This is a genomic window from Neisseria sp. HMSC066H01 (assembly GCF_001837375.1).
In the GTDB taxonomy this organism is placed as follows: domain Bacteria; phylum Pseudomonadota; class Gammaproteobacteria; order Burkholderiales; family Neisseriaceae; genus Neisseria.
Genome location: NZ_KV832194.1, coordinates 173,052 through 354,375 on the forward strand (window position 1 = coordinate 173,052; position 181,324 = coordinate 354,375).

A 181,324-nucleotide genomic window follows, 5' to 3' on the forward strand; every position below is an offset into this window, starting at 1 on the left:
TACGAAATGCTGATTATGGCGAGTCTGATTGAAAAAGAAACCGCGCACGAAGATGACCGCGCCCATGTGGCCGCCGTATTTGTCAACCGCCTGAATATCGGCATGCGCCTGCAAACCGACCCGACTGTCATTTATGGCATGGGCGATGCGTATAAGGGCAGAATCCGCAAAGCCGACCTGCAACGCGATACGCCTTACAATACTTATACGCGCAGCGGTTTGACGCCGACGCCGATTGCGCTTCCCGGCAAGGCCGCGCTTGAGGCTGCGGGTCATCCGTCTAATGAAAAATATCTGTATTTCGTCTCAAAAATGGATGGTACGGGCCTGAGCGAGTTCAGCCACAATCTTTCTGAACACAACGCCGCCGTGCGCAAATATATTTTGAAGAAATAAACCGAATAGGTCGTCTGAAACATTTATAATCCCAGTTTCAGACGGCCTTTAGATTAACGATATCCATATGAAACCCAGATTTATTACCCTTGACGGCATAGACGGCGCCGGCAAATCCACCAACCTCGCCGTAATGAAAGCATGGTTTGAGAAACACCAACTGCCCGTATTGTTTACGCGCGAACCGGGAGGCACGCCTGCCGGAGAGGCATTGCGCGAAATCCTGCTCAACCCTGCCACCCAAGTCAGCCTGCGTACCGAAACCCTGCTGATGTTTGCAGCCAGACAGCAACACTTGGAAACAGTTATTCTGCCTGCCCTGAAAAACGGCACACATGTCGTTTCCGACCGCTTTACCGATGCAACGTTTGCCTATCAAGGCGGCGGACGAGGCGTTCCCTTACAAGATATTGCCACGCTTGAGCATTGGGTGCAGGGCGATTTCCGCCCAGATTTAACCTTGCTGTTGGATGTGCCTTTGGAAGTATCGATGGCGCGCATCAACCAAACGCGCGAGAAAGACCGCTTCGAGCAAGAGGCAGCCGAGTTTTTCAATCGGGTGCGCGAAGTGTATTTGCAACGTGCTGCCAAACAGCCGGAACGATATGCCGTCATCGACAGCAGCCAAAGTCTGGACGCAGTCAAAACCCAGATTGAAACCGCGCTGGACAGTCATTTCGGATTGAATGTTTAAGTTTAAATAAAATGCCGTCTGAAAGAAGACTGATGTACCGAAGAAATATTATTACAGAAGTTTTTAGACATAAAACCGATTAAACCGAAACATCAAAACAAATGAAATAAATATAGGTATGCGCCACCGAAAGAACATGATAAAATTACGGCCTCTTACAAAGCCGGTCTGTTAACAAACCGACTTTAGAAGTTTAAATGTCTGAAGCAGCCCGTTTCAGACTTGTTCGCTGTAAAATCTCTCTCTCTCGCAAACAGGATCGACAAATGGAAAATTCATTAAAAGAAGCCGCCCTGCAGTTCCACGAATTCCCCGTGCCGGGCAAAATCTCCGTTACCCCAACCAAATCTCTGGCTACTTCTAAAGACTTGGCGTTGGCGTACTCTCCGGGCGTAGCCGCTCCTTGTATGGAAATCCATGCCGATCCGCAAAATGCCTACAAATACACCGCCAAAGGCAATTTGGTTGCCGTGATTTCCAACGGTACCGCAGTGTTGGGTTTGGGCAACATCGGCGCATTGGCCGGCAAACCTGTAATGGAAGGCAAAGGCGTATTGTTCAAAAAATTCGCCGGTGTTGACGTGTTTGACATCGAAATTGATGAAAAAGACCCGCAAAAACTGGTGGACATCATCGCTTCTTTGGAACCGACTTTCGGCGGCATCAACCTCGAAGACATCAAAGCGCCTGAGTGCTTCTACATCGAACGCGAATTGCGCAAACGCTGCAAAATCCCTGTATTCCACGACGACCAACATGGTACTGCCATCATCACCGCCGCCGCTGTGTTGAACGCTTTGCGTTATACCGGCCGTAAAATCGAAGAAGCGACTTTGGTGTGCTCCGGCGCAGGTGCGGCCGCGATTGCCTGCTTGAACCAATTGCTGGATTTGGGTCTGAAACGCGAAAACGTAACCGTTTGCGACTCCAAAGGCGTGATTTACAAAACGCGCGAAGACAAAGACCGTATGGACGAGTCCAAACAGTTCTACGCCATTGAAGACAACGGCCAACGCGTATTGGCTGATGCCGTTAAAGGTAAAGACATCTTCTTGGGCTTGTCCGGTGCAAACCTGCTGACTCCTGAAATGCTGAACACCATGAACGAAAAACCAATCGTGTTCGCTATGGCAAACCCAAATCCGGAAATCCTGCCTCCATTGGCAAAAGAAACCCGTCCGGATGTGGTCATCGGTACAGGCCGTTCAGACTTCCCGAACCAAGTGAACAACGTATTGTGCTTCCCATTCATCTTCCGTGGCGCATTGGATGTCGGCGCGACCACCATCAACGAAGAAATGAAACGCGCCTGCGTGTACGCTTTGGCTGATTTGGCGATGGAAGAGGTAACTGAAGAAGTGGTTGCCGCTTACGGTAAGAAATTTGAATTCGGTGCGGAATACCTGATTCCTACCCCATTCGATTCCCGCCTGTTGCCTCGCGTTGCTACAGCTACTGCTAAAGCGGCAATGGAAAGTGGCGTGGCTACCCGTCCAATCGCCGATTTGGATGCGTATGCTACTAAACTGGCCGGTTTGAAATTGTAATCCGGTAAGTAGTATTTGATTGAAAATGCCGTCTGAAAGTTGTATTTCAGACGGCATTTTTGTTTGTCGCGTATTTTATAAAGAGCTTAATGAAACGGTTGGAATGATGAACATGGTAAGCTGCCGATTCAAAATGGGCGTGGAAATATGAATTGCTTTCTAAAATAGGTTGCTTATTTTTGAGCCGCTTTGATTTTGCGGAATTGGTATGGGTTTTAAATACAACATTTTTGCCAGTCTTTAAAAAAACATCAAGCCGTCTGAAATTGGGTTTTCAGACGGCTTGAGTGAATGAAATGGTTTATTTTTGCCAATAGGTTTTGACGTTGACGAATTCGTACAGTCCGAATTCGGATAGCTCCCGTCCGTAGCCTGAAGCTTTGACGCCGCCAAAGGGGAGGCGCAAGTCGCTGCTGGTGTGGCGGTTGATAAAGACAGAGCCTGCTTGGATTTTTTCGGCGTATTTCCATGCATTTGCCGTGTCGGCTGTGTAGATACAGGCGCCGAGGCCGAAAGGTGTGTCATTGGCAAGCGCAACGGCGTGATCCGGATTGTCGGCGCGTAAGATCATGGCAACCGGGCCGAAGACTTCTTCATGCCAAACGCGGCAGTTTGGATTGACTTGATCCAAGACGGTAGCCGGGTAAAACCAGCTTTGTCCATCAGGGATATAGCCGCCGCTCAAGCATTGCGCGCCGTGTGCAACTGCATCTTGAACCTGCTCGTGCACGTTTTGGCGTAGGTCTTGGCGGTGAAGCGGGGCAAGGGTGGTGTTTGGGTCTTTAGGATTGCCGGTTTGCAGTTTGGTACACTCGGCAAGGAAGAGCGGGATAAATTGTTCGGCAATATCTTGGGTAACAATGATGCGCTTGGCGGCGTTGCAGGATTGTCCGGCATCACGGAAGCGTGAATAGCAGGCGTCGATGGCTGCGCGTTGGAGATCGGCATCGGGCAGGATGATAAACGGATTGCTGCCGCCCAGTTCAAGAACGGTTTTTTTCAGATGTTTGCCTGCATGGGCAGCCAGCAGGCGGCCGGTATGGGTCGAACCGGTAAATGCCATGGCATCGGTATCTTCGATGGCTTTAAGCGTGTCTTCATGACTTAACCATGCGCCGATAAGCGGCAAACCTTTGGGGACGAGGCTGAAGAGGGTTTCGCTGACGCGGGTGACACTGGGCGCAGGCTTGACCGCGCAGGCATTGCCGGCGCACAGGGCCGGGATGGCAAATCGTAAAATCTGCCAAACAGGATAGTTCCACGGCATGACTGCCAAAACAACGCCCAAAGGCTCGAAGCGGACTTGGCTGAGGCTGGCTTGGGTGGCGATGGTTTTATGGGAGAGCAGTTCGGGCGCGAGGCGGACGTAGTAGCGGATAAGCTCGATGGATTTGCTGATTTCGGCGCGGCATTCATGCAGGCAGCGGCCGACTTCTTCGCAAACCATTTCGGCGAGGCGTTCTTGGTTTTGGGTGAGGCTGTCGGCAAATTGTTGTAAGAGGGCGGTGCGCTCGATAATGCTTGATTGTGCGAAGGTTTGCTGAAGGGTTTGGAGGCGGTTTAATTCGTCGGTAAATTCGGTGTAGTTTTGTGCCGGTCGGCGGCAAATGGTTTCACCGGTAAAGACATGGGTGCTGTGAAACATGGTTAGGCTCCTTTGTTTTTATGTTTTTATGAGGCCGTCTGAAAATGTTTCAGACGGCCTTTTATTGTGATGATTGTACTTCAAGCGACCAGTTGGGGAAAAATAGATTTTAATCCGGCAACAATAATCTCTACGGAAATGGCGGCAAGCATCATGCCCATAATGCGGTTGAGGATGGTCAGGCCGGTCGTGCCTAAGCGTTTGCTGATGCGTCCGGCAACGATCAGGATGAGATAGCAAATCAGGCTGACCAGAAAGCCGGAGATGATAATCAGGGCAATATCGCTGTAATTTTTGGCGGCAGAGGAGTAAATGATGACGGTAGAAATACCGCCGGGGCCGATGGTAATCGGAATGGCAATGGGGACGACGGCAATGGCTTTTTCATTGCGGCGGACTTGTTGCGCATGGTGATGCTCTTCTGAATTGGGGTCGATTTTGGGCTTGGCCGGATTGTCGTTGCCGTTCATCAAGGAGATGGCAATCAGTAAAACCAAAATGCCGCCGCCGACTTGGAAAGAGCCCACGCTGATGCCGAGTACTTTCAACAGGATACCGCCGCTCAGTGCAAAGACGACGATCACGATGAAAACGGCCAGTGCGGCAGTACGCGCAATTCTGCGTTTTTCTTTGGTGCTGTGGTCTTGCGTCAGGTCAAGATAAATCGAGAGTGCGCTGAAGGGGTTGATCAGTACAAGAAGTGCAACGAGAAGTTTGCCGATTTCTACACCTAATTCCATATTATTCCTTACTTTCAGTCAGATCGTCGTTGTCCATATTACGACGGCGGAGGTTTTTATGTTCGTTGGCAATACCCATCAACAGGGCGAGCACCACCATGATGGAAAGCGTAGCCGTACCGCCGTAGCTGACCAAGGGGAGGGGAACACCAACAACGGGCAAAATGCCGCTGACCATGCCCATGTTTACAAAGGCGTAGCAGAAGAAGGTCATGGTCAATGCACCTGCCAAAGTACGGCTGTAAAGGGATTGCGCTTGTGCGGCAATCCACAATCCGCGTGCCAGAATGATAAGGTAAACCAGCAGCAAAAGGATATTGCCGATCAGACCGAACTCTTCGCCGAATACTGCGAAAATAAAGTCAGTCGTTGATTCGGGAATGTAGTCCAAATGGGTTTGCGTGCCGTTGAGCCAGCCCTTACCCCATACGCCGCCCGAGCCGATGGCAATCATGGATTGGATGATGTGGTAGCCTGCGCCTAACGGGTCTTTGGTTGGGTCAAGCAAGGTAAGGACGCGGGTTTTCTGGTAGTCGTGCATGCCGTAGTTCCACAAGAGCGGCAGGGCGGCCACAAAGGCAATAATGGCGGCAAAAATGGCTTTCCAGGGCAATCCGGCAAAAAAGATGACAAAAATGCCCGAAGCCATAATCAGCGCGGCCGTACCGAGGTCGGGCTGTTTCAAAATTAGGGCGACAGGAACAAGAATCAGTACAAGGGCGACAATATAATGTATCCATTTCAGACGGCCTTCATAGCGTTGGAAATACCACGCGACAGTCATGGGAATACCGATTTTCATGATTTCGGAAGGTTGGATACGGGTAAAGCCGAGGCTCAGCCAACGGGTCGAACCGTTTACGGTAACGCCGGCAACTTCGACGCCAATCAGCAGCAATACGCCAACGATATAAACAGGCAGAGCAACTTTGGCGGCCGTTTGCGGCTTGAATACGGCGATAATCCATAACAGGGCAAAGCCCAAAACGGTATGGATGGTTTTGTTTTCCAATTGGCCGAACTCTTGCCCGTCTGCAGAATAGAGCAAAAACAGGCTCATGATGTAGATGGCGAGCATGGCAAAAAACAGCCAAGGGTCAATCGGGGCTGCAATGGTGGATTTGAACGTTTTCCACGCTGATGTGTTATTCATGGTGAACCTCCGGCTGTGAGGCAGGGCTTGTCGGCGTCAGTCCGTAGGCAGATTGGAAAATACTGGTAATGGGCTGATGTTTATCAGTTTTGGCCAAATCTGTTTCTAGGCCGTCTGAAAACTGTTGCGGCTTGACGTGAAGCATATAAAAATCAGTCATTTCACGGGCCAATGGCGCGGCATACGCACCCCAGCCGCCGTTTTCCAAAATAACGGCAATGGCGATTTCAGGTTTTTCCAATGGCGCAAATGAGATAAACCATGCGTGGTCGCGGTGTTGTTCGCGCAGGGCTGCGGCATTGTAGCGGCCGCCCTGTTTAATTTGTACGACTTGGGCCGTACCGGTTTTACCGCCCATTGTGTAGGCGAGTCCGCCACCGATACGGTGTGCCGTACCGCCCGGTTTCAATACCTTCTCCATTGCGCGTTTGACGTATTCGAAGTTGTCGGCTTTAAACGGAATTTGACGTTCGGGATTAGGATTGATGCGGGTAATTTTGCGCGCACTGAAATCCAATATTTCTTTGACCAAATGCGGCTGATGGACAACACCGTTGTTGGCCAGAGAGGCTGTCGCATGTGCCATTTGCAAAGGCGTGTAGGCATTGTAGCCTTGGCCGATACTGACGGAAACCATCTCACCAGCACGCCATTCTTTGGCAGTCGGGTCGGAAGATTTGGCAAAGCGTTTGGCTTTCCATTCGCGGCTGGGCAAAACGCCTACATATTCACTAGGCAGGTCAATACCGGTTTTTTGGCCGAAACCGAATTGCGCCAGATACGGAGAGGCTTTATCGATACCCATTTCGTAACCCAAGCGGTAGAAGAAGGTATCTGAGGATACTTGAATGGCTTTGCTCAAGTTGGCAGAACCGTGACCGCTTCGGACAGAGTCGCGGAAAATATGGCGGCTGCCGGGTATGCTCCATGCGCCGGGAGCGGGGACGATGGTGTTTTGAGTGATTTTGCCGCTTTCCAACAAAGCCATGCCCATAAAGGGTTTGAATGTAGAGCCCGGCGGATAAAGGCCTTGGGTAACACGGTTGATCAAAGGCTTTTTCCAATCGTCATTCAGCATTTTCCAAGTATCGCTGTCGATGCCGTCAATAAAGAGGTTGGGATCGAAAGAAGGTTTGGAAACAAATGCCAAAACAGTACCGTCTTGCGGATTGATGGCCACCAATGCGCCACGGCGGTCGCCCAAGATTCGGTCGGCTTCCTGCTGCATACGGATATCCATCCCTAGGCGCAAGGTTTGCCCCATTTTGGACGGGACATTTTTCAATACACGGACGATATTGCCGTAAGCGTCTTTTTCGACTTCCTGATAGCCTGGAACGCCATGAAGCTGGTGCTCGTAATATTTTTCCAAGCCGGATTTGCCGATATGCGTACTGCCGCGATAGAGGGCGGTCAGGCCTTCTTCTTCCAGCATTTCTTTGTCTTTATCGCTTATACGGCCGATGTAGCCTAAAAAATGGGAAGTCAGCTTGCCGTAAGGATATTCGCGGAATGTGCGTGAATTGACCTCTACGCCTTTGAATTCGCGCAGATGCACAGACAAACGCGCAGCCTCTTCATCGGTCAGCCTGAGCTTGAGTGGGATGTTTTCAAATTTTCGATAGCTTTCGCGATATTTTTTGAAGCGTTTTAAATCTGTCGGCGTGATATCGACGTATTTTTTCAATACTTCAATGACATCTTCCATCTTGCCTTCAATGCGGCTGGGAATAACTTCAAGCGAAAAGACGGGATAGTTTTTGGCCAAAGGAACGCCGTTGATATCGACGATTTCGCCGCGTACGGGCGGTGTTGGAATCAGGGTGATGCGTTTGCTCGATGCTTGACCGGAAAACTCATTGTGTTGGGTTACTTGTAAGTAAAAGAACCGCGCCAGCAAGATGGAAAAGAAGATGACAATCAGGATAAAAGCAACGAGCAGGCGTAATAGGGCATCGGCTTGTGCTGCCTGAGCGGAAGGTTTTTGGGTATGTTGACCACCGGAAAGACGGCGTGGAAGAATCGGTTTCATCTTTTCAGTGCGCGCGGTAAATACGGGTCACAATCAGCATCAGCTGGCTGAGTATCGGCCAAAGCAGTGAGCCGACAAATGGGGCAACAAAGCCTTGCAAAGTGATGACCTGATGATTGAGGAACAGACGGGCAGCAGTTAAAACGGCCTGATTGAGAAGCAGGGCAGCCAAGACAGCGGCCAATTGCATAATGTGGCCGTACAGCATAATTTGGCGGCGTCGGTTTAAGATGAAATAAGTCATCACAACGTAAGACAGGGCGTGCAGGCCCAGAGTCGCGGCGGTTGCTGCATCGACAATCAGACCGATGGCAAAAGCCAGTCCCATGCCTGCGCGTTGCGGTTGATGCAATGTCCAATACAGCAACATCAGTGCCGTCATTTCAGGCAGCCAGAAGAATCCGTCAAAGGAAAACGGCATAAAGTCCAATATCATCATCACGATGAGACTGGCCGCCATGATGTGCAGCGGTACTGCACGGTAAGAATCGTCAAAATCGTTCATGAAATCAGCGTGGGGAAGAAGGGGCGGAAGAAAGTACCAAGACAAAACGACTGCTGCGTAAAGCAGCCAAAGGCGTCAGTTGCGTATCGTAATAAGGCGTTCCCGATGCACGGACAACCTTGCTGACGGTTGCAACGGGAATCCCCGCCGGATAAGTACCATCCAAGCCGGAAGTCAGCAGAACATCACCGGGTTTCAAGTCCGAGCCGGTTGGGAAATAGCGTAAATCCAAACCGCTGCCATTGCCGTATGCCAAATTGCGTTCACCGGTGCGGCTGACGGCTACGGGGACAATACTTTGTCCGCTTGAGATCAGCTCAATTTCCGCGCTTTGTGTGTGGACTTGTGTCAACAGGCCGATCAAACCGCTTTGATCGATGACCGCATCGCCAACTTTCAAGCCGTCTTGACTGCCTTTGCCGATAATCAGTCTTTCGGAAAGCGGATCTTTGCCATTGGAAATGACTTCCGCGCCGATAACATTGTGGATGCCTTTTTGTTGCAAACCGTACAGTTTTTTCAATTCGCGCAATTCATCGGTATTGACTTTATCCCGCTGCAAATCGATTTTCAGACGGCCATTTTCTTCCAAAAGCCGGCGGTTTTGTTCCAAAAGCTCGGATTTAGACTGGGAGAGGTCGGCAAAATATTGATAAAGTTGAACGGGTTGATTGGCCAGCCATTGAGCAGGATAAAGCATGGGCATTACCGCCGCACGCACAGGCTGCATCAATGAAAAGCGATAATCTGCCACCATCAGGCCGGCAGCCAGGGCGACATAAACGACAAAACGAGGCAACAGCTTAGGGCCTTTTGCCTCGTCAAAGCGCAAAGAAGAGCGTTCCATAGCCATCTACCTTATGGGTTTTCCGTAAACACGGTATCCCATTTGCCGATATAGTCCAAAGCCTTACCGGCGCCATAGGCGACGCAGTTCAGAGGCTGGTCGGCAATGCCGACGGGCAGGCCGGTTGCATCGGCCAAGACGGTATCGATACCGTGCAGGAGTGCACCGCCGCCGGTCAGCATAATGCCGCGGTCGGCGATGTCGCCGGCCAGTTCGGGCGGAGCTTGTTCCAAAGCCAGACGGACGGCGCGGATGATTTGATTTACCGTTTCACTCAATGCTTCACGGATTTCATTTGACGTAACCGCCAAGGATTTGGGCGTGCCTTCGGCCAGGTCGCGGCCTTTAATGCGCATGGCTGTTTCGGTTTCAAAACCAGAGGCCGAGCCGATTTGTTTCTTCAATTCCTCTGCCGTCGCCTCGCCGATTAAGACACCGCGATGACGGCGCAGGTAATGGATGATGCTTTTATCGAACTCGTCGCCGGCTGCGCGGACGGAAGCGGAATAGGCCATACCGCCCAGTGAAAGAATACCGATTTCAGTCGTACCGCCGCCAATATCGACAATCATCGAACCTGCCGCATCTTCAATCGGCAAACCTGCGCCCAAAGCGGCGGCCATCGGTTCTTCAATCAAATGCACGCTTGCCGCGCCGGCGGCAAACGCTGAATCTAAAATCGCTTTACGTTCCACTTGGGTAGAGCCGCCCGGAACACAGATAACCACACGGGGCGGAACCAAAGACCGTCCTTCGGTGGCTTTTTTAATCAACATACCCAGCATACGCTCGGTAATCACAAAATCGGCAATCACGCCGTCTTTCATTGGACGGACGATTTCAATATTGCGCGGCGCACGGCCCTGCATTTTTTTGGCTTCCGTACCAACCGCCATGATTTTACTTTTATTGCCCGCGCCGGATTGAATCGCAACCATGGACGGCTCATCCAAAACAATCCCTTTGCCGCGTACAAAAATCAGCGTGTTGGCCGTGCCCAAGTCGATGGCAATATCATTAGAGAGGAAACGAGATAAAAGACGAAACATAGGATACCTGAAATTCCGGCCCAGCCCGGATGTGTTTAGCGTTATTTAAAATAAGAAAAACAGGTACACGGTTTAAGACGGATAAATGCGCACTGAAAAGGCCGTCTGAATCAAAACACCATGCCAACCTGTTTGGTTTTCGGTTATAATTCTTCGCTTCATAGAAGACGAAATGCAATGATACCCCAAACCCAAGGTGCATTGCTATCAGACAAGGATTTTTTATGGCTTTAAGCTTAAATGATGTGGAAAAAATCGCAAAACTCTCGCGCCTCACTTTAACAGACGAAGAAAAAAACAAAACGCTTGCCGAGTTGAACGACATTTTCGCCATGGTTGAAAATATGCAAAGCGTCAATACCGATGGCATCGAACCTATGGCGCATCCGCACGAAGCCGCTTTGCGCCTGCGCGAAGATAAAGTGACTGAAACCGACCATGCCGCCGAATATCAGGCGGTTGCCCCCGAAGTGCGCAATCGTCTGTATATCGTTCCTCAAGTGATTGAAGAATAAGGTTTCAGACGGCCTTTGCTTGTCGGCAAGCCCCTATTGCAAGGCCGTCTGAAAGGATATTCTGTTCAGACGGCCCGATTTATTGATTTAAACGGATGTTTTCAATATCTGTTTTGAAAGCAAAAACTGTTTTATAGAAAGTACGGCACAATGACCGCTTACACGCTCAAACAAGCCAGCAGCCTGCTGCAATCCAAACAAATTTCCGCAGTCGAATTGGCGACCGAATATTTGGCCGCTATTGCTGCGAAAAACCCTGCCATCAACGGCTATGTGACCATCGATCAAGATAAGACCCTTGCTGAAGCCAAAGCAGCCGATGCGCGTATCGCGGCCGGTAATGCAACGGCTTTGACCGGTGTGCCGGTTGCTTACAAAGATATTTTCTGCCAAACAGGTTGGCGCAGTGCATGCAGCTCCAAAATGTTGGATAACTTTGTTTCTCCTTATACTGCCACTGTGGTGCAAAACCTGTTGGATGCCGGCATGGTTACTCTCGGCCGTACCAATATGGACGAATTTGCCATGGGTTCGACCAATGAGACTTCGTTCTACGGTGCAACCAAAAACCCATGGAATTTTGAACATGTTCCCGGCGGTTCGTCAGGCGGTTCGGCTGCCGTGATTGCGGCGCGTTTGGCACCGGCTGCATTGGGTTCGGATACCGGCGGTTCCATCCGTCAGCCTGCATCGCATTGCGGTATTACCGGTATTAAGCCGACATACGGTACGGTTTCACGCTTCGGTATGGTTGCTTATGCTTCCAGCTTTGACCAAGCCGGCCCTATGGCGCAAACAGCCGAAGACTGTGCGATTTTGTTGAACGCCATGGCCAGCTTTGACGAGCGTGATTCCACCAGTTTGGAACGCAACAAAGAAGATTACACCCGTGATTTGGACAAGCCGCTCAAAGGGTTGAAAATCGGTTTGCCTAAAGAATATTTCGGCGAAGGCGCGGATGCCGATGTTCAGACGGCCTTGCAAAACGTGATCGATTTGCTTAAAGCCCAAGGCGCGGAGACTGTTGAAGTTTCGTTGCCGCAAACTTCATTGTCGATTCCCGCTTATTATGTTCTCGCCTCCGCTGAAGCAAGTACCAACTTGTCCCGTTTCGACGGCGTACGTTATGGCCATCGTGCAGCGCAATTCAGTGATCTTGAAGAAATGTACAGCAACACCCGTGCCGAAGGTTTCGGCAGCGAGGTCAAACGTCGTATCATGATCGGTACTTATGTATTGAGCCATGGTTACTACGATGCTTATTACCTGAAAGCGCAAAAACTGCGCCGTCTGGTTGCCAATGATTTTCAGACGGCCTTTGGTCAATGTGATTTCATTTTGGCACCGACTGCACCGACTGCAGCGCCGAAACTCGGCAGCGACATTCACGACCCTGTGCAAATGTACTTATCCGATATTTACACCATCGCCGTGAACCTTGCCGGTTTGCCTGCACTGACCCTGCCTGCCGGTTTCAGCACAGACGGTCTGCCGATTGGTGTGCAATTTATCGGTAATTATTTCTCCGAAGCAAAAATTCTGGGCGCCGCATATCAAGTTCAACTGAACAGCGATTGGCATACTAAAGCACCGGAATAATGTTTTAGGGCCTTGATAATTCAAGGCCGTCTGAAAATAAATCATAAAAAGCGCCTGAATCATTTAGGCGCTGCAAATTATAGATATTTAAAAATCATGACAGCCACCGACTTCATTCAAATCATTGGGACAGCCGCGTTTGCCATTTCCGGCTATTTGGTCGGCTACAACAAGCGATTGGATGTACTCGGTGTCGTCATTACTGCGTTACTGACGGCTGTCGGCGGCGGTATGATACGCGATGGCTTGGTCGGCCGGATTCCGCAGGTGTTTTTGCAAACCGATGCGCTGATTGTTGTATTTGCCACACTGGCCATCGCATGGTTAATAAGGGTGCAACGTTATCGCAGCACCTATTTGGCTGCTGCCTTTATTATTGCCGATGCCATTGGTTTGGCAGCGTTCAGCATTACCGGTGCACAAATCGGTATGGCTTTGCAGCTTAATCTGTTCGGCGTTATTTCTTTGGCTTTTGTGACTGCCGTTGGCGGCGGTATTGCGCGCGATATTTTGGTCAATGACGTGCCGATGATTTTGCGTACCGACCTTTACGGCAGCGTGGCCATTTTGATTGGCGGATTGATTTATCTGTTCGGGCATTTGGGCTGGATTAATATTTTTACATTAAACCTGCTCTTTGCCGGCGGCTTGTTGTTTCGCTTGACTGCATACCGGTTCCATTGGCAACTGCCCGGTTTCCAACGCCGCAGGAAATAAACTTATCTTGCAGACGGCCTGTTATGTTTTTTATTCAGGCCGTCTGAAAAACGAATCATTCATTTAACCGATTAACTTTTTTTCGACAGAAAGACCCTTATGACTTGGGAAACCGTAATCGGACTGGAAATCCACGTCCAACTCAACACCCAATCCAAAATCTTCAGCGGCGCATCCACTGCATTCGGTGCCGAGCCTAATGCCCACGCCAGCGTGGTTGAGTGTGCGTTGCCGGGCGTATTGCCGGTAATGAACCGCGAAGTCGTCGAAAAAGCCATCAAACTCGGTTTGGCTTTGGATGCGAAAATCAATCAGAAAAACGTGTTCGACCGTAAAAACTATTTTTATCCTGATTTACCAAAAGGCTATCAAATCAGTCAGTTGGATTTGCCGATTGTTGAGCATGGCAAATTGGAAATCGTAGTGGGCGACGAGGTTAAAACCATCAATGTTACCCGTGCGCACATGGAAGAAGATGCGGGTAAATCCGTACATGAAGGTTTGAACGGTGCCACCGGTATCGACTTAAACCGCGCCGGTACGCCTTTATTGGAAGTTGTCTCCGAGCCTGAAATGCGTTCCGCAGCCGAAGCCGTGGCATACGCTAAAGCATTGCACGGTTTGGTAACTTGGCTGGATATTTGCGACGGCAATATGGCGGAAGGCTCGTTCCGCGTTGATGCCAACGTTTCTGTACGTCCAAAAGGCCAGGCCGAGTTCGGTACACGCCGTGAAATTAAAAACCTCAACTCTTTCCGCTTCTTGGAACAAGCCATCAATTATGAAGTGGAAGCGCAAATCGAAATTTTGGAAGACGGTGGTAAAGTACAGCAGGCAACCATGCTGTTTGACCCTGAAAAAGGCGAAACCCGTGTGATGCGTTTGAAAGAAGATGCGCACGATTACCGCTATTTCCCGGATCCAGATTTGCTGCCGGTCATTATTTCAGACGGCCAATTGCAAAAGGCTAAAGAGCAAATGCCTGAGTTGCCGCATGAAATGGCGGCGCGTTTTGTTGCCGATTACGGCGTGTCCGACTATGATGCGCGCCTGTTAACTGCGAGCCGTGCTCAAGCTGCCTATTTTGAAGAAGCTGCCAAAGCCTGCGGCCAAGGTAAATTAACGGCGAACTGGATGAACGGCGAGCTTGCCGCCACCTTGAACAAAGAAGGGTTGGAATTGGCTGCAAGCCCGATTACGGCTTCACGCCTTGCCGAGTTGGTTGCTAAAGTCGCGGACGGAACATTGAGCAGCAAACTGGCGAAAAAAGCTTTTGAAGCGATGTGGGCCGAGCCTGAAGTAGGTATTGCCGAAATCATCGAAAAACATGGTTTGCAACAGATTACTGACACTGGCGCAATTGAAGCGATGGTGGATGAAGTGTTGGCAAACAATGCGAAAGCCATTGAGCAATTCCGTTCCGGTAATGAAAAAGCCTTAAATGCGATTGTCGGCCAAGTGATGAAAGCAAGTAAAGGCAAGGCCAATCCGGCTCAGGTTCAAGAGTTGATTAAAGCCAAATTGGCTTGATAGATAGGACAGGCCGTCTGAAAACAGGTTTTATTTTCAGACGGCCTTTGTTTTTGATAATAAATTTATTCTAAATACCATGACACATACCATTACCTTACCAGATCAAACTACATTTACGGCGAATGAGGACGAAACTGTTCTTGCTGCCGCAACCCGTCAGAATTTAAATTTGCCTCATTCTTGCAAAAGCGGTGCCTGCGGGCAGTGTAAGGCCGAGTTGATTAGTGGCGAATTTGAAATGGGCAAGCATATTGATAAAGCCATCAGTGAAGAAGAAAAAGCACAGGGCAAAGTGTTATTGTGCTGTACCACTGCGAAGAGCGACCTCAAAATCAATGTGCCAGGTTTTAATCAAAATGCTTTGCCGGTACGTACATTGCCAGCACGTATTGAAAACATTGAAATCAAACATGATGTTGCTTTGCTCAAACTGGCTTTGCCTAAAGCGCCGCCATTTGCATTTTATGCCGGGCAATATATTGATTTGCTGCTTCCCGGCAATATCAGCCGCAGCTATTCAATCGCCAATTCGCCTGATCAAGAAGGCATTTTGGAACTGCATATCCGCAAACGTGAAAACGGCGTATGCTCAGAAATGATTTTTGGGGCAGATCCTAAAATCAAAGAGAAAGGCATTGTCCGTGTCAAAGGGCCATTAGGTACATTCACTTTGCAACAAGACAGCAATAAACCGATGATTTTGTTGGCAACGGGTACAGGTTATGCCCCTATTCGCAGTATTTTGCTTGATTTGATTCGTCAGAATAGCGAGCGTCAGGTTCATTTTTACTGGGGAGCACGTCAACAGGTGGATCTGTATGCATTGGAAGAAGCAGAAGCATTAATAGGTCGTCTGAAAAATGCGAAATTCTCGCCGGTTCTTTCTAAGCCTGATTCTGAGTGGAAAGGGGAGAATGGCTATGTGCAAGATGTTGCTGCGCAAAATTATCCTGATTTGGGCCAATATGAAGTTTATGCTTGCGGATCACCAGAGATGACCGAAAGTGCACATGGTTTACTGACTCAAAAATGCGCTTTACCGGAAGATGCCTTTTTCTGTGATGCTTTTTCACCGGCATAGGAATATATTTTACGGAATTCATATGTTTGGATAAGGGTATTAAGCATAGAGTTTGACGACAATTCGTTTGAAGAAGAGAGTGTGTTTTTACACACTCTTTTTTTATACAGTAATTTTCAAAAAATATTTTTATCTTAAAGAGAAGGCTATTCTGTTTGTCATCAAACATTAACTTGATTATCTATCATCAAGAAAAAGGCCGTCTGAATCTTTCAAACGGCCTTTGTTTTAAAGCTAATATTAGCTACCAATCAGTTTCAAACGTTGACCGGGAGATACAGTACGGGTATTGCGGTTCCAACGGCGGATATCGTTAATATCAACATTGAAACGGCTGGCGATGGTGTTCAGGGTATCGCCTTTGCGTACAGTGTAGGAAACGTTTTGAACCGGGTTGCTGCGGACTTTTGCCGGAGCGGCTGTAACACGGAGGATTTGGCCTTTTTTGATATTATTGCCTTTGATGTTGTTGGCAATAATCAAATCGGCTACGCTCAGGTTATAGCGTTTGGAGATGTTAAACAACGTATCGCCATCTGCCACACGGTGGGTACCTGCTTCAAGTGCTGCTGTTTGTGTGTTTTGTTGACCGTTTACACGGGCAAGACGTGCATTGATACGGCGTTGTTGTTTAGCTATATTGGCTGCGATGCGTGCCGTACGTGCACTTTCGGCGGTAACAACAGTTTGAACTTGTTTGGCTTCAGAAGTCGCTTCAGCAACAGTCGCTGCAGGCTCTTCTGCAGGTCGGTTTTGTACCAATGCCATCAGGTCATCATGCTCTTCTTGCGCCGGTGCAGCGGCAACAGATTCAACTGCTGAAGTAGGGGCTACATCGTTTGCAGCAACAGTCGGTACGGTCAAGTCTGCAGGGATGGATGATTTGGGTGCTTCTGCAACATTTTTAGCAACGGTCTCGGTAGTCGCATGGGTCATGGCTGCAACTGGAGCGGCCACTTCCACATTTGCAACTTGAGGTTGGGCTTTAGTTTCTGTTACCACTACTGAAGTAACGTTTTCAGCTCTGCTGCGTGCAATAAAGTCAACCGGTTTGCTGGATTGTGGAACAACAGGTGCAATAATATCAGTAACCTTGGTTTGGGCAACTTTAACCGGTTCTACTGCGTTAGAAGCAATAATCGGAGACATGGCCGGCATATTGGATTGGTAAGTATCCGGCGTATTGTCTTTGTCGATGAAGTTAATGATGTCTTGACTTTGGCTTGCTGAATTTTTAGCCACCAAAATGCTGCGGCCTTCGGAAACGGCGCTACCGCTCAGGCCGTTGAGGCGTTTGAGTTCGGCAACGCTCATGCCGGTATCGTTGGCAATGGCATTCAGTTTTTTGTTGCCCAAAGAAGTATAAATATCCCAAGACATCAGGGTATCCGGGTTGGCATTGCGGTAGTTCTTTTCAAATGTGGAAACCGCAGCAACCGGCAACAACAGACGACGGTTGTTTTTAGGGATGAATACAGGCGCATTGAAACCCGGGTTGAGTGCCAACAATTCGCTTTCGCTGATGTTCGCAAAGCGGGCAATTGTGCTGTTATCAATAGGTTTGTCGATGCTGATAGATTTGAAATACGGCTGGTTGCTGATTTCGCTGATATTCATGCCGAAGGTTTGCGGATTGGCAACGATATTGCGGACGGCCAAAAGTTTGGGAACGTAATTACGTGTTTCGTTCGGCATACGCAGGTTTTCGTATGTCGGCTCCAAACCTTGCGCACGGGCGCGGTTGACAGCGCGTCCGACATTACCTTCGCCCCAGTTGTAAGCGGCAAGCGCCAAAGACCAGTCGCCGAACATACCGTGCAGGTATTGCAGGTAGTTCAATGCGGCATCGGTAGCGGCATAAATATCGTGGCGGCCGTCATACAAAGGTGTTTTTTCCAAGCCGAAGTGGCGGCCGGTAGCCGGCATAAATTGCCACAGGCCGGATGCGCCGACGTGTGATTTGGCTTTGGTTACGAATGCGCTTTCAATGAAAGGCAGTAAAGCGATTTCGGCGGGCATATTGCGTTTTTTAACTTCATTGGCAATATGGTACATATAAGGTTTGCTGCGGGAGATGGTGCGGTCGAAATATGCGCTGTTTGCAGCAAATTTGTTTTCATGGCGGCGAACCAGTTCTGTGTTGACTTCGTTGATGCGGAAGTCTTTACGCAACGATGCCCATAAGCTGCCGGAGCCGAAGGTTTGTGCTTTGGCTTGGTCGAGCAGGGCGGAGTTGAGGCGCATCATGGCCATGCCGACTTGGTTGGGTGTAGCGTTTTGTGCGTAGGCTGTGGCGGAAACCGCCGACAGGCTTGAAACGGTCAGAGCGATGGTTTTTAGTTTTGCCATAGTAAATAAAGTTATCAAATATATAATAAAATTTCGTCTTTTTGATAGTATCGTTTCAGCATTTAAACGTCAAGTCGGGCAGGGAATTTGCTTGTGTGATGTGGTTGTGGTGTTAAAATTCTGTCACACAAGTCGGGATGCATAGGGGAGCCTTGAATGGAAGTTTTTTTTATGCAAACGCCAATGGGGCAATATCTTGCTCAAAAAGAGGCGGATTTTTTCAGACGGCATTTGCAGTATTTGAATAGGCAGGTGGCGGTTCAATTGGGCGGTGTATGGACTAGGCCGTCTGAAAATATGCTTGTAGTGCCGCGCGATGTGCGGATGGATGCTGAAATGTTGGCATTTGAAACGCATTCCGTGGATGTGTTATTGATGCCTCATCTTTTGGAAGTTTCATCTGCGGATTTGGTGTTGCAAGAGGCATTTAGGATATTAAAACCTGAGGGCAGGTTGATTTTGACGGGGTTCAACCCTAAATCTTTGTGGGGGTTGAGCTCTTGGTTTGATGGGGAAAAGCTGCCTTTGAAATCTCAATGTTTGGCTTTGGCCGAGCTGAAACGAAAAATTGCGGATGTTGGTTTTGAAATGGAATATGGGCAGTTTATGGATTATCTGCCTGCTGTGAATTCGCCTTCTGCTTTGAAGTTTTGGCGGTTTATGGAAAAGGCGGGGGATAGGTGGTGGCCGCAGTGTGCGGCGGTTTATGGGATGGTATTAACGAAACATTTGATTGGTGTCCATCCTTTGCCTGAATTGGAATCTGCATTTGATGGCAATACGATTGCTTTAAGTACGGCACGTTTGGCCGAATAGTTCTCAGACGGCCTGTATATTAATGATAAATTTGGAGAATAATGATGCCTAAATTACCTGAGGTGGAAACGACTTTACGCGGGATAGAGCCGCATATTGATGGCAAAAAGATAGCAAAAGTCACTATCCGCCAGTTTAAATTGAGATGGCCTGTTCATCCCGACTTAGCGCAAATTTTGGCCGGCCGCAAAGTTTTAGCATGCAACCGGCGTGCGAAGTATTTGATTATTACTTTTGAAACGGGTATTTTACTTATTCATTTGGGCATGTCCGGCAGTTTGCGGATTTTTACTGCCGATGATGAACGTATTGCCACGCCGGATAAGCATGATCATTTAGATTTTGTATTTGATGACGGCACCGTATTGCGTTATCACGATCCGCGTAAATTTGGTGCGGTATTGTGGTATGAGGGTATTGCCGAACATCATCCGCTTTTGAAAAAACTGGGGCCGGAGCCGCTCTCGGACGATTTTGATGCAAATTACCTGTATCAGAAATTGAAAACACAAAAGCGTGCAGTCAAATTGGCGCTGATGGATAATGCGGTGGTGGTTGGCGTTGGCAATATTTATGCGAATGAAAGTCTGTTTAAGGCAGGTATTTCGCCATTGCGTCCGGCGAATAAGCTGACCAAGAAAGAATGCGCATTATTGGTGGAAACCGTTAAAGCGGTTCTGCAAAGGGCGATTGCAACGGGCGGCAGTACGCTGCGAGATTTTGTTAATAGCGATGGAAAAAGCGGCTACTTTCAGCAGGAATATACGGTCTATGGCCGCCACAATGAGCCTTGTGTCCAATGTGGCGGGTTGATTTTTAAAGAAACTTTGGGGCAGCGTGGAACATTTTATTGTCCAAATTGCCAGAAATAGTTTCAGACGGCCTTAAATGTCAGAGGCTGTCTGAAAATAATGAACACAATACAGAAGAAATTTTATGTCTAAACAAAAAGCTCCTTTTTTAAAACGACTGGGCAGACTTTGCCGTTTGGCAGCTTGGTTATTCAGAACCGGCCGGGATTTGCGTGCCATTGATGGCAACAATGCAGAGGAACGCAATCACGCTGTGGTTGTTTTGGGAAAAGGTGCGTTGGATGCTTTGGATATCGAATTGGAAATCGGCGTACCGCCTCAAGGAAATGTGAGCGGTACTTTGGTGGTGGCCAATCATGTGTCTTGGTTGGATATTTTTGCCATGAGTGCCGTTTATCCGAGCAGTTTTATTGCGAAACAGGAAATCAGCAGTTGGCCGGTTTTGGGGAAAATGGGTAAAAATGCCGGCACGGTGTTTATCAACCGCAATTCCCGCCGTGATGTCGAGCCGATTAATCAGGCGATTTGTGCGGCATTGAAAGCAGGGCAGAATGTAAGTTTTTTCCCTGAGGCGCGCACTTCTTCCGGCTTGGGTATTTTGCCGTTTAAAGCAGCCCTATTTCAATCGGCTATTGATGCGAAAGCGCCGATTCAGGCAGTAACCTTGCGCTATTATGATGACGAAGGACAACGGACGGATCTGCCATCCTATGCGGAGGTAAACCTGTTTCAGTCTTTATGGCGCATTGTTTCTATGAAGAAAATCCGTATCCGTTTGGATTTCTCGCCTCAATACAAACCGACAGACATGCTGGATAAAGACCGCTATGCTTTGAAGGATATTGCGGAAACAGCCATCGGCGAAATTGTGGCTTCGGATTCGCCCGTTCAGCCCTTACCTAAAAAATAATTTCAGTCAGGTACTTGTTTTATTTCAGACAGCCTTCATTTAAAGAAACAGCTGTTTTCGGTTTAATTAAATTGATAGTTTAATGTAATTAATATTATTTGAACTATAAATTATACAAATCGATAGGCCTGCATTAGAATGCAAGCATTGATTCATTTCTCAAACCCGAATTTTTAAGGAGCTTAAAAATGGCTTTGCAAGATCGTACCGGTCAAAAAGTACCTTCCGTAGTATTCCGCACTCGCGTTGGCGACACTTGGAAAGATGTTTCTACTGATGATTTGTTCAAAGGCAAAAAAGTAGTCGTGTTCTCTCTGCCTGGCGCATTTACTCCAACTTGCTCTTCTTCTCATCTGCCACGCTACAACGAATTGTTTGGCGCGTTCAAAGAAAACGGTGTTGACGCTATTTACTGCGTATCTGTAAACGACACTTTTGTAATGAACGCTTGGGCTGCCGAAGAAGAAGCTAACAACATCTACATGATTCCTGATGGCAACGGCGAATTCACCGAAGGCATGGGCATGTTGGTTGGCAAAGAAGACTTGGGCTTCGGCAAACGCTCTTGGCGTTACTCCATGCTGGTTAACGACGGCGTGATTGAAAAAATGTTCATCGAGCCTGAAGAGCCGGGCGATCCTTTCAAAGTGTCTGACGCTGACACTATGTTGAAATTCATCGCTCCTGACTTGAAAGCTCAAGAGTCTGTTGCCATCTTCACCAAACCTGGCTGCCCATTCTGCGCTAAAGCTAAAAAAGCTTTGCAAGACAAAGGTCTATCTTACGAAGAAATCGTATTGGGCAAAGATGCAACTGTTACTTCCGTTCGCGCCATCACCGGCAAGATGACTGTTCCTCAAGTCTTCATCGGCGGCAAATACATCGGCGGCAGCGAAGATTTGGAAGCTTACTTGGCTAAAAACTAATTGCCTAGTGCTTTAAGACGGTTTGAATAAAACCGTCTGAACAGAAAAATAGAGTTATTCAGACGATACGCTACACGGTCGTTCTGAATAGCTCTATATTTACAAGTAGAATTTGAGATTATTGTTTTAAATCCATATTTTAAAAATAACTATTGACTTTATATTATCGATAGTTTGTTAGAGAGGTCGTCTGAAAACTTGATACGCTTCACGCTGATACCACTTCGGACGCTCAACAAAAAAGGACAAAGATTATGAAAAAAATTCAAGCAGATGTCGTCGTAATTGGCGGCGGTACTGCCGGCATGGGTGCATTTCGCAATGCCCGCCTTCATACAGACAATGTTTACCTGATTGAAAACAATGTATTCGGAACAACTTGTGCGCGTGTCGGCTGCATGCCTTCCAAACTCTTGATTGCCGCCGCAGAAGCGCGCCATCATGCTTTGCATACCGATCCGTTTGGCGTGCATTTGGACAAAGACAGCATCGTTGTCAATGGCGAAGAAGTCATGCAACGCGTCAAATCCGAACGCGACCGTTTCGTCGGTTTTGTGGTCAGCGATGTAGAAGAGTGGCCTGCCGACAAGCGTATTATGGGTACGGCAAAATTTGTTGACGAACACACTGTCCAAATCGACGACCATACCCAAATCACGGCAAAAAGTTTTGTGATTGCCACCGGTTCGCGTCCTGTGATTTTCCCTCAGTGGGAAGCTTTGGGCGATCGCTTGGTTGTAAACGATGATGTTTTCTCTTGGGATACTTTGCCTAAAAGCGTGGCCGTGTTCGGCCCCGGCGTTATCGGCTTAGAGCTGGGTCAGGCTTTGCACCGTTTGGGCGTGAAAGTTGAGATTTTCGGCGTGGGCGGAGCCATCGGCGGCATTTCCGACCCTGTTGTCGCTGAAGAAGCCAAAGCTGTTTTTGGCGAAGAGTTGGCTTTGCATCTGGATGCTAAAACCGAAGTCAAACTTGACGCAGACGGCAATGTTGAAGTTCATTGGGAACAAGACGGCGAAAAAGGTGTGTTCGTTGCCGAATATATGCTGGCAGCCGTAGGCCGTCGTCCGAATGTGGACAATATCGGTTTGGAAAATCTGACTATCGAAAAAGATGCGCGTGGCGTGCCTATTGCTGATCCGCTGACCATGCAAACCAGCATTCCGCATATCTTCATCGCAGGTGATGCGTCCAATCAATTGCCTCTGCTGCATGAAGCTGCCGACCAAGGTAAAATTGCCGGCGACAATGCGGGCCGCTATCCGAATATCGGCGGTGGTTTGCGTCGCAGTGTAATCGGCGTGGTGTTCACCAATCCGCAAATTGCCTCTGTCGGCTTGAAATATGCACAAGTTGCGGCGAAATATCAACCTGACGAGTTTGTAATCGGCGAAGTTTCCTTCCGAAACCAAGGCCGCAGTCGCGTTATGTTGGTAAACAAAGGCCATATGCGTTTGTATGCCGAAAAAGCAACCGGCCGTTTCATTGGTGCGGAAGTTGTCGGCCCTGCTGCCGAACATTTGGCACACTTGATGGCTTGGGCGCATCAAATGAAGATGACGATTCCGCAAATGTTGGATATGCCGTTCTACCATCCGGTTATCGAGGAAGGTTTGCGCACTGCATTGCGTGATGCCGATGCAAAACTGAAACAGGCTTGATTATTTGATGGAATAAAGGCCGTCTGAAACCCGCAATGAGGTTTCAGACGGCCTTTTTTATGCCTTGAGGCTTTTACTTTTAAATCAATTCTAAATCCGGGCCGGCATTTTGTGCGCGGCGGCTTCTTAATTGAATATCTAGGCGCAAATCATGGGCAGAGTCGGCATTTTTAATAGCGTCTTGATAGCTGATATCGCCGTTTTCATACAAATCATACAAGGCTTGGTCAAAAGTAATCATGCCCATGCCGGTTGATTTTTTCATCATTTCTTTGATGTTGTGGACTTCGCCTTTTCGAATTAAGTCGGCAATAATGGGCGAATTGAGTAAAACCTCGACAGCCGCTACGCGTCCTCGTCCTCCTTCGCGGGGAATCAGGCGTTGTGAAATAAAGGCTTGTAGGTTGAGCGATAAATCGGTTAGCAATTGGTTACGGCGCTCTTCGGGGAAGAAGTTGATGATGCGGTCAAGCGCTTGGTTGGTGCTGTTGGCGTGCAGTGTCGCCATACACAAATGGCCGGTTTCCGCGAAGGAAATGGCGTAGTCCATGGTCTCGCGGTCGCGGATTTCGCCAATCAGGATAACATCCGGCGCTTGGCGCAGGGTATTTTTCAGCGCAATCGGCCAATTTTCGGTATCTACGCCGATTTCACGTTGGGTGATGATGCAGTTTTTATGTTGGTGGATAAATTCAATCGGATCTTCGATGGTGATAATGTGGTCAAAGCTGTTTTCGTTTCGATAGTCGATAAGGGAGGCGAGGGAAGTGGACTTGCCCGAACCTGTACCGCCGACAAAAATAACCAGACCGCGTTTTCTGAGGGCGATGTCTTTCAGAATCGGCGGCAGATTGAGCGTTTCAAATTTAGGGATATTGCTGGTAATGGAACGGAACACCAAAGCAGTTGCGCCGCGTTGAACCATGGCATTGACACGGAAGCGGCTGGTGTCGGGCAGGCTGATGGCGAAATTGCATTCGTTGGTGGTAGAAAATTCTTCGATTTGTTTGGAAGACATAATCGAAAAAGCGATTTCCATACATTTTTCAGCGCTTAACGGCTCATCGGTCAGCCGCATGATTTTGCCGTCCACTTTCATGGCCGGCGGGAAATTGGTGGTAATGAAAAGGTCGGAGCCTTTGTATTTGTTCATGTGGCGTAGCCAAGTGAACAATTCTTCTTTTGCGCCCGGAGTATTTTCGTCAAACATAAGAATTCAGATAGTTAATGTTAAGTTATTTTATTGAAAATAATTATAACAGAAGCAATCATTATTTGCTGTTTTGCCGCTAGAGCGGCTATCTGTTTTAAATTGAGTGTCGTGCTGGGAATATAGCAGATTTTTCGGCATCCCTGTGATTTTAAATTCTGCTGTTATAATGTTGCCCGATTAGTGAACGGAAAGGTAATGAGATGTCAGTACAAACAATTGCCGTGGTCGGCGCAATGGAACAGGAAATCGAGCTTTTGCGTGAAAGCATGGCAGATGTCAAGCATGTGTCCTTCGGTAAATTTTCGGCTTATGAAGGCGAATTGGCCGGAAAACGCACGGTATTGGTTTTGAGCGGTATCGGTAAGGTCAATGCGGCGGTTTCGACTTCTTGGGTTATTCATCAGTTTGCACCGGATTGCGTCATCAATACCGGCAGCGCAGGCGGTTTGGGTAAGGGCCTGAAGGTTGGCGATGTGGTTATTGGCGAAACTGTGGCGCATCATGATGTTGACGTAACGGCTTTTGGTTATGTTTGGGGGCAAGTGCCGCAACTTCCTGCCGTGTTCGCATCGGATGCTAACTTGATTCGCCAAGCAGAAAAGGCGGCGCAAGTGTTTGAAGGTGCGGCCGTAACGCAAGGTTTAATTGTCAGTGGCGACCGTTTTGTACACAGCAGCGAAGGTGTTGCGGAAATTCGCAGTCATTTCCCAGAAGTCAAAGCAGTAGAAATGGAAGCTGCGGCGATTGCGCAAACCTGCCATCAATTGGAAGTGCCTTTTGTGATTATTCGCGCCGTATCCGATTCGGCAGATGAGAAAGCGGACATCAGCTTTGAAGAGTTTTTGAAAACGGCTGCCGTCAGCTCGGCGAAGATGGTGACCGAGATTGTCAAATCGCTATAAAATCATGCAGAAGCGTTGAATTTCCGTTAGAATACGGAACGATTCAACCTTATTCTAAGGCCGTCTGAAAACCGAATCCCTGTTTTTTCAGACGGCCTTTCGGCCTTTAATTGCATTTATCTTAATAACAATATGAAAAACATACGGAATTTCTCCATTATTGCCCACATCGACCACGGTAAATCGACGCTTGCCGACCGTTTTATCCAATACTGCGGCGGTTTGGATTTGCGCGAAATGAGTACGCAGGTGCTCGACTCCATGGACATCGAAAAAGAGCGCGGCATCACCATTAAAGCGCAAACCGCCGCGCTCAACTATAAAGCACGCGACGGGCAGGTGTATCAGCTTAACCTGATTGATACTCCGGGACACGTCGACTTTTCTTACGAAGTCTCCCGTTCGCTGTCGGCTTGTGAAGGTGCGCTTTTGGTCGTGGACGCGTCTCAAGGCGTGGAAGCGCAAACTGTGGCGAACTGCTATACCGCGATTGATTTGGGCGTGGAAGTCGTGCCTGTTTTGAACAAAATCGACCTGCCCGCCGCCGACCCCGAACGCGTGGAACAGGAAATCGAAGACATTATCGGCATTGATGCGGTCGGCGCGGTGCAATGTTCTGCCAAAAGCGGCATCGGCGTGGAAGACGTTTTGGAAGAAATCGTTGCCAAAATTCCTGCGCCGACCGGCGATGAAAACGCGCCGTTGCAAGCAGTTATCGTCGATTCGTGGTTTGACAACTACGTCGGCGTAGTTATGCTGATTCGTGTGAAAAACGGCACCATCAAGCTGAAAGACAAAGTGCGCTTTATGAGCACTAAGGCAGAAACGCAGGTTGAGCAGTTGGGTGTATTCACGCCGAAATCGGTTCAAAAACAAGAACTCAAAGCCGGCGAAGTGGGCTTTCTGATTACCGGTGTGAAAGAATTGGGACAGGCAAAAGTCGGCGATACGGTTACTTTGGTTGCCAACCCCGCTTCTGAGCCGCTGCCCGGCTTCCAAGAAGTGCAAAGCCAAGTATTTGCAGGCCTTTATCCGGTGGAAAGCCACGACTACGAAGCCTTGCGCGACGCTTTGGAAAAATTGCAGCTGAACGATGCTTCACTGAAATTCGAACCTGAAGTTTCTCAGGCATTGGGCTTCGGCTTCCGCTGCGGTTTCTTGGGTCTGCTGCACTTGGAAATCGTGCAGGAACGCTTGGAGCGCGAGTTTGACATGGATTTGATTACCACCGCGCCGACGGTGGTTTACGAAGTCGTGTTGAAAAGCGGCGAAAAAATCGAAGTCGAAAATCCGTCCAAACTGCCCGACATCGGCAGCATCGAAACCATTCTTGAGCCGATTATTACTGCGACCATTCTTGTGCCGCAGGAATACGTCGGCAACGTCATGACTTTGTGTAACCAAAAGCGCGGCGTTCAGGTCAATATGCAATATATGGGCCGCCAAGTCATGCTGACTTATGATTTGCCGATGAACGAAGTTGTAATGGATTTCTTCGACAAACTTAAATCGACTTCGCGCGGTTATGCTTCGTTGGACTACCATTTTAAAGAGTTCCAACCGTCTGATTTGATTAAGCTCGACATCATGGTCAACGGCGAAAAAGTCGATGCCTTGAGCCTGATTGTGCACCGTCAAAGCGCGGTTCACCGAGGCCGCGAACTGGCATCAAAAATGCGCGAGCTGATTCCGCGCCAAATGTTCGACATCGCCGTCCAAGCCGCCATCGGCAGCCAGATTATCGCCCGCGAAAACGTCAAAGCCCTGCGTAAAAACGTTTTGGCGAAATGTTACGGCGGTGATATTACGCGTAAGAAAAAACTTCTCGAAAAACAAAAAGCAGGCAAACGCCGCATGAAACAAGTGGGCAACGTGGAAATTCCGCAAAGCGCATTCTTGGCGATTCTGCAAGTGAGTGATAAATAATGAGTATAAATCTGACTTTAGGCGCAATCGTTGTGCTGCTGGCCGGCTTGGTTCTCAACTTCAAAAGCAGCAAAGAGCGTCAGGAAAACGGCGAATGGAGCTCCGGCCTGCAATGGAGTTACCTCCTGTGCATGGTCGGCGTATTCGGCATTTTGTCTGAATTTATGAGCTTTACCGCCGTATTGCTGGTGTTTGTCGTGTTTACCGGCATTGTTTGGGCAATCCATAAAGGCCGTCTGAAAAAAAGTGAGACCGGCGAAGACAATGCGCATTTTACCGACTATATGGGCGGATTTTTCCCCATCATCTTGGTTATCTTTGTATTGCGCAGCTTTATTGCCGAGCCGTTCCAAATTCCGTCCAGCTCCATGCGTCCTGGCTTGGTCAAAGGCGATTTTATCTTGGTGAACAAATTCTCTTACGGTATCCGCCTGCCGATTTTGAATAAGGTCATTATCCCTGTCGGTAACATTGCCCGAGGCGATGTCGTGGTGTTCAATTATCCGCTTCAGCCAGAGATGAATTACATCAAACGTATCGTCGGTATTCCAGGCGATGTTGTGGAATACCGTGATAAGGTTTTGACTGTTAACGGTGAAATTATTCCCGAAAAACCAAACGGCAATTATCAATACGCAGATGATACCGATCCGTCTATGATTCATACGCTTGAGCGTTTTCAGACGGCCTTGAACGGCAAAAACTTTGATGTGGTCAAAGAAGCCGGTCAGCCTTCCGTATCTATTGCTGTATTGAACAAGTATACTTCCGAAGTGATGCCTGAAAGCAATTACTCGCTTGAAAAAAGTGGTTTGGAAAATTGCGAATACGCAGAAGACGGCAATGGCTTTATCTGTAAAGTTCCAGAAGGCCGTTATTTCGCGATGGGTGACAACCGCGACAACAGCGCCGACTCCCGTTATTGGGGATTTGTCGATGACAAGTTGATTGTCGGTAAAGCCTTCTTTGTTTGGATGAATTTTGGCGAACTCAGCCGTATCGGTACCAGCATCCAATAAGCAATAAACAGATTAAAAGGCCATCTGAAATTTTTCAGACGGCTTTTTTGTATCTATTTTTTGTCTTTTAACGAACCTAAATAAATTGCCAATAAAGTCAAAGTGGCTCCGCTCCATTGGATGGCGTTAATCGGTTTATCCAGCCAGAAATAATCGATCAACATGGCGGCGACTGGTTCGGAGAGAAGCAAGAGTCCGGTCAGTGATAAGGATAAAAGCGGGATGGCGTAAGCAATCAATGCCCAAGCGAAGCATTGCATAACGATGCCGTAGATGGAGACTAGAATCACATCGTTTAAAGTCTTAGGATATAGATAGGCGGCATCGAATAGCAGCGATGGGATGACCAAAGCTATTGCACCGCCGAAGCTTAAAATCATCATCAGCGGAAACAAACCGACTTTTTCCTGCTCATGGGTTTTGCGTACGAAGACCATAGACAGGGCCAGCATGGCGCCGGACACTACGCCGCTGACAAATCCCCATGCAGCGTTGTCGTTATGACCGAACTCCGGGCTGCCGATCAAGGCTACGCCTATGGTGGCCAATATCAAACTTAAAATTTGTAAGGTACTTAGGCGTTCCGAATAAAAGAAGAAGCCGATGGCGGCTAAAAAGAAAATCTGCAGACTGTTGAGCAAGGTGGAAATGCCGGGGCCTACGGCGTGAATGCTTTCGTGCCAAAGGGCAAGGTCGAATGCGAGGAAGACACCGGATAAGAGTGCGTAGCCAACCGTTTTTCTTTTCGTGGGCATTTTTTGTCTGAAAAAACGCCCGAGCAGGAAGAATATGGGGGCGGCAATCAGTAAACGCCAGAATGCGATGGCATAAGAGCCGACATCGACAAATTTGACGATCAAACTGCCCAAGCCGAAGACGACGCAGCCGACGACCAATAGGGGTGCTGCATAATTTCCCGAACGTGTCTCCATCGGCTTCTCCATCAATCAAATGAAGACGATTATTCCATAAAAGATAGATGAGGCGCTAATGATAAATAGTGGTAAGCCAAGATAAAGGAGTTATGATGAAAGGCCGTCTGAAAGCTGTTTCAGACGGCCTTTTGATGATTTTTTGGCTTGATTTAGTATGGTTGTAGTATAAAATCGTTTTACGCCGTATTTTCAGACGGCCTGATCAGTTTTGGTTTTGAGAAAAGGATATTGGAAATGGCAAACCCTATTCGTGCGTTTTTGGATTATGTGCCGTCGGTTGATGAGTCTTGTTTTATAGATGAGACTTCGGTTGTGATTGGCGAAGTGTCGCTGGCGGAAGATGTATCCGTTTGGCCTTATGCCGTATTACGCGGCGATGTGAACAGTATTTCTATCGGCAAGCGCAGCAATGTGCAGGACGGCAGCGTTTTGCATGTGTCGCATAAGAATGCGGCGAAGCCTGACGGTTCGCCTTTGATTATTGGTGACGATGTGACGATTGGGCATAAGGTCATGCTGCATGGTTGCCGAATTGGGAATCGTGTGTTGGTGGGCATGGGCTCGATTATTTTGGATGATACGGTTGTCGAAGATGATGTGATGATAGGCGCGGGCAGTTTGGTACCGCCGCGCAAGCGTTTGGAAAGCGGTTTTTTATACGTCGGCTCGCCTGTGAGACAAGTGCGTCCGCTGACGGATGAGGAAAAGGCATTTTTGACGTATTCCTCTGCGCATTATGTCCGCCTGTCCGGTCAGCATAAAATTTCAAAATAAGGAAAACCAATCCAATGAACGCAATTTATCTGGCTTCGGGCAGTCCGCGCCGTCGTGAGATTTTGGAAAATTTGGGTTTCACGGTACACCGCCTCTCTGCGGATATTGATGAAACCCCTAAAGAAGGCGAAGCTGCGGTAGAGTATGTGCGCCGTATGGCCTGCGAGAAAAATCAGGCGGCGGTGGCGCAATGGTTTGCAGCTCATGATCAAGAGCCTGAGTTTGCTGTATTGACGGCGGATACGACGGTGGCGGATGGTGCGGCTATTTTGGGTAAACCGGAATCCGAGGCGGATGCGGTCGATATGCTGGAACGCTTGTCCGGACGGGAGCATCAAGTGCTGACGGCTGTATGCGTTTACTGGCAAGGCGTACGCCATGATGTGGTACAGACGAGCGAAGTGCGCTTTAAAACGTTGACGGCTGAGGAGATTGCAGCCTATGTTGCCAGCGGCGAGCCGATGGACAAAGCCGGTGCGTATGGGATTCAGGGCTTGGGCGGCGTATTTGTCGAGCATTTGCAGGGCAGTTTCACCGGCGTGATGGGTTTGCCGGTTTATGAGACCGCGCAACTACTGAAATCTTTGGGTTTGGAAGCGCCGCCGTTTGCTTAAAATTAGGCAAATGCCGTCTGAAAGCGTGCCGACAAAAACGCTTGTTTCAGTTACAATACTGCCTTAAACAGCTTGCTTGAAGAAAGATATGAAAGAACATAAGGCCCGGAAACGCTTCGGGCAGAATTTTTTGCAGGATACGCGGATTATTAGCGACATTGTCAACGCGGTCAGACCGCAGCCCGATGATATCGTGATTGAAATCGGCCCGGGCTTGGCTGCCATTACCGAGCCTTTGGCGAAAAAACTCAACTGTCTGCATGTTTGCGAAATCGACCGCGACATCGTACGCCGTCTGAAAACCTTGCCGTTTGCAGATAAATTGGTGATACACGAAGGCGATGTATTGCAGTTTGATTTCAACAGCATTGAAGGCAAGAAAAAAATTGTCGGCAACCTGCCGTACAATATTTCCACGCCGCTTTTGTTCCGATTGAGCGAAGTGGCAGACGATGTGATCGATATGCACTTTATGCTGCAAAAAGAAGTGGTCGAACGCATGGTGGCGCAGCCGAAAACCAACGACTATGGCCGTCTGGGCGTGATGCTGCAATATTTCTTCGATATGGAAATGTTGATTGAAGTACCGCCCGAGTCCTTTGATCCTGCGCCGAAGGTTGACTCGGCCGTCGTGCGCATGATTCCGGTGAAACACTGTATCGGTAAAGCAGAAAATTTTGAACACTTCGCCAAACTGGTGAAACTGGCTTTCCATCAACGCCGCAAAACCATACGCAATAATTTGAAGGAACTTGCCGGCGATGATGATTTGCAGGCAGTCGGTATCAATCCGCAGGACAGGGCAGAACACATTGCCGCTGAGAAATATGTAGAATTGAGCAATTATCTGGTTAAAAAGGCCGTCTGAAAGGGTGGGGACGGAATGTTGAAAAAATATGTCTGGTGTGGGTTGGTTGTATTTATTACCGGTACGGCATTTGCATTAAGCACCGGCGGAGAAGAAAACCTGCGGCGTAAAGCAAAAGCCGGCGATGCTGAAGCGCAATATCTGCTGGCCATGCAGTTGGAAATGACAACAGACCCTGTAAATCTCAAAGAAAGCGAGTTTTACTATTGGCTGAAAAAAGCCGCGGAAAACGGCGAGGGAGCGGCACAAGACTTACTTGACGATATTGAAGCCGAATATGATAAAACAGCTTTAGAAGAAGAGCTTGCGCCCAACGGTTCACAAAAATTGATGGATGAAGTGTTCAAACTGGAGAATCAGAAGCAGAAAAATTATCCGCTGATCAAAGAAAAATTATTTAAAGCGGCAGCTTTGAGCAACTACGCAGCTTTAGCAGATACCGCATGGCTGTTTGGAAATCGGGATAATGCGCAGAAATACGGCGTTCCCTTCCATCCCCTGAAAGCCTGCATCCTGTCGGTATATACCAACAACCGTTATGGCGACTTGAACAAAGATGCACTGGATATATTGTGTCGCGGCATTTATACCAAGGACAACAGTGAGAAAATCGAGCATTACGCCAAACAGATTAAAAACAGGCCGTCCAAAATCTGGTCAATTTTAGAGAATGTCAAATAAACATGATTAAATTCAAAAATGTACACAAACATTTTAAAGATTTGCACGTTATCAACGGCGTGAATCTGGAAGTCAAACAAGGCGAAGTGGTCGTTGTATGCGGCCCTTCGGGCAGTGGCAAATCTACGCTGATTCGTACGGTAAACCAACTCGAGCGCATTGAAAGCGGCGAGATTTGGGTGGACGGCATCAATGTTGCCGATCCGAAAACCGATTTGAACAAAGTGCGCGAAGAAGTGGGCTTTGTGTTCCAAGGGTTCAATCTGTATCCGCATTTGACTGTCTTGGAGAACATTATTCTTTCTCCGATGAAAGTAAAAAACCAAAGCCGTGAAGAGGCGGAAAAGAAAGCAATGGAGCTTTTGGAACGCGTCGGCTTGGCGCATAAAAAAGACGCGCTGCCCGGCCAGCTTTCCGGCGGTCAGCAGCAGCGTGTGGCGATTGCACGCGGTTTGGCGATGGAGCCGCGCGTGATGTTGTTTGACGAGCCGACTTCCGCGCTTGACCCTGAAATGGTCGGCGAAGTATTAAAAGTGATGAAAGACTTGGCGGAAAGCGGCATGACCATGATGTGCGTGACCCATGAGATGGGTTTTGCGCGCGAAGTCGCCGACCGTGTGATTTTTGTCGATAAAGGCCAGATTCTGGAAGATGAAACGCCGGAAGAGTTTTTTACCAATCCGAAACACGAGCGTGCCAAACAGTTCCTGCAACAGGTGATGACACATTAAACTTAGGCTGTCTGAAATTTCAGACGGCATGATCGGTTTGAATGATTTTGAAAGTTGAAGATAATGTATTTTGTTGACCGTACTGCTGTCGTGCTGAAGCCGACCGCCCGTTTTTTAGAATGGTTGAAGTCATCCGATGAGAATATGCCCGATTTGACCATCGAGCAACTGCGCACCAACTGCTCCGTATTCCTGGTGCCGCAATTTGACGAACCCGAATCCGTCATTTCCTATTTTGACGAACGCTACCAGCAGATTTTTGAAGCCGAATTGGCCGGCTGGGACATCGATAAAAGCAAATGGCCGCAAGACATGAGCCTGAAGGCTTTTTGGGAATTTTTCGATACCGAAATCCACGATATGGTTTTGGATATGGAAGAGGCGGAATTGAACATTACGCCTGTTTTCGACAATATGATGTAAAGCCGTGCGAAGTTTTCAGACGGCCTTAAAGCCCTCGCGTTCTTTGAAAATTCTGATTGTCTTCTTACACCTTTCAGCGTTGGCCTTATGCCTTGCCGAGTTTTACGGCTGGATGATGTGGCTGGGTTTGGCGGCATTAGCCGGCAGTTTTGCCTATGCTTGGCGCAGCGTTAATTTTCACACTCAAAATGCGGTCAGAAAAATCATCATCGACCGCCAATACCGTGCGACGGTTTACTTGAATGGCGAAGAAGAGGGTAGAAGCGCGGTTTTGCAAGACAGCAGTATGTTGACGGTTTATGCTTTGTTTTTGCAATGGAATGTTGACGGAAAAATGGTCAAACACTGCATCTTGCCCGATATGGCCGACCGCGATGCCTACCGCCGTCTGAAAGTATGGGCGCGCTGGTGTCGGGAAAAAGAAGACAAAGTAGAACTTGCGGCAGATATGGATTAAACGGCTGTTTCGGACGGCCTTTTGAAGCGATCAATACAATGAAAACATTACAAGACTGGCTTTCTCATTTGGAGACTGCCCATAGTTCCGGCCTGATCGATATGGGCTTGGAACGTGTGGGAGAAGTGAAAAAACGCATGAATTTGGTGCCGCAGTGTCCTGTCGTCGTGGTGGCGGGTACCAATGGCAAAGGCTCCGTATGCGCCTATTTGTCGCATATTTATAAAGAAGCTGGTTTCAAAGTCGGTACGCTGACCAGTCCGCACCTTCTGCGTTACAACGAACGAATTGCCATCAACACTCAGCCGGTTTCAGACGACCTGATTGTTTCCTCATTTGAGCGTATCGAAGCGGCACGCGGTGAAATTTCGCTGACGTATTTTGAGTTTAATGCTTTGGCCGCCGTCGATATTTTCATGCGTGAAAATGTGGACGTCATGATTTTGGAAGTCGGTTTGGGCGGACGGTTGGATGCCGTGAATGTATTCGACGGCGACTGTTCGGTCGTTACCAGCGTGGATTTGGATCATCAGGCATTTTTGGGCGATACCGTCGAGCAGGTCAGTTTTGAAAAAGCCGGGGTGTTCCGTAGCGGCAAACCAGCCGTGTGCGGCCAGAATCCTGCGCCTGAATCATTGGTCAAACACGCAGAAGAAATTGGTGCAAAACTGTTGATGGTTCAGCGAGATTTTGATTTTGCGTCAATGGAAAGCGTACAGTGGAACTACCGCTTCCATCCGCAATCTTCAGACGGCCAAAGCCGTAACCGCAATTCCTTGCCGTTTCCTGCTTTGCGCGGCGCGTATCAGTTGTCCAATGCCGCGTGCGCACTGACTGTTTTGGAGTGTCTGAACAATCAGCTGCCCGTTGACATCGGCGCGATTAAACGCGGTTTGCTGTTGGTTGAGAACCCTGGACGTTTCCAAGTTTTGCCCGGCCGTCCGCTGGTGGTCTTGGATGTCGGCCACAATCCGCACGCAGCCCGTGCTTTGCGCCGCAGTCTGATTAACCTTGCCTTTGCCCAAAAACGTACCGCCGTATTCAGTATGTTGTCTGATAAAGATATTGACGGCGTGCTGGAAATCGTTAAAGACCAGTTTGACGAGTGGAATATTGCGCCTTTAGATGTGCCGCGCGGCATGACGGTGGAGGCTTTGCAGGCCAAATTGGTAGAACACGGCATCGACAATGTAAATGTTTTTGAAACCGTCGCCGCAGCCTACCGCGCTGCTTTGGCGAAAGCAACCGAAAATGATAGAATCGTTGTTTTCGGCTCATTCCATACTGTTGCCGATGTAATGGCTGTTTTGAAAGAACACTAACGAGGAAATTATCATGTCCGACAATAAACAAAAAGAAACTCCAAACGGATACGATTTAGACGGTTACGAACAACTCAAACGCCGCAACCGCCGCCGCTTGGTTTTAGCCTCCGGCTTGGTGGTGGCTTCAGGTATGCTGTTCGGTCTGGCGCTGACATCGGGCGACGATAAAAATTCACCGTTTAAAGAAGCGCCTGTCGGTCAGAGCCAAGTCAAAACGGCTGACGAGCCGAGCAAGGCTGTTGTTTTAGAGCCGAATAAAGAGGATGTCGCTGCTGCTGAGGAGGCTGCCCGTCATGCGGATGCCGAAGCACCAAATAAACCGCAAAATGCAGGCGACGAAGAAGACAATGCGCCGGTTGAAGTATTGAAGCCAAACCGTGAATCTGCTCCCGAAGATGTCGGCGAGCCGTTGGTTTTGATCAACGATACTTTGGATGACGGTAATATTAAAGGCTTGGAAGAGTCCGAACGTATTCAACGCGCCGAGGCTGCCAAACGTGAAGCTGCGGAGCGCCGAGCCGAAGAGCGCCGCCAACGTCAGGCTGAGCAACGTGCTGCTGCGGCCCGTAAAACACAAGCCCAACAGGAAGCTGCTGAGAAAGAAAACGCATTGGCGGCTAAAAAACGCGCACTTCAAGCGCGTGCTGAAAAAGCAGAGCGTGAAGCCGCTGCCGAGCGCAATAAATTAGCTCAATTGGAAAAGGCAGAGAAAGCCATTGCCGAGCGTAAATCTGCCAAAAACAGCAAAGACAGCGTAAAAGACAAGGCCGAACCTGCTAAGAAAGCAGAAGCCAAAGTTGAAAAACCAAAAAATGAAAAGGCTAAACCGGAAACTGCCAAAGCTGAAAAAGCCGATAAGGTAAAAACTGCCGAGAAGCCGTCTGAAAAAGCCAAGCCTAAAGCCGAAAAAGAAACAGCAGAAGCCAAGCCTGCGAAAAAAGCCGCCATTCAGGCTGGTTATGCTGAAAAAGAACGCGCACAAAGCCTGCAACGTAAAATGAAAGCGGCAGGCATCGATTCGACCATTACTGAAGTCATGACCGATAAAGGTAAGGTGTATCGCGTGAAATCAGCCAGTTATAAAAATGCACGCGATGCCGAGCGTGATTTGAACAAATTGCGTGTACATGGCATTGCCGGTCAGGTAACCAGTGAGTAATTTGCCTGTTGCCGATTTGTTGGCTGCCGCCGTCATCGTTATCTGCATCATTATCTCGCTGACGCGGGGGATTGTTGCCGAAGCAGGGGCGATGGTGGCGTGGGTCGTGTCGTTTATTGCAGCCAGAACGCTTGCCGTGCCGTTTGCCGATGTGGTCTTTAAATCGGTTGAGCCGCATGCTTTGGCAGTTGCCATGGGTTTTGCCGCTGTGTTTTTTCTGGCATGGCTGTTGCAAAAACTGGCACGGTCGCTGTTAAGCAGTTTGGTGTCTGCCGTTGGTCTGGGAAGCATCAACCGTTTGCTTGGCGGCGTATTCGGTGCAGTAAAAGGTGTGATTTTGGTAACACTGGCTGTGATGGTTTTTTCGCATACCGATTTGCCGAAAACGGAAGAGTGGCAAAGTTCCCATACGATTCCGTATTTTGAATCACTTGCCGATGCCGCAATGCCGTATCTTCCGGGAAAAGAAGATACGCATGAGGAAGCGGATGATTGATGTTAACGGTTTCAGACGGCCTGAAGGTCGTCTGAAACCGTTTTTATTTGTCTGAAGGTAGCATTATATTGTCAACAATTTGGGCAAACTCCTCTAAATTATTTTATAATGACGCCTTACCCATTTAACCCTAAAACTCGGAGAGTCTCGATATGTGTGGTGTATTAGGTTTGGTCAGTCATGAGCCGGTCAATCAGCTGCTGTATGACGGTCTGCAGATGCTGCAGCATCGTGGTCAGGATGCGGCAGGCATTGTGACTGCAGAGGGCAGCACGTTTCATATGCACAAAGGCAAAGGCATGGTGCGTGAAGTGTTCCGTACCCGAAACATGCGTGACTTGGTAGGTAATGCAGGCATTGCACATGTCCGCTATCCGACTGCCGGCAATGCAGGCAGCAGTGCAGAGGCCCAGCCTTTCTATGTCAGCTCTCCGTTTGGCATTGTTTTGGCACATAATGGTAATCTGACCAATACCGAAGAGCTGTATGAGAATGTGTGCAACAAACACCTGCGCCATGTTAATACCAGCTCCGATTCCGAAGTATTACTCAATGTATTCGCGCATGAATTGCGCCGCGAAGTCTCTAAAAATACAGTTCCTTACCAACTCACCATCGACAATATTTTCAACGCCGTTTCCGAAGTGCACCGTTTGGTGCGCGGCGCATACGGCGTAGTAGCCATGATTGCAGGATACGGCATGCTGGCTTTCCGAGATCCTTTCGGTATCCGTCCGTTGGTTTTGGGTTCGCAAATTGACGAATCCGGCAAAAAATCTTATGCCGTTGCCTCCGAATCCGTTGCCTTCAATGCGCTTACCTATGATTTGGAACGCGATATTCAGCCGGGTGAAGCCGTATTTATTGGTTTTGACGGTACGATTATTTCCCGTCAATGCAGCGATAAAGCCAAATTAAGCCCTTGTCTTTTCGAATATGTTTATTTTGCCCGCCCGGACTCTGTCATCGATGGCGTTTCCGTTTATCAGTCCCGTATGGATATGGGTGTATCTTTGGCAGAAAAAATCAAACGCGAGCTGCCGGTCGATGATATCGATGTTGTTATGCCTATTCCCGATACCAGCCGACCCAGCGCGATGGAGCTTGCCGTCCATCTCGAAAAACCTTACCGCGAAGGTCTGATTAAAAACCGCTACATCGGCCGCACCTTTATTATGCCCGGCCAGGCAACACGCAAAAAATCAGTACGCCAAAAACTCAGCCCGATGGAAACCGAGTTTAACGGCAAGAGCGTTTTATTGGTGGATGACTCCATCGTGCGCGGTACGACCAGCCGTGAAATCGTCGAAATGGTACGCGCTGCAGGCGCACGCAAAGTTTACATTGCTTCTGCTGCTCCCGAAGTGCGCTATCCGAATGTGTACGGCATCGATATGCCGACCCGTGAAGAACTGATTGCAAACGGTCGCAGCGCAGCAGAAATCGCAGCCGAAATTGGCGCGGACGGTATCGTCTTCCAAAACTTAGAAGACTTGGAAGCAGTAGTCAAAGCACTCAATCCAAAAATCGAATCCTTTGATTCTTCATGCTTCAACGGTGTTTATCAAACCGGCGATATCGACGAAGCATACCTAAACCGCCTCTCCGCCGAAAAATCAGGTTGCGGCGGCTTGAAAGTACATCCAAGCAAAATGGAACACAGCATCAGTATCAGCGATAGCGATGATGAAGAATAAAGTAAATTGACTTACAATAAAGGCCGTCTGAAAATTAACGTTCAGGCGGCCTTTAATTATGTTTTAAACACATCATGAGTACCGAAACCAAAAATTACATCACGCCTACCGGCTGGCAGGCATTGAAAGACGAACTTTATCATCTGGTCAACAAAGAACGCCCGGAAATCGTCCAAATCGTTAACTGGGCGGCAAGCAATGGCGACCGCAGCGAAAATGGCGACTATCTTTACGGCAAACGCCGCATGCGCGAAATCGACCGCCGTATCCGCTTCCTAACCAAACGCTTGGAAGCCGCCGTCGTCGTCGATCCAGAAGCGCGCGAAGCCACGGACCAGATTTTCTTCGGTGCAACCGTTGGCTTACTGCGCGGAGACGGTCGAGAACAAACCGTCAAAATCGTCGGTGTAGATGAAATCGATACCGCTAAAAACAAAATCTCATGGATTTCCCCTTTGGCACGCAGCCTGATTAAAGCGCGCGAAGGCGACGAAGTTGTCTTGAATACGCCGGAAGGGCAGGAGGTTATAGAGATTTTGTCGGTAGAGTATATTAAGATTGAATGATTATGTATGAATAAAAGCTATTAAGGCCGTCTGAAAAATAGACTTCAGACGGCCTTTTATTGATTGTATCTACACTTTTAAGATTTTCCGGCTTTATCCCCGATTTTGCTTTCTTTGCCTTGAAGCAGGTTTTGAATATTGCTTTTATGGCGGTATAACACCAATGCGGCAATGAATACGGTTGCCCATGCCCAAGAGGCGTGCGGCATCATGAAGAAGGCAAAGATGGGCGCGCAGACGGTGGCGACCAGTGCGGCGAGGGAGGAAACTTTGAAACCGAACGCCATGACCAGCCAAATCAAGGCGCAGAGCAGGGCGGTTGCGGGGGAGAGGGCGAGCAAGACACCCAATGCGGTGGCTACGCCTTTGCCGCCTTTAAAATTGAAAAATATTGGCCACATATGGCCGACCAGTGCGGCGATGGCGACCAGAGCTATTGTTGCATCCGACAAATCTAAAGCATTTTGCAGACAGCGCGCCAAGATGACGGCAACCAAGCCTTTTACTGCATCGCCGAGCAAAGTTAATGCGGCTGCTTTTTTCTTACCGCTGCGCAAGACGTTGGTGGCACCGGGATTGCCGGAGCCGTAAGTGCGCGGATCGTCCATGCCGTAATATTTTGATACGATGACGGCAAAAGACAGGGAGCCGATAAGATAGGCGGCAATAATGGCGAGTACATTGAACATTTTGGGTGCTTTACTTAAAATGGGAACGGTTATTCTATCAAAAAAACGGACAGGCAAATGGATAAAATCTTTTTGTACGGCATGAAAGCCGATACTTTAATCGGCGTATATGATTGGGAACGCGAGCGTAAACAGACTTTGATTTTGGATTTGGAAATCAGTGTTCCCGAGCGTACCGGCACGAGCGACGATATCGGCGACACCATCCATTATGGCGACGTATGCGAAGTCGTACGCCGCAGCCTTGCCGAACAGGATTTTTTACTGCTGGAAACTTTGGCGGAACATATCGCCCAATTGATTTTAAATGATTTTGGTGCAGCCAAAGTGCGCGTCCGTATTGTGAAACCGGGCATCTTGCCTGATGTGGCGCAGGTTGGTATTGAGATTGAACGTGTTCGGGAATAGGGCTTATCTATGCCGTCTGAAAAAGGATTTCAGACGGCCTTTAATATTCAATAATTTGGAAATGAGGTAAAAAAATGGATTTGAAGGAAACTAAATTAAGCAGCGAGCCGATCTATGAAGGTTCTTTTGTTACCATCAGCCGCGATCGGGTGCGCCTGCCCAACGGCAATGAAAGCCAACGGGTTGTGATCCGCCATCCGGGTGCTGCGTGTGTGTTGGCGGAAACGGAAGACGGCAAAGTTGTTTTGGTTCGCCAGTGGCGTTATGCCGTCGATCAGGCGACGTTGGAATTGCCGGCGGGTAAATTGGATATTGCAGGCGAAGATCCTGCCGAATGCGCTTTGCGTGAGTTGGCGGAAGAAACGCCATACGTTGCCGACAGTGTTAAATTGTTGTACAGCTTTTACACGGCAGTCGGTTTTTGTGATGAGAAAATGTATCTCTACCAAGCGCAAGGCGTGCGTCTGGGCAGCGAGTTGAGCAATGATGAAGATGAAATTACTGAAACTGTCTTGATGAGCAAGGAAGAGGTGCGCGCTGCATTGGCAAACGATGAAATCAAAGATGGTAAGACTTTGATTGGTTTGCAGTATTGGTTAACTCAGAATTGATATGTTAAGATACAAACAAGGCCGTCTGAAAAAGCTTTCAGACGGCCCTGTTTTATTTTGTAGCCGGATTTTAACCTAATAAGGCTGGTGCAAACCGTGTAATCGTATCGCGCAAAACGATGAGTTTGCCGTGGAAGAAGTGGGACGAACCGGCAATGGTCACAACCGGCAGGCCTTGGGGTTCTGCCCATGTCAGGGCTTTGTTGATTTCGACGACTTCGTCTTCCGCGCCATGGATCATTAATGTTTTGGCGACATCGGGAACATCGGATGGTTCCGGGCGGTCTTTGTAGTGATGGACGGCTGCGCCCATCAGTAACAGCAAATCAGGCGTGCGTTCTTGGGCGGCAAAGGTGGAAACGTAGCCGCCGAATGAGAAGCCGGCCAGGGCGAATTGCGGTGCGTCTGGATGTTGCGCGCGGGCGTAGTCGATAACGGTAATGCAGTCTTGAGTTTCGCCGCGGCCGTAGTCGTGTTCGCCTTCGCTGTTGCCTACGCCGCGCAAATTGGGCAGGTAGCAATGGAAGCCGAGTTGCGATAAGGCTTTGGCGGCGGTTTGGATGACTTTGTTGGTGTTGGTGCCGCCTTGCAGGGGATTGGGATGGTTGATGACGGCGACGCCGCGGGCGGACTCTTGTGTGCTTGGCAGGTAGATAGTTTCCAGCAAACCGGCCGGGCCGGGGATTTGAATGATGTCGGGTTTGAGCATGAGTGTGTCCTTGTTTGTTTTTTCAGACGGCCTGAGGCAGTTTACAGATAAAAATTCTTGCCGTTGTTTTGATTGTTGGCTTTCAAATCAGCAAGCATCCGTTTGAAGTCCAAGCCGTATTTTTCGCTTAATTTTTCGGCGCGTTTTTTTAAGTTGTCGAGATTTTGTTCTTTGGGGCTGCTTTGGAACGCCATGACCGCTACGTTGCCGTGGCTCTCGGCCGGCAGCTCGAGTACGCGACCGTCAAAGACGTTGAGCAGGCGTTCGACAAAGCGTTGATAACGCTGGTCGCCGCTCCACCAGTTGGTCACAAATACGCCGTCGGGGGAGAGGGCGTTGCGGCAGTCTTGGAAGAATGGTTCTTCCACTAAAGCATCGATAATCTGTTCGCCGTCAAAACCATCTACCAAAATCACATCGGTATTGTGGCGGAACACTTTAATATATTCCGCGCCATCCGCCTCTATAATTTCAAAATGTTCGCCTTCGTGCGGCAATTCAAACAGGCTGCGCGCCACGATGATGACTTGCGGATTGATGTCCACGGCGGTTTGCTTGGTATCGGGCAGATAGCTGTCTATCCAACGGGCAAACGAGCCGCCACCCAAGCCGATTTGGGTGATGTGTTTGGGCGGGGTTTCTGCAAACAGCAGCCAACCCATCATGGCGCGGCTGTACGACAACACCAGCTCGGACGGATGATCAACATTCATGGAGCTTTGAATGGTGTCGCTGCCCAAGTGCAGGGAACGGATATTGCCTTCTTCGGAAATGCCGACTTCGGGCAGATGGGATTTGGCAGGGCGCAGGCGGCGGTAAGGATGGCGGGGCGGCATGGGCAAAGACGGAAAGATGTAGAAGGCGTTATTTTAACAGAAACCATGATGTTTTGCGCTGGGGCGGTTTTCAGACGGCCTTTTTGCGTGTTGGATGGAAAGATAAGGTGTGTATTTAATTTTCTTTAAAATCATTGGTTTTTATAATTTCGTGAGTAACTTTGTTTTAAAATGCTTGCCAAGATGGGAACTTATCGGCATAATGCCGACTTCCTTGCCGGTATAGCTCAGTTGGTAGAGCACCTGACTTGTAATCAGGGGGTCCCGAGTTCGACTCTTGGTGCCGGCACCAGTTAAAGACTGATGGTGCCGAAAGGTATTTCAGTAAGCCGGTATAGCTCAGTTGGTAGAGCACCTGACTTGTAATCAGGGGGTCCCGAGTTCGACTCTTGGTGCCGGCACCAATTAAAAGCCCGATTGTGAAAGCAGTCGGGCTTTTTGCTTATGCTTTGATATTTTAAAAGCAGACCTTATAATACCGCGTTTCCATTTATAACAAAGGGCTGCCCGTCGGGCGGAACACACAAAACACCATGATTACCGTAAACACTTTGCAAAAAATGAAAGCAGAGGGCGAGAAAATCGCCATGCTGACCGCTTATGAATCCAGCTTTGCCGCGCTGATGGACAATGCCGGCGTAGATGTATTGCTGGTCGGCGATTCTTTGGGCATGGCGGTGCAAGGTCGTCAGTCCACTTTGCCGGTGAGCTTGCAGGATATGTGCTACCACACTGAATGCGTGGCTCGCGGCACTCAAAATGCCATGATTGTCAGTGACTTGCCGTTTGGCGTGTATCAGCAGAGCAAAGAGCAGGCATTTGCGGCGGCGGCCGAATTGATGGCGGCTGGCGCGCATATGGTCAAACTCGAAGGCGGCGTCTGGATGGCGGAGACCACTGAATTTCTGCAAATGCGCGGCATTCCTGTTTGCGCGCATATCGGCCTGACCCCGCAATCCGTGTTTGCATTCGGCGGCTATAAAGTCCAAGGTCGCGGCGACAAGGCGGAAGCGTTGCTCAACGACGCTAAAGCGCATGATGCGGCAGGTGCGGCAATCGTATTGATGGAATGCGTTCCTGCGGAATTGGCAAAAAAAGTGACTGAGACCGTTTCTTGCCCGACCATCGGTATTGGTGCAGGCGTGGATTGCGACGGTCAGGTTTTGGTGATGCACGATATGCTCGGCATTTTCCCTGGTAAAACCGCCAAATTCGTGAAGAACTTTATGCAGGGCAAAGACAGCGTTCAAGCTGCGGTCAAAGCCTATGTGGACGAAGTCAAAGCAAAAACGTTCCCTTCTGTCGAACATACGTTTGCCGGATAAAATAAACTCTAGGCCGTCTGAAACTTATTTCAGACGGCCTTTTTAATGAATAAAAGCGTATAATCGGCGCGTGATTTCCGTTGATGAAACGGCGGAAAAGATAAAGGATTTTTCAAACCATGCAAATCATTCATACGATTAAAGAATTGCGCGAGTGGCGCAAAACTGCCGGAAAAGTGGCATTTGTGCCGACCATGGGCAATCTGCACGAAGGCCATCTTGCGCTGGTGCGCGAAGCGAAAAAACGTGCCGATAACGTTGTAGTCAGTATTTTTGTCAACCGCCTGCAATTCGGACAAGGCGAAGATTTCGACAAATATCCGCGCACTTTGCAGCAAGATGCCGACAAATTGGCAGGCGAGGGCGTTGCCGTCGTGTTTGCGCCTGATGAAAAAGAGCTGTATCCGAATGTGGAACAGCGTTTCAATGTCGAGCCTCCGCACCTGCAAAACGAATTGTGCGGCAAATTCCGCCCGGGACATTTCCGCGGCGTTGCGACCGTTGTAACCAAATTGTTCAACATCGTTCAACCCGATACCGCCTGTTTCGGCAAAAAAGACTATCAGCAGCTGGCAATTATCAAAGGCTTTGTCGAAGACTTAAATTTCAATATCGAAATCGTCCCGGTCGATACTGGCCGCGCTTCAGACGGCCTGGCACTTTCCAGCCGCAACCAATATTTGAGCGAAGCAGAGCGCGCAGAAGCGCCCCGCCTCTATCAAGAATTGCAAAACATTGCCGCCGCCTTGAAAAACGGCAATCTGGATTACGCCCAGCTTGAGGCTGAATGTATCCGCCGTTTGAGTGATGCCGGCTGGGTGGTTGATTACGTTGAAATCCGCCATGCACACAGCTTGGCAGTGGCTCATGTCGGCGATAAAGAATTGGTGGTGCTTGCCGCCGCCCGTTTGGGTACCACGCGCCTGATTGATAATTTGGAAGTGGCTTTGGCTTAAAACCAAGCTGCTGTTAAAGGCCGTCTGAAACCTGTTTTTCAGACGGCCTGTTTCAAAGGGGTTAAATCATGAAACAAAAAGCTTTAATCTTGCTCCTTCTGCTGACTGGGGCTGCTCATGCCAATGACAGTATGGGTACGGTCAGCACAAGCGGCATCAAATATCTGAAAAATCCGCATATCGATATGCAGAGCGAAGATTTGCACATCAGCGAAAAGCAAATCCGCGTACATTACAAGTTTAAAAATACTACAGCGCAAGACATTACCGAAACCGTCCTTTTTCCTTTGCCGATTGTTCCTGCTTTCACCGATTCCGACTTTGCCGACACCAAGGGCTTGGTGGACAGCTTCCGCATTTACGTCAACGGCAAATCTGTCCGCCCGCAAGCCCACGTCCGAGCCTATTTTGAACGGCGTAACGGCTCGTTGGTGGATGTGACCTCCGACTTGAAAAAATGTGGTTTGAGCGATCAGGAGTTGATGCACCCGTGGACACAAAACAAAGATGCCGAAAAGCTTAATAAGAAAATTCGTACTTGCAGCTCGCCTAAAATCAAATCCTTGCTTCCAGCCAGCGAATCAAACATAGTGGGCTGGACATCTTGGTCGTCGCAGATTATTTACAGCTGGAAGCAAACCTTTAAAGCCAACGCTGTAACCGAAATCAAACACCAATACACCCCGCTGGTCGGCGGCAGCTTCCTACCTTCGCTCAAAGCCAAAGACAGCAAAGCATTCATAGATGAGTACTGCATGGATGAAAACTTCCTCAACAACTTTAAAAATGTGAAAGAAGAAAAGGTCTATCACCATTTGGGCTATGTCTTGACCACAGGTGCCAACTGGGCAAAACCCATCGGTAAATTCACGTTGACCATAGACCGCGAGCCCAATACCGTGATTTCGCTTTGTTGGGACAAATCCCTGCGCAAAGTCGGGCCGAACCGCTTCCAAGCAGTCAAAGAAAATTTCCTGCCGAAGAAAGACTTGGACATTATTTTCGTTTATGACTAATCTTATTCGGCATATATAAAAGGTCGTCTGAAAGCTTATTTAGGTTTTCAGACGGCCTTTTGTTACAATAACGCTTTTGCGTTTCTAAGGCTTTTCCATGTCCAAACCCACCGTTTCCCCGATGATGCAGCAGTATCTCGACATCAAATCGCAACACGCCGACAAGCTGGTGTTTTACCGCATGGGCGATTTTTACGAGCTGTTTTTGGATGACGCGGTGGAAGCGGCGAAGCTGTTGGACATCACCCTGACCACCCGCGGGCAGATGGACGGCGTGCCGATTAAGATGGCGGGCGTGCCGTTTCACGCGGCGGAGCAATATCTGGCGCGACTGGTGAAGATGGGCAAAAGCGTAGCGGTATGCGAGCAGATAGGTGAAGTCGGTGCGGGCAAAGGGCCGGTGGAACGCAAAGTTGTGCGCATCGTGACGCCCGGCACGCTGACCGACGCGGCGTTTTTGGAAGACAAGGAAACCAACCGCATCGCGGCGGTGAACGCGGATAAAAAACACATCGCCATCGCGTGGGCATCTTTACAAAGCGGCGAATTCAAAACCAAGCTGACGACGGCGGACAAACTCGCCGACGAGCTGGCGCGTTTGCAGGCGGCGGAAATCCTGTTGCCCGAAGGCAAAAGCCTGCCTGACGGTTTTCAGACGACCTCTGCCAACATCACGCGCCTGAACTCGTGGCAGTTTGCCGCCGACGCGGGCACGAAATTGTTGACCGAATATTTCGGCTGCCAAGACCTGCACGGCTTCGGTTTGGACGGCAAGGAACACGAAGCTGCCATCGGCGCGGCGGGTGCGCTGCTGAACTACATCCGCCTGACGCAGAACCTGATGCCGCAACACTTAGACGGCATTTCGCTCGAAACCGACAGCCAATATATCGGCATGGACGCCGCCACGCGCCGCAATCTCGAAATCACGCAAACCCTCTCCGGCAAAAAATCGCCGACCCTGTTTTCCATACTCGACGGCTGCGCCACCCACATGGGCAGCCGCCTCTTGGCACTCTGGCTGCACCACCCCTTACGCAGCCGTGCCCACATCCGCGCCCGCCAAGAAGCCGTTGCCGCGCTGGGTTCGCAATACGAAACCCTGCAAGGTCGTCTGAAAAACATCGCGGACATCGAACGCATCGCTGCCCGCATCGCCGTCGGCAACGCCCGCCCGCGCGACCTCGCCGCCCTGCGCGACAGCCTGTTTGCCCTGTCCGAAATCGAATTGTCTGCCGAGGGCAGCAGTCTCTTAGAAACCCTCAAAGCCGTTTTCCCCGAAACCCTGCCCGTCGCCGAAACCCTCAAAGCCGCCGTGATGCCCGAACCCGCCGTCTGGCTCAAAGACGGCGGCGTCATCAACCAAGGCTATTGCGCAGAACTCGACGAGTTGCGCCACATCCAAAACCACGGCGACGAATTCCTGCTCGACCTCGAAGCGCGCGAACGCGAACGCACCGGCCTCTCCACCCTCAAAGTCGAGTTCAACCGCGTCCACGGCTTCTACATCGAGCTATCCAAAGTCCAGGCCGAACAAGCCCCCGCCGACTACCAACGCCGCCAGACCCTGAAAAACGCCGAACGCTTCATCACCCCCGAACTCAAAACCTTCGAAGACAAAGTCCTGACCGCGCAAGAGCAGGCATTGGTACTGGAAAAACGCCTGTTTGAAGCCCTGCTGAAAGAAGTTCAGACGGCCTTGCCGCAGCTTCAAAAAGCCGCCAAAGCCGCCGCTGCGCTGGACGTACTCTCTACCTTCGCCGCCACCGCCGCCGAACGCGGCTTCGTCTGTCCAGAGTTTGCCGACTACCCCGTCATCCATATCGAAAACGGCCGCCATCCCGTCGTCGAGCAACAAGTGCGCCACTTCACCGCCAACCACACCCGCCTCGACCACAAACACCGCCTCATGCTCCTGACCGGCCCCAACATGGGCGGCAAATCCACCTACATGCGTCAAGTCGCCCACATCGTCCTCATGGCGCACACCGGCAGCTTCGTGCCTGCCGATTCAGCCCAAATCGGACCCATCGACCAAATCTTCACCCGCATCGGTGCATCCGACGACCTAGCTTCCAACCGCTCCACCTTCATGGTCGAAATGAGCGAAACCGCCTACATCCTCCACCACGCCACCGACCAATCCCTCGTCCTCATGGACGAAGTCGGACGCGGCACCTCCACCTTCGACGGCCTCGCCCTCGCACACGCCATTGCCGAACACCTGCTGCAAAAAAACAAATCCTTTAGCCTCTTCGCCACCCACTATTTCGAGCTGACCAAACTGCCCGAAGCCCACGCAACGGCAGTCAATATGCATCTTTCCGCGCTCGAACAAGGACAAGACATCGTCTTCCTCCACCACATCGAACCCGGTCCCGCCAGCAAAAGCTACGGTATCGCCGTCGCCAAACTCGCCGGCCTGCCCAACCGTGCCCTCAAAGCCGCCCAAAAACATCTGGACGAACTCGAAGCCCAAGCCGCCGCCAACCGTCCGCAGTTGGATATTTTCAGCGCCATGCCGTCTGAAAATGGGGCAGATGAGGAAGAGCCGGAAATTGAGCCGGTTTGCCATGCCCAGACCGATGAGTTGGCCGAAGCGTTGGCACAAATCCAGCCCGACAACCTTACGCCGCGCGAAGCTTTGGATGCCTTGTATCGTTTGAAAGATATCTGCAACAAGGTGTCGTAAATAACTCAAAGGCCGTCTGAAACAGGAGAAACATATAATGAGTTTTGCTGACATTACCGTGGTTGGTATTACCGGTGCAGATTCTTATACCGAGGGCACGATGTATGCCATTATCCGCAGCTGTGCCGAATTGCCCGGTAGCCGTGGATTGCTGATTAGCCCGAGCTGTCCGCAAGATTTGCCGGAGAATATCCGACATCAGCCTTGCCGGCCATTCGGTTATTTGGAATACAATCTGTTTGTTTTGTACCAACTGATGTATTACATCGAAACCGATTATTGTTTGATTGTTCAGAATGACGGCTGGGTGTTGAACGGTCAAAACTGGCAGGATGCCTATCGGGAATATGACTACATCGGCGCACCTTTGCCGATTTTGTTAGAAACCAAAGCCGACGGGCAGTTTTTCCTGAAGGGGACCGACCAATATTTGGCCAAACAGCATCTGATTCAGAATTCTTCGAATTTGGACGAGCCGCAGAATGGCGGTTTCAGCCTGCGCAGCAAGCGGCTTTTAACCATGCCGAGGCAACTGGGCTTAAATGTAGAAATCCGGCCGCCTTTGCCGCCGAAAGACGGAAAAATGGCCGATATGGAATGGCTGGTGCGGCTGCACCACGAAGATATGTTTTTGACGGCGCAACACCGTTATACATTGCAGGACTTGGGTTTGAAATTCGCGCCTCCGAATATTGCGACGCAATTTTCTTCAGAATCACCGTTTATCAATCGAATGAGGAATGTCCCTTTAGAAAACGTCTTTGGGGCGCACTGGATGGGCAATGTGGTCTTGACCGGCTGCAACCGTGTCCGTTTTGCCCAATTAAATGGTGATGAGTTGGAAACATTATCCCGTTTTTTTAGAAATTTGGGTTATGAATTAGAATAAATAAAGGCCGTCTGAAAGTTCAGACGGCCTTTTTTAATGGCTGTTAATGATGATGGTGGGCATGGCGTGCGGCCGCGCGTTTGGTACCGACAGGCACAATCAGCGTCGCGTAAGTATTGTCTTTCTGACATACGCTTTTATCGCCGTAATCGGTCTCGTTCACCACTTTGATTTTCCACAAACCGTCAATCAGCGTAATCACATTGACCACGCCGTTTTTATCGGTTTTGCCGGAGAAGCCTTGAGGCTCGCGGTGGTCATGGGTTGATTCCAAGTCCATTTCGGCCAAAGTGTCGGAGCTGGCGGTAACGGTGGCTTTAACCAAAGGCTCGCCTTTGTACAGGACTTTGACCGGCAAAATACCGCCTGCTTTGACTGCGTTCGGATTTTTCAGCGGAACCAGTTCCAGCTCTTGGCCGATAGGGCGGGTCAATACCGCTTCATCGACTGCGCCGTTGCCCACTTGGACAAAACTTTTGCCGAACATTTGCGATTGTTCGCAATAGGTGGCACCGGCCAGCTGTTTCAAGGTTTGCTGTTTCCAGCCGTCTTGGTTTTTCGACCAGAAAGTCGGTTGGTAGGTCGCGCTGACCCAGTAGGAGCCTGCGGGCAGGGCGGCTTTGGAAACGTATTGATAGTTTTCGCCCTTATTCACCAAATCAACGGTTTTCTTTGAGCTGTCGGTCAATTGCAGCGGTTTGAAAATATGCACGCGGTCATCGGCAATTTTTTCGACATTGGGGAAGTCGTGGCTGTAACCCAAATCCGCATGCAGGATTTTGCCGGCAGGCTGATGTGCCGGAGCGGCCACCCAAACATCGTGCGCCTGCGCCGCTGCGCCCAATCCCAGCAATCCTAAAAGCATCCACTGTTTCATCGTTTCTACACTCCATCTTTCTATTATTGAACAAAACGCCTAATGATTCGGCGAATACGAACGGTACTCTTTTTTATTAACTTTGTAAATAATATGGTTTAGATTTTATAGTTATAAGTAATTATTTTTTGATTTCAGACGGCCTCGGTTTATATAACCAAAACTGATAAACCCAAAAGCAAACATTATTTCCCGTTTGCCTCCGATCCCGATAAAGTATCGCCATACTTTTAATAGGAGCCGACCATGAATATCCGTACCCTTTCTTTTGCCGCATTGACTGCCGCGCTGGCGTTGAGTGCCTGCTCGCCAAAATCCGAACAATCTGCCGACAATGCCGCTTCCGCAGGCAAGGCCGGTAATGTGAAGCTGTTGAACGTCTCTTATGATGTCGCACGAGATTTTTATAAAGAATACAATCCTTTGTTTGTCAAAGAATATGCTGCGAAAAACGGCGGCGCAACGGTTGAAATCCAACAGTCGCACGGCGGCTCCAGCAAGCAGGCTTTGGCCGTGGCCAACGGTTTGGCCGCCGATGTGGTGACCATGAACCAGACTTCCGATATCGAGCTTTTAGTGAAAAAAGGCCTGATTAAAGACGATTGGAACACGCGCCTGCCGGATAATGCCGTGCCTTATACCAGTAACGTCGTTTTCTTGGTGCGCAAAGGCAATCCGAAACACATTCAGGACTGGAGCGATTTGGCCAAAGACGGTGTGCAAATCGTTTTGGCCAACCCGAAAACCACAGGCAACGGCCGCTACGCCTTTTTGGGTGCGTACGGCTACGGCTTGAAAGTCAACAACGGCGATGAAGGCAAAACCCAAGATTTTGTGGCCGCATTGCTGAAAAACACGCCTGTGTTTGAAAACGGCGGCCGCGCGGCAACGACGACATTCAGCCAACGCAATATCGGCGATGTCTTGGTTACCTTTGAAAACGAGGCCAACTACGTCAGCAAAAAACTGACTCAAGACCAATTTGAAATCGTCTATCCGAGCTACACCATTATTTCGGAAGCACCGGTTGCCGTCGTGGACAGCGTAGTCGATAAAAAAGGCACGCGCGCCGCTGCCGAAGCTTACTTGAAAAACCTCTGGAGCGAACCGGCTCAAGAGTTGGCCGCCAATCTTTATCTGCGTCCGCGCAATGCCGAAGTGTTGGCCAAACACAAAGCCGATTTCCCCGATATTGAAACCTTCAATCCGAATGAGAAGTTCGGCGCTTGGTCGGACATCATGAAAAAATTCTTTGCCGACGGCGGATTGTTTGATCAGCTTTCCGGTAAAAAATAAGGTTTGAACATAGAGGCCGTCTGAAATTTCAGACGGCCTTTTGTTACAATAAGCCTTTCCCTTATCCACCTTTTCCCATGTCCCAACGCAAAATCATCCATATCGATATGGACGCATTCTACGCTTCGGTAGAACTGCGCGAGCAGCCGCACTTAAAAGGGCTGCCCGTCGTTGTGGCGTGGGAGGGTGCGCGCTCGGTCATTTGCGCCGCGTCTTATGAAGCGCGCAAATTCGGTTTGCACTCGGCCATGTCGGTGGCGACGGCGAAAAGGCTGTGTCCGCAAGCGGTGTTTGTGCCGCCGCATTTCGATTTGTACCGCCAAGTGTCGGCGCAGATTCATGCAGTGTTTCGACGTTATACCGATTTGATTGAGCCTTTGTCTTTGGACGAAGCCTATTTGGATGTTACTCAAAATTTTAAAAATATCCCGTACGCCAGCGAGGTGGCCAAACGCATTCGCGCCGAAATTTTTGAAGAAACCGGTTTGACTGCTTCCGCAGGCATTGCGCCCAATAAGTTTTTGGCCAAAATCGCGTCCGACTGGCGCAAGCCGAACGGGCAGTTTGTGCTGCCGCCACCCAAAATCATGGCGTTTTTGGAGAGCTTGCCGTTGGGTAAGATTCCCGGTGTCGGCAAAGTTACGCTGAAAAAAATGAACGCCCTCGGTATGCAGACTGCCGGCGATTTGCGCCGTTTTGAGCGCGGTGAACTTTTAAACCATTTCGGCCGCTACGGCTACCGCCTTTACGATTTGGCACGCGGTATCGACGAGCGGCCGGTCAAAGCCGAACGCGAACGCCTGCAAATCTCAACCGAAATCACTTTGCCCGAAGATTTGTCTTTGGCGCAGGCTTCAAGCCATTTGCCGCACCTTGCCGAAGACCTTTGGCGGCAGATTGAGCGCAAAAACGTCGAAGCCAAAGGCGTTACCCTCAAGCTCAAAACCCACGATTTCCGCATTATCACGCGTTCGCTGACGTATTCTTCCGTCCTGCCCGACAGCGCCTCGCTGCTTCAGGCGGCGCATACTTTGCTGCAACGCATACCGCCGCAACACGAAGACGCCTTCCGCTTGATCGGCATCGGCGTGAGTCATTTGCTGCCGAAAAACCAGCAGCAGACGCTTTGGTTATAAAGAAATAGAAAAGCATTCTTTCCGTTTGAAGATAGGGCGCAGGACAATATCGTTCCATAACCATATCGACAGCCGTTTCAACAGGCCGTCTGAAAATTATTAGGAACAACCAGCCATGTCTTTATTCCGCCCACAATTCTGGAAAATCCCCGAAATCAGCGATGACGAACGCCGCCGCCTGCCTGAGTTGGCGGCTGCTTTGGAGCGCCGTTTGCAAGACATTGCCGCGCGTTATCCGCAAGCCGTGTTCGCATCCAGCCTTGCGGTTGAAGATATGGTTATTACCGATGCCGTTTGCCGTCTGAAACTGCCCATCCGCATCATTACGCTCAATACGGGCAAACTCAATCCCGAGACCGCCGCGCTGATTGCCGAAACCAATGCGCGTTATCAAACCGAATTGGAAGTGTTTTATCCCAACCAGCAAACCGCCGATGAATTTGAAGCTGAATTCGGTACGACTGCCATGTACGACAGCGTCGAGTTGCGCCGCCGTTGCTGCCATATCCGCAAAATCGAACCGCTCAACCGCGCTTTGCACAACGCCCCCGCATGGCTGACCGGACAACGCCGCAGCCAGTCCGAAACGCGCAGCGAATTGAATTTTGAAGAGCGGGATACAGGCCGCAACATCGCCAAATTCAATCCTATTTTCGATTGGGAAGAGCAGGACGTTTGGGCATATGCGCACGAGCACCAAGTTCCGCTCAATGCGCTGTATCATCAAGGCTATCCCAGCATCGGGTGCGAACCCTGCACGCGTCCGGTCAAGCTGGGCGAAAATATCCGCGCTGGACGATGGTGGTGGGAAAGCAAAGACAGTAAGGAATGCGGTTTGCACAAATAATCAAAGGCCGTCTGAAAACGTTTCAGACGGCCTTTTTGACGGTTTAACAAAATGATTTATCAAGAATTTGTTTTTCGCTCGACAAAAGTGGAAAGCAGGGCGGTATCGATGTCCCATTTCCAGATGCCTCGATCCGAGCCGTCCATGCCGCGCAGGAAGAGGTAGCGGATGGCGATTTTGGGCAAGGGTTTGCCGCGCAGGGCATAGTAGCGCGCGATGGCAACGGCGTAGATCAGGGCTTGCAGGTAGTAGTGATGATGCGCCACGGCTTCGTTCATCGCCTGTTGCGTGTAGGCACTTGCATCGTTGCCCAAATGGTTGGATTTGTAGTCGATTAAAACGACATGGCCGTCTGAATCTTGGCAAACCATATCGATAAAGCCGTTCAAATAGCCTTGTAAATCATGGAAATCAAGCAGTTGCGCGGCTTGGACGCATTCGGGCGGCAGGTTTGTTTCGCTTGAGGCAAACCAACGGCGCAAGTCGTCCAGTTTGAAATCGTCCATGTACAGGGTGAACCCCATTTCGGGCAGGCGTCGGCTCGGCGGAATCTGCGACAGACTCTCGCCGATTAAAGGCGTCAGGCGGCAGGTGTCGAGCATGGTACTTACCGTCGGCAGCCATTTGTCTTCAAAGCTGTGGCGTTGCAAAACTTCGGCAATTATTTCGGATTGGCTCTCGGCAGAGGCGGCGAAGTCGAGTTTTTCCAGCATTTCATGCAAACATACGCCGGCATTGGTGCCGCGGGGAAAATGGTGGATATCGAGGCCGTCTGAAAGCGGGGACGGCAGGTTTTCAGACGGCATGGCACGGTCTGCGCTTTCTGCCGGATCGATGGCAGGTTGCAAAGGCTCGTGTTGCTCATCGGTTGACTTGGTATGCCTGCTCAAACCGGTAAAGCTGGTGTGGCGGATAAAGTCAAAATCGCGGCGTTTAATGCTCTGTGCATTCAAAGCTTGGTCTTGTTGGCGGCTGTATTGGTAGACGGTTTCCGGCGGGGCTTCTTCCGTGAAGGCAAACTCCGTATTTTCGGGCGCATTTTTGATAAAGCGTTGCCAGTTGGTTTTGAGCATTTCCACAACGTCTGTCGCGCTTTGATAGCTTTGGCTGACGCTTTCGCGGCCGGCCTCTGGCAAACCTTCGAGCAGATAGGCAAAAGGATTGTTCGGCGTACAGTTTTTGTTGGCGGCGGCGTAGATGTTGAGCTGTTCTTCGGCACGGGTAAGGGCGACATAGAGCAGGCGTAAATCTTCTGCCGTCTTTTCGTCGGCAAGGTGGCTTAGTTCTGCTTCCGAGGTTTGCGATTTGGCTAGCAGCTCGGTTTCGTGGTTGTCAGTATGCAGGATTTTCCAGTTTTCTTTGGAATTGTCTTTGGTATCCCACGCGAAGGGGCAGTAAACCAAAGGATATTGCAAACCTTTTGACGCGTGCATGGTAACGATTTTGACCAGTTTTTCGTCGCTTTCAAGACGGATGGTTTGCACGTCTGACGGGAAATGGCCGCTGCGCGCGCGGCTGATTTGTTCGTTTAACCATTTATGCAGGGCGGCAGGGTTGCGGCTTTGGCTGTCTTCTTCGGCCAAAAGCTCCAAAATTTGGTAGTAGTTGGTCAGGCTGCGTTCGTTGCCGCCCTTGAGCAGGCGTGTTTCGATGTCATGTCGGGCGGCAAACTGCTGTACGGCGGCAAAAATGCCGCCTTTCCGCCATTTTTCCATGGCCTCGGCAGACGACTCCAGCCATTTCAGCAGCTGATGTTCGTTGTGGTTGAGTTCGTAAATCTCTTTGGCGGTATAGCCGAACAAAACGCCGGTCAAGACAAAGCGCAGCCAGTCGGTTTGCCTTGGGTTGAGCCAAAAGCCGATCAGCGCGGACAGCGAGTCGGCCTCGGCAGAATCGAAAACGGACTGGCGTGACAGCAACACGCTTTGGATACGGCGCTGTTTCAGTTTTCCGGCAATCATCGCCGCTTCGTTGTTGGTACGGACCAAAACGGCAATATCGCCGGATTCCAATGCGCGACCTTTGAAATTCAGACGGCCTTCGGCCGCTTCATTGAGCGCAAAGGCAATTTCATCGGCGCAATATTCGGCGGCTCGGCTGCGCAAAATCTCTTTGCCGGTTTGGTCGTCCGTATTGATCCAGCGCACTTGGATAGCAGGGCAGTGTGGCGACAGCCGGCTTTCGGCGCGGCTGGCGGAGACCTCGCTGTAATCGATGTTTTCCAATACAAAGGGGTGTTTTTTTTGTTTGAACAAAGCGCTGATGCCGTTGATCAGCTTGGCATGGCTGCGGTAGTTGACGGTGAGGGTGTAATGCCTATCCGCATCTTGAGCGGCTTGCAGATAGGCGTAAATGTCCGCACCGCGAAAGCTGTAAATCGCCTGTTTGGGGTCGCCGACGAGAAACAGCGGGCAGCTTTGTTCGATAAAAATTTGGCGGAAAATTTCGTATTGCAGCGGGTCGGTATCTTGGAATTCGTCAATCAGCGCGATTTCCCAGTTTGCCGCTGCCGCTTTTGCCAATGCGTTGCCGTGCTCATTGGTGGTCAATGCCTGATGGACGTCCAGCAGCAAATCGTCAAACACGCGCTCGCGGCGTGATTTTTTTTGTTCGGCAATGGATTGGTTGATGTAGGAAAGGAGGTCGAGTTGCAGGCAGACGAAGACCGCTTCTTCCGCGCTTTTCATTGCCTGCAAATCACGGCCAAGATTAGCCAAGGCTTGCAGCTGAATAATTTCCGGCGCATCGGCATCGGCTTTATATTCTTTTTTCAGTTTGCTGTTGAGCGTGTCGATACTGAAGAGGCTTAATTTTTCTAGCGTTTGTTTGCTCAGGCGGGGCAGACGGTTGGATTCGGCGTTTGTTTTTAAATCGGTAAAAACATTTTCAAAGGTTTTTCGTTTGTAGATTTGGCCGTTAAGTTTGGGAAAAATTGCCCAAAACGCTTTTTCCAAGTCTTCCAACTGGCCGCAAATTTTTTCCCATGTTTCTTGAAGCTTGGCTTGGGCTTCTTGCAAATCGCCTTCAGGCCGTCTGAATTTCAGATAGGGGCGGCCGGTGTAGCTTTTGATTTCGGCAAGCATTTCTTCGGGCGTGCATTTCCGGTCAAAAACCAATTGTGCCAATGTGGCATCGGTTGCCACTTTCTGCCGCCAAAAGTCCTGCGCAGGAATCAGCAGCCTCTCGCGTGAGTCGTCCGACAGCTCGACATCCAAAGGCGCGCCGCACAAAAACGCGTAATCGCGCAAGACGCGCTGACAGAAGCCGTGGATGGTGTAAATCGAGGCGTTGTCAAACTGGCTCAGCGCGGCTTTGAGGCGGAGAATCAGGCGATGGCAGCTTTCCTGTCCGTCTTGCTCGCCTAAAGCCAAAGGAATCAAGCGATTGAGAAAGTCATCGGGGGATTTCTTCTCTTTTTCGTAATATTTGTTCAGGCCGTCTGAAATATGTTCCGGCTTGCCGCCCAAGGTTTGGATTTCGTTTAAAACCTGCAACACTTCGTCCAAACGCGCGCGCAAACGGGTTTTCAGTTCTGCCGTCGCCGCTTTGGTAAAGGTAACGACCAGAATTTTCTCGATGTCTTTTTTTTCTAAAACAATCAGTCGGGTAAAGAGCGCGGCAATGCCGTAGGTTTTACCCGTACCGGCAGAAGCTTCGATAAGGTTGGTGCCGTCGATGGAGAGTGTGAGCGCGTCAAAAGGTAGGACGGAAGACATGGTTGGAACGGAATAGTATTAGCGAGGCATTATCATAACAGAGATAGTGTGTGGTTTTGCATTGATGATAAAAATGCCGTCTGAAAACTTTCTGTTTTCAGACGGCATGTCTTAATGGCTATTCAAATGACTTCAATAGCGCATCTTAGTAACGCAAACGGCGTTTGGCGTAGCTTGGTTGGCGGGGACGGTAGGTATAACGGTTCGCCGCAGAAGCTTTAGTGTTGTCATAGTAGTGCACAACATTATTACCGTTGATGGCCGTATTGTTGACGCTCAAACCGGTTGGAGAGCCGGTAGTAATAACAACATTGTCGCTTTGGATGACGTTTGCCGTATTGGTTACGTTGGCGTCATTTTTACCTTTGGCGTTGATGCCGCCGTTTGGTTTGCCTGAAGCGTAGCTGCCGTTGACATTGACGGTCAGATTTTTTTCGTTAACGCTGCTGATCGCGCCGGAAGTATTGACTTTGTTGCCTTCTACTTCAATGGAGTTGTTGGATACCAAGTTGGTACCGTGCAGGTTGACGTCGCCGTTGTTGGCATTGATTTTAATATCGTTGCCGGCCGCTACATTCGCGCCTGCGGCGGTAGAAGAAGCGTTATCGGTTTTGTTGATGCCGACAGAGCCGTTGACGTGAGGAACGGCCACACCGGTTTCAACATTGATTGTCGCACCAGCGCCGATACCGACATTAACGGCTGTACCTTGGTTTGAGGCAGTATTGGCTGACTCGGTGAAGGTTACGCCGTTGCCTGCGGTAATGTTGACGTTGTTGTTGGCGGTAATGTTGGATGCGATTTCAGCAGAGTCTTTGGCGTTGATGACAACATTGGTCGCATTCATATCGCCTTTGACGGCGGTAGATTCTTTTTTGTTTTCATCAGTATAGTTGACGTTCAGGTTGGCATTCACATCAACGTTTGAACCGTCTTTGGTGTATGCGCCGACAGTCAAAGACGCGCCGCCTTGTTTGCTGCTGCTGTTGCTGGTGTTGTGGGCGGCAGTGTTGTGGTATGAACCTGCGTCAATGTTGATCGCACCGGTTACATCGTATTTTGTACCTTCATCAGACACTTTGTCATTTGCCAAAACGATGGCATTGCCTGCGTTGATGGTGGTAACGGTTGCAGTGGATTCATTGTGGGTCGAAGAATTGCCTTGACCTTGAGCAGTGATTTCACCGCCGATGCCTTTGTTGGTGCTGATGCCAACAGAAACGACTAAACCGCCGCCGTTTTGTTTCACATCGGATTTCGCGCCGCTGTGTGCCGCCGCATGGGTAACGTTTTTGGCAGACTCAATCACATTGCCGGTCGCATTAATCACGGTACCTTCTTGATTAATATTGCCGTTGGCAGTGATGGTGGTGTTGCCGCCGGTGTTGATGTTGGATACATGGGATGTGTCCGTTACGGTTGTTGCATCCGTTTTGGTGCTGGTAATGCCGACAGATACGCCGACGCCTGCGGCGTTATTTTTTCCGTATGCAGTGGCAGATACGCCCAAATCGGTTACGCGGCCGGATTCGGTTACTGTGCTGCTGCCTTTGGAGGCAACAACATTGACGTCATTGGCTGCGGAAATGTTGACGGATTCTTCGCCGTTGACTTGGCTGCCGCTGACGGTAACGTTTGAGTTGGAAGACAACTGGGTGTTTTTACCGGTCAAAATGCTGCCGCTCAGGCCGACAGAATGGGTATCGGTGTGGGTATCGGTGAATTTGATACCGGCTTTGGCAGTCACGCTGCCGTTTTCTTTATTGGTTTCGGTACCCGAGTAGCCTTTGATGGAATACTCGTTGACCTGTTTGTTTTCTACCGCTTTGGCAGCATCGATGGTCAAATCGCCTGCGGAAGCCAGTTGCAGTTTTTGTGCCGCAAACAATGCAGAGCCGATCACATTGATGTCTTTGTTGGAAACAACGGTCAGGTCGGCATTGGAAACCAGGGTGGAACCGGTTACTTTTTCAATGCTGCTGTTGCTGCTGGTTTTAGAGGTCGTGATATTGAAAATCGTACCTTTACGCGCGCTTTGTACGGAAGTGTCGGTGCTGGTGGCGTTTTTAATATCGACATTGCCTGCTTTGGAGCTGACGAATGTACCGGCTTGGCCTTCGACGGTACTGCCGTAAACGTTGACGCCGTTTTTTGCACCCAAGACTACGTTTGAGTTGGCAGTAATGCTGCTGCCGTGCAGGTTTTCGGTACGGTTGTTTTGAACTTGGCTTTCACCGCCGAACAGGCCGCCCCAGTATTTTTTCTGGTCGTCGAGGCTGCTGGTGTTGATGGTGGTTTGCGTACCCAAGTTGATGTTGTTGACATCGGTAACGACATTGCCGTTTGCCGCGATGCTTGCACCGTAAGTGCTCAAATCGCCTTCGGAAATCAAACCGATATCACCGGCTGCGGAGATTTTGGTTTCATGGGCGGTAGAGTTTTTGGAGGATTTTGTAGCGATACCGGTTTTCAGGGCAGCAGTTTCGTTTTTGAAGCTGACATAAGTCGAGCTGCTGTCGGTTTCGCTGTTGCTGCTCAATACGATGCCTTGTTGGGCGGCAATGCGTGCATCAGCAGCCGAGTTCAGTTCGGTTGCGTCCAATTGGACTTTGCCGGTGGTCGCAATATTGACAGAGCCGGCATTGATTTTGGTTTGATGTAGGCTTTCGTCAGTAGAGGAGCTCAGGTTGTTGTTGTACCAAAGGCCTTTGCTTTGAGTGTGGTCGGATTCTGTACGGTTGGTGGTTTTTACCGCGTTAGAATTGATGTTGCCTGTGGCAGAGGCGGTCAGCGCGCCGGCATTGATGTTGGCCGCGCTCAGGTTGAGGCTGCCGCTGTTGTTCAAAGTCAATGACTCGGATGCATTGATATTGCTGGCGGTAAAGGTTTCCGTTTTGTTGCGGTCTGAACGGAAGTGCTGAACATTTTGCGCTTCTTTGCCGCTGGAAGATTTGTTGGCGGAATGGCTGGTAACCGTGCCTTTGATGTCGGTATCGCGGGCAAACAATTCCATTTGTGCGCCGGTCAGGTTGGCGGACTGGATGCTCAGGTTGCCTTTGCTGTCGATATTCAGGTAGCGGGTACCGGTAATGGCGGCGTTTTGAATGTTTTGTTTGGCGCGTTTGTCAGTCGCGTGGATGCGGATGGTACCGGCGCGCATACTGCCGAAGATATGGCCGTCAAGAACCGGCGCATTTGAAGCTGCGTCTAAGGCTTCGATTTGTGCGGTTTTGTAGTCGAAGTTGCTTTTGCCTGAAGAAACGTTGATGGCGTCAGCGGCATTGACGTTGGCTGATTTGCCGACCACAACTTGCGGCGCGAGCAGGTCAACTACGCGGTTACCGCTCAAATTGCCGTTTACTTGCAGCTGTTTGCCATTGTCGCTGATATGGAAAGATTTCAACGCGCCGTCTGAAACGGTTGGTGTACCGACAACCAAGGATGCGCGGTTGGCATTCAGGATGCTGCCGCCGTTGTGGGTAATGCCGTTAGGGTTTGCCAAAACATAATCTGCGGCAATACCGAAGATCTCTTGTTGACCCAAAATCAAGGAAGGGTTTTTGCTGACTACTTCGTTCAAGATCACAGATGCGGCCTGACCTTGGAAGTTTTTGTTGGCAGATAGGTTTCCGGCCAGTTGGGATTTACCGGCGGACAGGGCGTTATTCAAAACGGCGCCGTGTTGGGAAACGTTGTACTTGTTGTATTGGTTGTGAGAAAGACCTTGGGCCGTTGGTGCGGCAATGTTGACGATGTCGACATTGTTTTGCTGCTGTACCGAAGTTTGGCCGATGGCTTCGATATTGGCGGCTACCGCTGCATTTCCCAGGAATGCAAAGCACACGGCGACAGTCACTTTGCCGGAAGCTGAGAGCTTAGGCTGATATAAAGTGTCGATTTTCATGGATTTTAATCCTTATTTATCGTGATGGAGAGTGAATCAGAAATCCCATATCGGGTATCGGATTTCTGTTGAGAAAACTTTTGAATGTATTAACATTGGTATGGAAATTTTTACAATCATACCACCAGTATGACCTTGTGTGCACTATTTCAAATGCAAATAAAATCCGCTCATCCTATTGATATTAATGGGAAATTAATAACGCTAAGATGAGCGGTTTATATATTGGATAAAAGGATATATATTTACATAATTTTAAAATGGAATGCGTAAAGAAACGGTTACATGATCCTGTTTTTCGCTGTTTGATTGGTTGGGCATGCGCGCAAAACCTTTGCCGTAGTCGGCAGAAAGCTGCCATTTGTCCGCCTTGCCCAAATTCAAACCTGCCACTAAGCCCATGGCGCGTTGCGAACCTTCGTGATGATTTTTGGCAACGCCGATGTCTGCGCCCAGATAAGGTTCGATATAGATGCCGTGAGGCGTATTACGGCGGAAATAAACGGTATTGCTCAACAGGACTGCGCTGCTTGCGCTCAAAGAAGTCGAACGGAAACCGCGTACATTTTGATAACCGACGATGTCCATTTCTTTGGCGGCAAACAAATCATGCGGGCTATATTGGGCATCGATTTGGTGATGGTTGCGCACGATCCATTTGCCCAATGGGCGGTTTTGAATCAAATTGCTTTGCAAGGATACAGAGGTATAGTGTTTGTCGAACGGTGTGTGTTCGGTATTTTTCGCAAACCCTTGTTCCACGCCGATATTGTTGAGCCAAATGCCGTTTGGCAGGATGGCCGTGTGCGACAGGCCGACTTGTGCCGAATAGATTTCCGGACTTTGCAATTCCAGTTTGCTGTCGGCAAATTTTGCAGTCTGTTTCACATAATCAATACCGGCATAGGCGGAGGTAATGTGTTTTTGACTGCGTGAGAATACGCGGTCTGCTTTGATTCCTGCCGCTTTGGATTTGGAGCGGTAAGCATAGCGCGTTACGCTGGGCGTTAGGATGCTTTGCGATTTCGACGCGGCAGCGTAAGTGCTGAATGTCCATGCGCCATAAGGAACTTGGTAGAACAGGCTACCACCGCGACTGTAATGGCTGTCGTGGTTGTTTAGATTGGTGTAGCCGTTTAGATAAAGGGAGTCGCTCAATCCCAACGGGCTGCCAATATTCAGGCTGCCGCGTAGCGTCGTAGTATTGGGTTTGCTGCCTTTATTGTCGATGGTAATGCTGCCGCCCCAATGTTTTTCGGCATCGTTGTTGAGTTGGATAGAGGCGGTGCCGTCATCATGCGGATAAACATCGATGCTGACGTTGTTGCCGGCAACATGGTTTGCCTGTTCGATACCTTGGTCAAGGTATTGGATGTTCAGCGGTTTGCCTTGATGATTGGGGAAGAGGGTGTCGACGTTGACTGTACGGGAGCCGCCGGTAATCTCACGGATTTTGCCTTCGATGACGGCCAATTTCAAAACACGCGCGGGCGTGGTTTCAAATTTGATTTGCGTGTGCGGATAGCCTTGAGCGATATACTCGGCAACGATGTCTCGGTTCAGTTGGTTGATGTTGTTTTGATTGATGCATTTGGGGAGCTTGGCTTCAATCTTTTTGGAATCGATAAGGGTAATGCCGGAAAGTTCGATACCGGTGTAATCCAAACATTCGATATTGTTTTCAGACGGCACCTCTTGTGCAACCGCGTCGTTATCTTGTTTTTTCTGTAAATCCCATGCCGACTGCTCGCGTTTTTGGATTTCAACCGAATGAATCTGGTCGAGATTGTCGCGGAAGTCTTTGTCGAATTGGTTAGATACGTTTTTATCGATTTGATCAGGCGGATTCGGCGTATTGGCCGCATAGGCGTTCAGTGCGGAGAGAATCAATACGGGTAGTGGAAGGAGGCGGGATTTATACATGGTGTCGTAATTTTATAGGATAATAATCGGGTTTATTTTATCGAAAATAGCTGTCTGGGGCGTATCAGTTTTTATCGTTGTCTGCAATCAGGGTTTATGAAGCAATAATGGAATCAATTTCTATGATGATACCATAAAAATATTAATGGGATTTGAATAACAAAAACCTGCCTTTGAAAAGGCAGGTTTTTTCAGACGGCCTTTGAGCCGTTAAAGATTTTGCAAACGTTCGACAGAAGGCGCGTAGTAGTAGGCGCCTGATACGGCTTTAGACAAATATTTCAGCAATAAGTCGGTTTTGCCGTCTGCATCGCCGAACATATTGAGCAGTTGGACTTCAATATTGTGCAGCGTGTTGCAATAGGAAGTGAACATCAAACCATGTTCGCCGCTGATTTTGCCGAAGGGCAGGCTGCGGCGGACAATTTTCAAGCCAACGCCGTTTTCTTTGACATTGACGCGGCCGAGATGGGAGTCGGGCAGGCGTACGTCTTTGCTGAATTCGTCATTGGCTTCTTTGCTGCGGCCAACGCTGGCTTCTTGTTCGGCAGTAGGAACGGCATCCCATTTTTTCAAATCGTGCAGGTATTTTTGCAGCAAAACATAGCTGCCGCCGGCATCAGGCTTGCCTTCGGGAATAATGGCAACATTGCGCACATTGTCATCGCCCTGCGGATTTTCCGTACCGTCGACAAAACCGTCCAAGCCGCGGTCTTCATACAGGCGCAGGCCGTGTTCTTCAGTGGCTACGCGGATGCTGTCGCCGAATGCGCTTAATACGGATTGTGCCAAGGCATAGGCGGCTTTTTGCTCGGTGGCTTGAATGTGGATATAGAGGTCGTGTTGGGTGGAAGGGGCAAGGCCGTTGCCCAATTCAGGGAAAGGTTTGATTTCGCTACCTTCGTCAGTATGGCCGAACGATTGCCATGCGCGGCTGCCAAAGGCAATGGTCAAACCCAAAATATCATTCGGAAAACGGGTTTTCAGTTTGGCCAAGGATTCCAAAGAAAGACGGCAGGCAGATTTGATGTCTTCATTGCGGCCGTCTGAAATATCTGCTTCGATAAAAATACCGGCTTGTGCGTGATCAGGAATAATAGCTGATTGAGGGTGGCTCATGATGATTCCTTTCAAAATATTATGGGTTTTTACGCGGGGGATTATACACTGAAAGTTTCAGACGGCCTAAAATCTGCCTTGTGATTTTTTAGGGTGGAAAGGCATGTTTGGCAAGATGTTTTTTGTGAGCGTCATTCTGTTGCAAGTGTTTACATTCGGGCTTGGGCGTTCGCTGCAATGGCTGTTTGCGCCTTGGATCGGCAAAGTCGGCAGGCGTTGGCTGATGGGTATTTCCTATTTCATTACAAACGGCTTGTTGGTCGGCTTGCTGCTGGAATTGGGGCATATGATGTTCCGCGTGGTGGCGTTTTGGATGGTAATCTTGCTATTTGTGATGTATGCCGCGTTAGCGACATTTATCCTGTATCTTTTGCTGCGCCGTTTTGTAGCACGCCAACCGCTTTCTCGAAGCCTGCGTCTGTTTGCGCCTTTGTTTGTGATCGGTTTGCTCGGTTTTGGGATGTATAACGCCTATACGCCCGTGGTCCGCCATCAGACTGTATTCATCAATAAGAAAATGGATAAGCCGCTGCGTATCGGCGTGGCCAGCGATTTGCACTTGGGGATTTTGTTCGGCGCGCGTCAATTGGACAAGCTGACGGACATCATGAAGCAGGAACAAGTCGACATGGTGTTGCTGCCGGGCGACTTGATGGACGATACCGTCGATGCGTACCTGAAAGAAAACATGAAACCGCATTTGCAGAAGCTGACTGCCCCGATGGGCGTTTATGCCACTTTGGGCAATCATGACTGGTTCCGCGATCAGAAGCGCATCAAACATGAATTGGAAGCGGCAGGCTTGACGGTTTTGGCCAATCAGGTTTTGGAAGTGAATGGTGTGTTGCTGGTAGGGCGGAGCGATGATTTGGATCGCAAGCGTCCTAGTGCAGAGCAGCTTTTGGAAGGTCAAAATACCCAATTACCGGTTTTATTGATGGACCACCGTCCTACTTCAATCGAAACCCATGCCCGGCTGCCGATTGATGTGCAGGTCTCCGGCCATGTCCACAACGGCCAAGTCGCACCCGCCAACCTTATCGTCCGTACGCTTTATCGTCTTGCTTACGGCTATGAGGCAATCGGCAACGGTCATTTCTTCACTACTTCGGGCTACGGCTTCTGGGGCATTCCCCTGCGTTTGGGTTCGCAATCAGAAGTGTGGGTTATCGACATCAAGTCAAAGCATTGAAATAAAAATATAAACTTCAGGCCGTCTGAATTTCAGACGGCCTTTTTTATGAAAATTGGGAAAAAATATTGAAATTAGATTATAATCGATGTAAATAAAATCAGCCACCGATATGAGTGGCATCATAACTAGGGAACTCACAATGGGCATTATCAGTCTTGCACTTATCTTTGTATCAATCGCCGCCGTCTTATTGTATTTCAAACAACAGTTGAAAGACCGCAAAAAAGACTGTCGCGAATCCTTTGTCTCTTTGCGCATTGCGCTCGACTGCCGACATCATGCCGTCCGTCATGTATTGGATGCATACAGCAAACACCTGCAAGAGCAGGGCATTGCATCGGATCAAAACGTTCAGCAGATGTGCGTCGAAGTTGAAACCGCATTGGCGCAAACCGCCAAAACATTTTCCGAATCCAAGATCAAACATCTGTGCGAAACCGAAACAGCATTGAATCATGCGCTGAAAAAATTACAAACCGCCGTCAACAGCCTTTTGAAACAACATCCTGATGAAAAATTGGCCGGTTTGATGGAAATGCTGGATGCTGCAGAAGCAGAAGTCGCATCGGCACGTCGCACTTACAACCGCAGGGCCGGAAGCTACAACCACCATTTAAACAAATTGCCCAACCGCCTTGTCGCCAAGCCATTAGGCTTTGACAAGCAGGCAAGTTTGGTTCGTTTTACGGAAAACCAAACGCAACGAATGAGCAGCAATATGTTGGTTTAAAAATTAAGCAGTTTATTGAATAAGCGATCAACAAAAGGCCGTCTGAAATATGAATTCCAGACGGCCTTTTTTGTGCTGTGAATGAGAAAAATACTTAGGCTTTTGCCAATTTATTGGGCAAAGCGGATCAGGCTGTCGGCAAGCTTATCGGCTGCAGTTTCATAGCCTTGTGCGGAGAAGTGAACGCCGTCTTTGGCTGCCAAGCCTTGCACCATCCAGTTTTTCATGCTGCATGCGCCGCCCATTGCATCCTGCCAAGACCAGAACATGATTTTTTCGTCACGGGCGATGCGTTGCTGCATTTGTTGTACTTCGCTGAGCAAGACAGGGCGGTTGCCGCAGCTGCCATAGGCGGTTTTCAAAGATTCCGGCGCACCGAGGATCAGGATGCCTGCGTTGGGCAGGGTGTTTTTGATTTGATGGATGTAATTGCGCCATGTCCGCTCGGTAGAGGAAATATCGAGGTTGCCGGAAAAGGCTTCGTTGGTACCGTAGGCAAGGATGATTAAATCAGCTTTGGTTTGTGCCAAATCTTCCCACATGCCCGGCCGCCATTTTGACCATTGGGACAATTGCGCGCCGTTGATGCCCATGGCGGAAACGGTTACGCCGCGTCCGGGGCGTTCGATATTAATGAAACCGATTTGCCAAGGCATGCTGCTGCTGAGGGTCATCGGCAGGGAGGCGTTGGTATGCAACAGTTGCCAGCCGTTTTGTTTGGCCGGGATTTCGCGGCCGTTAACAATCAGGGTTTGCTCGGACCAAACGGGCTTGCCGAAGATGGAGATTTGTTGCGTATCCATGCTGCCGTCGGCCGCGCTTAAGGTAACGCTGCCACCATCGGCGCGTGCTTCAATGCCGCCGAAAGAGAAATCGCTGTGTGATTTGCGGCTGCTGATGGTGTTCCAACCGCTGCCGCTGTAACGGACGGTTGCCATGCGCTGGCCTTTGACGGTGTTGGGGTAAACCCAACCGATGCCGCCGTTGCCCCATTTTTGTTGCAAACGGCGGCGCAGGCGGTCGGTGAAATAGTCGCCGGCGGTGTGTGAGTCGCCGACTTGGATAATGCGGAATTTGCCGTCTGAAGTATTGTTGAGCTGTTGCAGTTTGTTCAGCCAGGCAGGGCGGTTGGAGCTGTAGTTGCTTAACAGGCCGTCATCGGCGGCACAGGCGGCCATAGGGAGTGCAAGAAGCGTGAGGAGTAAGGTTTTATTTAATTTCATGGTTGTGTATCGTGTGTAAAATTAATTTTTTCCATAATTTTTTCGGCCAATAGTTTTTGGCCTTCTGCGGAAAAGTGGATGCCGTCCTTGCTGCGGTAACGGATGATTTTTCCATCTACTTTGACAGAGTCGGCATATTCTTCTGCGCCATGGCTCAACAGTTTGTCGGTCGGCAGCCAGATGGCTTGAGGCGACACCGTACCCGACAGGATTTTGTCGAGGTAGCGCATCTGTTCGTTGAGCTTGGCTTTTTTCATGTAAGGAATGCCCAGCCAAATGACTTGGACATCATGTGCGGAGGCTGCATCAAGAATACGGCGGACGCGGTTGAGGTATTCCGCTTCCCATTCGGGGGTGGCGAACTTCAGGTATTTTTTACCCATCGGGAAATCCCATGGGTCGTTAGGGCCTAAGAATACAACCAAAACGCGGATGTCGGGTTCTTTTTGCAAAGTTTGTTCGATGGTTTTCGGCCAGTCGAAGAAGTTGGGGTAGGACAAGCCGGTGCTTTGTTTGCTGAGGTTGACCGATTGTACGCCATATTCTTGCTTGAGGTGTTTTTGTACGAAGGGTGCAACGCCCTGCATCAGCGAGTCGCCGGCAAAGAAAACTTTGTTGCCTTTTTTCAATACAACCTGCGTTGTCGACTGATCAGCCTGATTGCTTGGCTCGCTGGCGGCGGCATCCGTATTGTTAGCCGCATCAGAAGCGGCAGTCTCTTTTTGATTGTCCGATGTTTCAATGTTTTCCGTATTTTCAGACGGCCCTGTTGTTTCAATGCCAGAATCTTCCGAAACCAAAGCGTCTTCTGCTTCCAGCGAAGCTTTCAGGCCGTCTGAAAATTCGTAGGCTTTTTGTTGCCAATCCGCACCGATACGCCACCAAGCGTATTCGGATAAAGGCTCAAGCGGACTGTTCTCATGATAGGTCTGCTGCCAATAGGCATTGATGGAGTTTTGGGCAAACCACGTCAGCGCAACCGCACTGAGCAGAATCGAAACAAACAGGGAGATAAAGCGTTTCATGTTCTGCTCCTTAGAAGTTGGCGTAAATAAAGCCGGGAATGCCGGACGGGGCGAAGACGATAATCAGGGCGAGGATAAGCGTGATGGGGATAAACCACAGCCATGCAGGTAGTTTGTCCAAGCCTTTTACCGATGCTTCAAATAAGCGAAGCAAATACGGGTACAGCAAAAGCATCAGTGCAAAGGCACCCAGCAACATGAGGTCGGTCGGCAGAGGCGCGTTCCAACCTTTATCATTGGCAAATAAGGCGCTGAACAGCATTTCCGTATCGGCAAGCGTTGCGCTGTTGAACACGACAAACGCGAAACAAACGAAATGGAAGGTAAACAGCCAGGCGAGCGGCTTGCCGATTTTCAGACGGCCTAAGGCATTGCGGCCGACGATTTTGTCGCCGCAGTTAAGCAATACCAAGGCTGCACCGTGCAGTGCACCCCAAATCAAAAAGCTCCAGCCGTAGCCATGCCAAATGCCGGAAAGCAACATGGCAATCATCAGATTGAGCTGGGTACGTCCGAAGCCTTTTTTGCTGCCGCCCAAAGGGATATAGATATAGTCGCGAATCCAAGTGGACAGGCTGATGTGCCATCTGTCCCAGAAGTCGCGGATGTTGATGGCGCGAAGCGGCGCGGCAAAGTTTTTCGGCAGTTGGAAGCCGAGCAGCATGGCCAAGCCGATGACCAAATCCGAGTAGCCGGAAAAGTCGAAAAAGAGTTGGAAGGTATAGCCATAAATCGCAGACAACACGCCCCAGCCGTCGAACTGGGCCGGATTTTCAAAAACAGGCGATACCCAGCCTTCCGCCAATACGCCGGCAAGCCACCATTTTTTGGCAATGCCCAACACAATCAGGCCGACCGCCAACGCCGGATAAATCAGTTGGCGTGCTTGTTTGGTGCGGATTTGCGCCAATGCGCCCGCTTGTTCGCCGTCTATGCTTTTAAAAGCGGCCGCACGGATAATCGGGCCGGATGTGATGGTGGGGAAGAAGCTCAGATGCAGTAGGAGCTCGTGCCATTCAAAACGGTCTCCTTTAGGCTCGCGGTAGCAATACACCAAGTAAGCCAGCGATTGGAAAGTGTAATAAGACAAGCCCAAAGGCAAAAGGATGTCGATGATGGCGCTTTGCTCCATATATTGCTGAATAATCGGGCGGAAAAAGTCGAAATATTTGAAGAAACACAAAACAGTCAATGCCGCCGAAATACCGCAACCCAGCCAAAATTTGCGGATATTCTCGTTTTCAGAAAACATCAGCACGCTGATCAGGTAAACCACAGACGAGTAAACCAAAATCAGTGCGGCAAAAATGGGTTCGATACGGTAAAGCCAGCCCAGACCGGCAACCAAAAGTAAAACGTTTTGAACTTGCGGCAAACGTGCAAATGCCCAGTACAGCGGCAAAAATACGATAAAGAATACCGCAAACTCAATAGACAGCAACGGCATGACAATTCCTTGATGTGTTTAAACTTTCAAACTTTTCGATTGATTGTTATTTTTTGGCGTTAAGTTTGGCACGGATAATTTCGACTACCGCAGGTAAAATCGAAATCACGATGATTGCCGCCATGACTAAGCCCAGATTGTTTTTGACGACGGGAATATTGGCAAAGAAGTAGCCTGCATAGGAAAATAACAATACCCACAACACTGCGCCGATAATGTTGTAACGGATAAACGTTGCGTAGTGCATATTGCCCATGCCTGCGACAAATGGCGCAAACGTCCGCACAATCGGCACAAAGCGCGCAATGATGATGGTTTTGCCGCCGTGTTTTTCATAGAACGCATGGGTTTTTTCCAAATACGAACGGCGGAAAATTTTGGAATCAGGATTGGCAAATAGTTTTTGTCCAAAATACTTGCCGATCATAAAGTTGGCCGCATCGCCTAAAATGGCGGCTGCTAAGAGTAGCAATACCATGACGTGGATGTTCATGCCGCCGATGGCCGCAATACCGCCGGCGGCAAACAGCAGCGAGTCGCCGGGTAAAAATGGCGTTACGACCAAACCGGTTTCGCAGAAAATTACAACAAACAAAATCGCGTAAATCCACGGGCCGTATTGGGCGGAGAGGTGGACAAGGTGTTGGTCGATATGGAGGATGAAATCAATAAGGGTAGAAATCACTAGGGTTCCCAAATAAAAAGGTCGTCTGAAAAAGAACAGACAAATGTTTCGGCGAGAAGTTCGACATTGTAAAACCAAAGCGGAATAAAACCAATGCCGTAAGCTGTTTAGAAGTGCAGATATGTTGCAGGTATAGGCTTCAGACGGCCTTTATCCTTGATGGTGAACCGCAAAACAACGTAAAATAAAGCCGATTTCAACCTAACCGGTGCGCCTTTGTGAACCAGCTCATCTTCGATTTTGCCAGCCATGATTATCCCGGCTTCGACAAATTTCTGGGAACAGAAAATGCCGAGCTGGTGTATGTGTTGCAGCACAAACATGGGCAATTTATCTATGTTTGGGGCGAAGAGGGCGCAGGCAAAAGCCATCTCTTGCAGGCATGGGTCGCCCAGGCACTCGATGCCGGACGAAATGCTATCTATATCGATGCCGCTGCCACGCCGCTGACAGAAGCCGCGCTAGATGCAGAATATCTTGCCATTGACCAAATCGAAAAGCTTAATAATGAAGAACAGGCTTTACTGTTTGCCATCTTCAACCGCTTCCGCAACAGCGGCAAAGGCTTTTTGCTTTTGAGTTCCGAATATACGCCGCAGCAGCTCGTTATCCGTGAAGACTTGCGCACACGCATGGCGTATTGCCTGGTTTACGAAGTCAAACCGTTGACCGACCGGGAAAAAATCGATGCGCTTGTCAGCATGGCCGCCGCCCGTCAGGTAACCATCGATCCGGAAATCTTCGAATACCTGCTGAACCATTGGCGGCGCGATATGGACAGCCTGATGCAAATGCTCGATACCCTCGACAACTATGCCGTTATGATGGGCAAGCGCATTACTTTGCCGCTTTTGCGCCAGCTTTTAAAACAACAGGAAACCCAATGAAAAACCTTGCCATTTTCGACCTCGACAATACCTTGATCAATACCGATTCGGATCACTCCTGGCCGCAATACCTGATTAAAAAAGGCATAGTCGATGCGGCTGAAACTGAGGCGCAAAATGAAAAGTTTTACCAAGACTATCAAAACGGTTGTCTTGATATTGATGCCTTCCTCAAATTCCATCTCGCGCCTTTGGCCCGATTCAGCAAGGAAGAATTGGCTGAGTTTCATCGCGAGTTTATGGCCGAATATATTGTTCCGTATATTTCCCCGATGCAGCGTATGCTGGTGCAAAGCCATCAAATGGCGGGCGACGAAATGTTGGTTATTTCTTCGACCAACGAGTTCATCATTACCCCGATCTGCCATCTTTTCGGTATTCACAATGTTATCGGCACACAGCTTGAAACCGGCGAAGACGGCCGCTATACCGGCAACTATGTCGGTACGCCCAGCCTGAAAGAAGGCAAAATTACCCGATTGAACCAATGGCTTGCCGAGCGTGGTGAGACCTTTGAAAGCTACGGTAAGGTTTATTTTTACAGCGACTCCAAAAACGATTTGCCGTTGCTGCGTATCGTGGACGAACCTGTCGCCATCAATCCAGATGCCGAGCTGGAAAAAGAAGCCAAAGCAAAAGGTTGGCCGATTTTGAATTTCAAATAACGATCAATCAGGCCGTCTGAAATATTTAAACCTAACCACAACCCTAATAAGGACTAAAACATGAAAACGACTAAACTCCTCGCCTCAGCCCTGTTGTTTGCCGCTGTATTCGGTACTGCACAAGCAGCCGATACCGAAACTCTGGAAGCCATGAAAGCGCAAAACGGCAGCGTTAAAACCGTTTTGATGGATGTCTTCACAACTCCTGCCGGCAACGTTGACCGCGTGAATATCATTCAATCCAGCGGCAATCCTGAAATGGACGAACGTGCAGTGAAAAGCGTTTCCAAATATCCTTATCCAAAACGCAAAACCGCATCTAAATATCAGCACACTGTTACTTTTGAAACCAATGTTGAAGTAATCAATAACTGATTCGGACGCAAGGCCGTCTGAAAAACAGAAGGCGTTTTGATTGGGAAATTCCCTGTCAAAACGCTGTTTTATTCTTTAAACAAGTATAACCAAAATTGCCGTAAAACCACACGCTCCGGTGCTATACTGAAACAAATAAACCGCTTCATCACACATCATGTCTCCCCGTCCAGTTACCATTACTTCCTACAATATGCACAAAGGCATGTCCGCACTCAACCGCAAAGTGCAGGTCAACCGCATGGCTGACGCGCTGGGTGCATTGGGTTCGGATGTTTTGTTTTTACAAGAAGTCCAAGGACAACATCTCAACAGAAGCCGCCGTACCGACTTTCCCGATGCACCGCATTACGACATCATCGGCGACAGCCTCGATTATCATCGCAGCTACGGCAAAAATGCCGTCTATCCCAAACGACACCACGGCAACGCCATTCTCAGCCGCCTGCCGCTGAAAACGGAAAACAACCTCAACATCAGCGTCAACAAACTCGAACAGCGCGGCCTGTTGCATTGCGAGGTCGTGCCCGAAGGTTGGGAAGACCCGCTGGTGTGTCTGTGCGTCCACCTCAATCTGCGCGAGCCAGACCGCCTCAAACAATACCGCGCCATCAGCGACTATGTCGACCGCCACATCAACCCTGACAGCCCCTTGATTATTGCCGGCGATTTCAATGACTGGCGGCAAAAATCAGCGCGTGAGCTGGGCAGAGCATTAGATTTGAACGAAGTATTTGTCGATAATACAGGCAAACGTCCCAAAACCTTCCCCTCGCGCCTACCCATCCTCAGTCTCGACCGCATTTACACGCGCAACCTTGATGTCATCGATTCTGAAATCCACAACAGTAAAGACTGGCAACATTTGTCAGATCATCTGCCATTGAGTGTAACGGTTAGGCCGCATCGTAAAATGAATATGAAATCTGATAGAAAAATGTAAGGCTGAAATCTTTTTTAAAGCAAAGCACTATTGGCAATGTATCGAAAGAAAAAGTTTTTTCACTCAGATATTTGAGACAAAAACAGGCCGTCTGAAACGTTTCAGACGGCCTGTTTTAAGTTTATAAAAAAGCGCAAACCTTTTTAAATCAAAAATTTGCGCTTCAAATCTGGTGGAGGCGGGGGGAATCGAACCCCCGTCCGAAAGTCCTCTATAGAGCGTTCTACATACTTAGTTGTGTCTATTTAGAATCTCGTCCCCATCATGCCGACCAACAGGCCTTCAGGGAACCAGTTACCTTAAATCTCGTTTCCTACCAAGTAACCCGACAGAAAACCAGTCAATGTAGAATGACGTTGCGGTAGCTTGCGCTACACAGCCCATTGACCAACTGCTGCAACGGCAGGCCTTAAGCGGCCAGTGCGTAAGTTTCGTCGTTTGCGACTATTTTGATTCAGTGTTTAACGGGAAATCTGAGACCCCGGTATGCCCGCATCTGCTTTGCAACCCCCGTCGAAACCAAGATCGCCCCCAGATAGGAAGGGTTGATTATACGCATGTCGGCGGGCTTTGCCAAGTTGCTGTTCGATTAAAAAGGCCGTCTGAACAGCGGTTTGCTTTTTCAGACGGCCTCTTTGTTTAGGTTTATTGACGGTAGTTTTGCAGGAAGCGTTCGAGTTTGCCCATGGCCTCTTCAATTTGATGAACGGGCGGCAGGGTAACGATACGGAAGTGGTCGGGGCGTATCCAGTTGAAGCCTGTGCCTTGGACGAACAGGACTTTTTCACGTACGAGTAAGTCGTAGATGAATTTCATGTCGTCGTGGATGCTGTACATTTCGGTATCGATTTTGGGGAACATATACAATGCACCCATGGGTTTGACGCAGGATATGCCCGGAATCTGGTTGACCAGTTCCCATGCTTTGTTGCGTTGCTCGAGCAGGCGGCCGCCGGGGAGGAGGAATTCGTTGATGCTTTGGTATCCGCCTAAGGCCGTCTGAATGGCGTGTTGCATGGGTGTGGTGGCACAAAGGCGCATAGACGAGAGCATGTCCAAGCCTTCGATATAGCCTTTTGCATGATGTTTCGGGCCGTTGAGTATCATCCAGCCTTGACGGAATCCGGCAACGCGGTAGGCTTTTGAGAGGCCGTTGAATGTCACGGTCAGGAGGTCGGGGGCGAGCGCGGCGATATGGTGGTGTACGGCGTCGTCGTAGAGGATTTTGTCGTAAATTTCGTCGGCAAAAATAATCAGGCCGTGTTTGCGTGCCAATTCGGCGATTTCGAGCAGGATTTCTTTGCTGTACACCGCGCCTGTCGGGTTGTTGGGGTTGATGACGACGATGGCTTTGGTTTTAGGCGTAATTTTGGCTTCCATGTCGGCCAGGTTGGGGAACCAGTTGTTTTCTTCGTCGCATAGATAATGGCGGACGGTGCCGCCTGCCAGTGTTGCGGCGGCGGTCCACAAAGGATAGTCCGGTGCGGGAATCAGGATTTCGTCACCGTCGTTGAGCAGCGCCTGCATGGACATAGTAATCAATTCGGAGACGCCGTTGCCAATGTAAACGTCGTTGACGGTAACGTCGAGCAGTCCTTTGGTTTGGTAGTAGTGGACGATGGCTTTGCGTGCGGAGTAAAGGCCTTTGGAGTCGCAATAGCCTTGTGAAGTCGGCAGGTTGCGGATGACGTCAACCAAGATTTCGTCGGGCGCTTCAAAACCGAACGGAGCCGGATTACCGATATTGAGCTTGAGGATTTTGTTGCCTTCTTCTTCCAGTTGCAGGGCTTTTTTGTGAACCGGGCCGCGGATGTCGTAGCAAACGTGATCCAGTTTGGATGATTTGGGAAATTTCTCCATGATGTGTGTTCCGTAAAATTGTTAACAATGGGATAAATGTACTCTTTTTGCGGGTAAATTAAAAGGGTTTCAGACGGCCAAGGCTTACTTATTGCGCGCTTCGGCACGGCGAACCGTCACGCTTTTGCCGCCTATGCCCCAGTTGTCCATATCGATTTCGTCGATGACGACGACGGTTGTCTCAGGGTTTTTGTTGAGAACGCGTGAGAGTAATTCGGTGACGCCGCGGATTAATTCGGCTTTTTGCTCCGCGCTCGGGGCTTCGCTGCCGCCGGTTACTTTGATGTTGACGTAGGGCATGGCTTCCTCCTTTGAAAATAATGTTTATATGTTATCTTATTTTTATCAGGCCGTCTGAAATTTAATTGCAGGATTTTTCATTGCTCATGCCTGCTTTTACAAAGAATTAAGTTTTTTGGAATGGATTGTTTTTACAATGCGGTTTTATTTTGGATGGATATCATCATGAACCGTTTTCTTCAGACTTTGATTGTGGCTGCACCAATGGTAATTGCCGCGCCTTATGTGGCGGCGGAAACGCATCCGGCGCAAAAGCAGATGCAGCAGAATATTGATTCTGTGTTGAAAATCGCACGCAATACGTCTTTGACAGAGGCGCAACGTGTGAAACAGGTTGAGCAGTATGCCGACCGTTATCTGGATTATGAGCGTATTTCGGCTTTGGCGGTTGGCGCGCCATGGCGTGAATTTTCTGCCAAACAGAAAACCGATTTTATCCGTGCATTCAAAGACATGGTCATTGCGATGTACTCTCACTCTGCACTGATTGGCGCGGCGGATGCAAATGTGCGCCTGTTGCCGAAGATGACGGCAAACGGTAATAAGTTTGATGTTTTCTCAGAAATTCAAACCAAAAAAGGTACGAAGTATGAAGTGGCTTACCAGCTTTACCAAAGCGGCGGTGTGTATAAGATTTACAACATCCGCGTGGACGGTACCAGCTTGGTAACAGTATACCGCAATCAGTTTGGCGAGCTGATTAAGAGCAAAGGCATTGACGGTACGATTGCCACTGTCGAAGCCAAGGGCTTGAAGAAACAATAAGGCAGATTGATAAAAGGCCGTCTGAAACTTGTTTCAGACGGCCTTTTTGTATTACGGGCTGATTAGGCGCGTTTGCGGAATTCGCCGGTACGGGTATCGATTTCGATTTTGTCGCCGTTTTCGATGTAAGACATCACTTGGATTTCAGTGCCGCCGACCAGACGTGCGGTTTTCATCACTTTGCCGGAAGTATCGCCTTTAACGGCAGGCTCGGTGTATTCGACTTCGCGAACGATGATGGTAGGCAATTCTACGGAGATTGGGTTGCCTTCGTAGAAAGTAACTTCGCATTGGTCTTCCATGCCGTCAACGATGAATTTCAACGCGTCGCCGATGTTGTCGGCTTCGATTTCGTATTGGTTGAATTCTTCGTCCATGAAGACGTACATTGGGTCGGCAAAGTAGCTGTAAGTACAGTTTTTGCGGGACAGGATCACGACGTCGAATTTGTCGTCGGCTTTGTAAATGGTTTCAGTAGCGGCACCGGTCAGCAGGTTTTTCAGTTTCATGCTGACTTTGGCGGAAGAGCGGCCGCCTTTGATGTATTCGGTTTTTTGAACGACCATAGGATCGTTGCCGACCATGAATACGTTGCCGGCGCGCAGTTCTTGTGCTGTTTTCATTGTGGTTTTCCAATCAAATCGGTTGTAATAAAACGCGCTATTTTAGCGTATTTTTTTGTGCTTTGAAATAAAGGCGGCAAGTTTTTCGACGGCACTTTTTTGGGCAAAAAGTCCGTCCCGCCATTTTGCCGCGCTTTGGCGCCATTCGTTTTGATGTGCCGTCAAGGTTTGCCATGCCTGCAGGCGTTGGTTGTCGCTGAGTGCTTCGCCGTTGTTGAGTTCGTCGGAAAGGAGGCGGTGTGCCGTGGCGACAACATCCGGATAAACTTGATGCGCTTTGTCCCAAAAAGCGTGCAGCTTGTCGAGATGGATATTTTCTTCTTGCGGATAGATGTGCCAAAAGAAAGGTTTTCCGGCGAGTTGAGCGCGAACAAAGCTGTCTTCGCCGCGTATGACGGCGCCGTCGGCAAGGTTGAGTAGTTTGTCGAAATCTTGTTGGGCAACGAAAGGGATTTTGATCAGGGTAATGTGTTCGCTCTGATACACATCGCCGTCTTCAAGCAGGGTATTTGGCGGCACTAGGCCGCTGTTTTTCAGGCTGGCGATGATTTGTGTACCTGCAAGCAGCAAGGTAATGGGTTGGCCGGCCTGTTGCCACATGGTCAGCCATTTTGCCCAAATATCGCTTTGATAGCCGAAAAGCAGCCATTCAGGCGCATTTTTTGCGGGAAGTTTGAGTTGTCGGCGTAAGGTTTCCGTATCAAAGCGGGCAAATTCGGCGTAATCACGTTCGCGCAGCAGGCCGCCGCTTTTTTCGCTGAAACCCATAAACCAAAAGTATTTCTGTATGCCGCCGGCTTGTAGCGAGGGCATTAAGTGCAACCTCTCGTTGCTGTCTTCCGCGCTGAGGTATTCCCAGTTGAGCCAAAGCGGTTGGTGTTGGCGGATGATGGATTGAACGTCATCGGGCAGTTCGCAGGCGAAGGTTTCGATGACAATGTCGGGGGTAGGGGCTGTATCGGTATCTTCGGCATGGTCGGCTTGCCAAGCGTGAATGCCGATGCCTTGATGGATATTGGGAATCGAGGCCAAATCAGGGCAAAGTGCTTGAAGGGACGGGAAATCATCTGTCCATAAATGCACTTGCCAGCCGAGTTCGCGTTGCAAAATACGCGCCAGCCGCCATGAAACGCCGATGTCGCCGAAGTTGTCGATGACGTTGCAGAAAATCCAGCAGGTATAAGGTGGGGGAGTGGTCATGGAAAAATATGCCCAAGGCCGTCTGAAAACATCAGAATGCGCCGAAATAGTGGAACAAATAAACAATCAGCAAAACAATCGGGATAAACATCCCAATGCTTTGCCGTTTCAATTCGGGCTCTTGTTTGAGGTGGTGTTTGATGACGTCAAAGAGGACGAATTTAAATAGGAACGTGGCTTCGCAGGCAAGGATGATACCGTTGATGAGGTGTTGCGTTTTGTCTTCGGGCGGGTTGAGGGCAAACCACAAAAGGGTGGCAAGCGGAATCAGGCAGACGGCGAGCCAGCGCAAAAGAATGGGTTTGGACATGGTGTGTGTGCAAGAAATAAAAGAAACATTATACCCTGTCGTCTTTCAGGTAAGTGCAAATCAGGCTATCATTCGGTTTATTTGAAGCGAACATTTATCCCTATGCAAACCCAAGCCATCATCCGCCATATCGTTCAATGGCTCAAAGATTACGCCGAGCAGGCGCGTGCCAAAGGTTTTGTCGTCGGCGTATCCGGCGGCATCGATTCTGCCGTGGTTTCCACCCTTGCCGCGCAAACCGGTTTGTCGGTTTTGTTGTTGGAAATGCCGATTCGTCAGAAATCCGACCAAGTTAACCGCGCGCAAGAACACATGGGCCGTCTGAAACAGCGTTATCCTAACGTAAAAGCGCAAAGCGTTGATTTGACTCCGGCGTTCGATACGTTTGCCGATACCGTTGACGTCAGCGAAACCGAATTTCCCAACAAACAGCTGGCACTGGCCAATGCACGCAGCCGCCTTCGCATGACGACGCTTTATTATTACGGCCAGCTGCATGGTTTGCTGGTGGCCGGGACGGGCAACAAAATTGAAGATTTCGGCGTCGGTTTCTTCACCAAATACGGTGACGGCGGCGTGGACATCAGCCCGATTGCCGATTTGACCAAGACTCAAGTGTACGCGCTGGCAGCCGAGTTAGACGTATCGGAAGACATTCAAAAAGCCGTGCCGACAGACGGCCTTTGGGATACCGAGCGTACCGATGAAGAACAAATGGGCGCATCTTATCCCGAACTCGAATGGGCGATGAGCGTGTACGGCAGCCACAAGCCTGAAGATTTTGAGGGCAGGCAGCGCGAAGTTTTGGCAATCTATACCCGATTGCACAAAGCCATGCAGCACAAAGTCAATCCGATTCCGGTTTGCAAGATTCCGGAAGAATTGTTTTAAGTTTGAATATCAAAAGGCCGTCTGAAAACGCTGGATTAAGGTTTTCAGACGGCCTTTTATATTTTATTTCAATAAGAATTGGGAATATGCTTGAAAAACAGCATCATCAAATACCAAAACAGCGTAGCCGCCGCCGCCCCCAGCAATACCCACGCGCTGATTTTGGCGATTTCCCGAATGGTGCGCTTTTGTTGGCGGCTGAACAGACGGTTCACAATCAATGCCGCGATGGCGCAAAAGAAAAAAAATCGCAAAAGCCTGCCTATCATTTCATATCCTCCCAAAAATATTGCCTCTAATTAGGGCAGGCCGTCTGAAGCCTCATGCACAAAACAAAAACGAAACGTTATAATACCCCTTTTGCCGCATCACTTGGAAATTACAAATGACAACAAATGCCTCAGTGGGCATTGTAACGCCCCGGAAAATTCCGTTTGACACACCGCTTGCTCTGGAAAACGGCAAAACCTTACCTCGTTTCGACCTGATGATTGAAACCTACGGCACGCTCAATGCCGACAAAAGCAATGCCGTCCTTATCTGCCACGCCTTATCAGGTAATCATCATGTTGCCGGCAAGCACAGTGCGGAGGATAAATACGCCGGTTGGTGGGACAATATGGTCGGTCCCGGCAAACCCATTGATACCGAACGCTTTTTTGTGGTCGGTTTGAACAACTTGGGCGGCTGCGACGGCAGCACCGGCCCTTTGTCCGAGAATCCTGAAACCGGCCGCGAATATGGTGCGGATTTTCCGGTTGTAACCGTCAAAGACTGGGTGAAGTCCCAAGCCATGCTTGCCGATTATCTCGGCATCCAAAAATGGGCGGCCGTTGTCGGCGGCAGCTTGGGCGGCATGCAGGCATTGCAATGGACGATTTCTTTGCCCGAACGCGTTGCCCACGCACTCGTTATCGCTTCCGCGCCTAAACTTTCCACCCAAAACATCGCGTTTAACGATGTTGCCCGTCAGGCGATTTTGACCGATCCCGATTTCCACGAAGGTAATTACCGCAGCCATCATACCGTTCCTTCACGCGGTTTGCGTATCGCGCGCATGATGGGGCACATTACCTATCTTGCCGAAGACGGTTTGGGTAAAAAATTCGGCCGCATTTTAAAATCAGACGGCTATCAGTACGGCTACGGCGTTGAATTTGAAGTGGAATCTTATCTGCGCTATCAAGGCGACAAGTTTGTCGGCCGTTTTGATGCCAACACTTATCTGCTGATGACCAAGGCGCTCGACTACTTCGACCCGGCCGCCGATTACGGCCACAACCTCACGCGCGCCGTGGAAAATGTGCAGGCCAAACTCTTTGTCGCGAGCTTTAGCACCGACTGGCGCTTCTCGCCGCAACGTTCGCATGAATTGGTCAAGGCATTAATCGCCGCGCAAAAATCCGTGCAGTACATCGAAGTCAAATCCAATCACGGCCATGATGCTTTCTTGATGGAAGACGAAGCCTATATCCGCGCGGTTGCCGCTTATATGAACAACGTTTACAAGGACTGCCAAAAATGAATCTGCGCGACGATTTGCAACTCATTTACGATTGGATACCCGAAGGCAGCCGCGTACTCGATTTAGGCTGCGGCGACGGCGAGCTGCTAGCCGCGCTGGTGGCGCATAAAAACTGCGCCGGTTACGGCATCGAAATCGATACCGACAGCGTGATTGCCGCCATGACCCGCGGTGTAAACGTTATTCAGGCTGACTTGGAAGAGGGCTTGGCGGCGTTTGGCGATCAAAGCTTTGATGTGATTGTCTTGAGCCAAACCATTCAAGCCATGCAGAACACGGAAAAAATCCTGCGTTGCCTGATGCGTGTAGCCAAGCAGGCGATTGTCAGCTTCCCTAATTTCGGCTACTGGCGCAACCGCTTTCAAATCGCCGTCGGCGGCCATATGCCGGTTTCCGAGCGCATGCCGTATCATTGGTACGATACGCCCAATATCCATTGGTGTACCCTCAAAGACTTTGATTTGCTGTGTGCCAAAAACAAAATCCGCGTGCTTGAGCGTGCGGTCATGACGGGCAACCGGCAGGTCAAACATCTGCCGAACTTATTGGGCAGCCTGGCTTTTTACCGCGTGGGTTGATGCGGTGATTAATAAAGGCCGTCTGAACAGGTCATCACGAAAGCATGGCTTTTGCGGATACCTGTTCAGACGGCCTTTTATTGTTCCAGCCGGTTTAAGCCTGTTTCAGTTTTTCCAACAAGGCCAAACTGCCGGCATCGACCAGGCGGTAGGTTTCGTCAAAGTCGCCTGTGTACCATGGATCGGGAACATGGTTGTAGCCTGAATCGGGGATAAGGTCGGTCAGTTTGAAGATTTTGCCGGGGTGAAAACCGAGCTGCTTTTCGGTTTCTCTGAGGTTGTTGTCATCCATCACGATGATGTAGTCGAAATGATCGGCATCGCTGGGTTTGATTTTGCTGCTGGTAAAGCCTGATGGGTCGATGCCGTGTTGTTTGAGCACGCGGCGCGTGCCTTCGTGCATGTTTTCGCCGTCGTGCCAACCTGACGTGCCTGCGCTGGCTGTGATGACGGCATTGCCCATGCCTGCTTCGCGGGCGCGGTGGCGTAGGACGTATTCGGCCATGGGGGAGCGGCAGATGTTGCCGAGGCAGACAAAAAGAATTTTGTGGGTTTTCATGTTTGTGAAAATGAGCGGTAAGGTTTGAAAATCAATGCAACACGCTGAACCGTTTTCAGACGGCCTTGCGTGTTGCATTTTCAATTTAGTTTACATTGCTGAAGAAAGGATTATGGCCTTCCAGTTTCAATGCTTGGGCATAAGTCGGGATATTTTCGTTTTCGCCCAGTGGGTTGTGCAGCAGGTAGAGGTGCTCGATGCGGCATTCTGCCATCAGGTCGAGGAAGTTTTGCTGAACGATGGCGATATTGTCGGTTGAAGCCAGCTCCCAAGTGAAGGTCTGCGGAACGATTTCAAACGCGCTGTCAGTCGCGTTGAAGCTAAACTGGAGCTTGCCGTCCGCCTTGGCTGCGGCAACAACGCCGACGCGCGGGCTTTGCATACGTATGGCGCGGATGGCGTTGGTGGCAAAAACGTCCATGGCCATGCGTTGGCGGGTATGGCTGCCTTCGGTCAGTGCGTCAAGCGGCGTATTGGGCGAGAGCGGGTTGGTGAAGAGGGTAACGCCGTCGAGGGCGAGATGCTCTTGCCAAACCTGCATCAGCGGCAGGCCTGCCTGTTGCAGGTTGAGGCCCAAGGCCGTCTGAATGCTTTTATCGCCGTAGCCCAGCGCGTAAACAACATGGACGGATTGGCCTTCGGGCAGCGCCAATGGTTTGTATTCGAATTTTTGCTGGAATGCGCCTGCCGCTTCATCGTTTTGCTTGGCTTGGAACCATTCGCCCGGGGTAACGCTGCTCAAATCGGTCGATTGGACGAGGTAGGGCAGCCATTGCGTGTTTTGCGTGAGGGCGCGCAGGTTGGGGTAGTTTTGCAGGCAGGCGAAGAGGGATTCGGTAGGCAGCGTGAGCGGCAGGGTTTGTTCTTTTTTGCAACCGGCAACCAAAACGACAGGCAGGGCAAACCATTGGGCTTCGTTATCGTTTTCTGCCTTCAGGACTTCGCCCACGCTTTGAATCAGGCTGGTGTAAGTGCCGACATCGGGCGCCATGGTCATTGCCAATGAAAGGTTGATATAATGGTTTTGGCTGAGCATGGTGCGGATTTCGGTTTGCAGTTGGCCGGCCGAAAGTTTGCGTGATGCGGAGGAGGAGTTGTGTGCCAGCTGATAGGCATTGAGCAGAAGGTGGTTTTTGATAGGGCTTTGCGGATAAGGGCGGGTATCGGGAAGAACAAAGGTTTTCATGGCGGTTTGAAGTGTTGTGTTGTAAGTGTGGCGATTATAGCAATTTAGTCAGTCGGTGTGCTTGTTAATACATGAAATTCAAATGATGGCAGGGTGTGTGCTTCATTTTTATGCAGTTTCAGTGTCAGTATTTTGAGGCTGAAGAGGATGGGGCCCGATGTGTTATAATTCATGACCAAATATAATTCAGAAAGGAACAAAATCATGCGCTTGCTTCATACTATGCTGCGTGTCGGCAATCTCGAACGCTCTTTGGATTTCTATCAAAACGTATTGAATATGCAACTGCTGCGCCGCCGCGATTATCCTGAAGGCCGTTTTACTTTGGCTTTTGTCGGTTATGGCGATGAAGCGGACCATACTGTTTTGGAACTGACCCACAATTGGGATACCGAGTCTTACGATTTGGGCGATGCTTACGGCCATATCGCGATTGAAGTCGATGATGCTTACGCTGCGTGCGAACGTGTCAAAGAAAAGGGCGGCAAAGTGGTACGCGAAGCCGGTCCGATGAAACACGGCACGACTGTGATTGCGTTTGTCGAAGATCCGGACGGCTACAAAATCGAATTTATTCAAAAGAAAAGCGGTAGCGATTCGGTACAATATTCATCTTAAGACATAAGATAATGGAAAAGGCCGTCTGAATATTCAGACGGCCTTTTGTTTGATCAGCCCAACTGTTTTTGCTTTTCGCTCAACAGGGCGTGTACTTGAAGCGCGGTAGCGTAGCGGTCTTCTCCCGCTTCAATCGGATCAAGGAAATGCAGCTCGACAGTGCTGGAAGGCTGGCTGATGACCATGCAGATAGATTGCCAGAGGCTGATGTCGCCGTAGTAGGCGGTGTGCGGATTGGGGCTGCTGCCGTCCGGATTCGGATAGCGGCAGAGTGCCGGAATAATCGGTACGCCTGCATCGTAGGCCGTCTGAAAAAAGCTAGGTTTGAACGGCAGGATTTCACGGCCTTCGGTACTGGTGCCTTCGGGGAAAATGGTGACGGTATCGCCGTTTTTCAGCGCTTCGGTCACGCCGGCGATTTTGGCGGAATTGCCTTTGATGCCGCGGTTGCGCGAGACGTAAACCGTTTGCGCCTGTGTGGCGAGATAACCGACCACCGGCCATTTGGCTACATCGTCTTTAGCCACAAAACGGCCGGGGAATGCGCCGTTGACCGCCATAATGTCCAACCATGAAATATGGTTGCTGATAAGCATTTGGCCGCGGCCTTCTTGCGGCGGCGTGCCGAAAGTTTGCAGTTTCATGCCGCAGGAAGCAAGCACGCGCAGCGACCATAATTGAATCGCGCGCAGTTTGCGTTTGCTGCTGTAAAAGGGAAACAGAAAAAACATTTCGGCCATGCCGTACAAAAGGCAGCCGGCAATGCAAAGGAGGCGGAAGATAAAACGGATTTTGGCGGTCATTGTGTGTGTTTTTATAAAAGATGAGGCAGGCCGTCTGAAGTTTCAGACGGCCTTTTATTATGAATCGGTTTTAGGGGCGAAACGCTGCAAGTAGCGGTCGGAAAGGTGGCTGATGTCCATCATGATCAGCACATCCGCGCAGTTGAACGCTTCATCGACGCAAGGCTCGCCGCAAAACCACGCGCCTGCTTTGAGATAGCCTTTGATCAGTGCGGGCACGGGTGGGTTTTCAGACGGCGTGATGCTGTCCCATTTGAGCGGATTGAGCGGTTTGACGCGCCATTGTTCCGGGGCGAGGTATTTGCCTTTCAAGGCATGATACAGGCCGGCCGCATCGCTGCCGCCGTCGCGCATTTCGATACTGCCGCAACCAATCATAAAGCGCAGGTTTTCGTCTTTCATGAATTTGACCAAGCCGGTCCACAACAGCATAACCAAGCCGCCGTTGCGGTAGTCCGGGTGGGTGCAGGCGCGGCCGAGTTCGACGGTTTGCGGCAGGATGTCTTTCAAAGGCTCAAGGTCGAATTCATGCTCGCTGTACCAGCCGCCGACTTTTTTTGCGGTTTCTTCGGTAATCAGGCGGTAGCAGCCGATAACTTCGCCGGTTGCATCGTCAAACGCGAGCAGGTGGTGGCAATGCTCATCATAAGGATCAACATCGCGGCCGTCATTGCTTTCGATTTCCGCACCCAATTCTTGGGCAAAAACCTGATAGCGCAATCTTTGGGCGGCTTCGATTTCAGCTTGGGTTTCTGCAAGGCGTACGCTCAGGCCGATTTTGGGGCCCGTTTGATTGAAACGGCTGGGGGACATGATGTTTCCTGTTTGAAGAAAATGGCTGATTATAGCGGATATACGGACAGATTTATATTGGTTTGCTTTGCGGTAGGGCAAATTATGTCGGGTTGTTGGAAAAAGGCTTCAGGCCGTCTGAATTTGGCATGCCAAGCGGTAGAAGCGTAAAATCAACGTTTTTGCCGCTTTTTTTGTTATGGAAACCTCTTTTCTGCTTGCCGGAAAAATTACCGAGCTGACGTTGATTGTTTTGATGGGCATGGCTTTGGTGAAGGCCGGGCTGTTGAAATCGGAAAACAGCTACACGCTCTCCGTCATTGCGCTTTATTTGATCAGCCCGTCCGTCATGATTCATGCTTTTCAGATGGATAATGCGCCGCAGATTATCGAAGGGCTGAAGCTTTCCGTTATGCTGGCGGTGTTTTTTCATGTGGTGTTGATTGTTTTGGGTAGGGTGTTTAAACACTTGTTCAAACTCGATGCGCTCGAACACGCGGCGACAGTGTACAGCAATTCGGGCAACCTGATTATTCCTTTGGTGATGTCGGTCTTTGGGCCGGAATGGGTGATTTACACCATCGGTTTTATCTTGGTGCAGACGTTTTTGTTTTGGACGCATCTGCGCCTGTTGATTTGCGGTCGCGGCAATGTGGCTTGGAAAACCATTTTCACCAATATCAACATCTTATCCATGTTGGTCGGGCTGCTGATGTTTGCCTTTCAAATCAAGCTGCCGCACATTGTCGATAATACTTTGGCGACGGTGGGCAGTATGATTGGCCCGGTTGCCATGTTGGTGGCGGGCATGCTGCTGGCCTCTTTGCCGTTGCGTTCGATTGTGTGGACGCCGAGGCTTTATCTCGTTGCTTTTTTAAGGCTGATTTTGATTCCGGCATTATTGCTTTTCGCCGTTAAAGCCTGCGGTTTTGCCCATCATGATGCGCATGCGGATACGGTTGTTTTAATCAGCTTTTTGGCAACGACTTCGCCTGCCGCTTCGACAGTTACCCAAATGGCGGTTGTTTACGGCAAAAATGCCCAAAAAGCCAGTGCGATTTATGGGCTGACGACCTTGCTTTGTGTGGTAACCATGCCGGTAATGATTGCCTTATATCGTTGGATTATTTAAGAAAAGGGCAGGCCGTCTGAAACTTTGACTTTATGTTTCAGACGGCCTGTTTGTTATTTTAAATTTGAAAATAACTTTTATTATCAATTAATTAAACGATTAAAAAACTATACAAAGCTGATTGCTGCGTGTATCCTTATGCCTAACATTCATTCAATATAAATCTTTAAAGGAACACAGCCATGACCGACTTTACCGTTTGGGAAACCGCACCTTTCAATTCCACCATCGACCATATCCTGCAGCGTTACCACAATGTCCACCGCGCCCAGTTTGAAGAGTTGGTTCCGCTGGCGCAAAAAGTGGCGCAGGTTCATGCCGACACTTTCCCTGCCGAAGTTCCTGATTTGTTGGCCTATATGCAAAACGAGCTGTTGATGCACATGATGAAAGAGGAGCGCATGTTGTTCCCGATGATTAATCAGGGTGTGGGTCGCGGCGCGGCCATGCCCATCAGCGTGATGATGCATGAACACGAAGACCACGATCAGGCCATCGCGCGTTTGGAAGAATTGACCAATAATTTTGAGCTTCCCGAAGGCGCTTGCGGCAGCTGGACCCGTTTGTACGCATTGGCCAAAGAGATGGTGGACGATTTGAAAGACCACATCCATTTGGAAAATGAGATTTTGTTCCCTCGCGTTTTGGCTTCTTAAGAATTGATGTTAATCAAGGCCATCTGAATGTTCAGACGGCCTGTTCTTTAATCCCTTGCTAATTTAGTACAATAGTTCTAAAATTTTAATAAAGAAAGAAACAAAAATAAGCAGTAAAGGCACACATCCGTTTTTTTTGTTTACTTGAGAAGGAGTTTATGAATGAAACATTCTAAAGTTTTACTATTGGGTATTCTGTTTGTTGCTCTGACTGCATGCGTCCAAACGACGGGCGGTGACTGGAGCGCCCTGCAGGACACGAAAACAGGCGTGCAGTCGCGCCCTTATTATGAATTTGGCAATGTACTTCAGAAGATTTCTTTTAAGCAAACCGGCAATCCGGAAAAAGGTCTGAAAAAGCCTGTCTTGACTGTGTATCGTCAGGGCAAGCTGTTGGGCGAAGCATATAATTTGGAAGCCTCTCATGGCAACCCCTTGTTGCCAACCCTGTTTTTGGTAAACGGCAAGTCATTAAATATCAATGACGGCAATGATAAAAAACTGTTGGCGGCTGCTAAGAGAATCGATTTTTACGATTTCGGCCACGGCCGTATCGGCCACGCAGTCTTTACCGCGCCTAACGGCATCTGTCAGGATATGAAACACGGCAAAGGCGTTTCCTACAAGCTGGTTACCAATTATGTTAATTTTCCGGATTATCCTTCGCCTGAAAATATCTTGATTATTACTGCGCAAGGCAAATATGAGCAAGACGGGTTTATATTGGATGCCACTGAGTCAAGAGTGACCAGTGCCAATAAAGAGTTTGCCAAAAAATATGGTGAAGCACTGAAATCCAAGAATGGCCCTGAGACCAGGCATGTGAATATGGCCAATGCAGCCAGTGCGGAAAAAGGCAGACTGTTGGCTGATTATATCTGTCAGTAATCATATTAAAGGCCGTCTGAAATTCAGACGGCCTTTTTGAATCATGAATGCATCTCTTGTTCAAACGACAGCAGAATCTGTTTTACTTCATCCGCTTCTTTGACGGCGCGGATACGGTCAAACAATATCTGCGCCTGTTCAAACTCTTTTTTCATCATGCCCAGCCATTGTTTCAAACGTGCAACCGGATATTTGTTGTTGGCCTCTTTGGCAAGGCATAAGTCGAAGAACTGGACTATCCATGAGGAGACTTCGGCAAAGTCGGTGTCTTTCACTGTTTCGTCGTTTTCATATTGCTTGATTTGCCGCGCCAAGTCTGGACGGATAACCGCGCCGCGCCCGAGCATCACGCTGTCGCAGCCGCTGACGGTTTTAATGTCGAGATAGTCTTGAAGGCTGAACACATCGCCGTTGGCAGTAACGGGAATACTGACTGCATCGCGGATTTTGCGCACCCATTCCCAATGAGCCGGCGGTTCGTAGCCTTCGACTTTGGTGCGTGCATGGACGGTTAACGCGCATGCGCCGCCGTTTTCAATCGCGGAGGCGCATTCCAATGCCAGGCTTTTGTCTTCGTAACCGAGCCGCATTTTGGCAGTCAGCGGGATGTGTTGCGGCAGGCGTTGGCGCAGGGTGCGGACGATGTGGTAAATCAAGTCCGGCTCTTTGAGCAAGACCGCGCCGCCTTTGTGTTTGTTGACCGTCGGCGCGGGGCAGCCGAAGTTGAGGTCGATTTTGTCCGTACCGAAACGCACGGCTTCCAAAGCATTGACGGCCATGTTTTCCGCATCGCTGCCCAAAAGCTGGACAGTACAGGGTGTGCCGGCCGGCGTGCGGTTGGCATGGGCGATTTCGGGAATATATTTAAGCCAAGTGGCGCGTGAGTGGACCGTGTGCGTAATGCGGACAAATTCGCTGACACATTCGTCAAATCCGCCGATGCGCGTCAACAGGTCGCGCATCACATCGTCCACCAGCCCCTGCATGGGGGCAAGAATAAGCTGCATGAGTCAGGCCGTCTGAAAAAAGGAGGACATATTGTAGCGGTATATCGGTTAAAATACAGCTTCCTTTTTCAGACGGCCTTTTTATGATGCACACAATTCCGGCAACCGCCGCCATGTTGGTAAAAAATTCAGAACGTTATCTCTCAGAAGTTTTGAGTGCGCTGAAAGACTTTGACGAAGTCCTGCTGTTGGACAACGGCTCGACCGACCGTACTTTTGAAATTGCCAAGGGTTTTCCCAATGTCAGCTATTACAAGCATGATTTTATTGGGTTTGGTCCGATGAAAAATCTGGCGGCCAGGCTGGCGCAAAACGATTGGATTTTCAGCATAGACAGCGATGAAGTGGCGGATGAGGCTTTAATCGAAGCCATTCGTGCGGCCGTTTTGGAAAATAAGAAGGAGCATATCTTTTCGCTTTCCCGTCTGAACCATTACCACGGCCGCTTGATTAAAGGCTGCGGCTGGTATCCGGATATTATTCCGCGCCTTTATCATCGCAGATTTACCCGTTTTTCCGACCGTCAGGTGCATGAGTCTTTGGTGTTGCCGCAGGAAGCCAAGGTTAAACAACTCGATGGCCGTCTGAAACATTATTCTTTTGAAAACGCCGAAGGGCTGATTCAAAAAATGCAGCAGTACAGCTCGCTGTATGCGGAAGAAAACCGCTTTAAGAAAGACAGTTCGCCGTTTAAGGCTTTGCTACATGGCGGCGTATCGTTTGTGAAAAATTACCTGCTTAAACGCGGTTTTGCCTATGGCGCGGACGGGCTGACGATTTCGGTGTCCAACGCGCAAGGTTCGTATTACAAATATGTCAAACTCTATGAGCGCAACCGCGCGATAACCGTCTCCCTCATCATCACCACTTACAACCGTCCCGATGCTTTGGAGCTGGTGTTGAAATCGGCTTTATCGCAAACCCGTCTGCCGGATGAGATTATTGTCGCGGATGACGGCTCCAGGCAGGAAACCGCCGAAGTGGTTGATTTTATCCGCCGCAGGACAAGTATTCCGGTCAAGCATTCATGGCAGCCGGATAGAGGCTTTCGTGCCGCCGAATCGCGCAACCGTGCGCTGGCGCAGGCGAAAGGCGATTATATTGTGTTGATTGACGGTGATATGGTCTTGGATCCGTCTTTTATCGCCGATCATTTGAAGATTGCCCGCAAAGGCCGTCTGATACAGGGTTCCCGCGTGATTTTGACTGAGGATAAAACGCAGGATATTTTGGACGAAGGCGATTTGCCTGCTTTGTCTATGTTCAGCTCGGGAATAGAAAAACGGCTTTCCGCCCTGCGCTGTCGTTGTTTGGCCAAACTGGCAGGCCGAAAAGGCAACCGCAAACACAAAGGCATCAAAACCTGCAATATGGGCTTTTTCCGCAGCGATGCGCTGGCCGTTAACGGGTTTGACAATAGCTTTGTCGGTTGGGGCAGGGAAGATAGCGAATTTGTCGCCCGTTGCTATCATAATGGGATGAAACGCCATAATTTGAAATTTGCCGGCATTGCGTACCACCTCTGGCACAATGAGGCAGAACGCGATTCCTTGCCGCAAAACGATGCCTTGTTGGAGGCAACGTTGTCAGAACGCAAAATCCGCTGTATTCATGGCGTATCGGATTTTATAAAGGATGAAGAAGTAGCCGGAAAATAGCCTTATCATTTCATCTGAATCATAGAGGCCGTCTGAAAATCTTCAGACGGCCTTTTTTGTGCTTTTGATGAGTCTATTGGTTAAATGAGAATATTATTTATTTGATGTGGATCAGTATGTATAATTAGGTAAAGTATGGTTAGGGAAGAGGGTTTACTCTATAATCCAACCGTTTGTAATTTTATTTCGGCGAAGGCCGGATTTTGGGAGTTGTGATGTCAACTATGTTTTTTATCCAGTTTGCCGTTGTGCTGCTGTGTATCCTGATTGGTGCGCAGGTTGGCGGTATTGGTTTGGGCGTGCTCGGCGGTATCGGCTTGGCCGTATTGTCTTTTGGTTTCCATCTGCAGCCGACCAGCCCGCCTATTGATGTGATGCTGATGATTATGGCGGTAGTGTCTGCCGCGGCGGCCATGCAGGCCAGCGGCGGTTTGGACTATATGATTAAGATTGCCACGCGTGTGTTGCACCGCAATCCGAAATACATCACCTTTATCGCGCCGGCGGTAACATACACTTTTACCGTGTTGGCAGGTACGGGCCATGTGGCTTACTCGGTCTTGCCCGTGATTGCCGAAGTCAGCCGTCGCAATGGCATCCGTCCTTCCCGTCCGCTGACAATGGCGGTTATCGCTTCCCAATTTGCGATTGTCGCCAGCCCGATTGCCGCTGCCGTTGTTGCCTGCGTCTCCATGCTTGAGCCGCAACACATCACGATGGCGGACGTGTTGAAAGTGACCGTTCCGTCCACGATTTTGGGTATCGGTTTGGCTTGCGTGTTCGTAAACAAACTGGGCAAAGAATTGAAAGACGATCCGCATTATCAGGCTTTGCTGAAAGACCCGAACTATGTGAAAGAATACATCGATGTGGAGGAACAACAAACCGATGTCGCCATTTCGCCGAAAGCCAAATTGTCGGTCGGTATTTTCTTGGCTGCGGCATTGCTGGTGGTTGTGATGGGTGCGCTGCCTGAGCTACGTCCTGCTTTTGAACACGATGGCGCGATCAAGCCTATGGGCATGGCGCATACGATTGAAATTGTGATGTTGTCTGCTTCTGCGCTGATTATTTTGGCGTGTAAACCCAATGGCGATGCGATTACCCGAGGTTCGGTATTCCACGCCGGTATGCGTGCCGTGATTGCAGTGTTTGGCGTGGCTTGGTTGGGCGATACCTTGATGAACGGCCACTTGGCAGAAGTGGAATCGACCGTCAGCCATTTAGTCGAATCTGCACCATGGACTTTTGCCTTCGCCTTGTTTGTCTTGTCGGTATTGGTCAACAGCCAAGGCGCGACAGTGGCGACGCTGTTCCCAATCGCCATTAAACTGGGTATTCCTGCGCCCATCATTATCGGCACATTTGTTGCGGTAAACGGCTATTTCTTTATACCAAACTACGGTCCGATTATTGCCGCTATCGACTTCGATACAACCGGCTCGACCAAAATCGGCAAATTCATCTTCAACCACAGTTTCATGATTCCAGGTCTGTTGAGTATGGCATTCAGCTTGGCCATCGGCTTGTTGTTGGTTCAACTGTATTATTGATGGACTGAAAAATAAAGGCCGTCTGAAATTAAATTTCAGACGGCCTTTTTGATATTGTTATTCGTGAGCTTAATTGCAGTATTTATTAACGTCGTTTTGGTATTGTTTAATCAGGCTGTCGCGATTGGCCAAGCGTGCGCTTTCGGCGACTTGGCGGTTGATTTTGGCGATTTTGCAGTTTTCCAGCTTGTTTTGGCGGTTTTGCTCTTCGATTTTTTTATTGCGTTCTTCGATTTGTTTGTTTTGTTCCGCAACCTGTTCGTTGGGCTGCTCGGCAACCGGCTCAGATGCTACAACAGCAGGCGCAACGGCAGGTTTGACGTTGTGCGTGCGGATGTTGACCACGCCGGAACGCTTTGGTTGCAGGCGATTTGGCGTATCGGAATAGCTGTTGCCCGATGTGCCTTTCCAAGTGTAAACCTCGGCCGCGCCGGTCAGGGCGGCGGAAGAGAGAAGGGCGGCTATCAGACAGGTTTTGAGTACGGAAGATTTCATGGGTTTCCCTTATGTAAATGATGTTCTCATCTAGACTATTTTACTTGAAACTGCAATGCGTTGGCATATTTTTGTACTGCGGATCAAATCATGTAAAAAAATAACGTTAAAACGTGTATTGCCAATGTTAGCATCAAGCCAGTGTGATATAATGCCGTGCATCTTGCACAAACTGAAAGACCGAGCATCATGCGTATTGTAGAAAAAGCCTATACTTTCGACGACGTTTTGTTGGTTCCAGCGCACTCAAACGTGCTGCCTCGAGATGTCAAACTTCAAACCAAACTCACCCGCGATATCACGCTCAACCTTCCTCTACTTTCTGCTGCAATGGATACCGTTACCGAAGCGCGTCTGGCCATTTCTATGGCTCAAGAAGGCGGCATCGGCATCATCCATAAAAACATGACGCCGGAGTTGCAAGCGCGTGCCGTTTCCAAAGTGAAGCGCCATGAGAGCGGCGTGGTGAAAGATCCCGTTACCGTTGCGCCGACCGCATTGATCCGCGACGTATTGGAAATGCGCGCACAACGCAAACGCAAAATGTCCGGTCTGCCTGTTGTTGAAAACGGCAAAGTGGTCGGTATCGTGACCAACCGCGACCTACGTTTTGAAAACCGTGTCGATCTGCCTGTTTCTGCCATCATGACCCCCCGCGACCGTTTGGTTACCGTTCCTGAAGGTACCAGCATTGATGAAGCACGCGAGATCATGCATGCGCACAAGGTGGAGCGCGTTTTGGTGTTGAATGACCAAGACGAACTCAAAGGTCTGATTACCGTTAAAGATATTCTGAAAACAACCGAGTTCCCTAATGCCAACAAAGATGCCGAAGGCCGTCTGCGCGTCGGTGCCGCGGTGGGTACCGGCGGCGATACCGAAGAGCGCGTCAAAGCATTGGTGGAAGCAGGCGTGGACGTGATTGTGGTTGATACTGCCCACGGCCATAGCCAAGGCGTTATCGATCGCGTGCGCTGGGTAAAAGAAACCTATCCGCACATCCAAGTCATTGGCGGCAACATCGCGACTGCCAAAGCCGCTTTGGATTTGGTGGCTGCCGGTGCGGATGCTGTTAAAGTCGGTATCGGCCCTGGCTCGATTTGTACGACCCGTATCGTGGCCGGCGTGGGCGTGCCTCAGCTGACTGCGATTCACAATGTTTCCGAAGCCCTGAAAGGTACAGGCGTTCCCCTGATTGCCGACGGCGGTATCCGCTTCTCCGGCGATATTGCCAAAGCACTTGCTGCCGGTGCATACAGCGTCATGCTCGGCGGTATGTTTGCCGGTACGGAAGAAGCACCGGGCGAAATCGAACTCTACCAAGGCCGCTCTTACAAGTCTTACCGCGGCATGGGTTCGTTGGGGGCGATGAGCCAAGGCTCCGCCGACCGCTACTTCCAAGACAAAACCGACAGCACAGACAAATATGTTCCTGAAGGTATTGAAGGCCGCGTGCCTTACAAAGGCCCGATTGTGAACATCATCCACCAGCTGACCGGCGGTCTGCGCTCCAGCATGGGTTACTTGGGTTGCGCCAATATTGCTGAAATGCACGAGAAAGCAGAATTTGTAGAAATCACTTCTGCCGGTATGAACGAATCCCACGTTCACGACGTACAAATCACCAAGGAAGCGCCTAACTACCATCGTTAAACCAGTATAAAAAGGTCGTCTGAAAATATTTCAGACGGCCTTTCTGTTTTTATAAGGTTTTAAAAATGAAGAGAATATTGCTTGCCGCTGTTCGGTCTGTTGTCTCAGGTTGGGTATTTGTAGAATTTACCAGATAAATTGGGAAGACAAACGCTTCATACGCTCAAACCAGAGTACATCTGTTGAAATGGCATGTATCAAATAGTTAGTTTTGTTCTGGGCGATTAAACCAAGTTTCAGACGGCCTTTTAAAAATCGTATTACAATAAGCCAAAATTAAAAACACATTCCATTATGTCCAAAAAAATCCTAATTATTACCCCAAGCTGGATTGGCGACTGCGTCATGACCCAACCGCTTTATCGCCGTTTGCATGAGCTGTATCCCGGCTGCATCATTGATGCTTTTGCCCCCAAATGGTCGATGGCCGTATTTGAGCGTATGCCTGAAATCAACCGTGTGATGGAAAATCCGTTTGGACATGGTGCGTTGGAATTGAAAAAACGCTGGCGTATCGGGCGTGAATTGGGAAAAGAAGGCTATGATCAAGTGATTGTTTTGCCCGGTTCGCTCAAATCCGCCATTATTGCCTTGGCTACGGGTATTAAACAGCGTACGGGCTACGTCGGCGAATCGCGCTATTTTTTGTTGAACGATATCCGCAAGTTGGATAAGACTGCGTTGCCTCTGATGGTTGACCGCTATACTGCGCTGGCGTATCCGACCCAAGCGGATTTTAATGGGCATTCCGATAATCCGTGTTTTAAGATTGATCCCGAAAGCCGTCAAGCCGCTTTGGCAAAACATGGTTTGACGACGGATAAACCGATTTTGGCATTTTGTCCCGGTGCGGAGTATGGCCCGGCCAAGCGTTGGCCTGCGTGTCATTTTGCCGAACTGGGCCGCCGCTATTTGACTGAAGGTTGGCAGGTTTGGCTGTTTGGTTCGCAAAAAGATTTTGATATTGCAGATGAAATCAACCGGCTTTCAGACGGCCTGTGTACCAATCTTTGCGGCAAAACTAATCTTTCGGAGGCGATTGATTTGTTGTCTTGCGCCGATACGGTTGTGTGTAACGACAGCGGTCTGATGCACCTTGCGGCCGCGCTTGATCGGAAATTGGTTGCGGTTTACGGCTCATCCAGCCCTGACCATACGCCGCCTCTAAGCCAAAAGGCAAAAATCGTCAGCTTGAATTTGGATTGCTCGCCTTGTTTCAAGCGCGAATGTCCGTTGGGGCATACGGATTGTTTGAACAAACTGACGCCGTATATAGTGCAAAAAGCGGCGGAAGAGCTGGCTCGTTCGGCGTAATCCAATAAAGATTAGATGGGAAGCAGCAAAGGGCAGATTTGAGTCTGCCTTTTTGATTTTTGTTTCTTTTATTTTTTAATCAAAGGCCGTCTGAAAATCATATTTCAGACGGCCTTTGGTTTGAAATCAATACATCTGATTATTTTTGATGCAGATTGTAAACGTATTCGACTTCTTCGCGGCTGCCCATGAATACGGCAACACGTTGGTGCAGGCCGGTAGGTTGGATGTCGAGCATGGCTTCGATGGCGTTGTTTGATGCGCCGCCGGCTTGTTCCATAATCAGGCTCATCGGGTTGGCTTCGTACATCAGGCGCAGTTTGCCCGGTTTGGATGGGTCGCATTTGTCTTGCGGATACATGAATACGCCGCCGCGCATCAGGATGCGGTGGATTTCGGCAACCATGCTGGCTACCCAGCGCATATTGTAGTTTTTGCCGCGTACGCCGGTTTCACCTGCCAGCAGTTCGTCAATGTATTGTTGAACAGGGGCGAACCAATGTCTTTGGTTGGACATATTGATGGCGAATTCTTTAGTGGATTCTGGAACGCGCGGATTTTCTTTGGTCAGCAGGAATTGGTTGGCATCATCCAGAGTGAAGACGAATACGCCGTGACCGACAGTCAATACCAGTTGGGTTTGCGGACCGTATAAAACATAACCTGCGGCCACTTGGTCGCGGCCTTTTTGCAGGAAGGATTCGGTAGTCAATGCGCCTTCAGGTTTGGCCAAGACGGAGAAGATGGTGCCGACGGAGATGTTGACGTCGATATTGGAAGAGCCGTCCAGCGGGTCAAACAATACCAAATAGCCGCCGTTTTCGTGTGTGGCGACATAGGTGTCTTCTTCTTCGCTGGCAAGGCCTGCGATGTTGGCATTGGCTTTTAAAACATCAATCATGATGTTGTTGGCGATGACGTCAAGTTTCTTTTGGTCTTCGCCTTGGATGTTGCCGGTGCCTGCCATGCCCAAAACGCCGGAAAGCGCGCCGAGGCGGACTTTGGCGTTAATGTCCAAACAAGCGGAGGCTACGGATTCCAATACGCTGGCCAGCTCTTGCGGCAGTTTGTGTTCGGGCAGGTGTTGGGCTAAGAATTGGTTCAATGTATTCATGGTTTCACTCTTTTCCTAAGTTTGAATCGGGTATTTTTCAATTTCAGGCCGTCTGAAAACAGCGTGTTCATTTGGTTTTGCTCTCGGCCATGCCTAAAACTTCTTTAGTGCAGGCGATGCTGACGTCCTTGATGCGTTTTTTCAGCTCGTCGCTCATGGTGCTGCTGCCGCCTAAAAGCGAGGTCGCTTCTTCGGGGCTGATTTTATCAACTGTTTTTTCGCCGATGCAGCGGCAGATTTTTTCAGTGGTCGCGGAATCAAACGGGCTTTTTCCGGAGGCTTTTTCTACGCAGGCTTCGGTTGCCGAGCGGACAAATTCGGTGCGGAAACTTTGGGTAAATTCTTCTTTAAATTCGTTTTTTACAGATTCGCTGCACGCGCAGAGCAGGAGCGTGCAGGCTAGGGGTGTGCGTATATTCATGAGTGGACGGCCGTTAATTGTTATGTTGTGAATTGTAGTGGAAAAAGGATTAAATATAAAGGGTTAAGGCCGTCTGAACGGGTATGGAGAAAAAATCGAAGCGCTTGGGTCTATGTTCAGACGGCAACGTTTATTTCGTTTTGCTTTCCAATACATAATGCGCGCCGGCATCTTGAGCCAAAATTTTGGAAAGCTCGGGCAGATTGTTTTGCAACTGTTCGGCAAGCATATAGGGCGGATTGATGACGAACATGCCGCTGCCGTGCATACCGAAGCCGTCGCTGCGCGGCGTATAGACATGAAGCTCGGCGTGCAGATAATTGTCGGGAGCGATTTTTTTGAGTTCGTCCGGCAGTTTGCGGCTTTCTTCGCGGCTTAAACAGGGATACCAAACCATGTAGCAGCCGGTTTCAAAGCGTTTCAAGGCATCTTTCAAGACTTGGATGACACGGCGGTAGTCTTGTTTTTCTTCGTAGGGCGGATCAATCAAGACGGCGGCGCGGCGGGGCGGAGGAGGCAGCAGTGAAATCAGGCCCTGATAGCCGTCCGCTTGGCTGACTTGCACTTTGCGCGGCGGACGGACTTCGCGCATATTGTTTTGCAAATGGACAAAATCAGCAGGGTGCAGCTCAAAGAGGCGCATTTTGTCGCTGTCGCGCGTGAGCGCCTGTGCCAGCCAAGGCGAGCCGCAGTAAAGGTTGTCTTGCGGTAGGATTTGTTTCAGACGGCCCACAAATTCGGCTAATTCGGCAGGCAGCTTGTCAACTTGTTCCAAGAGTGCAATGCCTTGTTTGTATTCGCCGACTTTTTGCGCTTCATCGCCGCTCAAATCATACAAACCGGCACCGCTGTGCGTATCGATATACCAATAAGGCTTGTCTTTGCGGTTGAAATATTCGAGGACGAGGAAGAGGGTAAAGTGCTTGAGCATATCGGCATGGTTGCCGGCATGGAAGGCGTGGCGGTAGCTGAGCATGATCGGGCTGCGGAAATAAAAATCCGATTATACCCCAAACCATCGCCACCACCGCTTTCAGACGGCCTTTGTGCCTGGAAAATGCTACAATATCCGCCTTATCGTACCATCGGAAAGAAGACATCATGTTTACAGGCATCGTACAAGGCATGGGCAAAATTACAGACATCACCCAACCTTCGCCCGACTTTCGTACCCACACTGTCGAGCTGCCCCCCGAAATCGCCGACAATCTGCAAACCGGCGCTTCTGTCGCCAACAACGGCTGTTGCCTGACCATTACCCGAATCGACGGTAACAAAGTCAGCTTTGATTTGATGGACGAAACCTTACGCAAAACCAATCTCGGCAGCTTGAAAGTCGGCGACAGTGTCAACTTGGAACGCGCGGCGCGGTTTGGCGATGAAATCGGCGGCCATGTGATGAGCGGCCATGTGATGGCGGTTACCCGAATTTCCCGTATCGAATCCAGCGAGTTCAACCGTACAGTTTGGTTTGAGCTGCCGGAAAACCTCAAGCCCTATATCCTGACCAAAGGCTTTGTCGGTTTGGACGGTTGCAGCCTGACCATAGGCGAAGTCGGCGACAGCGAATTTTGCGTACACCTGATTCCGGAGACTTTGGAGCGCACCCTGTTTGGCAGCCGCAAAGAAGGCGACCTCATCAATATTGAAATCGATCCGCAAACCCAAGCCGTTGTCGATACCGTGATGCGTGTGTTGGCGCAAAAGGCCGTCTGAAAGAAGAAAGTAAAAATGAAATTATCCGAATTTTTAAAAAAAGCCTATTCCGTTTTAAACCGTTTGGATTTAATCCTGCCTGACGAGCCGGGAAAAACCGACTGGCAGGCACTTGCCTACCGTTGGCACAGCGTGGGCAAAAAAGGCATTTTAGAAAGCCTGCCGCGTCCGCATACATTTCCTTTGAGCCGATTGGCGGCAGTCGGTTCGCAAACCGACAGGCTGAAACGCAATACCGAGCAATTTTTGGCAGGCCGTCCGGCCAATAATGTCTTGATGACCGGCGCACGCGGTACGGGTAAATCCTCCTTGGTGAAAGCGCTGTTGCACGAATATGCCGAGCGCGGCCTGCGACTGATTGAAGTGGATAAAAGCGATTTGATCAGTTTGCCGGCTTTGTTGACGCTGTTGTCCGAACGTCCTGAGAAATTTATCGTCTTCTGCGATGATTTGTCGTTTGAAACCGGCGATGAAACCTATAAAGCCTTGAAAACCGCTTTGGATGGCGGACTGTCGCAACGTTGCACCAATGTTTTGGTTTATGCCACTTCCAATCGCCGCCACCTGATTCCAGAATACATGGATGAAAACGGCGGTACTACGGGCACTCGCGGCGAAATCCATCAGAAAGAGGCCGTCGAGGAAAAAATCTCCCTTTCCGACCGCTTCGGCTTATGGCTGAGTTTTTATCCTTTCGACCAAAACGATTATTTGACCGCCGTAGCCAACTGGTTGGACGATTTCAATGTGCCTTTTGACGATACCACGCGCCAAGCCGCGTTGCAATGGGCGCAAATGCGCGGCAGCCGTTCAGGCCGTTCAGCGTGGCAGTTTGCCTGCGACTGGGCAGGACGCTTGCCGGAAGAAAGAGTGTTGGATTAAGGCTGAAAAAAGCAAAGGCCGTCTGAATATGGTTTCAGACGGCCTTTTGTATTTTTATTTATCCATCAGCGCAAGCATGAAGACAACCATTGTTGGCGTTGGCGCGGATTGAGCAGATGATAGAGGCGGTATTGGATTTCCATTTCATCCACTGCATAGTCCATGCTGGAGAGGTAGCGGCTTTCAACATAGTCGCGGGCGGCGTTTGAATCGAATGAGTCGCCGGAGAGGATTTTGATGATGGTTTGACGGCGGTTGCGGTCGGAGCGTACGGTTTTGCGGTAGGCTTTATCGTTGATTTGTTTGAAGTCGGTACGCAGGCGGCGCAGAGCGGCGTGTTGGTCGGCGGATAAATTAAGCTGTCGAATGTCGCAATTTGGGTGGAAATCGTCCAAAGTAGCCAGAAACGGACCGGCATGTGCAGGCAGACTGGAACAGAGTAGGGCGAGTGCTAAGAAAATAAAAGTCGGATAGCGGGAAAGTGCAACAGACACGGTGTTTTCCTAATGTTTCATCAGGTTTGGAAATATAACCGATTAGCGTGTGAAAGGCAGTATCAAAGCAGTTAACTTTTGTTAATGATGTTAGATTTTTCTGCACATGTATGTATTCAAATAATTTATTTTCAAAGCCTTACAGTTTGATTTTAAGTTTCATTAATGTATGTGAAATGTAAATTCATAAAAATGACGGTAGAGACGTTGTCGGCAGCATACAACATAGGGGCAAAAATGCGATAATGACAAAGGAACACACTTTAGGAGAACAAACATGACCGACTACCGTATCGCCCCCAGTATTTTGTCTGCCGATTTTGCCCGCCTGGGCGAAGAGGTTGCCGAAGTTATCCGCGCTGGTGCGGATTTGATTCATTTTGACGTGATGGACAATCATTATGTGCCGAATCTGACTTTCGGCCCTATGGTTTGCGCGGCTTTGAAACCATATGCAACCGTGCCGGTCGATGTGCATTTGATGGTTGAGCCGGTGGATGATTTGATTCATGCGTTTGCCAAAGCCGGTGCCAATATCATTACCTTTCATCCGGAAGCCAGCCGCCACATTGACCGCAGCTTGGGTTTGATTAAAGAATACGGCTGTCAGGCAGGCTTGGTATTGAATCCTGCCACGCCGGTCAATATTCTGGAAAACGTTTTGGACAAACTGGATATGGTTTTGCTGATGTCGGTTAACCCGGGCTTCGGCGGACAAAGCTTTATCCCGAATACGCTGGTGAAAGTCCGCAAAGTGCGCGAGATGTTGGACGAGTATGAACGGCAAAGCGGCCGCCGTATCGCATTGGAAGTCGATGGCGGCGTGAAGACAGACAATATTGCTGAAATTGCGGCGGCAGGTGCGGATACATTTGTCGCAGGTTCAGCGATTTTTGGCAAACCGGATTACAAAGCCGTTATCGATGAAATGCGCCAACAGTTGGCACAAGTTGAATAACAAAGCCGGGATATTCTTGGTTTCCAAACTTTAAATAATCAATGTTTAATATTAAAGGCCGTCTGAAATAATTTTCAGATGGCCTTTTGTTTTAGCCTAAACCCTTACAGCGGCCATTTCAATGCAGGATTGCTTTCAATGACTGCTTTGAATTGGTTTTGGATACGCTCAATCGCTTCTTGCGTATCCGCTTCAAAACGCAATACCAAAATCGGCGTGGTATTGGAAGCACGCATCAGGCCGAAGCCGTCAGGGAATTCAACGCGCAAGCCGTCGATGGTGATGATTTCGGTCGCACCTTCAAACTTGGCATTGGCAGCCAGCTCTTCAATTACTTTGTGGCCGTTGCTGCCTTCGGGCAGGTCGATGTTGAGTTCCGGAGTGGAAATGCTTTGCGGCAGCTTGTTCAATACTTCGGACGGATTGTCGAAGGCAGACAGGATTTCCAAGAGGCGTGCGCCGGCATACATACCGTCGTCGAAGCCGAACCAGCGTTCTTTAAAGAAAACGTGGCCGCTCATTTCGCCGGCAACCAGTGCGCCGGTTTTTTTCATGGTAGATTTGATGAAGCTGTGGCCGGTTTTTTCCATTACAGGTTCGCCGCCGTGTTCTTTAATCCAAGGCGCGAGCAGACGGGTGGATTTGACGTCGAAAATCACTTTGGCTTTAGGATTACGGCGCAACACGTCTTGCGCAAAAAGCATCAGTTGGCGGTCTGGATAGATGATGCTGCCGTCTTTGGTGACCACGCCCAAGCGGTCGGCATCGCCGTCAAATGCCAAGCCGATTTCGGCATCGCTGTTTTTAAGCTCGACGATGAGGTCTTGCAGGTTTTTCGGTTTGGAAGGATCAGGGTGGTGATTAGGGAAATTGCCGTCCACTTCGCAGAAAAGCTCGGTAACTTCATTGCCCAAACCTTTGTAGAGTTTGCCTGCAAATGCGCCGCCGACACCGTTGCCCGCGTCAATCACGATTTTCATCGGGCGTTTGAGCTTGATATGGCCGACGATGTTGTTGTGGTATTCGCCGGAGATGTCTTTTTCGGTTACGCTGCCTTGTTTGTCGGCAGCAACAAAACCGTCTTTCTCAACAATAGCTAAAAGTTCTTGAATGGCTTCGCCTGCGAGCGTGTCGCCGCCGAGCATCATTTTGAAACCGTTGTAATCAGGCGGATTGTGGCTGCCGGTAATCATCACGCCGCTGCCGCCGCATTCGTTGATGGCTGCGAAGTAGAGCATAGGGGTGGCAACCATGCCGACGTTGAGGACGTCAATGCCGCTGTCTGTAAAACCGCGTTGAATTTGTGCCATCAGGCTGGGGCCGCTCAAACGGCCGTCGCGGCCGAGTGCGATGCGGGTAATGCCTTTTTCGGAGGCTTTGGTGGCAATGGCTTTGCCGATTAAGTAGGCAGCTTCGTCGGTCAGGGTTTTACCGACGATGCCCCGGATATCGTAGGCTTTGAAAATGTCGCGGGCGATATTTGCCATGTGGATTTCCTTTGAATTTAAGGGAAAATAATAGGCGTTATTCTAACACGGCTAAAAGGCCGTCTGAAGAATTCAGACGGCCTTTTGTCGTTACATCAAAGAACAGTGTTGTTTGGACGAATCAATTGTTGAAAGTGTTGCACTGGTTGATGTCGCCGCTTTCCAAACCGCGCTTGAGCCAAGTCATGCGTTCTTCGGACGAGCCATGGGTAAAGCTGTCGGGAACGACATAGCCCTGAGCCTGTTTCTGCAAGCGGTCGTCTCCGACGGATTCAGCAGTCAGCATCGCTTTTTGAATGTCTTCGGCTTTGAAGATATTGTTGTTGACGGCGTAGTGTCCCCAAATACCGGCGAAACAGTCGGCCTGCAATTCGAGTTTGACGGAAAGGGCATTGGCCTCTTTTTTGCCGACTTGTTGTTGCATTTTGTGGACTTTAGGCAGAATGCCGAGCAGGTTTTGAACGTGATGGCCGACTTCATGGGCAATAACGTAGGCAAACGCGGCATCACTGGCCGATTCGAGCTTGGTGCGCATGTCTTCGTAGAAGCTCAAGTCCAAATAAACTTTTTGGTCGCCCGGGCAGTAAAACGGACCCATGGCAGATTGGCCCGTACCGCAGGCGGTGGATGTGCCGCCTTCATACAACACCATGGTTGTCGGTGTGTAGTGTTGGCCGTGTTGTTGGAAATATTTGCTCCATGCTTTTTCCGTCTCGGCAAGGACGACACGGGACATTTCGTTCAATTCGGCTTCTTGTTGGCTGTCGAGTCGGGTAGCTTGCTGGGTAGGAATGCCCATCGAAGATGAGCCACCAACCAAACCGCTCAAATCCACGCCGTAATATGCGCCGACCAAAACCACGATAATGCCGAGTATACCCGGCGTTTTGCCGCCACCGCCGCCGCCACGGCTTCCGCGGCGATCTTCGACGTTTTGGCTTTGTTCACGGCCTTTCCAATCCATAATGCGTATCCTGTGTAGTTTTCATGCGGCGGATTATACTATGGAATGTCAAATGTGTTTGATCGAATTGTGAATATTGCTTGATGCCGTCTGAAAATGCGACATCGGGAAAGTGAAAACGGCAGTATCTTTCAGACGGCCTTGGGGTTTGTTAGAATGAACAAACCTACTATTGGGAGATATAAGATGAAAGTCAGCAGTAAAGCTATTGTCAACGGCGAATTTGAAGACAAATACGGCAAGCGCGGCAGCCAGTTCAGTCCGAACGGTATGCCTACTTATTCGATTCCTTTTGAGATCGAAGATGCGCCTGAAGGAACAAAATCGTTTGCCGTGGTGTTGGAAGACAAAGATGCCATTTCAGCATCGGGTTTCGTATGGACGCATTGGTTGATTTCGGATTTGAAACGTACTTCCGTGGCAGAAAATGAAAGTATTTCTGCAACGGATTTCACGCAAGGCGCGAACACCTGGGCGAGCGCATTGGGTAAATTTGAAATCGAAGAGGCTTCGTTTTACGGCGGTATGGCGCCACCGAACAACCGCCATCGTTACGAGCTGATTGTGTACGCGCTGGATACCGTTTTGGATTTGCCGCGTGGTTTCCGCTTTAATGAGTTGCATTTTGCCATGCAGGGCCATGTGTTGGATTCGGCATGTGTGGTCGGTACTTATGATGTGTGAAGGTATCGTCATTAACGATTGAAAAACAGCCTGTCCGTTTTGAATTCGGACAGGCTGTTTTTATGGGAAATCAAATCAATTAAACCACTTCGGCTTTGGTGATGATGACAGGCTCGGTCGGTACATCGTCGTGGTAGCCGTGGCGTTTGGTAGAAACGCCTTCGATGGCATCAACCACGTCAAAACCGTCAACGACTTTACCAAATACGGCATAGCCCCAGTCTTGGACGACGGTTTTGCCGTACAGTTCTTTAGAGCGGAAGTTCAGGAAAGCGTTGTCGGCAGTGTTGATGAAGAATTGCGCGCTGGCAGAGTGAGGATCGGAAGTACGTGCCATGGAGATGGTGTATTTTTCGTTGGGCAAACCGTTGGACGCTTCGTTTTGAATCGGATCGCGGGTTTCTTTTTCGTTCATGTTTTCATCCATGCCGCCGCCTTGAATCATGAAGCCTTTGATGACGCGGTGGAAGATTACGCCGTCGTAGAAGCCGTCTTTAACGTATTGCTCGAAGTTTTTAGCAGTAACGGGGGCTTTGTCGAAATCGAGTTCGATTTTGATGTCGCCTTTGTTGGTATGCAGGATAATCATGGGTTTCCTTTCGTTAGAATCCAGTTTTGAATCATTCGTTAAATTGTGTCTGAATGACAAACTTCAAGGCCGTCTGAAAAATATTCTTTCAGACGGCCTTGTTGTTTGGGTCGACGGTTTACATCAGTACAACATAAGCCCACAGCGCAACCAATACGATACAGAGGATGTTCAGTAATAAGCCGACATTCATCATCTCGCGTTGTTTGATTAAGCCTGTACCGAACACAATCGCGTTAGGCGGTGTGGCAACCGGCAACATGAAGGCACAAGATGCGCCGACACCGATCACGAATACCAAGACTTGTTCAGGCAGGCCCATTTGCGCGGCGATGCTGGCGAAAATAGGCACAAGCAGGGCGGCGGAAGCCGTGTTACTGGTGAACTCGGTCAGGAAGATGATGAAGGTGGCAACCACAAAAATCACCAGCAATGCAGGAGAATGAGAGAACGTGGAAGCGACTTGTTGACCCAGTGCTTCAGATGCGCCGGAAGATTGCAGCAACGCGCTCAAGCTGATACCGCCACCGAAGAGCATCAATACACCCCAGTCGGTATTGCGGGCAACTTCTTTCCATTGAGCCACGCCGAATACGACGACGGCAACGGCGGCAATCAGGGCGATAACGGTATCAGGGTTGGAAATACCGAATGCGGCTTTGATTTTGGAGCTGAATACCCAAGCGATGGCTGCGGCCAAGAAAATCAACAGCGCGATAACGCGGTGTAAAGTCCAAGGGATAGATTCGGCTTTAACTTCCACGCGCTCGTTCAAATTAGGCTTGAGGATGACGTACATGGAGAACAGCATCAGCGGCAGAATCAACAGCATCATCGGCAGGCCGAGCTTCATCCAGCCGACGAAGTCCAAGTTCAGCGCTTTGGCGGCAATCATGTTCGGCGGAGAACCGACCACGGTACCCAAGCCGCCGATACTGGCGCAGTAGGCGATACCGAGCAGGACGAAAACGTAGGTTTTGCGTTCTTTTTCTTGGTCGAGGTGGCTCATCATACCCATTGCCAAAGGCAGCATCATCGCGGCAGTCGCAGTGTTACTGATCCACATAGACAGGAAGGCGGTAACGGCAAACAGCATCAACACGGCAACTTTCATATTGCCACGGGACAGGCGTAACAGGCTGACGGCGATTTTACGGTCGAGACGCTGCATGTGTAGGGCGGTTGCAAGCGCGAAGCCGCCGAAGAAGATATAAATCGTCGGGTCGGAGAAACCTGCCATTGCTTTTTTGATGTCCATATCCGGGAAACCGAGTACAACGGCAAGGATAGGGATCATCAGTGCGGTAACGGTAATGTGTACGGCTTCGGTAAACCAAAGTGCCGCAACGAAAAGCAACAGCGCGATACCTTTGTTGGCATCGGTACTGTAGGGAAGAATGTAATAAATGCCGAAGCAGACAACAGCAGAGATAATGGTCGTCAGCAGTCCTTTAAAGTCGGTAATCGGCTTCTGTGCACTGAGAAGCTCGACGTTCTCAGGATGCTGAGTCTTATCCTTGGCGTTTAAGTCCATGATGTATTCCTCTGAAACATGATTGGTTTTTCTTTTCAGCCGTACGTTCAGACGGCCTAATAGGCGACAGTATATTTGTAATTTGATGTAGTGTAAACAAATTGTAAATTGTTTTTTAGAAATGAAATGAAAACCGGATAAGCAGCAAGAAAACTGCTTATCCGGCGGAATGAAGATCCATCGTGGGTTAATAAGAATCAGGACAAATCGGTGAAGCTGCCAAAATTACGGCCGGGTCAGTAATACCATCCTGATTTATATGGATTTAAACATTTTGCGTCAGATTGTCTTGTTCCTTAAACAACAAGCCACAAACGGCCAGACCTGCCGCCGCCAGTAAGGCTCCGGCGATACCGATATTGGAAAGGCCGAACCAGACGGTTACATAATGCCCCAAAAGCGCACCGCCGCCGATGCCGACATTGTACAAGCCTGAATAAATCGAGTTGGCCACATCTGTTGCATCCGAGGCAAATGCCAAGACTTTCGACACCATGCCCAAGCTGACGATGACGATGGCCACGCCCCAAATAAACACCAGCGCGTACACCGCATAAGGGAAAGAGACAAACGGCAGAAGCAGCAGGGCGGATAGCAGGATGACAGCCACCGCACCAAGCATAAACAAACGTTGCGCTTTGGCAAACCATTTGCCAAACAGATAAGAAGCGGCAAATCCTGCCAAACCGTACAGGCTCAAAACGATGGTAACTTGTTCGGCCTTAAATCCGCCAACTTGCAACACAAAAGGCTCGATATAGCTGTATGCCGTGAAATGTGCCGTGATAATCAACACCGTCATGGCATAAAGTAACATCAGGTTGCGGCGTTTGAACAAACTCGGCAGGCTGCTTAAAGAACCGGTATTCTGGCTGGGTAAAGCAGGTAGGTTTTTGGCCAACACCAGCATTACGCCGGCGGCGCAGACACCAATCAGCAGGAAGCTAAGCTGCCAGCTGAAATATTGCCCGACCACGCGTCCCAGCGGAATGCCCAACACCATGGCCAAAACCGTACCCGTACTGAGCAAGCCCAAAGCCTGATTGGTTTTGCCGGTGGGTGCAAGCCGTACCGCCAAAGAAGCTGTAATCGACCAAAAGATAGCGTGTGTCAGCGCAATCCCGATACGGCTGACCAAGAGGATGTTGAAGTTCCAAGAAAAAAACGACAGTGCGTGAAACAGCGCAAACAGTGCAAACAGCATCAGCAATAATTTGCGCCGTTCGATGTTTTTCGTCATCAGCATCAGCGGCAGCGATAGGAGCGCAACAATCCACGCATACACCGTAATCATCATGCCCACTTCCGTTGCCGGTTTGCCAAAGCTCTGACCAATGTCGCTCAAAAGCGCAATCGGAATGTATTCGGTGGTATTGAAAATAAACGCCCCCACCGCCAGCGCGCATACGCTAACCCATTGTTTGAATGTTGAAGTCATTATTATGTCCGTTTGATGAAGCAAAAGGCGTTATTGTACGCCTATCTGCATTTTTCAGACGGCCTTAATAAAGAATTTGCAAGCTGTTTGCGTAAGGAGTAAAGTGTTTGGCAACCATATTTGTTTGAATGAAAGGAAATACAAATGCAAACTGTTACCCTCAACATCGACGGCATGACCTGCGGCGGCTGCGTGAAAAGCGTAACCCGTCTTTTGGAAGGCGTAGAAGGCGTGGAAAAAGCAGAAGTCAGCTTGGAAAACAAAAATGCAGTGATTACTTTTGATGAAAGCAAGACAGATACCGACGCGCTGATTGATGCCGTAGAAGACGGCGGCTACGATGTGGCTTTGTAACCGATAAGCGTATTTTTGAATAAAGGCCGTCTGAAACGCTTCAGACGGCCTTTGTCTCTTGATCACTTACTTTTTGCCATTATTTGGATTACACCGCCACACGGGTAAACAAAAGTTTTCGCGCATATCTGAAGCAAAGCGGCGGCAAGTGGCTGCCGTATTACGACGAGGCCTGTACCAAACCGTTAGCGGCCGACTAAGGCTACCTGAAACTTTTCAGGTAACCTGTTTCTATTCTGCCCAAGCCGCCTAACGCTCCTCCAGTCCGGCCAAAATCGCACAATCCGGGCAGTCGTCTCCCGCGCAGGCATCGTGCCAACGTTGCAGCTCGGCCACCATGCCCTGCAAGCGTTCGATTTTGGCCTCCAGCTCGGCGATGTGCCGCGCGGTGAGCGTTTTCACTTCGCGGCTGGTACGCTGCGGGTTGTGTTGCAGGCTCAAAAGCTGCCCGATCTGCGGCAGCGAAAAGCCCACTTCCCGCGCATGGCGGATAAAGCGCAGCCGGACAAGGTCGGCATGTCCGTAGCGGCGGTAGCCCGCTTCGCTGCGCGCGGCCGGGGCGATTAGGCCGTGCTTTTCGTAGTCGCGGATTTGTTTGGCGGAAAGGCTGCTCTCGGCCGCGGCCTGGCTGATGTTCATCATGATGCTTGACCTTTACTTCGGGTAAAGCTTTATAGTGGCGGCACTTAGCGGGAAAGCAAGAGCAGACCCATCATTTCAGGTTACCTGAAAGCTTTGGCTGCAACGGGCTTTAAAACCTCAGCCTCATTCCAACAGAAAGGAAACCCTATGCAAACCATCACATTAAACATCGAAGGCATGACCTGCGGCGGCTGCGTGAAAAGCGTTACCAGCATCCTCGAAGGCGTAAACGGCGTGGACAAGGCCGAAGTGAGCCTGGAAAACAAGAATGCCGTCGTGGAATTCGACCCCGCCCAAACCAACCCCGCCGCGCTGATAGAAGCGGTGGAAGACGGCGGCTTTGATGCGGCTTTGTAAATCGAATCGCAACAAATCGACTGCAACACCCCAAAGGCTACCTGAAATCCTGCTCCGCTTTTTTCAGGTAGCCCAACCACATTCAGAAGGAAGAAACCATGCAACAAAAAGTCCGTTTTCAAATCGAAGGCATGACTTGTCAGGCCTGTGCTTCGCGTATTGAAAAAGTGTTGAACAAAAAAGATTTTGTCGAATCGGCAGGGGTGAACTTTGCCAGCGAGGAAGCGCAGGTTACGTTTGACGACAGCAAAACCTCCGCAGCCGACATCGCCAAAATTATCGAGAAAACCGGCTACGGCGCGAAGGAAAAAACGGAAGACGCGCTGCCGCAGCCCGAAGAAGCAGCGCATGTAAGCTGGAGGCTGTGGCTTTTGTTGGCCATCAATATTCCGTTCCTTATCGGCATGGCAGGGATGATGATCGGGCGGCACGATTGGATGATTCCGCCTGTATGGCAGTTTGCGCTGGCGAGCGTGGTGCAGCTTTGGCTGGCGGTGCCGTTTTACAAAAGCGCGTGGGCGAGCATTAAGGGCGGGTTGGCGAACATGGACGTGCTGGTTACCATCGGTACGGTATCGATTTACCTGTATTCCGTCTATATGCTGTTTTTCAGCCCGCACGCGGCGCACGGCATGGCACACGTGTATTTTGAAGTAGGCGTGATGGTGATCGGTTTTGTGTCGCTGGGCAAATTTTTGGAACACCGCACCAAAAAATCCAGCCTGAACAGCTTGGGCTTGCTGCTCAAACTCACGCCGACCCAAGTCAACGTGCAACGCGATGGCGAATGGAAACAACTGCCCATCGACCAAGTGCAAATCGGCGACCTTATCCGCGCCAACCACGGCGAACGCATTGCCGCCGACGGCATCATCGAGAGCGGCAGCGGTTGGGCGGATGAGAGCCATCTTACCGGCGAATCCAACCCCGAAGAGAAAAAAGCGGGCGGAAAAGTATTGGCGGGTGCGTTGATGACCGAAGGCAGCGTGGTGTACCGCGCCACACAACTCGGCAGCCAAACCCTGCTTGGCGACATGATGAACGCGCTGTCCGAAGCGCAGGGCAGTAAAGCGCCGATTGCGCGCGTGGCAGACAAGGCGGCGGCGGTGTTTGTGCCTGCCGTCGTGGGCATCGCGCTTCTGACTTTTATCGCCACTTGGCTGGTGAAAGGCGATTGGACGGTTGCTCTGATGCACGCCGTTGCCGTTTTGGTAATTGCTTGTCCGTGCGCGCTCGGTCTGGCGACGCCCGCTGCGATTATGGTCGGCATGGGCAAGGCGGTGAAACACGGCATTTGGTTCAAAGACGCGGCGGCGATGGAAGAAGCCGCCCATGTCGATGCCGTCGTGTTGGACAAAACCGGCACGCTGACCGAAGGCAGGCCGCAGGTTGCCGCCGTTTATTGCGTTCCCGACAGCGGCTTTGACGAAGACGCTTTGTACCGCATCGCCGCCGCCGTCGAACAAAACGCCGCTCATCCGCTTGCCCGCGCCATCGTTTCCGCCGCCCAAGCGCGCGGCTTGGAGATTCCTGCCGCACAAAACGCGCAAACTGTTGTCGGCGCAGGCATTACCGCCGAAGTGGAAGGCGTGGGTTTGGTGAAAGCAGGCAAAGCCGAATTTGCCGAATTGACCTTGCCGAAGTTTTCAGACGGCGTTTGGGATATTGCAAGCATTGTTGCAGTCTCAGTCGATAACAAACCTATCGGCGCATTCGCACTTGCCGACGCGTTGAAAGCCGATACCGCCGAAGCCATAGGCCGTCTGAAAAAACACAATATCGATGTTTACATCATGAGCGGCGACAACCAAGGCACGGTCGAATACGTCGCCAAACAACTGGGCATCGCACACGCCTTCGGCAATATGAGTCCGCGCGATAAAGCTGCCGAAGTGCAGAAACTCAAAGCTGCCGGCAAAACCGTGGCGATGGTCGGCGACGGTATCAACGATGCGCCCGCGCTCGCCGCCGCCAACGTCAGTTTCGCCATGAAGGGCGGTGCGGACGTTGCCGAACATACCGCATCCGCCACGCTGATGCAGCATTCGGTCAACCAACTCGCCGATGCCCTGCTGGTGTCGCAGGCAACCTTGAAAAACATCAAGCAAAACCTGTTCTTCGCCTTCTTCTACAATATATTGGGTGTTCCGCTCGCCGCGCTCGGCTTCCTAAACCCTGTTATCGCAGGTGCGGCAATGGCGGCAAGCTCGGTTTCCGTGTTGAGCAATGCCTTGCGCCTGAAACGGGTGAAGATTGAGTGATAATATAAAGGCCGTCTGAAGATTGTTTTTCAGACGGCCTGTCATTTAAGTATTTTTGAAGGAATAATCAGATGAGAACACTTCGTTTATTGTTTGGCTTGGCATTGGTTGCTACGGGGTTTAGCGTGCAGGCTGGGGATTACAGCGAGAAGCAGCACGATAAGCTGATACGAGAATGCAATCGGAACAATCTGGAAAGTTGTGTCACTGCGGCCGTTTGGATGCGCGATTATCTTGAAGCGCCTGCTCATGCTTATCCGTTTCTGAAAAAAGCCTGCGATGGCGGCAATATGCGCGGCTGCAATGTTTTGGGTAATCTGTATCTCAATCCGTCCAGCGGTTTAGGCATGGATTATGCCGCCGCAGTCAAGCTCTACGAGCGAGCCTGTAAAGGCGGTTATGAAAATGCCTGTACCAATTTTGAAGAAACTAAAGCAGAGATGGCGCAAGGCAATACACCAGACCGCGACAGCCGTTTAAACCAACTGAGCGAATCTTGTGCTTTGGAAAACGAATCCGCTTGTCAGGCGTTAATGATGGAAATGCAACGTTGAGCGTCACGCTGAGGCCGTTTGAAGATTGTTTTTCAGACGGCCTTTAATCCATATTTTCTGATTTCGAGACTCAAGCGGGAGTATGTCGTATGGACATGATGTTGTTTACCAATATTGTATTGATTGTTTTATGTATTTTTACCATGTTGCTGGTGTGGTCGCGTAACTGGAAACGCAAGCAGGCGTATTTTGAGAAAATCAAAAGCAATCCGGAAAACCTCAAATGGGTTGGGCAGAATCTGACCGGTCAGGAATGGAAGGATTTGAAAGCCGTGAGCGACCGTTTTGGGCTGCCCATGTTGCAGGCCAAGCAATTAATTGATTTTTATAAAAACAGTCAGCGTTAATTGATAATTTAACGATAGAACTTGACTGAAGTTAAGGCCGTCTGAAATAGCACTCTTATAATAATATAAGTGATATTTCAGACGGCCTTGCTGTTGGTTCAAATAAAGGGAGGAGAACAAAAATGACCGTTTACTTAATCGGCGACTCCGTTCGGCTTGCTTCGGAGCCTTACACGCGCGCCGCTTTGCCTGAGGTGGATATTGTTTCTCCATCGGAAAACTGCCGTTCGTCGCATGATGTGTTAGAGCATATCAGGCAATGGACAGAGGGCGCGACTGTGGGAGACATTATCCACATCAATTGCGGTTTGCACGACATCCGCCATAATCAAGGCTGTAATGAGCCGGTGGCCGATATAAAAACCTATCGCAGCAACCTGATTCAAATTTTTGATTATTTGAAACAGACAGGTGCAAAAATTATTTGGGCGTGCAGTACGCCGTTTTTGGAAAGCGTACACAATATCGTCAAACCCTCGCGCCGCTATCTGGCTGATTTGAAGGCCTATAACCGTGTGGCGGAGGATTTGGCAAGGCAATATGGCTTTGCCATCAATGATTTATACAGCCTGATGTTTGAGCAGGATTTGACTGATGTGATGCTGTGCGACGGGCTTCATTTCAATGAGTTTGGCAGTAAGATGATAGGCAAGGCAGTAGCCGAAGCGATATTGAAACAGTTGTGCTAACTTGACGTAATCCATTTTTATTATGTTTTTAATATTGAGACAGACTTTAAGTTGCAACCCAATATCTTTTGGGATATAGTGATTACTCTTATCAACATGAAACTAAGAAGGAATAAATGATGACTGGCAAATTAGATCAAATCAGCGGTGAAGTAAAAGAGAAAGCCGGCGAAGTTCTTGACGATTCCAAACTCAAAGCTGAAGGCGTAGTTCAACAAGGCGTCGGTAAGACAAAAGAAGTTGCTGCGGATGCTAAAGAAAAAGCAGAAAACTTTGCAGGTGAAGCCAAAGAAAAAGCGGCGCACTTCGCAGGCGAGGCTAAAGAAAAAGTAGAAAACTTTGCAGGTGAAGCCAAAGAGAAAGTAGCACACTTGGCTGAAGAAGCCAAAGAAAAAGCTGAAGGCTTGATTAATGATATTAAAAGCAAATTTTAATATTTAAAGAATAAAAGGCCGTCTGAAAGATTTTTCAGACGGCCTTTGTTTATGGTTTTAAAGTTTAGGCAAACTGTTTGCCAAATTCGATAAACTCGTCTTTTTTGGCTTTGGCTTTGCCGGAGTCGATGGCTTCTTGCGCGGCTTTGACACCGTCCGCCAGCGATGCGACCACATTTCCTGCGTAGAGCGCGGCGGCTGCATTGAGGACGACGATGTCGCGTGCGGCACCGACTTTGCCATCCAGCACTTCGTTCATTTTTTGCAGGGATTCTTGCGCGTTTTCGACTTTGATTTCGTCCAAATTGCGGCGGATTTCCATGCCGAAATCGGCCGGGCTGATATCGTATTCGGTGATTTTGCCGTCTTTCAGTTCGGCAACGCGGGTTTTGCCGGTCAGCGTGATTTCATCCAAACCGCCTTCGCCGCACACAACCAAAACATGCTTGGAACCAAGCTGTTGCAATACGCGGGAAAGAATGCCGCACAAGTCGATGTGGAACACGCCCAAGAGTTGGTTTGCCGCGCCGGCAGGATTGGTCAGTGGGCCCAAGATATTGAAGATGCTGCGGAAGCCGAGCGAACGGCGGACTGGGGCAACATAGCGCATAGCGCTGTGGTGGTTGGGCGCGAACATAAAGCCGATGCCGGTTTGCTGAATGCTTTGGGCAACCTGTTCGGGGTTGAGATTGAGGTTGGCGCCCATTTGTTCCATGACATCGGCAGCGCCGCTGGATGAAGAAACGGAGCGGCCGCCGTGTTTGGCGACTTTCGCGCCTGCCGCAGCCGCGACAAACATGGAAGTTGTGGAAATATTGAAGGTTTTGGCACCGTCGCCGCCTGTACCGACAATATCGACCAAATCATCGGCATTTTCCAGCGGTACTTTGGTGGCAAATTCGCGCATTACGCTGGCTGCGGCGGTAATCTCGGAAACGGTTTCAACTTTAATCCGCAGGCCGGTCAGGATGGCGGCGATTTGCTCGGGCGGAACTTGGCCACTCATGATTTGGCGCATGAGGTCGGTCATTTCATCGTAGAAAAGTTCGTTGTTGCTGATGAGGCGTTCAATCGCTTGTTGAGGGGTAATCATGATTGTTCCTTTGTTTGTGTCCGATGTGATTCAGGCCGTCTGAAAATGCGGTTTGAACACTGTCAAACACATTTCAGACGGCCTTTCATTAAGATTTTTGCGGGCGGTAGTCTTTGAATTCTTCCAAGAAGTTTTTCAGCATATCGTGGCCGTGTTCGGTCAGCAGAGCTTCGGGGTGGAACTGTACGCCTTCGACGGCATATTCTTTATGGCGCACGCCCATGATTTCGCCGTCTTCCGTCCATGCGGTAATTTCGAGGCAGTCGGGCAGGGTGGCGCGGTCGATGGCGAGGCTGTGGTAGCGCGTGCAGTTGACCGGATTGGGCAGGTCTTTAAACATGCCTGTGCCGTGATGGAAAACGGGGGAGACTTTGCCGTGCATCATCGTTTGCGCGCGCACGACATTGCCGCCGAACGCTTCGCCCATGGTTTGATGGCCGAGGCATACGCCCATGACGGGCAGCCTGCCGGCAAAGTGCTGCATGGCTGCAACAGAAATGCCTGCTTCTTTCGGGGAACAAGGGCCGGGGCCGATGACCAGATATTGCGGTTTCAGGGCTTCGATTTCTTCGAGGGTGATTTCATCGTTGCAGCGTACCAAAACTTCCTGCCCCAATTCGGCAAAGTATTGGACGATGTTGTAGGTGAAGCTGTCGTAGTTATCAATGAATAAAAGCATTTGCAAACCTTTAATGACATTTCGACAGACAGGGTAAGGCCTGCCAAAAGTGTAAAAACCGTTTATATTTGCATAATATCACAATCTTCCCCTAAAGGCCGTCTGAAACGGCGGATAAGACAAAACAGCTAAAAAATGCTATGCTTTACGCTTTGAACCTAATCTGTTTGAAGTGATGAAAAAGTATCTTATCCCGACTGCCGCCGTCGTTATCGCCGCTGCGCTCGGCACGCCTTACTATCTCGGTGTCAAAGCGGAAGAAAGCCTGACCGAGCAACAAAAGCTGTTGCAGGAATCCGGTTTCCTGACCGTTGAATCCCACCAATACGATCGCGGCTGGTTCAGTTCAACCGAGACGACCGTCATCCGCCTCAAGCCGACCCTGCTTCAAAATACGCAAAAATACCTGCCGGACAATTTGAAAACCGTCCTGCAAGAGCCGATTACGGTCATCAACCACGTAACACACGGCCCTTTTGCCGGCGGCTTCGGCACGCGCGCCCACGTGGAAACCGAGTTCCAATACCATCCGGAAACCAAAAAGGTTTTGGACCGCTTCTTCGGCCAACAAACGCCGTTGACCATGACCAATACGGTTTACCTTTCCGGCGACGGCAAACTCAGCCTCAATATCCCCGCCTTCGATTATGAAGAGCTTTCCGGTATCAAGCTCAACTGGAAAGGCTTTAGCGGCAATACCGATTACAGCCAAGGCTTCAAAAGCTATCGCCACGATTACCTTGCGCCGTCTTTGCAAGTCAAATTGGCCGACAAAGGCGATGTGTCTTTGGAAAACCTGCGCTTCCAGTCCGAAACGGAAGACGGCCTGACCAAACTTGCTTTGGGCAAGAGCAGCATTACGCTGGATAAATTCCTGCTGCAATGGAAAGAAAACATCGATTACAACGTTAAGTTGAATGAGTTGGTCAACCTTGTGACCAACCTGCAAATCGGTGCGTTTATCAATCCGACCGGCACGATTGCTCCGTCTAAAATCGAAGTCAACAAACTGCGTTTCGATACCCAGACCGGCGAAGTCGATAAATTCATCAACAGCGAAGGCCGCTTCCAATTTGAAAGCCTGACCTATGGCGAAGACAAATACGGCCCTCTGGATATTAATGTTGCTGCCGAGCATTTGGATGCCGCATCGCTTTTGGCGTTGAAAAACAAAATTGCCGAAGTGTCCGTGAAGAAAATGAGTGAAGAAGAAATTCAGGCTTCCTTGATTCAGACGGCCAAAAATGAGGCTTCGGGTCTGTTTACCAACAATCCGGTTTTAAACGTCAAAACCTTCAAATTCACCATGCCTCATGGCGATGTCGATGTCAGCGGCAAGCTTGCGTTTAAAGGTTTGGCAGCCAAAGACCTCAATAACTTGGGCGATATGCTGAAGAAAACCGAAGCCGACTTCAACATGAGCGTACCGCAAAAATTGTTGGAGCAGCTTGCCGTCAACCAAGCCAGCAGCCTGTTTAGCGTCAATGCCGAAGATGAAGCCGCAGGCCGCGCCAGCATCGACGATATCAACGAGACCTTGCGCCTGATGGTGGACAGTACCATCAAAAGTATGGCAAGAGAAAAATATTTGACCTTAGAAGACGATAATGTCAAAACCCATCTGACTCTGCAAAACAGCGAGTTGAAATTAAACGGAAAAGTCCTTCAAAGCGACCCGGAACCCGAGTTTGACGAATCAGACTTTCCCAATAACTAATCCTCAATCACACAAACAGCGGTTTTAACTTCCCAGAAGTTAAAACCGCAAATCAACCCACAATCAAAAAGGAAACCCATGTTCCGTACCATGCTCGGCGGCAAAATCCACCGTGCCACCGTTACCGAAGCCGACCTCAACTACGTCGGCAGCATTACCGTTGACCAAGACCTGCTGGATGCGGCAGGTATTTGCGTAAACGAAAAAGTCGCCATCGTCAACAATAACAACGGCGAACGTCTTGAAACCTACACCATCCCCGGCGAACGCGGCAGCGGCGTCGTTTGCCTCAATGGCGCGGCCGCGCGTTTGGTTCAAAAAGGCGACATCGTAATCATCATGTCTTACGTCATGTTGTCCGAACCCGAAATTGCAGCGCATGAGCCGAAAGTCGTCCTCGTCGATGAGAACAACAAAATCCGCGACGTGATTTCTTATGAGCCGCCGCACACCGTGTTGTAATATTCAAACAAAGGCCGTCTGAAACGTTTCAGACGGCCTGTTTCCCAAATTCAACTTATCTGAAAGGCTTTGCCGTGAATATCCAAATCAACAACATCACCATCAGCAACGATGCGCCCTTTACCCTTTTCGGCGGCATCAATGTCCTTGAAGACCTCGACTCTACGCTGAAAGCCTGTGAGCAATACGTTAAAGTAACCGATAAGCTCGGCATCCCTTACGTGTTCAAAGCCTCTTTCGACAAGGCAAACCGCTCTTCCATCCACTCTTTCCGCGGTGTGGGTTTGGATGAGGGCATGAAGATTTTTCAAGCGGTGAAGCGCGAGTTTAACGTTCCTGTGATTACCGACGTTCACGAGCCTTACCAATGCCAACCGGTTGCCGAAGTCTGCGATGTCATCCAGCTGCCAGCATTCTTGGCACGCCAAACCGATTTGGTGGTGGCAATGGCGAAAACCGGCAATGTCATCAACATCAAAAAGCCGCAATTCCTCAGCCCGTCTCAAATGAAAAACATTGTCGAGAAATTCCAAGAAGCAGGCAACGAGCAAATCATTTTGTGCGAACGCGGCGCAAACTTTGGCTACGACAACTTGGTGGTCGATATGCTCGGCTTTGGCGTGATGAAAAAAACGTGTCACAACCTGCCCGTTATTTTTGACGTAACCCATTCCCTGCAAACGCGCGAATCCGGCGCTGCTGCGTCAGGCGGCCGTCGCGCCCAAGTATTGGACTTGGCGCTTGCCGGCATGGCAACCCGATTGGCCGGTTTGTTCCTCGAATCCCATGCCAATCCTGACCAAGCCAAATGCGATGGCCCAAGCGCATTGCCGCTTGCGCAATTGGAAGATTTCCTGACCCGTGTTAAAGCGATTGATGAAACCGTGAAATCGTTTGCACCTATGGATATTCGTTAAGGGTCAATCAATTAAAAGGCCGTCTGAAAGCAGTTTCAGACGGCCTTTTTATCGGCGTTACTGTCCGCGTAAAAACAACGCATCCAATTCTTTTAGTGTCAGTTTGACCCAAGTCGGACGGCCGTGGTTGCACTGGTTGCTGCGCGGTGTGTTTTCCATATCGCGCAGGAGGGCGTTCATTTCCGGCAGGGTAAGTTGGCGGCCGGCGCGGACTGAGCCGTGGCAGGACATGGTGGCGAGGATGTGGTTTTCGTGTTCTTCGATGGTTTGGCTGCTGCCGACTTGGGCGAGTTCGCCCAAAACGTCTTTGGCCAATGAAACGACGTCGGCTTTGCCGAGCATGGCGGGGATGGCGCGGACGGCGAGGGTGTTGCCGCCCATGTCGGACAGTTCCAGCCCGAAGCCTGCCAGTGCTTCGGCATGATCGGCAAGGGCGGCGCATTCTTCGTGGGACGCGGCAAAGGTTACGGGAATAAGCAGGCGTTGGTTTTGCAGGTTGCCGTTTTCCTGACGTTGGCGTTTCATTTTTTCGTAGTTGACGCGTTCGGCGGCGGCGTGCATATCGATGAGCAACAGGCTGTCTTCGGCTTGGGCAAGGATATAGATGCCTAGTAATTGGGCAATGGCAAAGCCGAGCGGCGGCAGTTCGGATTGTGATGGAAGGCCGTCTGAAAGCGGCGTATCTGTTTTTTGGGTAGGCATTTCAGACGGCATATTGCCGAAACGTGCCTGCTCGAATTGGCTCAACTCTAGGTCAATGTCGTCGGTTTTTTTGTAGAGTTCGGCATAAGTATTCATGGCTGCACGGCTTTCGCGCAGGGACAGGCTGCGTTGTTGCGGCGCGCGTGCGGCTTGGTAAGGCATGGGCGCGGTTTTGCCTGACGAAACAAAGGCATTGCGTGTATCGGATTTGTTGCCTGTCGGGTAGTTGGATGCGCCATCAAACAGATTTTCGCTGTTGTTTTCAGACGGCATTGGTGTAGGCGTAACGCCGGTAATGTCATGCAACACTTCGCCTGCATTACTGACGCTTTCGGTCAAGTCAGCGCGCGTGTCGGCAAGGGCCTTGTTGAGCGTGTGGAACACAAGTTGGTGTACTTGCTGGCTGTCGCGGAATCGGATTTCGGTTTTGGTCGGGTGGACGTTGACATCTACGGCTTCGGGCGGCAGGTCGAGGAAGAGGACGAAAGCAGGCGTCAGCGCGTTGTGTAATACGTCTCGGTATGCCTGCTTGACGGCATGGAGCATGACTTTGTCGCGGACAAAACGATGGTTGACGAAGCAGTATTGTTTGTCGGTTTTGCCTTTGGCGAAAGTCGGCTTGGCAATCGCGCCATAGAGCCGCAGCGCACCATTGCCGCTGTCAATTTCCAATGAGGCCGCCTGAAAATCATCGCCGACAATGGCGGCAATACGTTCATGCAGGCTTTGTGCAGGAAGTTTAAATACTGGTTTGCCGTCGCGTTTGAGCGAGAAGGCGATGTGCGGATGCGCCAGTGCGAGGCGTTCGAGCATGGTGGCGCAGTGGGCGTATTCGGTGTTTTCGGATTTGAGGAACTTGCGCCGCGCGGGGGTATTGAAGAAGAGTTCGGCGGCTTCGATGGTGGTGCCGACGGGGTGGGAGGCGGCAGTGGGGCTGCTGAGTTTGCCGTCTTCGGCTTTGACTTGGGTCGCGTGCGCGCTGCCGTCTTGACGGCTGGTCAGGGTCAGGCGGCTGACGGAGGCAATACTGGCCAAACCTTCGCCGCGAAAGCCCATGCTGGCAACGTGTTCCAAATCGTTTAAGGTTTTGATTTTGCTGGTGGCATGGCGGTGGAGCGCGAGTTCGATGTCGTCTGGATGGATACCGCTGCCGTTGTCGCTGACGCGGATCAGGCGGATGCCGCCGCCGGCCAGCTCGACATCAATCGCTGTCGCGCCTGCATCGATACTGTTTTCAACAATTTCTTTCAAGGCGTTGGCAGGGCGTTCTACCACTTCGCCGGCGGCGATTTGGTTGACGAGATGGTCGGGCAGGGCGGCAATTCGGGACATCGGTTTCTTTCAAAAAAGCAACGGCGGAAGGGGAAATTACAGGTATTTGCGCATCAATTCGCATTCGACGCGGACGGTTTTGTTCAGTTGCAACACGGCAGTGCCGAGCGATTCATAACGGTTGAGGCGATAGAAAGGCACGGAATTGAGCGAGGCATACAGTTTGAGAAAGCTGAGGCCTGCATTTCGGGCCATTTCTTCGGCGCGGCTGAGCAGGGCCGTGCCCAAGCCGAGATTGTGGAAGAGCGGATGGACGTATAAGGCGTCCAGTTGCGCTTCTTTGAAATCGACTTGGAAGAAGCCTTGAATCAGCCCTTTGTATTCGACCACCCACAAGGCTTTGTTTTTATCGGAGATGGTTTCCAAATAGCTGTTGATGTCGAGCAGACTTTCCCACGCGTGCATAATGGTTTCGTCGTAACTGCGGATGCAGGCGTATTGAACGGCATGCAGATGGGCGTTGTGTATGGCTTGGCAGTCTTTTTCGGTTGCCGGACGGAGGATGGTCAGAAGGCTCATGGCGGATGGTCGGAAAAATTGATTTCAGACGGCCTTTGGCAATCAAAGGCCGTCTGAAAAAAGTGGGTAAGGTTACAGGCTTTGATGTAAGGTTTGTGCGGTTTGGAACGCGTTGTCCGCATCGTTGGCCAAGACGGTAAAGTGGCCCATTTTTCGGCCTTTGCGCGCGGCTTTTTTACCGTAAAGATGCAGATGTGCATTCGGGTTGCTTTGCAGCGGCAGCCATTCGGGTTCGCCGCCGTCTTCTTTCCAAACGTCGCCCAAAATATTCGCCATACAGCAAGAACTCAGCAATTTAGTGTCAGCCGGAGGAAGGTTGCACATCAGGCGGACTTGTTGCTGGAATTGGTCTGCCGCGCAGGCGTCGATGGTATGGTGGCCGGAATTGTGCGGACGCGGTGCGATTTCGTTGACGACCAATTCATGTGTGTCGCCGACAACAAACATTTCTACCGCCAATACGCCGATGTAGTTCAATTCATCGGCCAAACGCTGCGCCATCTGCCGCGCCTGTTGCTGAATGTCGGCACTCAGTCGGGCAGGGACGATGGAGTAGGCGAGGATGCCGTTTTCGTGGATGTTTTCGGCAGGGTCGAAGGTTTGCACGTTATCATTGTTCAGACGGCATACGATAACGGAAATCTCGCCGCGCAAATCCACCATTTTTTCCAAAACGCAATCCACGCCGCCGTGTTCGGCAAATGCGGCTTTGAGTTCATTCAATGTTTTGACGCGGATTTGGCCTTTGCCGTCGTAGCCCAAAGTAGCCGTTTTCAGGATGCCGGGTAGAAATTGTACGCTTTCTTCAGTGATGTCTTCGGCTTTGCAAACCGCTTGATACGGTGCGGTTTGCAGGCCTGCTTTGCGTATCCATGCCTTTTCCTGAATGCGGTTTTGCGCGATGGCAACGCAGTCGCCGCTGGGGGAAACATTGGTGTGTTTGGCGAGAAAACGCATCGCGTCGGCATTGACGTTTTCAAACTCGGTCGTAACCGCGGCACATTTTGCCAATTCTTCCAAAGCGGCCGGGTCATCAAACGGTGCGCACAAATGGCGATCGGCAAATTCCGCTGCCGGCGCATTCGGGTCGGGATCGAGTACGGTTACTTTGTAGCCCATGGTTTTGGCAGCAACAGTAAACATTCTGCCTAATTGTCCGCCGCCGAGGATGCCGAGCATGGCAGGAGGGAGGATGGGGGATGTGTTCATGGATAATCGCTTTATGAAGAAATTGGGTAGGGTGCTTGCAGGCCGTCTGAACATGGTTTACGGCTTCAGACGGCCTGATGTTTTAAAGCTTGCCGATAAATTGTGGCGGAACGTTTTCAGTTAACCATACGCCGTTGTCCGCCAGATAAAATTGATGTCCTGCCGTAAGCATGGCGACAGTGTCGATGGTCAATACAACCGGCTTGCCGTGGCGGGAGCCGACTTTGACGGCTGTTTCGGCATCGGCAGACAGATGGACAAAATGGCGCGAGGCAGAATGCAGACCTTGTTCCAAAATAGACGGAACAGAGCGCTCAGCCGTACCGTGATACAAAATCTGAGGAGGCGTTGCCACTTTGTGTTCAACCTGAACTTGTGCCGTCGAATGACCTTGCGCAGCGCGGATGCGTTTGCCGTCTTCTGATACGGTAAACCGTTTTTTATCGTTGTTTTCAACCACTTCCAACAATACCTCATAGGTCAGCGGATTGCCCGTAAAGCCGCGCTCGGGATGGTTTGCCTGCGTCAGTAGGGTATCAATATCCACCCAGCCGTCTTTATCCAAAGTAATACCGATTTGCTCGGGATGATGACGCAAGATAAAGCTGAGGAATTTGCTGATGGATTTTAGTTGTTTTTCGTTGAGTATCATAATCTTATTTTTTAGTCATTTCAGAGCGCAGGCTGTCTGAAAATTATTTATCCAACCCTTCTTGCACCATTTGCGCTGCGCGGATTACTGCCCGGGCTTTGTTTTGGGTTTCCTGCCATTCGGATGTCGGGTCGGAGTCGGCAATTACGCCTGCGCCGCTTTGGACGAAGAGGGTATTGTTTTTAATCACGGCAGTGCGGATGGCAATGGCCAAGTCCATGTCGTTGTTGAAACTCCATACGCCGACTGCGCCGCCGTAGATGCCGCGTTTGCTCGGTTCAACTTCTTCGATGATCTCCATGGCGCGGACTTTGGGGGCGCCGGAGAGTGTGCCGGCGGGGAACGTGGCGGCGAGGATGTCCATGTTGGTGATGCCGTCTTTCAGACGGCCTTCGACGTTGGAAACGATGTGCATTACATGAGAGTATTTTTCAATCACCATTTTGTCGGTGACTTTGACTTCGCCGGTTTTGCTGATGCGGCCGACGTCGTTGCGTCCCAAGTCAATCAACATGACGTGTTCGGCAATTTCTTTGGCGTCGCTCAGCAGGTCTTGTTCGTTGGCGAGGTCTTCGGCTGGTGTTTTGCCGCGCAGGCGCGTGCCGGCGATAGGGCGGACAATAACATCGTCGCGTTCGCGGCGGACGAGGATTTCGGGGGAAGAGCCGACAATATGGAAATCGCCGAAATCGTAGTAGAACATATACGGCGATGGGTTCAGCGTACGCAGGGCGCGGTAGAGGGCAAGCGGATTGTCGGTAAATTCCATGCTCATGCGTTGGCTGGGGACAACCTGCATGCAGTCGCCTGCAAAGATGTAGTCTTTGATTTTGTTGACGCAGGCTTTGAAAGGTTCTTCGCCAAATTCGCTGACTGCTTGGGTTTGTTTGCTGCCGAGCGAGAGCGGGATGGCGCAACTTTGGCGTAACTGGGTACGGATGTCTTCAAGACGTTCGCGCGCGCGTTCGTAGCTGTCGGCTTGAGACGGATCAGCGTAAACAATCAGGTAGATTTTGCCGCTTAGGTTATCCACTACGGCAAGCTCTTGCGAGAGCATCAGGAGGATGTCGGGCGTACCGAGCGGATCGGCTTTGGCCGTATGTTTCAGGCGGTGGGCAAAATGTTCGAAATTATAGATGGTTTCATAACCGAAGTAGCCGACCAAGCCGCCGGTAAAGCGCGGCAGGCTTGGGATTTCGGGCGTTTTGAAGCGGTTGTGGAAGGCTTCGATAAAGGGTAGGGGATTGCCGTCGTGTTGTTCGATGATTTTTCCGTTTTGATACACATCGACATGTTTGCCGCTGGTTTTGAGATAGTGGCTGCAAGGCAGGCCGATAAAGGAATAGCGGCCGAAGCGTTCGCCACCGACAACGGATTCGAGCAGGTAGGTGAAAGGCTTGTTGGCTAGTTTGAGGTAGATTGAGAGCGGTGTATCCAAATCGGCAAGCAGCTCTTGAACGAGTGGAATGCGGTTGTAACCTTGTGCGGCTTGGGCTTGGTATTCTTGTTTGCTGATCATCTTGATAAGTCTTTCAGACGGCCTGTTTCAGGGTGTTAAATCGTGTGAAGAGTATAGCATTTTATTGGAATTGTTGACAGTCTGAGCGCTATGTCAGATATGGAAAACGCCGTCTGAAAAGACGGCGTAAGGTATCAGGCGAGGGTATCGGAAATTTTGTTTTTCCGGCTTCGTTTCCACTTGAAGACATAAGCGGCTACAACGGGAATCAGGGAGATAATGGATTTGAATGTCCAGCCTGAATACCATGTGCCTTCGGGAACGTCGCTTGCAAGCCAAGTGAAGTACGGCCACCAGCAGGCAACCAGGCTGCCGAGAAATAGCGGCCAAATATGACGGCTTAAGTTGCGTTGCCACAAGAGGAAGCATGCAATCGCCCAAATAAAGGTCAATACGGTAATCAGGAGGATGGTGTAGGCATCTGAAATCAGGATGGCGGCGAAGTAGTAGCTGAGTGCGACCCATAATAGGGCAAGTACCAAAACAATAATTTCTTCCGGGCGTTTAAACATGATTTTTCTCTTTGTAAGACTGACAAGGCGACAATACTATACCCTAAACAAGGTGCGATGATAAGAGTCTTTCAGACGGCCTTGTAATCGGGTTTGCTATAATGTGTGCAATCAATTTTTTGGAAAGGACAAACCATGACGGCAAACTTTCAAGAAACGCTGAAGGCTTTGGGCAAACAGGCGAAAAAGGAAGCTGCGGAGCGGGAGGCGGAAGCGAAGGCTAAAAAGCAGGCGGAAGATGTGGATTTCAGCAAGGCGGTTGGCAAGGTTACACCTTTGAAAAATGCCGGCAACTATTATGAACAGCCCCGCGATAAATCGCCTATCAAACCGCGACCTAAAGAAATGGCGACTTTGGAGCAGGAAGATTATTTTTATGTGGGCAGCGGCGGCTGGGAAGAACCGCCGGCTTCGTTCAGTAAAAACGGACAGGGTAAAAATGATTTGATGCGTTTGCGAAACGGCCATTATCCTGTTGTGGCTGATGTAGATTTGCACGGCTATACGCAGGAAGAGGCGCAGCAGGTATTGAACGAATTTATTGAATTTACGAAAAAACGCGGTGTTTGCGGCGAGATTGTCCACGGCAGTGGCTTGGGTTCTGCAGGTTATAAACCGGTTTTGAAAAATATGACGCGCCGCTGGTTGATGCAGCATCCTGACGTGTTGGCTTATGTCGAGCCTCGACAAGGCAATGATGGCGCAGTCAGGATTTTGTTGAAGCGTCAACGCCGAGACGATGATTGGAAGCAGTAAAATATAAAAAGCAGTGTCAGTAAGATGACACTGCTTTTTTATGGTTGTCAGACTAAGAAGATTTCTTTTTGGAAACCGATTCGCAACCTTTTCCATTGGTCATTGTGGTTTTAGAATCTTTGGCAGAATTAATATCAGTGCATTTGTAAGCATTGCCCAAGCTATCCATCCAAACGGAAAGGGTATAGCCTGTTTTTATGGGAATAGCTTTCAAACGATAGGCTCGGCTTGTACTGGCATCAATCATTTCGGCAGAGTATTGGTATTTGTCTGCCAAATCTTTATGGACTTTGTATGAGGAAATAAAGTCATCCAATTTGGTTTTAATCTCATCAGTTTTCCACTTTGGATTTTTAACCAACTGGTTTTTAAAAGCAGAATTGATGGCGACTAACTCGGCATGCGCTTGTGATTGGTAGCCGCGTTCAATGTAGCGGTTGTAAGAGGGAATGGCAATGACGCTCAGGATGGCTAAGATGGCGACGGCAATCATCATCTCAACCAGCGTAAAGCCTAGTTGTTGGGTAGAGGTGGTATTCATTTTATTATTCGCTGGCAACGTAAGACTGAAGGACGACTTGGGTATTGGCATTCTTACCCCATGCTTTGGCAGTAACGCGGTAGGTAATTCGACCCTCAGTAGTTTTACCTAAATATTCGATAATGTAGCGGGGATTTTTTGCAATGCCGCTATTTTTACCTAGAGAGTATTCTTTACCGTTGGCATCGATGCAAAGATTTTGATTTTTATCACATTTTCTTTTCCAGGCATCTTCCGTAGCGGTTTCTTCGATGGCTTCGCTGTCAGATTTCACGTTAGGTGTGGCGCAAAAACCATCTTTACACTCTTTGGTAAAATTAGTCTTTTTCCCTTCAATATCAAAAATTTGATTTTCACCTTCACGCAATGCGGCTTCGGCCAAGGTGGTTGCCAGTTTGCGGTCGGCATCGTTGGTGCTGATACGCTGTTCGGTATTGTAGGACTGGGTGGCTGTAACCACGAGCAGGGCGATGACGATCATCATCATTAATACGATAAACAAAGCATAGCCTTGCTGCCGGTCAGGTTTAATTAGAGTGATCGGTCGGCGCATACGTTTCCTCCGCGGATGGTGGCATTAATATTGTAGATATCGACTTTATTGTCTTGTTCTTTCGATGGGTCGATACTGCCGTTATTCAGTACGATTTGGATTGAGGCGGGAGACTTGGCTTCAGCTGAGCTATCCAATGCGGTTTTGTAATCAAAGGATTCTGTATTTACTCCGCTGGCAGAGGCATTTTCAGAATGAGGACATTCTGCATAGATATAGTGGATATCCATAGTAGTGATGCCTTTAATCAGGAGCTGCGGATTACTCCATGAGCCATCATTTGATAATTGGAAACGGAACAAACCGCTCTCTTCGCCAAGTTTACCGACAGCGTAGGCAATCATTTCATGCTTCATAATGGCGATACTGCCGTTTTGATCAGAGTCGGTCATTTTCAAAGCCGTTTTTGCCGCATCCAAATCTTTAATTTCTGTTTGAGGTTTGGCAATACCGAAACAGCTGCTGACAATGGCAGTTTTTGCAGCAGGGTTTGCTTTGTCGATTCCATATTGAAACAGCAGGGCTTTGCCGGTTTGAGCAAAGCCTGCATAGCCTAATTTATTGATTTCTTTAATCGGTAACAGATTATTCACACCCGTCGTTTTCAATGTATATTCATCTGAGCTTTTGTCTTCTATCACTGCAGAGGCAGGAAAATTAGACATATTGAAGCAGCCGAAATTGCCTGCCATACGCGCATCGCGGACAATCATATTGGCGGCGTTGCGCAAATCTTGTTGGATACCGATACGGGTGTTGGCAGATTTGTTCAATCCGCGTGCAGTAAAGTAGGTGGAGCTGACCGCCATTAAGACGATCATGCTGAGCAGGCTGGCAACCAGAAATTCAAGGATGCTGAAACCGCGCATCGCGGTTTTATTGGGAATATGGTTGAGTAAGCGTTTATTGTTCATTGTTAGTCTCTTACGCGTGATTGGTAGGTATAGACAACGTGATACCCCGATGTATTGAGATTTTTTGCGGTATTTTCTTCTTCAACATCTTGCAACCATAAAACTTTCACGATGGTTGTGTCGCCTTTGCCATCGCATTTTGCGTTAAACCCCTTTTCGTAAGTCGGCTCTGCACCGGAAGAATCTTTGCAGATAGTCGAGAAGACTTGGGCTTCGGGAAGGGCTTTGGCTAAATCGGCTTTAAACTGGGCAATTTGAGCTTGTGCAAGTTGCGCTTTTGTCATTTTTTCTTTAAATTCATTGGTTTGCTTTGAGTCTTTCAGCTGTTCAGAGCTTGATGTGATGTAAGCATCGTAGGATTTTTTATAACGGGAGGTTTTGTCGCCTGCAGTATCGGTTTCTTCAGAGAGCGTCGGGTTAATGAGCATGCCTTCGATTAGATTTTGTGTAATTTGGGCGACAGTGGTTTGATTTTCAGACTCACGCACGTTAGATACGGTACGCAGTTGGACAGCCAGAAGGGCGAGCACACCGATGGCAAGGACAAACATGGCAATCAAAACTTCAATCAGGGTCATGCCTGATTGAAGTTTTGGAGTAAAGCTTGTTGGGCTCGTTTTCAGACGGCCTTTAAATGATCTGAGATGAGTAGGATTAGTAATGTTCATAAGATACCGTTGTTATTATTTGGAAGTGTATTCGCATATTTTGCGCTCATCGTTTTTAGCACAGATTTCGACATGCCCATTGCCATTGACTAAAAGTACGGTAGCACGGGCTTTCTTGGTTTCAGCATCGGCGGCGGATTTATCCGTCAGGCTGATTTTGATGTAGCCGTCTGAAAATTGATAATTTTTGCCATCGGTCGAATGGCCAAATGTACCATTGGGAAGAAACCTCCACCAGACTTCTTTTGAAGCTGAAGAAGAGAGGGCAGGGCGCTCAGTACCGGTAGGGATATGGTTGAAGCTGTATTCCACTTTGTCGGTATCCCCATTAAGGATAATGGAGCGGACGGATAAATCGACTGTATCGTTTTTATAGTTGGAATCTCCGTTTTTATCGGCGTAGGCCAACATACCATTTCCGGCATATTTGGAATCGCAACTATTATTGGGCGAGCCATCGGATTTGATTTTGACCGGGCAGATGTAAACGGGAAGATTGAGACGGACGGCCTCATTTCGCGCGAAACGCAGCAGATTGGCAATTTGCTCTGCTTGCGATGCCGCACGTCTGGAGGCAATCCATTGATTCATATTTGGGAATGCGATGACGGCCATTACTGCGGCAATAGTAATGACGATCAGCAACTCGATTAGAGTGAAGCCTTTTTGTGTCTGATACATGAGTGATTTTGGGGTAGTAATGTGTTGGGGTAACCGACGTTTTCTCTTTTTGCATTTGCTTGTGGCAATGCTTTTGCTTTTATTGGATTTATTCTAAACGATTTTGGAATGCGTGACTAATAAAATATGAAATTCGGTTAGTTTTTCAGATAACTTGTCTCAATCTTCCATCAACATGGATTCTGGAACATAGGCAGCATTATCAAATTTGGTAAATTGGCCCATCCAAGTGAGGAACACTTTCCCGACGGGACCGTTACGGTGTTTGCCGATAATACATTCCGCCAAGCCTTTTGCGGGTGATTCTGAGTTGTAGTATTCATCACGATACATGAACATAATCAAGTCGGCATCTTGTTCGATTGCGCCGGATTCACGCAAGTCGGACATCATCGGGCGTTTGTCGGTACGCTGCTCAACGGTACGGCTCAACTGCGACAGGGCAATGACGGGAACTTGCAATTCTTTAGCCAATGCTTTGAGGGAGCGGGAAATTTCGCCAAGCTCGGAAGCGCGGTTGTCAGAACGGCCGGAGCCTGACATCAATTGCAGGTAGTCGATGACGATCAAACCCAATTTGCCGTTGAACTGGCGCGCAAGACGACGGGCGCGGGCGCGCAGTTCGAGCGCGGTCAACCCCGGAGTTTCATCGATATACATGGGCGCATCGGAGAGTTTAACGACCGCTTCGTTCAGACGGCCCCAGTGTTCGTCTTGCAATCTGCCGGTTTTTAAAACGCTTTGATCCAAACGTCCGACTGAACCCAGCATACGCATAACCAGCTGCGCACCGCCCATCTCCATCGAGAATACGGCGACAGGCAGCTTGCCCTCTACGGCAACGTGTTCGGCAATATTGATCGAAAAGGCGGTTTTACCCATAGACGGACGGCCTGCGACGATGATCAAATCGCCCGGTTGAAGGCCTGATGTTTTTTTGTCGAGATCGATAAAACCAGTCGATATGCCGGTTACCTCATCAGGATTGTCGCGCGAATAAAGCATATCGATGCGCTCGACCACTTCTTTCAAAAGGTCGGGCATCTCAAGAAAGCCTTGTTTGGATTTGGCGGTACTTTCGGCAATTTGGAATACTTTGTTTTCTGCCTCGTCCAAAAGCTGGCCTGCATCGCGCCCTTGCGGATTGTAGGCGCTGCGTGCAATTTCCGTGCCGACTTCGGCAAGCTGGCGCATGATGGAGCGTTCGCGCACGATTTCGGCGTAGCGGCGGATATTGGCTGCGGATGGTGTGTTTTGCGCCAGCGTAATCAGATAGTTGAATCCGCCTGCCGCTTCCAATTCTTCATTGCGTTCCAAACTTTCTTGAACGGTAATGACGTCGGCAGGGCGGCTTTCGTTAATCAGATTGGCAATGGCACGAAAAATCAGGCGGTGTTCGTGGCGGTAGAAATCTTCGCCGGAGACGACATCGGCAATACGGTCCCAAGCAGAATTTTCCAGCATCAGACCGCCCAAAACGGATTGCTCCGCTTCTGTGGAATGCGGCGGTAGTGATAATGCGCTGATTTCACGGTCTTCAGACGGCATGTCGGAATAATTGCTCATGACGGGCATCTCTGGCTGGAAAATTGTAATCCGCTATTATAACGCAGTGTAAGTTCAATTGGTTTGTTTAGGCTAAAGCAGGTAAAATAGTCATGTTGTCAATATGACGACACACACTACCAAAATATAAATATCAACAATCAGGAGCACAAAAATGGAACATAAGCTGCCACAACTGCCTTATGAACTGGACGCATTGTCCCCACATCTGACCAAAGAAACTTTGGAGTTCCACTACGGCAAACACCATCAAACCTACATCACCAATTTGAATAATCAAATCAAAGGCACTGAGTTTGAAGAAATGCCTTTGGAAGAAATCGTGAAAAAATCTTCCGGCGGTATGTTCAACAACGCTGCCCAAACTTGGAACCACACTTTCTACTGGCTGGGCTTTACCCCTAAAGGCCAAGGCAAACCTGCCGGTGAATTGGCTGCGGCCATCGACGCCAAATGGGGCAGCTTCGAGAAATTCCAAGAAGCGTTCAATGCCTGCGCGGCCGGTACTTTCGGTTCCGGTTGGGCATGGTTGGTGAAAACGCCTGCCGGCGAATTGGATCTGGTTTCTACTTCCAATGCAGGTACTCCGCTGACTACTGAAAATACTCCGCTGTTGACTTGCGACGTATGGGAACACGCCTACTACATCGATTACCGCAACAGCCGTCCTAACTACCTGAAAGGTTTTTGGGAAATCGTTAACTGGGATGAAGTCGCCAAACGTTTCGCCGCATAAAACGATATGAATGGAAAGGCCGTCTGAAAGATTTTCAGACGGCCTTTTTGTTGATATTGGATGAGGAAAATGGTTTAGATGAATGTTTTTTCTGTCTGATACGCAAAATTATCATGGAGCGGACAAAAAGGAAAATGGGAGATTAATGTTACAATATTGTTAACAATTTTTCGATTCCATATGATATGGAATCAGCGTTTGACATACATAAGATAAGAGGATTTTATGAAGTTTTTAGACCGTGAGGCGACCATTGCCAAACCCGGCTTTAATCGTTGGCTGGTACCGCCTGCCGCTTTGGCTGTGCATCTTGCCATCGGGCAGATATACGCTTATTCCGTGTTCAATGCGCCTTTAACCAAGCTTATCGGTATCACTGAGTCGGCTGCCGGAGATTGGAAGCTGACCACGGTGGGTTGGATTTTCAGTATTGCCTTGGCAATGTTGGGCGCGTCTGCGGCCATGTTTGGTACATGGATGGAACGCGTTGGGCCGCGTAAGGCGATGTTTGTTGCCGCCTGCTGCTTTAGCTTGGGCTTTTTTGTGTCAGCAATCGGCGTCCATACGCACAATCTGTTTTTGCTTTATTTGGGCAACGGCGTGATTGGCGGGATTGGTTTGGGCTTGGGCTATATCGGGCCTGTATCGACATTGATGAAATGGTTTCCCGATAAACCGGGCATGGCGACAGGCTTGGCGATTATGGGTTTTGGCGGCGGCGCGATGTTGGCCTCGCCTTTGTCGGTATCGCTGATGAGTTTTTTCTCCAGTGAAACTTCGGTTGGCGTCGCGCAGACTTTTGTGGTTTTAGGGTTGTTTTATTTGGTGTTGATGATGTTTGGCGCGTTTACGATCCGTGTACCTGCCGATGGCTGGAAACCTAAAGGTTATGTTGCGCCGAAAAACAAAAGCAAATTGGTCAGCAGCAATCATGTCAATGTCTCACAAGCCATGAAAACGCCGCAATTTTGGCTCTTGTTTTGGGTATTGTGCTTGAATGTAACGGCCGGTATTGGTGTGTTGGGACAGGCTTCCGTCATGATTCAGGAGCTGTTTTCCGAGGCTTCTGTGGGAAAACAAGCGGCCATTGGTGCGGGCGCGGCGGCAGGTTTTGTGAGCCTGTTGAGCCTGTTTAATATGGGCGGCCGCTTTTTGTGGTCCAGCGTGTCCGATAAAATCGGCCGTAAAAACACTTATACCATTTTCTTTGTACTCGGTTCGCTGTTGTATTTTGCCATTCCGTCTATTGGCGGGAGCGGTAACAAGGCTTTGTTTGTCATTGGTTTCTGCGTCATTATTTCCATGTATGGCGGCGGTTTTGCAGCCATTCCGGCGTATTTGAAGGATTTGTTCGGCACTTATCAAGTCGGTGCAATCCACGGCAGGATTTTGCTGGCATGGTCAACTGCGGCCGTTATTGGCCCGGTGTTGGTTAACTATATCCGCCAAAGTCAAATTGAAAGCGGTGTTCCGGCTGCCGAGGCTTATAGCATTACCATGTACATCATGGCGGGTTTGTTGATTGTCGGTTTGCTGTGTAACCTGAGTGTCCGTTCTGTTCATGAAAAGCATCACGAGAAAGACATTAAAGTAGCAGCACATAGCCGCAATCCCGATGATGAAACCGCTGTATCCGATGCCTATCTGATTAGCAAAAAAGTATCAGCGGGCGGTATCGGCGTATGGTGGCGCTGGGCTTTGGTCTGCATTCCTTTGGGCTACGGCGTTATTATGGTGTTTGTGAAAGCCTTAAGTTTGTTTAATTGATTGTTGAAAATGAAAGGCCGTCTGAAAGTTTCAGACGGCCTTTTGATATATGTTGAACAATTAATCTTTCGATACGCTGATGGTATGTTTAATATGTTTTAAATTCGCAACGATGGTAAAAGTCATCATCACCAATAAAGCCCATGAGCTCCATTTGCTGATGTGTACCGATGCCCACGCGCCGATTTGGTTGGGATAGCGCCAAACACCGAATAAAGTTCCTAAATTTTCCGCCAGCCAAATGAAAAATCCAATCAGGACAAAAGCGAGCAGGAGCGGCATTTTGCGAGTAGTGTCATAGGGCGTGTACAAGACTGTCGTCCGGGCGTATAGGCCGAGAGCAAAGGCTGCGAGATACCAGCGATAGTCGCCGATATAGTGATGGGTGAAAAAATTGATATAAATCGCCAGCGCGCACAAAGTGCCCAACCAATATGGCGGATGGCTTTTGATTTTGAGGTCAAACAGCCGCCATGCTTGGATAATATAGCTGCCGACTGCGGCATACATAAAGCCCGCAAACAGCGGTACGCCGCCGATTTTGGTATATGCTTCTTCCGGATAGCTCCAGGATTGGATACCACCTGAAGTTTTGAACCACTCTAAAGCAAAGCCCACCAAGTGAAACAGCGTAATCGATTTCACTTCGTCCCAAGTTTCCAGCTTGAAATACAGCATGGCTGCTTGTACGGAGACGGCAAAAATCAGCAGCAGGTCGTAGCGCGAAATTCCCAGCCAACCTGTTTTCGGAATAAGAAACATGGCAATGAAAAACAAGCCTGCAAATAAGCAGGCTCGTGCTTCTTTCAAACCGAAAAACCAAAATTCAACAATAAAGCGTCGCCAACCATGCAAATCCTTGCGTTTGGGATGCTCAGTCAGCCAAGTATCCAGTTTGCCCAACATATTTTCAGACGGCCTCTTTATCTTGAAAATGTTTTAGGCAGACTGAATCGGAATGACACGGTTTTGCTTACGTTTTGCGCCACCTTCGCAATAGTTGGTTTTGACATAATCTTCAACGATTTGTAAAAACTCGGCAGCGATATTGTCGCCTTTGAGAGTCACTTTGCGTTCGCCGTCTACATAAACCGGCGCAACCGGAGTTTCGCCTGTACCTGGCAAGCTGATGCCGATATCGGCAAGCTTGCTCTCGCCCGGGCCATTGACTACGCAACCCATTACGGCAACGTTCAATGATTCAACGCCTGGATACTCAGTGCGCCAAACAGTCATTTTTTGGCGTAAATAGTTTTGTACGTCTTGCGCCAATTCTTGGAATACGGTACTGGTGGTACGGCCGCAGCCTGGGCAGGCTGTAACCATTGGTGTGAAGGAACGCAAGCCCATGGTTTGCAGGATTTCCTGACCGACAATGACTTCCTGAGTGCGCGAACTGCCGGGCTCGGGGGTCAGGGAGATTCGAATGGTGTCGCCGATACCTTCTTGCAGCAATACAGCCAAGGCAGCGGTAGATGCCACAATACCTTTGCTGCCCATGCCAGCCTCGGTCAGACCGAGATGGAGCGGGTAGCGGCAACGGCTGCCCAATTCGCGGTAAACCTGAATCAAGTCTTGTACGGCGCTGACCTTGCACGACAAAATGATTTTATCTTCAGGCAAGCCCAAAGCTACGGCTTTTTCTGCTGACTCCAGCGCCGAAACAATCAAAGCTTCTTTCATGATTTCTTCAGGCGGCTTTGGTGTGGCAGAAGCTAGGTTGGCATCCATCATGCGCTTGGCAAGGCTTTGATCAAGCGAACCCCAGTTCACACCGATGCGTACGGCTTTATTGTTTTCTGCCGCCGTACGAATCATAAAGGCAAATTTCTCATCGCCTTTTGCGCCTTTGCCGACATTGCCCGGGTTGATGCGGTATTTAGACAGGGCTTTGCCGCACTCGGGAAATTCAGCCAATAAGCGTTCGCCATTAAAATGGAAGTCGCCGATCAGGGGCGTGGTGTAACCCATATCGTCTAAGCGGCTGCGGATTTCGGCGACTTTGGAAGCCGCTTCCGGAGTATTGACCGTGATGCGTACCATTTCCGAGCCGGCATCGCTCAACTCTTTGACCTGTCGGGCGGTTGCTTCTGCATCTGCGGTGTCGGTATTGGTCATAGATTGCACAACAACGGGCGCATCCGAACCAACGATGAGATGATCAATTTGTACTTGATGTGTCAGACGGCGTTTAGGTGTGGTCATTTTAGTTTTTTCCTGCAACAAAAGAGGCGGATTTTTCACCGGCAACACGGTGTTTTAAAGGTTCGATTGGTGTGCCGCCGTAATTAGCTTCCGAACCGGCTGCAATACCGATCCAAACATTATAAGGCGCGCCGCCTCTCAGACGATGTTCGCTTCCGGCCGGAACAATGCGGCTGAATACTACTTTTCCATCTTTGTCTGCAATAATCAGATTGCTTCGGTATTGGACTTTAATCCAAAGTTCGTCTTTTTCAACTTTGACGGCAGGTTTTTCTTCTACAACGGCAGAAGCTGCTGAAGCCGCTTGTTCATTGGCTGCTTCAGACTTATTGGTAATTTCTTTTTTGCCGTCTTCGGTCATTTCGCTAACGGCAACATTATCCGTTTTCAAAGCAGGCGTTTTCATCGTATCGGCAACATCTTTGCTGTTTTGAATATTTGCCTGTTCGTTTTCATAGCTGGATTTACTTTGCCAAAAGTAAACACCGCCTATTGCTAAAGCCAATGCGGCTGCACCCAATATCCATTTAGGGAAACCCTGTTTTTCAGCATCTTCATAGCTCAAGCCGCTTTTGGTGCTGCGTGTTACTGCATATACATGGTCTTCAAGTTGCGGAGTAATCGAGTGCAAATGTTTGGTGATGGTTTGTTCATCGATTTTGAGGAATCGTGCATATGAACGAAGATAACCTGAGACGAAGACCAGACCCGGAAAATTTGAATATTCCCCTTTTTCCAAGGCATCAATTTGTTCGGCAGACAGTTTTAAACGTGAAGCAACATCTTCAATATCGATTTTGGCATCAGTTCTGTGCTTTCGTAATTCATCCCCCAGTGTTTTGGCGGCTTGTGTGTCGTAGTTGATTTTATCGTTATTTTCCATTTAGTGGCCTGTTGTAACAGTTTGTAGTTCGTCAGAATAAGGGAAGTTTGCCCTAAGTTGGGCTTCATATTCGTATGCGGCGTGTTTATTGCCCAAGGCAGTGGCCAAGCGCCAGCCTAAAAGCAAATCGTCAGCCTGCAGGACATCGACTTTGCTTTGGTATTGGCGGAAATAATAGTCGGCATCGTTCAGATTGCCTGCCATCATTTTGGTTCGGGCAAGCTCTTTGAAAGCAGGGAAGAATTGTGGATTGGCCGCCAAAGACCTTTCCAAATAGGCTTGAGCCAAAGAGTATTGGCCTAATCTTGCACTGCAAATGCCTTTATTCATATTGGCAATAAAGGGGCTCGGGTAGGTCGGGTCGGCCAGTGCTTTATCAAAATAAGCCATAGATTCGGCAGGTGCATTCATTTGATTGCATAAGAACCAACCGTAATTGTTGTTAACTTCAGCACTATCCGGTTTTAAAGACAAGGCTTTAAGAAAGCTTTCCTGAGCTTTATCGCGGACCTTCAGATATTGATAAATTTCAGCGCGTACCAGCCAAGCAATATCGTTTTTTGAATTGAATTTAAGTGCCTCTTCGATACTTTCGGTAGCTTGGCGGTAGTTTTGACCGCGCATATATTCCACGGCAAGCTGGGTTTTGATATTGGAAACCTGAATGGCACGTTCTTTGGGGCTTGGTCCGGAAGAGGATGAGCAGGCAGAAAGAGTCAGTGCGGTAAGTAAAGCGAATCCGAACTTGATTTTCATAATTAACCTTATTGTTCGACCAAAATTTGTTGCCATTTTTGTTGGCGGCGTGTTTTATCTTGTACTTGTCCGGCCAATTGTCCGCAAGCGGCATCAATGTCGTCGCCACGGGTTTTGCGGACAGTAACGACAAAGCCGGCTTGTTGCAGAATATCGCGGAAGACGCGGATATTCTCGTTGGTAGAACGTTCGTAGCCGGAATTCGGGAAAGGGTTGAACGGAATCAGATTGAATTTGCACGGTACGTCTTTAACCAATTCAATCAATTCGCGCGCGTGTTGGGCCTTGTCGTTGATGCCGTCGAGCATAACGTATTCAAAGGTAATAAAGTCGCGGGGGGCTTTGACCAGATAACGTTGACAGGCCGCCATCAATTCTTTCAATGGGTATTTCTTATTCAGCGGAACGATTTGATCGCGCACTTCGTCATTGGAAGCGTGTAAAGATACGGCTAAAGCAACAGGCATAGCGTCGCGCAGTCTGTCCATTTGCGGAACCATACCTGAAGTGGAAACGGTCACGCGGCGGCGGCTCAAGCCATAGCCGTGATCATCCAGCATAATGCTCAAAGCGGTAACAACATTATCAAAGTTTGCCATGGGTTCGCCCATACCCATCATCACCACGTTGGAAATAACGCGTTCATTTTTAGGGGTAACGCCCATGGCTTTATTGGCCCACCAAAGCTGGCCGATAATTTCGGCGGCAGTCAGGTTGCGGTTGAAACCTTGTCGTCCGGTAGAGCAGAAAGTGCATTCCAATGCGCAACCTACCTGGGAAGAGATGCACAAAGTGCCGCGTTCGGCTTCGGGAATGAAGACGGTTTCTACACCGTTGCCCGTGCCGACATCCAGCAACCATTTGCGTGTACCATCCGTAGATTCTTGTGCCATCATTAATTTAGGCACTTCGATTGTGGCTTGTTCATTCAGCTTGGCGCGCAATGATTTGGCCAAATCAGTCATTTCTTCAAAGTTTTGTGCACCGGCTTGATGTATCCAACGCATGACTTGCTTGGCGCGGAAAGGTTTTTCACCCATTTCGGCAAAGTGTTGCGTCAGTCCGTTTAAATCGTAATTCAGTAGATTGGTTTTCATGTATTTTTATGTTTCTCAATAAAGCTTTTAAAGTAAAGAGGCTTATCGGTCAGCTTTGCTTTAAAAGCCTTTAGGGGTTTCAGACGGCCTGTCATTTGCAGTGCATACAAAGCAGTTTTGCCGTCCGATATGGAATCGGACGGCCGTAAAGCGGCTACAGGCTTTTTACTTTTATCGTGGGCAGATTTCGCTTTGGCTGAAGAAGTAGGCAATTTCAATCGCAGCGTTTTCCACACTGTCAGAACCGTGCACAGCATTGACGCTGACAGATTCTGCAAAGTCGGCGCGGATTGTGCCTGGAGCGGCATCAGCCGGATTGGTTGCGCCCATCAATTCACGATTTTTAGCAACGGCGTTTTCACCTTCCAATACTTGAATCATGACGGGATTGCGTGTCATGAATTTAACCAAGTCTTCGTAAAAAGGGCGGCCTTTATGTACGGCATAAAACTCTTTTGCTTCGCGCTCAGACAGCTGTTTCATTTTTGCCGCAATAATGCGCAGGCCGTTTTCTTCAAAGCGGCTGTAAATCTTGCCGATGACGTTTTTTTCTACCGCATCGGGTTTGATGATGGAAATCGTACGTTCGATGGCCATATTATGTCCTTGTTTTTATTGAAAGGTAAGTTGTCGTAACCCAAAGGCAAGGGGAGTGTATTTTACCAAATTTCGCCCTTTTTTGGGAAAGGCATTATTTGCTTAAAGTCAGGTGCGGTTGTTCCAAATAGACTTCGGACTGCATTTCGACCATACGGCTGGCTGTACGGGTAAATTCTTCGGCAAAATCGCCTTCAACATAAATATCGTTTACGCCAACAGCACTGGTGGCACACAACTTCACGCGGAAGTCATATAAAACGTCAATCAACCATGTCAGACGGCGTGCTTCTGCTTTTTCTTGAGGGGTCAGGCGTTCCAATCCTGATAGAAAAACCATCTCGTAATGTTCGGCCAAATACAGATAGTCGGCTTGTGAGCGCGGACCGAAACACAATGCACGGAAATCAAACCAGATGGCGCGTTCCGACTGGGCTTTATGAGGAATTTCCCGTCCATGAATAATGCTGATTCCCGGGTTTAATTCAGAGATTCCGCTCATTTCTTTAAATAAAGCAGCCAATTTTTGCTCGTTTTCTTCATTATTGGGCACAAAGAAAATTTCGGCAGGGCGTAATGTGCGCAATCGGTAATCTTCTCCGCCATCTACATTTAAAACGGTCAGGTTAGATTCGATAAGGGCGATGGTTGGCAGAAAGCTGCTGCGATTTTGGCCTTGAGGATAGAGTTCGGATGGAGCGTAGTTGGAAGTAGCCACCAAAACAACACCTTCGCTCAGCAGGTTTTCCAACAGACGGCCTAAAATCATCGCATCGGCAATGTCGCTGACGTGAAATTCATCAAAGCATAATACGCGTGTTTCTTTGGCAATTTCTGCTGCAACGGCTTTTAAAGGATTTGCTTCGCTCTTTAAAGCTTTCAGCCGTTGATGAATTTCGGCCATAAAGGCATGGAAATGCACGCGGCGCTTACGGCGATAAGGGAGGCAGCCAAAAAAAGCGTCCATCAGGAAACTTTTACCGCGTCCTACGCCGCCATAAAAATAGAGTCCTTTAGGTACTTGGGGGGAGCGCAGGCTGCGGCCGAGAAAACGGTTGCGTTTGCGTTTGAACATCATCAGCTCGGTCCACAAGCGATCCAAATATTCAATGGCTCGTGCTTGTGCTTCGTCACGGATGAAGTTGGGTTGTTCGGCGGCGGCCTGATACCAAGTCAATGGGCTGTGGTTTTCAAATGGCGGTGGCGTAAATAGTTGGTCTCTATTGCTCATGTATAACCTTTATTATGTTTTGCTGGCGATAGTCGAAACATCATCCGCAATAATTTGGACAGTAGTCGGAATGATGTTCTCATTATGGAATAGTCGGTCTATTATAAATGATTTCAGACGGCCTGCGTTTTTTGCAAAGGCTTTGTTGTCAATATAGTTGGAAAAGTGTGCGATTAAAGTGCAAGCAAAAAGGGCTGGCTTTAGTATTTTTTGAAAAAACAAAAAAACGCCGCATTTCTGCGGCGTTTTGCTACTAAGTATTAATGAGCACTTTCTTGCAATGCCAAGTCTACACGCTCACGCAACTCTTTACCCGGTTTGAAGTGGGGAACATGTTTTTCAGGCACTTCCACACGTTCGCCGGTTTTAGGGTTGCGCCCGATACGGGCAGGGCGGTGGTTCAAGTCGAAGCTGCCGAAGCCACGGATTTCGATACGTTGTCCACGAGCCAGTGAGCGGGTCATGGTATCAACCAAGACTTTTACACTGTATTCGACATCTTTAGCCAGCAGTTGGTTGCCATTTTTTTCGGCAAACACTTCTGCGAGGCGAACCATCAATTCAGACTTCGTCATGTCTGCAACCTTATTCTTGGTCGCCGGACAGTTTGGCTTTCAGCAAGTCGCCCAAGCTGGTAGTACCGGCATTGGCAGTTGCAGCGGCATTAACTGAATTCAGCGCTTCGCGGTTTTCTTTAGCGTCTTTCGCTTTAACAGACAGACGGATGCTGCGGTTTTTGCGGTCAACGGTAACGATAACGGCTTCAACTTCGTCGCCTTCTTTCAGTTTGGTAGTCAGGTCTTCAACGCGGTCAGCGGCAAATTCAGAAGCAGGCAGGTAGCCTTCAACTTCTTCAGACAGAGCGACTACGGCACCTTTGGCGTCAACAGATTTCACAGAACCTTTAACCAAAGAACCTTTGTCGTTTACGCTGATGAAGTTACCGAACGGATCGCCTTCAAGTTGTTTGATACCCAAAGAGATGCGTTCTTTTTCAACGTCGATGGCCAATACAACGGCTTCAACTTCTTCGCCTTTTTTGTATTTGCGTACAGCTTCTTCGCCGGCTTCAGTCCAAGACAAGTCAGACAGGTGAACCAGACCGTCGATACCGCCAGGCAGACCTACGAATACGCCGAAGTCAGTGATGGATTTAACTGCGCCGGAGATTTTGTCGCCTTTGTTGTGGTTGGCTGCAAACTCTTCCCAAGGGTTAGCTTGGCATTGTTTCATACCCAAAGAGATACGGCGGCGGTCTTCGTCGATTTCCAGGATCATTACTTCAACTTCGTCACCCAGTTGAACAACTTTGCTTGGGTGTACGTTTTTGTTGGTCCAATCCATTTCGGAAACGTGTACCAAACCTTCGATGCCTTGTTCGATTTCAACGAACGCACCGTAGTCAGTCAGGTTGGATACTTTACCGAACAGGCGGGTACCTTGTGGATAACGGCGGGTCAGGCCGCTCCAAGGATCTTCGCCCAGTTGTTTCATACCCAGGGAAACGCGTTGTTTGTCTTGGTCGAATTTCAGGACTTTGGCTTCTACTTCTTGACCAACTTCCAAAACTTCGCTTGGGTGTTTCACACGACGCCATGCCAAGTCGGTGATGTGCAACAGACCGTCGATGCCGCCCAAGTCAACGAATGCACCGTAATCGGTGATGTTTTTAACGATACCTTTGATAACTGAACCTTCTTGCAGGTTTTCCAGCAAGGCTTTGCGTTCTTCACCCAAAGTAGCTTCCAGAACAGCGCGGCGGGACACAACAACGTTGTTGCGTTTTTTGTCCAGTTTGATCACTTTGAATTCAATTTCTTTGCCTTCGAAGTGAGAAGTGTCTTTTACAGGACGTACGTCAACCAAAGAACCCGGCAGGAATGCGCGGATGCTGTTGATCATAACAGTCAGACCACCTTTGACTTTGCCATTGATAACGCCGGACAGGATGTCGCCGTTTTCCATAGCTTCTTCCAAAGCGATCCAGTCGGCAGCGCGTTTGGCTTTTTCGCGGGACAGTTTGGTTTCGCCGAAGCCGTTTTCAACAGATTCGATGGTAACGGTAACGAAATCACCAACTTTAACTTCAATCTCGCCCTGAGCGTTTTTGAATTCAGCAACATCAATCAGAGATTCTGATTTCAGACCTGCGTTAACGGTAACGAAGTTTTGATCAATGCCGACTACTTCGGCAGTAATCACTTCACCTGGGTTCATCTCTTGCAGGGTAAAGCTTTCTTCCAGCAGCTGGGCAAAATTTTCCATAGTCATATATACTCTTTTCGGTACACCGCCAAGGGGTGCGGGTTAGGTTTGAAATGACCTGCCGTCCTTGGCGCGGCAGGTTGGGAAATGTTTTCAGACGGCCTTGTTATAGGGTTAACAGGCCGTCTGAAATGAAAACTTCGCGATTATACTCCAAATTTTAAACTTTATGATACCAATCAAGCACTTTTTTTACAGCTTCTTCGATAGAAAGGTTGTCGGTATCTAGAAGCAGGGCGTCGGGCAGCTGTTTCAATGGGGCAACAGGGCGGCGGCGGTCTGCTTCGTCGCGCGCTTCAATGTCCGACAAAATGCGCTCGAATGCCACGCCTTCGCATGGGATACCGAGTTGCTTGGCACGACGTTGGGCGCGAACATTGGCACTTGCAGTCAGGAAGATTTTTAATGCGGCATCAGGGAAAATAACCGAGCCGATATCTCGGCCGTCGGCGACCAAACCTTTCTCGGTCAGGAAATCGCGTTGGCGCTGCAAAAGGGCAGTACGCACTTTAGGCAACTGCGCGACGGCAGATGCGCCCATGCCGATGGCTTCGGTACGGATTTGCTCGGATACATCTTCGCCATTCAATAATACGACACTGCTTTCAAATTGTGCGGGTAAAGTTTCTGCCAGTGTGCTGACGGCATCTTCATCTGTCCAGGCAACATTTTGTTTTTGTGCGTAAAGCGCAGTCAGGCGGTAAAGCGCACCGGAGTCGAGGTAAAGAAAACCCAAGGCTTCGGCTACGCGTGAGGCAACCGTCCCTTTACCGGATGCGCTGGGGCCGTCGATGGCGATGACTTTTTGCTTGAGGCTCATGTGTTCTCCTGAATGCGATAGGTATTTGAATTAACCGTTTATTATACGTTGCTTTGGCCGTCTGAAAACGAAAATTTTTGTGTGATTTAAATTTGAGGGAAAAGTGGCTCGGCCTTATCGGGTATAATGGTCAAAATCATAATTTAACCGCTTTATCTGATTGTTCGGGCCATCTGAAACAACGGGTCGGGAATAATCTTAGAATTTAGAAACATTATGTTACAAACCGATAATCTTACTTCTGCACAACCTCAGCGCATTATCACTGCTCAAAATATTTCCGCTCAGGAAGAATTGCTTGAACGCGCTTTACGTCCGAAAACTTTAGACGACTATATCGGGCAGGATAAGGCCAAAGAGCAGCTGGCTATTTTTATTCAGGCAGCGAAAAAACGTGGCGAAGCACTTGACCACACTTTGCTGTTTGGCCCACCGGGTTTGGGTAAAACTACTTTGGCGCATATTATCGCTAAAGAGTTGGGCGTTAATTTGCGCCAAACCAGCGGCCCGGTTTTGGAGCGTGCCGGCGACCTTGCAGCCTTATTGACCAATCTCGAGCCGCATGATGTGCTGTTTATTGATGAAATCCACCGTTTAAGCCCCGTGGTTGAAGAAATCCTTTATCCTGCGCTTGAAGATTATCAGTTGGACATCATGATAGGCGAAGGACCGGCCGCGCGTTCGGTCAAAATCGATTTGCCGCCGTTTACATTGGTGGGCGCGACGACCCGTGCCGGCATGCTAACCAATCCGTTGCGTGACCGTTTCGGTATTGTGTCCCGATTGGAGTTTTATCAAAACAAAGACTTGGCGACTATTGTTGCCCGCTCCGCCCAATTGTTGCAGTTGGAAATGGGTGAGGAGGGTGCGATGGAAGTGGCCAAGCGCAGCCGCGGTACGCCGCGCATTGCCAACCGCCTTTTGCGACGAGTGCGCGATTACGCCGATGTGAAAAACAATGGCGTCATTGATGCGGAAATTGCCGATGCGGCCTTGAGTATGCTGGATGTGGACGGTCAGGGTTTGGATGTGATGGACAGGAAATTCCTTGAGGCGATTCTGCACAAATTCAGCGGCGGCCCTGTCGGTTTGGAAAACGTGGCCGCTGCGATTGGTGAATCGACCGATACCATCGAAGATGTGATTGAACCTTATCTGATTCAGCAGGGCTTTTTGCAGCGTACACCGCGCGGACGCGTGGCAACCGAACGAGCCTATCTGCATTTCGGCTTGAAGGTTCAAAAATAATAATGAAGGCCGTCTGAAAACTGCTTTCAGACGGCCTGATACTTTCAATTTCATATGATTGTCGGTAAATATCTGCCGATAATCGGTTAAAATGTCCCCCTTTTCTTTTTTGAAGTTTCCCCATGAATATCTTATCCGTAGAAAACGCTTCCTTTGCCGTCGGCCATGTCGCCTTGCTCGACAAAACTTCTTTTCAACTCGACAGCGGCGAGAAAATCGGTTTAATCGGCCGCAACGGTGCGGGTAAGTCTTCGTTTTTAAAAATCCTTGCAGGCGTACAAAAGCTCGATGACGGGCAGATTATTGTTCAAAACAACCTCAAAATCGTTTATGTACCGCAGGAGTCCTTTTTTGATAAGGACGCAACCGTATTTGATACCGTCGCCGAAGGTTTGGGCGAAATTCGCGATTTATTGCGCCGTTATCATCATGTCAGCCATGAGTTGGAAAATGGTTCGAGTGAGGCTTTGTTGAAAGAACTCAACGAATTACAGCTTGAAATCGAAGCGAAAGACGGCTGGAAACTGGATGCGGCAGTCAAGCAGACTTTGGGCGAACTTGGTTTGCCGGAAAACGAAAAAATCGGCAACCTCTCCGGCGGGCAGAAAAAGCGCGTCGCCTTGGCGCAGGCTTGGGTGCAGAAGCCCGACGTATTGCTGCTGGACGAACCGACCAACCATTTGGACATCGACGCGATTATCTGGCTGGAAAACCTGCTCAAGGCGTTTGAAGGCAGCTTGGTTGTGATTACCCACGACCGTCGTTTTTTGGACAATATCGCCACGCGCATTGTCGAACTTGACCGCGGCATTCTGCGTTCCTATCCAGGTTCTTTCTCCAAATACAGAGAGAAAAAAGCGCAAGAGTTGGCAGTCGAGGCGGAACACAACCGCCTCTTCGACAAATTCCATGCGCAGGAAGAAGCGTGGATACGCAAAGGCATCGAAGCGCGCCGTACCCGCAACGAAGGCCGCGTGCGCCGTTTGGAAGAACTGCGCCGCCAGCGCGCCGAACGCCGCAATGTGCAGGGACAAGTCAACTTCAAGCTCGACAGCGGCGAGAAAAGCGGCAAAATCATCGCCGAATTAGAACACGCTTCGTTTGCCTATGGCGACAAAGTCATCATGGACAAATTCTCCGCCATTTTGCAGCGCGGCGACAAAATCGGCTTAATCGGTCCAAACGGTATCGGTAAAACCACCTTCCTTAAGCTGATTTTGGGCGAATTGCAGCCGACCTACGGCAGAATCCGTATCGGCAGTAAGCAGGAAGTTGCCTATTTTGACCAGTTCCGCAGTGCGTTGAATGAAAACGATACTGTGTTTTACACGCTCGGACAGGGCAACGATTACGTTGAAGTTGGTGGTAAGAAAAAGCATGTGATGAGCTATTTGGAAGATTTCTTGTTCCATCCAGCCCGCGCACAAAGCCCCGTTTCATCGCTATCCGGCGGCGAACGCAACCGCCTTCTGCTGGCAAAACTCTTCACCCGTCCCGCCAATATCCTGGTTTTGGACGAACCGACCAACGACTTGGATATTGACACCCAAGAGCTGCTCGAAGACCTACTGCGCGATTATCAAGGCACGGTATTCCTTGTTTCGCATGACCGTATGTTCTTGGATAATGTGATTACCCAAAGCATTGTTTTCGAAGGACAAGGCCGTCTGAAAGAATACATCGGCGGCTATCAGGATTATATCGACGCAAAATCGCGCGAAGAGAAAATTCAGACGGCCTCTGCGCCCAAAGCGGTTACCGAGCCTGAGAAAGTCAAACCCAAAGCCAACCGCACAGTCAAACTTTCCTATAAAGAACAGCGCGAACTTGACGCCCTGCCTGATGAAATCGCTGCTTTGGAAACCGAGCAGGCTGAAATCAATACCCAGCTTTCCGATCCTGAAATTTTTAAAGATTACGAAAAAGCAGGCGCATTGCAAAACAGGGCGGAAGAAATCGAGATGTCGCTTTTGGAAAAGCTGGAACGCTGGGAATGGCTGGAAGCGAAACAAAACGGAGAAGCGGTTTAAATTGGGAATTTTGTCCCAAAGTAGGGCGGATATTTTTCTGAATCATGCCGTCTGAACCCTGAATATTCAAAAACAAGGTCTACAACCACATGAAAAAAGTCGAGAAAAACGTATTGGTGCTGCATGGCGCTAAGGAAATGTTTGAGCTGGTGGACAAGGTCGAGGACTATCCAAAATTTTTGCCGTGGTACAGCAAGACCGAAGTCATCGAACGCAAAGGCAATGAGCTCAAAGCGCGCCTGTTTATGGACTATATGCGTGTCAAACAGTCGTTTGCAACGCACAACCACAATATCCCGGGGCAGGAAATCCGCATGGATTTGCTCGAAGGACCATTTAAAACCCTGCGCGGTACTTGGAAATTTATTGATTTGGGCGATGATATGTGTAAAGTCGAATTCAGATTAGAATACGATTTCTCCAATGCCGTACTCTCTGCCATGATTTCCCCAGTGTTCGGCCATCTCGCCGGTACGTTGGTGGATGCTTTTATTAAAGAGGCCGACCGCCGCTATGCTTGAGATTGAAATTGTTTACGGACTGGCAAACAGGCAAGTGTTGAAGAGCATGACCGTTGCCGAAGGTACAACCGTACGCGGAGCCGCCCTGCAAAGCGGTTTGGAGGTAGAGTTTCCAGAGTTGGATTTGCAACAAGCGCCTTTGGGTATTTTCGGCAAGGCGGTGAAAGACGAGACGGTGTTGCGCGATGGCGATCGGATTGAAGTTTATCGTCCATTGTTGATCGATCCGAAAGAAGCGCGACGTAAACGCGCCGGGCAAGAATAAATCCAAGGCCGTCTGAAACTTTTCAGACGGCCTGTCAAACTGAAAGAACAGTAATGAGCTTGAAAATTAAATTAATCGTCGGTTTGGGCAATCCAGGCCAAGAATACGAACAAACGCGCCATAATGTCGGCTTTTGGCTGTTGGATGAACTGGCGTGGAAATGGAAAGTCAATTTTAAAGACGAAAAGAAATTTTACGGCGAAGTAGCGCGCGCCACTACGCCTGACGGCGATGTTTGGCTGCTCAAACCCATGACTTTTATGAACCGTTCCGGTCAGGCAGTAGCTGCTTTGGCTCAGTTTTACAAAATCAAGCCGGAGGAAATCTTGGTGGTTCATGATGAGCTGGATATTCCATGCGGCCGTATCAAATTCAAACTTGGTGGCGGCAACGGCGGACACAACGGTCTCAAAGACATTCAGGCTCGTTTGGGTACGCCTAATTTCTACCGCCTGCGCTTGGGTATTGATCATCCGGGCGACCGTAATCTGGTTGTCGGTTATGTGTTGAATAAACCGTCAGCGGAACACAGACAGCAAATTGATGATGCCATCGCCAAATCCCTGCAAGGATTGCCGGCCGTGTTAAATGGCGAATGGGAAGAGGCAACGCGTTTTTTACACAGTAAGTAAGCGTGCCCAAATCAAACGGGCAGCCTTGCACATTAGTTCAGACGGCCTGAAAACAGACGGCGCAGTCTGGCTAGCGATAAACCAATTAAAGAAACAGTAAATATGAACGAACTAACCAGCCTGATGCAGACCGAAGCCCCCGGCGTTGTTGGAGAAACATTAGACTTCTGCCTTTACGAATGCAGTATTGAAGATGCTCCGGATGCAGAAGAAGTAGCACAATGGCGTGATATTTTGAAGGCGCGGGGTGGAAAATTTGTCCGCTTGGCAGACATCTGTCAAACATGGCTGGATGAAGAGGCCGACAAATGAAAGCCTTGCCGTTAAACAAATTTACTGCCGCTACCTTAATCTGGTTTGCCGCCGCCATTTATGCCTTACTTTTCAAAGAGGGCGGCAATAGCGCTCCACCATTCCCCCATTTTGATAAAGTTGGCCATTTCGGACTGTTTTTCGGTCAGGCATGGTTGTGTGCAAAAATATTTATTCAAGACAATAGGAATATTCCCTATAAAGGCATTCTGTTTGCCGCTTTATTATTCGCAGTAGGAAGCGAGCTGGCTCAGGCATTTCTGACTGCTACGCGCCAAGGTTCGATCGCGGATGGTATTGCCGATATGGCAGGTACGGCTGCGGCGCTATGGTTTGCAGCAAAAGTAAAAGCAGCAAAAAGTTAGACATATTTAAACAACTTAAAGGCCGTCTGAAATCCTGAGAAATAGGTTTCAGACGGCCTTTTGTTACTTGATGTATGAAGCAATGATTGCTTCAAGACAAGAATTAGAATGTTACGCGTACACCGGCAGATACTTCGTGAGATTGGGTTTTAAGACCATCAAATTTGCCCCAGTAGTTATAGCGGTAGCCAGCATCCAAAGCAACATTAGGTGTTACTTCGTAGCTTACTCCGGCTAAAGCACCAATACCCATTTTAGTTTCGTTTTCTGAAGAATTTTCATCTTCACGATTAACAGATATGTGATTAATACCTAAGCGTGCACCGACATATGGTTTGACAGATGAGTTAATGTTGAAATCATAAATGGCAGAAACACCGACACTTTTGAATTTGGCTTTATAATTAACTAATTCATCATCTCCTACTTCGTCAATACCCTTGAAGGTTTTGTAGTGAGTATAGTCTGCAGCAACGCGAAAATCTCCAAAATCATAGCCAGCAGATAAGCGTGGAGTGAAACCTTTATTTTTAATAGTAAAAGTTTCACCATCATCATTATCTTTTAATGAAATAGTAGAATGCCCAGCATCAGCTTGAACATAAAAACCTTTGGTTGCATCAGCCAATGCAAATGTAGGCAGGGAAAGAGCAATCAGTGTTGCCAGAATTTTTTTCATTAGTTTGTCCTTAAGAATAGATTTTGGTTGTGAATAATTATTAGAACTAATGGATCCTAACAATCATTTGAATTGTATTTTTTTGTAGTAAATTAGGCAAATTCGGTTATGAATATACTGTTGCGAATATACTCTTAAGAAAATGAAATTTTGCCAAAATTTTATTTTACAGAAATATTTTGTTAGCTATTTAAAAGGTCGTCTGAAATCCTGAGAAACAGGTTTCAGACGGCCTTTTGTTACTTGATGTATGAAGCAATTGTTGCTTCATACCAAGTATTTAAAAATTAGAATTTTACGCGTACACCGGCAGATACTTCGTGGGATTGAATTTTGGTCTCTTCAAAATTGCCCCAATAGTTGTAGCGATAGCCAGCATCCAAAGCAACATTAGGCGTTACTTCGTAGCTTACACCAGCCAATGCACCAATACCCATTTTGGTTTTTCGTGAATGTTCTGTATAGTGAAAACCAGGGTCGGCTTCATCAGAATTTAATGAAACGCGATTAATACCTAAACGAGCACCAACGTAGGGCTTAACAGGTGTATTAGTATTGAAGTCATAGATTGCTGAAACGCCAATACTTTGAAATTTCAGTTTGTAATATAAGTGACTGTCATCCTCGTATTCACCTCTTTCAATAGATTTATGATGTGTATAGTCTGCTGCAACACGGAAGTCACCAAAATCATAACCAGCAGATAGACGAGGGCTAAAGCCTTTTGCTTTATCAGAGAATTCCTCTTCACCAGAGTTGTCTTTAATCTTAACAGTAGAATAACCAGCATCAGCTTGAACATAAAAACCTTTGGTTGCATCAGCCAATGCAAATGTAGGTAGGGAAAGAGCAATCAGTGTTACCAGAACTTTTTTCATGATTTTGTCCTTAATGTAGGATGAGAAGTAGTGGATAATCGCCGGGGTTGGTCGTTCCCAACAATTATTCTGATTGTATTTTCTTGTCGTAAATTAAGCAAATCTAAAAATGTTTTAACTGTTGTAAAACCGCACTTATAAAAAACACTGTAACAAGTCGTTTAAGAACAAACGGCCTTGTTCAGTCGGGCGGAATACGGTCGGGTCTGATTCAAGCAGGCCTTTTTGTCTGGCGGTTTCGATTTGAGCCATAATTTTTGCAGTGGGTACGCCGGTACGTTCTTGCAGCGTTGAAGCCGGTACGCCGTCGGTCAGGCGCAGGGCGTTCATCATGAACTCGAATGGAAGGTCTTCAGCAGCAACGGTTTTGCGTTCAACTGCTTCATGCGGATTGCTCTGCATGGCGGCAAGATAGTCGTTGGGATGACGGCGGCGGACGGTGCGTTCGATGCGGTCGGGATAGGAAATTTTGCCGTGTGCGCCCGCACCTATGCCCAAGTAATCGCCAAACTGCCAGTAGTTCAAATTATGGCGACACTGCATACTAGGTTTTGCAAAAGCCGATGTTTCGTAGTGGATAAAGCCTGCGCTTTCTAATGCACCGTGTACAGCATCTTCAATATCCAACGCCGCTTCATCTTGCGGCAAACCTTTTGGCGGCGTATGACCAAAAGGCGTGTTCGGCTCCATGGTCAGATGATATGCGCTGATATGCGATACGCCTGTTGCAATAGCGGTTTGCACATCGTTTAAGGCCGTCTGAACCGTTTGGTTTGGCAGAGCATACATCAAATCGATATTGACTTTTTCAAATAATTTCAAGGCAGTATCAATGGCCGTCAGGGCTTCTTTGCCGTTGTGAACGCGTCCCAATCGAGTCAGCATATCGTCGTTAAAACTTTGTACGCCGATAGACAGGCGCGTAATACCTGCGTCTTTAAATCCTTGAAACTTCTCAATTTCAAATGCGCCCGGATTGGCTTCCAAAGTAATTTCCGCTTCGGGTTGTAAGCGCAACAGCGAACGCACGCCGCTTAACAAGCGGTCAATCGACTCCGCTTGAAACAGGCTGGGCGTACCGCCGCCGAAGAATATGGTTTCCACAGGTCTGCCCCAAATATTGGGCAACTCAAGCTGCAAGTCGGTTAATAGGGCATCGATATAGGCTTCTTCCGGCAGGCCGTTTTTGAGGCTGTGGGAATTAAAGTCGCAATATGGGCATTTTTTAATGCACCAAGGAATGTGGATATAGAGTGATAAGGGAGGCAGGGCGGTTAGCTGTCCGGGGCGTTGGAAAGTGATTTGGGTCATGGTATGTGTTGAGGCTCGAGGCCGTCTGAAATTTTTAGGGCCGTTATTTTAACTGAAATGTCGGCCGGGAAAGTAATCAGTAGGAAATTTGCGCAGTCTAAGCGCTCAAAAAAGCTTCAATTTCTTCTGATAATTTGGAATTGCAGACAAATTTTATTTTGCCTTGTGAGATGTTGAGTAATGCGGGAACAGTTTTGATGCCGTGTTGTTCACGAAAATCTTTCAAAGCCGCTTTGTTGCTGCTGTCTGTAAAGCGGATGGTAAACTGCTTGTTTAAGGAAACGGTAGACAGTTTTGCAACAAAACGGCGACAGTATGAACAGCTTGGTTTGCCTAAAAAGACGATAGCAGTTTCTTGACTGTCAATGAGTTGCAGAAGTTCGTCAGGTGTGGTTGGGATGAAGGCAGCAACGTGTTTTGCAAAGGCTGCCAATTCTTCAGGTATGGGCTTGGGCATGGGAATGAATGTGAGGTAGGCCGTCTGAAGGTTTCAGACGGCCTTTGGTTTATAAGGATTCAATTTTTCTTAACAATTCACGCAATGCTTGAGCGCGGTGGCTTTCGGCATTTTTGATTTCAGGGGCAAGCTCGGCGGCGGTGCAACCGTGTTCGGCCAGATAGAAATGAGGGTCGTAGCCGAAGCCGTTTGTGCCGGCTGCTTCTGCCTGCCATTGGCCGCGCCAGATGCCTTCGGCGATGATGGGTTGCGGGTCGTTTTCGTGGCGGACGAGGATGAGCACGCAGACGTAGTAGCAGCTTTTGTCGTCTTTATCGGCAAGATCGGCAGACAGTTTGGCGTTGTTTGCGGCATCGGATTTGGGGTTTTCGCCTGCATAACGTGCGGAGAAAATGCCGGGTGCGCCGTTTAAGGCGTTGGTGCAGATGCCGGAGTCGTCGGCAAGTGCCGGTAAGCCGCTGTATTTGGCGGCATGGCGTGCTTTAGCCAGGGCATTTTCAACAAAGGTATGGTACGGCTCAGGACATTCGGGCGTATTGAACTGTGATTGTGGCAGGACTTCGATGTTTAAGTCGGTAAATAGGCGGGAAAATTCTTTGAGTTTGCCTGCGTTACCACTGGCAAGGACGATTTTTTCAAACATGGTTTTTCCTTAATGGGTTTCGGTTTGCTGCATACGGGCCATTTGCGCGCGTGTTTTGTGGCGGATGTAAAGGGCAAGGCTGCCGATTTGGGCAAAAACGGCGGCAAAGGCAAACAGAAAGGCGGCAACGGCGAATTGTTTGCTGTGAATGCTCAGAAGATAAGCGCCCAACAGAATCAGGACGATAAACATCAGGGTAAACAGGGCAGTCAGGAGCAGATAGGCTTTTTGTCGGGTCATGGCAGCTTGGGTAAGGGGAAAATGTTCTGATTATAACGTCAGATTGAGAATTTGAAACCATGCCGGATTCGTTAAAAAGGCCGTCTGAATATTTCAGACGGCCTTAAGTCGAATAACGGATTAACGCAATTCTGTGTGCAGGCGGCTCAACAATGTGGAGGCATCGCTGCCTTTGTATGGGCTGCCGTCTTTGTTCAACAAATGGAGGCGTGCACCATTGTTGATTGGCTCGACATAAACGATGATTTCAGGATAAGTTTTTGGCGCTTCTGCCTTGCCTTTGCCAAATACGCGTTTGAACAGGCCGGGTTTTTTATTGGCAACTGCTTCGCCTTCGGTTGGTGCTTGTTGAACCAAGAAAGCGCGGCGTTCGGCATTTTGACCGATAACAGTCAGGCCGATGCGGTCGAGCGCAAGGGCGGTACGGCGCCAGTTGCGGCCGTAATCGCCTACCAGCAGCAGGGTGCCGTTGTCCAAACGGGCCAACTCGGAGGCATTGCTGCGGGCGGCAACGCTTTGGGTCAGGGCCTGTTCGGCTTGTTGGCCGTCAACGCCCAAGTATTGCATAAAGCGGGCGAGGAATGCGGCTTCGAGGTTAGGGTCGCTCTCGCTTGGCTGCCACATGGTGGTGTCTTTTTTGCGGTCGGCATAAACTTCTTTCATACCTTTATGGGCGAAGAAGATGTCGGTCGAACCGTTTTTGCCTTGTTCGATGCGGATGATGAACTTGTCGCGTTCGCTGGTGGAGTAGATGCCGCCCAAGCCGACTTTGTCCAACAGGCGGCGCAGGCTGTCTTGAGGAATTTTGGCTCGATTTTCCGCCCACTCGGTTTCCATTTGGCCGATGGCAGGTTCTTCAGATTTGATGTCGAAACCGTTTTCTTGCCAGAACACTTTCAGCAACGGCCAAATTTCGCGAGGCGATTTGCCATCGACAACCAACCAGCGTTGGTTGCCGTCACGCTCAAGGCGTACGCCTTTAACGGATTTCAAAACTTCTGCATTGGCAGGTTGTTGTACGGCTTGAGTGCGGCGTTTGTTGAAGTCGCTGGCGCGGACGGCGCCGCTGCCTGCCGGTAATTGATAGAGGTTGCCTTGGTCTGGGTTGTTCAAATCAGGTGGTACTTCCAGTTTGACCAAGCGGTGTGATTGACTTTGATAGTCGAGTTTGGGTTGTTCTTTTTTGCTGCCGGAACAGGCAGTCATGCTAATCAGGGCGAGGGCTACTACGATGGGTTTGATATAGGTCATCTTGTTTTCCTGTGGATGAAGTTCTTAACAGGGAGGCCGTCTGAAAAGGGTGTTTGGGATTCAGACGGCCTTATTTCCGGATCAGATTTGTCCTGATTTTTCCAGAGCGGCTCGGACTTTGGCTTGACCGTCTTCGGTCAGTGCAACCAAAGGCAGACGAACGTGGGGTTCGCATTTGCCCAATAAGCTCAGGCCCCATTTGGGCGCGGCCGGGCTGGGCTCGCAGAACATGGTGTTATAAATTGGGATAAGTTGCTCGTTTAGACGACGGGCGGTCACAATATCGCCCTCAAGGGCGGCTCGGCACATGTCGGCGAAGAGTTTCGGTGCAACGTTGGCTGCAACGGTTACTACGCCGTGACCGCCACACAGCATGAAGGGCAGGCCGGTAGGATCGTCGCCGGATAAAACGGCAAAACCTTCGGGAACGCTGTTGATTAATTCGATGTTGCTGCCGATTTTGCCGCTGGCTTCTTTGACACCCACGATATTGGGAATTTCGGCCAAGCGCAAAATAGTGTCGTTGCTCATGCTGACGACGGTGCGGCCGGGAACATTGTAGATAACCATCGGGATTGAAGTGGCTTCGGCGATGGCTTTGAAATGTTGGTAAATGCCTTCTTGGGAAGGTTTGTTGTAATAGGGGACGACGGATAAGGTGTAGTCCGCGCCGGCTTGCTCGGCGGCTTGGGAAAGGGCGATGGCTTCGACAGTATTGTTAGCACCTGTGCCGGCGATAACGGGAATGCGCTTGTTGACGTGTTTGACAGTGGCTTCAATAACGGCCAAATGTTCTTCGACAGGCAGGGTGGCTGACTCGCCGGTGGTGCCGACTGCGACGATGCCGTCGGTGCCGTTTTCAATGTGCCAGTCGATTAAGTCGCGAAGTTGTTCGTAGTTGATGCTGCCGTCTTGATTCATCGGGGTAATCAGGGCAACCAGACTGCCTTTTAACATACGGAAACCTTTAATTTTATAATGTGGGTGGATTATTCATCGGATTGTAGCTTACTTTGTTGTTTGTGTGAAACATATCCGCTATGAGGCCGGGCCGTTTAATCGTGATTTGTCATTATCTTAATGAATAATACATTTTTAAATCATTAGTTTGTTTGTTTTAAGATGGAAAAATACTGTCAAGGATTAAAATGTGTTAAGGCTGTTTGAGGCCGTCTGAAAATGATTGGGCAAAACTTTCAGACGGCCTGATGATTTTGAATTTGCTGATACATTTTAAATTAGTTAAAATGCGCATCTTAATATTTTTTAACGATTCTTAAGAAAGGGTCATTATGGCCGAAATGACAGATAAACAGGCCGGTTCGCCTGATTTGGTTTACGGTTTGGAAGACAAGCCGCCGTTTGGGAATGCGTTGTTGAGTGCGGTTACGCACCTTTTGGCTATTTTTGTCCCGATGATTACGCCGGCGCTGATTGTCGGCGGGGCGTTGGAGCTGCCGGTTGAAATGACGGCTTATTTGGTGTCGATGGCGATGGTGGCTTCCGGTGTCGGTACTTATTTGCAGGTCAACCGTTTCGGGCCGGTCGGTTCGGGCATGTTGTCGATTCAGTCGGTCAATTTCTCTTTTGTAACCGTGATGATTGCGCTCGGTACCGGCATGAAAGAGGGCGGTTTGACTGAAGATGCGATGATTTCAACGCTTTTGGGCGTGTCCTTTGTCGGCGCGTTTTTGGTGTGCTTCTCCGCTTGGCTTTTGCCTTATCTGAAAAAAGTGATTACGCCGACTGTAAGCGGCGTGGTCGTGATGCTGATCGGCTTGAGCTTGGTGCATGTCGGCATTACTGACTTTGGCGGCGGCTTCGGTGCGAAAGCAGACGGTACGTTCGGATCGATGGAAAACTTGGGTCTGGCATCGCTGGTGTTGCTGATTGTTTTGGTTTTCAACTGCTTGAAAAATCCGTTGCTGCGCATGAGCGGCATCGCGGTGGGTTTGATTGTCGGTTATATCGTTGCGCTGTTTTTAGGCAAAGTGGATTTTTCCGCCCTGCAAAACCTGCCGCTGATTACCCTGCCGGTTCCGTTTAAATATGGTTTCGCATTCGATTGGCACGCGTTTATTGTCGCCGGTGCGATTTTCCTGTTGAGCGTATTTGAAGCAGTGGGCGACTTGACGGCGACTGCGATGGTCTCCGAGCAGCCGATTGAGGGTGAGGAATATACCAAACGCCTGCGCGGCGGTGTGTTAGCGGATGGTTTGGTGTCTGTGATTGCGACTGCGTTGGGCTCTTTGCCTTTGACTACTTTTGCGCAAAACAACGGCGTGATTCAAATGACCGGCGTGGCTTCGCGTCATGTGGGCAAATATATTGCGGCGATTTTGGTATTGTTAGGCTTGTTCCCTGTTATCGGCCGCACGTTTACCACAATTCCGAGTCCGGTTTTGGGTGGCGCGATGGTATTGATGTTTGGCCTGATTGCGATTGCAGGCGTGCGGATTTTGGTCAGCCACGGTATTCGCCGCCGTGAAGCGGTTATCGCGGCGACTTCTGTCGGTTTGGGTTTGGGCGTGGCGTTTGAACCGGAAGTGTTCAAAAACCTGCCGGTATTGTTCCAAAACTCAATTTCCGCAGGCGGTATTATGGCGGTATTGTTGAACCTGGTTTTGCCGGAAGATAAAACCGATAAAGCGGTTAAGGTGGAAACCGACAGTTTGGATCACTAAGCAAGCTTTATTCAAAGGCCGTCTGAAGTTTCAGACGGCCTTTTGGTTTTTCGGCTATAATATTGTTTTTATTTGTTATCCGAGTGGTTCGGATAGCCCTACCCGGAAAGGTTTTATATGACGGTTTATTCACTTTTTATCACTTGTCCTCGCGGTTTGGAAGCGCCTTTGACGCAGGAACTCGACAGCATGGCATGTCAGGATATCCGCGCTGTTGACGGCGGTGTGGCATGTAAAGGCACGATGGAGCAGGTGTATCGCATCAACCTGCATTCGCGCGTTGCCAGCCGTGTTTTGCTGCGCTTGACCAAAGGTGGTTATCGCAACGAACACGATATCTACAAACTGGCACGAAATCTCCATTGGACAGGTTGGTTTAAGCTGGAGCAGACCTTTAAAGTCAAAGTCGAAGGCAAGCGCGCCAATGTGAAAAGCTTGGATTTTGTCGGTTTGAAAATCAAAGATGCCGTCTGCGATGCCTTCCGCGATATTTATGATGCGCGTCCGAGCGTGGGCAAAATCAACCCCGATATCCGCATTCATGCCTTTATCGATGAGCGCAATGTAGAAATCTTTATCGATACTTCCGGCGAAGCACTCTTTAAACGCGGCTATCGTCAGGATACCGGCGAAGCGCCATTAAGAGAGAACTTGGCGGCAGGTTTGCTGCTTTTGGCAGGCTACGATGGTACACAGCCTTTCCAAGACCCGTTTTGCGGCAGCGGCACGATTGCCATTGAGGCTGCATGGATTGCGACACACCGTGCGCCGGGCTTGATGCGCCGTTTCGGTTTTGAAAAACTGCAAAACTTCGACAAAGAAAAATGGCAAGCCCTGCGCCGTGAGGCTGAAAAACAAATCAAACCGGCCGCCGCGCCCATTTCCGGCAGCGACAACGACCGTTATATGATCCGCGCCGCATTGGCCAATGCCCAAGCTGCCGAAGTGGATAATTTCATCCGCTTTGACGTGCAAGATGCACAAGCCGCGCGCCCAAACGGCGAACACGGCATTATGATTTCCAATCCGCCTTATGGCGTGCGCCTTGCGGAGGTTCAGGCTTTGCAGGCTTTATATCCGCAACTCGGTACATGGTTGAAACAATATTACGGCGGCTGGCTGGTAGGAATGTTTACCGGCGATCGCGATATGCCGAAATTTATGCGCCTTTCTCCGAAGCGGAAAATTCCTTTGTTTAACGGTAATTTGGATTGCCGATTGTTTTTGATGGATATGGTGAAAGGTTCGAATCGAGGGTAAAACCTGAAATTAAGGCCGTCTGAAAGATGATTTCAGACGGCCTTTTTTGATTTGTTAAAACCGTTTTTGTTATAACGGAGTTTGCTTTTCTTTTTTTATATTAATGCACTGAAATTGTTTTCAGACGGCCTTCATCAAAGGAGCCGTGTAGATGTAATTATTGAAATTTACAATCTATCAAATTATAAAAACCTATTACAAAATAAAGATGGATTGTTAAATAAAATACCATATCTAGTAGTATTGTGTTTTAATGCACACCATATCTTGTGTTTTATGGCATTGCAATGAGCGGTTTGAAATTCACAATCGAGCAAATTGTATGGCAGGAAGTGCCGGGTGAAGTGTCGCTGGCGTTTCTGTTTTCCGGTTGTCCGCTGCGTTGCAAAGGTTGCCATAGTGCCGATACATGGAAAGAGGGTATTGGCACGGAATTGACCGAGGATTACTTAAAAGGCCGTCTGAAACGCTATCGCGGATTGATTACATGCGTGTTGTTTATGGGCGGGGAATGGCAGCCGGAAGCCTTGCAGAAAATGCTGGCTATCGTGACGCAGGCGGGTTTGAAAGCCTGTTTGTACACCGGCCTGGAGCGTGATGAGCTGGAGGCGGTTTCAGACGGCATCCTGCCTTATCTGACGTATCTGAAAACCGGCCGCTGGCAGATGGAGTTGGGCGGTTTGGAAAGTCCGGCCACCAATCAGAAGTTTATCAATTTGCACACGGGCGAAGTGTTGAACCGCTTGTTTATCAAAGACAAACCTGTGTCTAAGGTTTTTCCAGTGGCTTCAATTTAGCCCAGTGTTGTATTGCACTGATTTAAATTGAATTTATTGTATTCGCTGACAGCGATGTTTCAGACGGCCCAACCGTCATTGTTTAATAAATTAACCAAACCATACAGGAGAATTAACATGATTCGGCTGCATCCCGAACAGTTAAACGGAAAACTACAATTCATGCGTGACTACATCAGCGCGCAAAACGCGGCGGACGGCTCGAAAATGGACGCCAATGCCAACGTAACGCAAAAAAACATCGCTACGATGGAAGCGGAAATCATGAAAGACTTTTTCGTGCAGATTAATCGCGCCCAAGTGTCGCGCAAAATCGCCGAAATTTTCGACCAATCCGTTGCCGACGAATACATCCGCCAGATTGAGGCACACGAGATTTATGTGCACGACGAAACCAGCCTCAAGCCTTATTGTGTGTCGGTTACGCTCTATCCCTTCCTACTCGACGGCTTAAGCAAACTCGGCGGCGAATCCAAAGCACCGCAACATCTGGCTTCGTTTTGCGGCTCGTTTATCAACCTTGTGTTTGCCATCAGCGCGCAGTTTGCCGGCGCGGTGGCCACAGTGGAATTTTTGACCTATTTCGACTACTTCGCCCGCAAAGACTACGGCGACGATTATTTGGAAACCCATGGCAAAGAAATCGCCAACCATATGCAGCAGGTGGTGTACAGCATCAACCAGCCCGCCGCCGCACGCGGCTATCAGAGCGTATTTTGGAATATTTCCGTTTACGATCAATACTATTTTGACGCGATGTTCGGCGATTTCGTCTTCCCCGATTTCAGCAAACCAGTGTGGCCGAGCGTGGCGAAACTGCAAAACTTCTTCCTTAAATGGTTTAACCAAGAGCGCACCAAAGCCATTTTGACCTTCCCCGTCGTGACCGCCGCGATGCTGACCGACGGCGGCAAATGCAAAGACACCGTGTTCGCCGACGAAATGGCAAAAGAGTTGGCGGAGGGCAATTCCTTCTTTGTCTATCTTTCCGACAACCCCGACTCCTTGGCTTCCTGCTGCCGTCTGCGCAACGCCATTGAAGACCGCACCTTCAGCTACACCCTCGGCGCGGGCGGCGTGGCGACCGGTTCCATCAACGTCATCACCATCAACATGAACCGGCTGGAACAAGACGGGCGCGACCTTGCCGCCGAAGTGGCCAAAATCCACAAATACCAATACGCCTACCGCAAACTGATGGAAGAATACCAAGCCGCCGGCATGCTGCCCGTTTATGACGCAGGCTTCATCACGCTGGACAAACAGTTCCTCACCATCGGCATCAACGGCATGGCGGAAGCCGCCGAATCGCAAGGTATCAAAGTCGGCTACAACGACGACTACATCAACTTCGTCCAAGGCCGTCTGAAAACCATATTCGAAGCCAACCAAGCCGCCAGCAAGCACTACGGCGTGAAGTTCAACACCGAGTTTGTCCCCGCCGAAAACCTCGGCGTAAAAAACGCCAAATGGGATATAGCCGACGGCTACAAAGTCAGCCGCGAATGCTACAACTCCTATTTCTACGTCGTCGAAGACGAAGAAATCAACGCACTCGACAAATTCCTGCTGCACGGCAAAGAACTGGTGGACTGGCTCGACGGCGGCTCCGCGCTGCACCTGAACCTCGACGAAGCCCTGCCCGAATCCGGCTACCGCTCGCTCTTGGACATCGCCGCGCAAACCGGCTGCAACTACTTCTGCGTGAACGTACGCATCACCATCTGCAACGAATGCGGCCACATCGACAAACGCACACTGCATGCCTGTTCCGCCTGCGGCAGCCACGATATTGACTACGGCACCCGAGTGATCGGCTATCTGAAACGCGTATCCGCATTCAGTAGCGGACGGCGCAAAGAACACGCACTCAGGCATTATCACCGTAAAGCGGCGTAATCGTTGAAAAAAGGATTACTTACAAAAGCAAAGGCCGTCTGAAATTTCAGACGGCCTTGATCATGTTGAGATAGTCAGGCTCTTTCAATGATATAGTTTTGATTAAATTAAACAAAAATTCTTGACATCTTCATATAATGAATTAACATATAACGTCCTTTAAACTAAATTTAAAAAAGCGAGAGACACATGAAAACATCAGCTTTATTGGCAGCTTTGTTGGCAGCCCTGTCCCTGTCAGCATGCGGCGGCGGTTCAGGCTCATCTTCTTCTGCCGTTTGTGACGAGTACGAAAAAGCATTTGCCGAAGCAACTAAAGACGTAGATGCCGCAACCAAAGACATGATGCAAAAATCTTTCGAACAAACCAAAGAAGCATTGAAAAACCTGCCTGCAGACCAACGCGATGCAACCTGTAAAACTTCTTTGGACGCTTTGAAAGGTGTTCCTGCTGCAGAAACTCCTGAAGAAAAAGCCGAAGAAGCCAAAGATGCCGCTGAAGAGGCTAAAGAAGAAGCAAAAGACGCAGCGGAAGATGCCAAAGAAGCTGCTGAAGACGCTAAAGAAGAAGCTAAATAATACGGCTAAGCTTTACAGAAAAACGGATTCCAATGATTTGGAATCCGTTTTTTGTTTTGTGAGTTAGGAGAGTTATTTTAGATGAAATATTTTCAATTTTCAGACGGCCATTTTTCATGCCGTCTGAAAGCGTTAGTTTTAACTAAGTTTAATTTACAACAGAAAGCCATCAATCAAACAACCGCGTGCGTGCATACCGCACACACCCTACGCGCTGGTTTTGAAGTTCCGTGTAATTCACAGGTAGGGTGTGTGGTGCAGCCACGCACGCGGTTGGTTGAATATGCAGGCTACGGCTTGCTTATATAATTATCCATTTGAATTTGTAATTTCAAATCCTGAAAAAATATTTAGGAAGTTTTTAGGTCTAAAACGAATCTGACCTCCCCTTCCTTGTGGCCACATCTTTCGAATTTCAGGAGAAACACCAATTTTATTACGGCCAGATGATAATTTTGTTGCATCATATACGCAACTACCAAACGCTTTTACATGTTTCTTATTATCTAAACCAATTGCATGTATGATAGTATGACTTTTTGCTAATCCAACACCTATATGAATTTCTTTAGGTAACCCGTATCTGTTAGATATTGAATTATTTACTAATTCTCTGACATCAAAGATAATCCTTTGAGCTGTTCTATTAACTTTATAAATATCCTCATCTTCTCCTGTCAACTGAAAGAAACCTAAAACCCCATCTCCTAGATATTCTGTGACTTCCCCATTTTCAAAGTTTATAGTTTTTTCTATAGCTGGTAATAAGGCTGATGTTTCTAGAAAAATTCTGCGCAAAGGACTAAAAGGTTGTCCTTGTACATTAATTTGGGTTTTTGCATGTTTAGTTGAGTCTCGCATGTCAGCAACTAGTGCAATTAATTCTTCATTTCTACTTTTGTATTCAGGAATTTTAGGGACCCCCGGTAACCTAGTATCAAGGGGTTCTGCACTATCACAAACTATACTTTCAGACTTATTAAGGCTTTCAAAAGCAAGCTCACGCCTTTTAGATTCTTCATTTTCCAAATTTGATCCACTTTCTTTCCAAAATTGATCAGCAATATCTAATTGTTTATTAATTAAATCTTGTATCATTTCTCTCTGAAAATCATTCATATAGCTAGTCATTTTCATCCCTTAAATCGAAAATATAATGGCAAGGAGACATAATAAGCAAAATAATGAAATAGCCCATAAGGCTATTTTAATAGCAGATATTTTAATTTTTAATATATCGTATAAGTTATTTAATTCAATTTCTAATTGTTGAACATTATGATCTTTCGTTTCTTTCTCTGCAAGAGTGGGATGCTTTTTCTTAAATCTTGGATACAGAGCAAAAAATAATGAGCCAATAGATAAAAACCAAGATAATCCAATGATAAATATTAGTATTTTTCCGAAGCAAGAATGTTGTAATGTTTTAGTGATTAGCTCAGCAGAGTTTGTTGCTTGGCTAATTGGCAGAAAGCAAATCACACATAGAATACCAATTTTAGCATCTTGAGCTTTAATGCTATCTTGAATATCAGAAATTTCATCTCTATAAAAATCATTATCAAAAGACATTGCTATTTTCCTTTATAAAACTGTCTTCAAATACTTTCCAGTATAACTTCCCTTAACCCTCGCCACTTCCTCAGGGCTACCTGAAGCGATAATTTTACCACCACCATCACCGCCTTCCGGTCCTAAGTCCACAATCCAATCTGCAGTTTTAATCACGTCCAGATTATGCTCGATAATCACAATCGAGTTGCCTTTGCCTTTCAGACGACCTATGACTTCCAGCAGCAGGGCGATGTCGGCGAAGTGCAGGCCGGTGGTGGGTTCGTCGAGGATGTAGAGCGTTCTGCCGGTGTCGCGTTTGGAGAGTTCCAAGGCGAGTTTGACGCGCTGGGCTTCGCCGCCGGAGAGGGTGGTGGCGGACTGGCCGAGGCGGATGTAGCCGAGGCCTACGTCCATCAGGGTTTGCAGTTTGCGCGATACGGTGGGGACGGCGTCGAAAAATTCGCGGGCTTCTTCGACGGTCATGTCGAGGACTTGGCTGATGTTTTTGCCTTTGTATTGGATTTCGAGCGTTTCGCGGTTGTAGCGTTTGCCGTGGCAGACTTCGCAGGGGACGTACACGTCGGGCAGGAAGTGCATTTCGACTTTAATCACGCCGTCGCCTTGGCAGGCTTCGCAGCGGCCGCCTTTGACGTTGAAGGAGAATCTGCCGACGTTGTAGCCGCGTTCGCGCGAGAGGGGTACGCCGGCGAAGAGTTCGCGGATGGGGGTGAACAGGCCGGTGTAGGTAGCGGGGTTGGAGCGCGGGGTGCGGCCGATGGGGGATTGGTCGACGTTGATGACTTTGTCGAGGTGTTCGAGGCCGTGGATGTCGTCGTAGGGGGCGGGTTCTTCTTGGGCGCGGTTGAGTTCGCGGGCGGTGATTTTGGCGAGGGTGTCGTTAATCAGGGTGGATTTGCCGCTACCGGATACGCCGGTGATGCAGGTAATCAAACCGAGCGGCAGTTCGAGGGTGACGTTTTTGAGGTTGTTGCCGCGCGCGCCTTTGAGGACGAGCATTCGGTCGGGATTGACGGGCGTGCGTTCAGACGGCACAGCAATGGATTTTTTGCCACTAAGGTATTGTCCTGTAACGGAGTTTTCGCATTTGGCGACGTTTTCGGGTGTATCGGCAATCAATACGTTGCCGCCGTGTTCGCCTGCGCCTGGGCCCATATCGACGACAAAATCGGCTTCGCGGATGGCGTCTTCATCGTGTTCGACCACAATCACGCTGTTGCCCAAATCGCGCAGGCGTTTGAGGGTGGCGAGCAGGCGGTCGTTGTCGCGCTGGTGCAGACCGATGGAGGGTTCGTCCAAAACGTACATCACGCCGGTTAAGCCACTGCCGATTTGGCTGGCGAGGCGTATGCGCTGGGCTTCGCCGCCGGAGAGGGTTTCGGCGGAGCGGCTTAAATTCAGGTAATCCAGCCCGACGTTAATCAGGAAGCCGAGCCGTTCGGTGATTTCTTTGAGGATTTTTTCGGCGATTTGTTTTTTGTTGCCGTCCAAATCTAGCGTTTCAAAGAATTGGTGTGTTTTGGTCAGCGGCCAGGCGGAAACTTCGTGCAGCGGTTCGCCGCTGACGTAAACGTAGCGGGCTTCTTTGCGCAAACGTGCGCCGCCGCAGCTTGGGCAGGCGCGGTGGTTTTGGTATTCGCGCAGTTTTTCGCGCACGGTTTCGCTGTCGGTTTCGCGGTAGCGGCGTTCGAGATTGGGGATAATGCCCTCGAAGGCGTGGCTGCGGTTGAAGGTGGTGCCGCGTTCGGACAGGTAGGTGAAATCAATGACTTCTTTGCCTGAGCCGTACAACACGACTTTTTTCACTTTTTCCGGTAGGCTTTCCCAAGCGGCGTTAACATCAAATTTATAATGATGCGCCAGCGATTGAATCATTTGGAAATAGAATTGGTTGCGTTTGTCCCAGCCGTCAATCGCGCCTGCTGCTAAGGATAATTCGGGATGGGCGACTACTTTTTCGGGGTCGAAGAAATTGGTGTTGCCCAAGCCGTCGCAAGTCGGGCAGGAGCCCATCGGGTTGTTGAAGGAAAAGAGGCGCGGCTCCAATTCGGGCAGGCTGTACGAACACACGGGGCAGGCGAAACGCGCGGAAAACCAATGTTCTTCGCCGCTGTCCATTTCCATTGCCAGCGCACGTTCGTTGCCGTGGCGCAGCGCAGTTTCAAAACTTTCCGCCAGCCGCTGCTTGATGTCCGCCTTCACTTTCACGCGGTCGATGACTACGTCGATATTGTGTTTGATGTTTTTTTCCAGCTTCGGTACTTCGTCAAGCTGATAGACTTCGCCGTCCACGCGTACACGCGCAAAACCTTGCGCCTGCAAGTCGGCAAAGAAATCGACAAACTCGCCCTTACGCTCGCGCACAGCCGGCGCAAGAATCATCACGCGTGTGTCTTCCGGCAGCTTTAACACAGCATCAACCATCTGAGACACGGTTTGGCTGGATAGCGGCAGATTGTGTTCGGGGCAGTAGGGTGTGCCGACGCGGGCGTATAAAAGGCGCAGATAGTCGTGGATTTCTGTAACCGTGCCGACGGTGGAACGCGGATTATGGCTGGTGGATTTCTGCTCGATAGAAATTGCAGGCGACAGGCCTTCGATCAAATCAACATCGGGTTTGTCCATCATCTGCAAAAACTGACGGGCATAGGCAGAAAGGCTTTCAACATAACGGCGTTGGCCTTCGGCATATAAAGTATCAAATGCCAGCGACGATTTGCCGCTGCCAGACAATCCTGTTACCACCACGAGCTTGTGGCGTGGAATATCCAAGTCGACGTTTTTCAAATTATGTGTGCGTGCGCCGCGGATGCGGATGGTGTCGTTGTTGTGTGAATGTTTGGGATGATGGTTGCACATATTGTCAGGCCGTCTGAAAAAATAAAATAAACGGCTATTGTAGCACTTTTCAAATGACAGACTGGATAGATAAAGCTTTTGATATATATAAAAGAAACAAAAAGGCCGTCTGAAAATGTGTTTTCAGACGGCCTTGATATAGATGGATCAGCTTATCAGTCGATTTTATGGAGAATTTCGCGCAGGGCTTTTTGCCAGTCGGACGGTTTGACACCAAACTCAGTTTCGAGGCGTGAGCAATCCATGATGCTGTATGCCGGACGCGGGGCGGGCAGGGGATATTGATCGGTGGTAATCGCGTTTAGTTCCGGAATGCGGAAGCTGTCGTCTAATTGTTGGGCCGTCTGAAAGATGGCTTTGGTAAATTCGTACCATGTTGCCGATTTATTACCACAGTAATGGAAGATGCCGCGTGGGGAGGTGGGTTGTTGTAATAATTCGATAATGGCGTGTGCCAAATCGCCTGCATAAGTCGGACAGCCGGTTTGGTCGTGAACGACGGAGAGGGAATCGCGTTCTTTGGCAAGGCGCAACATGGTTTTGACGAAATTGTTGCCGTATTCGCTAAACAGCCATGAGGTGCGAATAATAATGCTTTCAGGATGCGCGGCTAAAGCCAAAAGCTCGCCTGCAACTTTGGATTGACCGTAAGTGCTGCGCGGATTGGTGTAGTCGGTTTCGCGGTAAGGGCGTTTACCTTCGCCGTCGAATACATAGTCGGTGGAAATATGGATAAAGCGGGCATGCGCGGCGCGGGCGGCTGCGGCTAAGTTGTGGACAGCACTTGCGTTGACGGCAAAAGCAGCTTCAGCGTTTTCTTCTGCTTTATCAACGGCAGTGTAAGCTGCGGCATTAACGATGGCATCGGGTTGGAAATTTTTGATCATATGATGCACAGCTTCAGTATCGGTAATGTCCAGCGAAGTCGAATCGGTAGCAATCAGTTCCCAGTCTTCGGGCAGGCGGTCGCGCAGACAACGGGCAAGCTGGCCTTTGGCTCCGGTCAATAAAGTACGCATGGTTGAGTATCTCCTCTGATGGCTGTTAAATAGGTGTCTGCGTCATTATAGTGTAAGTACGGCAAATTCACATTATTAGCATTGAACAAAATACAAACAGGGCTGTATTTGAGTAAGTAGTCAATATTATCTACCTATAATGTAACTATTTATCAATATTTTAATAATATACTATAACTATAGTTAAAATATAGGTTTTAACTAGATGGATTAAGCAGTTATATTGGTTAAGAGATTGTGAATCAATGTTAATGTTTTTATGATTATTAGGATAATGGTATTTAAAAATAGGGGAGCTTCTGTCCTTTTGTCGGTAAATTCTACCGTTTGATATTTTTGAGTAAATGTTTTGCAAAATATTACTAAAATAATAATTGGGCAAGGGCGGATTTGCTCGTTCCGTCAACCCAATATTTTATTAACTTTTGGGAGTAATTATTATGGCATACTGTTACGGGGGGTATTATACTAGACCCCTGGTTAGTTCTTACTGCGCTCCTGCGCCTAAGGCTTCCTACTCTTCTTACTACTGCGCTCCTGCAGCAAAATCTTCTGTTTCTATCGGCAGCATCGCTAGCATTGCCAGCGTCGGCGTGTCAGTAGTTAACGCGGTAACCGGTTTGGTTTCTGCTATTGCGGCTTTCTGCCCGCCGGCAAAAACGCCTAACTACAAATGTGTTCCGGTTTGCCCACCTTACAACTGCGATCCAATCAAACCGATCCCATGTCCAAAACCACAACCTAAACCTCAGCCTAAGCCTCAACCAAAACCTGAGCCTAAACCTGAGCCACAACCAGAACCTCAACCAGAACCAAAACCACAACCAAAACCTGAGCCTAAGCCAGAACCAAAACCTGAGCCGAAACCAGAACCTAAGCCAGAACCTAAGCCAGAGCCTAAACCAGAACCCAAACCGGATTGCAAAGATTGTAAAGACGATCACAATCAAGACAATTCATACGGTCACGAAGACAAAAACCCAGGTAATGTCATTCGAGCTGAAGACTGCAAAGACGGCAACGTTATCCGCGGTACTGATGCTAAAGATACCATTTATGGTACTGCTTGCGAAGACATCATCTACGGTGGCAACGGCACAGACGTAATCTACGCCGGTGCCGGCAACGACACCATTTACGGTGATGCCGACGGTGACTCTCTGTACGGTGAAGAAGGTAAAGACTACCTGCAAGGCGGTGCCGGTAACGACTACCTGAACGGTGGTTCCGGTGCTGACATTATGCGCGGTGGTGACGGTAACGACGTTTACTTCGTTGACAATGCCAACGACCAAGTTATCGAGTACGGCAATGCACACGCCGGTATCGATACTGTCCGTACCGTTATCGACTACACTCTGACCGATCACGTTGAAAACCTGATTTTGCAAGGTATGCAAAACTTGAACGGTACCGGTAACTCTTTGAACAACAACATCGAAGGTAATGGTGGCAACAACCATCTGTACGGTTTGGCCGGTGACGACTGCCTGGTTGGTAAAGATGGTAACGACTACCTCGACGGCGGCGTCGGCAACGACATCCTGATCGGCGGTACCGGTAACGACACTTACTTCTTCGACAAAGGTTACGGTCACGACACTATCCGTGAAGAAAGCGGTAATGACACCTTGTTGTTCGGTAAAGGCGTTGCAGCTTCTGACGTATTGCTGAGCAAATCAGGTGCTAACTTGACTGTTTCTGTCGGTACTAACGACAGCATCACCATCGATGACTGGTTCACCGGTAACGATCACAAAGTTGAAAACTTCAAGTTTGCTGACGGTAGCACTTACCAAGTAACCGGCCACGGCGACTACTACTCTCTGTCTGCTGTGAACCAAATCCAAGATCAGACTCAGGCTCCTGCTATCTGATAAGATGATGGTTTTTAGGGTTTGTCCCTAAAATCAAAGGCTAAGGCCGTCTGAAACCGAGCTATAAGGTTTCAGACGGCCTTTATTTTGTAAACAATCTGACGAAAGATGCTAAATTGGGCTAAAATACCAAATTCTTCTGTTTACCAAAGAGATACCCGAAATGTCTGAAATCAGCTTGAAAAAAATCTACTCCGGCAAAGTCCGCGATTTGTACGAAATTGACGATAAACGTATGTTGATGGTTGCGTCCGACCGTCTGTCTGCATTCGATGTGATTTTGGATGATCCGATTCCGGGTAAAGGGGAGATTCTGACGCAGATTTCCAATTTCTGGTTTAAAAAACTGGCTTATATCATGCCTAACCATTTTACCGGTCAGACGGTTTACGATGTTTTGCCTGAAAACGAAGCTAAAGCTTTGGAGAAACGCGCCGTCGTGGCTAAAAAACTCACTCCGGTGAAAGTAGAGGCCATTGTGCGCGGTTATCTGGCAGGTAGCGGTTGGAAAGATTATCAAAAAACCGGTTCTGTCTGCGGTATTCAACTGCCTGAAGGTATGCAGGAAGCGCAGCAGTTGCCTGAAGTGATTTTTACGCCGTCGACCAAAGCTGCAGTCGGCGATCATGATGAAAACATCAGCTTTGAAGAATGCGAACGCATTATCGGAAAAGAGCTGGCGGCGGAAGTGCGTGCCAAAGCGATTCAGCTTTATACAGAAGCGGCCGAATATGCCAAATCCCGCGGTATCATTATTTGCGATACCAAGTTTGAGTTTGGTTTGGATGAAGAAGGTACGCTGACTTTGATGGACGAAGTGTTGACGCCTGACTCCAGCCGTTTTTGGCCTGCCGATCAATACAAGGTCGGCACCAATCCGCCGTCTTTTGACAAACAATTTGTCCGCGACTGGCTGGAGCAAAGCGGTTGGAACAAAAAAGCGCCTGCGCCTAAAGTGCCTGCCGATGTGATTCAGAAAACGGTCGAGAAATATCAGGAAGCATTGACTTTGCTGACACAAGATTGATTTTAAAGACTGAAGGTCGTCTGAAAAGGATATGTTTCAGACGGCCTTTTTATTGTATCAATACTGGATTTTAAGGATGGTTGCCTTTATAATCCACAATTGTTTTTAGCGTCCGAAAAGGCCGTCTGAAAGCTTGTTTATAACCTGCCGCACGGTCTGAAACCCTAACTATGCACATTCGGATTTTAGTGTGCATTATTAGTGTTTTAGCAGTGCGGTATTTTGAAAGGAACAATGATGTTCAATAAACACGTTAAGACCTTCCAATACGGTAATCAAACCGTTACTTTGGAAACCGGCGAAATTGCCCGACAAGCCGCCGCTGCCGTTAAAGTATCCATGGGCGATACCGTTGTTTTGGTTGCCGTTACCACCAACAAAGAAGTGAAAGAAGGCCAAGACTTCTTCCCTCTGACTGTCGATTACCTCGAGCGTACTTACGCAGCAGGTAAAATCCCTGGCGGTTTCTTCAAACGCGAAGGCAAACAAAGCGAAAAAGAAATCCTGACCAGCCGTCTGATCGACCGTCCGATTCGTCCTCTCTTCCCTGAAGGTTTCTACCACGACATCCAAATCGTAGCGATGGTGGTGTCTGTTGACCCTGAAATTGATTCTGACATTCCTGCAATGTTGGGCGCATCTGCCGCGCTGGTGTTGAGCGGTGTACCGTTTGCCGGTCCGATTGGTGCTGCACGCGTGGGTTATGTAAACGGCGTATACGTTTTGAACCCGACTAAAGCCGAATTGGCGAAATCACAATTAGACTTGGTGGTTGCCGGTACTTCCAAAGCCGTGTTGATGGTGGAATCCGAAGCTGACATCTTGTCTGAAGAAGTGATGCTGGGCGCAGTTGTTTACGGTCACGATCAAATGCAAGTGGCTATTAACGCCATCAATGAGTTTGCCGACGAAGTCAATCCGGAAGTTTGGGATTGGAAAGCACCTGAAACCAATGAAGAATTGGTGGACAAAGTACGCGAAATTGCCGGAGAAACCATTAAAGAAGCATTCAAAATCCGTCAAAAACAAGCGCGTTCAGCCAAATTGGACGAAGCTTGGAATGCGGTAAAAGAAGCGTTGATTACCGAAGAAACAGACACTTTGGCAGCCAACGAAATCAAAGGCATTTTCAAACACTTGGAAGCCGATGTTGTCCGCAGCCAAATTTTGGACGGCCAACCGCGCATCGACGGTCGCGACACCCGCACCGTCCGTCCGTTGAACATTCAAACCGGCGTATTGCCGCGCACGCACGGTTCTGCATTGTTTACCCGTGGCGAAACCCAAGCTTTGGCGGTTGCAACTTTGGGTACTTCACGCGACGAGCAAATCATTGATGCGCTGTCCGGCGAATACACCGACCGCTTCATGCTGCACTACAACTTCCCGCCATACTCTACCGGTGAAGTGGGTCGCGTAGGTGCGCCAAAACGTCGTGAAATCGGTCACGGCCGTTTGGCTAAACGTGCGTTGTTGGCCGTATTGCCAGAACCTGAAGATTTCAGCTACACCATGCGCGTGGTTTCTGAAATTACCGAATCCAACGGCTCTTCCTCTATGGCTTCCGTCTGCGGCGGCTGCTTGAGCCTGCTGTCTGCCGGTGTGCCTTTGAAAGCACACGTTGCCGGTATCGCCATGGGTCTGATTTTGGATAATAACAAATTTGCCGTTCTGACCGACATCTTGGGCGACGAAGACCATTTGGGCGATATGGACTTTAAAGTAGCCGGTACAACCGAAGGTATAACCGCGCTGCAAATGGACATCAAAATCCAAGGTATTACCAAAGAAATCATGCAAATCGCTTTGGCTCAAGCCAAAGAAGCACGTTTGCACATCTTGGATCAGATGAAAGCCGCCGTTGCAGGCCCGCAAGAGCTGTCTGCACACGCACCACGCTTGTTCACCATGAAAATCAACCAAGACAAAATCCGTGATGTGATTGGTAAAGGCGGCGAAACCATCCGTTCGATTACCGCTGAAACCGGTACTGAAATCAATATTGCTGAAGACGGTACCATCACTATCGCTGCGACTACTCAAGAAGCAGGCGATGCGGCGAAAAAACGTATCGAAGAAATCACTGCCGAAGTGGAAGTGGGCAAAGTGTACGAAGGTACTGTGGTTAAAATCCTCGACAACAACGTCGGCGCGATTGTCAGCGTGATGCCGGGTAAAGACGGTTTGGTACACATCAGCCAAATCGCCCACGAGCGCGTACGCAATGTCAGCGACTACCTGCAAGTAGGTCAGGTTGTGAACGTGAAAGCATTGGAAGTAGACGACCGCGGCCGCGTACGTCTGTCTATCAAAGCTTTGCTGGAAGCGCCTGCTCGCGAAGAGAAAGCAGCTGAATAATCTGATTGTTCAAGCTTGAAACAAAAGGCCGTCTGAAAATTTCAGACGGCCTTTTGTTTATTTGAATGATGAATTTAAAAATGGGTTTTGCCTTTACTTTGATAAAAGGGATTACTACAATGTTTGCAATCTAATAAATATATTAATCTCTCAAGGAGTATGCAATGAATGCTACGCAATTAATCAGCCGGCTGACGCAAACCGTCGGCGAAAAATACATCATCACAGACCCGGCAAAAACCGAGCAATACCGACAAGGCTACCGCTTTGGCGAAGGCAAGGCGCTGGCGGTTGTTCGTCCTGGTACGGTTTTGGAAATGTGGCAAATCTTGCAGGCGTGTGTTGAGGCTGATGTCATTGTGATTACGCAGGCTGCCAATACCGGTCTGACCGGCGGCTCGACTCCTGACGGCAATGATTACGACCGCGATATCGTGATTGTGAATACCATGCGTCTGAACATCATTCAGCCGATTAATAATAACGAACAAGTTGTTTGCCTGCCCGGTTCTACTCTGAATCAATTGGAGCTGCTGCTGAAACCTTTAGGCCGTGAGCCGCATTCCGTGATCGGCTCGTCCTGTATCGGCGCATCCGTATTGGGCGGCGTATGTAACAACTCCGGCGGCGCTTTGGTACAGCGTGGCCCTGCTTATACGGAAATGGCCCTGTTTGCGCAAATCAACGAAGAGGGCAAACTAGAGCTGGTCAACCATCTGGGCATTGATTTGGGTGAAACCCCTGAAGAAATTCTGACCAATCTGCAAGGTTTCCATTATCAGAAAAAAGACATTGTTCAAAATGCAGGCAAAGGGCATGATCATGCATACTGCGATCATGTCCGCCAAGTGAATGAACCGACTGCCGCCCGTTTTAATGCCGACCCTGCGCGTCACTACGAAGCATCAGGTTGCGCGGGCAAGCTGATGGTATTTGCCGTGCGCTTGGATACTTTCCCGCAAGAAAAACAGACTGCCGTTTTTTATATCGGCACCAATGATATTAATGAGCTGACCGATATTCGTCGCGCCGCTTTGAGTGAGTTTAAAAACCTGCCTATTTCCGGTGAGTATATCCATCGTCATGCCTTTGATATTGCTGCCGTTTATGGCAAAGATACGTTTTATATCATTAAGACGTTCGGTACCCACCAACTTCCGAAACTGTTTGATCTGAAAGCCCGTGTGGATAGATTCAGCAAAAAGATAAGTTTCTTGCCGAAACATTTCTCTGATAAATTCATGCAACTGATCAGCAAGATTTTGCCTGATCACTTGCCGAAGTCTATGCGCAACTATCGCGACAAATACGAACACCATTTGATCTTGAAAATGGGTGGCGAGGGCGTAGAAGAAGCGCGTTCCTTCTTGAAAGAATATTTTGCAACCCATGGCGGCGCATTCTTTGAATGTAATGCCGAAGAAACGCAGGCGGCCATGCTACATCGCTTTGCTGTGGCGTCTGCCGCGATCCGTTACCGTTCTGTACATGATGATGAAGTAGAGGATTTGGTTGCACTCGATATCGCCTTGCGCCGTGATGATCGTGATTGGTTTGAAACACTGCCGCCCGAAATCGACAATAAAATTATCCATAAATTGTATTACGGACATTTTATGTGTCATGTGTTCCATCAGGACTACATCATTAAAAAAGGCAACGACTGTATGGCTTTGGAACATGAAATGCTCCATCTGCTTGACCAACGCGGTGCGCAATATCCTGCCGAGCATAATGTCGGTCATCTGTATGAAGCCAAGCCAGAGTTGAAACAGTTCTATAAAAAACTCGACCCGACCAACAGCTTCAACCCCGGTATCGGTAAGACCAGTAAGAAGAAAAACTGGGCAGAATAAAGCATAGTTAAAATAAAGGCCGTCTGAATATTTCAGACGGCCTTTTTATATGCTGTTTATCAGAACAAGTTGCTGATAAAAATCAGCAAAATCACCAACGGCACAAGGTATTTCACATAGGCAAACCAAATATTGACCGTCGTATGGTTGCCTTTATAAAGCAATTCGTCCTTCGCTTCGTCCTTCATCACGAAACCGACAAACAGCGCGGAGCCGAGCGCGGTCAGCATAAACAAGATGTTGCCGCTGATGTAGTCAAAGGCATCAAAAATATTTTTGCCGAACACGGAAACGTCTTTCCACGGGCCATAGCTCAAAATAGACGGAATGTTGCCGAAGATGAAGATGGCAGCCAAGACAATCGTAATCGCGGCGGTACGGCGGATTTTGGTTTTTTCCTGAATCGTCGTAATCAACACTTCATAAATCGTCAGCGAAGTCGTCAGCGCGGCAATCAGGAGCAGCGAGAAGAAAATCACGGCGAACACAGGGCCTGCCCACATATTCGAGAACACAATCGGCAGGCTTTGGAATACCAAAGTCGGGCCGGAATTGGGCGCGACGCCGAAGCTGAAGAGCGATGGGAAAATCATAAAGCCCGCTAACACGGCGATGATGGTATTGGTAATGGCGGTAATTACGGCCGTCTGAACCAGATTTTCGTTTTTATCCAGATAGCTGGACAAGGTAATCATCACGCCGAAACCCAAGCTCAAGGCGAAGAATACTTGACCTAAAACGAAAACGAACAGTTCGGCGGTAATCTTGCTGAAGTCAGGCTTCAGATAGAAAGTAATCCCTTCCATCGCACCCGGCAGGGTAACGTTGCGCACGACCATGGCAATCAGGAACAAAAACAGCAGCGGCATCAGGTATTTTGCCGCTTTTTCAATGCCGCCGATGACGCCTTTGACCAAAATCCATTGGTTTACAACGACAAATAGGAAGGTGTAAAAGGCAATTTCCCAAGGGCTGTTTTCAATGTGTTCGGTAAAGAAGCTTTTGGTAACTTCGCCGGAAACCGGGCTGGAAATGTCCAAATTGCCGCCGATGATATTGACGATGTAGCTGATGACCCAACCGCCGAGCACCATGTAATAGGCCATGATGCCGAATGCGCCGAGCAGGCCCATCCAACCGACCGCTTTCCAAATTTTGGCAACAGGTTTGCCGTTCATCGAACCGCCGAATGCATCCAGCGCGTTCACGCCTTTGCGCCGTCCGATGACGTTTTCCACCAAAATCATCGGAATACCGATGACCAGCATGGCGATACAGAATAAAAACACATACGCGCCGCCGCCGTTTTCACCGACCAAATATGGGAAACGCCACGTTGCGCCAAAGCCGACAGTCGCGCCGGCAACGGTAAGGATGTAAGTCAAACGGTTGGACCAAGTTTGACGGGGTTGATTGGAAGACATAAAAACTCAGATACATGAAAATAAAGACAACATTTTACCGCAAAGATTTAACGAATCTTGACTAAAGTCTGAAAAGAATGTTAGGTAAAAAAACTATTTAATGAAGAATTTTTAGTGAATCTTTCTAGTCTGCTTGATATGGAAACCTGAAAACAGAGAATTCGGCTAAAGCAATATTGAATAAACGGTATCAGTAGAGGCCGTCTGAATGGCATACGTTCATACCTGTTTGGATAGCCGACAGCGCTCTTTTTATGAAACGATTTATTTGAAATTGAATGGGTTTGGATGGGTGTAGAAGAAATCGGAAACTAAGTGGGAATAATGGCAAGCAATGAATAGGGGTGCGCGGTTTGGAAATGATGGGCTTTGATAAGGAGAGGCCGTCTGAAAGTACGTTTGCAGACCTGCCGAATTTTAGATAAAAAAAACCATCTATACTAAGGGGAAAGTATAGATGGCCAAACACATTACGGGGAAAACGTCTTACTCACTTACTCACTTCTCTCGAAGCAAGTGTTACTCAGACAGGCGAATTATACAATAGTTCAGTCCTTCTAGTGTTAAATTCTGTTAAATAAAAATAATAAGGTTTAGATGTTTGATTTTAAAGCAATTAAAAATCCATTTTGTTTAAAAAATTATCTCAAAATTTTGGAATTTTTTTAGATTTGGATGAATTTCCATTCTCCGGCGGCCAAATCGTCGACATTCCAGTCGCCGAATTTTTCACGGTGGAGCTGCTCGACACGGTTGCCTGCGGCTGCGACCATGCGCTTGACCTGATGATATTTGCCCTCGGTAATGGTCATCATCAATGTATTTGGGTCGGCCAACACTGCTTCGGCGGCAGCGACGGTTTCATTATCGTCATGCAGGAGGACTCCGTTTTTCAACGTAGCGCAAAGGGTATCGTCGGCAGGATGTTTCAAAGTGACGCGGTAGAGCTTCGGAACTTTGTGTTTGGGCGAGGTAACGCGATGGTTAAATTGCCCGTCGTTGGTAATCAGAATAATGCCGGTTGTGTCTGCATCCAAGCGGCCGACTGCCTGCATATCGATATTGCGCATGTGGTCGGGAAAAAGGCTGAAGATGCTCGGATATTGCTGGGGTTTGTGCGAAGTTTCGTAATCCGCAGGCTTATGGAGCAAAATGTAGAAATAGGGCATGGGTACGGCGGCAATCTCTTCGCCGTCAACAGACAGGGTATGCACTTGAGACGGTTCGATATCGTCTTTGGCACGATTATGAATTTCGCCGTTGATGGCGATACAGTCATTGTCTATCAGCCACTGGCATTGCTTGCGGCTGCCGAGACCCTGCGATTGGATGTATTTGAGCAGTTGCATGGTTGAAAAGTAGGAAATGTTCAGACGGCCTTTATTGTACTGGAAAACCGGTTTTGAGGCCGTCTGAAAAGCAGAGGCAAAAAAATCGCCCCTTTAAAATGTTAAGGGGCGCAAAAGGAACACAAACCACTACCAAAAACTGTTACAGGGCAAATTCTCCTATTTGATGTGTTGCCGGATAAAGTGCTTTCATCAAGTCATGTGGTGAAAGCGAGAAATCTTTGCTGTTTGTCGTCAGACGGCCTTGCTGAGGCGTGAGTTCGAGCAATCGGGCGTTTGCCGACTGGATAAACTTGTTTTTCGTGCGCTGCATTTTTCGTTGCAGGGCGGAAACAACGCGGTTGTACAGACTGTCTTTTTGCTTGACTTCGCGTGTGTCGGCCACCCAGCTTAAGCGCGTATTGCCGTCTTCATCTTCAATCAGCAGGATGCCGGTTTCTGATTGGGGCGATTTGCCCATGCAAGGAAGCCAAACATAATAGCGGCCATCTAAAGTAATGAATACTGCGTCGTGTACTTCGCACTCATCGCAACATTTGGTGGCGATTAAAGAGCGGATGGCTTGTTGGTGCAGTCTCAGAATGTCAAGGGAGACTTGCTTAAAAATACTTTCGGGCATTTTCTTCTCCTTTCATTCTGTGGTGCGGTTGTTTCGTTTCGATGGGTTGTATTATACGGAGATTTTTTAAATTTGCAAATGATAATTGTTCCTATTATTTAAATAATAAGTAAGGTATTCATTATTAAAGAAATTAAATTTAAAAAATTTTGTAGAAATTGGGTTTTCTACTCAAAATTGGAGTAATAGACGGTCAATAGATGAAAAAGGAATAAAGGCCGTCTGAACAAATCCAGCGTTAAAAGGGCATTTGAAAAGCAGCTAAAGTTTTGCTGACTATACATTTCAGACGGCCTTCAGTATGATTCAGGACGTTTTGATAATTGCAGAAACCACCAACCATGAGCCAACGTCAGATTATCCTCGATACGGAGACCACGGGTCTTTATCCTGAAAACGGCGACCGTCTGGTCGAATTTGCCGGCTTGGAAATGATCAACCGCCAAATGACCGACTCCAACCTTCATTTATATGTCCACCCCGAACGCGATATGCCGGAGGAAGCGGCGAAGGTGCATGGTTTGACGATTGAAGTATTGGAAGCGAAGAATGCGCCGCCGTTTACCCAAGTGGGTAAACAGATTGCCGACTTTATTCGTGGCGCAGAGCTGATTATCCATAACGCCAAGTTTGACGTCGGCTTCCTGAATATGGAATTCCGCCGCATGGGTTTGCCTTCTATTGAAGAACTGGGTTGTAAAGTCACCGACACGTTGGCCATGGCGCGTGAAATGTTTCCGGGGCAAAAGGCAAGCTTGGATGCCTTGTGTAACCGCTTTTCCGTTGACCGCAGCAAACGTGTCTTGCACGGCGCGTTAATCGACTGCGAGCTTTTGGGTGAAGTCTATCTTGCCATGACGCGTCAGCAGTTCGACCTGATGGGCGGAGAGGCGGAAGAAGAGGGTGAAGTCAAACCAACCATTATTGCCGAAACCAAACGTACGTCGCAGTTGAAAGTCATCAAAGCCGATGCGGACGAGCTGGCTGCACATGAAAAATATTTGGACGATTTGGGCGAAGCGTGCGTATGGCGCAAGGCCGAAACACCGGATGAGGCTAATGCCGGAGCGTCAGCATGATGCGCCGCAATATCGCTTTGATTCCTGCGGCCGGTGTAGGGGCGCGATTTGGCGCGGGAAAACCCAAACAATATGTTGAAATCAATGGTAAAACCGTATTGCAACACACCATAGAAATTTTTGAGCAACACTCACGCATAGATTTAATTGTCGTTATTCTTTCGCCGGAAGATTCGGTTTTTCAGACGGCCCTGTCTGAGAAAGTGCGTGTCTTCCGAGTGGGCGGTGCAAGTCGTGCCGAAACGGTACGCAACGGCGTATCTACTCTATTAGAACAAGGTTTAGCCGAGGCGCAAGACAATATCTTGGTTCATGATGCCGCGCGCTGTTGCCTGCCTGCCGAAGCGTTAACGCGTTTGCTTGATGAGGCAGGCGAGAATGATGAAGGCGGCATTCTGGCCATACCGGTGGCCGATACGCTCAAGCGGGCAGACGGCAGTTATCATATTGATGAAACCGTCGCACGCGCAGGATTATGGCAGGCGCAAACGCCGCAGCTTTTTCAGACGGCCTTATTAAATCGCGCCTTATCGGTTGATGATTTAAGTGAAATTACGGATGAAGCGTCAGCGGTTGAAAAACTGGGTATCCGGCCGCGCTTGGTGCAGGGCGATACGCGTAATTTAAAATTGACGCTGCCGCAAGACGAATACATTGTCAGGTTGTTGCTCAAGGCCGTCTGAACAATCAAAACCCATTATTTAAGGAAACAATATGAATATCCGTGTCGGACAGGGCTACGATGTCCATCAGTTGGTTGAAGGGCGAGATTTGATACTCGGCGGCGTCAACATTCCGTTTGAAAAAGGCTTGCTGGGTCATTCCGATGCCGATGCGCTTTTGCATGCGATTACCGATGCCCTGTTGGGCGCCGCCGGTTTGGGCGATATCGGCAGCCATTTTCCCGATACTGCCGCCGAATTTAAAGATGCAGACAGCCGTGTGCTGTTGCGCGAGGCTTATCAAAGCGTGCAGGCATTGGGTTGGAAGGTGGTTAATGTCGATACGACCGTGATTGCGCAAAAACCCAAACTCGCGCCACATATTCCGGCCATGCGCGCCAATATTGCCGCAGATTTGGGCTTGCCTGAAAACTGCGTCAACATCAAGGGCAAAACCAACGAAAAACTTGGCTATCTGGGGCGTATGGAAGCCATTGAAGCACAAGCAACAGTATTGCTGATTAAAGCCTAAGGGCTTAAAATCGTTTCATCATTCAAACCGAAAGACTGACAACATGGCTACTCAAGACGAACTCAAACGCATTGCCGCCGAGAAAGCGGTGGAATTTGTTCCTGAAAACGAATACATCGGTATCGGTACCGGCTCTACCATCAACTTTTTTATCGAAGCTTTGGGTAAAAGCGGTAAGAAAATCAAGGGTGCCGTATCTACTTCTAAAAAATCCAGCGAGCTTTTGGCAAAATACGAAATTCCAGAAGTTTCACTGAATGATGTGATGGGTTTGGCGGTTTATGTTGACGGCGCAGACGAAGTCAACCACGCGCTGCAAATGATTAAAGGCGGCGGTGGTGCGCATTTGAACGAAAAAATCGTGGCAAGCGCATCGGATAAATTTGTCTGTATCGCCGATGAAAGCAAATATGTTTCCCGTTTGGGCAAATTCCCATTGCCGGTGGAAGTGGTTGAAAATGCCCGTTCGCTGGTATCGCGCAAACTGCTTGCCATGGGCGGACAGCCTGAGTTGCGTGTCGGCTATACTACTTTCTATGGTAACCAAATCGTTGATGTTCACGGCCTTAATATCGATCAAGCCCTGAAAATGGAAGATGAAATCAACAAAATCACCGGCGTAGTCGAAAACGGCATTTTTGCCCGCGATGCCGCCGATGTGTTGGTTTTGGGTACGGCAGAAGGTGCAAAAGTCATCCTGCCTTGTCAGGATTAATGAAGATTAATCAATCTTAAAAGGCCGTCTGAAAGCGTATCAGGTCTTTCAGACGGCCTTCAATTTGGCAAAATATGCAAATCAGTAAAATTATAAAATGGCTTCCTGTTGTTTTATCTGTTTTGGGCGCCCTGGGTTACAGCTCACGCGATACCGAGCTGATTCGTACCGGGGTAAGCGTTGCCGCAACATTGGCACAAAACGACAATATCGGTTTGGAAAAGGTCAATGAATGGCTGGGAGAAAATGTCATCAAAGCCACATCTGACTCCAAAACCGAAGCTGAACCCAAGCAAGAACAGAAACAAAAACAAAAGTCATCGCGACAATCCTACACATACAATGGAAAAATCATCAAAATCCATGATGGCGATACCATGCACATTATCGATAGCGACGGCCGAAAACACAAAATCCGTATGGCCTATATCGATGCGCCGGAAATCAATCAGGCCTATGGTACGCAATCACGAGACAATCTGATTGATGCCGCACTAAATAAAAAAGCCAAAGTCCGCGTGTTTGAAGCCGACCGCTACCAGCGCGAAGTTGCCCAAGTATCAGTCGGCACGATTGACTTGAATTTAATGCAGATACGGGATGGCGCTGCATGGCATTACGAAAGCTATGCCAAAAAACAACAAAGTAAAACCGCCTACACCGACTATTCGGCTGCACAAAAACAAGCCAAGGAAAAACGTAAAGGCTTATGGAAAAAAGACAATCCGCAAGCGCCTTGGCAATTTCGCCGTCAAAACCACGAACAGCAGAACGGTAATAAAAAGCAGTCTGATAAACAATGGTTTGGGATTTGGTAGGCTTTAAGAAAGAGGCCGTCTGAAAACTTTCAGACGGCCTTTCATTATGATGAAATAAACGTATAGGGCAGATTTTATATCAGGGGAAAATGTTACTAGGGTAAGATATTTGATAAGACATTACACCCTGTTCGAATAGACGGGAGCAACCATATTCAAAAAGAGCAGATATAAAAAAAGACACCGTTAGCTGGTGTCTTTAGTATCTATGGCAGAGAGGAAGGGATTCGAACCCTCGATACGCTATTCACGTATACACGCTTTCCAGGCGTGCGACTTAAACCACTCATCCACCTCTCTGTGGACTATTACCCTGAATTGTTATTTCAGAATAATGTGAAAACTTGACTGATTGATTCATCAGTGGTGCCCAGGAGAAGACTCGAACTTCCACACCCGTGAGGATACTAGCACCTGAAGCTAGCGCGTCTACCAA

The 181,324-nt window shown here is 49.2% G+C and carries 177 protein-coding genes, 4 tRNA genes and 1 other RNA gene (2 of these 182 only partly in view); 96 read left to right on the top strand and 86 right to left on the bottom strand.

Translation table 11 applies throughout. From position 1 onward, the window contains the following. From mltG to HMPREF2551_RS04970, 3 genes are all read left to right on the top strand, one after another. Positions 1-396 carry the 3' end of an endolytic transglycosylase MltG gene (gene mltG, locus HMPREF2551_RS04960; RefSeq protein WP_070837537.1) on the top strand. It extends 600 nt beyond the left edge of the window, so 396 of the gene's 996 nt are visible here — the last part of the coding sequence; its start codon lies beyond the left edge, outside the window; it ends in the stop codon at positions 394-396. Between the two features lie 67 nt (positions 397-463). Further along, entirely contained in the window at positions 464-1,090 is a 627-nt protein-coding gene (gene tmk / locus HMPREF2551_RS04965; RefSeq protein ID WP_070837539.1) for a dTMP kinase, read from the top strand. A gap of 266 nt (positions 1,091-1,356) precedes the next feature. Further along, positions 1,357-2,637, top strand: a complete 1,281-nt coding sequence (locus HMPREF2551_RS04970; RefSeq protein ID WP_083323113.1) for a malic enzyme-like NAD(P)-binding protein — start codon at positions 1,357-1,359, stop codon at positions 2,635-2,637. Between the two features lie 301 nt (positions 2,638-2,938). Here the strand turns inward: HMPREF2551_RS04970 and HMPREF2551_RS04975 are convergent, their stop codons facing one another. The 7 genes from HMPREF2551_RS04975 to HMPREF2551_RS05005 all read right to left on the bottom strand — a co-directional run bounded on the left by HMPREF2551_RS04975 (position 2,939) and on the right by HMPREF2551_RS05005 (position 10,608). After that, positions 2,939-4,282: an aldehyde dehydrogenase family protein gene (locus HMPREF2551_RS04975; RefSeq protein WP_070837541.1), complete on the bottom strand. Its 1,344-nt coding sequence runs from the start codon at positions 4,280-4,282 to the stop codon at positions 2,939-2,941. Positions 4,283-4,362: 80 nt separating this feature from the next. Further along, positions 4,363-5,022: a MarC family protein gene (locus HMPREF2551_RS04980; RefSeq protein WP_036490425.1), complete on the bottom strand. Its 660-nt coding sequence runs from the start codon at positions 5,020-5,022 to the stop codon at positions 4,363-4,365. Between the two features lies 1 nt (position 5,023). Continuing rightward, positions 5,024-6,175 (bottom strand): rod shape-determining protein RodA, encoded by a 1,152-nt coding sequence (gene rodA / locus HMPREF2551_RS04985; protein ID WP_036490427.1) that lies wholly within the window; start codon positions 6,173-6,175, stop codon positions 5,024-5,026. Next, positions 6,168-8,207 (bottom strand): penicillin-binding protein 2, encoded by a 2,040-nt coding sequence (gene mrdA / locus HMPREF2551_RS04990; RefSeq protein WP_070837543.1) that lies wholly within the window; start codon positions 8,205-8,207, stop codon positions 6,168-6,170. The genes rodA and mrdA overlap by 8 nt, the downstream gene beginning before the upstream one ends. A gap of 4 nt (positions 8,208-8,211) precedes the next feature. Next, positions 8,212-8,712, bottom strand: a complete 501-nt coding sequence (mreD, locus tag HMPREF2551_RS04995; RefSeq protein WP_070837545.1) for a rod shape-determining protein MreD — start codon at positions 8,710-8,712, stop codon at positions 8,212-8,214. A 4-nt stretch (positions 8,713-8,716) separates the two neighbouring features. After that, positions 8,717-9,559 carry a rod shape-determining protein MreC gene (mreC, locus tag HMPREF2551_RS05000; RefSeq protein WP_070837547.1) on the bottom strand — a complete coding sequence of 281 codons (843 nt, stop codon included), beginning with the start codon at positions 9,557-9,559 and terminating at the stop codon, positions 8,717-8,719. 11 nt (positions 9,560-9,570) lie between these two features. Further along, entirely contained in the window at positions 9,571-10,608 is a 1,038-nt protein-coding gene (locus tag HMPREF2551_RS05005) for a rod shape-determining protein (protein WP_003747269.1), read from the bottom strand. 224 nt (positions 10,609-10,832) lie between these two features. On the opposite strand from HMPREF2551_RS05005, the gene gatC reads away from it, so the two are divergent. From gatC to HMPREF2551_RS05030, 5 genes are all read left to right on the top strand, one after another. Continuing rightward, positions 10,833-11,123, top strand: coding sequence for an Asp-tRNA(Asn)/Glu-tRNA(Gln) amidotransferase subunit GatC (gatC, locus tag HMPREF2551_RS05010; protein WP_003685110.1), 291 nt, complete (start codon positions 10,833-10,835; stop codon positions 11,121-11,123). Between the two features lie 150 nt (positions 11,124-11,273). Further along, positions 11,274-12,722, top strand: coding sequence for an Asp-tRNA(Asn)/Glu-tRNA(Gln) amidotransferase subunit GatA (gatA, locus tag HMPREF2551_RS05015; protein ID WP_070837549.1), 1,449 nt, complete (start codon positions 11,274-11,276; stop codon positions 12,720-12,722). A 96-nt stretch (positions 12,723-12,818) separates the two neighbouring features. Continuing rightward, complete coding sequence (locus HMPREF2551_RS05020) at positions 12,819-13,439, top strand: trimeric intracellular cation channel family protein (protein ID WP_049331484.1); 621 nt, start codon at positions 12,819-12,821, stop codon at positions 13,437-13,439. Between the two features lie 99 nt (positions 13,440-13,538). After that, positions 13,539-14,969 carry an Asp-tRNA(Asn)/Glu-tRNA(Gln) amidotransferase subunit GatB gene (gatB, locus tag HMPREF2551_RS05025; protein WP_070837551.1) on the top strand — a complete coding sequence of 477 codons (1,431 nt, stop codon included), beginning with the start codon at positions 13,539-13,541 and terminating at the stop codon, positions 14,967-14,969. Positions 14,970-15,048: 79 nt separating this feature from the next. Further along, entirely contained in the window at positions 15,049-16,053 is a 1,005-nt protein-coding gene (locus HMPREF2551_RS05030; RefSeq protein ID WP_070837553.1) for a 2Fe-2S iron-sulfur cluster-binding protein, read from the top strand. 240 nt (positions 16,054-16,293) lie between these two features. Here the strand turns inward: HMPREF2551_RS05030 and HMPREF2551_RS05035 are convergent, their stop codons facing one another. Then, complete coding sequence (locus HMPREF2551_RS05035) at positions 16,294-18,402, bottom strand: LysM peptidoglycan-binding domain-containing protein (protein ID WP_070837555.1); 2,109 nt, start codon at positions 18,400-18,402, stop codon at positions 16,294-16,296. A 156-nt stretch (positions 18,403-18,558) separates the two neighbouring features. Between HMPREF2551_RS05035 and HMPREF2551_RS05040 the strand changes: the two genes are divergently transcribed. The 5 genes from HMPREF2551_RS05040 (at position 18,559) to HMPREF2551_RS05060 (ending at position 23,527) form a co-directional block, all read left to right on the top strand. After that, the gene (locus tag HMPREF2551_RS05040; protein ID WP_070837557.1) at positions 18,559-19,218 is read left to right on the top strand and encodes a class I SAM-dependent methyltransferase; all 660 of its coding nucleotides are present in this window, start codon (positions 18,559-18,561) and stop codon (positions 19,216-19,218) included. 44 nt (positions 19,219-19,262) lie between these two features. Further along, positions 19,263-20,090 (top strand): DNA-formamidopyrimidine glycosylase, encoded by an 828-nt coding sequence (gene mutM / locus HMPREF2551_RS05045; RefSeq protein WP_070838044.1) that lies wholly within the window; start codon positions 19,263-19,265, stop codon positions 20,088-20,090. A gap of 64 nt (positions 20,091-20,154) precedes the next feature. Continuing rightward, positions 20,155-20,940: a 1-acylglycerol-3-phosphate O-acyltransferase gene (locus HMPREF2551_RS05050; RefSeq protein WP_070837559.1), complete on the top strand. Its 786-nt coding sequence runs from the start codon at positions 20,155-20,157 to the stop codon at positions 20,938-20,940. 188 nt (positions 20,941-21,128) lie between these two features. Next, positions 21,129-21,866, top strand: coding sequence for a redoxin family protein (locus HMPREF2551_RS05055; RefSeq protein ID WP_070837561.1), 738 nt, complete (start codon positions 21,129-21,131; stop codon positions 21,864-21,866). A 254-nt stretch (positions 21,867-22,120) separates the two neighbouring features. Continuing rightward, the gene (locus HMPREF2551_RS05060) at positions 22,121-23,527 is read left to right on the top strand and encodes a dihydrolipoyl dehydrogenase (protein ID WP_070837563.1); all 1,407 of its coding nucleotides are present in this window, start codon (positions 22,121-22,123) and stop codon (positions 23,525-23,527) included. A 79-nt stretch (positions 23,528-23,606) separates the two neighbouring features. Here HMPREF2551_RS05060 and HMPREF2551_RS05065 read toward each other — a convergent pair whose 3' ends face one another. Then, positions 23,607-24,737: a PilT/PilU family type 4a pilus ATPase gene (locus tag HMPREF2551_RS05065; protein WP_036490451.1), complete on the bottom strand. Its 1,131-nt coding sequence runs from the start codon at positions 24,735-24,737 to the stop codon at positions 23,607-23,609. Positions 24,738-24,940: 203 nt separating this feature from the next. Between HMPREF2551_RS05065 and HMPREF2551_RS05070 the strand changes: the two genes are divergently transcribed. The 3 genes from HMPREF2551_RS05070 (at position 24,941) to lepB (ending at position 28,587) form a co-directional block, all read left to right on the top strand. Continuing rightward, the gene (locus HMPREF2551_RS05070) at positions 24,941-25,642 is read left to right on the top strand and encodes a 5'-methylthioadenosine/adenosylhomocysteine nucleosidase (protein WP_070822327.1); all 702 of its coding nucleotides are present in this window, start codon (positions 24,941-24,943) and stop codon (positions 25,640-25,642) included. A 132-nt stretch (positions 25,643-25,774) separates the two neighbouring features. Further along, positions 25,775-27,568 (top strand): translation elongation factor 4, encoded by a 1,794-nt coding sequence (lepA, locus tag HMPREF2551_RS05075; protein ID WP_002226499.1) that lies wholly within the window; start codon positions 25,775-25,777, stop codon positions 27,566-27,568. Continuing rightward, complete coding sequence (gene lepB, locus HMPREF2551_RS05080) at positions 27,568-28,587, top strand: signal peptidase I (protein WP_070837565.1); 1,020 nt, start codon at positions 27,568-27,570, stop codon at positions 28,585-28,587. The genes lepA and lepB overlap by 1 nt, the downstream gene beginning before the upstream one ends. Positions 28,588-28,640: 53 nt before the next feature. On the opposite strand, the gene HMPREF2551_RS05085 is transcribed toward lepB, so the two are convergent. Next, positions 28,641-29,519, bottom strand: a complete 879-nt coding sequence (locus HMPREF2551_RS05085; protein ID WP_143128513.1) for a DMT family transporter — start codon at positions 29,517-29,519, stop codon at positions 28,641-28,643. Between the two features lie 237 nt (positions 29,520-29,756). Here HMPREF2551_RS05085 and HMPREF2551_RS05090 point away from each other — a divergent pair, with 237 nt between their 5' ends. From HMPREF2551_RS05090 to greB, 12 genes are all read left to right on the top strand, one after another. Then, positions 29,757-30,296 (top strand): gamma carbonic anhydrase family protein, encoded by a 540-nt coding sequence (locus tag HMPREF2551_RS05090; protein ID WP_049322909.1) that lies wholly within the window; start codon positions 29,757-29,759, stop codon positions 30,294-30,296. A gap of 14 nt (positions 30,297-30,310) precedes the next feature. Further along, positions 30,311-30,910, top strand: coding sequence for a Maf family protein (locus tag HMPREF2551_RS05095; protein WP_070837569.1), 600 nt, complete (start codon positions 30,311-30,313; stop codon positions 30,908-30,910). An 88-nt stretch (positions 30,911-30,998) separates the two neighbouring features. Continuing rightward, a complete protein-coding gene (gene rsmA / locus HMPREF2551_RS05100) occupies positions 30,999-31,778 on the top strand; it encodes a 16S rRNA (adenine(1518)-N(6)/adenine(1519)-N(6))-dimethyltransferase RsmA (RefSeq protein ID WP_070837571.1) in 780 nt (259 codons plus the stop codon). Between the two features lie 15 nt (positions 31,779-31,793). Then, positions 31,794-32,459, top strand: coding sequence for an SEL1-like repeat protein (locus tag HMPREF2551_RS05105; protein ID WP_070837573.1), 666 nt, complete (start codon positions 31,794-31,796; stop codon positions 32,457-32,459). Between the two features lie 2 nt (positions 32,460-32,461). Then, entirely contained in the window at positions 32,462-33,190 is a 729-nt protein-coding gene (locus HMPREF2551_RS05110) for an amino acid ABC transporter ATP-binding protein (protein WP_003747231.1), read from the top strand. Between the two features lie 63 nt (positions 33,191-33,253). Next, positions 33,254-33,613 carry a hypothetical protein gene (locus HMPREF2551_RS05115; RefSeq protein WP_049322913.1) on the top strand — a complete coding sequence of 120 codons (360 nt, stop codon included), beginning with the start codon at positions 33,254-33,256 and terminating at the stop codon, positions 33,611-33,613. Between the two features lie 4 nt (positions 33,614-33,617). Next, positions 33,618-34,070 carry a protein YgfX gene (locus HMPREF2551_RS05120; protein ID WP_070837575.1) on the top strand — a complete coding sequence of 151 codons (453 nt, stop codon included), beginning with the start codon at positions 33,618-33,620 and terminating at the stop codon, positions 34,068-34,070. A gap of 38 nt (positions 34,071-34,108) precedes the next feature. Continuing rightward, positions 34,109-35,392, top strand: coding sequence for a bifunctional tetrahydrofolate synthase/dihydrofolate synthase (gene folC / locus HMPREF2551_RS05125; RefSeq protein ID WP_070837577.1), 1,284 nt, complete (start codon positions 34,109-34,111; stop codon positions 35,390-35,392). A gap of 13 nt (positions 35,393-35,405) precedes the next feature. After that, complete coding sequence (ftsN, locus tag HMPREF2551_RS05130) at positions 35,406-36,554, top strand: cell division protein FtsN (RefSeq protein WP_070837579.1); 1,149 nt, start codon at positions 35,406-35,408, stop codon at positions 36,552-36,554. Continuing rightward, the gene (locus HMPREF2551_RS05135; RefSeq protein ID WP_070837581.1) at positions 36,547-37,050 is read left to right on the top strand and encodes a CvpA family protein; all 504 of its coding nucleotides are present in this window, start codon (positions 36,547-36,549) and stop codon (positions 37,048-37,050) included. The genes ftsN and HMPREF2551_RS05135 overlap by 8 nt, the downstream gene beginning before the upstream one ends. 152 nt (positions 37,051-37,202) lie before the next feature. After that, on the top strand, positions 37,203-38,747 hold the full coding sequence (gene purF / locus HMPREF2551_RS05140; RefSeq protein ID WP_070837583.1) for an amidophosphoribosyltransferase: 1,545 nt from the start codon (positions 37,203-37,205) through the stop codon (positions 38,745-38,747). A gap of 74 nt (positions 38,748-38,821) precedes the next feature. Further along, positions 38,822-39,313 carry a transcription elongation factor GreB gene (gene greB, locus HMPREF2551_RS05145; protein ID WP_049322920.1) on the top strand — a complete coding sequence of 164 codons (492 nt, stop codon included), beginning with the start codon at positions 38,822-38,824 and terminating at the stop codon, positions 39,311-39,313. A 77-nt stretch (positions 39,314-39,390) separates the two neighbouring features. On the opposite strand, the gene plsY is transcribed toward greB, so the two are convergent. Beyond that, positions 39,391-40,002 carry a glycerol-3-phosphate 1-O-acyltransferase PlsY gene (plsY, locus tag HMPREF2551_RS05150; RefSeq protein WP_070712548.1) on the bottom strand — a complete coding sequence of 204 codons (612 nt, stop codon included), beginning with the start codon at positions 40,000-40,002 and terminating at the stop codon, positions 39,391-39,393. 57 nt (positions 40,003-40,059) lie between these two features. Here plsY and folB point away from each other — a divergent pair, with 57 nt between their 5' ends. Then, positions 40,060-40,410, top strand: a complete 351-nt coding sequence (folB, locus tag HMPREF2551_RS05155) for a dihydroneopterin aldolase (RefSeq protein WP_070837585.1) — start codon at positions 40,060-40,062, stop codon at positions 40,408-40,410. A 74-nt stretch (positions 40,411-40,484) separates the two neighbouring features. After that, positions 40,485-41,021 carry an NUDIX hydrolase gene (locus tag HMPREF2551_RS05160; RefSeq protein WP_070837587.1) on the top strand — a complete coding sequence of 179 codons (537 nt, stop codon included), beginning with the start codon at positions 40,485-40,487 and terminating at the stop codon, positions 41,019-41,021. Positions 41,022-41,091: 70 nt separating this feature from the next. Here HMPREF2551_RS05160 and HMPREF2551_RS05165 read toward each other — a convergent pair whose 3' ends face one another. Further along, entirely contained in the window at positions 41,092-41,730 is a 639-nt protein-coding gene (locus HMPREF2551_RS05165; protein WP_070837589.1) for an alpha/beta hydrolase, read from the bottom strand. A gap of 41 nt (positions 41,731-41,771) precedes the next feature. After that, positions 41,772-42,566, bottom strand: coding sequence for a polyamine aminopropyltransferase (locus HMPREF2551_RS05170; RefSeq protein WP_070837591.1), 795 nt, complete (start codon positions 42,564-42,566; stop codon positions 41,772-41,774). A 216-nt stretch (positions 42,567-42,782) separates the two neighbouring features. Here HMPREF2551_RS05170 and HMPREF2551_RS05175 point away from each other — a divergent pair. The 7 genes from HMPREF2551_RS05175 to HMPREF2551_RS05205 all read left to right on the top strand — a co-directional run bounded on the left by HMPREF2551_RS05175 (position 42,783) and on the right by HMPREF2551_RS05205 (position 49,444). Beyond that, positions 42,783-42,858 (top strand) — tRNA-Thr (locus HMPREF2551_RS05175). 36 nt (positions 42,859-42,894) lie between these two features. Then, positions 42,895-42,970: transfer RNA gene (locus HMPREF2551_RS05180), tRNA-Thr, on the top strand. Between the two features lie 129 nt (positions 42,971-43,099). Beyond that, positions 43,100-43,891, top strand: a complete 792-nt coding sequence (panB, locus tag HMPREF2551_RS05185; RefSeq protein WP_070837593.1) for a 3-methyl-2-oxobutanoate hydroxymethyltransferase — start codon at positions 43,100-43,102, stop codon at positions 43,889-43,891. 119 nt (positions 43,892-44,010) lie between these two features. Beyond that, positions 44,011-44,847, top strand: coding sequence for a pantoate--beta-alanine ligase (gene panC / locus HMPREF2551_RS05190; RefSeq protein WP_004521071.1), 837 nt, complete (start codon positions 44,011-44,013; stop codon positions 44,845-44,847). A 68-nt stretch (positions 44,848-44,915) separates the two neighbouring features. Further along, positions 44,916-45,863 carry a DUF4424 family protein gene (locus HMPREF2551_RS05195; protein ID WP_070837595.1) on the top strand — a complete coding sequence of 316 codons (948 nt, stop codon included), beginning with the start codon at positions 44,916-44,918 and terminating at the stop codon, positions 45,861-45,863. A 97-nt stretch (positions 45,864-45,960) separates the two neighbouring features. After that, on the top strand, positions 45,961-48,555 hold the full coding sequence (gene mutS, locus HMPREF2551_RS05200) for a DNA mismatch repair protein MutS (RefSeq protein WP_070837597.1): 2,595 nt from the start codon (positions 45,961-45,963) through the stop codon (positions 48,553-48,555). 37 nt (positions 48,556-48,592) lie between these two features. Then, complete coding sequence (locus HMPREF2551_RS05205; protein WP_070837599.1) at positions 48,593-49,444, top strand: DUF5672 family protein; 852 nt, start codon at positions 48,593-48,595, stop codon at positions 49,442-49,444. A 43-nt stretch (positions 49,445-49,487) separates the two neighbouring features. Here the strand turns inward: HMPREF2551_RS05205 and HMPREF2551_RS05210 are convergent, their stop codons facing one another. Continuing rightward, complete coding sequence (locus HMPREF2551_RS05210; protein ID WP_070837601.1) at positions 49,488-50,321, bottom strand: DUF4198 domain-containing protein; 834 nt, start codon at positions 50,319-50,321, stop codon at positions 49,488-49,490. A 252-nt stretch (positions 50,322-50,573) separates the two neighbouring features. Here HMPREF2551_RS05210 and HMPREF2551_RS05215 point away from each other — a divergent pair, with 252 nt between their 5' ends. The 3 genes from HMPREF2551_RS05215 to HMPREF2551_RS05225 all read left to right on the top strand — a co-directional run bounded on the left by HMPREF2551_RS05215 (position 50,574) and on the right by HMPREF2551_RS05225 (position 53,600). Next, positions 50,574-51,617, top strand: a complete 1,044-nt coding sequence (locus tag HMPREF2551_RS05215; protein WP_210400283.1) for a sulfate ABC transporter substrate-binding protein — start codon at positions 50,574-50,576, stop codon at positions 51,615-51,617. A 77-nt stretch (positions 51,618-51,694) separates the two neighbouring features. Further along, positions 51,695-52,753, top strand: a complete 1,059-nt coding sequence (gene dinB / locus HMPREF2551_RS05220; RefSeq protein WP_070837605.1) for a DNA polymerase IV — start codon at positions 51,695-51,697, stop codon at positions 52,751-52,753. Between the two features lie 115 nt (positions 52,754-52,868). After that, positions 52,869-53,600: a phosphoadenylyl-sulfate reductase gene (locus tag HMPREF2551_RS05225; protein ID WP_070837607.1), complete on the top strand. Its 732-nt coding sequence runs from the start codon at positions 52,869-52,871 to the stop codon at positions 53,598-53,600. A gap of 59 nt (positions 53,601-53,659) precedes the next feature. On the opposite strand, the gene recB is transcribed toward HMPREF2551_RS05225, so the two are convergent. The 4 genes from recB to HMPREF2551_RS05245 all read right to left on the bottom strand — a co-directional run bounded on the left by recB (position 53,660) and on the right by HMPREF2551_RS05245 (position 64,262). Continuing rightward, complete coding sequence (gene recB, locus HMPREF2551_RS05230) at positions 53,660-57,316, bottom strand: exodeoxyribonuclease V subunit beta (RefSeq protein ID WP_070837609.1); 3,657 nt, start codon at positions 57,314-57,316, stop codon at positions 53,660-53,662. 145 nt (positions 57,317-57,461) lie between these two features. Beyond that, a complete protein-coding gene (locus HMPREF2551_RS05235) occupies positions 57,462-61,220 on the bottom strand; it encodes a hemagglutinin repeat-containing protein (protein WP_070837611.1) in 3,759 nt (1,252 codons plus the stop codon). Between the two features lie 255 nt (positions 61,221-61,475). After that, on the bottom strand, positions 61,476-63,143 hold the full coding sequence (locus HMPREF2551_RS05240; protein WP_070837613.1) for a ShlB/FhaC/HecB family hemolysin secretion/activation protein: 1,668 nt from the start codon (positions 63,141-63,143) through the stop codon (positions 61,476-61,478). Between the two features lie 210 nt (positions 63,144-63,353). Then, the gene (locus tag HMPREF2551_RS05245; RefSeq protein ID WP_070837614.1) at positions 63,354-64,262 is read right to left on the bottom strand and encodes a Dyp-type peroxidase; all 909 of its coding nucleotides are present in this window, start codon (positions 64,260-64,262) and stop codon (positions 63,354-63,356) included. 103 nt (positions 64,263-64,365) lie between these two features. On the opposite strand from HMPREF2551_RS05245, the gene HMPREF2551_RS05250 reads away from it, so the two are divergent. Further along, entirely contained in the window at positions 64,366-65,454 is a 1,089-nt protein-coding gene (locus tag HMPREF2551_RS05250) for a metallophosphoesterase (protein WP_070837616.1), read from the top strand. 142 nt (positions 65,455-65,596) lie between these two features. Continuing rightward, the gene (locus HMPREF2551_RS05255) at positions 65,597-66,187 is read left to right on the top strand and encodes a LemA family protein (protein ID WP_070837618.1); all 591 of its coding nucleotides are present in this window, start codon (positions 65,597-65,599) and stop codon (positions 66,185-66,187) included. 110 nt (positions 66,188-66,297) lie between these two features. On the opposite strand, the gene HMPREF2551_RS05260 is transcribed toward HMPREF2551_RS05255, so the two are convergent. Genes HMPREF2551_RS05260 through HMPREF2551_RS05275 form a run of 4 tightly spaced genes read right to left on the bottom strand, consistent with a single transcriptional unit; the run spans position 66,298 to position 70,567 of the window. After that, positions 66,298-67,410: an SGNH/GDSL hydrolase family protein gene (locus HMPREF2551_RS05260; protein WP_070837621.1), complete on the bottom strand. Its 1,113-nt coding sequence runs from the start codon at positions 67,408-67,410 to the stop codon at positions 66,298-66,300. Next, positions 67,407-68,435 carry a peptidoglycan O-acetyltransferase PatB gene (gene patB / locus HMPREF2551_RS05265; protein ID WP_070837623.1) on the bottom strand — a complete coding sequence of 343 codons (1,029 nt, stop codon included), beginning with the start codon at positions 68,433-68,435 and terminating at the stop codon, positions 67,407-67,409. Before patB ends, HMPREF2551_RS05260 begins: the two co-directional genes overlap by 4 nt. A gap of 10 nt (positions 68,436-68,445) precedes the next feature. After that, positions 68,446-69,882 carry an MBOAT family O-acyltransferase gene (locus HMPREF2551_RS05270; protein WP_070837625.1) on the bottom strand — a complete coding sequence of 479 codons (1,437 nt, stop codon included), beginning with the start codon at positions 69,880-69,882 and terminating at the stop codon, positions 68,446-68,448. A 46-nt stretch (positions 69,883-69,928) separates the two neighbouring features. Beyond that, on the bottom strand, positions 69,929-70,567 hold the full coding sequence (locus tag HMPREF2551_RS05275; protein WP_070837627.1) for a DedA family protein: 639 nt from the start codon (positions 70,565-70,567) through the stop codon (positions 69,929-69,931). Positions 70,568-70,785: 218 nt separating this feature from the next. Between HMPREF2551_RS05275 and hda the strand changes: the two genes are divergently transcribed. The 4 genes from hda to HMPREF2551_RS05295 all read left to right on the top strand — a co-directional run bounded on the left by hda (position 70,786) and on the right by HMPREF2551_RS05295 (position 73,437). Next, positions 70,786-71,454 carry a DnaA regulatory inactivator Hda gene (hda, locus tag HMPREF2551_RS05280; RefSeq protein WP_070459969.1) on the top strand — a complete coding sequence of 223 codons (669 nt, stop codon included), beginning with the start codon at positions 70,786-70,788 and terminating at the stop codon, positions 71,452-71,454. After that, entirely contained in the window at positions 71,451-72,119 is a 669-nt protein-coding gene (locus tag HMPREF2551_RS05285; protein ID WP_070837629.1) for a histidinol-phosphatase, read from the top strand. Before hda ends, HMPREF2551_RS05285 begins: the two co-directional genes overlap by 4 nt. A 60-nt stretch (positions 72,120-72,179) precedes the next feature. Beyond that, positions 72,180-72,494, top strand: a complete 315-nt coding sequence (locus HMPREF2551_RS05290) for a TonB family protein (protein WP_003747161.1) — start codon at positions 72,180-72,182, stop codon at positions 72,492-72,494. Positions 72,495-72,651: 157 nt separating this feature from the next. Further along, the gene (locus tag HMPREF2551_RS05295) at positions 72,652-73,437 is read left to right on the top strand and encodes an endonuclease/exonuclease/phosphatase family protein (RefSeq protein WP_070837631.1); all 786 of its coding nucleotides are present in this window, start codon (positions 72,652-72,654) and stop codon (positions 73,435-73,437) included. 170 nt (positions 73,438-73,607) lie between these two features. Here the strand turns inward: HMPREF2551_RS05295 and ssrA are convergent. From ssrA to HMPREF2551_RS05310, 3 genes are all read right to left on the bottom strand, one after another. After that, positions 73,608-73,970: a transfer-messenger RNA gene (ssrA, locus tag HMPREF2551_RS05300) on the bottom strand. Between the two features lie 112 nt (positions 73,971-74,082). Continuing rightward, positions 74,083-75,297 (bottom strand): pyridoxal phosphate-dependent aminotransferase, encoded by a 1,215-nt coding sequence (locus HMPREF2551_RS05305; RefSeq protein ID WP_003747157.1) that lies wholly within the window; start codon positions 75,295-75,297, stop codon positions 74,083-74,085. An 84-nt stretch (positions 75,298-75,381) separates the two neighbouring features. After that, entirely contained in the window at positions 75,382-75,597 is a 216-nt protein-coding gene (locus HMPREF2551_RS05310) for a tautomerase family protein (protein ID WP_003682441.1), read from the bottom strand. A 165-nt stretch (positions 75,598-75,762) separates the two neighbouring features. On the opposite strand from HMPREF2551_RS05310, the gene HMPREF2551_RS05315 reads away from it, so the two are divergent. Continuing rightward, the gene (locus tag HMPREF2551_RS05315) at positions 75,763-76,362 is read left to right on the top strand and encodes an MlaC/ttg2D family ABC transporter substrate-binding protein (RefSeq protein ID WP_070838046.1); all 600 of its coding nucleotides are present in this window, start codon (positions 75,763-75,765) and stop codon (positions 76,360-76,362) included. A 62-nt stretch (positions 76,363-76,424) separates the two neighbouring features. Here HMPREF2551_RS05315 and efp read toward each other — a convergent pair whose 3' ends face one another. Genes efp through HMPREF2551_RS05330 form a run of 3 tightly spaced genes read right to left on the bottom strand, consistent with a single transcriptional unit; the run spans position 76,425 to position 78,495 of the window. Then, the gene (gene efp, locus HMPREF2551_RS05320) at positions 76,425-76,985 is read right to left on the bottom strand and encodes an elongation factor P (protein WP_036490530.1); all 561 of its coding nucleotides are present in this window, start codon (positions 76,983-76,985) and stop codon (positions 76,425-76,427) included. Between the two features lie 42 nt (positions 76,986-77,027). Further along, positions 77,028-78,185, bottom strand: a complete 1,158-nt coding sequence (gene earP / locus HMPREF2551_RS05325) for an elongation factor P maturation arginine rhamnosyltransferase EarP (protein WP_070837633.1) — start codon at positions 78,183-78,185, stop codon at positions 77,028-77,030. Between the two features lie 31 nt (positions 78,186-78,216). Then, on the bottom strand, positions 78,217-78,495 hold the full coding sequence (locus tag HMPREF2551_RS05330; protein WP_070837634.1) for a hypothetical protein: 279 nt from the start codon (positions 78,493-78,495) through the stop codon (positions 78,217-78,219). A 102-nt stretch (positions 78,496-78,597) separates the two neighbouring features. Between HMPREF2551_RS05330 and nadE the strand changes: the two genes are divergently transcribed. Beyond that, a complete protein-coding gene (gene nadE / locus HMPREF2551_RS05335) occupies positions 78,598-79,386 on the top strand; it encodes an NAD(+) synthase (protein WP_003747146.1) in 789 nt (262 codons plus the stop codon). A gap of 68 nt (positions 79,387-79,454) precedes the next feature. Here the strand turns inward: nadE and HMPREF2551_RS05340 are convergent, their stop codons facing one another. Then, positions 79,455-79,655: a protein MIGRI gene (locus HMPREF2551_RS05340; protein WP_003747144.1), complete on the bottom strand. Its 201-nt coding sequence runs from the start codon at positions 79,653-79,655 to the stop codon at positions 79,455-79,457. A 116-nt stretch (positions 79,656-79,771) separates the two neighbouring features. Here HMPREF2551_RS05340 and HMPREF2551_RS05345 point away from each other — a divergent pair, with 116 nt between their 5' ends. Next, entirely contained in the window at positions 79,772-80,911 is a 1,140-nt protein-coding gene (locus HMPREF2551_RS05345) for a homoserine O-succinyltransferase MetX (RefSeq protein WP_070837636.1), read from the top strand. After that, the gene (metW, locus tag HMPREF2551_RS05350; protein ID WP_049322294.1) at positions 80,908-81,489 is read left to right on the top strand and encodes a methionine biosynthesis protein MetW; all 582 of its coding nucleotides are present in this window, start codon (positions 80,908-80,910) and stop codon (positions 81,487-81,489) included. Before HMPREF2551_RS05345 ends, metW begins: the two co-directional genes overlap by 4 nt. 94 nt (positions 81,490-81,583) lie before the next feature. Here the strand turns inward: metW and HMPREF2551_RS05355 are convergent, their stop codons facing one another. Continuing rightward, complete coding sequence (locus tag HMPREF2551_RS05355) at positions 81,584-82,048, bottom strand: low molecular weight protein-tyrosine-phosphatase (protein WP_070822428.1); 465 nt, start codon at positions 82,046-82,048, stop codon at positions 81,584-81,586. A gap of 85 nt (positions 82,049-82,133) precedes the next feature. Next, the gene (locus HMPREF2551_RS05360; RefSeq protein ID WP_070837638.1) at positions 82,134-83,234 is read right to left on the bottom strand and encodes a conjugal transfer protein; all 1,101 of its coding nucleotides are present in this window, start codon (positions 83,232-83,234) and stop codon (positions 82,134-82,136) included. 204 nt (positions 83,235-83,438) lie between these two features. On the opposite strand from HMPREF2551_RS05360, the gene gloA reads away from it, so the two are divergent. Beyond that, the gene (gloA, locus tag HMPREF2551_RS05365; protein WP_049348681.1) at positions 83,439-83,852 is read left to right on the top strand and encodes a lactoylglutathione lyase; all 414 of its coding nucleotides are present in this window, start codon (positions 83,439-83,441) and stop codon (positions 83,850-83,852) included. Between the two features lie 53 nt (positions 83,853-83,905). Here gloA and HMPREF2551_RS05370 read toward each other — a convergent pair whose 3' ends face one another. After that, entirely contained in the window at positions 83,906-84,655 is a 750-nt protein-coding gene (locus HMPREF2551_RS05370; protein ID WP_003747133.1) for a lysophospholipid acyltransferase family protein, read from the bottom strand. A 57-nt stretch (positions 84,656-84,712) separates the two neighbouring features. Beyond that, the gene (locus HMPREF2551_RS05375; protein WP_049322298.1) at positions 84,713-85,468 is read right to left on the bottom strand and encodes a GNAT family N-acetyltransferase; all 756 of its coding nucleotides are present in this window, start codon (positions 85,466-85,468) and stop codon (positions 84,713-84,715) included. Between the two features lie 178 nt (positions 85,469-85,646). Here HMPREF2551_RS05375 and HMPREF2551_RS05380 point away from each other — a divergent pair, with 178 nt between their 5' ends. The 3 genes from HMPREF2551_RS05380 (at position 85,647) to HMPREF2551_RS05390 (ending at position 88,123) form a co-directional block, all read left to right on the top strand. Then, positions 85,647-86,579 (top strand): AEC family transporter, encoded by a 933-nt coding sequence (locus tag HMPREF2551_RS05380; protein ID WP_070837640.1) that lies wholly within the window; start codon positions 85,647-85,649, stop codon positions 86,577-86,579. Positions 86,580-86,761: 182 nt separating this feature from the next. After that, positions 86,762-87,235: an iron-sulfur cluster repair protein DnrN gene (dnrN, locus tag HMPREF2551_RS05385; RefSeq protein WP_036490552.1), complete on the top strand. Its 474-nt coding sequence runs from the start codon at positions 86,762-86,764 to the stop codon at positions 87,233-87,235. A gap of 162 nt (positions 87,236-87,397) precedes the next feature. Continuing rightward, positions 87,398-88,123: a DUF8095 domain-containing protein gene (locus HMPREF2551_RS05390; RefSeq protein WP_070837642.1), complete on the top strand. Its 726-nt coding sequence runs from the start codon at positions 87,398-87,400 to the stop codon at positions 88,121-88,123. Positions 88,124-88,164: 41 nt separating this feature from the next. Here HMPREF2551_RS05390 and HMPREF2551_RS05395 read toward each other — a convergent pair whose 3' ends face one another. Next, entirely contained in the window at positions 88,165-89,130 is a 966-nt protein-coding gene (locus tag HMPREF2551_RS05395; RefSeq protein ID WP_070837644.1) for a tRNA dihydrouridine synthase, read from the bottom strand. 83 nt (positions 89,131-89,213) lie between these two features. Between HMPREF2551_RS05395 and HMPREF2551_RS05400 the strand changes: the two genes are divergently transcribed. Further along, positions 89,214-90,788, top strand: a complete 1,575-nt coding sequence (locus HMPREF2551_RS05400) for a glycosyltransferase family 2 protein (RefSeq protein ID WP_070837646.1) — start codon at positions 89,214-89,216, stop codon at positions 90,786-90,788. A 224-nt stretch (positions 90,789-91,012) separates the two neighbouring features. Further along, a complete protein-coding gene (locus HMPREF2551_RS05405; protein WP_070837648.1) occupies positions 91,013-92,341 on the top strand; it encodes an anaerobic C4-dicarboxylate transporter family protein in 1,329 nt (442 codons plus the stop codon). 69 nt (positions 92,342-92,410) lie between these two features. Here the strand turns inward: HMPREF2551_RS05405 and HMPREF2551_RS05410 are convergent, their stop codons facing one another. After that, a complete protein-coding gene (locus HMPREF2551_RS05410; RefSeq protein WP_070837650.1) occupies positions 92,411-92,836 on the bottom strand; it encodes a DUF4124 domain-containing protein in 426 nt (141 codons plus the stop codon). Positions 92,837-93,025: 189 nt separating this feature from the next. On the opposite strand from HMPREF2551_RS05410, the gene guaB reads away from it, so the two are divergent. Then, positions 93,026-94,489, top strand: coding sequence for an IMP dehydrogenase (gene guaB, locus HMPREF2551_RS05415; protein ID WP_070837652.1), 1,464 nt, complete (start codon positions 93,026-93,028; stop codon positions 94,487-94,489). A 294-nt stretch (positions 94,490-94,783) separates the two neighbouring features. Continuing rightward, complete coding sequence (gene waaF, locus HMPREF2551_RS05420) at positions 94,784-95,803, top strand: lipopolysaccharide heptosyltransferase II (RefSeq protein WP_070837654.1); 1,020 nt, start codon at positions 94,784-94,786, stop codon at positions 95,801-95,803. 139 nt (positions 95,804-95,942) lie between these two features. On the opposite strand, the gene HMPREF2551_RS05425 is transcribed toward waaF, so the two are convergent. The 3 genes from HMPREF2551_RS05425 to rlmJ all read right to left on the bottom strand — a co-directional run bounded on the left by HMPREF2551_RS05425 (position 95,943) and on the right by rlmJ (position 98,314). Then, positions 95,943-96,917: a class 1 fructose-bisphosphatase gene (locus HMPREF2551_RS05425; protein WP_070837656.1), complete on the bottom strand. Its 975-nt coding sequence runs from the start codon at positions 96,915-96,917 to the stop codon at positions 95,943-95,945. Positions 96,918-96,984: 67 nt separating this feature from the next. Next, the gene (locus HMPREF2551_RS05430; RefSeq protein ID WP_070837658.1) at positions 96,985-97,338 is read right to left on the bottom strand and encodes a CSN8/SAC3 domain-containing protein; all 354 of its coding nucleotides are present in this window, start codon (positions 97,336-97,338) and stop codon (positions 96,985-96,987) included. 130 nt (positions 97,339-97,468) lie between these two features. Further along, positions 97,469-98,314, bottom strand: a complete 846-nt coding sequence (gene rlmJ / locus HMPREF2551_RS05435) for a 23S rRNA (adenine(2030)-N(6))-methyltransferase RlmJ (protein WP_070837659.1) — start codon at positions 98,312-98,314, stop codon at positions 97,469-97,471. A 125-nt stretch (positions 98,315-98,439) separates the two neighbouring features. Between rlmJ and HMPREF2551_RS05440 the strand changes: the two genes are divergently transcribed. Together HMPREF2551_RS05440 and HMPREF2551_RS05445 are read left to right on the top strand one after the other, a co-directional pair. Then, positions 98,440-99,054, top strand: a complete 615-nt coding sequence (locus HMPREF2551_RS05440; RefSeq protein WP_070837661.1) for a riboflavin synthase — start codon at positions 98,440-98,442, stop codon at positions 99,052-99,054. Positions 99,055-99,069: 15 nt separating this feature from the next. Then, positions 99,070-99,936, top strand: a complete 867-nt coding sequence (locus HMPREF2551_RS05445) for an ATP-binding protein (protein ID WP_070837663.1) — start codon at positions 99,070-99,072, stop codon at positions 99,934-99,936. Positions 99,937-100,001: 65 nt separating this feature from the next. Here the strand turns inward: HMPREF2551_RS05445 and HMPREF2551_RS05450 are convergent, their stop codons facing one another. After that, positions 100,002-100,430 (bottom strand): Spy/CpxP family protein refolding chaperone, encoded by a 429-nt coding sequence (locus tag HMPREF2551_RS05450; protein WP_070837665.1) that lies wholly within the window; start codon positions 100,428-100,430, stop codon positions 100,002-100,004. A 277-nt stretch (positions 100,431-100,707) separates the two neighbouring features. On the opposite strand from HMPREF2551_RS05450, the gene rpe reads away from it, so the two are divergent. Next, positions 100,708-101,388: a ribulose-phosphate 3-epimerase gene (gene rpe / locus HMPREF2551_RS05455; protein ID WP_070837667.1), complete on the top strand. Its 681-nt coding sequence runs from the start codon at positions 100,708-100,710 to the stop codon at positions 101,386-101,388. A gap of 104 nt (positions 101,389-101,492) precedes the next feature. On the opposite strand, the gene HMPREF2551_RS05460 is transcribed toward rpe, so the two are convergent. Beyond that, positions 101,493-102,875: a phosphomannomutase/phosphoglucomutase gene (locus HMPREF2551_RS05460; protein ID WP_070837669.1), complete on the bottom strand. Its 1,383-nt coding sequence runs from the start codon at positions 102,873-102,875 to the stop codon at positions 101,493-101,495. A gap of 121 nt (positions 102,876-102,996) precedes the next feature. Beyond that, on the bottom strand, positions 102,997-103,839 hold the full coding sequence (locus HMPREF2551_RS05465; RefSeq protein WP_070837671.1) for a KPN_02809 family neutral zinc metallopeptidase: 843 nt from the start codon (positions 103,837-103,839) through the stop codon (positions 102,997-102,999). Between the two features lie 186 nt (positions 103,840-104,025). On the opposite strand from HMPREF2551_RS05465, the gene HMPREF2551_RS05470 reads away from it, so the two are divergent. After that, positions 104,026-104,523: a YbhB/YbcL family Raf kinase inhibitor-like protein gene (locus tag HMPREF2551_RS05470; RefSeq protein WP_049322429.1), complete on the top strand. Its 498-nt coding sequence runs from the start codon at positions 104,026-104,028 to the stop codon at positions 104,521-104,523. Between the two features lie 79 nt (positions 104,524-104,602). On the opposite strand, the gene HMPREF2551_RS05475 is transcribed toward HMPREF2551_RS05470, so the two are convergent. From HMPREF2551_RS05475 to HMPREF2551_RS05485, 3 genes are all read right to left on the bottom strand, one after another. Then, the gene (locus tag HMPREF2551_RS05475) at positions 104,603-105,112 is read right to left on the bottom strand and encodes a peptidylprolyl isomerase (protein ID WP_070837673.1); all 510 of its coding nucleotides are present in this window, start codon (positions 105,110-105,112) and stop codon (positions 104,603-104,605) included. A 118-nt stretch (positions 105,113-105,230) separates the two neighbouring features. Next, the gene (locus tag HMPREF2551_RS05480) at positions 105,231-106,646 is read right to left on the bottom strand and encodes an SLC13 family permease (protein ID WP_070837675.1); all 1,416 of its coding nucleotides are present in this window, start codon (positions 106,644-106,646) and stop codon (positions 105,231-105,233) included. A gap of 265 nt (positions 106,647-106,911) precedes the next feature. Next, the gene (locus HMPREF2551_RS05485) at positions 106,912-108,084 is read right to left on the bottom strand and encodes a sugar transporter (RefSeq protein WP_070837677.1); all 1,173 of its coding nucleotides are present in this window, start codon (positions 108,082-108,084) and stop codon (positions 106,912-106,914) included. Between the two features lie 144 nt (positions 108,085-108,228). On the opposite strand from HMPREF2551_RS05485, the gene HMPREF2551_RS05490 reads away from it, so the two are divergent. Beyond that, entirely contained in the window at positions 108,229-108,438 is a 210-nt protein-coding gene (locus HMPREF2551_RS05490) for a heavy-metal-associated domain-containing protein (RefSeq protein WP_004519826.1), read from the top strand. A gap of 249 nt (positions 108,439-108,687) precedes the next feature. Here HMPREF2551_RS05490 and cueR read toward each other — a convergent pair whose 3' ends face one another. Then, the gene (gene cueR / locus HMPREF2551_RS05495; RefSeq protein WP_070813941.1) at positions 108,688-109,080 is read right to left on the bottom strand and encodes a Cu(I)-responsive transcriptional regulator; all 393 of its coding nucleotides are present in this window, start codon (positions 109,078-109,080) and stop codon (positions 108,688-108,690) included. Between the two features lie 147 nt (positions 109,081-109,227). On the opposite strand from cueR, the gene HMPREF2551_RS05500 reads away from it, so the two are divergent. The 6 genes from HMPREF2551_RS05500 to HMPREF2551_RS05525 all read left to right on the top strand — a co-directional run bounded on the left by HMPREF2551_RS05500 (position 109,228) and on the right by HMPREF2551_RS05525 (position 113,722). Then, positions 109,228-109,437, top strand: coding sequence for a heavy-metal-associated domain-containing protein (locus HMPREF2551_RS05500; RefSeq protein WP_003674677.1), 210 nt, complete (start codon positions 109,228-109,230; stop codon positions 109,435-109,437). Between the two features lie 98 nt (positions 109,438-109,535). Then, positions 109,536-111,698 (top strand): heavy metal translocating P-type ATPase, encoded by a 2,163-nt coding sequence (locus HMPREF2551_RS05505; RefSeq protein WP_070813942.1) that lies wholly within the window; start codon positions 109,536-109,538, stop codon positions 111,696-111,698. Positions 111,699-111,769: 71 nt separating this feature from the next. Continuing rightward, the gene (locus HMPREF2551_RS05510) at positions 111,770-112,252 is read left to right on the top strand and encodes an SEL1-like repeat protein (RefSeq protein WP_070813943.1); all 483 of its coding nucleotides are present in this window, start codon (positions 111,770-111,772) and stop codon (positions 112,250-112,252) included. A gap of 89 nt (positions 112,253-112,341) precedes the next feature. After that, positions 112,342-112,599 (top strand): hypothetical protein, encoded by a 258-nt coding sequence (locus tag HMPREF2551_RS05515; RefSeq protein ID WP_004519821.1) that lies wholly within the window; start codon positions 112,342-112,344, stop codon positions 112,597-112,599. A gap of 122 nt (positions 112,600-112,721) precedes the next feature. Then, the gene (locus HMPREF2551_RS05520) at positions 112,722-113,288 is read left to right on the top strand and encodes an SGNH/GDSL hydrolase family protein (protein WP_070813944.1); all 567 of its coding nucleotides are present in this window, start codon (positions 112,722-112,724) and stop codon (positions 113,286-113,288) included. Positions 113,289-113,407: 119 nt separating this feature from the next. Beyond that, the gene (locus HMPREF2551_RS05525) at positions 113,408-113,722 is read left to right on the top strand and encodes a CsbD family protein (RefSeq protein ID WP_070813945.1); all 315 of its coding nucleotides are present in this window, start codon (positions 113,408-113,410) and stop codon (positions 113,720-113,722) included. A 64-nt stretch (positions 113,723-113,786) separates the two neighbouring features. On the opposite strand, the gene trpD is transcribed toward HMPREF2551_RS05525, so the two are convergent. Together trpD and HMPREF2551_RS05535 are read right to left on the bottom strand one after the other, a co-directional pair. Next, complete coding sequence (gene trpD / locus HMPREF2551_RS05530) at positions 113,787-114,815, bottom strand: anthranilate phosphoribosyltransferase (RefSeq protein ID WP_003747072.1); 1,029 nt, start codon at positions 114,813-114,815, stop codon at positions 113,787-113,789. A gap of 88 nt (positions 114,816-114,903) precedes the next feature. Next, on the bottom strand, positions 114,904-115,494 hold the full coding sequence (locus HMPREF2551_RS05535; protein WP_036490598.1) for an aminodeoxychorismate/anthranilate synthase component II: 591 nt from the start codon (positions 115,492-115,494) through the stop codon (positions 114,904-114,906). 175 nt (positions 115,495-115,669) lie between these two features. Between HMPREF2551_RS05535 and HMPREF2551_RS05540 the strand changes: the two genes are divergently transcribed. The 3 genes from HMPREF2551_RS05540 (at position 115,670) to kdsA (ending at position 118,590) form a co-directional block, all read left to right on the top strand. Next, a complete protein-coding gene (locus HMPREF2551_RS05540) occupies positions 115,670-117,211 on the top strand; it encodes a YdgA family protein (RefSeq protein WP_049359789.1) in 1,542 nt (513 codons plus the stop codon). Positions 117,212-117,289: 78 nt separating this feature from the next. Continuing rightward, positions 117,290-117,673, top strand: a complete 384-nt coding sequence (panD, locus tag HMPREF2551_RS05545) for an aspartate 1-decarboxylase (RefSeq protein WP_003678944.1) — start codon at positions 117,290-117,292, stop codon at positions 117,671-117,673. 74 nt (positions 117,674-117,747) lie between these two features. Continuing rightward, complete coding sequence (kdsA, locus tag HMPREF2551_RS05550) at positions 117,748-118,590, top strand: 3-deoxy-8-phosphooctulonate synthase (RefSeq protein WP_049359787.1); 843 nt, start codon at positions 117,748-117,750, stop codon at positions 118,588-118,590. A gap of 57 nt (positions 118,591-118,647) precedes the next feature. Here the strand turns inward: kdsA and mutL are convergent, their stop codons facing one another. The 6 genes from mutL to HMPREF2551_RS05580 form a co-directional block, all read right to left on the bottom strand. After that, entirely contained in the window at positions 118,648-120,624 is a 1,977-nt protein-coding gene (mutL, locus tag HMPREF2551_RS05555; RefSeq protein ID WP_049359785.1) for a DNA mismatch repair endonuclease MutL, read from the bottom strand. Positions 120,625-120,660: 36 nt separating this feature from the next. After that, entirely contained in the window at positions 120,661-121,143 is a 483-nt protein-coding gene (locus HMPREF2551_RS05560) for a GNAT family N-acetyltransferase (RefSeq protein WP_003747064.1), read from the bottom strand. 72 nt (positions 121,144-121,215) lie between these two features. After that, complete coding sequence (locus HMPREF2551_RS05565) at positions 121,216-122,352, bottom strand: 5-(carboxyamino)imidazole ribonucleotide synthase (protein ID WP_070837679.1); 1,137 nt, start codon at positions 122,350-122,352, stop codon at positions 121,216-121,218. Between the two features lie 82 nt (positions 122,353-122,434). Next, a complete protein-coding gene (locus HMPREF2551_RS05570) occupies positions 122,435-123,004 on the bottom strand; it encodes an RNA 2'-phosphotransferase (RefSeq protein ID WP_070837681.1) in 570 nt (189 codons plus the stop codon). A gap of 43 nt (positions 123,005-123,047) precedes the next feature. Further along, positions 123,048-124,523 carry an anthranilate synthase component I gene (trpE, locus tag HMPREF2551_RS05575; protein ID WP_070837683.1) on the bottom strand — a complete coding sequence of 492 codons (1,476 nt, stop codon included), beginning with the start codon at positions 124,521-124,523 and terminating at the stop codon, positions 123,048-123,050. Positions 124,524-124,657: 134 nt separating this feature from the next. Beyond that, positions 124,658-125,035 carry a hypothetical protein gene (locus HMPREF2551_RS05580; protein WP_070695557.1) on the bottom strand — a complete coding sequence of 126 codons (378 nt, stop codon included), beginning with the start codon at positions 125,033-125,035 and terminating at the stop codon, positions 124,658-124,660. A gap of 135 nt (positions 125,036-125,170) precedes the next feature. On the opposite strand from HMPREF2551_RS05580, the gene HMPREF2551_RS05585 reads away from it, so the two are divergent. Continuing rightward, a complete protein-coding gene (locus tag HMPREF2551_RS05585) occupies positions 125,171-125,791 on the top strand; it encodes a Smr/MutS family protein (RefSeq protein WP_036490614.1) in 621 nt (206 codons plus the stop codon). A gap of 52 nt (positions 125,792-125,843) precedes the next feature. On the opposite strand, the gene HMPREF2551_RS05590 is transcribed toward HMPREF2551_RS05585, so the two are convergent. From HMPREF2551_RS05590 to dnaB, 6 genes are all read right to left on the bottom strand, one after another. Next, the gene (locus HMPREF2551_RS05590; RefSeq protein WP_070837685.1) at positions 125,844-126,332 is read right to left on the bottom strand and encodes a PilX family type IV pilin; all 489 of its coding nucleotides are present in this window, start codon (positions 126,330-126,332) and stop codon (positions 125,844-125,846) included. A 4-nt stretch (positions 126,333-126,336) separates the two neighbouring features. Further along, entirely contained in the window at positions 126,337-126,885 is a 549-nt protein-coding gene (locus tag HMPREF2551_RS05595; RefSeq protein WP_036490618.1) for a pilus assembly PilX family protein, read from the bottom strand. Continuing rightward, positions 126,864-127,799, bottom strand: a complete 936-nt coding sequence (locus tag HMPREF2551_RS05600) for a PilW family protein (protein ID WP_036490620.1) — start codon at positions 127,797-127,799, stop codon at positions 126,864-126,866. The genes HMPREF2551_RS05595 and HMPREF2551_RS05600 overlap by 22 nt, the downstream gene beginning before the upstream one ends. Positions 127,800-127,801: 2 nt before the next feature. Next, positions 127,802-128,467 carry a type IV pilus modification protein PilV gene (gene pilV / locus HMPREF2551_RS05605; protein ID WP_210400281.1) on the bottom strand — a complete coding sequence of 222 codons (666 nt, stop codon included), beginning with the start codon at positions 128,465-128,467 and terminating at the stop codon, positions 127,802-127,804. 15 nt (positions 128,468-128,482) lie between these two features. Further along, positions 128,483-129,148 (bottom strand): GspH/FimT family pseudopilin, encoded by a 666-nt coding sequence (locus HMPREF2551_RS05610; protein ID WP_070837689.1) that lies wholly within the window; start codon positions 129,146-129,148, stop codon positions 128,483-128,485. Positions 129,149-129,307: 159 nt separating this feature from the next. Further along, positions 129,308-130,714 carry a replicative DNA helicase gene (gene dnaB, locus HMPREF2551_RS05615; RefSeq protein WP_036490624.1) on the bottom strand — a complete coding sequence of 469 codons (1,407 nt, stop codon included), beginning with the start codon at positions 130,712-130,714 and terminating at the stop codon, positions 129,308-129,310. Positions 130,715-130,868: 154 nt separating this feature from the next. Here dnaB and HMPREF2551_RS05620 point away from each other — a divergent pair, with 154 nt between their 5' ends. Both HMPREF2551_RS05620 and HMPREF2551_RS05625 read left to right on the top strand, forming a co-directional pair. Next, positions 130,869-131,450: a superoxide dismutase gene (locus HMPREF2551_RS05620; RefSeq protein WP_003683473.1), complete on the top strand. Its 582-nt coding sequence runs from the start codon at positions 130,869-130,871 to the stop codon at positions 131,448-131,450. A 225-nt stretch (positions 131,451-131,675) separates the two neighbouring features. After that, positions 131,676-133,217 carry an L-lactate MFS transporter gene (locus HMPREF2551_RS05625; protein WP_003747033.1) on the top strand — a complete coding sequence of 514 codons (1,542 nt, stop codon included), beginning with the start codon at positions 131,676-131,678 and terminating at the stop codon, positions 133,215-133,217. 60 nt (positions 133,218-133,277) lie between these two features. Here the strand turns inward: HMPREF2551_RS05625 and HMPREF2551_RS05630 are convergent, their stop codons facing one another. From HMPREF2551_RS05630 to cmk, 10 genes are all read right to left on the bottom strand, one after another. Beyond that, a complete protein-coding gene (locus tag HMPREF2551_RS05630) occupies positions 133,278-134,123 on the bottom strand; it encodes a DUF817 domain-containing protein (protein WP_036490627.1) in 846 nt (281 codons plus the stop codon). Between the two features lie 33 nt (positions 134,124-134,156). Further along, a complete protein-coding gene (ispG, locus tag HMPREF2551_RS05635; protein ID WP_070837691.1) occupies positions 134,157-135,422 on the bottom strand; it encodes a flavodoxin-dependent (E)-4-hydroxy-3-methylbut-2-enyl-diphosphate synthase in 1,266 nt (421 codons plus the stop codon). A 1-nt stretch (position 135,423) separates the two neighbouring features. Next, positions 135,424-136,305 (bottom strand): helix-turn-helix domain-containing protein, encoded by an 882-nt coding sequence (locus HMPREF2551_RS05640; RefSeq protein WP_070837693.1) that lies wholly within the window; start codon positions 136,303-136,305, stop codon positions 135,424-135,426. Continuing rightward, on the bottom strand, positions 136,306-137,061 hold the full coding sequence (gene pilW / locus HMPREF2551_RS05645; RefSeq protein ID WP_070837696.1) for a type IV pilus biogenesis/stability protein PilW: 756 nt from the start codon (positions 137,059-137,061) through the stop codon (positions 136,306-136,308). Between the two features lie 8 nt (positions 137,062-137,069). Further along, positions 137,070-138,158: a dual-specificity RNA methyltransferase RlmN gene (gene rlmN, locus HMPREF2551_RS05650; protein ID WP_070837699.1), complete on the bottom strand. Its 1,089-nt coding sequence runs from the start codon at positions 138,156-138,158 to the stop codon at positions 137,070-137,072. Positions 138,159-138,329: 171 nt separating this feature from the next. Next, on the bottom strand, positions 138,330-138,755 hold the full coding sequence (gene ndk, locus HMPREF2551_RS05655; RefSeq protein ID WP_003747024.1) for a nucleoside-diphosphate kinase: 426 nt from the start codon (positions 138,753-138,755) through the stop codon (positions 138,330-138,332). A 94-nt stretch (positions 138,756-138,849) separates the two neighbouring features. Next, a complete protein-coding gene (gene zapE, locus HMPREF2551_RS05660) occupies positions 138,850-139,986 on the bottom strand; it encodes a cell division protein ZapE (RefSeq protein ID WP_003747022.1) in 1,137 nt (378 codons plus the stop codon). Between the two features lie 260 nt (positions 139,987-140,246). After that, positions 140,247-140,561 (bottom strand): integration host factor subunit beta, encoded by a 315-nt coding sequence (locus tag HMPREF2551_RS05665; protein ID WP_003678992.1) that lies wholly within the window; start codon positions 140,559-140,561, stop codon positions 140,247-140,249. 10 nt (positions 140,562-140,571) lie between these two features. After that, complete coding sequence (gene rpsA / locus HMPREF2551_RS05670; protein WP_003678994.1) at positions 140,572-142,257, bottom strand: 30S ribosomal protein S1; 1,686 nt, start codon at positions 142,255-142,257, stop codon at positions 140,572-140,574. A 154-nt stretch (positions 142,258-142,411) separates the two neighbouring features. Beyond that, positions 142,412-143,071 (bottom strand): (d)CMP kinase, encoded by a 660-nt coding sequence (gene cmk / locus HMPREF2551_RS05675; RefSeq protein WP_070837702.1) that lies wholly within the window; start codon positions 143,069-143,071, stop codon positions 142,412-142,414. Positions 143,072-143,287: 216 nt separating this feature from the next. On the opposite strand from cmk, the gene ruvB reads away from it, so the two are divergent. From ruvB to HMPREF2551_RS05710, 7 genes are all read left to right on the top strand, one after another. Then, positions 143,288-144,319, top strand: a complete 1,032-nt coding sequence (ruvB, locus tag HMPREF2551_RS05680; protein WP_070837704.1) for a Holliday junction branch migration DNA helicase RuvB — start codon at positions 143,288-143,290, stop codon at positions 144,317-144,319. 122 nt (positions 144,320-144,441) lie between these two features. Beyond that, positions 144,442-146,349: an ATP-binding cassette domain-containing protein gene (locus HMPREF2551_RS05685; RefSeq protein ID WP_070837707.1), complete on the top strand. Its 1,908-nt coding sequence runs from the start codon at positions 144,442-144,444 to the stop codon at positions 146,347-146,349. 89 nt (positions 146,350-146,438) lie between these two features. Next, on the top strand, positions 146,439-146,870 hold the full coding sequence (locus tag HMPREF2551_RS05690; protein WP_070837709.1) for a type II toxin-antitoxin system RatA family toxin: 432 nt from the start codon (positions 146,439-146,441) through the stop codon (positions 146,868-146,870). Continuing rightward, positions 146,863-147,135 carry an RnfH family protein gene (locus HMPREF2551_RS05695; protein WP_070837712.1) on the top strand — a complete coding sequence of 91 codons (273 nt, stop codon included), beginning with the start codon at positions 146,863-146,865 and terminating at the stop codon, positions 147,133-147,135. The genes HMPREF2551_RS05690 and HMPREF2551_RS05695 overlap by 8 nt, the downstream gene beginning before the upstream one ends. A 53-nt stretch (positions 147,136-147,188) precedes the next feature. Then, positions 147,189-147,767, top strand: a complete 579-nt coding sequence (gene pth / locus HMPREF2551_RS05700; RefSeq protein WP_070837715.1) for an aminoacyl-tRNA hydrolase — start codon at positions 147,189-147,191, stop codon at positions 147,765-147,767. A gap of 102 nt (positions 147,768-147,869) precedes the next feature. After that, the gene (locus tag HMPREF2551_RS05705) at positions 147,870-148,079 is read left to right on the top strand and encodes a dioxygenase (protein WP_070837719.1); all 210 of its coding nucleotides are present in this window, start codon (positions 147,870-147,872) and stop codon (positions 148,077-148,079) included. Continuing rightward, positions 148,076-148,444 (top strand): VanZ family protein, encoded by a 369-nt coding sequence (locus HMPREF2551_RS05710; RefSeq protein ID WP_070837722.1) that lies wholly within the window; start codon positions 148,076-148,078, stop codon positions 148,442-148,444. Before HMPREF2551_RS05705 ends, HMPREF2551_RS05710 begins: the two co-directional genes overlap by 4 nt. A gap of 103 nt (positions 148,445-148,547) precedes the next feature. Here the strand turns inward: HMPREF2551_RS05710 and HMPREF2551_RS05715 are convergent, their stop codons facing one another. The 8 genes from HMPREF2551_RS05715 to dapA all read right to left on the bottom strand — a co-directional run bounded on the left by HMPREF2551_RS05715 (position 148,548) and on the right by dapA (position 154,860). Beyond that, the gene (locus HMPREF2551_RS05715) at positions 148,548-149,123 is read right to left on the bottom strand and encodes an opacity family porin (RefSeq protein ID WP_070837724.1); all 576 of its coding nucleotides are present in this window, start codon (positions 149,121-149,123) and stop codon (positions 148,548-148,550) included. Positions 149,124-149,410: 287 nt separating this feature from the next. Beyond that, positions 149,411-150,001, bottom strand: a complete 591-nt coding sequence (locus tag HMPREF2551_RS05720; protein ID WP_049336597.1) for an opacity family porin — start codon at positions 149,999-150,001, stop codon at positions 149,411-149,413. A 135-nt stretch (positions 150,002-150,136) separates the two neighbouring features. After that, positions 150,137-151,312, bottom strand: coding sequence for a radical SAM family heme chaperone HemW (gene hemW, locus HMPREF2551_RS05725; RefSeq protein ID WP_070837727.1), 1,176 nt, complete (start codon positions 151,310-151,312; stop codon positions 150,137-150,139). 97 nt (positions 151,313-151,409) lie between these two features. Then, entirely contained in the window at positions 151,410-151,745 is a 336-nt protein-coding gene (locus tag HMPREF2551_RS05730) for a thioredoxin family protein (RefSeq protein WP_283122411.1), read from the bottom strand. 73 nt (positions 151,746-151,818) lie between these two features. Then, entirely contained in the window at positions 151,819-152,412 is a 594-nt protein-coding gene (gene rdgB, locus HMPREF2551_RS05735) for an RdgB/HAM1 family non-canonical purine NTP pyrophosphatase (RefSeq protein WP_070837732.1), read from the bottom strand. 9 nt (positions 152,413-152,421) lie between these two features. Then, a complete protein-coding gene (locus HMPREF2551_RS05740; RefSeq protein ID WP_070837734.1) occupies positions 152,422-152,652 on the bottom strand; it encodes an NGO_0222 family membrane protein in 231 nt (76 codons plus the stop codon). A gap of 120 nt (positions 152,653-152,772) precedes the next feature. Then, positions 152,773-153,903 carry an outer membrane protein assembly factor BamC gene (gene bamC, locus HMPREF2551_RS05745; protein ID WP_070837736.1) on the bottom strand — a complete coding sequence of 377 codons (1,131 nt, stop codon included), beginning with the start codon at positions 153,901-153,903 and terminating at the stop codon, positions 152,773-152,775. Positions 153,904-153,984: 81 nt separating this feature from the next. After that, complete coding sequence (gene dapA / locus HMPREF2551_RS05750) at positions 153,985-154,860, bottom strand: 4-hydroxy-tetrahydrodipicolinate synthase (RefSeq protein ID WP_070837739.1); 876 nt, start codon at positions 154,858-154,860, stop codon at positions 153,985-153,987. Positions 154,861-155,195: 335 nt separating this feature from the next. On the opposite strand from dapA, the gene HMPREF2551_RS05755 reads away from it, so the two are divergent. The 5 genes from HMPREF2551_RS05755 (at position 155,196) to HMPREF2551_RS05775 (ending at position 161,122) form a co-directional block, all read left to right on the top strand. Further along, positions 155,196-156,587 (top strand): nucleobase:cation symporter-2 family protein, encoded by a 1,392-nt coding sequence (locus HMPREF2551_RS05755; protein WP_070837741.1) that lies wholly within the window; start codon positions 155,196-155,198, stop codon positions 156,585-156,587. 117 nt (positions 156,588-156,704) lie between these two features. After that, positions 156,705-157,847 (top strand): THUMP domain-containing class I SAM-dependent RNA methyltransferase, encoded by a 1,143-nt coding sequence (locus tag HMPREF2551_RS05760; RefSeq protein WP_070837744.1) that lies wholly within the window; start codon positions 156,705-156,707, stop codon positions 157,845-157,847. Between the two features lie 287 nt (positions 157,848-158,134). Continuing rightward, positions 158,135-158,644: an anaerobic ribonucleoside-triphosphate reductase activating protein gene (nrdG, locus tag HMPREF2551_RS05765; protein WP_070837747.1), complete on the top strand. Its 510-nt coding sequence runs from the start codon at positions 158,135-158,137 to the stop codon at positions 158,642-158,644. A 54-nt stretch (positions 158,645-158,698) separates the two neighbouring features. Next, entirely contained in the window at positions 158,699-160,543 is a 1,845-nt protein-coding gene (gene nrdD / locus HMPREF2551_RS05770; protein ID WP_083323115.1) for an anaerobic ribonucleoside-triphosphate reductase, read from the top strand. A 189-nt stretch (positions 160,544-160,732) separates the two neighbouring features. Beyond that, the gene (locus HMPREF2551_RS05775; protein WP_070504841.1) at positions 160,733-161,122 is read left to right on the top strand and encodes a DUF5339 family protein; all 390 of its coding nucleotides are present in this window, start codon (positions 160,733-160,735) and stop codon (positions 161,120-161,122) included. A 309-nt stretch (positions 161,123-161,431) separates the two neighbouring features. On the opposite strand, the gene HMPREF2551_RS05780 is transcribed toward HMPREF2551_RS05775, so the two are convergent. The 4 genes from HMPREF2551_RS05780 to rfbD all read right to left on the bottom strand — a co-directional run bounded on the left by HMPREF2551_RS05780 (position 161,432) and on the right by rfbD (position 166,572). Further along, a complete protein-coding gene (locus tag HMPREF2551_RS05780) occupies positions 161,432-162,253 on the bottom strand; it encodes an adenylate/guanylate cyclase (RefSeq protein ID WP_143128514.1) in 822 nt (273 codons plus the stop codon). 9 nt (positions 162,254-162,262) lie between these two features. Then, positions 162,263-162,694 carry a Pycsar system effector family protein gene (locus tag HMPREF2551_RS05785; protein WP_070837757.1) on the bottom strand — a complete coding sequence of 144 codons (432 nt, stop codon included), beginning with the start codon at positions 162,692-162,694 and terminating at the stop codon, positions 162,263-162,265. Positions 162,695-162,706: 12 nt separating this feature from the next. After that, positions 162,707-165,553: an excinuclease ABC subunit UvrA gene (gene uvrA / locus HMPREF2551_RS05790; RefSeq protein WP_070837760.1), complete on the bottom strand. Its 2,847-nt coding sequence runs from the start codon at positions 165,551-165,553 to the stop codon at positions 162,707-162,709. Between the two features lie 155 nt (positions 165,554-165,708). Next, positions 165,709-166,572, bottom strand: coding sequence for a dTDP-4-dehydrorhamnose reductase (gene rfbD / locus HMPREF2551_RS05795; protein WP_070837764.1), 864 nt, complete (start codon positions 166,570-166,572; stop codon positions 165,709-165,711). 593 nt (positions 166,573-167,165) lie between these two features. On the opposite strand from rfbD, the gene HMPREF2551_RS05800 reads away from it, so the two are divergent. The 4 genes from HMPREF2551_RS05800 to dld all read left to right on the top strand — a co-directional run bounded on the left by HMPREF2551_RS05800 (position 167,166) and on the right by dld (position 173,690). Next, complete coding sequence (locus HMPREF2551_RS05800; RefSeq protein WP_210400284.1) at positions 167,166-168,449, top strand: calcium-binding protein; 1,284 nt, start codon at positions 167,166-167,168, stop codon at positions 168,447-168,449. Between the two features lie 163 nt (positions 168,450-168,612). After that, on the top strand, positions 168,613-169,476 hold the full coding sequence (locus HMPREF2551_RS05805) for a phosphoribosylaminoimidazolesuccinocarboxamide synthase (protein ID WP_070837767.1): 864 nt from the start codon (positions 168,613-168,615) through the stop codon (positions 169,474-169,476). Between the two features lie 234 nt (positions 169,477-169,710). Next, positions 169,711-171,834: a polyribonucleotide nucleotidyltransferase gene (gene pnp / locus HMPREF2551_RS05810; RefSeq protein WP_143128515.1), complete on the top strand. Its 2,124-nt coding sequence runs from the start codon at positions 169,711-169,713 to the stop codon at positions 171,832-171,834. Positions 171,835-171,998: 164 nt separating this feature from the next. Next, complete coding sequence (dld, locus tag HMPREF2551_RS05815) at positions 171,999-173,690, top strand: D-lactate dehydrogenase (RefSeq protein ID WP_070837773.1); 1,692 nt, start codon at positions 171,999-172,001, stop codon at positions 173,688-173,690. Positions 173,691-173,749: 59 nt separating this feature from the next. Here the strand turns inward: dld and HMPREF2551_RS05820 are convergent, their stop codons facing one another. The 3 genes from HMPREF2551_RS05820 to HMPREF2551_RS05830 form a co-directional block, all read right to left on the bottom strand. After that, positions 173,750-175,114 carry a sodium-dependent transporter gene (locus HMPREF2551_RS05820; RefSeq protein ID WP_070837776.1) on the bottom strand — a complete coding sequence of 455 codons (1,365 nt, stop codon included), beginning with the start codon at positions 175,112-175,114 and terminating at the stop codon, positions 173,750-173,752. A gap of 665 nt (positions 175,115-175,779) precedes the next feature. Then, complete coding sequence (locus tag HMPREF2551_RS05825; RefSeq protein WP_070837779.1) at positions 175,780-176,463, bottom strand: 16S rRNA pseudouridine(516) synthase; 684 nt, start codon at positions 176,461-176,463, stop codon at positions 175,780-175,782. 142 nt (positions 176,464-176,605) lie between these two features. Further along, positions 176,606-177,082 (bottom strand): NGO0322 family iron-responsive protein, encoded by a 477-nt coding sequence (locus tag HMPREF2551_RS05830; RefSeq protein ID WP_049348077.1) that lies wholly within the window; start codon positions 177,080-177,082, stop codon positions 176,606-176,608. Positions 177,083-177,423: 341 nt separating this feature from the next. Here HMPREF2551_RS05830 and dnaQ point away from each other — a divergent pair, with 341 nt between their 5' ends. The 5 genes from dnaQ (at position 177,424) to HMPREF2551_RS05855 (ending at position 180,888) form a co-directional block, all read left to right on the top strand. Next, on the top strand, positions 177,424-178,161 hold the full coding sequence (gene dnaQ / locus HMPREF2551_RS05835; protein WP_070837784.1) for a DNA polymerase III subunit epsilon: 738 nt from the start codon (positions 177,424-177,426) through the stop codon (positions 178,159-178,161). Then, entirely contained in the window at positions 178,158-178,844 is a 687-nt protein-coding gene (gene ispD / locus HMPREF2551_RS05840) for a 2-C-methyl-D-erythritol 4-phosphate cytidylyltransferase (protein WP_070837788.1), read from the top strand. Before dnaQ ends, ispD begins: the two co-directional genes overlap by 4 nt. A gap of 31 nt (positions 178,845-178,875) precedes the next feature. Next, entirely contained in the window at positions 178,876-179,355 is a 480-nt protein-coding gene (gene ispF, locus HMPREF2551_RS05845) for a 2-C-methyl-D-erythritol 2,4-cyclodiphosphate synthase (protein ID WP_070837791.1), read from the top strand. A gap of 43 nt (positions 179,356-179,398) precedes the next feature. Next, positions 179,399-180,070: a ribose-5-phosphate isomerase RpiA gene (gene rpiA, locus HMPREF2551_RS05850; RefSeq protein WP_070837795.1), complete on the top strand. Its 672-nt coding sequence runs from the start codon at positions 179,399-179,401 to the stop codon at positions 180,068-180,070. 74 nt (positions 180,071-180,144) lie between these two features. After that, positions 180,145-180,888 (top strand): thermonuclease family protein, encoded by a 744-nt coding sequence (locus tag HMPREF2551_RS05855; RefSeq protein WP_070837798.1) that lies wholly within the window; start codon positions 180,145-180,147, stop codon positions 180,886-180,888. Positions 180,889-181,097: 209 nt separating this feature from the next. Here the strand turns inward: HMPREF2551_RS05855 and HMPREF2551_RS05860 are convergent. Both HMPREF2551_RS05860 and HMPREF2551_RS10650 read right to left on the bottom strand, forming a co-directional pair. Next, positions 181,098-181,188, bottom strand: a tRNA-Ser gene (locus tag HMPREF2551_RS05860). 64 nt (positions 181,189-181,252) lie between these two features. Further along, positions 181,253-181,324, bottom strand: a tRNA-Leu gene (locus HMPREF2551_RS10650); it runs 130 nt beyond the window's last position.

Excerpts from the sequence above, each read along its gene's own strand:
- tmk (WP_070837539.1), top strand. The coding sequence starts at position 464 with ATGAAACCCAGATTTATTACCCTTGACGGCATAGACGGCGCCGGCAAA.
- HMPREF2551_RS04970 (WP_083323113.1), top strand. The coding sequence starts at position 1,357 with ATGGAAAATTCATTAAAAGAAGCCGCCCTGCAGTTCCACGAATTCCCC.
- HMPREF2551_RS04975 (WP_070837541.1), bottom strand. The coding sequence starts at position 4,282 with ATGTTTCACAGCACCCATGTCTTTACCGGTGAAACCATTTGCCGCCGA.
- HMPREF2551_RS04980 (WP_036490425.1), bottom strand. The coding sequence starts at position 5,022 with ATGGAATTAGGTGTAGAAATCGGCAAACTTCTCGTTGCACTTCTTGTA.
- rodA (WP_036490427.1), bottom strand. The coding sequence starts at position 6,175 with ATGAATAACACATCAGCGTGGAAAACGTTCAAATCCACCATTGCAGCC.
- mrdA (WP_070837543.1), bottom strand. The coding sequence starts at position 8,207 with ATGAAACCGATTCTTCCACGCCGTCTTTCCGGTGGTCAACATACCCAA.
- mreD (WP_070837545.1), bottom strand. The coding sequence starts at position 8,712 with ATGAACGATTTTGACGATTCTTACCGTGCAGTACCGCTGCACATCATG.
- mreC (WP_070837547.1), bottom strand. The coding sequence starts at position 9,559 with ATGGAACGCTCTTCTTTGCGCTTTGACGAGGCAAAAGGCCCTAAGCTG.
- HMPREF2551_RS05005 (WP_003747269.1), bottom strand. The coding sequence starts at position 10,608 with ATGTTTCGTCTTTTATCTCGTTTCCTCTCTAATGATATTGCCATCGAC.
- gatC (WP_003685110.1), top strand. The coding sequence starts at position 10,833 with ATGGCTTTAAGCTTAAATGATGTGGAAAAAATCGCAAAACTCTCGCGC.
- gatA (WP_070837549.1), top strand. The coding sequence starts at position 11,274 with ATGACCGCTTACACGCTCAAACAAGCCAGCAGCCTGCTGCAATCCAAA.
- HMPREF2551_RS05020 (WP_049331484.1), top strand. The coding sequence starts at position 12,819 with ATGACAGCCACCGACTTCATTCAAATCATTGGGACAGCCGCGTTTGCC.
- gatB (WP_070837551.1), top strand. The coding sequence starts at position 13,539 with ATGACTTGGGAAACCGTAATCGGACTGGAAATCCACGTCCAACTCAAC.
- HMPREF2551_RS05030 (WP_070837553.1), top strand. The coding sequence starts at position 15,049 with ATGACACATACCATTACCTTACCAGATCAAACTACATTTACGGCGAAT.
- HMPREF2551_RS05035 (WP_070837555.1), bottom strand. The coding sequence starts at position 18,402 with ATGGCAAAACTAAAAACCATCGCTCTGACCGTTTCAAGCCTGTCGGCG.
- HMPREF2551_RS05040 (WP_070837557.1), top strand. The coding sequence starts at position 18,559 with ATGGAAGTTTTTTTTATGCAAACGCCAATGGGGCAATATCTTGCTCAA.
- mutM (WP_070838044.1), top strand. The coding sequence starts at position 19,263 with ATGCCTAAATTACCTGAGGTGGAAACGACTTTACGCGGGATAGAGCCG.
- HMPREF2551_RS05050 (WP_070837559.1), top strand. The coding sequence starts at position 20,155 with ATGTCTAAACAAAAAGCTCCTTTTTTAAAACGACTGGGCAGACTTTGC.
- HMPREF2551_RS05055 (WP_070837561.1), top strand. The coding sequence starts at position 21,129 with ATGGCTTTGCAAGATCGTACCGGTCAAAAAGTACCTTCCGTAGTATTC.
- HMPREF2551_RS05060 (WP_070837563.1), top strand. The coding sequence starts at position 22,121 with ATGAAAAAAATTCAAGCAGATGTCGTCGTAATTGGCGGCGGTACTGCC.
- HMPREF2551_RS05065 (WP_036490451.1), bottom strand. The coding sequence starts at position 24,737 with ATGTTTGACGAAAATACTCCGGGCGCAAAAGAAGAATTGTTCACTTGG.
- HMPREF2551_RS05070 (WP_070822327.1), top strand. The coding sequence starts at position 24,941 with ATGTCAGTACAAACAATTGCCGTGGTCGGCGCAATGGAACAGGAAATC.
- lepA (WP_002226499.1), top strand. The coding sequence starts at position 25,775 with ATGAAAAACATACGGAATTTCTCCATTATTGCCCACATCGACCACGGT.
- lepB (WP_070837565.1), top strand. The coding sequence starts at position 27,568 with ATGAGTATAAATCTGACTTTAGGCGCAATCGTTGTGCTGCTGGCCGGC.
- HMPREF2551_RS05085 (WP_143128513.1), bottom strand. The coding sequence starts at position 29,519 with ATGGAGACACGTTCGGGAAATTATGCAGCACCCCTATTGGTCGTCGGC.
- HMPREF2551_RS05090 (WP_049322909.1), top strand. The coding sequence starts at position 29,757 with ATGGCAAACCCTATTCGTGCGTTTTTGGATTATGTGCCGTCGGTTGAT.
- HMPREF2551_RS05095 (WP_070837569.1), top strand. The coding sequence starts at position 30,311 with ATGAACGCAATTTATCTGGCTTCGGGCAGTCCGCGCCGTCGTGAGATT.
- rsmA (WP_070837571.1), top strand. The coding sequence starts at position 30,999 with ATGAAAGAACATAAGGCCCGGAAACGCTTCGGGCAGAATTTTTTGCAG.
- HMPREF2551_RS05105 (WP_070837573.1), top strand. The coding sequence starts at position 31,794 with ATGTTGAAAAAATATGTCTGGTGTGGGTTGGTTGTATTTATTACCGGT.
- HMPREF2551_RS05110 (WP_003747231.1), top strand. The coding sequence starts at position 32,462 with ATGATTAAATTCAAAAATGTACACAAACATTTTAAAGATTTGCACGTT.
- HMPREF2551_RS05115 (WP_049322913.1), top strand. The coding sequence starts at position 33,254 with ATGTATTTTGTTGACCGTACTGCTGTCGTGCTGAAGCCGACCGCCCGT.
- folC (WP_070837577.1), top strand. The coding sequence starts at position 34,109 with ATGAAAACATTACAAGACTGGCTTTCTCATTTGGAGACTGCCCATAGT.
- ftsN (WP_070837579.1), top strand. The coding sequence starts at position 35,406 with ATGTCCGACAATAAACAAAAAGAAACTCCAAACGGATACGATTTAGAC.
- purF (WP_070837583.1), top strand. The coding sequence starts at position 37,203 with ATGTGTGGTGTATTAGGTTTGGTCAGTCATGAGCCGGTCAATCAGCTG.
- greB (WP_049322920.1), top strand. The coding sequence starts at position 38,822 with ATGAGTACCGAAACCAAAAATTACATCACGCCTACCGGCTGGCAGGCA.
- plsY (WP_070712548.1), bottom strand. The coding sequence starts at position 40,002 with ATGTTCAATGTACTCGCCATTATTGCCGCCTATCTTATCGGCTCCCTG.
- folB (WP_070837585.1), top strand. The coding sequence starts at position 40,060 with ATGGATAAAATCTTTTTGTACGGCATGAAAGCCGATACTTTAATCGGC.
- HMPREF2551_RS05160 (WP_070837587.1), top strand. The coding sequence starts at position 40,485 with ATGGATTTGAAGGAAACTAAATTAAGCAGCGAGCCGATCTATGAAGGT.
- HMPREF2551_RS05165 (WP_070837589.1), bottom strand. The coding sequence starts at position 41,730 with ATGCTCAAACCCGACATCATTCAAATCCCCGGCCCGGCCGGTTTGCTG.
- HMPREF2551_RS05170 (WP_070837591.1), bottom strand. The coding sequence starts at position 42,566 with ATGCCGCCCCGCCATCCTTACCGCCGCCTGCGCCCTGCCAAATCCCAT.
- panB (WP_070837593.1), top strand. The coding sequence starts at position 43,100 with ATGATTACCGTAAACACTTTGCAAAAAATGAAAGCAGAGGGCGAGAAA.
- panC (WP_004521071.1), top strand. The coding sequence starts at position 44,011 with ATGCAAATCATTCATACGATTAAAGAATTGCGCGAGTGGCGCAAAACT.
- HMPREF2551_RS05195 (WP_070837595.1), top strand. The coding sequence starts at position 44,916 with ATGAAACAAAAAGCTTTAATCTTGCTCCTTCTGCTGACTGGGGCTGCT.
- mutS (WP_070837597.1), top strand. The coding sequence starts at position 45,961 with ATGTCCAAACCCACCGTTTCCCCGATGATGCAGCAGTATCTCGACATC.
- HMPREF2551_RS05205 (WP_070837599.1), top strand. The coding sequence starts at position 48,593 with ATGAGTTTTGCTGACATTACCGTGGTTGGTATTACCGGTGCAGATTCT.
- HMPREF2551_RS05210 (WP_070837601.1), bottom strand. The coding sequence starts at position 50,321 with ATGAAACAGTGGATGCTTTTAGGATTGCTGGGATTGGGCGCAGCGGCG.
- dinB (WP_070837605.1), top strand. The coding sequence starts at position 51,695 with ATGTCCCAACGCAAAATCATCCATATCGATATGGACGCATTCTACGCT.
- HMPREF2551_RS05225 (WP_070837607.1), top strand. The coding sequence starts at position 52,869 with ATGTCTTTATTCCGCCCACAATTCTGGAAAATCCCCGAAATCAGCGAT.
- recB (WP_070837609.1), bottom strand. The coding sequence starts at position 57,316 with ATGTCTTCCGTCCTACCTTTTGACGCGCTCACACTCTCCATCGACGGC.
- HMPREF2551_RS05235 (WP_070837611.1), bottom strand. The coding sequence starts at position 61,220 with ATGAAAATCGACACTTTATATCAGCCTAAGCTCTCAGCTTCCGGCAAA.
- HMPREF2551_RS05240 (WP_070837613.1), bottom strand. The coding sequence starts at position 63,143 with ATGTATAAATCCCGCCTCCTTCCACTACCCGTATTGATTCTCTCCGCA.
- HMPREF2551_RS05245 (WP_070837614.1), bottom strand. The coding sequence starts at position 64,262 with ATGAGCCACCCTCAATCAGCTATTATTCCTGATCACGCACAAGCCGGT.
- HMPREF2551_RS05250 (WP_070837616.1), top strand. The coding sequence starts at position 64,366 with ATGTTTGGCAAGATGTTTTTTGTGAGCGTCATTCTGTTGCAAGTGTTT.
- HMPREF2551_RS05255 (WP_070837618.1), top strand. The coding sequence starts at position 65,597 with ATGGGCATTATCAGTCTTGCACTTATCTTTGTATCAATCGCCGCCGTC.
- HMPREF2551_RS05260 (WP_070837621.1), bottom strand. The coding sequence starts at position 67,410 with ATGAAATTAAATAAAACCTTACTCCTCACGCTTCTTGCACTCCCTATG.
- patB (WP_070837623.1), bottom strand. The coding sequence starts at position 68,435 with ATGAAACGCTTTATCTCCCTGTTTGTTTCGATTCTGCTCAGTGCGGTT.
- HMPREF2551_RS05270 (WP_070837625.1), bottom strand. The coding sequence starts at position 69,882 with ATGCCGTTGCTGTCTATTGAGTTTGCGGTATTCTTTATCGTATTTTTG.
- HMPREF2551_RS05285 (WP_070837629.1), top strand. The coding sequence starts at position 71,451 with ATGAAAAACCTTGCCATTTTCGACCTCGACAATACCTTGATCAATACC.
- HMPREF2551_RS05290 (WP_003747161.1), top strand. The coding sequence starts at position 72,180 with ATGAAAACGACTAAACTCCTCGCCTCAGCCCTGTTGTTTGCCGCTGTA.
- HMPREF2551_RS05295 (WP_070837631.1), top strand. The coding sequence starts at position 72,652 with ATGTCTCCCCGTCCAGTTACCATTACTTCCTACAATATGCACAAAGGC.
- HMPREF2551_RS05305 (WP_003747157.1), bottom strand. The coding sequence starts at position 75,297 with ATGGAGAAATTTCCCAAATCATCCAAACTGGATCACGTTTGCTACGAC.
- HMPREF2551_RS05310 (WP_003682441.1), bottom strand. The coding sequence starts at position 75,597 with ATGCCCTACGTCAACATCAAAGTAACCGGCGGCAGCGAAGCCCCGAGC.
- HMPREF2551_RS05315 (WP_070838046.1), top strand. The coding sequence starts at position 75,763 with ATGAACCGTTTTCTTCAGACTTTGATTGTGGCTGCACCAATGGTAATT.
- efp (WP_036490530.1), bottom strand. The coding sequence starts at position 76,985 with ATGAAAACAGCACAAGAACTGCGCGCCGGCAACGTATTCATGGTCGGC.
- earP (WP_070837633.1), bottom strand. The coding sequence starts at position 78,185 with ATGACCACTCCCCCACCTTATACCTGCTGGATTTTCTGCAACGTCATC.
- HMPREF2551_RS05330 (WP_070837634.1), bottom strand. The coding sequence starts at position 78,495 with ATGTCCAAACCCATTCTTTTGCGCTGGCTCGCCGTCTGCCTGATTCCG.
- nadE (WP_003747146.1), top strand. The coding sequence starts at position 78,598 with ATGCAAACCCAAGCCATCATCCGCCATATCGTTCAATGGCTCAAAGAT.
- HMPREF2551_RS05340 (WP_003747144.1), bottom strand. The coding sequence starts at position 79,655 with ATGATAGGCAGGCTTTTGCGATTTTTTTTCTTTTGCGCCATCGCGGCA.
- HMPREF2551_RS05345 (WP_070837636.1), top strand. The coding sequence starts at position 79,772 with ATGACAACAAATGCCTCAGTGGGCATTGTAACGCCCCGGAAAATTCCG.
- metW (WP_049322294.1), top strand. The coding sequence starts at position 80,908 with ATGAATCTGCGCGACGATTTGCAACTCATTTACGATTGGATACCCGAA.
- HMPREF2551_RS05355 (WP_070822428.1), bottom strand. The coding sequence starts at position 82,048 with ATGAAAACCCACAAAATTCTTTTTGTCTGCCTCGGCAACATCTGCCGC.
- HMPREF2551_RS05360 (WP_070837638.1), bottom strand. The coding sequence starts at position 83,234 with ATGAAAACCTTTGTTCTTCCCGATACCCGCCCTTATCCGCAAAGCCCT.
- gloA (WP_049348681.1), top strand. The coding sequence starts at position 83,439 with ATGCGCTTGCTTCATACTATGCTGCGTGTCGGCAATCTCGAACGCTCT.
- HMPREF2551_RS05370 (WP_003747133.1), bottom strand. The coding sequence starts at position 84,655 with ATGACCGCCAAAATCCGTTTTATCTTCCGCCTCCTTTGCATTGCCGGC.
- HMPREF2551_RS05375 (WP_049322298.1), bottom strand. The coding sequence starts at position 85,468 with ATGTCCCCCAGCCGTTTCAATCAAACGGGCCCCAAAATCGGCCTGAGC.
- HMPREF2551_RS05380 (WP_070837640.1), top strand. The coding sequence starts at position 85,647 with ATGGAAACCTCTTTTCTGCTTGCCGGAAAAATTACCGAGCTGACGTTG.
- dnrN (WP_036490552.1), top strand. The coding sequence starts at position 86,762 with ATGACCGACTTTACCGTTTGGGAAACCGCACCTTTCAATTCCACCATC.
- HMPREF2551_RS05390 (WP_070837642.1), top strand. The coding sequence starts at position 87,398 with ATGAAACATTCTAAAGTTTTACTATTGGGTATTCTGTTTGTTGCTCTG.
- HMPREF2551_RS05395 (WP_070837644.1), bottom strand. The coding sequence starts at position 89,130 with ATGCAGCTTATTCTTGCCCCCATGCAGGGGCTGGTGGACGATGTGATG.
- HMPREF2551_RS05400 (WP_070837646.1), top strand. The coding sequence starts at position 89,214 with ATGATGCACACAATTCCGGCAACCGCCGCCATGTTGGTAAAAAATTCA.
- HMPREF2551_RS05405 (WP_070837648.1), top strand. The coding sequence starts at position 91,013 with ATGTTTTTTATCCAGTTTGCCGTTGTGCTGCTGTGTATCCTGATTGGT.
- HMPREF2551_RS05410 (WP_070837650.1), bottom strand. The coding sequence starts at position 92,836 with ATGAAATCTTCCGTACTCAAAACCTGTCTGATAGCCGCCCTTCTCTCT.
- guaB (WP_070837652.1), top strand. The coding sequence starts at position 93,026 with ATGCGTATTGTAGAAAAAGCCTATACTTTCGACGACGTTTTGTTGGTT.
- waaF (WP_070837654.1), top strand. The coding sequence starts at position 94,784 with ATGTCCAAAAAAATCCTAATTATTACCCCAAGCTGGATTGGCGACTGC.
- HMPREF2551_RS05425 (WP_070837656.1), bottom strand. The coding sequence starts at position 96,917 with ATGAATACATTGAACCAATTCTTAGCCCAACACCTGCCCGAACACAAA.
- HMPREF2551_RS05430 (WP_070837658.1), bottom strand. The coding sequence starts at position 97,338 with ATGAATATACGCACACCCCTAGCCTGCACGCTCCTGCTCTGCGCGTGC.
- rlmJ (WP_070837659.1), bottom strand. The coding sequence starts at position 98,314 with ATGCTCAGCTACCGCCACGCCTTCCATGCCGGCAACCATGCCGATATG.
- HMPREF2551_RS05440 (WP_070837661.1), top strand. The coding sequence starts at position 98,440 with ATGTTTACAGGCATCGTACAAGGCATGGGCAAAATTACAGACATCACC.
- HMPREF2551_RS05445 (WP_070837663.1), top strand. The coding sequence starts at position 99,070 with ATGAAATTATCCGAATTTTTAAAAAAAGCCTATTCCGTTTTAAACCGT.
- rpe (WP_070837667.1), top strand. The coding sequence starts at position 100,708 with ATGACCGACTACCGTATCGCCCCCAGTATTTTGTCTGCCGATTTTGCC.
- HMPREF2551_RS05460 (WP_070837669.1), bottom strand. The coding sequence starts at position 102,875 with ATGGCAAATATCGCCCGCGACATTTTCAAAGCCTACGATATCCGGGGC.
- HMPREF2551_RS05465 (WP_070837671.1), bottom strand. The coding sequence starts at position 103,839 with ATGGATTGGAAAGGCCGTGAACAAAGCCAAAACGTCGAAGATCGCCGC.
- HMPREF2551_RS05470 (WP_049322429.1), top strand. The coding sequence starts at position 104,026 with ATGAAAGTCAGCAGTAAAGCTATTGTCAACGGCGAATTTGAAGACAAA.
- HMPREF2551_RS05475 (WP_070837673.1), bottom strand. The coding sequence starts at position 105,112 with ATGATTATCCTGCATACCAACAAAGGCGACATCAAAATCGAACTCGAT.
- HMPREF2551_RS05480 (WP_070837675.1), bottom strand. The coding sequence starts at position 106,646 with ATGGACTTAAACGCCAAGGATAAGACTCAGCATCCTGAGAACGTCGAG.
- HMPREF2551_RS05485 (WP_070837677.1), bottom strand. The coding sequence starts at position 108,084 with ATGACTTCAACATTCAAACAATGGGTTAGCGTATGCGCGCTGGCGGTG.
- HMPREF2551_RS05490 (WP_004519826.1), top strand. The coding sequence starts at position 108,229 with ATGCAAACTGTTACCCTCAACATCGACGGCATGACCTGCGGCGGCTGC.
- cueR (WP_070813941.1), bottom strand. The coding sequence starts at position 109,080 with ATGATGAACATCAGCCAGGCCGCGGCCGAGAGCAGCCTTTCCGCCAAA.
- HMPREF2551_RS05500 (WP_003674677.1), top strand. The coding sequence starts at position 109,228 with ATGCAAACCATCACATTAAACATCGAAGGCATGACCTGCGGCGGCTGC.
- HMPREF2551_RS05505 (WP_070813942.1), top strand. The coding sequence starts at position 109,536 with ATGCAACAAAAAGTCCGTTTTCAAATCGAAGGCATGACTTGTCAGGCC.
- HMPREF2551_RS05510 (WP_070813943.1), top strand. The coding sequence starts at position 111,770 with ATGAGAACACTTCGTTTATTGTTTGGCTTGGCATTGGTTGCTACGGGG.
- HMPREF2551_RS05515 (WP_004519821.1), top strand. The coding sequence starts at position 112,342 with ATGGACATGATGTTGTTTACCAATATTGTATTGATTGTTTTATGTATT.
- HMPREF2551_RS05520 (WP_070813944.1), top strand. The coding sequence starts at position 112,722 with ATGACCGTTTACTTAATCGGCGACTCCGTTCGGCTTGCTTCGGAGCCT.
- HMPREF2551_RS05525 (WP_070813945.1), top strand. The coding sequence starts at position 113,408 with ATGACTGGCAAATTAGATCAAATCAGCGGTGAAGTAAAAGAGAAAGCC.
- trpD (WP_003747072.1), bottom strand. The coding sequence starts at position 114,815 with ATGATTACCCCTCAACAAGCGATTGAACGCCTCATCAGCAACAACGAA.
- HMPREF2551_RS05535 (WP_036490598.1), bottom strand. The coding sequence starts at position 115,494 with ATGCTTTTATTCATTGATAACTACGACAGCTTCACCTACAACATCGTC.
- HMPREF2551_RS05540 (WP_049359789.1), top strand. The coding sequence starts at position 115,670 with ATGAAAAAGTATCTTATCCCGACTGCCGCCGTCGTTATCGCCGCTGCG.
- panD (WP_003678944.1), top strand. The coding sequence starts at position 117,290 with ATGTTCCGTACCATGCTCGGCGGCAAAATCCACCGTGCCACCGTTACC.
- mutL (WP_049359785.1), bottom strand. The coding sequence starts at position 120,624 with ATGTCCCGAATTGCCGCCCTGCCCGACCATCTCGTCAACCAAATCGCC.
- HMPREF2551_RS05560 (WP_003747064.1), bottom strand. The coding sequence starts at position 121,143 with ATGAGCCTTCTGACCATCCTCCGTCCGGCAACCGAAAAAGACTGCCAA.
- HMPREF2551_RS05565 (WP_070837679.1), bottom strand. The coding sequence starts at position 122,352 with ATGAACACATCCCCCATCCTCCCTCCTGCCATGCTCGGCATCCTCGGC.
- HMPREF2551_RS05570 (WP_070837681.1), bottom strand. The coding sequence starts at position 123,004 with ATGATACTCAACGAAAAACAACTAAAATCCATCAGCAAATTCCTCAGC.
- trpE (WP_070837683.1), bottom strand. The coding sequence starts at position 124,523 with ATGATCAGCAAACAAGAATACCAAGCCCAAGCCGCACAAGGTTACAAC.
- HMPREF2551_RS05580 (WP_070695557.1), bottom strand. The coding sequence starts at position 125,035 with ATGTTTAAACGCCCGGAAGAAATTATTGTTTTGGTACTTGCCCTATTA.
- HMPREF2551_RS05585 (WP_036490614.1), top strand. The coding sequence starts at position 125,171 with ATGACGGCAAACTTTCAAGAAACGCTGAAGGCTTTGGGCAAACAGGCG.
- HMPREF2551_RS05590 (WP_070837685.1), bottom strand. The coding sequence starts at position 126,332 with ATGAATACCACCTCTACCCAACAACTAGGCTTTACGCTGGTTGAGATG.
- HMPREF2551_RS05595 (WP_036490618.1), bottom strand. The coding sequence starts at position 126,885 with ATGCGCCGACCGATCACTCTAATTAAACCTGACCGGCAGCAAGGCTAT.
- HMPREF2551_RS05600 (WP_036490620.1), bottom strand. The coding sequence starts at position 127,799 with ATGAACAATAAACGCTTACTCAACCATATTCCCAATAAAACCGCGATG.
- pilV (WP_210400281.1), bottom strand. The coding sequence starts at position 128,467 with ATGAACATTACTAATCCTACTCATCTCAGATCATTTAAAGGCCGTCTG.
- HMPREF2551_RS05610 (WP_070837689.1), bottom strand. The coding sequence starts at position 129,148 with ATGTATCAGACACAAAAAGGCTTCACTCTAATCGAGTTGCTGATCGTC.
- dnaB (WP_036490624.1), bottom strand. The coding sequence starts at position 130,714 with ATGAGCAATTATTCCGACATGCCGTCTGAAGACCGTGAAATCAGCGCA.
- HMPREF2551_RS05620 (WP_003683473.1), top strand. The coding sequence starts at position 130,869 with ATGGAACATAAGCTGCCACAACTGCCTTATGAACTGGACGCATTGTCC.
- HMPREF2551_RS05625 (WP_003747033.1), top strand. The coding sequence starts at position 131,676 with ATGAAGTTTTTAGACCGTGAGGCGACCATTGCCAAACCCGGCTTTAAT.
- HMPREF2551_RS05630 (WP_036490627.1), bottom strand. The coding sequence starts at position 134,123 with ATGTTGGGCAAACTGGATACTTGGCTGACTGAGCATCCCAAACGCAAG.
- ispG (WP_070837691.1), bottom strand. The coding sequence starts at position 135,422 with ATGACCACACCTAAACGCCGTCTGACACATCAAGTACAAATTGATCAT.
- HMPREF2551_RS05640 (WP_070837693.1), bottom strand. The coding sequence starts at position 136,305 with ATGGAAAATAACGATAAAATCAACTACGACACACAAGCCGCCAAAACA.
- pilW (WP_070837696.1), bottom strand. The coding sequence starts at position 137,061 with ATGAAAATCAAGTTCGGATTCGCTTTACTTACCGCACTGACTCTTTCT.
- rlmN (WP_070837699.1), bottom strand. The coding sequence starts at position 138,158 with ATGAAAACCAATCTACTGAATTACGATTTAAACGGACTGACGCAACAC.
- ndk (WP_003747024.1), bottom strand. The coding sequence starts at position 138,755 with ATGGCCATCGAACGTACGATTTCCATCATCAAACCCGATGCGGTAGAA.
- zapE (WP_003747022.1), bottom strand. The coding sequence starts at position 139,986 with ATGAGCAATAGAGACCAACTATTTACGCCACCGCCATTTGAAAACCAC.
- HMPREF2551_RS05665 (WP_003678992.1), bottom strand. The coding sequence starts at position 140,561 with ATGACGAAGTCTGAATTGATGGTTCGCCTCGCAGAAGTGTTTGCCGAA.
- rpsA (WP_003678994.1), bottom strand. The coding sequence starts at position 142,257 with ATGACTATGGAAAATTTTGCCCAGCTGCTGGAAGAAAGCTTTACCCTG.
- cmk (WP_070837702.1), bottom strand. The coding sequence starts at position 143,071 with ATGAGCCTCAAGCAAAAAGTCATCGCCATCGACGGCCCCAGCGCATCC.
- ruvB (WP_070837704.1), top strand. The coding sequence starts at position 143,288 with ATGTTACAAACCGATAATCTTACTTCTGCACAACCTCAGCGCATTATC.
- HMPREF2551_RS05685 (WP_070837707.1), top strand. The coding sequence starts at position 144,442 with ATGAATATCTTATCCGTAGAAAACGCTTCCTTTGCCGTCGGCCATGTC.
- HMPREF2551_RS05690 (WP_070837709.1), top strand. The coding sequence starts at position 146,439 with ATGAAAAAAGTCGAGAAAAACGTATTGGTGCTGCATGGCGCTAAGGAA.
- HMPREF2551_RS05695 (WP_070837712.1), top strand. The coding sequence starts at position 146,863 with ATGCTTGAGATTGAAATTGTTTACGGACTGGCAAACAGGCAAGTGTTG.
- pth (WP_070837715.1), top strand. The coding sequence starts at position 147,189 with ATGAGCTTGAAAATTAAATTAATCGTCGGTTTGGGCAATCCAGGCCAA.
- HMPREF2551_RS05705 (WP_070837719.1), top strand. The coding sequence starts at position 147,870 with ATGAACGAACTAACCAGCCTGATGCAGACCGAAGCCCCCGGCGTTGTT.
- HMPREF2551_RS05710 (WP_070837722.1), top strand. The coding sequence starts at position 148,076 with ATGAAAGCCTTGCCGTTAAACAAATTTACTGCCGCTACCTTAATCTGG.
- HMPREF2551_RS05715 (WP_070837724.1), bottom strand. The coding sequence starts at position 149,123 with ATGAAAAAAATTCTGGCAACACTGATTGCTCTTTCCCTGCCTACATTT.
- HMPREF2551_RS05720 (WP_049336597.1), bottom strand. The coding sequence starts at position 150,001 with ATGAAAAAAGTTCTGGTAACACTGATTGCTCTTTCCCTACCTACATTT.
- hemW (WP_070837727.1), bottom strand. The coding sequence starts at position 151,312 with ATGACCCAAATCACTTTCCAACGCCCCGGACAGCTAACCGCCCTGCCT.
- rdgB (WP_070837732.1), bottom strand. The coding sequence starts at position 152,412 with ATGTTTGAAAAAATCGTCCTTGCCAGTGGTAACGCAGGCAAACTCAAA.
- HMPREF2551_RS05740 (WP_070837734.1), bottom strand. The coding sequence starts at position 152,652 with ATGACCCGACAAAAAGCCTATCTGCTCCTGACTGCCCTGTTTACCCTG.
- bamC (WP_070837736.1), bottom strand. The coding sequence starts at position 153,903 with ATGACCTATATCAAACCCATCGTAGTAGCCCTCGCCCTGATTAGCATG.
- dapA (WP_070837739.1), bottom strand. The coding sequence starts at position 154,860 with ATGTTAAAAGGCAGTCTGGTTGCCCTGATTACCCCGATGAATCAAGAC.
- HMPREF2551_RS05755 (WP_070837741.1), top strand. The coding sequence starts at position 155,196 with ATGGCCGAAATGACAGATAAACAGGCCGGTTCGCCTGATTTGGTTTAC.
- HMPREF2551_RS05760 (WP_070837744.1), top strand. The coding sequence starts at position 156,705 with ATGACGGTTTATTCACTTTTTATCACTTGTCCTCGCGGTTTGGAAGCG.
- nrdG (WP_070837747.1), top strand. The coding sequence starts at position 158,135 with ATGAGCGGTTTGAAATTCACAATCGAGCAAATTGTATGGCAGGAAGTG.
- nrdD (WP_083323115.1), top strand. The coding sequence starts at position 158,699 with ATGTTTCAGACGGCCCAACCGTCATTGTTTAATAAATTAACCAAACCA.
- HMPREF2551_RS05775 (WP_070504841.1), top strand. The coding sequence starts at position 160,733 with ATGAAAACATCAGCTTTATTGGCAGCTTTGTTGGCAGCCCTGTCCCTG.
- HMPREF2551_RS05780 (WP_143128514.1), bottom strand. The coding sequence starts at position 162,253 with ATGACTAGCTATATGAATGATTTTCAGAGAGAAATGATACAAGATTTA.
- HMPREF2551_RS05785 (WP_070837757.1), bottom strand. The coding sequence starts at position 162,694 with ATGTCTTTTGATAATGATTTTTATAGAGATGAAATTTCTGATATTCAA.
- uvrA (WP_070837760.1), bottom strand. The coding sequence starts at position 165,553 with ATGTGCAACCATCATCCCAAACATTCACACAACAACGACACCATCCGC.
- rfbD (WP_070837764.1), bottom strand. The coding sequence starts at position 166,572 with ATGCGTACTTTATTGACCGGAGCCAAAGGCCAGCTTGCCCGTTGTCTG.
- HMPREF2551_RS05805 (WP_070837767.1), top strand. The coding sequence starts at position 168,613 with ATGTCTGAAATCAGCTTGAAAAAAATCTACTCCGGCAAAGTCCGCGAT.
- pnp (WP_143128515.1), top strand. The coding sequence starts at position 169,711 with ATGATGTTCAATAAACACGTTAAGACCTTCCAATACGGTAATCAAACC.
- dld (WP_070837773.1), top strand. The coding sequence starts at position 171,999 with ATGAATGCTACGCAATTAATCAGCCGGCTGACGCAAACCGTCGGCGAA.
- HMPREF2551_RS05820 (WP_070837776.1), bottom strand. The coding sequence starts at position 175,114 with ATGTCTTCCAATCAACCCCGTCAAACTTGGTCCAACCGTTTGACTTAC.
- HMPREF2551_RS05825 (WP_070837779.1), bottom strand. The coding sequence starts at position 176,463 with ATGCAACTGCTCAAATACATCCAATCGCAGGGTCTCGGCAGCCGCAAG.
- HMPREF2551_RS05830 (WP_049348077.1), bottom strand. The coding sequence starts at position 177,082 with ATGCCCGAAAGTATTTTTAAGCAAGTCTCCCTTGACATTCTGAGACTG.
- dnaQ (WP_070837784.1), top strand. The coding sequence starts at position 177,424 with ATGAGCCAACGTCAGATTATCCTCGATACGGAGACCACGGGTCTTTAT.
- ispD (WP_070837788.1), top strand. The coding sequence starts at position 178,158 with ATGATGCGCCGCAATATCGCTTTGATTCCTGCGGCCGGTGTAGGGGCG.
- ispF (WP_070837791.1), top strand. The coding sequence starts at position 178,876 with ATGAATATCCGTGTCGGACAGGGCTACGATGTCCATCAGTTGGTTGAA.
- rpiA (WP_070837795.1), top strand. The coding sequence starts at position 179,399 with ATGGCTACTCAAGACGAACTCAAACGCATTGCCGCCGAGAAAGCGGTG.
- HMPREF2551_RS05855 (WP_070837798.1), top strand. The coding sequence starts at position 180,145 with ATGCAAATCAGTAAAATTATAAAATGGCTTCCTGTTGTTTTATCTGTT.